This is a genomic window from Paenibacillus zeirhizosphaerae (genome assembly GCF_030705605.1).
Taxonomy (GTDB): domain Bacteria; phylum Bacillota; class Bacilli; order Paenibacillales; family Paenibacillaceae; genus Paenibacillus; species Paenibacillus zeirhizosphaerae.
The window spans coordinates 57,672-288,357 of sequence record NZ_JAPCKK010000014.1; the positions used below are offsets into that span (position 1 = coordinate 57,672).

The 230,686-nt window shown below is 51.1% G+C and carries 234 protein-coding genes and 1 riboswitch (2 of these 235 only partly in view); of the genes, 36 read left to right on the top strand and 198 right to left on the bottom strand.

Annotated features, from left to right (window positions below; all coding sequences use genetic code 11):
* From purT to leuC, 11 genes are all read right to left on the bottom strand, one after another.
* A protein-coding gene (gene purT, locus OIN60_RS07300) for a formate-dependent phosphoribosylglycinamide formyltransferase (RefSeq protein WP_305754205.1) crosses the window boundary here: on the bottom strand, positions 1-310 show its start. It extends 881 nt beyond the left edge of the window; only the first 310 of its 1,191 coding nucleotides appear in the window; it begins with the start codon at positions 308-310; its stop codon lies off the left edge, out of view.
* Positions 311-431: 121 nt separating this feature from the next.
* Positions 432-2,306, bottom strand: a complete 1,875-nt coding sequence (locus OIN60_RS07305) for an ABC transporter ATP-binding protein (protein WP_305754206.1) — start codon at positions 2,304-2,306, stop codon at positions 432-434.
* A complete protein-coding gene (locus tag OIN60_RS07310; RefSeq protein WP_305754207.1) occupies positions 2,303-4,072 on the bottom strand; it encodes an ABC transporter ATP-binding protein in 1,770 nt (589 codons plus the stop codon). Before OIN60_RS07310 ends, OIN60_RS07305 begins: the two co-directional genes overlap by 4 nt.
* Positions 4,073-4,402: 330 nt before the next feature.
* Complete coding sequence (locus OIN60_RS07315; RefSeq protein ID WP_305754208.1) at positions 4,403-8,026, bottom strand: dynamin family protein; 3,624 nt, start codon at positions 8,024-8,026, stop codon at positions 4,403-4,405.
* A 160-nt stretch (positions 8,027-8,186) separates the two neighbouring features.
* Positions 8,187-8,459 carry an NAD/NADP transhydrogenase alpha subunit gene (locus OIN60_RS07320; protein ID WP_305754209.1) on the bottom strand — a complete coding sequence of 91 codons (273 nt, stop codon included), beginning with the start codon at positions 8,457-8,459 and terminating at the stop codon, positions 8,187-8,189.
* 17 nt (positions 8,460-8,476) lie between these two features.
* Positions 8,477-9,196, bottom strand: coding sequence for an endonuclease III (nth, locus tag OIN60_RS07325; protein ID WP_305754210.1), 720 nt, complete (start codon positions 9,194-9,196; stop codon positions 8,477-8,479).
* A gap of 199 nt (positions 9,197-9,395) precedes the next feature.
* The gene (locus OIN60_RS07330) at positions 9,396-10,052 is read right to left on the bottom strand and encodes a GerMN domain-containing protein (RefSeq protein ID WP_305754211.1); all 657 of its coding nucleotides are present in this window, start codon (positions 10,050-10,052) and stop codon (positions 9,396-9,398) included.
* 30 nt (positions 10,053-10,082) lie between these two features.
* Positions 10,083-11,504, bottom strand: coding sequence for an N-acetylmuramoyl-L-alanine amidase family protein (locus tag OIN60_RS07335; RefSeq protein ID WP_305754212.1), 1,422 nt, complete (start codon positions 11,502-11,504; stop codon positions 10,083-10,085).
* A gap of 368 nt (positions 11,505-11,872) precedes the next feature.
* Complete coding sequence (locus OIN60_RS07340) at positions 11,873-13,354, bottom strand: N-acetylmuramoyl-L-alanine amidase family protein (protein WP_305754213.1); 1,482 nt, start codon at positions 13,352-13,354, stop codon at positions 11,873-11,875.
* Positions 13,355-13,544: 190 nt separating this feature from the next.
* Entirely contained in the window at positions 13,545-14,147 is a 603-nt protein-coding gene (gene leuD, locus OIN60_RS07345; RefSeq protein ID WP_305754214.1) for a 3-isopropylmalate dehydratase small subunit, read from the bottom strand.
* A gap of 21 nt (positions 14,148-14,168) precedes the next feature.
* A complete protein-coding gene (gene leuC, locus OIN60_RS07350; RefSeq protein WP_305754215.1) occupies positions 14,169-15,590 on the bottom strand; it encodes a 3-isopropylmalate dehydratase large subunit in 1,422 nt (473 codons plus the stop codon).
* 215 nt (positions 15,591-15,805) lie between these two features.
* On the opposite strand from leuC, the gene OIN60_RS07355 reads away from it, so the two are divergent.
* The gene (locus OIN60_RS07355; protein WP_305754216.1) at positions 15,806-16,741 is read left to right on the top strand and encodes a LysR family transcriptional regulator; all 936 of its coding nucleotides are present in this window, start codon (positions 15,806-15,808) and stop codon (positions 16,739-16,741) included.
* A 72-nt stretch (positions 16,742-16,813) separates the two neighbouring features.
* Here OIN60_RS07355 and OIN60_RS07360 read toward each other — a convergent pair whose 3' ends face one another.
* The 3 genes from OIN60_RS07360 to OIN60_RS07370 form a co-directional block, all read right to left on the bottom strand.
* Positions 16,814-18,106, bottom strand: coding sequence for an alkaline phosphatase (locus OIN60_RS07360; protein ID WP_305754217.1), 1,293 nt, complete (start codon positions 18,104-18,106; stop codon positions 16,814-16,816).
* Between the two features lie 429 nt (positions 18,107-18,535).
* Positions 18,536-18,664, bottom strand: coding sequence for a hypothetical protein (locus OIN60_RS07365; RefSeq protein WP_305754218.1), 129 nt, complete (start codon positions 18,662-18,664; stop codon positions 18,536-18,538).
* 123 nt (positions 18,665-18,787) lie between these two features.
* The gene (locus tag OIN60_RS07370; RefSeq protein ID WP_305754219.1) at positions 18,788-19,603 is read right to left on the bottom strand and encodes a carbon-nitrogen family hydrolase; all 816 of its coding nucleotides are present in this window, start codon (positions 19,601-19,603) and stop codon (positions 18,788-18,790) included.
* Between the two features lie 185 nt (positions 19,604-19,788).
* Between OIN60_RS07370 and OIN60_RS07375 the strand changes: the two genes are divergently transcribed.
* From OIN60_RS07375 to OIN60_RS07405, 7 genes are all read left to right on the top strand, one after another.
* On the top strand, positions 19,789-20,997 hold the full coding sequence (locus tag OIN60_RS07375; RefSeq protein WP_305754220.1) for a pyridoxal phosphate-dependent aminotransferase: 1,209 nt from the start codon (positions 19,789-19,791) through the stop codon (positions 20,995-20,997).
* Between the two features lie 364 nt (positions 20,998-21,361).
* The gene (gene proB / locus OIN60_RS07380; RefSeq protein ID WP_305754221.1) at positions 21,362-22,462 is read left to right on the top strand and encodes a glutamate 5-kinase; all 1,101 of its coding nucleotides are present in this window, start codon (positions 21,362-21,364) and stop codon (positions 22,460-22,462) included.
* Positions 22,463-22,548: 86 nt separating this feature from the next.
* The gene (locus tag OIN60_RS07385) at positions 22,549-23,796 is read left to right on the top strand and encodes a glutamate-5-semialdehyde dehydrogenase (RefSeq protein WP_305754222.1); all 1,248 of its coding nucleotides are present in this window, start codon (positions 22,549-22,551) and stop codon (positions 23,794-23,796) included.
* 52 nt (positions 23,797-23,848) lie between these two features.
* Entirely contained in the window at positions 23,849-24,715 is an 867-nt protein-coding gene (gene proC / locus OIN60_RS07390) for a pyrroline-5-carboxylate reductase (RefSeq protein WP_305754223.1), read from the top strand.
* Positions 24,712-25,923: a 2,3-diketo-5-methylthiopentyl-1-phosphate enolase gene (locus tag OIN60_RS07395; protein ID WP_305754224.1), complete on the top strand. Its 1,212-nt coding sequence runs from the start codon at positions 24,712-24,714 to the stop codon at positions 25,921-25,923. Before proC ends, OIN60_RS07395 begins: the two co-directional genes overlap by 4 nt.
* Positions 25,920-26,609, top strand: coding sequence for a 2-hydroxy-3-keto-5-methylthiopentenyl-1-phosphate phosphatase (locus OIN60_RS07400; RefSeq protein ID WP_305754225.1), 690 nt, complete (start codon positions 25,920-25,922; stop codon positions 26,607-26,609). Before OIN60_RS07395 ends, OIN60_RS07400 begins: the two co-directional genes overlap by 4 nt.
* 1 nt (position 26,610) lies before the next feature.
* A complete protein-coding gene (locus OIN60_RS07405; RefSeq protein ID WP_370872424.1) occupies positions 26,611-27,255 on the top strand; it encodes a methylthioribulose 1-phosphate dehydratase in 645 nt (214 codons plus the stop codon).
* A gap of 75 nt (positions 27,256-27,330) precedes the next feature.
* Here the strand turns inward: OIN60_RS07405 and OIN60_RS07410 are convergent, their stop codons facing one another.
* Complete coding sequence (locus tag OIN60_RS07410) at positions 27,331-28,248, bottom strand: alpha/beta hydrolase (protein WP_305754227.1); 918 nt, start codon at positions 28,246-28,248, stop codon at positions 27,331-27,333.
* Positions 28,249-28,413: 165 nt separating this feature from the next.
* On the opposite strand from OIN60_RS07410, the gene OIN60_RS07415 reads away from it, so the two are divergent.
* Together OIN60_RS07415 and OIN60_RS07420 are read left to right on the top strand one after the other, a co-directional pair.
* Positions 28,414-28,962 carry a TetR/AcrR family transcriptional regulator gene (locus tag OIN60_RS07415; RefSeq protein WP_305754228.1) on the top strand — a complete coding sequence of 183 codons (549 nt, stop codon included), beginning with the start codon at positions 28,414-28,416 and terminating at the stop codon, positions 28,960-28,962.
* 109 nt (positions 28,963-29,071) lie between these two features.
* Positions 29,072-29,707, top strand: coding sequence for an FMN-dependent NADH-azoreductase (locus tag OIN60_RS07420; protein WP_305754229.1), 636 nt, complete (start codon positions 29,072-29,074; stop codon positions 29,705-29,707).
* Positions 29,708-29,765: 58 nt separating this feature from the next.
* On the opposite strand, the gene OIN60_RS07425 is transcribed toward OIN60_RS07420, so the two are convergent.
* From OIN60_RS07425 to OIN60_RS07550, 26 genes are all read right to left on the bottom strand, one after another.
* Positions 29,766-30,377 (bottom strand): flavin reductase family protein, encoded by a 612-nt coding sequence (locus tag OIN60_RS07425; protein WP_305754230.1) that lies wholly within the window; start codon positions 30,375-30,377, stop codon positions 29,766-29,768.
* Positions 30,374-31,507, bottom strand: a complete 1,134-nt coding sequence (locus OIN60_RS07430; RefSeq protein ID WP_305754231.1) for a hypothetical protein — start codon at positions 31,505-31,507, stop codon at positions 30,374-30,376. The genes OIN60_RS07425 and OIN60_RS07430 overlap by 4 nt, the downstream gene beginning before the upstream one ends.
* Before the next feature lie 56 nt (positions 31,508-31,563).
* Positions 31,564-32,007, bottom strand: coding sequence for a hypothetical protein (locus OIN60_RS07435; protein WP_305754232.1), 444 nt, complete (start codon positions 32,005-32,007; stop codon positions 31,564-31,566).
* Positions 32,004-32,540 carry an RNA polymerase sigma factor gene (locus OIN60_RS07440; protein WP_305754233.1) on the bottom strand — a complete coding sequence of 179 codons (537 nt, stop codon included), beginning with the start codon at positions 32,538-32,540 and terminating at the stop codon, positions 32,004-32,006. The genes OIN60_RS07435 and OIN60_RS07440 overlap by 4 nt, the downstream gene beginning before the upstream one ends.
* A gap of 169 nt (positions 32,541-32,709) precedes the next feature.
* A complete protein-coding gene (locus OIN60_RS07445) occupies positions 32,710-33,357 on the bottom strand; it encodes a DnaD domain-containing protein (RefSeq protein WP_305754234.1) in 648 nt (215 codons plus the stop codon).
* A 60-nt stretch (positions 33,358-33,417) separates the two neighbouring features.
* Positions 33,418-34,713, bottom strand: a complete 1,296-nt coding sequence (asnS, locus tag OIN60_RS07450) for an asparagine--tRNA ligase (protein WP_305754235.1) — start codon at positions 34,711-34,713, stop codon at positions 33,418-33,420.
* An 86-nt stretch (positions 34,714-34,799) separates the two neighbouring features.
* Complete coding sequence (locus tag OIN60_RS07455) at positions 34,800-35,996, bottom strand: acetate/propionate family kinase (protein ID WP_305754236.1); 1,197 nt, start codon at positions 35,994-35,996, stop codon at positions 34,800-34,802.
* Positions 35,993-36,865: a 3-hydroxyacyl-CoA dehydrogenase family protein gene (locus OIN60_RS07460; protein WP_305754237.1), complete on the bottom strand. Its 873-nt coding sequence runs from the start codon at positions 36,863-36,865 to the stop codon at positions 35,993-35,995. Before OIN60_RS07460 ends, OIN60_RS07455 begins: the two co-directional genes overlap by 4 nt.
* Before the next feature lie 135 nt (positions 36,866-37,000).
* Positions 37,001-38,503: an AAA family ATPase gene (locus tag OIN60_RS07465; RefSeq protein WP_305754238.1), complete on the bottom strand. Its 1,503-nt coding sequence runs from the start codon at positions 38,501-38,503 to the stop codon at positions 37,001-37,003.
* Positions 38,496-39,029: a hypothetical protein gene (locus OIN60_RS07470; RefSeq protein WP_305754239.1), complete on the bottom strand. Its 534-nt coding sequence runs from the start codon at positions 39,027-39,029 to the stop codon at positions 38,496-38,498. Before OIN60_RS07470 ends, OIN60_RS07465 begins: the two co-directional genes overlap by 8 nt.
* Positions 39,030-39,292: 263 nt before the next feature.
* Positions 39,293-39,823 carry a cell wall elongation regulator TseB-like domain-containing protein gene (locus OIN60_RS07475; protein ID WP_305754240.1) on the bottom strand — a complete coding sequence of 177 codons (531 nt, stop codon included), beginning with the start codon at positions 39,821-39,823 and terminating at the stop codon, positions 39,293-39,295.
* 32 nt (positions 39,824-39,855) lie between these two features.
* Entirely contained in the window at positions 39,856-41,157 is a 1,302-nt protein-coding gene (locus OIN60_RS07480; protein WP_305754630.1) for an amidohydrolase, read from the bottom strand.
* Positions 41,144-41,797 (bottom strand): redox-sensing transcriptional repressor Rex, encoded by a 654-nt coding sequence (locus OIN60_RS07485; protein ID WP_305754241.1) that lies wholly within the window; start codon positions 41,795-41,797, stop codon positions 41,144-41,146. The genes OIN60_RS07480 and OIN60_RS07485 overlap by 14 nt, the downstream gene beginning before the upstream one ends.
* Before the next feature lie 33 nt (positions 41,798-41,830).
* Positions 41,831-44,710, bottom strand: coding sequence for an ATP-dependent DNA helicase DinG (gene dinG / locus OIN60_RS07490; protein ID WP_305754242.1), 2,880 nt, complete (start codon positions 44,708-44,710; stop codon positions 41,831-41,833).
* A 150-nt stretch (positions 44,711-44,860) separates the two neighbouring features.
* Positions 44,861-45,490 (bottom strand): tetratricopeptide repeat protein, encoded by a 630-nt coding sequence (locus OIN60_RS07495; RefSeq protein WP_305754243.1) that lies wholly within the window; start codon positions 45,488-45,490, stop codon positions 44,861-44,863.
* Between the two features lie 134 nt (positions 45,491-45,624).
* Positions 45,625-46,008, bottom strand: coding sequence for an aspartate 1-decarboxylase (panD, locus tag OIN60_RS07500; protein WP_305754244.1), 384 nt, complete (start codon positions 46,006-46,008; stop codon positions 45,625-45,627).
* Complete coding sequence (panC, locus tag OIN60_RS07505) at positions 46,001-46,903, bottom strand: pantoate--beta-alanine ligase (protein ID WP_305754245.1); 903 nt, start codon at positions 46,901-46,903, stop codon at positions 46,001-46,003. Before panC ends, panD begins: the two co-directional genes overlap by 8 nt.
* Complete coding sequence (gene panB / locus OIN60_RS07510; protein WP_305754246.1) at positions 46,900-47,775, bottom strand: 3-methyl-2-oxobutanoate hydroxymethyltransferase; 876 nt, start codon at positions 47,773-47,775, stop codon at positions 46,900-46,902. Before panB ends, panC begins: the two co-directional genes overlap by 4 nt.
* A 270-nt stretch (positions 47,776-48,045) precedes the next feature.
* Complete coding sequence (locus OIN60_RS07515; protein ID WP_305754247.1) at positions 48,046-49,023, bottom strand: biotin--[acetyl-CoA-carboxylase] ligase; 978 nt, start codon at positions 49,021-49,023, stop codon at positions 48,046-48,048.
* Entirely contained in the window at positions 49,010-50,296 is a 1,287-nt protein-coding gene (locus OIN60_RS07520) for a CCA tRNA nucleotidyltransferase (RefSeq protein WP_370872430.1), read from the bottom strand. Before OIN60_RS07520 ends, OIN60_RS07515 begins: the two co-directional genes overlap by 14 nt.
* 50 nt (positions 50,297-50,346) lie before the next feature.
* Positions 50,347-51,510: an N-acetyl-alpha-D-glucosaminyl L-malate synthase BshA gene (gene bshA, locus OIN60_RS07525; protein WP_305754248.1), complete on the bottom strand. Its 1,164-nt coding sequence runs from the start codon at positions 51,508-51,510 to the stop codon at positions 50,347-50,349.
* Positions 51,511-51,571: 61 nt separating this feature from the next.
* A complete protein-coding gene (bshB1, locus tag OIN60_RS07530; protein WP_305754249.1) occupies positions 51,572-52,264 on the bottom strand; it encodes a bacillithiol biosynthesis deacetylase BshB1 in 693 nt (230 codons plus the stop codon).
* Positions 52,264-52,695: a methylglyoxal synthase gene (gene mgsA / locus OIN60_RS07535; RefSeq protein WP_305754250.1), complete on the bottom strand. Its 432-nt coding sequence runs from the start codon at positions 52,693-52,695 to the stop codon at positions 52,264-52,266. Before mgsA ends, bshB1 begins: the two co-directional genes overlap by 1 nt.
* Before the next feature lie 62 nt (positions 52,696-52,757).
* Entirely contained in the window at positions 52,758-53,561 is an 804-nt protein-coding gene (gene dapB, locus OIN60_RS07540; RefSeq protein WP_305754251.1) for a 4-hydroxy-tetrahydrodipicolinate reductase, read from the bottom strand.
* A 33-nt stretch (positions 53,562-53,594) separates the two neighbouring features.
* A complete protein-coding gene (locus OIN60_RS07545) occupies positions 53,595-54,125 on the bottom strand; it encodes a tetratricopeptide repeat protein (protein ID WP_305754252.1) in 531 nt (176 codons plus the stop codon).
* A gap of 53 nt (positions 54,126-54,178) precedes the next feature.
* Entirely contained in the window at positions 54,179-54,508 is a 330-nt protein-coding gene (locus OIN60_RS07550) for a nucleotide pyrophosphohydrolase (RefSeq protein WP_305754253.1), read from the bottom strand.
* Between the two features lie 160 nt (positions 54,509-54,668).
* Here OIN60_RS07550 and OIN60_RS07555 point away from each other — a divergent pair, with 160 nt between their 5' ends.
* Positions 54,669-55,538 (top strand): YitT family protein, encoded by an 870-nt coding sequence (locus OIN60_RS07555; protein ID WP_305754254.1) that lies wholly within the window; start codon positions 54,669-54,671, stop codon positions 55,536-55,538.
* A gap of 226 nt (positions 55,539-55,764) precedes the next feature.
* Here the strand turns inward: OIN60_RS07555 and OIN60_RS07560 are convergent, their stop codons facing one another.
* The 49 genes from OIN60_RS07560 to OIN60_RS07800 form a co-directional block, all read right to left on the bottom strand.
* Positions 55,765-56,604: a sporulation protein YpjB gene (locus tag OIN60_RS07560; RefSeq protein ID WP_305754255.1), complete on the bottom strand. Its 840-nt coding sequence runs from the start codon at positions 56,602-56,604 to the stop codon at positions 55,765-55,767.
* Positions 56,605-56,691: 87 nt separating this feature from the next.
* Complete coding sequence (locus OIN60_RS07565; protein WP_305754256.1) at positions 56,692-57,324, bottom strand: DUF1405 domain-containing protein; 633 nt, start codon at positions 57,322-57,324, stop codon at positions 56,692-56,694.
* A 145-nt stretch (positions 57,325-57,469) separates the two neighbouring features.
* A complete protein-coding gene (locus OIN60_RS07570; RefSeq protein ID WP_305754257.1) occupies positions 57,470-57,649 on the bottom strand; it encodes an IDEAL domain-containing protein in 180 nt (59 codons plus the stop codon).
* Positions 57,650-57,673: 24 nt separating this feature from the next.
* A complete protein-coding gene (locus OIN60_RS07575; protein ID WP_370872449.1) occupies positions 57,674-58,177 on the bottom strand; it encodes a gamma carbonic anhydrase family protein in 504 nt (167 codons plus the stop codon).
* Between the two features lie 56 nt (positions 58,178-58,233).
* Positions 58,234-59,340: a hypothetical protein gene (locus tag OIN60_RS07580; protein WP_305754258.1), complete on the bottom strand. Its 1,107-nt coding sequence runs from the start codon at positions 59,338-59,340 to the stop codon at positions 58,234-58,236.
* A 249-nt stretch (positions 59,341-59,589) separates the two neighbouring features.
* Positions 59,590-60,165, bottom strand: coding sequence for a histidine phosphatase family protein (locus tag OIN60_RS07585; RefSeq protein WP_305754259.1), 576 nt, complete (start codon positions 60,163-60,165; stop codon positions 59,590-59,592).
* Positions 60,166-60,219: 54 nt separating this feature from the next.
* Positions 60,220-60,810, bottom strand: coding sequence for an anti-sigma factor (locus OIN60_RS07590; RefSeq protein ID WP_305754260.1), 591 nt, complete (start codon positions 60,808-60,810; stop codon positions 60,220-60,222).
* A gap of 20 nt (positions 60,811-60,830) precedes the next feature.
* Positions 60,831-61,424 (bottom strand): RNA polymerase sigma factor, encoded by a 594-nt coding sequence (locus OIN60_RS07595; protein WP_305754633.1) that lies wholly within the window; start codon positions 61,422-61,424, stop codon positions 60,831-60,833.
* 395 nt (positions 61,425-61,819) lie between these two features.
* Positions 61,820-62,908 carry a prephenate dehydrogenase gene (locus OIN60_RS07600; protein ID WP_305754261.1) on the bottom strand — a complete coding sequence of 363 codons (1,089 nt, stop codon included), beginning with the start codon at positions 62,906-62,908 and terminating at the stop codon, positions 61,820-61,822.
* A 30-nt stretch (positions 62,909-62,938) separates the two neighbouring features.
* Entirely contained in the window at positions 62,939-64,036 is a 1,098-nt protein-coding gene (gene hisC / locus OIN60_RS07605; protein ID WP_305754262.1) for a histidinol-phosphate transaminase, read from the bottom strand.
* 29 nt (positions 64,037-64,065) lie between these two features.
* A complete protein-coding gene (gene trpA / locus OIN60_RS07610; RefSeq protein WP_305754263.1) occupies positions 64,066-64,872 on the bottom strand; it encodes a tryptophan synthase subunit alpha in 807 nt (268 codons plus the stop codon).
* Positions 64,869-66,065, bottom strand: coding sequence for a tryptophan synthase subunit beta (gene trpB / locus OIN60_RS07615; RefSeq protein WP_305754264.1), 1,197 nt, complete (start codon positions 66,063-66,065; stop codon positions 64,869-64,871). Before trpB ends, trpA begins: the two co-directional genes overlap by 4 nt.
* Complete coding sequence (locus OIN60_RS07620; RefSeq protein ID WP_305754265.1) at positions 66,049-66,735, bottom strand: phosphoribosylanthranilate isomerase; 687 nt, start codon at positions 66,733-66,735, stop codon at positions 66,049-66,051. The genes trpB and OIN60_RS07620 overlap by 17 nt, the downstream gene beginning before the upstream one ends.
* Before the next feature lie 48 nt (positions 66,736-66,783).
* On the bottom strand, positions 66,784-67,566 hold the full coding sequence (gene trpC, locus OIN60_RS07625) for an indole-3-glycerol phosphate synthase TrpC (RefSeq protein ID WP_305754266.1): 783 nt from the start codon (positions 67,564-67,566) through the stop codon (positions 66,784-66,786).
* Entirely contained in the window at positions 67,556-68,596 is a 1,041-nt protein-coding gene (trpD, locus tag OIN60_RS07630; RefSeq protein WP_305754267.1) for an anthranilate phosphoribosyltransferase, read from the bottom strand. The genes trpC and trpD overlap by 11 nt, the downstream gene beginning before the upstream one ends.
* Positions 68,597-68,646: 50 nt before the next feature.
* Positions 68,647-70,200, bottom strand: a complete 1,554-nt coding sequence (trpE, locus tag OIN60_RS07635) for an anthranilate synthase component I (RefSeq protein WP_305754268.1) — start codon at positions 70,198-70,200, stop codon at positions 68,647-68,649.
* 419 nt (positions 70,201-70,619) lie between these two features.
* Positions 70,620-71,003, bottom strand: a complete 384-nt coding sequence (gene aroH, locus OIN60_RS07640) for a chorismate mutase (RefSeq protein ID WP_305754269.1) — start codon at positions 71,001-71,003, stop codon at positions 70,620-70,622.
* 3 nt (positions 71,004-71,006) lie between these two features.
* Positions 71,007-72,101 carry a 3-dehydroquinate synthase gene (gene aroB, locus OIN60_RS07645; protein WP_305754270.1) on the bottom strand — a complete coding sequence of 365 codons (1,095 nt, stop codon included), beginning with the start codon at positions 72,099-72,101 and terminating at the stop codon, positions 71,007-71,009.
* A gap of 2 nt (positions 72,102-72,103) precedes the next feature.
* Entirely contained in the window at positions 72,104-73,273 is a 1,170-nt protein-coding gene (gene aroC, locus OIN60_RS07650) for a chorismate synthase (protein WP_305754271.1), read from the bottom strand.
* Positions 73,274-73,443: 170 nt separating this feature from the next.
* On the bottom strand, positions 73,444-74,244 hold the full coding sequence (locus OIN60_RS07655) for a CheR family methyltransferase (protein ID WP_305754272.1): 801 nt from the start codon (positions 74,242-74,244) through the stop codon (positions 73,444-73,446).
* A 30-nt stretch (positions 74,245-74,274) separates the two neighbouring features.
* Positions 74,275-74,718: a nucleoside-diphosphate kinase gene (ndk, locus tag OIN60_RS07660; RefSeq protein WP_305754273.1), complete on the bottom strand. Its 444-nt coding sequence runs from the start codon at positions 74,716-74,718 to the stop codon at positions 74,275-74,277.
* A gap of 118 nt (positions 74,719-74,836) precedes the next feature.
* A complete protein-coding gene (locus OIN60_RS07665; protein ID WP_305754274.1) occupies positions 74,837-75,811 on the bottom strand; it encodes a polyprenyl synthetase family protein in 975 nt (324 codons plus the stop codon).
* Positions 75,808-76,674, bottom strand: coding sequence for a menaquinone biosynthesis protein (locus OIN60_RS07670; protein WP_305754275.1), 867 nt, complete (start codon positions 76,672-76,674; stop codon positions 75,808-75,810). The genes OIN60_RS07665 and OIN60_RS07670 overlap by 4 nt, the downstream gene beginning before the upstream one ends.
* Positions 76,637-77,278: a UbiX family flavin prenyltransferase gene (locus OIN60_RS07675; protein WP_305754276.1), complete on the bottom strand. Its 642-nt coding sequence runs from the start codon at positions 77,276-77,278 to the stop codon at positions 76,637-76,639. The genes OIN60_RS07670 and OIN60_RS07675 overlap by 38 nt, the downstream gene beginning before the upstream one ends.
* A complete protein-coding gene (locus OIN60_RS07680) occupies positions 77,275-78,150 on the bottom strand; it encodes a UbiA-like polyprenyltransferase (RefSeq protein ID WP_305754277.1) in 876 nt (291 codons plus the stop codon). The genes OIN60_RS07675 and OIN60_RS07680 overlap by 4 nt, the downstream gene beginning before the upstream one ends.
* A complete protein-coding gene (locus tag OIN60_RS07685; protein WP_305754278.1) occupies positions 78,143-78,871 on the bottom strand; it encodes a demethylmenaquinone methyltransferase in 729 nt (242 codons plus the stop codon). The genes OIN60_RS07680 and OIN60_RS07685 overlap by 8 nt, the downstream gene beginning before the upstream one ends.
* Positions 78,872-78,880: 9 nt before the next feature.
* Positions 78,881-79,747, bottom strand: coding sequence for a heptaprenyl diphosphate synthase component 1 (locus OIN60_RS07690; protein ID WP_305754279.1), 867 nt, complete (start codon positions 79,745-79,747; stop codon positions 78,881-78,883).
* Positions 79,748-79,849: 102 nt separating this feature from the next.
* Entirely contained in the window at positions 79,850-80,422 is a 573-nt protein-coding gene (locus OIN60_RS07695) for a hypothetical protein (RefSeq protein WP_305754280.1), read from the bottom strand.
* A gap of 101 nt (positions 80,423-80,523) precedes the next feature.
* Positions 80,524-80,754 (bottom strand): trp RNA-binding attenuation protein MtrB, encoded by a 231-nt coding sequence (mtrB, locus tag OIN60_RS07700; protein WP_305754281.1) that lies wholly within the window; start codon positions 80,752-80,754, stop codon positions 80,524-80,526.
* A 134-nt stretch (positions 80,755-80,888) separates the two neighbouring features.
* Complete coding sequence (hbs, locus tag OIN60_RS07705; RefSeq protein ID WP_305754282.1) at positions 80,889-81,161, bottom strand: non-specific DNA-binding protein Hbs; 273 nt, start codon at positions 81,159-81,161, stop codon at positions 80,889-80,891.
* A 179-nt stretch (positions 81,162-81,340) separates the two neighbouring features.
* Positions 81,341-82,327: an ABC transporter permease gene (locus tag OIN60_RS07710; protein ID WP_305754283.1), complete on the bottom strand. Its 987-nt coding sequence runs from the start codon at positions 82,325-82,327 to the stop codon at positions 81,341-81,343.
* Positions 82,317-83,840: a sugar ABC transporter ATP-binding protein gene (locus OIN60_RS07715; protein ID WP_305754284.1), complete on the bottom strand. Its 1,524-nt coding sequence runs from the start codon at positions 83,838-83,840 to the stop codon at positions 82,317-82,319. Before OIN60_RS07715 ends, OIN60_RS07710 begins: the two co-directional genes overlap by 11 nt.
* Before the next feature lie 72 nt (positions 83,841-83,912).
* Positions 83,913-84,995, bottom strand: a complete 1,083-nt coding sequence (locus tag OIN60_RS07720) for a sugar ABC transporter substrate-binding protein (RefSeq protein ID WP_305754285.1) — start codon at positions 84,993-84,995, stop codon at positions 83,913-83,915.
* Between the two features lie 167 nt (positions 84,996-85,162).
* On the bottom strand, positions 85,163-86,641 hold the full coding sequence (gene spoIVA / locus OIN60_RS07725; RefSeq protein WP_305754286.1) for a stage IV sporulation protein A: 1,479 nt from the start codon (positions 86,639-86,641) through the stop codon (positions 85,163-85,165).
* Positions 86,642-87,024: 383 nt separating this feature from the next.
* Entirely contained in the window at positions 87,025-87,369 is a 345-nt protein-coding gene (locus tag OIN60_RS07730; protein WP_305754287.1) for a 2Fe-2S iron-sulfur cluster-binding protein, read from the bottom strand.
* Positions 87,359-88,024 (bottom strand): hypothetical protein, encoded by a 666-nt coding sequence (locus OIN60_RS07735; protein ID WP_305754288.1) that lies wholly within the window; start codon positions 88,022-88,024, stop codon positions 87,359-87,361. The genes OIN60_RS07730 and OIN60_RS07735 overlap by 11 nt, the downstream gene beginning before the upstream one ends.
* 91 nt (positions 88,025-88,115) lie before the next feature.
* A complete protein-coding gene (locus tag OIN60_RS07740) occupies positions 88,116-88,394 on the bottom strand; it encodes a stage VI sporulation protein F (RefSeq protein ID WP_305754289.1) in 279 nt (92 codons plus the stop codon).
* Between the two features lie 64 nt (positions 88,395-88,458).
* On the bottom strand, positions 88,459-89,499 hold the full coding sequence (locus OIN60_RS07745; protein WP_305754290.1) for an NAD(P)H-dependent glycerol-3-phosphate dehydrogenase: 1,041 nt from the start codon (positions 89,497-89,499) through the stop codon (positions 88,459-88,461).
* Complete coding sequence (gene plsY / locus OIN60_RS07750; protein ID WP_305754291.1) at positions 89,492-90,103, bottom strand: glycerol-3-phosphate 1-O-acyltransferase PlsY; 612 nt, start codon at positions 90,101-90,103, stop codon at positions 89,492-89,494. The genes OIN60_RS07745 and plsY overlap by 8 nt, the downstream gene beginning before the upstream one ends.
* An 11-nt stretch (positions 90,104-90,114) precedes the next feature.
* Positions 90,115-91,437, bottom strand: a complete 1,323-nt coding sequence (gene der / locus OIN60_RS07755; RefSeq protein WP_305754292.1) for a ribosome biogenesis GTPase Der — start codon at positions 91,435-91,437, stop codon at positions 90,115-90,117.
* Positions 91,438-91,622: 185 nt separating this feature from the next.
* Positions 91,623-92,849: a 30S ribosomal protein S1 gene (gene rpsA / locus OIN60_RS07760; RefSeq protein WP_305754293.1), complete on the bottom strand. Its 1,227-nt coding sequence runs from the start codon at positions 92,847-92,849 to the stop codon at positions 91,623-91,625.
* Between the two features lie 90 nt (positions 92,850-92,939).
* Positions 92,940-93,527: a lysophospholipid acyltransferase family protein gene (locus OIN60_RS07765; protein WP_305754294.1), complete on the bottom strand. Its 588-nt coding sequence runs from the start codon at positions 93,525-93,527 to the stop codon at positions 92,940-92,942.
* Positions 93,528-93,530: 3 nt separating this feature from the next.
* Positions 93,531-94,232 (bottom strand): (d)CMP kinase, encoded by a 702-nt coding sequence (gene cmk / locus OIN60_RS07770; protein ID WP_305754295.1) that lies wholly within the window; start codon positions 94,230-94,232, stop codon positions 93,531-93,533.
* Positions 94,233-94,370: 138 nt separating this feature from the next.
* On the bottom strand, positions 94,371-94,565 hold the full coding sequence (locus OIN60_RS07775) for a hypothetical protein (RefSeq protein WP_305754296.1): 195 nt from the start codon (positions 94,563-94,565) through the stop codon (positions 94,371-94,373).
* Positions 94,566-94,690: 125 nt separating this feature from the next.
* On the bottom strand, positions 94,691-96,073 hold the full coding sequence (gene ypeB, locus OIN60_RS07780; protein ID WP_305754297.1) for a germination protein YpeB: 1,383 nt from the start codon (positions 96,071-96,073) through the stop codon (positions 94,691-94,693).
* A gap of 82 nt (positions 96,074-96,155) precedes the next feature.
* Positions 96,156-96,305: a hypothetical protein gene (locus OIN60_RS07785; protein WP_305754298.1), complete on the bottom strand. Its 150-nt coding sequence runs from the start codon at positions 96,303-96,305 to the stop codon at positions 96,156-96,158.
* A gap of 69 nt (positions 96,306-96,374) precedes the next feature.
* Positions 96,375-97,070: a glutamic-type intramembrane protease PrsW gene (gene prsW / locus OIN60_RS07790; RefSeq protein ID WP_305754299.1), complete on the bottom strand. Its 696-nt coding sequence runs from the start codon at positions 97,068-97,070 to the stop codon at positions 96,375-96,377.
* 120 nt (positions 97,071-97,190) lie between these two features.
* On the bottom strand, positions 97,191-97,805 hold the full coding sequence (locus OIN60_RS07795) for a genetic competence negative regulator (RefSeq protein WP_305754300.1): 615 nt from the start codon (positions 97,803-97,805) through the stop codon (positions 97,191-97,193).
* Between the two features lie 191 nt (positions 97,806-97,996).
* Entirely contained in the window at positions 97,997-98,362 is a 366-nt protein-coding gene (locus OIN60_RS07800) for a hypothetical protein (RefSeq protein ID WP_305754301.1), read from the bottom strand.
* Positions 98,363-98,455: 93 nt separating this feature from the next.
* Between OIN60_RS07800 and OIN60_RS07805 the strand changes: the two genes are divergently transcribed.
* Entirely contained in the window at positions 98,456-99,379 is a 924-nt protein-coding gene (locus tag OIN60_RS07805; RefSeq protein WP_305754302.1) for a polysaccharide deacetylase family protein, read from the top strand.
* An 81-nt stretch (positions 99,380-99,460) separates the two neighbouring features.
* Here OIN60_RS07805 and OIN60_RS07810 read toward each other — a convergent pair whose 3' ends face one another.
* Both OIN60_RS07810 and OIN60_RS07815 read right to left on the bottom strand, forming a co-directional pair.
* Positions 99,461-99,799 (bottom strand): hypothetical protein, encoded by a 339-nt coding sequence (locus OIN60_RS07810; protein ID WP_305754303.1) that lies wholly within the window; start codon positions 99,797-99,799, stop codon positions 99,461-99,463.
* Positions 99,796-100,374, bottom strand: coding sequence for a type II CAAX endopeptidase family protein (locus OIN60_RS07815; protein ID WP_305754634.1), 579 nt, complete (start codon positions 100,372-100,374; stop codon positions 99,796-99,798). The genes OIN60_RS07810 and OIN60_RS07815 overlap by 4 nt, the downstream gene beginning before the upstream one ends.
* A 768-nt stretch (positions 100,375-101,142) precedes the next feature.
* Here OIN60_RS07815 and serA point away from each other — a divergent pair.
* Positions 101,143-102,735 (top strand): phosphoglycerate dehydrogenase, encoded by a 1,593-nt coding sequence (gene serA, locus OIN60_RS07820; protein WP_305754304.1) that lies wholly within the window; start codon positions 101,143-101,145, stop codon positions 102,733-102,735.
* A 337-nt stretch (positions 102,736-103,072) separates the two neighbouring features.
* On the opposite strand, the gene OIN60_RS07825 is transcribed toward serA, so the two are convergent.
* The 8 genes from OIN60_RS07825 to OIN60_RS07860 form a co-directional block, all read right to left on the bottom strand.
* Positions 103,073-104,494 (bottom strand): ATP-binding protein, encoded by a 1,422-nt coding sequence (locus tag OIN60_RS07825; RefSeq protein ID WP_305754305.1) that lies wholly within the window; start codon positions 104,492-104,494, stop codon positions 103,073-103,075.
* A 1-nt stretch (position 104,495) separates the two neighbouring features.
* Positions 104,496-105,212: a response regulator transcription factor gene (locus OIN60_RS07830; RefSeq protein WP_305754306.1), complete on the bottom strand. Its 717-nt coding sequence runs from the start codon at positions 105,210-105,212 to the stop codon at positions 104,496-104,498.
* A gap of 145 nt (positions 105,213-105,357) precedes the next feature.
* Positions 105,358-106,107, bottom strand: coding sequence for a pseudouridine synthase (locus OIN60_RS07835; RefSeq protein WP_305754307.1), 750 nt, complete (start codon positions 106,105-106,107; stop codon positions 105,358-105,360).
* 93 nt (positions 106,108-106,200) lie between these two features.
* Positions 106,201-106,731, bottom strand: a complete 531-nt coding sequence (locus OIN60_RS07840) for a spore maturation protein (RefSeq protein WP_305754308.1) — start codon at positions 106,729-106,731, stop codon at positions 106,201-106,203.
* A 15-nt stretch (positions 106,732-106,746) separates the two neighbouring features.
* Entirely contained in the window at positions 106,747-107,367 is a 621-nt protein-coding gene (locus OIN60_RS07845; protein ID WP_305754635.1) for a nucleoside recognition domain-containing protein, read from the bottom strand.
* 36 nt (positions 107,368-107,403) lie between these two features.
* A complete protein-coding gene (locus OIN60_RS07850; protein ID WP_305754309.1) occupies positions 107,404-108,588 on the bottom strand; it encodes a D-alanyl-D-alanine carboxypeptidase family protein in 1,185 nt (394 codons plus the stop codon).
* Between the two features lie 182 nt (positions 108,589-108,770).
* Positions 108,771-109,274: a GerW family sporulation protein gene (gene ytfJ / locus OIN60_RS07855; protein ID WP_305754310.1), complete on the bottom strand. Its 504-nt coding sequence runs from the start codon at positions 109,272-109,274 to the stop codon at positions 108,771-108,773.
* A 168-nt stretch (positions 109,275-109,442) separates the two neighbouring features.
* Positions 109,443-110,201, bottom strand: coding sequence for an SDR family oxidoreductase (locus OIN60_RS07860; protein ID WP_305754311.1), 759 nt, complete (start codon positions 110,199-110,201; stop codon positions 109,443-109,445).
* A 168-nt stretch (positions 110,202-110,369) separates the two neighbouring features.
* Here OIN60_RS07860 and OIN60_RS07865 point away from each other — a divergent pair, with 168 nt between their 5' ends.
* Positions 110,370-111,293, top strand: a complete 924-nt coding sequence (locus OIN60_RS07865; RefSeq protein ID WP_305754312.1) for an AraC family transcriptional regulator — start codon at positions 110,370-110,372, stop codon at positions 111,291-111,293.
* A gap of 54 nt (positions 111,294-111,347) precedes the next feature.
* On the opposite strand, the gene OIN60_RS07870 is transcribed toward OIN60_RS07865, so the two are convergent.
* From OIN60_RS07870 to ribE, 6 genes are all read right to left on the bottom strand, one after another.
* Entirely contained in the window at positions 111,348-112,037 is a 690-nt protein-coding gene (locus OIN60_RS07870; protein ID WP_305754313.1) for a DUF2953 domain-containing protein, read from the bottom strand.
* A 157-nt stretch (positions 112,038-112,194) separates the two neighbouring features.
* Entirely contained in the window at positions 112,195-112,809 is a 615-nt protein-coding gene (gene scpB / locus OIN60_RS07875; RefSeq protein WP_305754314.1) for an SMC-Scp complex subunit ScpB, read from the bottom strand.
* The gene (locus tag OIN60_RS07880; protein ID WP_305754315.1) at positions 112,778-113,572 is read right to left on the bottom strand and encodes a segregation and condensation protein A; all 795 of its coding nucleotides are present in this window, start codon (positions 113,570-113,572) and stop codon (positions 112,778-112,780) included. The genes scpB and OIN60_RS07880 overlap by 32 nt, the downstream gene beginning before the upstream one ends.
* A gap of 69 nt (positions 113,573-113,641) precedes the next feature.
* Complete coding sequence (gene ribH, locus OIN60_RS07885; protein WP_305754316.1) at positions 113,642-114,106, bottom strand: 6,7-dimethyl-8-ribityllumazine synthase; 465 nt, start codon at positions 114,104-114,106, stop codon at positions 113,642-113,644.
* A gap of 34 nt (positions 114,107-114,140) precedes the next feature.
* Positions 114,141-115,385, bottom strand: a complete 1,245-nt coding sequence (locus OIN60_RS07890; protein ID WP_305754317.1) for a bifunctional 3,4-dihydroxy-2-butanone-4-phosphate synthase/GTP cyclohydrolase II — start codon at positions 115,383-115,385, stop codon at positions 114,141-114,143.
* A 44-nt stretch (positions 115,386-115,429) separates the two neighbouring features.
* The gene (ribE, locus tag OIN60_RS07895) at positions 115,430-116,092 is read right to left on the bottom strand and encodes a riboflavin synthase (protein WP_305754318.1); all 663 of its coding nucleotides are present in this window, start codon (positions 116,090-116,092) and stop codon (positions 115,430-115,432) included.
* 305 nt (positions 116,093-116,397) lie between these two features.
* A riboswitch (FMN riboswitch) is annotated at positions 116,398-116,570 on the bottom strand.
* A gap of 552 nt (positions 116,571-117,122) precedes the next feature.
* Here ribE and OIN60_RS07900 point away from each other — a divergent pair.
* From OIN60_RS07900 to OIN60_RS07910, 3 genes are all read left to right on the top strand, one after another.
* Positions 117,123-117,314, top strand: a complete 192-nt coding sequence (locus tag OIN60_RS07900) for a substrate-binding domain-containing protein (protein ID WP_370872450.1) — start codon at positions 117,123-117,125, stop codon at positions 117,312-117,314.
* 86 nt (positions 117,315-117,400) lie between these two features.
* Positions 117,401-117,832: a MarR family winged helix-turn-helix transcriptional regulator gene (locus OIN60_RS07905; protein WP_305754320.1), complete on the top strand. Its 432-nt coding sequence runs from the start codon at positions 117,401-117,403 to the stop codon at positions 117,830-117,832.
* Between the two features lie 24 nt (positions 117,833-117,856).
* The gene (locus tag OIN60_RS07910; RefSeq protein WP_305754321.1) at positions 117,857-118,504 is read left to right on the top strand and encodes a nitroreductase family protein; all 648 of its coding nucleotides are present in this window, start codon (positions 117,857-117,859) and stop codon (positions 118,502-118,504) included.
* 358 nt (positions 118,505-118,862) lie between these two features.
* On the opposite strand, the gene OIN60_RS07915 is transcribed toward OIN60_RS07910, so the two are convergent.
* From OIN60_RS07915 to OIN60_RS07950, 8 genes are all read right to left on the bottom strand, one after another.
* Entirely contained in the window at positions 118,863-119,312 is a 450-nt protein-coding gene (locus tag OIN60_RS07915; RefSeq protein WP_305754322.1) for an IDEAL domain-containing protein, read from the bottom strand.
* A 283-nt stretch (positions 119,313-119,595) separates the two neighbouring features.
* The gene (locus OIN60_RS07920; protein WP_305754323.1) at positions 119,596-120,030 is read right to left on the bottom strand and encodes a peptidylprolyl isomerase; all 435 of its coding nucleotides are present in this window, start codon (positions 120,028-120,030) and stop codon (positions 119,596-119,598) included.
* A gap of 123 nt (positions 120,031-120,153) precedes the next feature.
* Complete coding sequence (gene lysA / locus OIN60_RS07925; RefSeq protein ID WP_305754324.1) at positions 120,154-121,482, bottom strand: diaminopimelate decarboxylase; 1,329 nt, start codon at positions 121,480-121,482, stop codon at positions 120,154-120,156.
* A gap of 119 nt (positions 121,483-121,601) precedes the next feature.
* The gene (locus tag OIN60_RS07930) at positions 121,602-123,242 is read right to left on the bottom strand and encodes a spore germination protein (RefSeq protein WP_305754325.1); all 1,641 of its coding nucleotides are present in this window, start codon (positions 123,240-123,242) and stop codon (positions 121,602-121,604) included.
* Between the two features lie 151 nt (positions 123,243-123,393).
* Positions 123,394-124,149, bottom strand: coding sequence for an RNA polymerase sporulation sigma factor SigF (gene sigF / locus OIN60_RS07935; protein ID WP_305754326.1), 756 nt, complete (start codon positions 124,147-124,149; stop codon positions 123,394-123,396).
* A gap of 15 nt (positions 124,150-124,164) precedes the next feature.
* Positions 124,165-124,620, bottom strand: a complete 456-nt coding sequence (gene spoIIAB / locus OIN60_RS07940) for an anti-sigma F factor (protein WP_305754327.1) — start codon at positions 124,618-124,620, stop codon at positions 124,165-124,167.
* Positions 124,617-124,970 (bottom strand): anti-sigma F factor antagonist, encoded by a 354-nt coding sequence (spoIIAA, locus tag OIN60_RS07945; protein ID WP_305754328.1) that lies wholly within the window; start codon positions 124,968-124,970, stop codon positions 124,617-124,619. The genes spoIIAB and spoIIAA overlap by 4 nt, the downstream gene beginning before the upstream one ends.
* A 128-nt stretch (positions 124,971-125,098) precedes the next feature.
* The gene (locus OIN60_RS07950) at positions 125,099-126,277 is read right to left on the bottom strand and encodes a D-alanyl-D-alanine carboxypeptidase family protein (protein ID WP_305754329.1); all 1,179 of its coding nucleotides are present in this window, start codon (positions 126,275-126,277) and stop codon (positions 125,099-125,101) included.
* Between the two features lie 475 nt (positions 126,278-126,752).
* On the opposite strand from OIN60_RS07950, the gene OIN60_RS07955 reads away from it, so the two are divergent.
* A complete protein-coding gene (locus OIN60_RS07955; RefSeq protein WP_305754330.1) occupies positions 126,753-129,509 on the top strand; it encodes an alpha-helical endospore appendage domain-containing protein in 2,757 nt (918 codons plus the stop codon).
* Between the two features lie 127 nt (positions 129,510-129,636).
* On the opposite strand, the gene OIN60_RS07960 is transcribed toward OIN60_RS07955, so the two are convergent.
* The 8 genes from OIN60_RS07960 to OIN60_RS07990 all read right to left on the bottom strand — a co-directional run bounded on the left by OIN60_RS07960 (position 129,637) and on the right by OIN60_RS07990 (position 136,256).
* A complete protein-coding gene (locus OIN60_RS07960; protein ID WP_305754331.1) occupies positions 129,637-130,461 on the bottom strand; it encodes a purine-nucleoside phosphorylase in 825 nt (274 codons plus the stop codon).
* Between the two features lie 22 nt (positions 130,462-130,483).
* Positions 130,484-131,677: a phosphopentomutase gene (deoB, locus tag OIN60_RS07965; protein ID WP_305754332.1), complete on the bottom strand. Its 1,194-nt coding sequence runs from the start codon at positions 131,675-131,677 to the stop codon at positions 130,484-130,486.
* Positions 131,670-132,632, bottom strand: coding sequence for a site-specific tyrosine recombinase XerD (gene xerD / locus OIN60_RS07970; RefSeq protein ID WP_305754333.1), 963 nt, complete (start codon positions 132,630-132,632; stop codon positions 131,670-131,672). Before xerD ends, deoB begins: the two co-directional genes overlap by 8 nt.
* Before the next feature lie 89 nt (positions 132,633-132,721).
* Complete coding sequence (locus OIN60_RS22595; RefSeq protein ID WP_370872435.1) at positions 132,722-132,955, bottom strand: DUF4227 family protein; 234 nt, start codon at positions 132,953-132,955, stop codon at positions 132,722-132,724.
* Between the two features lie 164 nt (positions 132,956-133,119).
* Positions 133,120-133,584, bottom strand: coding sequence for a ferric iron uptake transcriptional regulator (gene fur, locus OIN60_RS07975; protein WP_305754334.1), 465 nt, complete (start codon positions 133,582-133,584; stop codon positions 133,120-133,122).
* Between the two features lie 106 nt (positions 133,585-133,690).
* On the bottom strand, positions 133,691-134,332 hold the full coding sequence (gene spoIIM / locus OIN60_RS07980) for a stage II sporulation protein M (RefSeq protein ID WP_305754335.1): 642 nt from the start codon (positions 134,330-134,332) through the stop codon (positions 133,691-133,693).
* Between the two features lie 140 nt (positions 134,333-134,472).
* Complete coding sequence (locus OIN60_RS07985) at positions 134,473-135,720, bottom strand: endonuclease Q family protein (RefSeq protein ID WP_370872436.1); 1,248 nt, start codon at positions 135,718-135,720, stop codon at positions 134,473-134,475.
* Complete coding sequence (locus OIN60_RS07990) at positions 135,687-136,256, bottom strand: NUDIX domain-containing protein (protein WP_305754336.1); 570 nt, start codon at positions 136,254-136,256, stop codon at positions 135,687-135,689. The genes OIN60_RS07985 and OIN60_RS07990 overlap by 34 nt, the downstream gene beginning before the upstream one ends.
* 111 nt (positions 136,257-136,367) lie before the next feature.
* Between OIN60_RS07990 and mciZ the strand changes: the two genes are divergently transcribed.
* On the top strand, positions 136,368-136,511 hold the full coding sequence (gene mciZ, locus OIN60_RS07995) for a Z-ring formation inhibitor MciZ (RefSeq protein WP_305754337.1): 144 nt from the start codon (positions 136,368-136,370) through the stop codon (positions 136,509-136,511).
* Positions 136,512-136,586: 75 nt separating this feature from the next.
* On the opposite strand, the gene OIN60_RS08000 is transcribed toward mciZ, so the two are convergent.
* Positions 136,587-137,723, bottom strand: a complete 1,137-nt coding sequence (locus tag OIN60_RS08000; protein WP_305754338.1) for a tripeptidase T — start codon at positions 137,721-137,723, stop codon at positions 136,587-136,589.
* A 104-nt stretch (positions 137,724-137,827) separates the two neighbouring features.
* On the opposite strand from OIN60_RS08000, the gene prli42 reads away from it, so the two are divergent.
* Positions 137,828-137,926: a stressosome-associated protein Prli42 gene (prli42, locus tag OIN60_RS08005; RefSeq protein WP_305754339.1), complete on the top strand. Its 99-nt coding sequence runs from the start codon at positions 137,828-137,830 to the stop codon at positions 137,924-137,926.
* Positions 137,927-137,982: 56 nt separating this feature from the next.
* On the opposite strand, the gene lipB is transcribed toward prli42, so the two are convergent.
* The 6 genes from lipB to OIN60_RS08035 form a co-directional block, all read right to left on the bottom strand.
* Positions 137,983-138,669, bottom strand: coding sequence for a lipoyl(octanoyl) transferase LipB (lipB, locus tag OIN60_RS08010; RefSeq protein ID WP_305754340.1), 687 nt, complete (start codon positions 138,667-138,669; stop codon positions 137,983-137,985).
* 43 nt (positions 138,670-138,712) lie between these two features.
* Positions 138,713-140,083 (bottom strand): dihydrolipoamide acetyltransferase family protein, encoded by a 1,371-nt coding sequence (locus OIN60_RS08015; protein ID WP_305754341.1) that lies wholly within the window; start codon positions 140,081-140,083, stop codon positions 138,713-138,715.
* 29 nt (positions 140,084-140,112) lie between these two features.
* On the bottom strand, positions 140,113-141,099 hold the full coding sequence (locus tag OIN60_RS08020; protein ID WP_305754342.1) for an alpha-ketoacid dehydrogenase subunit beta: 987 nt from the start codon (positions 141,097-141,099) through the stop codon (positions 140,113-140,115).
* A gap of 2 nt (positions 141,100-141,101) precedes the next feature.
* Positions 141,102-142,130 (bottom strand): thiamine pyrophosphate-dependent dehydrogenase E1 component subunit alpha, encoded by a 1,029-nt coding sequence (locus OIN60_RS08025; RefSeq protein WP_305754343.1) that lies wholly within the window; start codon positions 142,128-142,130, stop codon positions 141,102-141,104.
* A 119-nt stretch (positions 142,131-142,249) separates the two neighbouring features.
* Complete coding sequence (gene lpdA / locus OIN60_RS08030; protein WP_305754344.1) at positions 142,250-143,671, bottom strand: dihydrolipoyl dehydrogenase; 1,422 nt, start codon at positions 143,669-143,671, stop codon at positions 142,250-142,252.
* A 128-nt stretch (positions 143,672-143,799) separates the two neighbouring features.
* Positions 143,800-144,009, bottom strand: coding sequence for a hypothetical protein (locus OIN60_RS08035; protein ID WP_305754345.1), 210 nt, complete (start codon positions 144,007-144,009; stop codon positions 143,800-143,802).
* A gap of 166 nt (positions 144,010-144,175) precedes the next feature.
* Here OIN60_RS08035 and OIN60_RS08040 point away from each other — a divergent pair, with 166 nt between their 5' ends.
* A complete protein-coding gene (locus tag OIN60_RS08040; protein ID WP_305754346.1) occupies positions 144,176-144,772 on the top strand; it encodes a thymidine kinase in 597 nt (198 codons plus the stop codon).
* A 143-nt stretch (positions 144,773-144,915) separates the two neighbouring features.
* Positions 144,916-145,692, top strand: coding sequence for a sporulation protein (locus tag OIN60_RS08045; RefSeq protein WP_305754347.1), 777 nt, complete (start codon positions 144,916-144,918; stop codon positions 145,690-145,692).
* A 151-nt stretch (positions 145,693-145,843) separates the two neighbouring features.
* On the opposite strand, the gene OIN60_RS08050 is transcribed toward OIN60_RS08045, so the two are convergent.
* The 27 genes from OIN60_RS08050 to OIN60_RS08180 all read right to left on the bottom strand — a co-directional run bounded on the left by OIN60_RS08050 (position 145,844) and on the right by OIN60_RS08180 (position 168,373).
* Positions 145,844-146,131, bottom strand: coding sequence for a hypothetical protein (locus OIN60_RS08050; RefSeq protein WP_305754348.1), 288 nt, complete (start codon positions 146,129-146,131; stop codon positions 145,844-145,846).
* A gap of 117 nt (positions 146,132-146,248) precedes the next feature.
* On the bottom strand, positions 146,249-147,052 hold the full coding sequence (spo0A, locus tag OIN60_RS08055) for a sporulation transcription factor Spo0A (protein WP_305754349.1): 804 nt from the start codon (positions 147,050-147,052) through the stop codon (positions 146,249-146,251).
* Positions 147,053-147,294: 242 nt separating this feature from the next.
* Entirely contained in the window at positions 147,295-148,515 is a 1,221-nt protein-coding gene (gene spoIVB / locus OIN60_RS08060; RefSeq protein WP_305754350.1) for a SpoIVB peptidase, read from the bottom strand.
* Between the two features lie 105 nt (positions 148,516-148,620).
* Positions 148,621-150,357, bottom strand: coding sequence for a DNA repair protein RecN (recN, locus tag OIN60_RS08065; protein ID WP_305754351.1), 1,737 nt, complete (start codon positions 150,355-150,357; stop codon positions 148,621-148,623).
* A 34-nt stretch (positions 150,358-150,391) separates the two neighbouring features.
* Complete coding sequence (gene ahrC / locus OIN60_RS08070) at positions 150,392-150,841, bottom strand: transcriptional regulator AhrC/ArgR (protein WP_305754352.1); 450 nt, start codon at positions 150,839-150,841, stop codon at positions 150,392-150,394.
* Positions 150,842-150,862: 21 nt separating this feature from the next.
* Positions 150,863-151,330 (bottom strand): hypothetical protein, encoded by a 468-nt coding sequence (locus OIN60_RS08075; RefSeq protein ID WP_305754353.1) that lies wholly within the window; start codon positions 151,328-151,330, stop codon positions 150,863-150,865.
* Between the two features lie 179 nt (positions 151,331-151,509).
* Entirely contained in the window at positions 151,510-152,358 is an 849-nt protein-coding gene (locus tag OIN60_RS08080; protein WP_305754354.1) for a TlyA family RNA methyltransferase, read from the bottom strand.
* Positions 152,359-152,373: 15 nt separating this feature from the next.
* Positions 152,374-154,272, bottom strand: coding sequence for a 1-deoxy-D-xylulose-5-phosphate synthase (gene dxs, locus OIN60_RS08085; protein WP_305754637.1), 1,899 nt, complete (start codon positions 154,270-154,272; stop codon positions 152,374-152,376).
* Positions 154,273-154,398: 126 nt separating this feature from the next.
* Positions 154,399-155,304 (bottom strand): polyprenyl synthetase family protein, encoded by a 906-nt coding sequence (locus OIN60_RS08090; protein ID WP_305754355.1) that lies wholly within the window; start codon positions 155,302-155,304, stop codon positions 154,399-154,401.
* Positions 155,301-155,558 carry an exodeoxyribonuclease VII small subunit gene (gene xseB / locus OIN60_RS08095; protein ID WP_305754356.1) on the bottom strand — a complete coding sequence of 86 codons (258 nt, stop codon included), beginning with the start codon at positions 155,556-155,558 and terminating at the stop codon, positions 155,301-155,303. The genes OIN60_RS08090 and xseB overlap by 4 nt, the downstream gene beginning before the upstream one ends.
* Complete coding sequence (gene xseA / locus OIN60_RS08100) at positions 155,548-156,912, bottom strand: exodeoxyribonuclease VII large subunit (RefSeq protein WP_305754357.1); 1,365 nt, start codon at positions 156,910-156,912, stop codon at positions 155,548-155,550. The genes xseB and xseA overlap by 11 nt, the downstream gene beginning before the upstream one ends.
* Before the next feature lie 10 nt (positions 156,913-156,922).
* A complete protein-coding gene (gene folD, locus OIN60_RS08105) occupies positions 156,923-157,780 on the bottom strand; it encodes a bifunctional methylenetetrahydrofolate dehydrogenase/methenyltetrahydrofolate cyclohydrolase FolD (RefSeq protein WP_305754358.1) in 858 nt (285 codons plus the stop codon).
* A gap of 42 nt (positions 157,781-157,822) precedes the next feature.
* On the bottom strand, positions 157,823-158,275 hold the full coding sequence (gene nusB / locus OIN60_RS08110; RefSeq protein ID WP_305754359.1) for a transcription antitermination factor NusB: 453 nt from the start codon (positions 158,273-158,275) through the stop codon (positions 157,823-157,825).
* Between the two features lie 160 nt (positions 158,276-158,435).
* Positions 158,436-158,672 carry a DUF2273 domain-containing protein gene (locus OIN60_RS08115; RefSeq protein WP_305754360.1) on the bottom strand — a complete coding sequence of 79 codons (237 nt, stop codon included), beginning with the start codon at positions 158,670-158,672 and terminating at the stop codon, positions 158,436-158,438.
* A 14-nt stretch (positions 158,673-158,686) separates the two neighbouring features.
* Positions 158,687-159,226, bottom strand: coding sequence for an alkaline shock response membrane anchor protein AmaP (gene amaP / locus OIN60_RS08120; RefSeq protein WP_305754361.1), 540 nt, complete (start codon positions 159,224-159,226; stop codon positions 158,687-158,689).
* 72 nt (positions 159,227-159,298) lie between these two features.
* Positions 159,299-159,709: an Asp23/Gls24 family envelope stress response protein gene (locus OIN60_RS08125; protein ID WP_305754362.1), complete on the bottom strand. Its 411-nt coding sequence runs from the start codon at positions 159,707-159,709 to the stop codon at positions 159,299-159,301.
* A 118-nt stretch (positions 159,710-159,827) separates the two neighbouring features.
* Entirely contained in the window at positions 159,828-161,171 is a 1,344-nt protein-coding gene (accC, locus tag OIN60_RS08130) for an acetyl-CoA carboxylase biotin carboxylase subunit (protein WP_305754363.1), read from the bottom strand.
* A gap of 51 nt (positions 161,172-161,222) precedes the next feature.
* A complete protein-coding gene (gene accB / locus OIN60_RS08135) occupies positions 161,223-161,702 on the bottom strand; it encodes an acetyl-CoA carboxylase biotin carboxyl carrier protein (RefSeq protein ID WP_305754364.1) in 480 nt (159 codons plus the stop codon).
* 565 nt (positions 161,703-162,267) lie between these two features.
* Complete coding sequence (locus OIN60_RS08140; RefSeq protein ID WP_305754365.1) at positions 162,268-163,164, bottom strand: SpoIIIAH-like family protein; 897 nt, start codon at positions 163,162-163,164, stop codon at positions 162,268-162,270.
* A gap of 27 nt (positions 163,165-163,191) precedes the next feature.
* Positions 163,192-163,833 carry a stage III sporulation protein AG gene (gene spoIIIAG, locus OIN60_RS08145; protein ID WP_305754366.1) on the bottom strand — a complete coding sequence of 214 codons (642 nt, stop codon included), beginning with the start codon at positions 163,831-163,833 and terminating at the stop codon, positions 163,192-163,194.
* 25 nt (positions 163,834-163,858) lie between these two features.
* A complete protein-coding gene (gene spoIIIAF, locus OIN60_RS08150; protein ID WP_305754367.1) occupies positions 163,859-164,590 on the bottom strand; it encodes a stage III sporulation protein AF in 732 nt (243 codons plus the stop codon).
* A 108-nt stretch (positions 164,591-164,698) separates the two neighbouring features.
* The gene (spoIIIAE, locus tag OIN60_RS08155) at positions 164,699-165,880 is read right to left on the bottom strand and encodes a stage III sporulation protein AE (protein ID WP_370872437.1); all 1,182 of its coding nucleotides are present in this window, start codon (positions 165,878-165,880) and stop codon (positions 164,699-164,701) included.
* 12 nt (positions 165,881-165,892) lie between these two features.
* A complete protein-coding gene (gene spoIIIAD / locus OIN60_RS08160) occupies positions 165,893-166,282 on the bottom strand; it encodes a stage III sporulation protein AD (protein ID WP_305754369.1) in 390 nt (129 codons plus the stop codon).
* Between the two features lie 9 nt (positions 166,283-166,291).
* Positions 166,292-166,495, bottom strand: coding sequence for a stage III sporulation protein AC (gene spoIIIAC / locus OIN60_RS08165; RefSeq protein ID WP_305754370.1), 204 nt, complete (start codon positions 166,493-166,495; stop codon positions 166,292-166,294).
* Between the two features lie 12 nt (positions 166,496-166,507).
* Positions 166,508-167,026: a stage III sporulation protein SpoIIIAB gene (spoIIIAB, locus tag OIN60_RS08170; RefSeq protein WP_305754371.1), complete on the bottom strand. Its 519-nt coding sequence runs from the start codon at positions 167,024-167,026 to the stop codon at positions 166,508-166,510.
* The gene (gene spoIIIAA, locus OIN60_RS08175; RefSeq protein WP_305754638.1) at positions 167,020-168,006 is read right to left on the bottom strand and encodes a stage III sporulation protein AA; all 987 of its coding nucleotides are present in this window, start codon (positions 168,004-168,006) and stop codon (positions 167,020-167,022) included. Before spoIIIAA ends, spoIIIAB begins: the two co-directional genes overlap by 7 nt.
* Before the next feature lie 97 nt (positions 168,007-168,103).
* A complete protein-coding gene (locus OIN60_RS08180) occupies positions 168,104-168,373 on the bottom strand; it encodes a YqhV family protein (RefSeq protein WP_305754372.1) in 270 nt (89 codons plus the stop codon).
* A gap of 158 nt (positions 168,374-168,531) precedes the next feature.
* Here OIN60_RS08180 and comA point away from each other — a divergent pair, with 158 nt between their 5' ends.
* The 3 genes from comA to OIN60_RS08195 all read left to right on the top strand — a co-directional run bounded on the left by comA (position 168,532) and on the right by OIN60_RS08195 (position 170,653).
* Positions 168,532-169,359 (top strand): phosphosulfolactate synthase, encoded by an 828-nt coding sequence (gene comA, locus OIN60_RS08185; RefSeq protein ID WP_305754373.1) that lies wholly within the window; start codon positions 168,532-168,534, stop codon positions 169,357-169,359.
* 22 nt (positions 169,360-169,381) lie between these two features.
* Complete coding sequence (locus tag OIN60_RS08190) at positions 169,382-170,116, top strand: 2-phosphosulfolactate phosphatase (protein ID WP_305754374.1); 735 nt, start codon at positions 169,382-169,384, stop codon at positions 170,114-170,116.
* A 72-nt stretch (positions 170,117-170,188) separates the two neighbouring features.
* A complete protein-coding gene (locus OIN60_RS08195; protein ID WP_305754375.1) occupies positions 170,189-170,653 on the top strand; it encodes a DUF441 domain-containing protein in 465 nt (154 codons plus the stop codon).
* 4 nt (positions 170,654-170,657) lie between these two features.
* Here OIN60_RS08195 and OIN60_RS08200 read toward each other — a convergent pair whose 3' ends face one another.
* The 4 genes from OIN60_RS08200 to OIN60_RS08215 form a co-directional block, all read right to left on the bottom strand.
* On the bottom strand, positions 170,658-171,911 hold the full coding sequence (locus OIN60_RS08200; RefSeq protein WP_305754376.1) for an aspartate kinase: 1,254 nt from the start codon (positions 171,909-171,911) through the stop codon (positions 170,658-170,660).
* A 237-nt stretch (positions 171,912-172,148) separates the two neighbouring features.
* Positions 172,149-172,706 (bottom strand): elongation factor P, encoded by a 558-nt coding sequence (gene efp / locus OIN60_RS08205; protein WP_305754377.1) that lies wholly within the window; start codon positions 172,704-172,706, stop codon positions 172,149-172,151.
* Positions 172,707-172,778: 72 nt separating this feature from the next.
* Positions 172,779-173,843, bottom strand: coding sequence for a M24 family metallopeptidase (locus OIN60_RS08210; protein ID WP_305754378.1), 1,065 nt, complete (start codon positions 173,841-173,843; stop codon positions 172,779-172,781).
* Positions 173,844-173,998: 155 nt separating this feature from the next.
* Entirely contained in the window at positions 173,999-174,502 is a 504-nt protein-coding gene (locus tag OIN60_RS08215) for a YqhR family membrane protein (RefSeq protein ID WP_305754379.1), read from the bottom strand.
* 247 nt (positions 174,503-174,749) lie between these two features.
* Here OIN60_RS08215 and OIN60_RS08220 point away from each other — a divergent pair, with 247 nt between their 5' ends.
* Together OIN60_RS08220 and OIN60_RS08225 are read left to right on the top strand one after the other, a co-directional pair.
* Positions 174,750-175,742, top strand: a complete 993-nt coding sequence (locus tag OIN60_RS08220; protein WP_305754380.1) for a DUF1385 domain-containing protein — start codon at positions 174,750-174,752, stop codon at positions 175,740-175,742.
* Between the two features lie 7 nt (positions 175,743-175,749).
* Positions 175,750-176,070, top strand: a complete 321-nt coding sequence (locus OIN60_RS08225; RefSeq protein ID WP_305754381.1) for a hypothetical protein — start codon at positions 175,750-175,752, stop codon at positions 176,068-176,070.
* Positions 176,071-176,142: 72 nt separating this feature from the next.
* Here OIN60_RS08225 and OIN60_RS08230 read toward each other — a convergent pair whose 3' ends face one another.
* The 16 genes from OIN60_RS08230 to adhE all read right to left on the bottom strand — a co-directional run bounded on the left by OIN60_RS08230 (position 176,143) and on the right by adhE (position 198,009).
* Positions 176,143-177,126, bottom strand: a complete 984-nt coding sequence (locus OIN60_RS08230) for a patatin-like phospholipase family protein (RefSeq protein WP_305754382.1) — start codon at positions 177,124-177,126, stop codon at positions 176,143-176,145.
* Between the two features lie 80 nt (positions 177,127-177,206).
* Positions 177,207-178,787, bottom strand: a complete 1,581-nt coding sequence (locus OIN60_RS08235; RefSeq protein ID WP_305754383.1) for a family 10 glycosylhydrolase — start codon at positions 178,785-178,787, stop codon at positions 177,207-177,209.
* 152 nt (positions 178,788-178,939) lie between these two features.
* A complete protein-coding gene (gene mntR, locus OIN60_RS08240; RefSeq protein ID WP_305754384.1) occupies positions 178,940-179,365 on the bottom strand; it encodes a transcriptional regulator MntR in 426 nt (141 codons plus the stop codon).
* Between the two features lie 215 nt (positions 179,366-179,580).
* Entirely contained in the window at positions 179,581-180,327 is a 747-nt protein-coding gene (locus tag OIN60_RS08245; protein ID WP_305754385.1) for a cytochrome c biogenesis CcdA family protein, read from the bottom strand.
* Between the two features lie 84 nt (positions 180,328-180,411).
* Positions 180,412-182,433, bottom strand: a complete 2,022-nt coding sequence (gene metG, locus OIN60_RS08250) for a methionine--tRNA ligase (protein ID WP_305754386.1) — start codon at positions 182,431-182,433, stop codon at positions 180,412-180,414.
* Between the two features lie 119 nt (positions 182,434-182,552).
* Entirely contained in the window at positions 182,553-182,696 is a 144-nt protein-coding gene (locus tag OIN60_RS22730; RefSeq protein ID WP_442417848.1) for a hypothetical protein, read from the bottom strand.
* Positions 182,697-182,820: 124 nt separating this feature from the next.
* Entirely contained in the window at positions 182,821-183,126 is a 306-nt protein-coding gene (gene yidD, locus OIN60_RS08255; protein WP_370872438.1) for a membrane protein insertion efficiency factor YidD, read from the bottom strand.
* A gap of 124 nt (positions 183,127-183,250) precedes the next feature.
* Positions 183,251-185,449 carry a copper amine oxidase N-terminal domain-containing protein gene (locus OIN60_RS08260; protein WP_305754387.1) on the bottom strand — a complete coding sequence of 733 codons (2,199 nt, stop codon included), beginning with the start codon at positions 185,447-185,449 and terminating at the stop codon, positions 183,251-183,253.
* Between the two features lie 232 nt (positions 185,450-185,681).
* On the bottom strand, positions 185,682-186,956 hold the full coding sequence (locus OIN60_RS08265; RefSeq protein ID WP_305754388.1) for a response regulator transcription factor: 1,275 nt from the start codon (positions 186,954-186,956) through the stop codon (positions 185,682-185,684).
* Between the two features lie 19 nt (positions 186,957-186,975).
* Positions 186,976-188,790: a cache domain-containing sensor histidine kinase gene (locus OIN60_RS08270; RefSeq protein ID WP_305754389.1), complete on the bottom strand. Its 1,815-nt coding sequence runs from the start codon at positions 188,788-188,790 to the stop codon at positions 186,976-186,978.
* Between the two features lie 41 nt (positions 188,791-188,831).
* Positions 188,832-189,662, bottom strand: coding sequence for a carbohydrate ABC transporter permease (locus OIN60_RS08275; protein WP_305754390.1), 831 nt, complete (start codon positions 189,660-189,662; stop codon positions 188,832-188,834).
* The gene (locus OIN60_RS08280) at positions 189,662-190,546 is read right to left on the bottom strand and encodes a carbohydrate ABC transporter permease (protein ID WP_305754391.1); all 885 of its coding nucleotides are present in this window, start codon (positions 190,544-190,546) and stop codon (positions 189,662-189,664) included. Before OIN60_RS08280 ends, OIN60_RS08275 begins: the two co-directional genes overlap by 1 nt.
* A gap of 14 nt (positions 190,547-190,560) precedes the next feature.
* Positions 190,561-191,934 carry an extracellular solute-binding protein gene (locus OIN60_RS08285; protein WP_305754392.1) on the bottom strand — a complete coding sequence of 458 codons (1,374 nt, stop codon included), beginning with the start codon at positions 191,932-191,934 and terminating at the stop codon, positions 190,561-190,563.
* Between the two features lie 205 nt (positions 191,935-192,139).
* Positions 192,140-192,898, bottom strand: coding sequence for a pyruvate formate-lyase-activating protein (gene pflA, locus OIN60_RS08290; protein ID WP_305754393.1), 759 nt, complete (start codon positions 192,896-192,898; stop codon positions 192,140-192,142).
* 85 nt (positions 192,899-192,983) lie between these two features.
* On the bottom strand, positions 192,984-195,245 hold the full coding sequence (pflB, locus tag OIN60_RS08295; RefSeq protein WP_305754394.1) for a formate C-acetyltransferase: 2,262 nt from the start codon (positions 195,243-195,245) through the stop codon (positions 192,984-192,986).
* A 142-nt stretch (positions 195,246-195,387) separates the two neighbouring features.
* Positions 195,388-198,009 carry a bifunctional acetaldehyde-CoA/alcohol dehydrogenase gene (gene adhE, locus OIN60_RS08300; protein WP_305754395.1) on the bottom strand — a complete coding sequence of 874 codons (2,622 nt, stop codon included), beginning with the start codon at positions 198,007-198,009 and terminating at the stop codon, positions 195,388-195,390.
* A 471-nt stretch (positions 198,010-198,480) separates the two neighbouring features.
* Here adhE and OIN60_RS08305 point away from each other — a divergent pair, with 471 nt between their 5' ends.
* Both OIN60_RS08305 and OIN60_RS08310 read left to right on the top strand, forming a co-directional pair.
* The gene (locus tag OIN60_RS08305) at positions 198,481-199,197 is read left to right on the top strand and encodes a Crp/Fnr family transcriptional regulator (RefSeq protein ID WP_305754396.1); all 717 of its coding nucleotides are present in this window, start codon (positions 198,481-198,483) and stop codon (positions 199,195-199,197) included.
* A gap of 547 nt (positions 199,198-199,744) precedes the next feature.
* Positions 199,745-200,125 (top strand): hypothetical protein, encoded by a 381-nt coding sequence (locus OIN60_RS08310; protein ID WP_305754397.1) that lies wholly within the window; start codon positions 199,745-199,747, stop codon positions 200,123-200,125.
* Positions 200,126-200,235: 110 nt separating this feature from the next.
* Here OIN60_RS08310 and OIN60_RS08315 read toward each other — a convergent pair whose 3' ends face one another.
* From OIN60_RS08315 to OIN60_RS08355, 9 genes are all read right to left on the bottom strand, one after another.
* Positions 200,236-201,027 carry a formate/nitrite transporter family protein gene (locus OIN60_RS08315; RefSeq protein ID WP_305754398.1) on the bottom strand — a complete coding sequence of 264 codons (792 nt, stop codon included), beginning with the start codon at positions 201,025-201,027 and terminating at the stop codon, positions 200,236-200,238.
* A 43-nt stretch (positions 201,028-201,070) separates the two neighbouring features.
* Positions 201,071-201,385, bottom strand: a complete 315-nt coding sequence (gene nirD, locus OIN60_RS08320; RefSeq protein ID WP_305754399.1) for a nitrite reductase small subunit NirD — start codon at positions 201,383-201,385, stop codon at positions 201,071-201,073.
* Between the two features lie 37 nt (positions 201,386-201,422).
* Complete coding sequence (nirB, locus tag OIN60_RS08325) at positions 201,423-203,849, bottom strand: nitrite reductase large subunit NirB (RefSeq protein ID WP_305754400.1); 2,427 nt, start codon at positions 203,847-203,849, stop codon at positions 201,423-201,425.
* Positions 203,850-204,055: 206 nt separating this feature from the next.
* On the bottom strand, positions 204,056-204,376 hold the full coding sequence (locus OIN60_RS08330; protein ID WP_305754640.1) for a winged helix-turn-helix transcriptional regulator: 321 nt from the start codon (positions 204,374-204,376) through the stop codon (positions 204,056-204,058).
* A gap of 273 nt (positions 204,377-204,649) precedes the next feature.
* Positions 204,650-205,378, bottom strand: coding sequence for a ThuA domain-containing protein (locus tag OIN60_RS08335; RefSeq protein WP_305754401.1), 729 nt, complete (start codon positions 205,376-205,378; stop codon positions 204,650-204,652).
* Positions 205,379-205,399: 21 nt separating this feature from the next.
* Positions 205,400-206,368 carry a sugar phosphate isomerase/epimerase family protein gene (locus tag OIN60_RS08340; RefSeq protein WP_305754402.1) on the bottom strand — a complete coding sequence of 323 codons (969 nt, stop codon included), beginning with the start codon at positions 206,366-206,368 and terminating at the stop codon, positions 205,400-205,402.
* Between the two features lie 63 nt (positions 206,369-206,431).
* Positions 206,432-207,514 (bottom strand): Gfo/Idh/MocA family protein, encoded by a 1,083-nt coding sequence (locus OIN60_RS08345; RefSeq protein ID WP_305754403.1) that lies wholly within the window; start codon positions 207,512-207,514, stop codon positions 206,432-206,434.
* A complete protein-coding gene (locus OIN60_RS08350) occupies positions 207,507-208,274 on the bottom strand; it encodes a sugar phosphate isomerase/epimerase family protein (protein WP_305754404.1) in 768 nt (255 codons plus the stop codon). Before OIN60_RS08350 ends, OIN60_RS08345 begins: the two co-directional genes overlap by 8 nt.
* 20 nt (positions 208,275-208,294) lie before the next feature.
* The gene (locus OIN60_RS08355) at positions 208,295-209,404 is read right to left on the bottom strand and encodes a Gfo/Idh/MocA family protein (RefSeq protein WP_305754405.1); all 1,110 of its coding nucleotides are present in this window, start codon (positions 209,402-209,404) and stop codon (positions 208,295-208,297) included.
* A 199-nt stretch (positions 209,405-209,603) separates the two neighbouring features.
* On the opposite strand from OIN60_RS08355, the gene OIN60_RS08360 reads away from it, so the two are divergent.
* The gene (locus OIN60_RS08360) at positions 209,604-210,422 is read left to right on the top strand and encodes an AraC family transcriptional regulator (protein ID WP_305754406.1); all 819 of its coding nucleotides are present in this window, start codon (positions 209,604-209,606) and stop codon (positions 210,420-210,422) included.
* A 91-nt stretch (positions 210,423-210,513) separates the two neighbouring features.
* On the opposite strand, the gene yxiS is transcribed toward OIN60_RS08360, so the two are convergent.
* The 3 genes from yxiS to OIN60_RS08375 all read right to left on the bottom strand — a co-directional run bounded on the left by yxiS (position 210,514) and on the right by OIN60_RS08375 (position 212,642).
* Positions 210,514-210,831: a protein YxiS gene (gene yxiS / locus OIN60_RS08365; RefSeq protein WP_305754407.1), complete on the bottom strand. Its 318-nt coding sequence runs from the start codon at positions 210,829-210,831 to the stop codon at positions 210,514-210,516.
* A 28-nt stretch (positions 210,832-210,859) separates the two neighbouring features.
* A complete protein-coding gene (locus OIN60_RS08370) occupies positions 210,860-211,792 on the bottom strand; it encodes a Gfo/Idh/MocA family protein (protein ID WP_305754408.1) in 933 nt (310 codons plus the stop codon).
* A 148-nt stretch (positions 211,793-211,940) separates the two neighbouring features.
* Positions 211,941-212,642, bottom strand: coding sequence for a TerC family protein (locus OIN60_RS08375; RefSeq protein ID WP_305754409.1), 702 nt, complete (start codon positions 212,640-212,642; stop codon positions 211,941-211,943).
* A gap of 363 nt (positions 212,643-213,005) precedes the next feature.
* Here OIN60_RS08375 and OIN60_RS08380 point away from each other — a divergent pair, with 363 nt between their 5' ends.
* Positions 213,006-213,617: a TVP38/TMEM64 family protein gene (locus OIN60_RS08380; RefSeq protein WP_305754410.1), complete on the top strand. Its 612-nt coding sequence runs from the start codon at positions 213,006-213,008 to the stop codon at positions 213,615-213,617.
* A 97-nt stretch (positions 213,618-213,714) separates the two neighbouring features.
* Positions 213,715-214,713, top strand: coding sequence for a peptide-methionine (S)-S-oxide reductase MsrA (msrA, locus tag OIN60_RS08385; protein ID WP_305754411.1), 999 nt, complete (start codon positions 213,715-213,717; stop codon positions 214,711-214,713).
* Positions 214,714-214,801: 88 nt separating this feature from the next.
* On the opposite strand, the gene OIN60_RS08390 is transcribed toward msrA, so the two are convergent.
* From OIN60_RS08390 to OIN60_RS08415, 6 genes are all read right to left on the bottom strand, one after another.
* Positions 214,802-215,590, bottom strand: a complete 789-nt coding sequence (locus OIN60_RS08390) for a lipid II flippase family protein (protein WP_305754412.1) — start codon at positions 215,588-215,590, stop codon at positions 214,802-214,804.
* A 147-nt stretch (positions 215,591-215,737) separates the two neighbouring features.
* Positions 215,738-216,436 carry a YitT family protein gene (locus tag OIN60_RS08395; RefSeq protein WP_305754413.1) on the bottom strand — a complete coding sequence of 233 codons (699 nt, stop codon included), beginning with the start codon at positions 216,434-216,436 and terminating at the stop codon, positions 215,738-215,740.
* A 375-nt stretch (positions 216,437-216,811) separates the two neighbouring features.
* Complete coding sequence (locus tag OIN60_RS08400) at positions 216,812-217,726, bottom strand: DMT family transporter (RefSeq protein WP_305754414.1); 915 nt, start codon at positions 217,724-217,726, stop codon at positions 216,812-216,814.
* Between the two features lie 174 nt (positions 217,727-217,900).
* A complete protein-coding gene (locus OIN60_RS08405) occupies positions 217,901-219,193 on the bottom strand; it encodes an amidohydrolase (RefSeq protein ID WP_305754415.1) in 1,293 nt (430 codons plus the stop codon).
* A 60-nt stretch (positions 219,194-219,253) separates the two neighbouring features.
* A complete protein-coding gene (locus OIN60_RS08410) occupies positions 219,254-220,351 on the bottom strand; it encodes a MerR family transcriptional regulator (RefSeq protein ID WP_305754416.1) in 1,098 nt (365 codons plus the stop codon).
* 180 nt (positions 220,352-220,531) lie between these two features.
* Positions 220,532-221,293, bottom strand: a complete 762-nt coding sequence (locus OIN60_RS08415; RefSeq protein WP_305754417.1) for an SDR family oxidoreductase — start codon at positions 221,291-221,293, stop codon at positions 220,532-220,534.
* 206 nt (positions 221,294-221,499) lie between these two features.
* Here OIN60_RS08415 and OIN60_RS08420 point away from each other — a divergent pair, with 206 nt between their 5' ends.
* The 3 genes from OIN60_RS08420 (at position 221,500) to OIN60_RS08430 (ending at position 225,362) form a co-directional block, all read left to right on the top strand.
* Positions 221,500-222,339, top strand: coding sequence for a helix-turn-helix transcriptional regulator (locus OIN60_RS08420; RefSeq protein ID WP_305754418.1), 840 nt, complete (start codon positions 221,500-221,502; stop codon positions 222,337-222,339).
* 172 nt (positions 222,340-222,511) lie between these two features.
* Positions 222,512-223,780 carry a DNA polymerase IV gene (locus OIN60_RS08425; protein ID WP_305754419.1) on the top strand — a complete coding sequence of 423 codons (1,269 nt, stop codon included), beginning with the start codon at positions 222,512-222,514 and terminating at the stop codon, positions 223,778-223,780.
* Positions 223,781-224,072: 292 nt separating this feature from the next.
* The gene (locus OIN60_RS08430) at positions 224,073-225,362 is read left to right on the top strand and encodes an Nramp family divalent metal transporter (RefSeq protein WP_305754420.1); all 1,290 of its coding nucleotides are present in this window, start codon (positions 224,073-224,075) and stop codon (positions 225,360-225,362) included.
* Between the two features lie 158 nt (positions 225,363-225,520).
* Here OIN60_RS08430 and OIN60_RS08435 read toward each other — a convergent pair whose 3' ends face one another.
* On the bottom strand, positions 225,521-225,985 hold the full coding sequence (locus OIN60_RS08435) for a DinB family protein (RefSeq protein WP_305754641.1): 465 nt from the start codon (positions 225,983-225,985) through the stop codon (positions 225,521-225,523).
* Positions 225,986-226,166: 181 nt separating this feature from the next.
* Here OIN60_RS08435 and OIN60_RS08440 point away from each other — a divergent pair, with 181 nt between their 5' ends.
* A complete protein-coding gene (locus OIN60_RS08440) occupies positions 226,167-227,078 on the top strand; it encodes a LysR family transcriptional regulator (protein ID WP_305754421.1) in 912 nt (303 codons plus the stop codon).
* A 64-nt stretch (positions 227,079-227,142) separates the two neighbouring features.
* Here the strand turns inward: OIN60_RS08440 and OIN60_RS08445 are convergent, their stop codons facing one another.
* The 3 genes from OIN60_RS08445 to OIN60_RS08455 form a co-directional block, all read right to left on the bottom strand.
* Positions 227,143-228,105: an NAD-dependent epimerase/dehydratase family protein gene (locus OIN60_RS08445; RefSeq protein WP_370872452.1), complete on the bottom strand. Its 963-nt coding sequence runs from the start codon at positions 228,103-228,105 to the stop codon at positions 227,143-227,145.
* A 215-nt stretch (positions 228,106-228,320) separates the two neighbouring features.
* On the bottom strand, positions 228,321-229,736 hold the full coding sequence (locus OIN60_RS08450) for a YfcC family protein (protein WP_305754423.1): 1,416 nt from the start codon (positions 229,734-229,736) through the stop codon (positions 228,321-228,323).
* Positions 229,729-230,686: the 3' portion of a M20 family metallopeptidase gene (locus tag OIN60_RS08455; RefSeq protein ID WP_305754424.1), read on the bottom strand. Its footprint extends 269 nt past the window's final position; 958 of the gene's 1,227 nt are visible here — the last part of the coding sequence; its start codon lies off the right edge, out of view; its stop codon occupies positions 229,729-229,731. The genes OIN60_RS08450 and OIN60_RS08455 overlap by 8 nt, the downstream gene beginning before the upstream one ends.

A 230,686-nucleotide genomic window follows, 5' to 3' on the forward strand; every position in this document is an offset into this window, starting at 1 on the left:
GGGCGGTAGGAACTACTCTGAAACCCTCCAGCTCCAGCTCCTCCAGCGCGTGGGTCGCGATTGCCTCAATTTCGGGGACGATCAGGTCCGGCTGCTCCTTGCGGATCAGCGATTTCAAAGCTTCCGGGTCCTGCATGTCGATACAATAGGACCGATGGGCTACCTGCATCGCAGGAGCTTGCTCATAACGGTCAACGGCAATGCACTCCACACCGTATCGCTGAGCCTCAATAATGACTTCTTTTCCGAGTTCGCCGCTGCCAAGTAGCAGCATTTTTTTCGCTCCAGCGGAAAAAGGAGCACCCCACATTTTGTTTCCTTCCCCTCAGACGAATATAGCTAGTTCACCTATATTTTCAGGGTTCAGAGCCAATAATGCAATAGTGCTCCACCATTTTCTTTACAAAAAACGTGATTTTACGATATTTTTTTTACAGAAACCTGAATTGTGCTTCTACAAGCCCACGATAAACCCCTTGTTTTTTCATTAATTGGTCATGGTTTCCTGACTCGACGAGCTCGCCATGATCCAGCACGATAATATTATCGGCGTTACGGATCGTGGATAGCCGGTGTGCAACCATGAAGGAAGTTCTCCCCTGAAGAAGCACCTTCAGAGCATCCTGGATTTTAAGCTCTGTCTCGGTGTCGATGCTTGCCGTAGCTTCATCCAGTATCAGGACACGCGGATTGGCCAGTAGAGCGCGGGCAAAGGACAGCAACTGTCTCTGCCCCATCGAGAGTACCGTGCCCCTCTCCTCCACCTCCGTCTCGTAACCACCGGGCAGATGTGTAATAAACTCATGGGCATGAACCGCTTTAGCGGCAGCTTCTATCTCCTCATCCGTCGCATCAAGGCGTCCGAACCTGATATTGTCCCGGATCGTGCCTGAAAAGATGAATGTATCCTGCAGTACGACGCTGATCTGGCTGCGCAGGCTCTCCACGGTGACATCTCGGATATCATAACCGTCAATCGTCAGCTTGCCTGATGTGATATCGTAGAATCGGCTCAGCAGGTTGATGATGGTGCTTTTGCCAGAACCGGTATGACCCACGAGTGCAATCGATTGTCCGGCCGTGACGGATAAACTGATGCCCTTCAGCGCCTGCCGACCTTTCTCATACTCAAACACGACGTCCTCAAGCTCGATATCCCCGCGAATCGGCGGCAGCGATACCGCCCCCGGTTTATCGGAGATAGCCGGCTTCTCATCCATAAATTCGAAAATGCGCTCTGAGGACGCCATCGCCACCAGCAACTGGTTGTACATTTGCCCAAGCCGGTTAATGGGGTCCCAGAAATTCCCTACATAGGTCGCAAAGGCGACCAGATAGCCGATCGTAAGCTGGCCCGTCTGAATCAGGTATGCGCCGAACCAGAACAGCACCAGCGTTCCAAGTCCACCCGTAATTTCAATCAGCGGACCGAAGGCCTGGTTCATCGCTGACGCCTTGTCCCAGGATCTTTTGCTGGTGAAGTTCATGTGGTCGAAGAACGCCATGTTCTCGTGCTCCTGCGTGTATGCCTGGGTCACACGTATGCCTTGAATGGATTCATTCAAATGGGAATTGATGCGGGAATTCTTCATTCTGACGTCCTGCCAGGCACGGCGTATACGTACACGCAATCTAGTGGATATGATGAACATGAGCGGCACAGTGATCATAACAGCAACCGCCAGCTTCCAATTGATTAGCAGCAGAATCACAACAATCCCAACCAATTGCACACAATCGATCAGTACGTTCACTGCTCCGTTGGTAAACAGATCCTGAAGTGAATTGATATCGTTCGTGACACGAACAAGAACGGAACCTGCAGGCCGTTTGTCAAAAAAGTTGAACGACAGCTTCTGGATATGCTTGAAAAGATCGGCCCGTAGATCATAAATGACCCGCTGCCCGATAATATTCGTATACTTGATCCGGTACGTATTCGCTCCCCACTGAATGATGTAAAGCAAGAGCACGATTCCGGTCAGGATCAGCAGCAGCCTTGCGTTCGGCACAGCAGGCGGTTCGGGAGCGATCGCTCCATCAATAGCCATACTCGTCAGAAACGGCACAGCAAGCTTGGTAATCGTCCCGAGCACCATCATGAGCACGACCAAGGGAATCATCTGTCTTGCATAGGGCTTCATATAAGCAAACAAACGCTTGAATTCCGCCCAGTTAAATGGCTTGTCGATCACTTCGTCATCCTGATAGACAAAGCGTTCATTCAGCGGTTTGCTCTGCTGACCCTCCTGACTTGGACGGCTCTTAAACGGGGATTTTGCGGTTCTCTGTGTGTTCGTATTCATGGATTCACCTTCTCCGCTGCGCTCGCGATTTGCGCAATATGGTCCGCGTATTGAATATGATAGACATCCTGATAGGCACCCGGGGTAGCTGTCAGTTCTTCGTGGGTTCCCCGCTGCACAACCCTGCCTTCCTCCAGTACAAGAATTTCGTCAGCATGCCGAAGCGAGGAAATGCGGTGTGCGATAATAAATGTCGTTCTGCCCTTCATAACCTCTTTAAAACCAGCCTGGATTTCATGCTCGGTCTCCATATCAACCGCGCTGGTGGCGTCGTCCAGCACCAGGATCTTCGGGTTCTTCAGCAGAGCACGGGCGATGGCGATGCGCTGCTTCTGTCCGCCGGACAGCCCCATTCCCCGTTCTCCTACTACCGTGTCATAGCCATCGGGAAGCTCGCTGATGAAATCATGCGCTTTGGCCAGCTTTGAGACACGGATAATTTCCTCCATACTCACATTGCTCATACCGTAGGAGATATTGTTGCGGATTGAGGAAGAGAACAAGAACGTCTCCTGGAACACCGACGAAATCTGGGCCCGCAGGTCCTTGATCCTGATCTGTCGAATATCCGTGCCATCCAGCCTGATGCTTCCTTCGTTGACGTTGTAAGCACGCATCAGCAGTTGGATAATGGTCGATTTGCCGGAGCCCGTGCCCCCAAGCAGCCCAATCACAGAGCCCGGAGGAGCATCAATATGGATATCCACAACCGCGGGCATCTTGTTGCCGTAGGCAAATGTAACATGGTCGAAGGTGATATGGCCCTGCACCTTGGCGGGATCAAGCTCGACCACATCTTCTTCATCCTTGACGTCCACGGGCTGGTTAAGCAGCTCAAGCACCCGCTCACCCGACGCTTTGGATTGCGTATAGTTGTTAATATGAAAGCCGATACTCCACATCGGTCCAATAATGTACCAGATCAGGCTGAAAAAAGCGACAAGCTCGCCCAAGGTCAAGGACTGGCGGATGACTAGGTAACCGCCCATGCCCATGAGCAGCACAATGCTGATCGAAGCCAGCAGCTCCATGACCGGAAAATACCGGCCCCATAAATCGGCTGCGTTTAACTGATTTTTTTTGTAATACTCATTGCGGATCGTAAATTTATCCACTTCATATGACTCGCGCGCAAAGGATTTGACCGTGCGCACTCCAGTAATATTCTCCTGTACGGCCGTCGTAAGAGAGCTCAGCGCCTGGCGCATGTCTTGAAAGGTCGGGTGGATCTTGGATTCAAATTTAAGAGCAACAAAGGTGAGGAGAGGCATTGTGATGAGCGTGATCAGCGTCAGTTGCCAGTTAATGGACAGCATAACCGCTGCGCCAAAAAAGAGCATCAGCAGCACGTTAAGCAACTGGGCAAACCCGAAGCCGATGAAATTTCGGATCGCTTCCAGGTCCCCAGTAAGGCGGGACATGAGGTCTCCGGTCTTGGCGGTATCATAATAGCGGAAAGACAGAAACTGAAGCTTTTCATAACAGGCATTACGAAGCCGGTAAGCCAAGAAATTGCCGAGCCTGCCGCCGAAAAATCCGTGGAGAAATTGCATGAAGGATTTGAGGATAACCACTCCCAGAGCCGTCAGAGCAAGCATGGGAACGCCTTCAAAATGGCGAGGCACAATTACATTGTCAATCAACCTCCGCAGCAGTGTCGGGTAGACAAGCCCGAGCGCGGTCGCTATGGCAAGGCATAGGATTGAAAAGAGCAAATAGTGCCTTCTCTCCTTGAAGAAGCCCTGCAACTGCCTGAGAACATCCATGAGTTTTTCCCTCCATTAATTGCCTCAAATTAGTAATGACAATTATGAAGTTTATCACCCGCTGTACAGAGCGGCAAAGAGGAATACCCGCTGTTTTCGGGCTATAATGACGACAAATGAGCATGGATGTTTTGTAAACCGCTTATTTTAATGGAATAAGGTAAATAACTCCCGTATGCTTCCTTTTTTTAGATATTCAGAAAGTATCACGATGCACAAAGGGCAGCCTTTCCTCATAGGATAAGGGCTGCCCTTTGACAAAGCGGCTATATAACCGGGACTATTGCAATGCTTACACGAGAAAATCCCGGATCATCAGCTTGTCGTCCGTTATACATTCTCCTGCTCCAATTCCGCCAGACGCGCGGCCAGAACCGTCCACTGCTCAGGACTTTCACTGCCGATCAAAGACTGCTTCATGCCTTCCAGCGCCTCTCCTATTTGCTCACGGATTTGCTCGGCCTGCTGTTGTCTTTCCTGACGGGCACAGTTGATATAGTATTCGGCGAGACTGCCTCCGATACGCGTCGCTTCATCCGCCACGAACTGCCGGAGCAGCGGCTCAAGCTTCTCTTGCAGCAACCGTCGTCCAGCACCTTCAAAGAAGTGCTTCGGATTTTTGAAGAAGCTCCAGTAGCTCCTCCAATCGACCTTCCCTTGCAGGGAAGTCTCCTCCAGCTCAGGCACCTTCCACTCCTGCGGTGAGGCAGGCATGCAGTCCAGGCCGTCCAGCAGCGAGTTAATTTCTTCGCAGCAGCGCGAACTTTCTTTCATAACCGCCGCTTTGCCCGCCTTCTCCAGCCTTAGTGTGGTGGCGAGAAGCTCTTGGCTCAGCTCGATTTCGAACAGACGCAGCAGCTCACGACCACAAGCCGCAAACACGGAACGAAGGTCACCTTCCCCTTCCCGCAGCACCGAAGGATGGAAGGCTTCCGCCATAAACTCCCCCGTGCGGTAAGCAATACGCTGCCGGACATGATACAGCAGTTCATCCGATTCTGCTGTTATTCCCGGGGCTAAAGCCGCAGAGGAAAGGGCTCTGGTGATATCCGACGAGAGCTTAAGGACGGCTTCTACTTCCAGCAATCGCTTCCCTCTCTCCTCAAGCCCTGCCAGCGCCTCCTTGGCCCACTGCTCCATACGCACCCGTACCCTTTGGATATCGCTGTTGGCCGCACGGATGGACAGGCCTGCCAGCTCTTCGCCCGCGAAAGTATGGAAGGACTGCTCGAACTCCTTAAATCTGGAGGCGTCGTAAAGGACGGCCTCGTCCTTTTCACGGCCGTCAAGCGCAAGCAGGCTGGACACAGGAAAGATGCGCGGCTTACGTATCCCGTTCGACTGCAGCTCCGTGGCCACGTGTCCAACCACCGCCTGCAGCTCTTCCTCCGAGGAGGCCAGGTCCGCCGCATTCACGATAAAAAAGGTCTGATCCAGCACAAGCGTATCCTTGACCCGTCCAAGCTGGGTCAGAAACTGGCGGTCGCCTTGGGTAAAGGCATGGTTGTAATAGGTGACAAATACAAGCGCATCCGCATGCTTCATATAATTGAAGGTGACGCCTGTATGCCGGGCATTGACCGAGTCCGCTCCCGGTGTATCCACCAGCACGATACCCTGCCGGGTGAGCGCGCAGTCATAATAGAGATCGATCCGGTCCACAAAGCATGATTTGGATTCGGCGGCCACAAAGCCCCTGTACTCCTCCATTTCAACCGTCAGCACTTGCCCCAGCAGCGGCGCCGCGTCCTTCCAGCCTGCCGCAGCGGCCTTGATAAAGCTGTAGTGCGGCCGGCCGGCCGGATGGACTCCCTCGGGGCGGAGCTGCTCCGCCGTCCTGAGCCACTCCTCATCGGCAGGCATGTCAACCCCGAGCAGTCTGAAGGAGTATTCCAAATCCTCGCGCAGCGCGGATGGGGATTTCATATGGACTGCGGCCGTTCTATGGCGCCGATCCCCTTCCGGTGCCATAATGCGGTTGATCGCCGCCGTCGTTGGATGCGGCGATACGGGCAATACCGCTTCGCCGAGCAGCGCATTGGCGAAGGAGGACTTGCCCGCGCTGAAGGCACCGAACAGCGCGAGCGTGAACCGCCCGTGCGCCAGACTGCGCGCACGGTCCCGCAGCCCCCTTACCGCCGCCTGCATGGCGGGATAAGGGGCTGCCAGCGCGGCGGCGGCTTCAAGTCGGACCGCCGCATCCGCGAGCCGCCGCTGCCGTCCGGCGGCAGCCGGCAGCGCCGCAGCGTCCCGGCGCTGTGCGACCGGGACAGGCACGGCCGCCTGCACCGGCCGTGCAGGCGCAGCCCCGCCTGCGGCCGGCGCCGCTGCGCGCGGCAGTGCTGCCGCCAGGCCGTCCGCAGGCGGCAGCAGCGCGCGCAGCGCAGCAGCGTGGTCCGCTGCTGCCGTGCGCAGTGCTGCCGCTTGCATCGCCGCGCCCAGCGCGGCGGCGGCAGTGGTGAGGCCGTCCGCCAGCGCCGCACGCTGCGCGGAGGCACGAGCGGTGAGCTGCTCCAGCAGCCGACCGGTCAGCTCACGCACGACACTGCGATACAGCGCAACCACTCCTGCGCGCAAATCCTTGCAATAATTCAGCGTATATTCCGGGGACAAGGCCGATTCCTGCACCGTATCCGCCACAAACTGCTCCGTGATCATAGGATGCAGGTCACTCAGTTCCTCTTCATACGAGCTATCCCATATGTCATGAAGCTCACCAAAAGAACGAAACTGGCTTCTGACATGTGGCAGCAACTGTCCGTCAGCCTGCTCCTGCAGCATGGTCGTCAGTCTATCAAGCCGACGTTGACGCTCCTTCTCCGTTTTACCACCGCCGAAGAACAGCCCGACCTTAAAGCCGCTCTTGCGGCTTTCCAGATACGCAGAGGCGGCGTCTCGCAATACAGCCGGTGTCAGATTCGCCTGCTCCATGAGCTGGTTCAGATCACGGCGCAGCCGATCTTGCTCTGCTTCGGGAAGTCTCTCCAGTTCCTTCTCCTCTCGCTTCAGACGCTCATATTCCGCCTGCTGCCGCTCCACCTCGACTGCTCCTCCAGCTTCATCCAGCAGTTGGTCAAGCCCCTCCTCCAGCTCCGCCTCACGAGCCTGAATATGCCTTTCCGCCAGATGACGCAGCGAAGAACGCACACTGTGGCTGATCAGCGTCTCCTTCATTCCGATCAGGGAACGAATCAGATCCTCCAATGACGCGCGCTGGTTCAGCGGATGTTGCCTATCCGTCAGCGATGTAAATAAAATATCCGTATACCGCACCTGCCAAGCCTTGAAGCTTTCCTCCACCGCTTTGCGGTAATCGGCAAAGGATAGCTCGCGCTCCCTATGCTTATCGATCTGGTTGACAATGAGATAGAGCGGCTTGCCCCAGTCGGACAAACTCTTGGCAAAGGTTAAATTGTTCTCCGATTGAACATGGTTATAATCCATGACATAAAATACGACATCCGCCAGATGCAGCGCCGAATCTGTAGCGAGCGCATGTCCTCTGTCCGTCGAATCTACCCCCGGAGTATCCAGCAGCACGCCGCCGTCCTCCAGAACCGGCAAGTGATCCCATACTTCCACAGCCGTATACTGTCCACCATTGACACAATATTCTGCCAGCTCGGCAGGGCTGACCTCAAGCGGGGATTCCTGCTGACCGCTGCGGTAGATGAGCGCCCGCGCTTCCCCCGACCGGATGGAAACCACATTGGCGCTGGTCGGCACCGGGCCTGACGGCAGCACCTTTTTACCACAGAGGCTGTTAATAAGGCTCGACTTCCCGGCTGAAAAATGGCCGCAAAAGGCGATGGTCAGCTCGTCGGCGTCCGCTTTCTTCAGCAGATCCGCAGCCGAGGCTGCTCCGGCAGGGTCTTGGGCATTTTGCAAAAATAGCCGTATCCGTTCAACGGGCCCGGACTTGCTATCAATATTTTCGGTAACCGTTTTCACCATTTGTCCGGCTCCGCTCCTTCCATTCGATTGCTTGCCTACGGAACTATTGTAGCATTGATCACCCGCCCTGAGAACCGCAGTGTTACGAACCATGCAAGCACAAGAAAGCCGCCTCCGGATCGAAGACCCCGGAGGCGGCTTATGCCTGGAACGAATGATTTCAGTTCACAGCTTCTTCAAGTACAGGCAGCAAAATTTCAAATACCTGTCCGTGCTGCAAAATGGTGATGCCGCGCTGCTTGTCTTTCATGACAACAACCTCCGGCTTTTGCGACATGCGCTCCAAATAATGCTCAGGAACATCGCCGGAATGGCTTACCGTAATCCCTTCCAATTCACGCTCTTCGTTTTCAGAAAATTCGCTGTTCAGCACCTCTTCAAAAATATCGGAGAACGCTCCAAAATTATCCGTATAGACCGAAATGCACTTCATTTTCGTTTCATCCTTTTCTACTCTAATGATTGTAGTCTTTTCTTGGCAACCTGACGCTTGGCAGACGTTTCCTGTTCCTTATCTTTCCTGATTCGGGACGTTTTCATACGCTTTTTGCCTTCACGGCACACATCGAGCAGCGGGCATACCTGGCACTGCGGATTCTGGGCCTTGCAATGATACCGTCCGAAAAAAATAAGCCTGTGGTGGGTTAGCGTCCATTCTTCGCGCGGCACCCGCTTCATCAGTTTTTTTTCCACTTCCAGCACACTGTCGTCCCAGCCTGCCAAACCAAGTCGCTTGGACACCCGCTCTACGTGAGTATCTACCGCAATGGCGGGAACGCCAAAAGCATTCGATACAACGACGTTGGCGGTTTTCCTGCCCACTCCCGGCAGTTGCACGAGTTTGTCATGCGTATCCGGCACCTCGCCAGCGTACTGCTCAACAAGCATGCGGCACAAATTTTGAATATGCTTCGCTTTGTTGCGGTACAGGCCGATCCTCCGGATATCCTGCTCCAGTTCCTCCAGCGGTACGGACATATAGTCTTCCGGCGTCTTGTATTTTTGGAACAAGTCGGCTGTTACCTTATTCACCGTTTCGTCGGTACATTGTGCTGACAGCAGGACGGCAATCGTCAATTCAAAAGCGTTGCTGTGGTTCAGCTCACAATGGGCGTCCGGAAACATATTGCCGATCGTATCAAGAATATGGCGCGCGGTTGCTGCATTCACGGAATCCTACCTCCTACACAAAAAAACGTCCTGATACGGGGGCCAGCCCCGCATCAAGACGATCACTCTAAATAATCATCCGGAAAAAGAAACGACTATTGTTTGAGTAATCCAGCCATCTTGAGGCTGAAATACTCTCCTAGTTTATCATTATCTGAGCCGGATTGCACCCCTTAAGTCCATAAAGAACGATAAAGATTTAATTATTGCGCTTCATCGGGTGCTCCAGGTCCGCATGACCCATCAATGATTCGACCGCTTCTCCATCGACGAGAAGATCAAGCGTGTCCACTTCCGGGAACTGGAACATCGTCTTGGTCAACGCCTCTAGCGCCAGCGATTCTCCTCCTGCACCAAGTCGTGCATCGTCCGGAAGGCCGATATCAAAAGTCAATGCCCCATTTTCAAATCTGATCTGCTGAATCTCTATGGATTCGGACCATAGCGGCACCTGGCCATCGTTGTTGCTCCGCTGCAGCGCCTGGAAGGCCTGTTTATACTTTTGCAGCTCGCTCGGATAACGGATCTCCTGCGTGGACTGCAGCAGCTCTGATTGTTCAGGATCCGTATAATACACGTTAATGCTCATACTGCCTGTCTCGGCTTCCTCTGCTGCTGTTTGTTCAGCAGCGTCCTGTTCCGGCACTTTAACGGGCGCTTCCCCAGTCGGTTCAGCATCCTGATTCTTTGCAGGATCTTCCGCCGATGCTTCTGTGTCTTGAGTCGCAGGAGCATCCTGTGCCGGCTGTTCTTCCGCCGCCGGAGCGGCGGGCGGTGCCGCCTGCTTACCCGCACAGCCTGCCGTAACAGCCACGATAAGCGCGAGCTGACAAGCGGTCCAAGCTATTTTTTTCATCCCTCTGCCTCCTGTTCACGAGAAAAGGGGTTAATTGACCCCGAGATACTCTTCAATTCCGTCTGCAATCCCTTGGGCCACCCGATTTTGGAAGTCCTCCGAGAATAAAGCCGCAGCATCATTGCTGTTACTCAAATACCCTATCTCTAGCAGAACCGCCGGCATGGTCGTTTCACGGATGACATGGAAATTGCCGTAACGGACTCCACGATTGGTGAGCTGGGTCGCTTCAACCAAATGCTTGTGAACCGTATTGGCCAGAGTTTTACTGCTGCTGCGCTGATAGTACGTTTCCGTGCCGCTTGCCGACGAGGAGCCCGCCGAATTGGCATGAATGGAAATAAATACATCGGCATTCAGGTTTTTGGCGATTTTGACCCGTTCACTGAGTTCGAGGAAAGTATCGTCATCACGTGTAAGGACGACGTCCAGGTCAGGATTTTGTTTTAAAACTTGTTCCACCTTCAGCGCCATCGCCAGGTTGAAGGTCTTTTCATTTCTCCCGCCGCCGGCAGAAGCACCCGGATCTTTGGCACCATGCCCTGCATCAATGACCACGACCTTTTTACCGCCATCTCCCACCGGAGCTGTCGTTTCCGAGCCTTTCTCCATCAGATCAACAATAATGAGATCATTGCCCTCATTGTACGCCTTGTAGCTCATCGCTTTATTCAAGTCAATGACCACACGTACAGTAGATGGGTTGTCCTGGAAGAGGGCATAACGGATATTGGTGACATTTTCGTTGTCCATCACTGCGAATTCTCCGCTCAGATCCTGACTGAGTGTCAGACTGTCCCTGAACGTATTCGAGAACGCCGCATTAGGCAGGTCAATGACAATCCGGTCGGGTCCTGCCATCGTGAACGTGTTCGGCTTTGCAGTACCGGTCGTTGTAATAAGCATCCGGTTATCACTCAAGCTGATTCCATTCACCAGTGCAAGACCTTCCGACGGAACGCTATCGTTCCCATCGTTTCCAGAAGCAGGAGGAGTAGTTTCCCCATCCCCGGAGCCGCTGTTCTGGGTAATAAGCGTTACCGTTTTGGATGAACTGTCCCAGCTTACGTCCAGGCCCATCTGCTCCCCAATAAAGCGGAGTGGAACCAGGGCGCTACCGGAACGTATAACAGGAGACGCGTTCAAAGTGACTTTCTTTCCATTGACGGCAGCGGATTTGCTGCCAATTGCCAGTTGGATCTCGGTGTCGTCATTGGATACCTGAACGGACTTTTTCCCTTGATTCCAGTTTACTTTGTAACCTAGATTTTCCGAAATGACCCGAAACGGCACCATCGTTGTCCCGTTAATGATTTCCGGCTGTGCTGAGCCGGTAACATTAATCTGCTTTCCGTCCAGAACAATTTGCGCACCGGCCGATGCTGCATGTCCGTAATTCGGGATCGCCCACATGAAGACAAATAAAAACAATAAAAAGCCAAACTTCTTCATTCTTCACCCTTCCATTCCAAAATTTTTGCCACATGCTTCAGCGCAGCGCTCGTTATGCATGCTTACGCAATGCCGGACAACTTTTTAGACGTTTTGGAGCGGGAAAAGTTGCGTATAAATGCCAAGATAGCTAAATTAATGTACTTTTATAGCGCTTGTTGTCGCCATATATCTGACTACATGATCTATGGTGTAGGTCTCAAGGCTTGGTAACTAGGAATCATTCCCTTTTTTCGAACCCATCTGGAATTTCAAAAAAGACATACCGTGGGCAGCGGAAGTTTGCTTGTCATTCATCTAAAAAAACGGTGATGTCAGAGGGCTGCTTTACCGCTGACATCACCGTTCCTGCTATTATTTCAATTTTTTCATAATCCCAGGTACTCGCGCAGAGCATTTACGATGCCGTCCGCGATTCGATTCTGCGTCTCTTCCGAAAACAATGCAGCCTCATCTCCAACATTGCTCAAATAACCTGCTTCCAGCAGCACGGCTGGCATTTTGGTCTCACGGGTCACATGCAAATTCTTTACCTTGACGCCATTATCCTTTAAGCCTGTCGCTTCTACCAGATTTTTGTGCATCATAAGCGCGAGCTCTTGGCTGTCATTCCTGGTGTAGTATGTCTCAGAACCATTAGCCAGTGCCCCTGCCGCTGTCTTCGGCATGCTGTTGGCATGAATGGAGATAAAAACATTCGCATTCAGACCATTCGCCAACGACGACCGTTCTGCCAACTCCGGATAGGTGTCTCCGTCCCGTGTCATGACCAGCTCAATGTCCGGATCGTCTCGCAGCTTCTCTTGCACCCTTAAAGCGACCGACAAATTAAATTCCTTTTCCGTCCGGCCTGTAACACTCGTTGCTCCGGGGTCTTTGCCGCCATGTCCCGCATCAAGCACGACTAACCAACGCCCCTCCTCGCCGGCGGGCATGGCTGGATTAGCGGGCTCCGGTTCACTCCCGGCTTCATCCACAGGCTCGCCCAGGGTAATAACATACTGCTCGTCCTCCTGGGTCACTGAATACCCCTTCGTACGGTTCAGCACGAGAACGATCCGAGCGGCCGCTTCGTCTTCATCGTACTGTGCAAAACGAATAAGCTGAACATCTTCATTATCGTCCACTTCTATGAGCCGGGTACCGTCGCTCTCCTCCGGGTATTGCCCGGTCAGTCCTTCGACAAATTCCGCATCTTGAAAATCAACAACAATCCGGTCAGGATTTGTCATTGTGAAAACTTCGGGCTTGCGTCCTTCGTCCGCAGATACGGTGAGACGGCCGTCGCTGAAGCTGATTTCATGCACCTGCCGCGTTTTTTCCGATTCATCCGTATCCTCGTCCGTGTTCCCGTCTTCTCCTTCTGTTGTGCCGCTGTCATCGCCCTTACTTTCACCGTTCTTGTCCGTGTCATCAGCAGCCAGCTTCTGCAGATACACCGCTTTGGTGGCATTATCCCACTTGACGCTTAAACCAAGCTGTTCGCCCACAAAACGGAGCGGAACCAGGGTTGTACTGCCACGCAGCAGCGGAGGAGAATCCAACTGCACTTCCTTGCTCCCCACATAGGCCGTTGTGCGGCCAACGAACATGGAAATATCAGTATTGCTCTTATGTACGATTACCTTATACTCCTTGGGTTCCCAGTCAAATTTGTAGCCCAGCTCCTGTCCGATGATACGCAGCGGAACCATTATTTTACCGTTCACCATTTCCGCCGTCGTGCCCCCGGACGTTTCCAGTCGCTCACCGTCTAAGAACAGATTGGTGCCCGCCGCTTCAGCCCGGTGAAAAGAAGGGATAAAACATAACCAAAATGCCAAAAAAAGCAGCCATCCGTATTTTTTCATCCTGATTCTCCTTAATTTATTATGCTCTGGGATTCCACTGCTGCAATTGGAGCTATCCTCATAAACTGTTAGACGTTACTTGTCCCAGAATGTTTCGCAGGAAGTGCAGCTTTTTTATTTTTTTTGACAAAAAAAACCGCAAGCACAGCTTTACCTGCACTTGCGGTTTGACATTTTCTTTAGATAGCCATTATACCAAAGCTTTTTTGGCGATTTGCTGCTCATAAAGGGAGATTTTATCCTCGTGCTGCAGCGTCAGCCCGATGTCGTCCAGACCTTGCAGCAGAAACTGTCTGCGGTGTTCATCCAGATCGAAGTCAATATGCAGACCGTAATCATCCGTAATCGTCTTATTCTCCAGATCTACGTTCAGACGGTAACCGTCATGGGCTGCAGTGCGCTGGAAGAGATCCTCTACCTGCTCCTCCGACAATTTAATCGGAAGAATTCCGTTTTTGAAGCAGTTGTTATAGAAAATATCGGCGTACGATGGAGCAATGACACATTTGAACCCATAATCCATAATCGCCCACGGCGCATGCTCGCGGGAGGAACCGCAGCCGAAATTGGCACGGGAAATAAGGATGGATGCTCCCTGATAGCGCGCTTTGTTCGGCTCGAAATTCGGATTTACGTTCCCCTGCTCGTCAAAGCGCCATTCGTAGAACAGAAATTGTCCGAATCCGGTGCGCTCAATCCGTTTGAGAAATTGCTTCGGAATAATGGCATCCGTATCCACATTGACGCGGTCTACTGGAGCTACGATTCCGTTTAAAGTTTTAAATGCTTCCATTAATATCTCTCCTCCCGTGTCTTAGCTGACAACTTCCTGTTTGAATTCCCAGCCGCGCACATCATAGAAGCGTCCGTGGATCGCAGCGGCAACAGCCATGGCAGGTGATACGAGATGCGTGCGTCCACCACGTCCCTGACGGCCTTCAAAGTTACGGTTGGAAGTTGACGCGCAGCGCTGTCCCGGCTGCAATACGTCTGGATTCATCGCCAGGCACATGCTGCAGCCTGCATCCCGCCATTCAAAGCCAGCTTCCTTAAAAATCACATCCAGGCCTTCCTTCTCCGCCTGCTCCTTAACACGTCCAGAACCCGGAACGACGATTGCCGTTACTTTATCGGAAACCTTGTAGCCCTTCGCTACCTGGGCCGCAGCACGGAGATCCTCAATCCGGCCATTGGTGCAGGAACCGATAAACACATAGTCAATCCCAATGTCCGTCATCGGCGTTCCTGGAGTCAATCCCATATACTCAAGCGCCTTCTCGGCAGCTTTGCGTTCATTTTCCGTCGCCATGTCGGCAGGATTAGGCACGTTGCCCGAAATATCAGTGCCCATGCCTGGACTTGTTCCCCAGGTGACCTGCGGGATGAGCGTCTCCATATCAAATTCCATAACTGTATCAAACTGGGCTCCTTCATCGGTAACCAGCTTGCTCCATTCTGCCACGGCTTGATCAAATGCAGCTCCTTGCGGCACATGCTGACGTCCGCGCAGATATTCGAAGGTCGTCTCATCCGGAGCGATCATGCCCGCACGAGCACCGCCCTCAATGGACATGTTACAAATCGTCATGCGTTCTTCCATACTCAGCTCGCGAATCGCTTCACCCGTATATTCAATAACATAACCTGTAGCGAAGTCCGTGCCGTATTTTGCGATGACGCCAAGAATCATGTCTTTGGCCGTAACACCAGGCTTGCGTTTTCCGACAAAACGGACCTCCATCGTTTTCGCTTTGGCCTGCTGCAGACACTGGGTCGCAAGTACATGCTCAACCTCGCTTGTTCCGATCCCAAAGGCAAGCGCGCCGAATGCACCATGTGTGGAAGTGTGGCTGTCACCACAGACAATCGTTTTGCCCGGATGAGTCAAGCCAAGCTCAGGCCCCATAACGTGAACTACGCCCTGATCAAGTGTATTCAAATCATACAGAGTGACGCCGAAATCGCGACAGTTCTGAGTTAAAGTATCGATCTGTTGCTTGGAGATCGGGTCCGAAATATTAAAGCGATCCTTCGTTGGAACGTTGTGGTCCATGGTCGCAAACGTGCGCTCCGGACGGCGTACCTTGCGGCCGCTCAGGCGCAAGCCTTCAAAAGCCTGCGGCGAGGTAACCTCGTGTACCAGGTGCAGGTCAATGTATAAAATGCTAGGTTTTCCTTCTTCCTGATGAATGACGTGATTATCCCAAATTTTCTCAAACATTGTCTTTTTGCTCATTACTATTCACCCCTGTTGGTTACGTACATTGTAAGGCGGCAGAGCCTTCTCTTATTGATATTGACATGAATATACCATCAATGGCTTCATTGATCCAAGATATGATAACTATAGGAGTGATAGGCTCAGACTATAACCTCTGTAGTAGGACCTGTTCTTTTTTGTATATAATACTGAAAGCAGTATATCAAGGTCTTAAAAAAAGGATGATACCCATGGAATTCAGGCAGCTTCAGTATGCCCTTCAAATCGCCTCCGAGCGGAATTTCTCCAGAGCGGCCGAAAAGCTTCACATCGCGCAGCCTTCTTTAAGTCAGCAGCTTTCCAAGCTGGAGAAGGAATTAGGCGTGCTTTTGTTCCACCGCAATACGAGCGCAGTTGAGCTCACTCATGCCGGCGAGGTGTTTGTGGAAAAAGCCCAGAAAATTGTCGATGCCGTGGAGGTGCTGCGGCAGGAGATGGATGATATCTCGCAGCTTCGCAAAGGCAAGGTCGTCGTTGGCAGCATGCCGATCACCGGCTCCCATTTACTTCCACACGTGCTGCCTGCCTTCAAGCATTTGCACCCCGACGTCGAGATTACGCTGCTTGAGGATTCTTCCATGAATCTGGAGAAAAAAACGGCGAATGGACAAACCGATTTAAGCCTGCTTTCCCTGCCGCTGGTCGAGCCGTCCCTGTCGTATGTCCCGATCGGGGAGGAAGTCATTGATCTCGCCGTGCCGCATGATCATCCGCTGGCCAAGCGTGCCGATGAAGACCGCACCGTAAGACTGGAGGAGCTTGCAGATGAGCCCTTTGTTGTCCTCAAAAAGGGACAGGGCTTCAGAAAGCTGACGATGGATCTGTGTCATCAGGCCGGCTTTGAGCCCCGCGTCGTTTTCGAAAGCAACAATATGGAAACGGTGCAATCCCTCGTTGCCGCAGGCATGGGCATTACACTGGTGCCGCGCTTTATCGCCCGGGCCGCCAGCAGCGAGTTCGTGCCCGTATACCTGAGGCTTGCCGACCCGGCTCCAAGCAGAACCCTGGTCATCGCTTACCGGAACGGCCGCTACCTCTCGAAAGCTGCGGAGGCTTTTATCGATACCTTTAAGGATACGGTGAGTCAATTGGCGGGGGGAGTGGCATTGCCTCATTCCGAGGCTTAAGCCAAAGAAAAATCGAACGGACCTCAAATTCCACAATTAAGTGGAGGATGAGGTCCGTTTATGCTGCTGTGCTTACTTTTTCAATTTCAACAATTGAAGGAGCTTATCATAAATGGCGGTATTCGGATAACTGCCTGCAAATTTCTCCGCTCCAGGTCCCATGGCCGTCAGTGTCACATTGATCGCCGTATGTCCACCAGTAGTCCAGTCGATATAGAACTTTTCATCAGAACCATGGATCGTAAACGGGCCATCCTCCTTGGACGTTCCATCGCCGGACTCATCCTCGCTGTCATCAGCTTCAATCGCCATACCGCCGGTTTCGTGATCTGCTGTCACCAGGACAAGCGTGTCCGGGTGGGCTTTAGCGTAATCTTTGGCAACTTTCACAGCTTTATCGAGTTGCTGACCGGCTTTGATCGTTAACTCACCTTCATTATCGTGTGCCATCTCATCTGTAGCTTCTTCCTCAACCACCAGAAAGAAGCCTTTTTTATTTTTGGAGAGCACATCGATTGCTTTTGCAGTCATGTCCGGCAGCGGGACCGTAGGCTTATAGGAGTTGCCCAGCTCGTTGTGCGCCTGAAACATTTCCTCATTAGCGAACAGGCCGAGCAGCTTGCTCCCGGATGCAGCTTTCATCTCGGCGCTGTTGGTTGCATAGGTATAACCCAGCTTTTTGGCCTGTGCAACCAAATTGCCCTGGGTGCCTTTGCTCGCTTCTTCAGGATCTTCAGCCGGAGCATCCTTGTGAGCACCCGGCGTGCCTGCAGGATACCAGAAATCTTCACCGCCGCCGAGAATCACATCCACTTTGCTTTTTTCCAAATACTGCTTGGCGATATCACTTTGGGCTGAACGGTTCTCCACATGCGCACCAAACGCTGCACCCGTAGCATCCGTAACTTGGCTCGTCGTAACGATACCGGTGGAAAGACCCGCTTTTTTAGCCTGCTCCATAATGGTGGGGACCGGCTTTTTGTTCATATTCATGCCGATAGCACCGTTATACGTTTTGACTCCTGTGGCAATAGCGGTTGCTGCGGCTGCGGAATCCGTCACCAGGTTATCCCCGGAATCGGTGCTGACGAGCCCGATAACCGGCATTTTATCCATTTCCAGATTTCCGGATTTGCCCACCGTAGCCAGAGTGATCGCATCACGGGCGGCTTGTCCCATCCCGTCTCCAATAAACAGGATGACATTTTTCGGATATGTGGATTTCTTGGCCTCCGCTTTCTGCTCTGTATTCGGATTGCTTGCTGCGGCAGATACGTTAGAGAGGTTGGCGGCAAAAATCGGGGCGCCGAGCACTCCCATAACAGCAAGAGAGAGGATTACTTTTTTAACAGGACGCTTTTTCACAAAGCTCACGCTCCAATGTGTAGAATATATTACAACTTGATCATATATGAGTTTTATAAAATGAGAGTGTGAATATTGTTAACGGAAGGTAATTCTTATCTCAGGACGAAAAAAAATAACCGCACCGGACAAGGAATGCATCCTTGCCCGGCCCGGCTTTCGGTTTTCCATTTAAGAGACTGTCCTTCTTCAAGGAAATATATTAACTGTTAAGCAGCTTCCCTCGCAAAAAGGTTCTCAGCGCCCTTGTATACAGGCGTCGCCTTGTCACTCTAATCTTGCTCGGTAAACTTACTTTGTCCATCGCTCATCACTTCTTTCTCAGAATTTATGATTCGTGAGATGTGCTGTGACCGCCTGACGGTAACCTGCTTAGCTTTCAGTAGCCCTTTTCAATACAATAATTTGGCTGTAAAGTTCAGCCCTTCATCAGACCGGAGGCCCGATATCCGCCGCAAAGCCCATTTCATAGTCCCCTCCCACAGCTTGTCTGCTGATGTTCGGTAACCTGATCCTTCGATCCCTTAATTCCAGTACGTTTCCACTCTGGATTTCCATCGTAATCCACCTCCTGGTAGCGGGATACTATTATAATACACCCCCATTCTGTATCTGAAACAGAAAACCGCAAACTCAGTGAAAAACTGTTTGCGGAATGTCAAATCATGCGTTTTCTCATGCTTAGAGGTACAAGGAAGGGCGGCGGTCTTCAAATACCGGAATCCGGCTACGCACCTCTTGGACCAGCTCCGGGCGGATCGTGCCTGTGACGATTTCCTCCTGCTCGCCTCCCTCGACGATGACCTCTCCCCACGGGTCGATGATCATCGAATGGCCGAAAAATTCCGTCGTGCCGCCGGTACCGACCCGATTGCAGGCAATGACATACATCTGGTTTTCGATCGCTCTTGCCATCAGCAGTGTCCGCCAATGATGCAGCCGCGGATGTGGCCATTCGGCAGGCACGATCAGCATGTCAGCTCCCGCCAAGGCCAGCTTACGCCCAAGCTCGGGGAAGCGGATATCGTAACAGATCGATGCTCCGGCTTTCATGGTGCCGTCAAGATCGAACAGGACAGGCTCGCTTCCGGCCTGCAAATATTTCTCCTCATCCATGAGCCGGAACAGATGAATTTTCGAATAAGAAGCAGCCGTATTCCCATTGCGGTCAAAAATATATGTCGTGTTGTAAATGCCGCCGTCCGCTTTTTTCTCCGCTATAGAGCCTGCCACGACATTCACTCCATGGCTGCGCGCAAAGGCGGACACCCATTTCCTTGTCTCTGCTCCTTCCACATCGGCCAGCTCCTGAATCTGCTCCAGAGCATAGCCGGTATTCCACATTTCCGGCAGCACGATCATATCGGGCTTGACAGCAGCCGAAACGGCCTGCTCCATCCCTTGCTCGATATGACGGCGGTTCGTATCCGGCTCGCCAAGCGTAATATTGGCCTGCACCAAAGCGATATTTACAGCCTTGCTTACGTCAGTAGACATGTTTCTCCCCTTCCGCAGACGCCGGTTGAAAGCCTCGTCCGCCTGCATTTCAACATTTGTATCATCATATCCCGGGCCGGTCACGGACGCAACAGAATGTGCCTAATTCCCTCTATACAACCCGGTAATATAATGATAGATTAAACTTTAATTGAATTTGAAGGTAAAGGTCGTGTACAGGTCAAATGAACAATGAAGTTTTGAGCAGCAGAAATTCCGCTTTTCCTATGCCTGTGGCGGATGTGATGACACAGCTTCCGACACAATTTTTTGCGGCATTGGTCCAGAATGTCAACCGTGAGGTTGCCGCAGGCCATGATGTCATTAATCTCGGCCAGGGCAACCCGGATACACCCACACCGGAGCATATCGTCACAGCGCTGCAGAAGGCGGCGGCCAACCCGCTTTATCATAAATATTCGCCATTTTCAGGCCACCGTTTTCTGAAAGAAGCGATTGCACAGCGTTACCGTGAGGATTACGGAGTAGAGCTTGATCCAGACACGGAGGTCGCCATCCTCTTTGGCGGCAAAACAGGGCTGGTGGAGCTGCCGCAGATTTTGCTGAATCCCGGTGATCTCTGTCTCGTTCCCGATCCGGGATACCCGGATTACTGGTCAGGTGTGGCGCTGGCGAAGGCGGAAATGTCATTCATGCCGCTGCTGGAGCGCAACGGATACCTTCCGGATTATGGAAGCATTGCTGAATCAGACCGCACAAGAGCAAAGCTAATGTTTCTGAACTATCCGAACAATCCAACCTCGGCGACGGCTCCGCTCTCCTTCTATGAAGAGACCGTGGAGTTTGCCAAACGCCATCACATTGTGGTGGCCAGCGATTTTGCCTACGGGGCGATCGGCTTTGACGGTGAGCGCCCGGTCAGCTTCCTGCAGGCTGCGGGAGCCAAAGAGGTTGGCATCGAGTTTTATACGTTGTCGAAAACCTATAACATGGCCGGTTGGCGTGTAGGATTTGCGCTCGGCAATGCAGACATCATCTCGCAGATCAACCTGCTGCAGGATCATATGTATGTCAGCCTGTTCGGCGGCATTCAGGAGGCGGCCGCGGTGGCCCTGACATCGTCGCAGGACTGCGTTGCCGAGTTGGTTGGCCGATATGAATCACGCCGTAACGCCTTCTTTGGGGCGCTGGACAGCATCGGCTGGAAGGCAGCGGCACCGAGCGGATCGTTCTTCAGTTGGCTGCCCGTGCCTGCAGAATTTACGTCCTCTTCCTTCGCGGATCTACTCCTGCGTGAGGCCAAGGTCGCTGTCGCTCCCGGCATCGGCTTCGGCAGCCATGGCGAAGGCTATGTGCGTGTCGGGCTGCTAAGCACGGAGGAACGGCTTGTTGAAGCCGCAGAGCGGATCGGCCGCTTGAAGCTGTTCCGCTGATTGCGAGACATTATACCTTTTGCCAAAAAGCGGCGGCCATGATATTCTTGATGGTAACTAAACATGATTTCGTATATGGCAAATACAAACAACAAACGCAATGACGGGGCCATTAAGAGAAGCGGGGGCGACCAGAGAGTAAATTCCGGCTGGCTGTGAGAATTTACCGTTTACCCTCTCCGAACCTACCCCTGAGCGGCCTGCGCCCGCAGGACGTCCTCTGACGTTACAGGAATGAAGTCGGATGATGCCAATCATCAATAAAGGTGGTACCGCGGAAGGTGAAACTTTCGTCCTTTGCTAAGGACGGAAGTTTTTTTGTTGTCCTTTTGCTGATTCTAACCCATCAAAGGAAGTGGATTAAATGTCTTCACGTATCGTTGTCAAAATAGGCAGCAGCTCGCTGACCGGGGATGAAGGCGGTCTGAGCACGGATGCGATCTCATTCTTTGCGGCGGAAATGGCCGCTCTGCATGCGGAAGGACATGAACTGCTGCTCGTGACCTCAGGCGCTGTGGCGGCAGGCTTCAGAGAAATTGGTTACCGCTTCCGCCCAAAGCAATTGCACGAGAAGCAAGCTGCCGCCGCTGTAGGTCAGGCTCTGCTCATGCAGGCTTACCAGCAGGCATTTAAAAGTCACGGTATTACGACTGCGCAAATTTTGCTGACACGCAGCGATTTTCTCATCCGCAAGCGGATGAACAACGCCCGCAGAGCGATGGAGGAGCTTCTGCAGCAGCGTGTACTCCCCATTTTCAACGAAAACGATACGGTTTCGGTCGACGAATTAAAGTTCGGCGATAACGATATGCTGTCCGCCCTGGTTGCCAATCTCTCCAAGGCCGGACATTTGAGCATCATCACGGACATGGACGGCCTGTATACCGCTGATCCGCGCAAGCATCCGCAAGCGGTCCGCTTTGACAGAATCGAAGAGATTACGGAAGAAATCTACGCGCTCGCGGGCGGTTCGGGCTCCTCCGTCGGCACAGGTGGCATGCGCTCCAAGGTGGAGGCCGCCAAAGTGGCCGTACGCGGAGGTGTACCCGTGTTCGTTGGGCGGGTAGCTGACCCCGGGGATCTGCGCCGCAGTATTGAAGGAACAGGGCGGGGCACTTACTTCGATACCCACCTCTCCTCCCTGCCTGTGAAAAAGCAGTGGCTCGGCTTCATGTCCACTCCGCTTGGCACCGTCCATGTGGACACTGGAGCCGCAGAGGCGCTCCTGCACGGCGGTCACAGTCTGCTGCCTGTGGGCGTTGTCAATGTGGAAGGTACCTTTCATGCCGGCGATGTCGTTGAGGTTACCGGGACGGATAAACGCATACTGGGGAGAGGCATTGTCAACTATGACGATGATCAGCTCAGGTCGATTCAGGGACTGCCCAGCGGCGAGGTCATTGGCAAAATCGGAACCATTCACAGACTTGAGGTCATTCATCGGGATGAGTGGATTACGTTATAATCGACGTGCTTCCAAAAAAAACAGACTACGCTTAGCAGAAGTTTGCTAGGATGGTCTTGCAGGATATACTGAGGAGGTTGAACTGAATGAGTGAAGTAAAGGATAAAGCATCGCTGGCAAGGGCAACGGTCGGGGCGTTAAACAAGCTCAGTACCCGGCAAAAGAACGAGGCACTTCTTGCCATGGCGGAGGCGCTTGTGCGGCACCAGGATGAGCTCATTGCGGCCAATAAAGACGACCTGCAGCGGGGACGAGCGAACGGCACTTCCGAGTCGCTGCTCGACAGACTCAGACTTACGGAAACGCGTATTGACGGCATTGCCGAAGGATTGCGGCAAATTGCGGCCCTGCCTGATCCGGTCGGTGATACACTGGAGGTACTGGACAGACCAAACGGTCTTCATATCGAGAAAATTCGAGTTCCACTCGGTGTGATCGGCATTATCTATGAGGCGCGTCCCAATGTAACGGTTGATGCCGCAGGGCTGTGTCTGAAGACCGGTAATCCGGTTGTCCTGCGCGGCGGTTCGGCCGCCCTGTCCTCCAATAGGAAGCTTGCCGAAATTTTGCATAACACGCTCGATACGACCGCCATCCCCAGGGATGCACTGCAGATTATTGAAGACGCAGACAGAGCCTCTGTCGACGAGTTGCTGAAGCTGAACGGGCTGATCGATGTCATCATCCCACGCGGGGGCAGATCTCTGATCCAAAATGTCGTGCAGAACGCTACGGTCCCTGTAATCGAGACCGGAGCAGGGATATGCCACACGTACCTGGACGCTTCAGCCGCTCTGCTGATGGCGGAACGAATATCGCTAAATGCCAAGGTGCAACGCCCTTCTGTCTGCAACTCCATGGAAACGCTGCTGGTTCATGAGGATTTTGCAGCAGCCCATCTGGCCCGACTGGCGGAACGCTTCCGGGAAGCAGGTGTCGAGCTGCGCGGTAATGACAGAACGAGAGAGCTGGTTCCTTTTGCCTTAGAGGCCACCGAAGAAGATTACGCAACAGAATATAACGATTACATTCTTAATGTGAAGGTTGTAGCTGGTCTCGACGAGGCGCTGGACCATATTGCCCGCTTCGGCACAATGCACTCCGAATGCATCATCACCGAAGACGAAGCCCATGCCGTGCGTTTTCTGCAGGAGGTGGATGCGGCGGCCGTGTATCACAATGCTTCCACACGCTTTACCGACGGGTTTGAGTTCGGCTTCGGAGCAGAGATTGGCATCAGCACACAGAAGCTGCATGCACGCGGCCCGATGGGGCTGCCGGCTCTTACATCTATCAAATACGTCGTCCGCGGCAGCGGACAAATCCGCGAATAAAGTTCCCTGGGAACTAGCGGCAATAGAGATATACAGGAGGTATCATTCAGTTATGTGTGAATCTACACCAAAGACATTAATCTCACAGCAGATCGTATTTTCGGGCGCAGGCTCCCTTGCCGAATCGCTGATCAAGGGCATGATCGCCCGCCAAGTGGTGCGGCCTGAAGGAATTACCGTGACCAATCGCAGCAATGCGGCAAGATTGCAGGAGCTCAAAGCCCGCTACGGGGTGCTGACGCAAAGTGATGAAGCTGCCAAGGAGGAGCTGCTGCGCCGTGCACCGTTGATCGTGCTTGCCATGAAACCTAAGGACGCGGCTGCGGCATTAAAAGCGATGTCTCCCCTGCTGTCTGACGATCAGCTTCTTATTTCCACGATAGCCGGACTGTCGATTCGCACCATTCAGCAGCTTCTGGGACGCAAGCAGCCGATTGCGCGCACCATGCCGAACACCTCCAGCTCCATCGGGCTTGGTGTTACAGGCATTACCTTTTCCAAAGAGATCACCCCAGAGCAGCGCACCCGTGTGCTGCAGATGTTCGAATCCGTCGGCACGGTCACGGTCATTGAGGAAGACAAAATGGAGATTCTCACCGGCATTTCAGGCAGCGGCCCGGCTTACGTGTACTATTTGATGGAGGCCATGATGGCTGCCGGCATCCGCACCGGACTCACACCGCAGCAGTGCCGGGAGCTAACGGTTCAAACCGTGCTTGGAGCCGCCCGAATGGTGCAGCAGACCGGAGAGGAGCCTTCCGTGCTCCGCGCCGCGATCATGTCACCAAACGGCTCTACGGTTGCAGCGCTGCAAAAGCTGGATGAAGGGGACTTTTTCGAAACGGTGATCAGTGCGGTCCATCGCTCCGCCGAGCGTTCACGCGAAATGGGAGATGCGTTAAAGGAGGAAGTGGAATGAGTTACTGCCACGCCACCTACCGGGTGTATGATGATAAAGCGGATTTCAGGAAAAAAGCCGAGTCTATTGCCGTCGGCATGACCGTTGGAAGCTGGACGGAGCTGCCGCAGACGAAGCGTGAAGCGATGCAAAAGCATTTGGGGCAGGTGACAGGTGTGGAAGTGGTGGACAACGGTCCGGGACAGCGTTACGCCGACATGACCATCGCTTATCCTGATATCAACTTCAGCACAGATATTCCCGCTCTGCTCGTCACAGTATTTGGCAAAATATCGATGGACGGCCGTATCAAGCTGACGAAGCTTGATTTCTCGGAGCGGTTTCTGTCCGCATTCCCAGGCCCTCGTTTCGGCATTCAAGGGATACGCGAGTTGCTTAAAGTGCATGATCGTCCCCTTTTCATGAGCATCTTCAAATCCGTGATCGGATTAAACCTTGACGAGCTGAAGGAACAGTTCGTCAAGCAGGCGCTGGGCGGCGTTGATCTGATCAAGGATGACGAGATCCTGTTCGAGAATGAGCTGACTCCCCTTGAAAAGCGCGTTGAAGCTTGTCTAAAGGCTTCCGAAGCAGCCAGCCGCGAGACCGGTAAAAGGCTGCTCTATGCCGCTAATCTGACCGGACCGACTTCCCAGCTTAGAAGCCAGGCCATTAAAGCGGTGCAGTCCGGGGCGAATGCGCTCCTGTTCAATGTACTGGCCTATGGCTATGATGTCCTGCACGAGCTTAGCACCGACCCGGACATCAACGTGCCGATTGCGGCCCATCCGGCGCTTGCCGGGGCCTTGTATCCATCCCCTCACTATGGGATCTCGGCGTCAGTACTGCTCGGGCAGTTGATGCGCCTTGCCGGGGCGGACCTGGTGCTCTTCCCTTCACCCTACGGCTCGGTCACGATGCCGCGTGAAGAGAACATGACCATCCGGGACGAGCTGCTGCGTACGGATTTGCCGATCAGGACCAGTCTGCCTGTGCCGTCCGCAGGTATTCATCCGGGCCTGGTGCCTTTGATTCTGCGCGATTTCGGCCAGGATGTGGTGATCAACGCTGGGGGCGGAATCCACGGCCATCCAATGGGTACGGAAGCCGGCGGACGTGCTTTCATACAGGCAATCGAAGCCGCGGGACAGAAGATTCCGCTCGCGGATTATGCGGCCTCCCACCCTGAGCTGCAAGCCGCTTTGCAACTATGGGGAGGAGAACAATGATCGAAGCGAAGAAGCCCGTCATCTTTTGTGATTTTGACGGCACGATTACCGTAAGTGACAATATTGTCGCCATTATGAAGCATTTCCGCCCGGCGGGTTATGAAGTGATTATGGATGATGTCATTCGGCAGCGCATCTCCATCCGCGAAGGTGTCGGCGCTATGTTCGCCCTTCTCCCTTCATCCCAGAAGGAAGAGATCGTGCAGTTTGTCCTCGGACAAGCCGGCATCCGTGAAGGCTTTGGACGTTTCCTTGACTACCTGCGAGAGCAGAATATCGAATTTTACGTAACCAGTGGGGGAATGGACTTTTTTATCGATCCGCTGCTGGAGCCTTTCGGCATACCTCATAATCATATTTTTTGCAACGGTGCCGATTTTTCCGGAGATCATATCGAAATTACATGGCCTCATCCTTGTGACGACCAATGCAGCAACCTATTCGACAGCGGCTGCGGGATGTGCAAGACCACCGTTATGCGCCACTTCTCCACAGACAGCTATACCCGGATATTGATCGGTGACAGCCTAACCGATTTTGAGGGTGCCAAAATTGCGGATAAGGTCTATTCCCGGTCCATTCTGACCGACAAATGTGCAGAGCTGGGCGTGCCCCATGTTCCATTCACAACGTTTGATGATATCGTCTCTGATCTGAAATTGAAGTATGAAGAAGGAGTGCTATAAAGTGAGCCTAGTCAATATAGCTACCGAGGAAAAACGGCGTGTACTCGAAGAATTGGCGGACGTGAAGGAGCTGTTCGCCGCGCGCAACTGGTTTCCAGGCACTAGCGGCAATCTGTCGATGCGGGTAGGTGAAATGGATGAGGAAGGGTTCCACTTTGCCATTACTGCGAGCGGGAAAGATAAAACGAAGCGGACACCGGAGGATTTTTTGATCGTAGATCAGGAAGGTCGCCCAGCCGAAACCACGAACCTGAAACCAAGTGCGGAAACGCTCATCCACTGCGAAATTTATCGCCTTACAGGCTGCGGTGCGGTTTTCCACGTACATACCGTGTTTAACAACCTGATTTCGGAGTACTACGGGGATCACGGCGCTGTTCCGCTCCAGGGCATTGAGCTGATCAAGGCTTTCAACATTTGGGAGGAGGATGCAGCCATTTCCGTTCCTGTGCTGCCCAACTATGCGGATATTTCCGCCATCGCCAAGCTGGTGCCTGGTGTATTGAATGGGCAGGTTCCGGGCATTCTGCTGCGCAATCACGGCATCTATGCCTGGGGCCGCGACGCGTTTGAAGCGAAGAAGCATTTGGAGGCCTTTGAGTTTCTGTTTGAGACGGTGTACAGATCATTGCTGCTGAGAAAATAGTGTTTCACAGCAACAGTAGTAATAGAAGGACGCAGCCCAAGCCAAGGAGCGGGAGCGTCCTTTTTTTACAAACAATTAAAGATGCTTTTTATAGAAAACGTCCAATCTATCAACAGCTTCCTTCACTGGCTCAGTCTGATCGTACAAGTCATAATGACTGGCTCCTTCTACAATGAACAGATCTTTATGTGCCGAAGCTGCACGTTGATACAAATCATGACCATCATGGTAAGAACCAAATGCTCCCCGTATACCGCCGACAATGATCTGCAAAGGTTGGGTTAACAAAGAGTCTGCCAGATGAAACGCGTCAAAGGCAATAATGGAATCTACACTTGTAAATTTCAAACGGTTAGGTGAGTTCGGATGCTGACCTCTGGATGTGCGGTAGTAATCCACTGCTTGTTTAATATCAAGTTCATTCATTCCTGCTGCTTCTCTTTCTTCGTGGCTTCCAGGAATCCATGGGTTAGTCAGAGGTTCTGCCCCGCGTGCCTCAGCCGTACGTTGCCGAGCAACCTGCTCCAACATTCCAATGGGATCGTTTTCACGATATCCGCGACCTATGTTCGCAACGGAAACTGCACCCACTGCCTGAATGCGTCGTTCCGTCATTGCAGCATGTACAGCATATCCGCCTCCAGCACATACCCCCAGTACACCAATCCGATGCTCATCGACATATTCCAGAGTAGTCAGGTAATCCACAGCAGAGCGAATATCTTCCACACGAGCGGACGGGTATTCGGCATGACGAGGCTCGCCTTCGCTTTCTCCCTGATACGATGCATCAAATACAATCGTCACATAGCCCAACTCGGCAAGTTTCTCTGCATAGATGCCCGCTGTTTGCTCTTTGCAGCTACTACCCGGATGAACACAGACAATAGCCGGATTCCCTTTCTTTTCATCAGCGTGCTCAGGTATACGGAGAATTGCAGCTAAAGCCAGACCGTGCGCAAGGAATTTAACGTTCTTTTGGATTACTATCATCTATAAAAACCACCTTTTCTATTTATGACACTTGTGCGTATTATTCGCCTTGTGTATATTTAGATTAGAATAATCAAGCATCAGATTCAATAACCACATCACCTCACATGTGTGTTAATACATACACCATCTACAATGTGTAGAAACGTACAGGAGGACAACGCTATGGATAAAATAGACCGCAGAATCGTAAAGTCCAGACAGGTGATTCAATCTACTTTTTTGCAAATGCTCATTCAGGAAGGGTTTGATAATATCACAGTTAAACATCTGACGGAGAAAGCCAATGTAGGTCGAAAAACATTTTATCTGCATTATCTTGATAAATACGATCTGTTGGATCAACTGGTGGACGACCATATCGCACGACTGCAAGAAATATGTGATCAAAAAAAGGATATCGGCATAACTGAAGGTTCACTCATGTGGTTTTCTTACTTTGAGCTTCACAAATCATTCTTTGCTGCTTTATTTCAAAGTGACAGTGCTTCATCCTTTCGCAAAAAGCTGTTGTCCTTTACTATGGGAGAGATTGATAAAAAGCTGAATGATGACACACTTCCGATCATCGATAAGCGTATTTTTTTGAAATTTTTGGGGATGGCAACTATGGGTGTACTTGAATCCTATGTATTGGACGAAATAGACAGTGATATCGAGGCTGTGTCAGCGCAAGTGGTGCAGTTATATATAACACAATTAAGTACTGGCTAATTATCGCACTTCATATTACAACCTGCCAATCGGAAGGCTAATCATAAAAAAGCCTTTCACGGTTCACACTAGCATGGAGTTCAAAAATTGAGCAAGGGAGCGAATCCGATTGGCAACAGTTCTATACATTACGGCCCATCCGCATGACCATCACAGCTCTTACAGCATGGCTGTAGGGGAAGCCTTCCGCACAGCCTATCAGCAGGCGAATCCTCAGGACAAGGTGGAGCATCTGGATCTATACAAGATTCATGTGCCGTATATTGACGCTGACGTATTTAGCGGCTGGGGCAAGCTCGCCTCAGACACGGAGTTTACACAGTTAAGCCAGGATGAGCAGGCCAAGGTGAAACGCCTGAACGAAATCGTCGACCAGTTCATCAGCGCGGACAAGTATGTTATTGTGAACCCGATGTGGAATTTTTCGTTCCCAGCCATTTTGAAGGCTTATACGGACGCCGTCTGCGTGGCGGGCAAAACATTTCGCTACACCTCCGAAGGGCCGGTGGGTCTGCTGACAGATAAAAAGATGCTCCATATCCAGGCCAACGGCGGGATTTACTCCGAAGGACCGGCCAAGGAGCTGGAGTCCGGAAGCCGCTATTTGCGAATCCTGAGCGGTTTCTTCGGCATTCCTTCGTTCGAGGCGCTGTTCGTCGAAGGCATGAACGCTCAACAAGACCGGGCGCAGGCCATCAAAGAGGAAGCGATCGAGCGGGCCAAAAATATGGCGGCTACATTTTAAGAGAATGAACAATCAAAAACCGCTCAACGATGGTGTTCGTTGAGCGGTTTTGCTTTTGCTAGTTCGGACGCTCCAGGATAAAACGTTCACCGAGCTTCGCGTAATCATTGCCGGCCAGCCTGCTGACAGCGCGCAGCGCCGAAGGATCAATGTAAGTGTTCTGATATACCTCTTCCGAAATATGATAACACACCACACGGCCGATCAGCAGGTCACAGGATGGCTCCTGCCCTTCTTCTCCGAGCGGAATAGAACGCTCCAGCCTGCATTCCATCCGCATTTTCGACTCGGCAATGCCCGGAACCTTCACCACCGAGCTCGGGAGCGGTGTCAAGCCGGCTGCCTCCACCTCGCTTTCGGTGGGCGGAAGCGCCGCAGCCGTTTTGTTCACAGCCTCCACGTTATCTTCATCGGTAATATGAACGACAAATTCTCCCGCTTGTGCAGCATTTCTGGCCGTATCCTTTTGCTTGCCGTTCACCCGCTGGACGGAAACGGAAATGAGCGGAGGTGCCGCAGATACGATTGAAAAGTAACTGAACGGGGCGCCATTCAGTACCCCATGCTCCGAAAGTGTTGTCACAAACGCAATTGGGCGTGGGATGATGCTTCCGGTTAGCAGCTTGTAATTGCCCCGGTTATCCAGCGTGTTCGGATCTATTGAAATCATAGGCTTCTCCTCCGGGTACCCATGAGCAATCTGGTACCGCCTCCGATCAGCACAAGCGAAACGACCACTGTCCGCAGATGTTCATCAATGCGCGCCTGCAGGTTCCATTCCGGGAACCGTACGTCAATAAACGGGACGAACATGTTCATCACTACAAAATACACACCCATACAGACCAGAATCACACCAATAAGCTTCTGATGCTGTACGAACATATCCAAAATCGGCCGATCCTCCAGCGGTTCTCGCTCGTAACGGCTTGCCTGCTGCAGTCCGTCAAAAAAGCTATAAAACCAGATTACCGGGATTAGAAACAAAAACACACTCAATCTAAGAACATCCAGGACATAAATTCCCCCGACAAACAGCAGCATCATCTGCAGTCCGCGTTTTTGTAGCCCCAGATACATTTGGCCAGCACCTGGAAAGGCGGACAGGATCATGGCCAGCACCTTGCTGCGCCGCCCTCCGACTCTGCCAAGCTCAAACTCCTCGAACAAGGTACGGTCGCTTAGGATATCCCCGGCCTGTTTATGCTCAATGTACCGGAGGGCGTCAAACATGCAGTACAGCCATATAACAGGCAGGAAGCCGAGAACAACGAGAAAGCTCTCCGTGTTCGTGATGACAGCAGCAAAGAAAGTTACAACGCCAACGCCGAAAAAGGTAATAAGAAACGACAACCCCCGCTGCATCAAGCCCATGTATAAATGACCAAGACCAGGCACGAACGACAACAGAATCGTATTGAGCTTTTCACTGTCCCTGTACTCCGGATGCGGAGGATATGGCGGATAATCCGGGAATCCTCCCGGATAAGCTGCGCCGCCTTGCCCGTGAAAAGCATGGGGATCATTCGCAGCGGTATAATCAGCACTCGGGCTGCGGAGCAGCCTGAGAAGGAGATGCAGCATACCGATGCCCCATACAGCTACGGCACCCAACAACGTCAGCATTAAAAAGAAATCATCACCGGAGATGGCAAACAGCAGCACGCCTCCTCCCAAACCACCAAAAAACAGAAGCATATATAATATTCCAGCTATCTTCCTACTCCAATACAAGAATCCAAGACCAGGCACCATATTCAAGAGAAGCGCCAGCAGTCTGCTGCGCTGTGCATACGGCATATGTGTTCATCCTTTCTATTCGGCATTCAAATTTGGGTCAGGCGACGTGCGGCTGGTTACCGTTTCAACCCATCCAGCCAGCCGATTGCCGCTTTCATCGCCTCATCACTGTATGAAGGGGCGGAGGAATCATCCAGCAGCAACTGATGCTCCGTTGCCAGTTTGTCGAAAGTGCCTGTAAACAGAATCAGCAGCGTAATGCTTGCAGCCAGCGCATAATGGAAAAAGGTATGTTCATACCAACGCTGCTTTACCTGCTTGGCAGCCGCTAAGGTTTCTGTGCCGACCGGCAGACTGGCCATCACTCGATCTGCAAACGATGTCGGGTTATCAAGCCGGGGCAGCGTAGCCTGCAACTGCTCAAGCTCTTTCATGTATTCGAGAAAAAACGCTTCATCCTCAAGCAGCAGCTTTTCTATGTAGTCCGCTTGCTCGGCGGAGCAGTCGCCTCTGAGATAAGCCCTTATGTCCTGTGCGGGTATACCATTGCTGCTATTCACCGCCATTCCTCCTCATTCCAGTGTTGCCGAATCCATTGCCGCGCCCTGTACAATCGGGATTCGACCGTTTTCAAAGCCACCTGCATCTCTTCCGCCATCTGTTCATAGCTTTTGCCCTGTATATAAAACGCAGTGACAACTTCCTTGTGCTGCCTGGGCAGCGTTTCGATCTTGGCCGCCAGTTCGCTGCGCCGCTCCTGCCGGATCAGTCTGCCTAATATGTCCTCTTCCCGGGAAGGAAGGACAAGCAACGCTTCGTCTGCAACGGTCATTTCAGCCGTTCTGCGGCTCCGCCTTCGTTTGGTATCGATCGCCTTGTGAACCGCTATTCTGGTCAGCCAGGACTTAAAGCCTTCGTTACGGTAATGGGAAAGAGAAGTATACACCTGTACGAACGTTTCCTGAGAGACATCCTCCGCTTCCTTCGCATCCTGGAGAACCGAGTAGGCTGTCTGGTATACATGCCTGCTGTACTGCTCCACCAGTTCGCGAAAGGCGCTTTGCTCCCCACGCAGGATCCGTGCGATGATCATGTCCGTTTCAATGACTGTCTCCTCCTTCCCATACTATAGACGCAGCAATGATTAGCTCCCCCTGCATGTTTGCCAAATTTTTTTCCCAACTAAAAACAAACGCGCCTTCCATACGGAAGGCGCGTCTCCAAACGTTATCGGTTTAGCGGCGACGAGCAGAACGAACAAATTATGACCGCCCGCCTGTGCGGAATTTTTGTGTATAGGCCTTTACATCCTCCGCGCTCCTTACCCGGTTCCGCTCCCATTCCAGCAAAATACGGTCGATGTAGCGAAAATGTACCTTGCCTGCAAAAACGGACTCCTTCAATGCCATCAGAATCAGATCCTCGGGATACTTATCCTGATCCACCCAGCCGGAAATAGTCTCAAACTCCATCGGAGACAGCGGCCTGCCGAATTCTCGCTCGAATATCGTAAACAGATTCCGCTTGTCTTCCGGATCATAGCCTGCTGAGAACAAATCATCATCCGGCTCCCCGCCAAGCGCCGGGCGGCGCTCAGCAGCGACGTACTCTGCCAGCTTCCGGTAAAGGCCGGTAAACTGATAACGATCATACTGCACGTCCGACTGCTCGTAGGAGCCGGATTCAATGCTGATCCAGCCTTCCTGCATCAGCTTTTGCAGCATTTTGCCCAGTGTCTCTGCAGGCAGGTCCATCCGCTCCATCAGCTCATCCAGCGTCGGAAAATCATTATGCTCCGCTTGTCGGAATGCAAGCAACTGTATCAGCAGCATGACTTCCGTATCTGACAAGTGAAGGCTGCGGTAATGCCGAAGCAGGACGTAAGGGATGGTCACCACGCCGGCTTCCATCGCGAAAGCAGCCCCTTCTGTCCATTGCGCCGCCTCATTCCGGTACTGATTGTTCATCGGTTAAGGGTAGAGGCGGTACAGCATCCGCGGAAACGCAATGGTCTCACGAACATGGTCCAGGCCACAGATCCAGGCGACGGTCCGTTCCAGACCAAGGCCAAATCCGGAATGGGGAACCGTTCCATAAGTACGGAGATCCATGTACCACTGGTAAGCCTCTTGGGCCAGACTATGCTCGGCAAAACGCTGCGCCATTAATTCCGGATCATCAATCCGCTGCGATCCGCCAATAATTTCCCCATATCCCTCCGGTGCGATCATATCGGCACACAGGACTACCTCTGGACGGCTAGGGTCAGGCTTCATATAGAACGCCTTGATGCTTGCCGGATAATGAGTGATAAATACCGGCTTATCGTATTTTTCCGCAATGGCGGTTTCATGCGGCGCCCCGAAATCTTCACCCCACGGAATATCAAAGCCTTGCCCCTGCAGGAATTCGATGGCTTCATCGTAAGTTATGCGTGGAAACTCGCCTTGGATATTTTCCAGCTTGGAAATGTCTCTTCCGATCGTTTCAAGCTCTTTGCGGCAGTTCTCCAGTACAGATTGCACCACATAGCTTACAAACTGCTCCTGAATGCGCAGGCTTTCTTCCAGGTCCACGAACGCCATCTCCGGCTCAATCATCCAGAATTCGATCAGATGACGGCGTGTTTTGGACTTCTCAGCTCTAAAGGTCGGTCCAAAGGAATAGACCTTGCCCAAAGCCATGGCTGCGGCTTCCATGTAAAGCTGCCCGCTTTGCGTCAGGAACGCATCCTCGTCAAAATACTTGATATGGAACAGCTCCGTTGTGCCTTCAGCGGAAGACGGCGTCAGGATCGGCGGGTCCACCTTCGTAAAGCCGTTGCTGTCAAAGAACTGCTGCACTGCACGAATAATTTGGGCACGAATCAGCAGAATCGCACGCTGCTTGGGAGCACGCAGCCACAAATGGCGGTGATCCATCAGAAAATCGACGCCATGCTCTTTCGGCGTGATCGGATAGTTTTCCGTCAGATGAATGATCTCAATACCTGTAACGGTCAGCTCATAGCCTGACTGGCTGCGCGGCTCTTCGCGGACAACTCCTGTCACATAGAGGGAGCTTTCCTGGGTCAGACTTTTGGCATCATCCCATATCTGCTCGGATACTTCGCTTTTCACTACAACCCCTTGGATGTAGCCGCTTCCGTCCCGAAGCTGTAAAAACTGTATTTTACCGCTGGAACGCTTATTATGGATCCAGGCGCCAATGGTAACCGTCTGGTCCACATGGCGTCCAACTTCGGAAATCGTACATTTTATAGCCACTCAAATCTCTCCTCTGTAACCGAAATCAAACAGCCATTCCCGCGGGAACAGGCTGTTTGATCAGGGCTCACTAATAATGTCTGTTCCTATTGTACAAGGCGGAACGTGTCGCGGGCAATCACCAGTTCTTCATTCGTCGGAATGACAAGAACCTCGACCTTGGATTGCTCCGTGGAAATACGGCGCGGCTCGCCGGAACGGATGGCATTCAGCGCTTCATCGATCTCAACGCCAAGGAAGGTAAGCTCCTTCAGGACCTGCTCGCGCAGAACCGTCGAATTCTCGCCCACGCCGGCTGTGAACACGATAGCATCAACACCGTTCATAGCCGCCGCATAAGAGCCAATGTATTTGCGGACACGATAAGTATACATATCAAACGCAAGCTTGGAGTTGGCGTCACCCTTCTCCATGCCCTCTGTAATCTCACGCATGTCGCTGCTGACACCAGAAATGGCCAACAGTCCGCTGTGCTTGTTCAGCATGGAGTTCACTTCGTTGACCGTCAGCTCTTCCTTGTTCATGACAAAAGGAACGATGGCAGGGTCCAGATCGCCACTGCGCGTACCCATCATCAGCCCTTCCAACGGTGTCATCCCCATGGAGGTATCAACAGAGACGCCTCCCTGTACCGCCGTAATGCTTGCCCCGTTACCGATATGGCAGGTGATGATCTTCAGATCTTCCAACGGACGATCCAGGAATTTGGCAGCCTCTTTGCTTACATAGTCATGGGATGTGCCGTGCGCGCCATAACGGCGCACTTTATATTTGCTGTACAGCACTCTGGGAATGGCGTACATGTAAGCTTTCTCCGGCATCGTTTGATGGAAAGCCGTATCGAATACGACCACCTGCGGAATGCTCGGCATATTCACCTCGGCAGCCTTGATCCCCATCATGGAAGGCGGATTATGCAGCGGGGCAAGGTCGAACAGACGGCGAATTTCCTTCTTTGCCTCTTCTGTAACGACAGCGGATTCCTTAAAGGACTCGCCGCCGTGAACGACGCGGTGGCCGACCGCGTCAATTTCATCGATGCTGTCGATGACACCATGCTCCTTGTCCGTCAGAGCGTGCAAGACTTTACGGATCGCTGTAGTATGCTCCAGAATTTCGCTTACTTCCGTCATTTCGCTTTTATTGGTTGGTTTATGTGTCAAAATGGAAGAATCCATACCGATCCGTTCCACAAGCCCTTTGGCGAGCACAGACTCGTCCGTCATATTATACAACTGGTATTTCAGGGAAGAGCTGCCTGCGTTGATTACTAGAATTTTCATACACGGTCACCATCCTTGTCGTACTTGAAGAAGCCCTCGCCTGTTTTTACACCCAAATTGCCGGCACGCACCATTTTCTTCAGGACGATGGACGGACGGTATTTCAATTCGCCGAATTCGCGGAACATGCGCTCAAGCGCTGCCAGCACGGAATCGAGACCGAAACGGTCGGCCATTTCCAGTGGCCCGTTCTGGAAGCTGTAGCCGATCCGCATCGCGTCATCAATATCCTGAGCGGATGCTACGCCTTCCTGCAGAACATGCGCAGCTTCATTGATCAGGAGACAGACAATGCGGCTCGTTACGAAACCAGGGGATTCATAAACCATGATGCCCTTTTTCTCAACAACGTCCTCCACAAAGGATTTAGTATGCTCAAAAATTTCGTCCGAGGTTTTCAAGCCGCGGATAATTTCAACAAGATCAATGCGGGATACCGGATAAATAAAATGCATGCCAATAACACGCTCAGGATACAAGGTCGAGCTGGCGAGCTCGGTCAGGCTGAGTGTGGAAGTATTACTTGCAAGTATAATATTGCTCGGGCAAAAATGGTCAAGCTGCTTGAACACTTCCTTCTTGGCTTCCAGATCCTCGGTAATGGTCTCGATCACCATATCGCAGCTGCTCAATTCACCAAAATGGACTACTTTATGAATACGGGAAAGAATCAGCTTCTTCTCCGCCTGGGTAATCGCCCATTTCTCCAGTTGTTTATCCAGACTGGTCTCGATCATTTCATATGCGTAGTCAAGCTTTGCAGGGGTTTGCTCAACCAGCAGCACGTCAATTCCCTTGGAAGCAAGCATTTCGGAAATGCCCTGCCCCATCGTTCCGCCGCCGATTACGCCGATTTTTTTAAATTGCATGGTTCTTGGCTCCATCCTTTCAAGGTCTCTCTGGTGTATTGTATCCTTCACTGTCGAAAAATACATGTTTATGACCCAATAGATAATAATATCTTAGCACGGAATAAAAGTAAAAAAAAATACCAGCATCATATTTTATGCTGGCAAAAAAGCATTTTCACGAAATTGACACCGGAATTGCTCTCCGGTTAACGTTTCTTCCTTCAACAAGATTTCAAGAGAATTGTCGAAAATGCTGCGGCGCTGCTCCAGCAGCTCAAGAGTGCGGGCATGCAGCGCGTTCAGAACCTCTTTATTTTCACGCATCAGCTCTTCCTTGGTCACCATTTCCATGTTCATAATTCCCAATGAAGTCAGGCCGGATTTCATCATCGTTTCCACGATGTTCAATGCCTGTTCGAAATCGTTACTGGAGCCTGTACTGCGTCCTCCATAATACATTTCCTCGGCCACGGCTCCGCCGAGCGCAATCATGATTTGCTCTTCCAGGAAATCCTTGGTATACAGATAATGCTCCTGCTGCGGGTTGTGACGAACATATCCGAGCGCCTTACCGCGCGGACTAAGAGCCACCTGCTTCACACTGCCTGGGCGGACGATCTCGGCCATGATGGCATGTCCCAATTCGTGGATGGCAACCCTCTTCTTCTCTTCCGCATTGGATTCACGGTCTGTCTTCTCGCCCATCATCACTTTATCAATCGCCATGGACATATGGTTCTGACTGATGACCTCAAGGCTCTGCCGCATCGCATAAATCGCAGCCTCGTTCATGACGCTCTCCAATTGGGCACCAGAAAATCCGTAGGCCTCCTCGGCGATCTTCTCCAAATCCACGTCCTCGGCAAGCGGCTTGTTCTTGGCATGCAGATCCAGAATATGCTTTCTGCCCTTTTTGTCGGGAAGATCAACCTGAATGTGACGGTCAAACCGCCCCGGCCGCAGCAGCGCGCTATCCAGCATTTCTTTACGGTTGGTGGCTGCCATCACCAGAATACGCGGCGCATCCGAGGTATAGATTCCATCCATTTCGGTCAGTAGCTGGTTCAATGTCTGGTCGTACTCACGCTGCTGGCCGCCTTCCCGCTTGCCGCCGATCACATCAATCTCATCGATGAAAATAATGGCACTATCCTTCTTCTCTTTGACTGCTCGCGCTTTGGCATCCCGAAACAGATCACGGATTCTGCCTGCGCCGACCCCTACATACATCTCCACAAATTCACTACCCGCTGCCGCCACAAATACCGAATTGGTATACTGGGCTGCGGCTTTGGCCATCAGGGTCTTCCCCGTTCCCGGAGGACCGGTGAGCAGAATGCCCTTTAACGGACGAATGCCGAATTTCGAGATTTCTTCATGACGGATTAGAAAATCAAGCGCCTCACGCAGCTCCTGCTTCGCACTCTCCTGACCGCCAATTTCGTCAAAGGTCAGCTTAGGAGACCCCACTTTCTTGCGCTTGCGTTCCTGGCCCGCACCGACCGCCAACCCGCCGCGTATGTGCAACAGCAGCAGCAATCCGCCAAGAACAGCCGCAGCAATCAGCAGCGGCACTATGTTAAACCCGATTACAACAAGAAAAATGACCACTACCGGCACGATGCCGATCAGCATTTCTTTCGCCCATCTAGGCATTAGGCCACACTCCCATCGTTTCCGGTTCGCGCGGCAAAATAATAAACTTGCTGGCTTGACCTTCCTTCAGCCGTATATAGACGTTCTGATCATCCATTTCGGTCTGCGCCTGCACCTTGGCGTTTTTCTGTTCCAGTGTTTCCAGCGTTGCCGGGATCTGCGTATATTTCTTATTTTCCATCGCTTCCGCGATCGGGAACATGGCCTGTGACCACCATGCATCCAGTTCGGCGCTGGAACGATCCTGGATGTCCAGCTTCAATTGACGGCTACCGATAATCGACTGTCCCTCCTTCTTGACCTGCTGCACTAGACCGCGCAGATCCGCATCCGGCTTGAGCACAAGTTTCAGAATGACCTCATCCTGTTTAATATTAATTTGGGCGCTGGAGACGCCCGGATATTTAGTCACTACCTGCTGAAGCGGATTCTGAATCGCCATATGACGGTACAGAAACCATCCACCGAACAGCACGGAAGCTGTAATAATCGCTGTTAAAGCTATAGGCAACACACGAAGTTTCAAAAAAACGTCCTCCTCTCTAAAATGATAATGTCAGAAGAAACAGCAATAGGACTTTTCTTGAAACACCTTCCTTTGATCATATCAATCTATCAATTATATATACTTGAGTATACCATATCGTATATCATATATCGAAAGCAAAGTGTGACCAATTTATAAAATTTGTAATATTTTCAAAATAGATATTAAACAGCAAGCCTGACGGAAAAAAGCTCCGGCCGCAGCCGGAGCGATTGCTGTACATGTAAGATTTCGATCCTCTGTCACCTAAGCGTGTTAGGGAGCGAAAATGGGGTGCCAACCGGACTACCGTCCGTAAATTTGTAAAATTGATAATAATAGCCGGTGCTGTTTGTATAGAATAGCTGCCAGACATCTTCTCCTTTATAAAAACCGGGCAGCAGGCGCACAATTTCGAGGTCGGGATTCGCAGACATTATGGCTGTGCGCATCTGTTCCTCGCTTACTCCGTTTTGCAGCAGCTCGCTATGCACACCCTCCGTTCCCTGCTGTGGTATATCCGGCCCATCCTGCACGGTTTGAAAGGGAATCCATACCATGATTTTTCTCTTCTCAGCATCCGTACCTTCCACAATCCAGTAGGTGTGATCCCACACACTTTTCCAAGTTCTCTCTGTCGCAACAAGACCCGCTGTCTGCTTCGCTTTAAGAATAGCGGTGCTCTCCTCCTGCTTCTGCTCCTGAGTAACAAAGGAATAATACAAGTAGATGGCGATCAACAGCAGGATGAGGATAAACACCGCGTAGGCGATCATTGTTCTTCTGTTTTTCAATCCAAGCTTCCTTTCCGATGGAGTGATTTCGATCAGCGGGACAGCAGGCCTTCAAACGCCGCTTGCGCTTCGAACTTGATGCGTTCCTCATCCATGGTCAGGCATTCGCCGTTCTTGACGACCTGGCGGCCATCCACCCAGACGTGCAGAACATCCTTGGCACTGGCCGAGTATACGGCATGGGAGACCAGATCGGTTTTCGGCAGAAAATGCGCCTGGTCGATATCGAGAGCAATGAAGTCGGCCTTATTGCCAGCGGCGAGCGATCCCACTTCGTTCAGGGCGATCGATTTCGCTCCGTATTCCGTAGCCATGCGCAGAGCTTCAGCGGCCGGGACCGCCGTCGGGTCACCCGATACCCCTTTGTGAATCAGTGCAGCAAGCCGCATCTCTTCGAACATATCCAGATTGTTGTTGCTTGCCGGACCATCCGTACCGAGAGAGACCGTTACTCCCGCTTTCAACAGCTCCGTCACGCGTGCCACACCGCTTGCCAGCTTGAGATTGCTTCCTGGATTATGGGAAACAGCGACCTTGCGTTCCGCAAGCAGCGCAATTTCTTCATCATTCAAATGGACGGCATGTGCGACCAGGGAAGGACTGGAGAAAAACCCCAGCTTATCCAGGTGCGCCACAGGGCGGAGACCATAATCGCGGACGTTCTGCTCTACCTCAGCCGCCGTTTCCGACATATGAGTATGAAGCGGCAGGTTAAGGTCATGGGCCGCCTGCACGAACTGCTCAATAAAGGCCGGAGGACAGGTATAAGGCGCGTGTGGAGACATCATAGCCGTGATCCGGCCGTCAGCCTGACCGTGCCAGTTTTTCGCGAAGGCTACGGCCTCCGCCAATTTGGCGCGCTGCTCCTCTTCCGAGCATAGGCCGATGGCGCCCCGCATCAAGCTTGCGCGGATGCCCGATTGCTCGACCACTTTGGCAACCTCATCCATATGATCGTACATATCCAGAAAAGCCGTTGTGCCACCCTTGAGCATTTCCAGCACGGAAAGCGATGTGCCCCAGTACACATCCGTGGAGGTGAATTTGGCTTCCATCGGCCACATCTTGGTTTGCAGCCATTCCTGAAGCACCATATCGTCTCCATAGCCGCGGAGGAGCGACATAGCAGCATGACCATGCGTATTAACCAAACCCGGCAGGAAGAGCAGACCTGTGCCGTCGACCACCTCTGTTGCCTCTTCCCCTGTCGGCAGCTCCTCCCCGATATAGGTGATCCGGCTGTTTTCGACAATCATGTATCCGTGGACAACTGATTTGTCCGCACCGTTCACTGCGTAAGCTCCGTTTTTGATCAACCATTTATTTGTCATTATCTTCACTCTCTTCCTTTCCGTTCTCAAGGTAATAGGCCAGGCTCAGCAGATCTGTCGTAAAGTCCGTCGCATGAATGCGGATATGCGGAGGCGCTTTAATAATGGTCGGCGCGAAATTCAGAATCGCCTCGATGCCACTTTCGATCATGTCATCAGCCACTCTCTGCGCTTCGAAATCCGGTACAGTGATGATTCCGATTCGGATATACAGATTTCTGACTGTAGCTCTCAGCTCTTCCATCGGCTGCACGGTCAGGGTGTTGATTTGCCGTCCGACCTTAGCCGGTGAGGAGTCAAAGACAGCCACGATTTTCATATTATCCTTTAAATAAGCGTTGTAGTTAGACAGCGCCTGCCCAAGATTACCGGCCCCTACCAGCGCAACGTTGATTTGCTGGTCGATTTTGAGGATGTGCCGTATTTTGTCAATCAAATACATCACATCATAACCGATTCCCTTGCGCCCGAAATCACCGAAGTAAGCCAGGTCCTTGCGGATCTGCGCCGGATTCAAGTCCAGCTTCTGTCCCAGCTCCTGGGACGAAACCGTGGCAACCTCCCGCTTATGAAGCTCGTTCAGATAGCGCAGATAAACAGGTAATCTGCGCACCACGGCTTCGGATATTTTATCTGATTTCATGCATAATCCTCCTAATCCAACGGACTAAATAATCTATTCAAAGCTTGAGTGTCCCGTTTCCGTCGTATGAAGCCATTCGGCAATTCGGGGCACCATCTGCTCGGTCTGCATATGCTCTATTTTCGGTCCAGGCAGAGAATACAGGAAGTGCTTTCCGTAATAAGACTCAATGACACGGGTATCATACACGATAACAACCCCCCGGTCACTCGCCGTACGCACCAAACGTCCAAATCCTTGCTTGAAGCGAATCACCGCCTGCGGCACGGATAGCTTCATGAACGGATTCTTCTTCTGTTGCTGCAGCAGCTCGCTCTTCGCCTCAAGCAGCGGGCTATTCGGAGGCTGAAAAGGCAGTCTGACAATAGCGAGACATGTCAATGCCTCTCCGGGAATATCCACACCTTCCCAGAAGCTGCTTGTGCCCAGCAGAACGGACGCTTTGGCTTCCTGAAACCTTCTCGTCAGCTTACTGCGGCTGCCGCTGTCCACCCCCTGCCCCAGTACGGTAATTTCGCTGGCGGCAAGCGTCTCCTTCAGCGGTTCGTACACCTGCTTGAGCATCCGGTAAGAGGTGAAGAGAACAAGCATGCGGCCTTGCGTCGCCTCAGCCGCGCAGCGCAGCGAGTCAACAAGCATTTCCACGAACCTGGCGTCCCCAACGGTTCCTTTTACGCTTGGGAAATCGCGCGGGATGACAAGCAGCGCCTGCTCACGATAGTTGAACGGAGAAGGTAGCTGGGATGTCAGCAGTCCGCCTGTTTCTGCGGCCTCCTGCAGGCCAAGCTGGTCAATCATGTATTGAAATGATTTATCCACAGACAAGGTAGCAGAAGTAAGCACCACGCTTTTTTTCTTGTCAAAAAACATGTCCTTCAACTGCTGGCTCACGTCTACAGGGACGGCGTAAAACTGCAGTGACTTCCCTTTAAATTGTCCGCTGGCCTCAAGCCAGTACACGGCCGTCAGATCATCCATTTTAATAAAATAACGAAGGCTGTCACGGAAAGCAGCCAAATCTTTAAACAGCCCGGTAATGTCAGTCACGAGGCTCTCGGCCCCATAATCGTCCTGCTCGTCCTTGATCTCCTGCAGGATTCTGTCTCCCCTGCGGACGATTTCTCCGAGCCCAACATAGATCTGGTTCTCCAACTGCTCCGCTTCCTCCCAGCCCTTCGGTTTGGCGGAAGGCTTGAGGCGGGCTGAGAACTGCCCCGTCTCCCCGGGAGAGGCGTCACTTCGTTCAGGCAGCATGCCGAAGAGCATGTCGCTGAGCTTATCCCAGGTCTCTTTAACCTCCACAACCTGCGGATACAGACTGTCGATCACATAAGCCCACTCGACGGCTTTCTCATGTCCTGACGACATGAGCTGCTGGCGTAGAACCGGGAGCTGTCCGTTCTTGCTGTCCTTAAACAAGCGGGTTAGCGCGTGTACGAACGTGAAATATTTCATATGGATACCCAAATGTTTGCCTGCCACCTCTTCCAAATGATGCGCCTCGTCAATGACCAAATGGTCGTAAGCGGGAAGTAGCTGATGGCTCGCTTTCACATCCGTGAACAGCTTGGAATGGTTGGTGACCACCACATCCGCGGTTCCTGCCTCGTGGCGCGCTCTATGATAGTAGCATTTGCGGAACCATGGGCATTGCCTGCCAAGGCAGGAGTCCGAGTCGCTGGCGACCGTTTCCCAGAAATCACCGCCACGGCTACTGAGGTTCAATTCCTCATCGTCTCCGGTTTCTGTTTGCGTAAGCCAGACGATCATCTGCGCAGCCGTGATCAGGTCTTCCTTCGGGGTCACGAAATCTCTTCTGTTTATTTTATGTTCAAATTTCCGCAGACACAAATAATGACCCCGACCCTTGAAGACAGCCGCCCGGAACGAAAACGGCAGCGTGCGTACAAGCAGTGGAATATCCCGTTCCCGCAGTTGCTCCTGCAAGTTAATGGTATGTGTGCTGATCATCACTTTTTGACCGTTCTTCACGCTATAGTACAGTGAGGGAAGCATATAACCAAGTGATTTGCCCGTGCCCGTGCCGGCCTCAATCAACAGATGCTTTCCTTCGCTGAGCGCTGTCATCACACTTTCGATCATCTGATTCTGGGACTCACGCTCCTCGTAATGAGACAGGGACGACCGCAGCCGCCCCTGCACTTCTTCCATAAATCCGTCGAAGCTCATGTCTGACAGCGGATTGTCTTCGGATTCACTGCGCGGCAGCTCAATTTCCGTCCAATCCTCTACTTTAAGGGCGAACTGTCGGTAATAGGTGTGGCCATCCTCCAGATCCTGGATCGGTGCCCTTTCCTTCTGCTCCCTGACTCCGTCAAAATACCAGGCCAGATCGCTGTCCTCATCCGCGAATAAATCACTGAGCCTCTGTACGGTAAGTAGAGGCAACGAGTTCAGTTCCTCCAGACACTTCAGAAAAACCTCAGCCGTAGCAAGCGCATCGCTGTCCGCCTGATGCGGTCGGTCATGAGCGAGTCCAAAGTCGGACGAGACAAAGCCGAGCTGATAGGAGGATAAGGACGGAAACAGAATCTTGAGAAAGTCCATCGTATCCAAAATCCGGCCGCTAAACGGCAAATAGCCGCAACGGTCAAGCGCGCTTTGCAGAAAATTAAAATCAAAAGCGACGTTGTGTCCAACGAGGACAACATCATTCAACAGAGGAACAAGCTCGACCATCATGTCCTCAAGAGAAGGAGCCTTCTCCACGTCCGCGTCCGTGATGCCTGTAAGCCCTGTTATAAAGGGTGGAATCGGTCGGCCCGGATTTACATAGGAAGCATATACCTGTGAAATGCTATAATCATGATCTATAATAGCCAGTCCAACCTGAATGATATCATCTGCGGACTGGGTTCCTGTCGTTTCAAAATCCAATACGGCAAATTTCATGTTGAACCTGATCCCCTCATTTAACGTATCATACAAAAATGGTACCGGGTGGGAACCCGGCCTATAATACAGCATATCAGAAGATGGGCGCTTTGAACATGAAACAAGCAAAAAGCGATGCACGTATGCATCGCTCATTAGCGTTACGCTTCACATATAGGCCATAAAATGGCTGCTGTACCGCAGCCGCCCGGGGTCCGAGCGACATGCCTCCATATTATGGCTCGCTTCGTTCAGTGAAGGATCAAGCTGCAGCGCCAGCCCAAAAAACTGTACAGCCTGCTCGGGTTCATTCTTTTTCGCCCGTATGCATCCAAGAGCGTTGTAAATAGCCGCCCTGATCTGGCTGCTCTCTGTCAGGCCAAGGGAATAATGAAACAACGATTCCGCTTCCTCCAACTGACTCAAATGCATATGCGACATAGCCGCATACATTTGGGTCAGCAGGCTTTCAGGATAAGATTTGGCAACTTTTCCGAACTGATCAAGCGCTTCCCGGTACATCATCAGCCTGTAATAGCCTTGTCCGCGGATAAACGCTTCATGACCCATTTCGGGAAGCATAGGCGATTCATTGACGGATTGCAGAGTGCCGCTTCCCGCCAGTTTTCCCATCTTCTCTTCAAAAGCCAGCCACTCATCCATAATGGAGTCACTCATGCGCCTGAGCAGGTTCCATTTATGGAGCAGCTCCTCCTTGCGAGGACCTTGAGCTGAAGGGTAATGCTTCACAATTTCATCTAACATGCCGTTCATTTCTGCGAATACATGCCGGAACATATTGTGCATTCCACCCTTCATGGAAAAAAAGTGATTCCTCCACTGCGGCCATTGCTGACCTGCGGCGCGAAGCACCGTGAGTGTACAGTCACATTTTTCGCCCAAAGAGCTCTTTTCATCCGCGCTCCCATCGATTACATGACCGTCGCATGTGTTTCCTTCTGCATCGTCTGTACCGGACGGTTGTCCCCGTCCACAAACACAACGGTGGGTTTATAGTCCTTGGCTTCCTCATTCGTCATGGCTGCGTAGGATATAATAATGACCGTATCACCAGGCTGCACCAGACGAGCTGCGGCCCCGTTCAGACAAATGACGCCGCTCCCGCGCGGTCCCGGGATTACGTAGGTTTCCAGACGGGCCCCGTTGTTATTATTGACGATTTGCACCTTTTCATTCTCCAGCAGATCCGCCGCTTCCATCAGGCTTTCATCTATCGTTATGCTGCCCACATAATTCAAGTTGGCTTCCGTTACGGTCGCACGATGAATTTTGGACTTCATCATCGTTCTAAACATGGGAAAGGACCTCCGCTTTTTCAAGTCTCATATTATCGATCAGGCGTGTTTTTCCGAAAAATACAGCCAGTGCAGCTATAACATCTTCTTGTATATCGTCAAACCGCTCTGCCGCCCCAAGTGGCTCAAGCGAAGGAAAAGTCAGGATCTCTACATAATCAATACGGGCAAGGGGCGCTGATGCGATCCCGGCCTCCAGGAAGGAACGAAGCTCGCCCACATTGGCAATAGTTCCTTGCGATATCCCCTGGCGCGCTTCCCGCAGAGAACGGGACAGCACGAGCGCCTGCTCCCGCTCCTCCTCGCTTAAATACACGTTGCGCGAGCTGAGTGCCAAGCCGTCATTTTCGCGGACGATCGGGCAGGGAACAATTTCGACATTCATGTTCAGATCAGCAACCATTTGCTGCAGTACAGCTACCTGCTGGGCATCCTTCATACCGAAGAATGCATATTCCGGCTGGACCATGTTGAACAGCTTGGCGACTACGGTGGTTACCCCGTCAAAATGACCTGGTCGTGAAGCTCCGCACAGCCGGTCTGTCAGACCCGACACCCGGATTTTGGTGTGAGTCGGCTGCGGGTACATCACTTCAACGGTCGGAATGAACAGAATATCGACACCTTCTCGCCGTGCTAGGGCCGCATCCCGTTCCTCATCCCGCGGATAGCTTTCAAAATCTTCATTAGGCCCAAATTGAATAGGATTTACAAATATGCTGAGCACGACAATATCGCTCTGCTCGCGGGCGGCGCGCATCAAGCTTGCGTGTCCCTCATGCAGATAACCCATCGTTGGGACAAAACCGACCTTTTTTTCTTCTCCCGTACCCAGGGAACGGCGGCGTAAAGCCACCGCAGAACGCAATTGTTGAACGTCTCTCACGATAATCATGATCCGTTCCCCACCTTTTCAGTACGGTTCCCGTATAGTGTATCCATAACACCATCGTCCGCATTAAAAACATGCTGCTCAGCCGGAAAGGCTCGTCCTTTCACATCCGCCACATAACGACCGAGGCTGTCTTTGATTAAAGTTCCAATGTCTCCATAGGTCTGAACAAACCGCTTCGGTCTATAAGAGGATGCGTATTGCAGCACATCGTGATAGACCAGCACCTGGCCATCGCAGCCGCGGCCTGCGCCAATGCCAATGGTCGGAATAGACAACTCTTTGGAAATAAGTGTAGCCACTTCTTCTGTAACCAGTTCCAGCACAATACCGAATGCGCCCGCTTCCTCCAGTGCCTTGGCATCAGCAAGCAGTCTGCGTGCATCCGCAGCGTCCTTGCCTTGAATTCGGTAACCCCCGATTTGGTTGACAGACTGCGGCGTAAGACCGATATGTCCCAGAACAGGCACTCCCGCCTGTACAGCCGCCCGCACGACCGGGATTATTTCAGAGCCACCCTCCATCTTGACCGCATGAGCTCTGCCTTCCTGCATCAGCCGTCTAATGCCGGCCAAGCTTTCCTGTACACTTCCGTGATATGTCATAAACGGCATATCAGCCACGATAAACGTATGCTCGGCACCTCGCGCCACCGCCCTAGTATGATAGACCATATCGTCCAGCGTCACCGGAATGGTGGAGTCGTACCCAAGTACAACATTGCCAAGCGAATCACCGACCAGAATGACATCAACGCCTGCCTCTTCAGCCAGCCTGGCAGACGGATAGTCATAAGCGGTGATCATGCTGATCGGGGTGCCGTCCTCTTTCATTTTTTTCAATTTCACAATGTTCAACGCCTGTTTTCCCGCCATCTTTATGGCTCCCTTCTTCTTTTTTGGACAAACGCAAAAAAACCTTTTTGCAGACGCATCTCAGGTATGCGTCAAAAAGGTCCGAACAGCCAAAAAAGAGTCACTCGCGATCGTCCCTTCTGTCTCGGTCCTGTTCGGCTCAGAGCAGAATCCAACGTAACCAGCAAATGAAGCTATGGTGGTCAAGTCTGTGGGCAAACTGCCCTGGAGTGCAGTTCGGAACAAACCGATACCGCCTCCAGCAAAGTATAACAAATCGAGTTGGATTTTTCACGAATTAATTTGAATGTCCCCGGAAAAGACTGTTACAAGGCTGCCGTCAGTGCGCCGGACAAGCAGGGCTCCTGATGCATCCAGCCCTTCCGCCGTACCTTCAACCGCCTGTCCATTATCCCTGACGGACACCTGTCGACCTACGGTGGCTGACAACGCCTCCCATGACACGCCGATAGGTTTAAATCCTTCCTGTCTATACAGCGTGTACAGATCCTCCAGTTCCTCCATGACAGCCGCAATTAAGGCGGTTCTGTCGATGGGAGTTCCGGCAGCCTCCTTCAGCGATGTGGCGACATGCTTCAGCTCCTCAGGATAATCATCAGCATCCAGATTCACATCGATCCCGATCCCTGCAATACAGTAGCGGACCCTTTGATCCTCCACAGCCGATTCAAGCAGGATGCCGCATATTTTCCGCCCATCCACCAGCAGATCGTTCGGCCACTTGATCACAGCCTCCACATCGGTCACACGCCTTACGGCTCTGCAGACAGCAACCCCCGCCAGCAGCGTAAGCTGGGGCATATACTGCAGCGGCTGCTGAGGGCGGAGAATGACACTCATCCATATTCCTTTGCCGGATGGGGAAAAAAATTTACGGCCTTGCCTGCCTCGCCCTCCGGTCTGCTCCTCCGCAAGCACAAGCGAGCCTTCAGGGGCTCCCTGCTTCGCCAGACGCATCGCTTCCTCCTGGGTCGACACCGTTGTTTCGAACAGGTGCAGCCATCGCCCGAAGGTATCCGTCCGGATTGCTTCAGACAGCGCATCTGTACTGAGCTTGTCCGGCTTCGCGGCAAGCGTATAACCGAGCCGGGGCGATGCCTCAATAACATAACCAAGCTCACGCAGCTTATTCACGTGCTTCCATACCGCGGTTCTGCTCACATTGAGCATCCGGCTGATCTCCTCGCCAGACGTATGAGAAGCGCCTGCTGCCTCCAGCATATTCAACAACTGCTCATGCTTTTTCAACTTCCGTCACCCGCTTTGCTTCCTCAATAAGCTGCTCTTTCTCATTGGCGATATCCCCGCAGGCCGCAGCCAGCAGGAGACGCGTCATCAGCTCGCCCAGCCATGGCCCGCCTCGTCGGTTCAATGCCCCCAGCAGGTCATTGCCTGTAATATTTAAATCCTTCATCTGTTGAATCGAAGTATCGTCTGTCCAGTCCCTGCCCTTGGCTTCCAGCATGCTCACAATCCCTCGAGTATGGGCCACCAGCCTATATTCCAGCGACAGGGACCCGTTCACGGCAAGCCAATCCGCCGCTGTCTCCCTTCCCCACCGGATCAGCCATGAAATCCACTCCCGGCGCAGCCCCGCTTCATCGGCGCTAGATGGCGAAACAGCCGCGACGGCTCTCTCCCACTCCAGCAGCCGCAGCATGCGCACCCGGAATGCGTTGGAGAACGTCCAATCCCGCAGCACGACATCAGCCTGTTCAGGTTCAAAGCCTCCCGCCAGCAAAAGCAGTCCCCAGCGTTGCTCCTCAGGAAGATCATTCAGCCCACCAAGGGAAAAAGCAGAAATGCGCTGCCAGGGTGTTGCCGTCTTCGTAAAGGACAGCAACTCACTTCTGCGCAGCAGCTCAAGCCCGCGCAACGGGTCAGGGCCTTTCATGATTTTCTCCATTTCCGTCCGAACCCGTTCCATGGCAATATAACGCAAAAGCTGCCGTTTGCGCAGCAGCGCCTTCCAGGTCGCCGGAGCGATCCGGAAGCCGAAGACAGCGGCGAAGCGCACGCAACGGAGCATCCGCAGCGCGTCTTCTTCAAACCGCTCCTCCGCCTCGCCTACACAGCGGATCAGGCCCTTCCGGATATCGGCTTCCCCCCCGAACGGGTCCACAAGCTCTCCAGCTCTTGTCAACGCCATGGCGTTCATCGTAAAATCGCGGCGCCGCAAATCTTCCCGCACATCTTTCACAAACCTGACATCCTGCGGACGGCGATGATCCTCGTAATCGGATTCTGTCCGGAACGTCGTCACTTCAAAAGGAAAGCTTCCCGATACCACGGTTACCGTACCGTGCTGAATCCCTGTCGGAATAACATTGTCGAACAGTCCAACCACCTCATCGGGCTCAGCCGAAGTCGTCAGATCCATATCCTGAATGGAACGTCCGAGCAGTTCATCGCGTACGCAGCCGCCAACCCAATAAGCTTCATGGCCAGCGCTGATCAGCCGATCGAGGACCCGTGTGGCCTCGAAGGCCATATCCGGGTCCGCGTTATGCCAACCGTCCATCAACAATTCCACCTTCACTGCTGTAATCCGTAAAACGGACGCGGTTGCCTTTAACAATTCACTGGTTTCAGGCCAGGCACCTCGCGTCCTAATACACGGTAATATATTTCTTCATATTGTCTTCTGATCCTGTCGTTGCAGAACATGGTCTGTGCCCGCCGCAAGCAGGCTTCGCGTAGTCTGGCGGCCTCCCGTTCGTCCGTCAGCAGACGAATCGCATATTCGGCCATTTGCTCTGTATCCCCGATCGGAGCCAGATAACCGGTTTCCCCGTGGACGACGAGCTCCGGTATGCCCCCGGCGGTGGAGCCGATTGTAGGCACCCCACATGCCATCGCTTCGAGCGCAACCAGCCCGAAACTCTCCTTTTCCGAGGGCAGCATCAGCACGTCAGCCATCGACAGCACATGCGCGATATCATCCTGCTTGCCGATGAAATGCACCTTGTCTTCCAGGCCAAGCGCTTCGATTTTACAGCGTATTTTCGGAAGATCTGGGCCTTCGCCGACGAACAGCAGCTTGGCTTTAAGCTCCCGCTGCACCTTTTCGAACACCTCAAGCACATCGCCTACCCTTTTTACAGGGCGGAAATTCGAAATATGCATCATAATCTTCTCGTCAGGTGTGGCGAAATCGCTGCGCAGTGAAGAAGATTCCCGCGGATAATACACTCTTTTATCGACAAAATTATAAGTCAAATCGATCTCACGCGTAATATCAAGCACTTCCCGCGTTTCACGGATCAGGTCCTGGGATACGGCCGTAACCGCATCGCTCTCGTTAATGGCGAGTCTGATCAGATCCTTCAGCGATTCGTCCTGGGCCAGCACCGTGATATCGGTTCCATGCAGTGTCGTAACGACCTTCAAGCGATCTCCTACCATCTGTTTCGCCAGAAATGCGCATACCGCATGAGGAACCGCATAATGCACATGAAGCACGTCAAGGTTTTTCATCTTCGCGACCTGAGCCATCTTCGTCGCCAGCGACAGATCATATGGCGGATAGCGGAATACATAGTAATCATTGACCTCTACTTCATGATAAAAAATGTTTTTATGAAAGTTCCCGCCTAATCTAAACGGAATCCCGTTTGCAATAAAATGCACCTCATGGCCCTGCTCGGCCAGCAGCTTGCCCAGCTCAGTAGCCACTACACCGGAACCTCCCAATGATGGGTAACAGGTAATCCCGATTCTGAGCATGTCATTCATGATCAACAGCCCCCTTTCACCTTTCGGTATCAGGCTTCAATTCTTCTGAAGCTTCAATACTTTAAAATAATTCAATTTTATAAGGGGACTTCACCGCAAAACCCTCCGCAAACGGAACTAAATTCCGCTGACCAAGCAGCGAGTCACGAGCTTTAACCCGCTCTACGTATCCTTGATTAAGAGGAGTAGCTACCACATCCGCTCCTGGAGCCCCCTGCTCAAACTGAGAGCTGTAGCAGCTAAGCGCTTTTTCTTTAATATTATAATACCCTGTTATATCCACAATCAGATCAGCCTTGCCAAGATCATTGATAAAATAAAAATAGAGCTGTTCCACACGGACAGCCGGCAGTTCCGGCATATAACGGCGCAGCTTGGCGTTAAAGACCGCTTCTTCCACCAGCCTGCTGCACATCACATGATCCGGATGACGATCTTCCCAGTACGGCGCAAATACTATCTTCGGAGCATGGCGGCGTACTTCCGCAGTGACAGCAGCCACATGATCCGGTGTTATGTACAAGCCCCGGTCCGGCAGACCCAAATTAATGCGTGCGGAAAGACCGAGTACAGAAGAAGCGGCCTCGGCTTCCTCAGCCCGCCTCTCTACCGTACCGTTCGAGGACATTTCTGCACGGGTCAGATCGCAGATTCCAACCTTCAGACCCGCTGCAGCATGCTTAGCGATCGTGCCTGCCATCCCGATTTCGGCATCATCCGCATGAGCACCGAAGATAAGAATGTCCAGGCTCATTACGCTTCCCCCTCTTGAATGCCCGGCTTGTATTTGTGAACCAACTCCCGCCATGCAAAGTCCCCGCGGTCCAAAGCCTTCACCAAAATTTCGGCCGTCGCAATGTTCGTCGCAAGGGGGATGCCCTGCACGTCACACAAGCGCAGGAGTGCGCTGATATCCGGCTCGTGCGGCTGTGCCATCAGCGGATCACGCAGGAAGATGATCAGGTCCATATCATTCTGGGCCACCATCGCTCCAATCTGTTGATCCCCACCCAGCGGGCCAGACATGTAACGGTGAATTTTCAATTCTGTAGCTTCCATAATCCGCTGCCCTGTAGTGCCTGTTGAATACAATTGATGATCCTTGAACACATGCTCGTACGCGGTTATGAAATTAACCATCTCGTCTTTTTTGCGGTCATGGGCAATGAATGATATTTTTAACATATTCCTCTCTCTCCCATCAAATGTATCGAACTTATCGTTTTCTTTCCGCATTCTTCAAAATTTTAATCTATAAAGTGTTCAAATCCGTAAACAAGCCCCGTATGGCTCATCACTTTCTCAATTCCGATTTTGACCCCAGGCATATAACCCGCACGTTCATAGGAATCATGGCGGATCCTAAGGGATTGTCCGAAGCCGCCGAATATGACCTCCTGCTGTGCAAATACTCCCGGCAGCCTCAGGCTGTGAATGCGGAACCCTTGATAATAGCCGCCCCGCGCACCATCAATTGTCTCTTCCTCGGCGGGATTTCCCTGACGCAGTTCCTGACGGTTCTGTGCAATCAGCTCCGCTGTTTTAATGGCTGTACCGGAAGGAGCATCCAACTTATGGTCCCCATGTGTCTCTATAATCTCCAGATGAGGGAAAAACTTAGCTGCCTGGGCAGCAAATTTCATCATCAAGATAACCCCGATCGAGAAATTAGGAGCAATCAATCCCCCGATGCCCTGCATCCGGCACTGCTTGTCCAATTCTTCGATCTGCTCCGGTGTAAAGCCCGTGGTCCCCATGACCGGTCTGATCCCAAGCTCAATAGCCAGCGTAGTATGGGCATACGCGGATTGAGGGGCCGTAAAGTCCACCATAACATGGGGTCGGCTTTCCCTGAGCGCTCCTTCAAGGTCTTCGACAATCTTGATGCCCGCTTCCGGCAGGCCTACCAGCAGGCCTGCATCCGTTCCCGTGTGTGAACGGTTCACGGCTGCAGCCAGCTCCAGCCCCTCATCCTCAAGTACGAGTTTTACGACCTCCCGGCCCATTCTTCCTCCGGCGCCAACGACCGCTACTTTGATCTTTTCTGTCATATTCACAACTCCTTATGCTGCGGAAATTACAGTCTATTTCTTTGAACCCTTATCATTTTTGCGTTTCAGCAGATCCCGCTGAAGCTGAATTAACTGCTCCTCCTGGGGCAGAAGCGCTATGGCTTCCGCTGCAGCAGACAGGGCCTCATCATACTGATTCAGGTCGCTATACACAAGGGCAAGCAGGACATAAGCATCCGCGCACAGCGGATCCAGATTCACTGCCTCACGAAGCATGTTTATGGCCTTTATGCGTGCCTGGTCCTTCGATGAGTCGTTTCTGGACAGCATTTTCCGCACATCTCCGGCCAGGCGCCTGGCTTCAAGAGCTCTCAGGTGAATTTTATAATCATCATGTCCCGGAGCGAGCCTAACCGCATATTTTGCATGCTCCAATGCCTGATCCAGGCGGTTGCTGCGGGCATAAGTAATAGAGCAGCGGAAGCGGTAATCCGCATTGTCGGGCTCGGCCGCAATCGCCTGCTCAAACCATCGGATGGCCTCTTCAAAATCGTTGCTCAGAATACTGAAATACGCTTTCTGTACATATTCTTCCGCCTTCATAACGCTGCACCTCCGTCCGGTAATCCGTTTGGTACAGCATATGTAAGGAGCGCCTAATCGGTGTCCTTCTTGGTCCAGCGATCTGCATCCCGCGTATTGAATTTATGCATAACCTTGTCATGGGCTTCCGTCAGATCTATACCCAGAGAATTGGCGAAACAGATGGTGATAAACAGAATATCCCCAAGCTCCAGTTCAATGGAATTGTCAGCCTCGTCCTTCTTCTTCGGCTTCTCGCCGAAGGAATGATTGACTTCCCGGGCAAGCTCCCCGACTTCCTCGGACATTCTTGCCAGCATAGCCAGCGGACTGAAGTATCCTTCCTTGAATTGCGATATGTATTGATCGACCTCACGCTGGAGCTCAGCAAGCGTCTTTTCCATAAAAGCCTTATCTCCTTTGATGTGAAGGTTTATCCATATGTTATCGTAAAGGAACTTTGAAAACAAATATTTTTTAATCGCTGCAGAACAAGGTATACTAGGGTGAGATTGCCAAGATCGCTGTTGGTAATCGAATACTACGTCGCTGTGAGGGGTAACATTGAAAAGGTTTAATATCGGTTCACAATTCAAGCAAGTCATTCCCATTGTGCTGGGTACCGCACTGTATGCCTTCGGGCTGCTGTACTTCATCATTCCTAACCAGCTTATGGAAGGAGGCGTAACAGGAGTCACCGTCCTGCTCAATTACGCTTTCTCTATTCCGCCTTCCTTATCCACCCTTATACTGAATATTCCGCTGTTTTTTCTCGGGTGGAAAATACTGGGCGGACGCCAAATTGTATACACAGGTGTCGGAATCGGATCTTTAACTTTTTTTCTGTGGCTGTTTGAGAAGCTGATTGACGTCGGCTGGATCGAGCCGTTTACCACAGAGCATGATTTTATTCTGGCGGCACTCTATGCCGGTGTTACGCTCGGAGGGGGACTTGGTATCGTTTTCCGTTTCGGCGGAACGACCGGTGGCTCGGATATCGTCGCCCGGATTTTTAACCGCAAATTCGGCTGGAGCATGGGACAGGTGCTGCTGGGGATCGATATTCTCATCATCGGCCTATCCCTGCTGTACATCCCGAAGGAAAAAATTCTTTACACGCTGGTCGCTGTGTTTATTGCCTCCAAAGTGATTGATTTTATTCAGGAAGGGGCTTACTCGGCCAGAGCGTTCATGATTATCAGCGATTATGCTCATGAGATCGCGGAGATTGTTACAAGAGATATGGAACGGGGAGTGACGATTATCCCGGCTATCGGCGCGTATTCCAAACAGTCCAAATATGTCGCTTATTGCGTCGTATCCAGAGAGGAAATGCGAAGACTGCATCAGATTGTCAAATCCGTCGATTCTAAAGCTTTTGTGATTATCAACGATGTGCACGATGTGCATGGGGAGGGCTTCCGCGAGGAATAGATCCGATCATGGATGCTCCGAGAACGAAGCATTTCTCCAATCGCTTCGTTCTCGGAGCTGCGGCGCGCATATCCCTGCCCAAACAACCAAAAAATCCGGGTCAAATCACGGTGAATTTCCCTTCAACAAAAAGGCCAAGAACAGAAGCAAGTTGCTCTGTTCCTGGCCTTTTTAACTTACCGCTGAAAAATTCCCTTTTAGAGCGCCCCCTTTGCTGCAAGCCTTCTCAGCGGGTGGGCGGGAAAAACCCATGCTCCGCCCGATACTTGCGGAAGCCAGCATAGACGAGAGCGGCCAAAATGAGACATCCGATCAACCATTTCACGGCCTCTTCGTCCGCCGTCTGCATGAACGGGCCAAAGGCCGCTGCATCCCTCTCACGGCCGAACAATCCATTCAGCGTTTCACGGCCTGAGTTAAGTGCTGCCTTGACAGCAGCCGGGTCAGAATGAGGATTTACGCCCGCTCCCTTAACATAGGAAAGCCACGAGTCAGTCCGGTTCACAGCGGACGGCGGCCTGCTGATCATAGCGGCTGGCCTTATCGTATTGTAATGTTCCTCCAATCGCTCCACAGCTTCAACAAATCCGGAAGTACTCCCTCTTGCGAACTGGCTCTCCGCTTCTTTTAAGTCCTCATTTATTATTTTGTAATACTGCTGCCATAACGGCTGCCTGGGGTGGGCCAGCACATCCGCCGCCAGTCTCAAGCTTGCAGCGGCCTGAATGACAGCATCCGGGGATATTCCAGCCGCGTTTACCGCTTCCTGGACGTCCAGAATGGCTCCGGAAAAGGCATGAATCCCTTCCACCGACATGGATTTCTGAACACCTCCGCTACCGAACAACTGTGTGACCTCCGCCAGACGGTGGCGGACTTGTACGATATTCCCTTCTTTGGCATGCTTATATAAAGCAGCCGCTGCCTGGTCCAGCGCCTGCTGCTGTTGTTGATCGGCGGATGATGGCGAGGACGCTTCGTAGGCGTCAGAAACCGCTTGAGGCAACAAAACGAACAGAAGCACCGCACACAGCAGCGTCCGAATCGTACCGGCAACACCGTTCATTGGACATCCCTCCTACCCTATCTGTATGGCAGGAAGGAATGGCCTAGAACTGAAAGCTGAAGCGGCAGGCTGATCGGTAATCCAGCATCAGCCCTCCCGTTTCCGCGACAGGATCATCACCAGCCAGCAGGCAGCCGCGCTGCCCAGCGTAAGAGCTACCGTGAAATTACGGACAGCAGGCACATCGTCAAACAGCTCACGCGGCAGCCAAGGATTGATCCCGTAGGTATAATCTATCAGATCGTTCAGCAGCGTCCACAGCAAAGCCACAGTCAGGCCAGCGGAGCGCACCGCAAAAAAGCGGATATACAGTAGCGCCTCCACCGCCATAATCGTGTGAGAGGCGACAAGCATCCAATCAAGCGGACCGATGATATCCCCTTGCGACGCGCCTGCGAAGATGATGGCCGATGCCCAAATGCCATATTTTACACTGGTCACGACAGCCAGTCCTTCCATCAGATGCCTGATACCCATCCACCCTCTGCTGACAGGAGGATACAGCAGAAACAGCAGAGCGATGGTAAAAAACAGGCTCGCGGTGGGACTGTCAGGAACAAATACAATCAGCCAGTGAGGATAACGCTCCCAAGTATACGCAAGCTGGTCGTCATACCAGACATAGCCTCCTATCGTCCCCAACAAATTGCTCCAGAAGAGCAACCACAAAAAATAGCGGTTCAGCAACAGCTCTCCGCTCCACAAAAAGGATATGGACAATTACTTCAGACCTCCAGTCACTCAAGCGATATACAAATTGATCTATGTACCAAAAGAAACCCAATCGCATGAGCGATCAGGTTTCATAACCACTTTATTTTACTGTGACTGGCTTCGAATCGCAAGCGCATGACTGTAAGTTCCGTTAAATCAACGCTTTCAGTTCATCCGTAAGAGTTCGGAAAGCTACCTCATCCTTGGAAGCAAGCGCCTCGTCAATTTCGCGGTACAGCTTGTCGCTTTTATACCGGCGCAATGCCTCATCCAGTACCAACTCCGCCGACAGACCAAGCATGACTTCATAAGTAACCTTCATTTTATCCATAGGATGCACCTCCAAACAAGGTTCTCAAGGGTTTTTATATGCTCTTCCTTTTGCCACATAGTTTAACGTTGTATCCGCCATCCGCTTCAAATCGGCTTCCGTTAATTCTCTTACCACTCTTGCAGGGCTTCCAAGTGAAAGGGTGTAGGGAGGAATACGTGTATTTTCAGTTACAAGTGATCCCGCTCCTATTAAAGCATATTCACCAACGGCCGCACCGTTCAGTACAATAGCCCCCATTCCAATCAATGTGCCCTTGCCGATCATGCAGCCATGAATGATCGCCCCATGACCGACGGATACGTCTTCCGACACCATCAGCGGCTGGTTCGTATTGACATGGCCGATGACCCCATCCTGAATATTGCTCCGGTCGCCGATCGTAATCGGCGCCATATCCCCGCGCAGAACGGCATTGAACCATACGGAGCAATCCTTGCCGATCGTAACATCACCGATAATCCGGGTTCCTTCGGCTGTATATACCGATGGATGAAGCGTGGGCCACTTTCCTTGATAAGCCATCATAATATGAATCCACCCTTCCGTTTTGGGTGTGATTCTAGCAATACGCTGCAGTATTGTCAAACTTTCTTGACTCCTATGCGGCTCACGGACGGGCTGCAGCAGCTCGCCGTCATCATTCCCCACGCCGTCATCTGTAGAACGGTCCCTGCCGTCGGATGTTCACCGAGGCGGATCATACCGAAATGCATCAGCAGACGGATGATTCTTTTATCAAAGACGGCTTCAGATGTGTCATAGTAAAAAGGCTTGATGAAAGGGCCGATTTGTTCGAACAAAGAAGCCTTGGATACCCAGGATTTTGCACAAACAGAGGTCCAATATATGAGAGATGATATATTGGGCACCGCCCCTTTATACAGTCTTAACCAAAACCTGAATAACTGTACCAACTCTTCCTCAGTCGACATATCAAGCGCTTCCTCCCCTTTTGCCGTCAATACAAGGAGGCCGTTTGCTTCGGCAATCCATTTACGGTGAAAGGCATAATCATACATCAGGGCGAAACGGTCTGGATAATTCTTGAAAAACATTCCATAACCGAAACGCCAGCCCCCTTTGCCGAGCAAAGGTTCAGCAACATGCAGATGCTCCATCACTTGCTGCTGAGTACGCCGGTACATTACACCTTCCGGGTTCAGCACAACTTCATGTGAACTGATGAACCGCAGCATAAGCTTTAAATCTTCCCCCAGCAGATGCCCTTCATCTCTGTATATCGCAGGCTCGTCCGTACTCACGATCATTTCCCGCATCTGCTGCCTGGTCACTTCGCTTAGACGCTGCTTTAAATCAGCAGGCACTTGATACAGATAGCGGGTCTGATGGGTGGAGCCGTTGAAGAGCCAGCCGGCACTGCGAAGGCGTGCTACGATTTCCCGTGGTGTGATTTCCGTCTGCTCATCCAGGGCCTGCCTGGCAGCCGCGACCAGCTCTTCCATGCTGAAATAGGGCCGTTCATCAAACAGCAGTGTATTCAGAAACCTTCGGTATGGCAGCGGCAATGCCTGCACCTGTTGTGCAAAAAACTCACGCCTCCCCAGCTTTGTAAGAATACCCTGGATTAATTCATGCTTGGAATTCGGCTTGCATTCGCATTCGTAGTGGCTGGCAATCCTATTTAGTTGGCCGATGTCGGCATAAGTTAGCATATCCGCCAGATTCATAGTATCATAGCCCCCGCCGCCCTCCAGATGGTTTCTGCCAAACTCCGGTGATCTGTGCTGTCTAGAAACAGCTTTGACCGATTGCTGGCTTTCTAAACCTAAATTTATCCATAAACAGTGAATGTCCATATCTATGAATTCAAAAAGGCCGAGAACGGGAAGCAAGTTCAGCCTCTGTCCTCGACCTGTGTATCTACAAAAAATAAAGGGGATGATCCCCGGCAGAAAATCCGCTTGGAGATATCCCCTTTAAAGAAGGTGCTTCGTGCAGTTATAAAGCACAGGAGCCCAATCGATGTCCTGCCGCTCTAGAATGGTTAACGAAAGATTACCGATTCTTTCTGTATACTTATCCTCATAGAGCGCCTTGAACATTTGGGCAAGAAAAGCTCCATGGGAGATAACCAGCAAGTTGCGGTCCCGATTCTCTTCCCATACGGCATGGAGAAAGGCCAGCCCTCTCAGTCTCATTGCTTCGTCACTCTCCTGGCCTAGCTCCAGCAGATGCCAGTCAACGCCCCACTTTTCTTCCCGTTCCGCCTGAGTCAGCCCTTCCGCTTGACCGAAAGATCTCTCCATCAGACGAGCATCCGGTTCCAGTATCTCTATACCCAGCATAGAGGCAATAATTTCTCCCGTCTCCTGGGCACGGGATAGACTGCTGGTCACTACCGCATTCCATTTGTACGGTTCCTTTTGCAAACGGGCACCAAGCAATCTTGCCTGCTTCCGGCCTTCTTCATTCAATGGAATATCACTCTGGCCCTGAATTCTCCCAAGCACATTCCAATCTGTTAAACCGTGTCTAATTAGACCCAACAGCATGCTGCTTCCCTCACGTTCCCGCTACTTGTATGAGCTGTAGTCTTATTCTGCATTCTATCTTCTTACGCGGTGCACCCAGCCGATCGACAACAATGCCAGGGCTACCGCAAGGAAGGACAGTACCATCCAATACCCCGGATAGGTTGGGACGATATTCCCGATTTGCGGTTCCATAATACCATATGTCGGCTCCGGAATGACCACCTCTATGCTGTCAGACACAGAATTGGCCCCAGCTACTCCCGTCGGCAGTAAGCCCGACTGCTGTGCCTCGGTAAAGGCCTGACCCTGGGTACTCCCTGACGGACTGCTACTCATCGTTAAAACCAAAAAACTGCACAGAAAGACGGCCAGGAAGCCAGCTATCCAAGCCGAAATGGATCTACGCAATGCCGGACTCACCCGGGAGCGACGGTTTTCACCTGGCACAAGCCAAGGCGATTCAGCATAAATCCGCTCCATGACCCGGCGGTTGACGCTCTCCGCCTGTTCCTCCGTCACTTCTTCGGGAAATTGAAGCATAGCCGAGCGGCTGAGCTGCCAGCCCGACCATTCTGCCGAACAGCGCTCGCAGTTCGCATTATGGTCTTCCACCATTTTGCGACGCGGGTCTTGTTCGGGCAGATCGTTCAAAACACCGAACAATTCCTTAGCCTCCCTGCATTTCATCGGCTGCTCATTCCTTCCCTTTCCTCAAATAGGGGGTCATATAGATAAGGCTCCAATTGATTCTTCACACTTGAACGTGCCCTGAACAAAAGTGATTTGACCGCACTTACGGTTTGTCCGAGCACTTTGGCAATCTCCTGATAGTCCAGTTGATCATATTCGCGTAGAATTAACGCGGAGCGCTGCTTTTCCGGAAGATTCTTGATCGCTTCACGTACCATTTCCACTTGCTCGGTTCTTAATATCGCCTGCTCAGGTATAGCCTCAATAGGGGCAATCGGGGTATATCCGCTTTCCTCTAGCGGCACGCTGCCGCTGCGCTGCTTACGGAGCTCACTGAGCACCGTATTACGTGCAATGGTATACAACCAGGTTGAAAATGAGGCGTCCACCTCCCGAAAAGAGTGAAGGCTCCGATAAGCCTTGTAAAAGGTTTCCGAGCACAAATCCTCGGCCATCATTTCAAGCCCTGAGCTTTTTAGCATATGGTACACGAAAGCCAGAATCTTTCGTTGATACCTTCTCATTAAATGTGAATATAATTCAACATTCCCTTGCTTAATCTCATGAATCAACTGGGAATCCGTCATCATCCGAGTGAGACCCTCCTCGCCCATGTGCCTCTTCCCCGTCCGATTCTTTATATGTATTACCGAACAGGTTTGTAAAAGTTGCGATGTATCATGTGTTCAAAATTTTCCTCACTCATTGTACCATATATTAGCTGCAATCTAAAAGTTGAAAAATTTCGAGTCCCATTTTCACGAAAAAAAAGCAAAAAAAGACCACCTAGGCCAGAACCTAAGTGGTTACTACTATGTTTCAAGTAGTGCAGTTAAAGGATAGGAGTGGAGAGAAACCATACTGTACTTTTATTATATGTATCCGTTTTCATTTTGTCAACGATTTTTTAAAGCGTTTTCTTTTTTGCTAAAAAAGCCGGAACAACAGCTTCTTTCCCTGTTTCCGGCTTCTTCCGCTTCATTTACACAACCACGTGATAGCTCTGCTCGCTCAGCAGCTTTTTAGCTTTTTCCCAGTTGTCTTCCTGTCTGAAGGATAATCTCAGGATGCCAGGTACATCCTCTCTGCTCTCTATAATCTGCATGTTGCTAAGGTTAATCCGGTGATCCCCTAGCAGAGTTGCGATTTGGCCAATAATGCCCGGCGTATCCGGCACATCGATATACAGATCAAATAAAGGAGTGATCATCCCTTTGCGCCGCTCTGGAAGCTCACTGCGAAATGCACCGGCTGCTCTGAACTCATCCGCAATACCCTCGCCGTCCCGCTCAACCAACAGACGTGTAAACCGTTCAATCTGCTCATTCCATTCCTGCAGCAGACCCAGCAGCACATCCCTGTTGCTGAGCAAAATATCGCGCCAGACAATCGGATCACTTGAAGCGATCCGCGTAATGTCTCTGAAGCCGCCCGCCGCAAGAACACGGTAGAATTCGTTCTCCTCATTATGCCTGCGCACCTGATTCACCAGAGAGGCGGCTATGATATGAGGAAGATGGCTGATCGCCCCTACGATATCATCATGCATTCCCGGCTCCACTCTTACAATCTGCGCACCAGTATACTGCAGCAGCCTTTCAAGGGATTGGCACACCGCCTCAGGAACACCTGCGACCGGTGAAAGTACGTAATAGGCGTTCTCAAACAAGACGGCAGAAGCAGCGGTAATGCCCGAACGCTCCGAACCCGCCATCGGATGGCCTCCGATAAAATATACGCCGTCCCACGTGATCTTCTCCGCAAGCGTCGTAATCGATTGCTTGGTGCTTCCCACATCGCTGATAATGCAACCTTGTTTCAGCGGAAGCTTGCTTAGCAGCAGCAGGTAGTGCTCAAGCTGTCCAACAGGCACACACAGAAATATGAAATCGGCATCCAGCGCCGCTTGCTCGACAGACAGGGTCGCAGAGTCGACGACTCCGCGGCTGACCATCGGTTCCAATAATTCAGGAAGATGGGCGTGGCCAACAACGGTGATGCCCGGTTTGCCTTTAAAGCAAAGCGCAAGCGATCCGCCAATCAGCCCTACCCCGAATATAGCAATTTTCATGAATATCGTTTCCTATCTGCGTTATTAAGGCTATAACTGAGCCTTTTCCAATCGCAGCACCTGTTCAAGCGTGCTGATGAACGTTTCGTTCTGTGTCTGGGAACCGACGGTTACGCGTATGTAGGTCGGATATTTCGCGAATCCGGCACGGATAATGATGCCTTGTTGCAGAAGCAATTCAAACACTTCTCTGGACGGACGGCCGACATCAACCAAAATAAAATTACCATGCGCAGGAAACGAAGCAAGGCCCAGTCTCTTGAATTCATTTTGTAAGTATGCGATGCCCGCTGTATTTTTAGTACGGCATTCATGCACGAAATCCTGATCGTCCAACGCCGCGACGGCCGCCGCCTGACCAATTCTCGACGTGTTGAATGGCTCTCGTACCTGATTAATCAGCCGGATTACCTCCGGTTGACCCATACCATAGCCGACCCGCAAAGAAGCGATGCCATAAATTTTGGAAAAGGTGCGCAGCACGACCAGATTGCTGTATTGGGACAGCAGGTGAATGCTGTTAGGATAGGACGAATCGGTAACGTATTCGTAGTAAGCCTCATCCAAAACGACCATAACATGCCCTGGGACGCGGTCCAGAAAAGCTGTCAGCTCCTTCTCGGACACTATAGTGCCAGTCGGATTATTCGGATTGCAGATCCAGACGATCTTTGTCTTGGTATTGACATGAGAGAGCATAGCACTCAGGTCATGCGTTCCATCAACAAGCGGAACCTCCACCGATACGGCGCCTTCAATATCCGCATTGCTTTTGTAAACCGAGAAGGTCTGGTCTGCCATAATATTCTCGTCTCCAGGCACCAGAAAGGCCCGCGTTATCAGTGCGATAATCTCATCAGAGCCGCAGCCGAAAATAATCTGGTTATCCTGAACTCCCGTATGACGTGCAAGCGCCCTCGTCAGTTCAACGGCACTGCCGTCTGGGTAAAGGCTCAATTGGGATAATTCAGCCTGGATGGCTTCCTTTACAGCGGGAGAGCTCCCATACGGATTTTCATTAGATGCCAGCTTGATGACCTGATCCAACCCAAGCTCGCGCTTGACCTCCTCGATCGGTTTACCCGGCTGGTACACCGGTAAATTACCAATTTGCGGTTTAGGCTGCACAGCCCTCGCCCCCTTGTCTGCGAAATAAGTTATGCTCTCAATTGTGCCACAAAGCTGCGAATTTGCAACAGTCCTTCCTTACGGTGTGAAGGATCCTCCAGCAACGGGATCGCTTCCTCCACCTGGCGCACAATCGCACTGCCTACCACAACGCCGTCGCAAATCCGGGAGAAGCGCTTCACCTGTTCACCGTTGGATATGCCGAACCCAATAGCTACAGGCAAATCCGTATGACGCTTCACCTGCTCGATAAATGACTCCACTCCCTCAAAGAACGAGGCTCTTTCTCCGGTTACGCCTAGGGAAGACACACAGTATACGAAGCCGCGCGCGTTGCGGACAATCCGCTCAATGCGCTTGTCCGAGGTCGGTGCGACAAGCGGCACAAGATTTACACCAGCCTGCACCGCCAGACGGCCTAAATCCTCAGCCTCTTCGATCGGCAGATCGGGGATAATGAGGCCGCTGATTCCATGCTGCTGCAGAGCGGCAAAGAACGGCTCCATGCCCATTTGCAGCACCGGATTATAGTACGTAAAGAGAATGAACGGCATCCGCACCCCGGCTGCCCTTGCCTTGTCGGCCGTCTCCATACAGGTCCGGATCGAAATTCGACTCTTTAAGGCTCTTTCCGACGCCCGCTGAATGACCGGTCCATCCGCCAGCGGATCGGAGTACGGGACGCCAAGCTCCAGCATATCCGCCCCGGCTTCCTCCAGCTCACGGATGATATCCACCGTGGTACCCACATCAGGATCTCCGACTGTCAAAAATGGAATCAGCGCTGTTCTTTTTTCCTTGCGGAGGCGATGAAACGTTTCATCCATCAAGTTCATGATTGTTCGCCTCCCGTATATTTCATAATCGATTCCACGTCCTTGTCTCCACGTCCGGACAGGCAAATCACAATAATGTCGTCCTTGGACATGCCAGGGGCCATTTTGACGACCTCCGCCACAGCATGAGACGACTCCAAGGCTGGCAGTATTCCTTCCGTCCTGCACAGAAGCTGGAGCGCTTCCAGCGCCTCGGCATCCGTAATCGGAACATACTTGGCCCGCTCGATATCCTTCAAATAGGAATGCTCCGGACCGACGCCAGGATAATCCAGCCCTGCCGAGATGGAATGCGCTGGCTGCACCTGGCCGTATTCGTCCTGCAGCAAGTAACTCATGGAGCCCTGGAAGACTCCGTGCGTGCCCTTGCTCATCGTTGCTGCATGCAGGTTGGTATCAATGCCTTTCCCCGCCGCTTCAACACCGATCAGCGCGACCCCTTTATCCTCAATAAAGGGATAAAACATGCCGATGGCGTTGCTGCCACCGCCAACCGCAGCGACTATGACCTCCGGCAGCCGCCCTTCAGTCTCCAGAATCTGTCGGCGGGTTTCGTCGCCGATCACACGCTGGAAATTGCGGACCATCATCGGATAAGGATGCGGACCGACAACGGAACCGAGAATATAGAACGTATCATGCACATGGCTGACCCAGTACCGCAAAGCCTCGTTGCCGGCGTCCTTCAGCGTTCTGGTTCCAGAGGTTACCGGGATTACCTCTGCACCAAGCAGCTTCATGCGGAATACGTTCAACTGCTGACGAACGGTGTCCTCTTCGCCCATGAAGACCTTGCACTCCAGTCCAAGCAACGCGGCTACCGTAGCTGTGGCAACACCGTGCTGCCCGGCGCCTGTCTCGGCAATAACCTTCTGCTTGCCCATTCTTTTGGCGAGAAGCCCCTGGCCGAGTGCATTATTGATTTTATGCGCTCCCGTATGATTCAAATCTTCGCGCTTCAAGTATATTTTGGCTCCGCCGAGATGTTGGGTGAGCCGCTCCGCATAATAAAGTGGAGTCTCCCTGCCGGAGTACTGCTTCAGCAAATAGTTCAGTTCCTCATTAAAGTCCGGATCGTCCGCATATTTCCGGTAGGATTCCTCCAGCTCGATCAATGCGTTCATCAAGGTCTCGGGTACGAATCGTCCTCCGAAGACGCCGAATCGGCCGTTATGATCAGGCAGTTGTGTCATGACGCTTCACCCTCTCCACGAATGCTGTAATTTTCGCTATGTCTTTAACTCCGTCCGTTTCCACACCACTGGACACGTCAAGACCCTCCGGCCCATAAGCCGAAATAAGTCCAGCCACGTTATCGGGTGTAAGACCACCGGCTATAAATAACGGGATGCCATGAACCCTTGCGCGCTCATGATAAGCAGGAATCGCTTCCCAGGCGAAGGTGCGGCCAGATCCTCCCCCATAATGGGGATCGTAGGTATCCAGCAGGAAGGAATCAACGTATCCTCCATAAGGATCCAATCTTTCTGCGCTTGTCGCCGCCTCGTTAGCCCCTCCCAGCACTGGAAGAGCTTTGAAAACCATCTTTCCAAATCGTTCCTTGACGGTAGAGCAGAAAGCAGGGCTTTCCTGACCATGAAGCTGGATCACATCCAGCGGAGCCTCGTTCATGACTTTCTGCAACTGATCGATATCCGGATTCACAAAGACACCGACGCTACGAGGACGGCGGCTCGTTTCCCACTCTCCAAGCACTTGTATGAGTTCAACCGCCCGCTCAGGACTGATGCGGCGTCTGCTTTCTGCAAATATAAATCCGATATAGTCGATATTTAAATGCATCATAGATTTTAGCACTTCAACGCTTTGAAGTCCACAAATTTTTAGTGCCGTTTCTGTCACAAGCTTTCCCTCTCTCTTGGTACGGGTACTATAAGACCTGCCTTGATTTTAACCTTCCATCAATTCCTGTACGGCCCGGCTTACGTCTTTCTGACGCATCAAATACTCGCCAACGAGCACACCCTGTGCCCCCTTGCTGTACAGATATTCAATATCCTTCGGCCCGGCAATGCCGCTTTCACTGATGAGGGTAATCCCTTCTGTCACCAGATCGGCCAGCTCTTCCGTCGTTTGCAGGCGGGTTTCGAACGTTTTGAGATCCCGATTATTAACACCGATCAGGGTTGCTCCCAGCTCAAGCACCGTCTCCAATTCCGTCCTATCATGCACCTCCACCAGCGTGTCCAGTCCTGTTTCACGGGCGGTGTTCAAGAAACGGCGCATCGTGTCCTTATCCAGAATGGCGGCAATCAATAGCACGGCATCCGCACCAAGCAGCCGGGCTTCGTAAATTTGCGTTTCGTCGATAACAAAATCCTTCCGCAGCAGCGGAATTCCGACAGCCTTCCTAATTTCACGCAAATAATCAGGGCTTCCTTGAAAATAATCGACATCCGTCAGCACTGAAATACAATCTGCGCCCGCAGCCTCATAAGCAAGGGCGATCTGGACCGGATCAAAATCGGGGCGGATCAGCCCCTTGGACGGGGATGCTTTTTTCACCTCGGCAATCAGACCTAGCTTCCGCTTGCGCCGCTTAGCCAGCGCGTCCTCGAAGCCAAGCGTGGACGGCATTTCCCCTATCTTCCGCTCTGCTTCCAGAATGAAAAAATGCTCCTTCAGCGCCGCTACTTCCTTTTGTTTGGTAACCACAATTTGATCAAGATACATATTCGTATTCCCCCGTTGCCTGAATTAACTCGTCCAGCTTCCCAAGCGCTCTACCCGAATCAATCGCTTTTGCCGCTCTGTGAACGCCTTCCTGCAGCGTAGAAGCCTGACCCGCCACATAGATACAGGCACCTGCATTAGCCAGAACGACATCTCTGTACGCCCCTTTCTCACCGTTCAGTATGCTGCGGATAATGTCTGCATTGTCAGAGGCTTCACCACCGAGTACATGCTCGAGCGGATGGCTGTCTAATCCCAAATCAGAAGGTGTAATTTCATAAGTTGTCACCGTGCCGTCCTTCAGTTCGGATACCGTTGTCGGACCAGAAATGCTGATTTCGTCCAACCCCTCGGAACTGCTGACGACCAACGCGCGTCTTGCCCCCAACTGCTTCAGCACCGATGCAATCACTTCCGTCTTACTGTTGTCATAGATGCCGAGCAACTGGCGGTCAGCCCCGGCCGGATTGGTGAGCGGTCCCAGCATGTTGAATACGGTGCGAATCCCCAATTCACGGCGCGGCGCGGCAGCATACTTCATGGACGGATGGTACACCTGGGCGAACAGGAAGCAGATTCCAATTCTGTCTAGACATTGCCTGGCCTGCTCGCCGGTCAAGTGAATATTAACCCCCAGTGCCTCAAGCACATCCGCGCTGCCTGCCCGTCCACTTGCGGAGCGGTTGCCGTGCTTGGCCACCCGGACTGATTCCGCTGCCGCGATGATGGCCGACACCGTGGAAATGTTAAATTTGTGAATACCCGTTCCTCCAGTGCCGCACGTATCCAGCAATTGATCGCTGTTCACGTCTAGCCTGCCGGCATGGCTGCGCATCGCCTCCGCAAAGCCGGTAATTTCGTCAACCGTCTCTCCTTTCATGCGCAGCGCGGTCAGTAATCCTCCGATCTGGGCCGGCGTCGCTTCGCCAGTCATGATCCGTTCCATGATGCCACGGGCATCGGAGCGGGACAAGTCCGCTCCTTGTAAAACCTTCGTCAATCCTACCTGTATAAGCTGCTGTTGTTCCACCGTGATTCCTCCTCATGGTCCGTAGAATTCAGTGCCCCGGTTTGAAAACTTCAATATTGGGAGGTGTACAGGTAATCCTGATTGAGGACATCACTGTCCCGCTGTGGCTGTCCGAACATGGCCTCCGCTGTACGTATCGCCTTAAGCATGGCTTTGGCTTTATTGACTGTCTCCTGGTACTCACTTTCCGCTACGGAATCCCAAACGATCCCGGCCCCGGCCTGCACATAAGCGCGCCCTTTTCTGAACACGATCGTCCGGATCGTAATGCAGGAGTCCATATTTCCCGAAAATCCGAGATACCCGATCGCTCCGGCATAAGCGCCGCGGGCTTCCCGTTCCAGCTCAGCTATAATCTCCATCGCCCGCAGCTTTGGCGCCCCCGACACAGTGCCTGCAGGCAGACAGGACAGAAATGCGTCAAAGAAATCCTTATCCTCGGCCAGATGTCCCGATACATTGGAGACGATGTGCATCACATGGGAGTAGCGCTCAATCTCCATGAAGGAGTCACATTTCACTGTTCCAAATTTGGAGACGCGGCCCAAATCGTTGCGGCCCAGATCTACAAGCATCAGATGCTCGGCACGTTCCTTCTCGTCCTGCAGCAGCTCTTCAGCGAGCGCCCGGTCTTCGGCTTCACTGGAGCCGCGCGGGCGCGTGCCCGCAATCGGCCTTGTCTCGACTTTCCCGTTCTCCACCTTCACCAGGGCTTCGGGAGAAGTGCCTACAATGATCTCTTCATCCATTTTCAAATAATACATATAGGGCGACGGGTTCATCGTGCGAAGAATTCTGTACACCTGCATCGGTGATACCTCCGTATCGATATGAAAGCGCTGGGACAGCACCACCTGAAAGATATCCCCTGCCCGGATATACTCCTTCGCACGCTCAACATTGCTGATAAACTGTTCTTTCGTCAGATTGGAATGGATCTCACCGAGCTCGACATCGCCGGGCACGACTGCTGCGCCGCCAAAATCCCCCGGCATCGGTTCACGCAGCCGTCCAGCCACCACTTCCAGCTTCCGTTCCACTTCTGCATAAGCACGCTTGATATCGTCATCTGAATCCCCTTGGCGCACATGTACATTGCCAACAAGCATCATTTGTTGTTTGACATGATCAAACACGATGATCTGATCACAGAACATGAAACGGATATCGTCCATATTCAAATCGTCGATAGCATGCTCTGGCAGCTTCTCGTAATATTGGAGCAGATCGTACCCGAAAAAACCGATGGCGCCGCCTGTAAGAGGGGGCATATCCTCCAGCCTTGGGCTACGGTAGCCGCGAAGCAGAGCTTTCAGGGACTCCACGGGTTTCCCGTCCAAAATCCGCTCCTCCCCTTTCTGTTCCAGGGTAATGAGCCCTTTTTTACCGGATATCATGAGAAAAGGATCTGTCCCTATAAAAGAATAGCGGGCCCACTGCGCGCCTCCTTCCACACTCTCCAGCAGAAAGGCTCTGTCTCTGTCCGCGTACCGGCGGAAAATCCGGATTGGTGTTTCCATATCGGCCAGCACCTTCTTATATACCGGAATCAGATTGAATTCGCCGGACATGGAAATCACTTGTTCAACACTTGGAGTTAACATGGGCTCACTTCCTCTCAAATTTGGGAGCAGAATGAAATAAAAATCCAAAAAGCCTCTACCGGCCGGTAGAGGCTTGATCATCATTGAAATGTTAAGAATGCTGCAAATGTACCATATGTTCGGAATAACGGATGATGCCGCACACCCAAAGAAACATTCTCCTACGTACAATACAGCTCACGCAGGCAACTTCTCTCAGGTATCGTCCGGTACAAAAAGAACAACTGATATGCTTCTGTTCATCCTCCACTAATACTCCCGGATCATACAGCATACCGCTTTCTTCCTGTCTCCATACATATGGGCTGCTCTCAATCTGCACTCTTCTAATCTCATCTCAACTCTAACTCACTCTACTCTGGCTCTGCTACTGACAACACTATATCCTATTTGCATGCTTCTGGCAACCTTGAAATTGATTACAAATCCGACCGGGAGGCAGCCGCCAAATCAGGACGCAACACCTGGGCACCGTTCAGATAGACATGCTTCATTTCGCGCTGCGACTTCTCCGTATTCACCTGAATCAACAGCCGGATGCACTTGGACAGCCCGCCTTTCACGTCGATTTCGACCGAACACATTAGAGGCACCAGATCCCAGCCTTCCAACTGCCGGATGGCCCTTGCAGGGAATGCCGCATTCAGATCCTGGGTCATCGTAATCCAGATATTCGAGATATATTCCGGGTCCAGCTCGTTGCGCTTCACCATCTCGGACAGCAGTTGTCCGGTGGCTTCAAGTATTTCCTGTTCATCATTTTGCGAGACGGTTGTCGCCCCGCGGATTCCTCGGTTGTACACGGCTTACTCCTCCTCCTTCAGTTGTTCGACAACTTCCCTGACAAGGGAGGCGGGAATATCCTTCCGAATCTCCACCTGTCCGATGGAAAGGGGCACCACAAAGGTAATGCTTCCTTCTTTAAACTTTTTGTCATGCATCATTGCACCCATCAATGTGTCGGTATCCAGCTCACGTGGAAGTGCAACCGGAAGGCGCAGCGACTGGAGCAAACTTCTCGTCTCCTCTACAAGGGACGGATCAGCACCAAGCCGGACACCAAGCATAGCAGAACCCACCATGCCAATAGAAATCGCTTCTCCATGCAGAAATGTTCCATAACCGGCGATCGCCTCGATGGCATGGCCAATCGTATGTCCAAGATTCAAAATTGCCCGCAGCCCGTTCTCCCTCTCATCCTGGGACACCACCTTGGCTTTGATGGCACAGCCTTTCTCCAGCCCGTACTCCAGAACTTCCGGTTCAAGGGCAAGCAGGCTATCCGCATGCTCCTGACACCAGCGGGCAAAATCCGCATCCCAGATTAAACCGTGCTTGAGCATCTCCGCAAGGCCGGCAGAGACCTCGCGAGGCGGTAAAGTAAGCAATGTATTCACGTCATACAAAACTAATTCGGGCTGATGGAAAGCACCAATCATATTTTTCGCCAAAGGATGGTTGATGCCAACCTTTCCTCCGACACTGCTGTCATGGGCCAGAATCGTGGTAGGAATCTGTATGAAGCGAATTCCGCGCATATAACTTGCAGCCGCAAAACCGGCCAGATCCCCCACAACTCCACCGCCAAGCGCAACGATGGAAGAGCTTCTATCGAGCCCGCCTTCAATAGCCGCTGTAATGACCTCTTCATACACGGACAGCGATTTGGACTTTTCGCCCGGCTGTACGATGAAGCTAAGCACCTTATACCCGGAATGTGCAAGACTATCTGTAAGCCTGTTCAAATACAATGGTGCCGTATTGCCATCGCTTATGATCAAATGAGGGCTTTTCCTGGACATACCGTGACGTGCAAAATAAACTCCCGCCTGCTCCAGCAGCCCCTGCCCAATATGGATCGGGTAGGATCTGTCTCCCAGTTCAACGATCAATGTCCCCATATTTAGTACCTTTCCAACTGCGCTTGATAGGCTTCCATGTTGGCGCGCATCTCCTCAATGGAATCTCCGCCAAACTTCTCAAGCAGCGCCTTCGCAATTTCCCAGGCGACTACATGCTCCATAACCACGCTGGCAGCAGGCACCGCACAGGCATCCGAACGTTCAACCTGGGCGGTAAACGCTTCCTTGGTGTCAATATCCACACTCTGGAGCGGTTTATATAATGTAGGGATCGGCTTCATCACACCGCGCACGACCACCGGCATTCCGTTTGTCATGCCGCCTTCAAAACCGCCAAGCCGGTTCGTTCTGCGGTGATAGCCGCGATCCTCGGTATGGAGAATCTCGTCATGCACCTGGGAACCGCGCAGATGACCCGCTTCGAATCCGATGCCGATCTCCACTCCCTTGAAAGCATTGATGGACATGACCCCTTGGGCAATACGCGCATCCAGCTTGCGGTCATATTGCACGTGGCTGCCAAGACCGATCGGCACACCTTCCACGATGCATTCCACAATGCCCCCGACAGAGTCCCCTTCTTTCTTGATCTCATCAATATAAGCTTCCATCTTCTTCTCGGTCTCCGGGTCGGTGACACGAACGGATGATGCCTCTGTTACGGCAATGAGCTCGTCTATCGGCATTTCCTTGTACGGAGCCTCAATTTCCCCGATGCGGATAACCTGACCGGCTACCTTGATGCCGAATTCGGCCAGAAGCTGGCGGGCCAACGCTCCGCATGCAACACGGATTGCCGTTTCCCGGGCGCTTGAACGCTCCAGCACGTTGCGCAGATCCTTTAAATTGTATTTCAGACCGCCGTTCAAATCTGCATGACCCGGACGCGGACGATGTACCCGCCGCTTCTCCTCGTCGCTGCCCTCGATCGGTTCAATATTCATAATGTTCTGCCAGTGCTTCCAGTCCTTGTTCTCTACAACCAAGGCGACAGGCGCTCCTGTAGTGTATCCATGCCGTACACCACCGACGATATTGGCCGTATCTGTCTCAATCTGCATCCGGCGTCCGCGTCCGTAGCCCTTCTGCCGTCTGTGAAGCTGAAAATTAATTTCCTCGAAATCCAGGCGCAGATTGCTTGGCAGACCCTCCACAATAGCTGTCAATTGGGGTCCGTGCGTTTCCCCTGCTGTTAAGTAGCGTAAACTCATGCTGCGTTCCCCCTTTAAACTGTTAAACTGTGCATCGCTAAAATCCGTTAACTCATTATAGTACAGGGCATGCGCTTTGACAAGAAATGCACGTGATATGTAAGAAAGACACTTAAAAAAATCACCCCTCCCTCCCGTTACTGGAAAAGAGGCGTGATTCGGATTTGGCACTACAATTTTTTGCGGTAAAAAAAGGTTTCGGTCGCTTCCAGATCATACTGCCCAGGCGAGAAAATCTGCTCTGTACTGCCTACAAACAGCACTCCACCCGGACGAAGACTGGCCGCAAACTTATGATATAACTGCTGCTTTGCTTCCTCTGTAAAATAGATCATGACGTTCCTGCAAATGATCAAATCGTATCCTTCCTCGAACTTGTCCAGCAGCAGGTTCTGTTTCTGGAATTTAATCGCCCGCTTGAGACGGTCATCAACCCGGAACATCTGTCCGTCAGGCTTGAAATACTTGTCGGCCACTTCTTTGGGCACATCCTTCAGCGAACGCTCCAGATATTTGCCTTCCTTAGCTTTGGCGAGAGCCCCATCATCAATATCCGAAGCCAGAATCGAGCAATCCCCCAGTATGCCTTTGCCGTCAAGCACCATCGCCAGACTGTACGGCTCCTCACCGGTAGAACAGGCTGCGCTCCACAGCTTCAGCTTGCGGTTGCCTGCAAGCAGGCCGGGCAGGATGACATCCCTGAGCACCTCCCAGCGGTTGGGGTTACGCCAGAATTCGGATACATTGATCGTCATACGGTCCAGAAATTCATAAAAAAGTGGCTTTTCCTTCATCATGGCTTCATAAAACGAAACAAAGCTGGTGAATCCGTTCTTGTTGCGAAGAGTCGTAAGCCGGCGCTTCATCTGCGCTTCCTTATATTGGGCGAGATCAATACCCGTGCTGTCTTTAATGCTGCGGATAAAAGCGTTATAGTCAGGGTCCAACTGACCGCGCTCCAGCTCACTCATGCTACCATTCCTTTATACAATAAGTTTTGCTTAGATCCAGGCCGCTACGCTTTTATCGTATTGAACCGCTTCATCTGGACCAAAAAAGTTGGCAATCTCCCGCTCGGCACTTTGAGGTGAGTCGGAACCGTGAATGAGGTTAAAGGGAGTGTGCGCGGCAAAATCCCCCCGAATCGTACCGGGGAGCGCTTCTGTAACCGACGTCTTGCCGATCAGGATGCGCGAAAGGGTCACAATATCGTCCCCTTCCCAAATCATGGCGAAAACCGGCCCGGACGTAATAAAATTGACCAGCCTTTCGAAGAAAGGTTTTCCCTTATGTTCCTCATAATGACGTTCGGCTTGTTCCCGGGTGACTTGCACAAGCTTAGCGGCCGTTAATTTGAAGCCCTTGTCTTCCAGCCGGCTGATAATTCTTCCGACCAGCCCGCGCTGGACACCATCAGGTTTAACCATCAAAAACGTACGATCCATTGGCTCACTCCCTATCGCAATACAGTTTTGACTAGATCAACGATATTTTAACAGAAAGTCTGCAAACGTTTAAGGAATTTTTGTCACATCAGGTCCCACACCGATACGGCAATTGATGTCAGTAAGTGCGGCGGGTCACAAAATGCGCAATGTCACGAAGCGTTTTTTTTGTTTTGACTTCCGGCAGAAGATCAAGTGAATCTAAAGCTTTCTTAATATATCGGTCGGCAAGATTTTCTGCTTTAGTAATTCCGTCACTTTTTTTGATCAGCTCAATAGCAGCACGCGGACTGTATCTGTCCTCACGTTCACGGATCAGATCGATTTCCGCAAGCAGGGCTTCACGCACTTGCGACTGCTGCAGGGCATAGATTACAGGGAGCGTAATATTGCCTTGTCTCATATCGCTGCCTGGAGGTTTTCCGATCTGTTTCTCCGTGCCCAGCAAATCCAGAATATCGTCATGAATTTGAAAGGCCATTCCTACGTTGTAGCCATAAGAATAGAGCAAAGAGCTTATACGTGCCGGGGCGTCCGACGCCAGCGCGCCAAGCTCGCAACTGACGGCAATCAGCAGTGCCGTCTTACGCCGAATACGACGCAAGTAATTGCGGACACTTTGGTCCACGTTAAAAAAGTCACGAATCTGCTCCATCTCACCTATGGACATTTGAACAAGCGCTTTCGACAGCACGTGATGAATAGCCGGGTTCGGCAGCTCAGCCACGATACTCAGCGCCCGTGCGTATATGTAATCACCGGTATACATGGCAATCCGGTTGTCCCACTTCGATTTCACGGTCGGCTGACCGCGACGCGTCTCAGCATCGTCAATTACGTCATCATGAACGAGAGAAGCTGAGTGTATCAGTTCTAAGGGTACGGCCACCCGCTTCAGCTTTTGAATATCATACCCTCCAAATTTCCCTCCGAGCAGGACAAAAACAGGGCGCAGTCGTTTGCCTCCCGCCTTCAGCAGATGAAGCGAGGTATCTGCAATCAGCTCTTCGTGGCTGTCGATACTGCGGTACAGCTCTTCTTCAATGAAGTTCATATCCTTCTTCAGCAACCCGAATAGTTCCAATCGATTCATTCCTTCACCCGTGTCAGCGTATTGTCACTCCATATTTGCAGTTTGATCTCGTGCTTCAGCAGTCCTAATTCATGTGCATATTTAAAATATAGCTCCAGGCCCTGCTGCTCCCTCCTCCCGAAATCATAACATAAATTAGAAAAATATCTGTGCCAATAGTGCTCAGTGCCTCCGATTTCTCGGACCGCATTGTTAATGATCGGCGTCAGATTGCTGCGGCTGCGCTCCTTGCTTGAACGGAAGGCTTGCACAATTTCGCTAATCGCTTTCGGGCGGGAAGCGACCGCCGAGCGGCGGACAGCCCAGACCGCAAAAGTCATGCTGCAGCCTGTCCACTCTTTCCACAGTTGGCCCAAATCCGTCACGTAGTATCCCCTATTCTCCCAAGAAGCTTTGATTGCATGGTCTCCAATCAGCAGGCCTGCGTCGGCACGATTCATCATTTCTTCCAGATCCGGCTCGCTTGTGAAATACTCCGGATTTCCCTTCAGATGCTTCTCAACGAGAATCTTGAGCAGGTTGACCGACGTAGCGGACGTATTGGTCAGTGCGATCGTGCCGTTGACAGCTTCCTCAAGCGGCTTGTGCGAAAAAAGCAGAATCGATTGCACAGGCCCGTCCGTACTGACCGACAAATCCGGCAGCAGCATAAAATGGTCAGCCCCTTCCGCATAGGCGAAGGAAGACATGGCACTGACCTCCAGACTTCCGTCCAGCATCCGCCGGTTTAGAATAGATGGAACCTCAGTGACTAGTTCTATTGAATTTTGCAATTTCTCAGGATGAAAATAATGAAATACCGGCCAGGCGTTCGTATATTTTATTTTACCTACTCTCGTGGTCCGGTTGACCTCCATTCCCATCTTGATCCCCCCATCTCGTAAACAAATGATGTTCGATTCGAAGGCTGTCAAGTACTTTGCCTACGAGAAACAACACAATATCCTCCAAACTGCGCGGTTTGAAATAGAAAGCCGGCATAGCCGGTATCATTTTGACACCCAGTTGGGCCAGTTTAAGCATATTTTCCAAATGGATCGCGTGCAGCGGCGTTTCTCGGGGCACCAGCACCAGCGGCCGCCCCTCCTTCATCATCACATCCGCCGCCCTTGCCATCAAATTATCAGAAGAACCATGCGCTATAGCAGACAGTGTTCCCATAGAACAGGGCATGATAATCATACCGTCCGCCAAATAGGAGCCACTGGCAATCGTTGCTCCAATGTCCGTAACCGGGTGGTAGACAAGAGAACCGGGACGGTCTCTGAACTTATCGTTCAGTATACCTTCCCGGTCAGATACATTCCATTCCAATTCTTCTTTCAGCACCCGCCATCCAGCATTCGACACAATCAAATGAACCTCGAAGCCCATGGACATTAAAATCTCTGTAAGCCTTACACCGTATATAGAACCGCTAGCCCCCGTAATTCCAACAACAATACGTTTACCGGCATAACTAGTCATAAATAATGGCGCACCACCAAGTCAATGAGAGTGAAAGTGAATACGACGATGCTCAATATACTGTTCATATTAAAAAATGCGGTCTGCAAGCGGCTGAGATCGTTCGGCGTTACAATATAATGCTCATAAAAAAGAATAATATAAGAAAGAATCATACCCACTAAATACCACCAGCTCAGATCAGCCGCGAAAAAGAGCAGAATAAATCCGATCGCGGTGATCACATGAAATGCACGGGCAATTTTCAGCGCCCCGGCTACGCCGAAGCGGGCTGGTATTGAATATACGCCCTCTTTTTGGTCAAATTCAATATCCTGACAAGCATAGATAATATCAAAACCGGCTGTCCAGAATACAATCGTAATGTAAAATACCAATGCGGCAGTATTGAATTCACCGGTTACTGCAACCCAGCCGCCAAGCGGGGCAAGACCAATGGTCAGGCCCAATACAATATGACAGAGCCAGGTAAAACGCTTCGTGTAGGAGTAAAATACAAGCATAAACAGGGCGACCGGGAACAACCGGAACGCGAGCGGGCTCAAATGATAGGACGCCCAGAAAAGCATCGCAAGGCACACAATCACAAAAACAATAACTTCCGATGACTTGAGCAGCCCGGCCGGGATCGCTCTGGATGCCGTCCGGGGATTTCTGCCGTCAATCACCCGGTCGATCATGCGGTTAAAACCAAATGCCGCGCTGCGTGCCCCGAACATGGCTAGAAGAATCCAGCCGATTTGTGCCCAGGTAGGCAGCTCGCCATTGACCATGAAAGAGCCGAGAATAGCGCCCATTAATGCAAATGGAAGAGCGAATAAAGTATGCTCGATCTTAATCATCTCTGAAAAAACAACGATTTTCCTAAACATCCCGATTCTCCTTGACTCCAATATGCAGTGCCGCAATGCCCCCGGTAAGGGAGTAGGCCGCTACATCCTGCAATCCGGTCTCGCGGAAAATGTCGGCCAGCTCCTCTCTCCCCGGAAAAAGCGCCAGTGAGTCCGGGAGCCATTTGTACTGCTCGTATCGTTTAGCGAACAGTTTGCCAAGCCTGGGCAAAATCTGTTCAAAATAAAAATAGTAAATGCTTTTGAACGGCTGCCATGTCGGCTTGGACAGCTCCAGACAGACGACTCGCCCGCCCGGCTTGACTACCCGTTGCATTTCCAGCAGCACACGCCGCAAATCCGGCACATTCCGCAGGCCAAAGCCAATGGTCGCATAATCGAACGAATTGTCCGCAAATGGCAGCTCCATGGCATTGCCCTGCACGAGAGTGATCTGGTTTTGCCTAGCTTCCTGCTCAACCTTTCTCCTGCCGACTTCCAGCATATTGTGGCTGAAATCGAGGCCCTGGATGTGCCCTGTTTCACTTGCACGCGCCATCGCCAGCGTCCAATCACATGTGCCGCAGCAGAGGTCGATGGCGGTGTCTCCTTTTTGCATATTCATCTTCTTCATCGTGAAGGCACGCCAAGCCTTGTGCCTGCGCAGGCTCAGAATGTCGTTCATCACATCGTATTTGCCTGCAATGCTCTCAAATACCTCATGAACAAACTGCTCCTTCGACTGGGCTTCACCTGATTTCATTCATTTCACCTAACCTTCCCTTACGGCAGTCCTTGGCGTACTGATGATGCGCAGGAAGGGCTCTGTCATCCGGCCAAAGTCTTCGCGGTCTCTGTCGTCCGATTCCGACAAAATCCCCCGGATCCTTCCGATCACGGCATCCAGCTTGTCCAACAGCATATCGCCTACCTTGTATTTCATCATCAGCTGGATCCACGACTTCCCGTCTACCGTCCCGCCCAGCAACTGTTCCCTCTCCTCTGCCGTCACATTCTCCAGCAATCTCCAGAAGGCAAAGCTAAATCTGAACCGTTCGGCGGCCTCCAGCCTCGATAATTCGTCAGCCAGTGTATCACACAAACTGAATTCCTGCAGAAGGCTTTCCCACAGTTTCCGGTCGGATTCGCGAATCCATGGGGTGAAGCAAAGGAACAGCTTCTTCCTCATCACCGCCATACCGTCCAAATATTCTTGAGGGGGCATGAGAAACTGGCACATGCTACGGTACATGCTCATCTTGCTTTCATTCACATCGCAGATCGCTTGACTAAGCAGCGCAACAGCGTCTATGCTTCCAGCCTGAGCCAGCAGTTGGTAAAAACGCCCGCTAAAATAATCACCAGCAAGCACTTTGAGCTGTCTGGATCTCATTTTGGACGGGCTGGGTATTTCCTTTGCAATATCGATCATGTCATGGGTATCTAGCCCCATTTGCACCAATGATGTAGCAAGCGGGTACAATTCTTCCTGCCCGTTCTTCTGGTCCCCGTTCCGATTCAGGAACGTAAATAGCAAGCGGGCGCGGCTGTCCGGAAATGACGGCATGTCCGTGTGCTGTAGAATCATGTCGTATTCCACATATTTTTTTGCCAATTGGGGTACGCGATACGGTTTCATCCTTAGCCTCCGAGCCTTTACTAAACTGTCCATATAGGTTATTGCAATACCGTCTATTATAACATAAATCACGTAGACAAGCGACTTAAGGAGCATATAGAATTACAATGCATCCGCCGGCGGTTCAGCAGCAGACTGAACATGAAAGCGGGTGCGCCACAGCTTCGTATCCGAAATACGAAATTGGTTCTTCAGCTCTTCCGGCAACGAGGGGCCCGACCAGCCCCGAAGCTCACGCAGCGCATCAGCCGACCATTCGTCCCGCCTGATATCCGCCGCAATGAGCAGATGCCTTTTTCCAGTCCAAGGATCTTCGGCAACGACTCTGAGCAGCAACTGCTGCACATTGCTCGTCCCGTAAAAACAATAGCTTGCGGCATCCGCAATATTTTTATAAACCGTGGCAGGTTCTGCTGCGGTGTCTGGCATTTTCAGATCGAGGGTTAATACCGCCTGCTTCCAGTTCACCTTCGTGATCGGCATCGTCAGCGAAAGCTCGTTCAACTGGTCAACCAGGTTATAGTCGTTCAGCTCCATTCGCGGCTGCGGCAGCAGCACCGCTCTTGAGTTTTCCGCTTGGCCTGCATAGTCATCAAGCTGCTGCAGGACGGGAAGCAACGCGGCCGCGCCAATCGTCAGCAACAGCGTTCCGGTGAAAACCGTCAACCGTTTCATGCCTCATTTGCCCCCTCTGTTCTTGCCGGCTTTGTCCTTCTTCGAAGATAGGCTTCATTATCACATTGTACAACGAAAAAAAGCAGGCTATGCCTGCTTTTTCACTCTTCTGTATCCACAACGCCGTGCTTGGTCATTACAAGGGCTTTGCCGCGTACCTTGATGCCAGAGGTGTGCTCAGTGAACTGCACAATCAGCACTTCACCTTTATCCAGCTTTTCGGAATGGTGCAGCTTGGTATCCTGGCCGCGTGTCAGACCGAACACCTGACATCCGCTGCTCTTGGCTTTAATGACGACATAATCGGCGCTGCCGGTTTCTTCATGCTCCATGACGAGTCCCCCCTGATTTCATATCTCCATGATGAAGAACAGCCCTTGTTTTGTCAACCTCGGCCCTGCTCAAAATGAAAGACCGTGAATCAGATTCACGGCCTTTCATACACAATGGAAATATGTAAGAAATCTTATTTAATTCCGTCTTTGAGCGCTTTACCTGGCTTGAATGCCGGGATTTTGCTCGCAGGGATTTCGATTTCTTCTCCTGTTTGCGGGTTGCGTCCTTTACGCGCGGAACGTTCACGGACTTCAAAGTTGCCGAATCCAACGAGCTGTACCTTGTCTCCAGATTGGAGAGCTTCGGAAATTGCGTCGAAAAGCGCGTCTACCGCTTTGGTAGCATCCTTCTTGGACAATTCCGCTTTCTCGGACACCTGATTGATCAAGTCTGTTTTGTTCATTGCTTATTCACCTCCTGGACCTAATATGTACCTCATTTAAAGTACTATTATCTCTTTCCGTTTTGCCATCAAATATACGTATAACCGCTTATTTTTCATCAGCATCGCCGTTCCTGCATGCCCAGCAGTGCGTTTCCGACGCGGAACAAGGTTTATAGTAATACAGTCTAGCGACAATTTCAAGTGCGGCGGCGATTCAGCACATAAAATGTGACGGAAAGCGCCAAAACAAGCACGATACCCTTGATAATATCATGAGCAAAATACTGCACGTTCATCATGGTCAGACCGTTAACGAGCACCCCGATCAGAATAGAGCCGACAAAGGTGCCGATGACATTCGGCTTGCCTGCCCCCAGCACGGAAAAACCAACAAAAACGGCTGCGACCGCCTCCATCAGAAGTGGAGCACCTGCATCAATCTGTCCGGAGCCGACACGCGAAGCGTATAGTATGCCAGCTATAGCTGCAAACAGACCTGAAGCGACGTAGGCAAGCGTCCGCACTTTCTTCACCTTGATTCCGGACAGTCTCGCAGCCTCCTCGTTACCACCTGTGACGTACATTTGCCGCCCATATTTGGTATAAGTCAAAAAGATATGCACCAGGATCACCGCTGCAATGAGCAGAACTACCGAGAATGGTAGTCCAAGCCATCTGCCCTGGCCAAGCAGCAGAAAGGAATAGGCCATTTCACCCGGAGCTTTAGTCCCATCAGGGAATTGCATGTGGTTATATATGGTATAACCTTGCGCATAGGTTTTATGAACCCCGCTTACGATATACATCACAGCCAGTGTGGCCAAGAGGTCGGGTATTCTCAGCTTGACGATCATAAAAGCATTCAGCAGCCCGATGACCGCACCGATGGCAAGAGATACCAGAATGACGATATAAAACGGCTGTTCATACCAGATCATAAGAGAGGCCGAAGCCACCGTGGTGAGAGAAACCGTCGAGCCTACCGACAGATCAAAACCATCCACAATGAGCGACAGGGTGACCCCGATCGCTACAAAGGTAACAATAGCAATCGAACCGAGTATATCAGTTAAGTTATCATAAGTGAAAAAGTACGGCAGTGTCAGCGAGAAGTATGCGATAACGCCTATAATGACAACCACAGCTCCGTACCGGAACAGCATATTTAACAATTTATCCTTCATGCCTTACATCCTCTCCACCGCTTGCGAACAGCAGCAGCCTTTCCTGATCGGCTTCCCCGCGCGCAAACTCTTTAACAATAATACCGTCGTACATAACCGCGATGCGGTCTCCGATACCAAGCCCCTCTGCAAACTCACAGGTCAGGTAGATAATAGTATTTCCCCGGGCTGCAAGCTCGCCGATTAGACGAAAAATATCGCTTTGGGCTCCGATGTCCACACCCTTCGTCGGCTCATCGAATATAAACACTTCCGCTCCGGAGTCCAGCCATTTCCCGATCGCGATCTTTTGCTGATTGCCTCCGCTCAGGTATTTGGTCTCCTGCCGGACGGAGGCGGCCTTGATATTCAAAGCCGACACCAATTTCTCGGCATGGCCACGCTCCTTCCTACGGTTAACAAAACCGAGCGTGCTTAGCTTGTTCAAGAGCGGCAGGCTCAAGTTGCGCTCCACGGACTCCTCGATTAGAATCCCCTGTTTGCGTCTTTCCTCGGGTACGGACACAATGCCATGGGCTACTCCGTCCGCAGGCTGCTTCATATGGACCGCCTTGCCTCGTATCCGCACCTCCCCCTCTTCAGGACTGTCTGCCCCCGTAAGCAGCCGGGCCAGCTCCGTTTTGCCCGCGCCTACCAGCCCCACAACGGCCAACACTTCGCCGCTTCGGACCTGCAGCTCGACACCACGCACCTTCGTTCCGCGCCGTAAAGCATAGGTCTCAAGAACGACTCCCCCCTGCTCGGCCTCCACCTTTGGAAATTCCTCGGCGAACGTTTTGCCAAGCATATGCGTAACTATACTGGCCACATCCACGGATGCCGCCTCTCCGCTAAATACGTGGGTACCGTCCCGCATCACGGTGACACGGTTGCAATGCTCCGTCACCTCCGGCAGCCGATGTGTGATCAGAATACAGGCGACGCCTTCATGCTTTAATTGATGGATCGTATCGAACAGTCGACCGGTTTCCTCTTGACTGAGCGGAGCGGTTGGCTCATCAAAAATGATAACATTCGCCTTTTGCGTCAAAATCCGGGCAATCAGCACCATCTGCTTTTCGGCAAGCGTCAAGTCCACAACCTTCGCACGAACATCAATATCCGCCTTCAGACGTGCCAATGCCTGCTTAGCCAGGAGCCGCATACGCCCCGCACCTGCCCATACTCCTCCGCCGGGAGCAGACAGGGTGTCCAGCATAATATTTTCAGCCACACTAAGCTGAGGAACAAGCGCGGAGTCCACTTCCTGGTACACACAATGGATGCCTGCCTTTTTGGCCTCTGCAGGGGAGGCGATCCGCAGTTCACTGCCATTTGCGCGAATACTGCCGCTGTCTGGGCTATATGCGCCGGATAAAATTTTCATAAGCGTGCTTTTACCGGCTCCGTTGGCTCCAAGCAAAGCGTGAATCTCACCGCCGGATACCGTAAAATTCACATCCCGCAGTGCAGACACACCTGCAAATGCTTTACAAATGCCGCTCATTTCCAGCCTATAGGCATCTGAATTCATGGACTTCCCTCCTAACATCGGAAAAGCGCGCCTTCAGCGCGCCTCCTGCTCACTATTGAACGATCAGAACAATCACTTGGACGTTTCGTATTCCGCCATCCAATCCTTTTTGCCCTGTTCGCTTTGTCCCCAGCCCTGTACATACTGAGAAAGCTCCGCTGTAGAAATCTGTTGATCCGGCAGGGAATCACGGTGTACATAGACCGGCTCCAGAACAACACTATCCTCTGCCTCGTCCCCATGCAGCTTCTGGTATGCATAGCGTACCTGAACACGCCCGATATCCGTCGGATCAACCGCTGCCGAAGCAATCCACGGGTTCTTAGGATCTTGAATCATCTGCAAGTCCTCATCGCTCATATCAATGCCATACACCTTGATTTCATCTCTGCCTGCCTGCTGAATCGCACGTGCTGCACCTTTGGCAAATTCGTCCCAAGCAGCCCATACTGCCGTAATTTCACCCTTTGGATACTGTTTCAGCACAGCTTCCATTTTTGCTTGTGTATCCAGGGCAGGATTTTGCGCACTGCCAAAGGAGGCGATCTCCTCTATTCCAGTATTTTCCTCCATGAACTTGGCATAAGACTGCTGTCGTCTTTCCATTGGCGCAAAGCCCGCGACCCATATTTTTACGATCTTGCCTTGACCGTTCAGATCTTTCTTCATCTGCTCCAGCGTAAGCTGGGCCATCTTCTGATCGTCCTGGGAAAGAACTGTAGCGCCTGGCACATTAACCGCCGCATCGAATACCACAACCGGAATGCCGCGCTCCACCGCCTTCTTCAGTCCCGGCTCAAGCAAAGCATCTCCATGATCTGTCAATATAGCGTCAAACTGCTGGTTCACGGCGCTGTCGACCAGGGAAGCCATCTTCGCTTTATCATTATCGGCTACGAACTTCGTAACTGTACCGCCAAACTTCTTCACTTCCTCTTCTACACCTTGTACGTACTGCTGCGAGAATGTGCCTGTATTGAACTCCATGATCAGGGCAATCCGCTTGCCGCGCAAGTCACCGGATGCAGCGCTGCTCTGCTGGCCGCCCTCCGCAGCTTCCTGCTGCGGAAGCTGAACACCGCAGGCGCTCAGAAGCAGGGCTATGATCATAAGGACGGATACCGTCCATACCGTTTTAGATGCTTTCAATTTCATTTCTCGTTGTTCCCCCTCGTGTTATGTACAAGCATTTAAATTTTGATTATTAATATAACGCTTTAAACCGACCATGTAAATAGGTTTTATTTTATCACTTGTTCAACGGCTGTCTAATAATACGAAAAAACCGCAAAGAGTTCGACTCTTCACGGTTTTCCTTGAGCTTATAAAATGATGGCGATCAGACCGCCAGAGCCTTCATTAATAATACGGCCCAATGTTTCCTGCAGCTTGTAGCGGGCATTGTCCGGCATCATGGCAATTTTGCCCTGGATGCCTTCTCTTACGATGGAATGGAGCGATCTTCCGAAAATGTCGGATTCCCAAATTTTGATCGGATCATTCTCGAAATCCTGCATAAGGTAGCGCACCAGCTCCTCGCTTTGCTTTTCGGTGCCGATGATCGGAGCGAACTCGGATTCGACATCCACCCGGATCATATGGATCGATGGGGCTGTCGCCTTCAGACGGACGCCGAACCGTGAACCCTGACGGATCAGTTGCGGTTCATCCAGGGCCATTTCAGCCAGTGAAGGAGCGGCGATACCGTAGCCTGTCGTCTTCACCATTTCCAGCGCCTCTGCGAACCTGTCGTATTCCCGCTTCGCATGGGAGAATTCCTGCATCAGTTGCAACAGATGGTCTTTCCCGCGTATTTCCACACCGACGACTTCGACGAGGATTTGATCATATAGCTCGTCAGGCGCATACAGATCAATTTCAGCCACACCTTGGCCCATATTCATACCGCTGAGTCCGGCTCGTTCAATAAATTCATACTCCATGAACTGCCCGACCACCCTGTCCACATCCCGCAGCCGCCGGATATCCTTTACGGTGTCCCGGACAGAATTTTCGTAGTTCGCACGCAGCCAATGCCGCTCATTCAGCACCATAACCCAGCTAGGCAGATTGACATTGACCTCATGAACCGGAAATTCGTACAGTACTTCTCTCAGTACGCCGGTAACGTCCTCTTCCGTCATCGTCGACGCGCTCAAGGTCATAACCGGAATATCATATTTCGCGGCAAGCTCATTACGCAGTTCAAGAGCTTCCTCGCTGCGCGGCCGGGTGGAGTTGATCACGATGACAAATGGCTTTCCGACTTCCTTGAGTTCCTCGATTACCCGCTCCTCCGCCTCGATATAGGAGCTGCGTGGTATTTCTGCAATCGTGCCGTCTGTCGTAACCACCACGCCCAGCGTAGAGTGTTCCTGAATGACCTTGCGCGTGCCGATCTCGGCCGCTTCCTGGAAAGGAATTGGCTCCTCGAACCACGGAGTCGAAATCATGCGGGGGCCGTTTTCATCCTCATATCCTTTAGCACCGTCTACGGCATAACCGACACAGTCCACCAGCCTGACGTTCACTTCCAGACCCTCAGTCACTTTGATTTGCACCGCATTGTTCGGTACAAATTTCGGCTCTGTCGTCATAATCGTTTTGCCGGCCGCACTCTGTGGCAATTCGTCAGTAGCCCGCAGCCGATCTGATTCGCTGGCAATGTTGGGAAGTACAATCGTTTCCATAAAACGCTTGATAAATGTAGATTTTCCCGTGCGGACTGCACCGACGACCCCCAGATAGATATCTCCCCCGGTGCGCTCGGCAATGTCTTTAAAAATGTCTACTTTCTCCAATGAAATCCCCTCCTCAAAAGTCTCCGAAGGAACAATGCTACTAGAGCATCCGCTTCGTGTTCAATCAGAAGATTTGATCCCCTGCTGCGGCAGAGCAAGCACGGAAGTCGTCCGCCGCCGAGCATTCCGGCACGGTTCATGTGCTGATCGAATCGGCGTGAGCGGTCTGCACGCGTACATGAATTTGGACTGGTATCATATTATGTATATACCCCCATGAATATGACTCTATCTGTTGCAGTTGGAAGAAATGAATCTTCATCTGTTTTCCGTCTGAGCCGTTACAGCCATATATATGCGGACTTCAGCCGGCCCATGCCTCACGAAATAGCAAAAAAACCGCCTTTGGGCGGTTTTGCTAGAGCTATCGTTATTCAATTGCATTACCAGAGATCTTCCTCGGCTTGCCGTTCCAATTGACGCCGCACTGCCGCCTTCAAAGGATCTTCCGGGACAATTACTGCCGCCTTCCCCATAACTCTTGCCTGACAGGACAGACGTGTCCCACTTGCCAGCAGGGGGCCGAGCTTATATTCCTCTGCGGTTGTGGGCATAGAAATTCCCGAATCTTCCGAATTTATTGTGATTTTACACATCAGGCATGAAGCCTTTCCGGCACAGCGGGTCGGGATATGTACACCGGCTTTGCGTGCGGCTTCAAGAACGGTCGTACCGGCGCGGATAACCGTTTTCTTTCCGGTTGGAAGAAATGTAACTTCATGATTCACATCGCTTTCCTCCCTTATCATACTTTGCCGGGCCAACGATAAGCTCCCCGGCCCAGGGGAGCAGAGCAGCGATCCAGCTTAAATGCCTGTCTGACCAGACGTTGGCCTCCAACAGTTTGCTTACAAGAGGAACGTGCAGTTCCGGACGGGCATTCATCACTTGTGCTATAGCTTCATACCTGTCCCGTCTTTCTCGCACCATATTGAACATGAACTCATGACTTAAAGGGGTGAGGCAAAATTGAATATCGTTTAATGTTGCCAGAGGTGCATGCCGCCGCAGCACATGCTCTACCTCCAGTCTGTACATGGAACCTTCTGTCATGATTTCAAAGCCGCCGACAAGCTCAAGCCGCAGCTCCCTTAACCGATAATGGCTAAGGAGCGATGTATACAGTCCGCTGCGGTTCAACTCTTGCCTGTTCTCCGATGTCCCCGGGGCAGCCGTATGGAGCTGCTTCGCAGCAGCGATGTCTGCATACACATCAATATCATTCGGAAGCCGCTTCAATTCAACCTGCTGCAGCAGCAACGAGCAGCTTCCTCCCAGCAGCCACACCGCCTCAAGCCCTGACCAGGCCTTGGACATATCATATAGCGCTGCGGCAAGCGCTGGTATATTTCGGAGCATATCCGACCCTTCAATTATGTTCAATGCCACTGCCCCCTTCTCCCGCTTATATGTATCGTCTAGGAAAAAAGCCCACAAACCTGTCCGGTTTGCGGGCTTGACGAAAAGCGGCCGTTTATTTCTTCATCATCATCATTTTCATTAACGCTTCCATATTGGAAGGATTTATACCGCTTTTCTTGACCGCAGCCACAATGTCCTTAACCGTATCTTCCGACACGGGGATATTGGCCATGGCGGATACTTGTTTGATGAGCTGACGAAGCTTGGCTTCACTTTGCAATGTCTCCGGCTTGACCGTACTTGCCAGTTTCTTAACGGCATTTTCGGATATCGTCTTGCCGCTTTTTTTATTGATTGCATTCAGCGCTTCCTTAGGAAAATTCTTGCTCATTGTCTTCCCTCCTCCGGCATTGCTCCATTCAGTGTATGAATGCCGGGGGTAAAAGGTGAAAAAGCTAGGAATGCCACTGCTCCCATGTTTTTAAAGGCATGACTTCCATCTCCGTTTTCGGATCACGGCCCATTAGCGCCTCCACAGCACAACGTACGTCCTTTTGTTCAAACAATACTTTGTACAACTGCTCCGCAATCGGCATTTGCACATTCAGGTTACGTGAGATGGCATAAGCGGCCTGCGTTGTCCGGACACCTTCCACGACCATTCCCATCGTGCTCAGAACCTCATCCAAGGGCTGTCCCTGGCCGAGCAGCGAGCCTGCACGCCAATTTCTGCTATGTTTGCTCGTGGCCGTTACGACCAGATCTCCAATTCCGGCAAGTCCGGCGAAGGTCAACGGGTTGGCTCCCATATCGACCCCTGCTCTTGTAATCTCGGCCAGTCCGCGTGTCAGCAGCGCAGCTTTAGCGTTATCTCCAAACCCCAGACCGTCCGACATGCCTGCTCCAAGTGCTATTATATTCTTTAACGCTCCCGCCAGTTCCACACCGACCTGATCACGGTTCGTATACACCCTGAAGTAGGAATTCATAAACAGATCCCGTGCAGCCTCTGCGCCGCGTTCATCCTGCGAGGCAACAACAACGGTGGTCGGGCATTTGCGGACAACCTCCTCCGCATGGCTCGGGCCTGACAATACAACGACTTGACCTTCCGGGCAGCCAAGCTCTTCTGAAATTACGGTTGACATTCGTTTTAGGCTCTCTGTCTCAAATCCCTTGGTTGCATGCACAATGAGCATATCTTCCTTGTAGTACGGCTTGAAATCGGCACATACCTGCCGCATGGCCGCAGAAGGTGCGACAATAATTACCGCTTTGGCATTCTCCACGGCTTTGCTCATTTCGGTGACGGCAGAAATATGGGAAGACAGCTCGGCATCGGGCAAATAACGGCTGTTCTTGTGGCTTGTATTGATTTCTTCAGCCTGTCCGTCATTTCGCGTCCATATTGTAACCTCGTGTGCGTTGTTCGCCAATACGGAAGCAAGAGCCGTTCCCCAGCTGCCGGCAACCAGTACAGCAACCTTATCACCCAAGTCGATCTCCTCCCTTGGAGCCCAGCCTGTTCTCTTTCCCCTGAAGCAGCTTACGGATATTCGTTCTGTGTCTCCACACAGCGAACACGCAAATGATGAGACTGCTCCAGAACAACGGCCAAGAATAACCCAGAATAAGAATCATCCATGGTGTCAGGATAACGAATATTAAGGAGCCAAGTGATACATATCGGGTAATGACGATTGATAAAATAGCGATAACTCCGGCTGCAAGCGCAGGGAAGAAGCAAAGTGTGGCAAGCACGCCGATGGCTGTAGCAATCCCTTTTCCACCACGGAAATGAAAATACAACGGCCAGTTATGGCCCGCGATGGCAGCAATGCCAGCAAGAGCGGCGGCCCATTCTGAGCCGCCTCCCAACCAGCGGCCGAGCCAAACCGCGGCAATGCCTTTACACACATCAAGCAGCAGTACCATAATGGCAGGACCTTTTCCCAATACCCGCAACGTATTGGTTGCCCCCGCATTACCGCTTCCGTGCTGCCTTACATCCACACCCTTCATATAACGTCCGATCAAAACACTAAAGCTGACCGACCCCAAAAGATAGCTCAGCACTACGGCTGCAATCTGTAAAATCAAGCTGCTCTCTCCTAACCTTCATCAGACTTGCGCCGGGTGAATATACGGATCGGTGTTCCTTCAAAATTGAAAGCGGCGCGAATTTTGTTCTCCAAATATCTCTCATAGGAAAAATGCATCAACTCAGGATCATTTACAAATACGACCATCGTCGGAGGCTTCACCGCTACTTGAGTCGCATAATTAATACGCAGTCTGCGTCCTTTATCCGTCGGCGGCGGATTAATGGCCACGGCGTCAGATACAATATCATTCAGCAGGTGTGTCTGCACTCTCATCGAATGCTGCTGTGCCACTTGCTGGACGACGGGAAGCAGCTTATGCAGGCGCTGCTTCGTCTTGGCCGAGAGGAACACGACCGGTGCGTAGGTCATAAAGAGAAAATGATCACGGATTTTCGTCTCGAACTGCCGCATCGTTTTGTCATCCTTCTCCACCACATCCCATTTGTTAACGACAAACAATGAAGCCTTGCCCGCTTCATATGCATAACCGGCAATGTGCTTATCCTGCTCGATAATGCCTTCTTCACCGTTGATCACGACCAAGACAACGTCCGCGCGTTCAATGGCGCGCATCGCACGCATGACACTGTATTTCTCGGTCGTTTCATACACCTTGCCACGCTTGCGCATGCCCGCCGTATCGATCAGCACATACCGCTGTCCATCCCGTTCAAACGGCGTATCAATCGCATCCCGTGTCGTCCCGGCAACATCGCTGACGATGACCCGTTCTTCACCCAAGATCGCGTTGACAAGAGAAGATTTGCCGACATTCGGGCGACCAATCAAGGCCACACGAATCACATCTTCATCGTATTCATCATCCGCCAATTCAGGCAGGTTATCCGTAATGCCATCCAACAAATCGCCAACGCCGGTTCCATGACTTCCCGAAACAGCGATCGGGTCACCAAAGCCGAAAGCGTAAAATTCATAAATCAAGTCACTTCGTTCAATATTATCGACCTTGTTCACGGCAACAATAACCGGTTTGCCGGAACGATACAAAATTTGTGCGACCTCTTCGTCAGCCTGAGTGACCCCACTTTTGGCATCACACATAAATACGATGACGTCAGCCTCTTCAATCGCCAGCTCGGCCTGCATGCGGATAGATTTCAGGATTACATCCTCTCCATCAATCTCAATACCGCCGGTATCAATAATACTGAAGGGCTTACCATTCCAATCCGCCACACCGTAAATCCGGTCACGGGTAATTCCGGGCTTGTCTTCCACAATGGACAAACGATCACCGATGATCCGGTTGAATATCGTTGACTTCCCGACATTCGGACGACCTACAATCGCCACGACAGGTCTTGCCATATTGCCATTCCTCCTGTCCATTTTTCGCTACTATCATAGCAAAAAAAAGATATTTAAGCGATACAAAGCCAGACGATTTCATTCGCAAGCGCTCTGCTCTGGACGGACGTAACGACAATCGGCGAACCCTCTGGGTCCGCCGATGGTGTACGTTCGTGTGTTTAAAAAAATAATGCTTTATTCAATCACTTGAATTTGCTCAGCTTGTCGCCGAAACGCTCTCCAAGCGTAACGCTCATACCTTCATTGTTCAAAGACACATTCGGGTTGTTCAGCTGCTCTCTAGGAGCACGGTCGCGGGATCTTTCGGATCTCTCGGGTCTTTCAGATCTCGGCGCTGGTGCAGGAGCTTCTTCTGTTTCCTTGATGCTGAGGCTTACACGTTTCTCGACCGGATTCATTTCCAGAACCTTCACCTTCACCTCTTGTCCCTCTTCCAGTACTTCTTGAGGAGTTCCAATATGCTTATGCGAGATTTGCGAAATGTGAACCAGTCCTTCTACGCCAGGAGCGATTTCCACAAAGGCTCCGAAGTTAACCAGGCGTCTAACTACGCCTGTCACAATATCGCCGTTGTTGAATTGTCCCGCAGCAGTTTCCCAAGGACCCGGTTGTGCAGCTTTCATGCTCAGGCTGATTTTTCCTTTTTCAGGATCAACCTTAAGCACTTTAACTTTAACCTGCTGTCCTTCGGATACCACGTCGGCTGGCTTGTCAACATGAGTCCAGGCGATTTCGGAAACGTGAACCAGTCCGTCTACGCCGCCCACATCAACGAAGGCTCCGAATTGAGTCAGACGCTGAACAGTACCAACAATCTCTTGGCCTTCCTTCAGCTCGGACATCACTTTTTGCTTGTTCGCTTCATATTCAGCTTCCAGCACATCTTTTTGGGAAAGAATGACCTTGTTGTTTTCACGGTCCAGTTCTTTTACCACAACACGCAGAGTGCGTCCTTTGTAATCGCTGAAATCTTCGACAAAATGACGCTCCACCATGGAAGCCGGAATGAATCCACGCACACCTACGTCAGCCACAACGCCACCTTTGACAACGTCGGTTACGGCAACCTCAAATGCTTCCTGGTTATCGAAATATTGCTGCAGTTTCTCCCATGCATTTTCACTGTCGATAGCCCGTTTGGACAAAGTAAGCTGCTCTTTGTTGTCGTTGATGCTTACAACCTTGGCTTCGATTTCTTGTCCAACCTGCGGCTCCTCTTCACCGGAAGACAGCTCGCGGAGAGCAATCACACCATCGTATTTATATCCAATGCTTACTACCGCTTGGTTATCTTCCAATTTCACGATTGTTCCCTTGACAGTATCCCCTTTTTTGAGCGATACCATTTGGTCAAGCTCGTCTTGAGTAGCTGCTTCAACAGCTTCTTGGTTTCTTGTTTCTTCCGACATGTCAATACCCTCCTCAATTCAAAACACCTTTATTCAAACCTGCGTATAGCAGAGTTCAAAACATTCATGCATGCCCAGTCTGTCAAGCGGCTAGCTCTGTGTAGGCTGGCCGGTTTCTTTCATGGTACGGATTCTGGACATAATACCTTCGGTCGCCAGCTCTAAAGGATCGCCTTCCACTGCCGTTTTGTACTGTTCAAGGTCGACCGGCTTTCCGTAGATGACCTTCGTCTTCCGGAACAGCTTGTATTCTCCCACGATCGCAACAGGCACGGCGGCAGCTCCGCTGCGAAGCGCAAAGCTTGCAGCCCCTTTCTTGCCGATCCCCTGGGAATTGCGGGATCCCTCCGGGAATATGCCCATCACATGACCGTCACGCAAAATCGTTAGGGCCAGCTTGATCGATTCCTTGCTCACTCCGCCCCGCTTCACCGGAATGGCTCCAAGCTTCGTGATCAGCGACCCGAGAACCGGAACATTAAAAAGCTCGGCTTTGGCCATAAAGTGAACCTTCCGCTTCAGCAAGATCCCCACCGTAGGCGGATCCAGATTGCTGATATGATTGGAGCACAGCAGCACGCCGCCTTCGGCCGGCACGTTCTCGGTGCCCACCGCCTCCAATCTGAACAGGAAACGATACAGGATGCGCAGAATTCCACTGCACAATACATAAATCATTGCTTAACCTCTCCATCCTATCGCCGTTTTGCAGTAAGATACGATCGTATCGACAACCTCGTCGATATCCATATGCGTCGTATCCAGCATAATGGCATCTTCGCTGCGACGAAGCGGAGAAACTTCCCGTTCTTCGTCCAATTTGTCCCGAGCCGCGATATCACGTTCGAGCTGTTCCAGCGTGATGTCAGCCGTTTCCCGCAATTCTTTGAACCGACGAAGAGCACGTTCCTTGACGCTGGCAGTCATGAATACTTTCAACTCTGCATCGGGCAGCACGGTCGTACCGATATCACGGCCGTCCATGACTACGCCTTTACGTTCCGCCATCTGACGCTGGCCTGACGTTAAATGCTCCCGCAGACCCGCGATGCTTGCATACTTGGATACGGTTCCGGTGACCTCCAGCGAACGGATTTCCGTCGTGACATCGACTCCGTTACAGATCACTTTCTGACCGGACGGGTCCGGTTTTAATTCAATCACCATTTTGGGTACATGCTGAAGCACTTCCTGGACATTTTCCGGGGAAATTTCGTGTTTCATCAAATACCAGGTCGCTGCCCGGTACATTGCACCCGAGTCCACATATACATAGGATAATGCTTCTGCCACCCTGCGGGCAACCGTACTCTTGCCTGCCCCGGCAGGCCCGTCAATGGCGATGTTGATCTTCCCGTTCGATGCCGTAATCTGCCTTGCCAACGGGGCATTCCTCCTCAACCCTGAGCCTCAATAAAAAAGCAGGCATTGCCTGCGACGTGAAAATTATACCACACCTAGCACGATGATGCAAAAACAGAACTCGTGAAAAACCTGCCAGAAGTCGCAGGAAATGCTCTATCAAGACCCGTTAACCTCCAACGGCCAGCCTTCCATATCGCCAATCGGCGAGACGTGCCTCGCTACGGCAGGGATATGTAGAAGTAGCTGCGCGCACAGCATAAAAAGAGTTAGCAGCGTAAGCAATCCCAGCAGGCATAAAGGCAAAAACCGCCGCAAATCCATGACAAGCCTGCGCATATTTTTCTTTTTCACGCGACCATCTCCTGTTTTTGCATTATTTTGTCCTATACAGAAAAAATTACTCTCTCCACGTAAGTACGATGTACAAAAAAACAGCCCCTGAAATAATCAGGAGGCTGTCGAAAACGGAACAAGCCTTAGCTCACAAAAGCTTTATTATCTTGATCCTTCGTGAAATTTTCGTCCGCATCCATAACTTCCTCAATCTTCTCTTCTTCTCCCGTATTCGCATTGATGTATATCCGGTAAACAGAGCCGTTAATCCGTCCGCCAAATTCATAACACAGCACATGCTTTGACAGCTCATTTTCAATCATGGCCTTTCGGGCATACATTTCCTTAAATTCAGGATTCAGAAATTTGCGTGCCTTAGCCACACTGAGCTTGGCCTTCGTCGAAGTATGTGCTTTCTGATGATGCTCATAGATATAATCGCTTGCCTGAAGACCGATAACCTCTCCGTTGTCCAAGCCTGAACGAACGGTAACCTTTTCCGGATAAATCAGCACATTCCCCTCTATCGGCACAAAAGTAATACTCGCCATATTGTCGTATTCATCATACGCCACCGGCTTCATTCCCTTATAGCCCTTCTGGTTAAGGAAGGAATTCGCCTTCGCAATCGCCTGGCTGCGGTTCACCGCTTTTTTGCCAACCGGACGTTGATCGCTGTAGGAAATGAGAAGCCCGCCGTTACGGGTAAAGTCCATGCTTTTGCCAACACCGTTTTTGGCGTTAATGACTGCGGTATAGGAGGCCCATTCCGTATCCTTCCCGTTTTCAAGGATTTTCACTTCCTCCGGCCTCAATGCGGCGAATTTGGCTGCTTTCGTCTGGATCTCCTGCGGTGTGGTCGGTTGCAGTTTCAACATTTTTACAGACCGTTTGTCGTACATACTGGAGATCGTAGGTCCCCAGTCGAGTTCAGCGTACTGCTCTACCTTTTTATCCACAGTCTGGAACCCGTCAATAATTGTATTATCCGCAGGCTGCTTCTCCGTGGCGATTGCCGATTCCACATCCATCCAGCGCAGGTTATGGGCAAGCACCTTGCTCTGCATTTCATGAAGATCCTTCGAAATATCCTTGGAGCTTTGATAAAGTGCCTTTAGATTTTTAAGCTCTTTGTCGTTGAGCGGTTCCTTACTCAGATCCCTGACAGAGGTCTGATAAGCAAAATTGGACATTCGGGACAGCAGATCCTCCGCATGGTTAAACGAAGCCAGTGACAGCGGGAGCTGGTTCACCTCATTTTGCGCCTCACTGGTCAGCCTCCATACATTAACCAAGCTTTTACGGTGCATTCCATTGGAAGCTGCGTTGACCGCGACAGCATTACCAAGCTGTGAATGCAACTGGTCCATATGGTATGATAAATCATGAAAAGCCCGCTGATACTGGTTCTCCGCCTTGATCAGAAGCGAATTCTTCTCCTGATTCTCCTGATATCCCCATACTAGTGCTCCGATCAGCAAAACAGCCGTAACAGGGAACAAAAACGCGCTTATTCGCTTATACATCGCAAGAGTCTCCTTTCTTCAGGTTCACTAACCATAGTGTGACAAGATGAATGGACTCTTATGCATGGGTTTGGGACGGGACCTACAAGGCTTCCTCCTCGAAGATGAACTCGTCCGCATTGTCGCACAGACAGCGCTTAAAACCGGTTTCAATCCGATTCGTCTCTCTGCGGCCGCGAAGTACAAACCTTTCACCACACCGCTTGCAGTAGATTCTTACTTTAACACGCATAAAAAAACACACCTCCGTCATCAGGTATGCAGCCGCATCCCTTATGTCAGACAAGTGTGTCCATTTTTGTTACAAATTAACCTCTTCCTCCGGCTTCATCAGTCGGAACGGGGAGCGGCTGTTCGCTCTTGCCACTTGGCCCATGCCTAAAAACCAAAGCAACAGCATCAAAAGCGCGATGAACCAAATCCATTCCTGAGTCAGCGTGTTAAGGATGACATCGTAGAGACCGTGCCAAAACCATGGGAATAGCAGCGAGAGCGCAAGAAAGACCTTGCTTTTGGGACCATTTGAGAACTTGGACAGCCCCATATAATAGCCCATAATGACACCGAACATAGCATGACCCGACACTGGAAGAAGCGAACGGATAATCAGGGTCCCGATCGAGGAATAGCCTGCCCACGCATACAACAGGTTCTCCACCGTGGCAAATCCGAGCGAAACGGCTGTTGCATATACGATTCCGTCATAAGGCTCATCAAATTCGGTGTGATTATAAATAATATGGTACAGAACAAACCATTTTAGAAACTCTTCGACCCCCGCCGATATACCGAAAGAGGTAAGCAGTGTATGATCACCGAGCCAGATTGTCAGTCCTCGTTGAAAGATCATGACCGGCAGCACAACGAGAAAGCCCATCAAAAAAACCTTGATGACCATATGCAGCGGCTCGGAGTCGTATTTGTCCTTGAGGTAAAAATAAGTCAGCAGAGCGATACCCGGCGCTATCGCTGCAGCAAGCACTGAAAACAGGAGCACCGTCATCCCTCCAAAAAGTTACAGCCGGCCCGTTCGTCATGCAGGGTCGGCTGTTGTTTCAAAATGCTGCAGCAAGCAGACTGCCAGGGTCTACCTGCTGCGACTTACCGGGTACCGTGGTCAGTTGCGGCTGTCAAAATGTGAGCAGATGGTTGCCACTGCATTCTCAGCCATAACCAGCTTGCCATACTCTTCAAGCACCGCAGGGGTAAGTGAAGAACCTTCCCCGAATTCAGCCAGTAACGCGATAAGAGCAGCATGCCGGGCTTCGTCAACTTCCTCCGGCTCCAGGTATAGAATCCATTTTCCTTTATAGTGATAAAGCTTCCCTGCTTCCGTGATATTGCCATGGAGCATGTGGGCTGCTTCAATAAGCACTTCGAAATCGCTGAAAGCATAGATGATGGAATCACTTTGTTCAAGGGTGACCTCCATCTCATACACTTCTTCAGGCAACTCATCATCAGAACCCGAAATGTACTGCTGATGATCGTATTTCCCCCGGGTTACGATAACGACCATTCCTTGAGCAGGAAGGGCGAATACTTCTACGGCTAATGGACCCGTGGCGTCAAAGCCGAGTTCGCTGTACGCCTGATCCATCATTTCAGTGAACAGCTCATGTACTTTCGGAATCTCCTGCCACATATCTTCTTTCTGTATGCCGCGTTCGCTCAGATCGTCAAATGTAAGGAAAATCCGTATCTTGTCCTGGCTTAATCTTTCTATTTTCATACTGGATCCTCCTCTGCAACCGAGTATTATAAACAGAATATGATGCAACAAAGATACCTGTGATGAAAATGGTTCTATGTAGATAGAATATCATTTTATACCCCTAAATGCACGCAATAAAAACGACAAAAAAAGAATCATTTGCACAGCCTGAAAAAAAGCCGCGAAATGATTCTTTACAGGCATGCGGTCTATATTCCCGGTACCGCTGTATGTGTTTCTTTAAGGATCTGCTCAACCTCTCGCTTGACATCGGGACTATTGCGGATAAATTCCTTCAGCATTTTAATATTTTCTTCTTTTTCGCTGCTGGAGTACGCCCTATTCTTGACTTTGTCTCCAGCATGCTTTGCATGCGTGGCCATCGAAGTTTTATGCTGGCTTTCCTCAATTCCCGGAAGAGCGGCATCCATCAGTTTACTTTTTGCCTTTTCCATCATACCACCGACATCGCCATTACGGACCGATCCCAGCAGTGCGGAACCGCCTTTCCGGGCCATGAGCGAGGTGGCGGCTGCTCCTAGAAGCACCCCTAGAAAAAATGAAGAAGTTTTCACAATCTGGACCTCCTTTTGTGATAAGATCGTCCATAGTGTTCTCTAGATCCAGGGAACTCATGCGGTATAAATACAGGAAAGAGTGATGCACACATGAGCACTAAAGCAGCAGCCATATTGCTGACATCCAGCCTCCTGCTCGGAGCCTGCGGCTCAGATACGGAACCCGCAGCCCCGGCAAATTCTGCCGCACAGTCCGGTCAGGCCGATGCGGGCAAATCCGATGCAGCAGAGCAGACAGCAACCTCTTCCGGTACAGATACGGCTGCCAGCGGCGGAGTCCCCGCCCAGGATAAGAATGAGCCCGCTAAGACAGGGAGAGAGAATCAAGACGTTCAGGGCACGGAAGAACAGACTCCGAAGCTGTACCGGATGAACAGCGCATATAACATTGTTCCTGTCAAGGATGACGGCACGGAGAAAAAAGTGGTTCTTCTGACCTTCGACGACGGCCCGAAAGAGCAGGCTATGGTTGATTCATTGCTTGATACACTGGGTAAGCATGGCGCTAAGGCGATTTTTTTTGTGAATGGGTACAGAGTCAAGGAGCACCCCGAGCTGCTGAAACAGATTGATGAACGGGGCCATATCATCGGCAATCACAGCTATGATCATATCGTTCTGAAGAACGAACCTCTGGCTAAGGTGCGAAAGCAAATTAAAGACGTGCAGGTGCTGGTAAAAGATACAATCGGAACAGCTCCGGTCTTTTTCCGTCCTCCCCACGGAGCCGGCGGGGATGTAGGACGTCAAGTGGCGAAGGAAGAAAATCTCCTGTATATGACCTGGTCTAACGGATCTCTGGACTGGACGATGAAAAAAAGCGATCCGAACAAAAAACAGGCTGTCATCAACAATGTTATGGATCAGCTTCACCCTGGCAGCAATATCCTGATGCACGAACTGCCTTGGACCGTGGAGGCGCTGGACGAGCTGCTCACCAAGCTTGAACAGAAAGGATATGCCTTCGTGGACCCCCACAGCATAGCTACGGAAGCTTCAAAACTAGCGCCGTAAAGCGCCATTTACAGGTAAAATGTTAAACGGAAGAACCCCGTTCTGTACGAGACGGGGCTATTTTCGTTGTGTATTCAGTTGTCAGGGCTTGTCTGATAAGGATGACATAATAACATGTAAAGGAGGTGCCCCTTCGATGCCCCACCATAGAAGAGCCGCTGTTATGAGGACGAATAAAGTGCTCAAAAAGTTCATAAACCACTTGCTTACACGAATGCGCCGTGACGGAAACAGCTCCGCACGAGACACATACACTTCCCCGCCAGCAGCTTCCTCCTCGGTAAGCGGCACCGTGTCTGTATATACATCAGCGTAAGCTTCCACCTTGGCAGCCTGCTGTTTTTGTTCTTTTTGCTCCTTTTTCGGCCTTCTGTTCCGGCCTCTCCCGTATTTTTCTACTCTACTCAGTTCCTTGTTCATGTTTCCCTCCGAAAACGCAGCGCCAGGCCGGATATCAAGTCTATCACAAAATGGCACAAAATTGGCGCCCACAGGCTCCCGGTCTGTATATAGATGTAACCCAAACCATAGCTGCTTAAAAACACCCACCCAGTCGGAATCCAATGCTTGAGATAGCGGATATGGATCAGGGCAAATATAATGCTTGTCCAGTACGGACCAAATGCATACTGAATCGCTCCTCTGAAGAGCAGTTCCTCACATACGGCTACAACAGCGGCAATACAGACGATATGCCAGACCGGCCGGTTGCGGAACAGCATGCGGTTGATTCCCCCATCGTCCATCGCGTCCTCCGGCATGACAGCCGAAATCAGCAGATCAACAAGCAGCATCAAAACGGCAAGCCCAAGGCCCCACCATAGAAATGCCAGGCCTTGGGGAAAAGCCATTACCGCGGGAACGCTGCGTCCCTGAAAAAAAATCCATACCGCTCCGATCACAAGGGTCAGCAATTGGGTGAGATAAAGATTGAACAACAGCAGACGATCGTTGAGCTCTTGTGCTTCCACTTTCCTAAGCTTCAGCTTCTTGATGTTCTTCAGGTTGAATTTTTTCATGATTTTCATTCTCGGTCCTCTGCTATTTATTCATTTAGCATCATAGCCAATTTTCCCTTGTGATTCAAGGCGTCGCAATTCCTGTTCTGCAATATGCAACATGCAATCCGCTCCCCTTCTCCGGCACGCCCTTTTGCCTATTGACATGCTCATGTAAGGCATGATACATTATGAAAAAATTTATTGTTAATACAGACTTTGATGGAGAGAAGGCACTGCAGGTCCTTTCAGAGAGCCGGTGTATGGGTGTAAATCGGCGACAGGCAGTATTCCTTTAGCACTCCTGAGTTATTGCCCCGAAATTTCCGGCTTCTGCCGTTAATGTAGGTGCAGTCGGCGGAAGGCCGTTATCCTTCAGGTCATTCAGACCGTTAAGGCTGTCCGTTGCGAAACGGCTGCGAATTAGGGTGGTACCACGATAACTCTCGTCCCTTACTATGGAGATAGTATGCGGATCGGGGGTTTTTTTGATGATTATAGAATGTATAAGCTTGCAGCTAAGCTGAACCATTCATCATCTCAAGAAAAACTCTTGTCAAATGCGTTCTGGCTTCTTTGAGTATGCGCCGAAAGACGTTTTTCTTATGCCTGGACATTCTTTCAGTGTATTTTGCAGTGGGTGTAATCATATTCCGATCCTTTGGTACTGCAATGCGCCAATGTACTTTGCAAACTGTCTATGCGCACCCGTTTTGCCCGGCAGCTTAACGATGCTTCAACCATATTTTGAGGAGGAAACGCAAAATGTACAAAGTGCTAGTATCGGATCCGATCAGCGACATGGGGATTCAGCAGTTAATGGACGCAAGTGATGTAACAGTGGACAAAAACACGGGCTTGACCGAAGATGAGCTTGTTGCCATCATCGGCGAGTACGACGCGCTGCTTGTCCGGAGCCAAACGAAGGTAACCGAACGGATCATGTCTGCGGGCACGAGACTTAAGGTAATCGGCAGAGCCGGGGTCGGGGTCGATAACATTGACCTGGAAGCCGCCACTCAGCGTGGGATTATCGTGATCAACGCCCCAGACGGCAACACCATTACGACTTGTGAGCATACCTTCGCGATGATGATGGCTCTGGCCCGTCATATTCCACAGGCTTACGCCAAGACGATCGGCGGCACTTGGGACCGCAAATCCTTCCTCGGGGTTGAGCTGCGCAACAAAACGCTGGGTGTGCTGGGAATGGGCCGGATCGGCAGCGAGGTAGCCAAGCGCGCAAAAGCGTTCGGCATGAACATTCTGGGCTACGATCCTTTCCTGACTGAAGATCGCGCCGCAAAGCAAGGGGTTAAGCTGGCCAGTGTTGACGAAATCATCCGTAATGCCGACTTCATGACCGTACACACGCCGTTGACGCCGGAGACACGCCATATGATCTCCAAGCCGCAATTCGAGGTGATGAAAAAAGGCATGCGCATCATCAACTGCGCGCGCGGCGGTGTAATCGATGAGCTCGCCCTTGTGAAAGCCATCGATGAAGGCATCGTTGCCGGCGCGGCGTTCGACGTATTCGAAGCCGAGCCGCCTGCCCAGGATCATCCATTCCTGAATCACCCGAAAATCATCGTGACGCCCCACCTGGGCGCTTCAACAGTGGAAGCACAGGAAAACGTCGCTATCGACGTATCTGAACAGGTTTTGCATATCCTTCGTGACGAGCCGTTTAAAAATGCCGTTAACATGCCGCCCGTAGCTCCTAGCGTGATGAACAAGCTGCAGCCTTATTTCGGCCTTGGCGAGAAGCTCGGCAGCTTTGCCGCCCAAATCACCACGCAGGCGGTGCGGGAAATTCATGTCGAGTATGCCGGCGACCTGTCCGAGGACGATACACAGCCGTTAACCCGTTATATCCTCAAGGGTGTGCTGCGCCGCCATCTGGGCAGCGATGTGAATATCGTCAATTCGATGCATCTGGCCAAATCACGCGATGTCGGCTTTGTAGTGACCAAAGCTCCAGCAACCAAAGGCTTTACGAATTTAATCAGCGTTACGCTGAAAACCCAAGACGGGGAAGAACGCCGTGTGGCAGGAACGCTCCTTACTGGTTATGGCGAACGTGTCGTCAGACTCGACCAGTTCCCGGTGGACGTCGCTCCCGATGCGTATCAACTGCTGATCTCCCACAATGACAAACCCGGCATTATCGGCCGCGTCGGAACCCTGCTCGGACAAAACGATGTCAACATCGCATCGATGCAGGTGGGCCGGAAAGTCATCGGCGGTGAGGCCATCATGATCCTGACAGTCGATAAGGCTGTGCCGAAAAATGTGCTCATCGAGCTGGCTGGCCTGCCTGATCTGAATACCGCCCAGGAGATTGTATTGGAGTAGTTATTGGTTCATTAAGTTGTTCATTCCTTAAAAAAGTCGAGAACCGGAGCTTTCGGTTCTCGACTTTTTCACTCCCCCACCCAAATGGCAAATGAAATGTCCACTTGATCTTGACGCCGGGATTATGCACGCAGCAGCGGAGAGAATGAAGCAATTCCGGAAAAGCGAAGTGTTCGCCTTTGGCCCGGAGGGTCAACAGCGATTGCAGGAATGCTTCATTCTCGGAGCGTCTCCCGGCACCCAGGTCAATGGATCTTCCATTTGCCATGTTCCACGACGAACAATTTTTTCCTGTAATTTTCAACAAAAAAATCGGAAATCGGCATTTTTTAGATTCTTATTTCACAGGCAACGTAATCGTGAATTCAGAGCCCTGACCAATAACACTCTCAGCGCTAATGGTTCCATGGTGGACCTCCACAATATTGCGAACGATCGCTAGACCCAGGCCCGTTCCGCTTTCCTCACCTCGTACCCGTGCCTTGTCCGCTTTATAGAAGCGCTCAAATATATAGGGCAGATCCTCGCTCGGTATACCCACGCCCTCATCGCGAATACGGATGATAATGGATTCTCCCCGCTCATGGGCAGCCCGCTCGGCAAGCATATAGATGTGCTTGCCACCCGGCGTATGTCTGAACGCATTATCAAGTAGATTGGTCAGCACCTGCTCCAGCCTATCCTCGTCCGCAGCAGGGAGCAAAAGAGGAGTGCCCGTGATCCGGTATTCAAGCAGCAGCCCCCGTTCTTTGGAGCGGACAGTGAATTTGCGGTGAACACGCTCCACCAGCTCATCAACCCGTACAGGCCCGCGGTTAATGTCCGTGTGCCCTGCCTCCATCCTCGTCAAATCAAGCAGATCCTTGACAAGCCTTCCCATACGCAGCGACTCGTCATGAATGACTTGAATCAGTTCCTCCGTCTCCTCAGGTGAATCGGCCATACCGTCCAGCAAAGCCTCACTATAGCCTTGCATCATGGAAAGCGGTGTTCGAATTTCATGAGATACGTTGGCGACAAAATCGGCGCGCACCTTTTCCAGACGCTCCTCCTCCGTCACATCGCGGAGAACAGCCACCCCCCCCCGGATCAGTTCATCTGTATAAAGAGGGGCCATCTGCACAGACCACACTCCTTGCTTCACATGGACCTTGGCTCCCGCATCCTCACCTGTCTCCATCACCTGCTCAAATAGAGGCTGCAGCGGCTCAGGAACAGCATAACGTCCTTCGTCCGTCCCACTGCCCTCCCATTTCACTTCACGCCAGCTTTCCAAGGTTTGCTGTCCGGGAGGATTGGTAAGTATGATTTCACCGTCCCGATCAAAGGTGAGCACCGCATCGGTCATGCTGCGCAGCACGCTGGACAGATGATTCTTCTCTGCATTCAGACTGCGGATGGTCGACTCCATCTCAGCCGCCATGTGGTTAAACGTGGTTGCCAGAGCGCCTATTTCGTCACTGCTGACCAAAGACACCCGTATATCATATCGTCCCTTGCGGATCGAATCAGCCGCTTGGATAAGCTGCTGCATCGGCTGCGTTATTTTCGTAAACAAAAACAGGGCGAAGAACGTTGTCAGCAGAAAACCAACGATACACGTATAAGTGAATAACCGCTTGATCTCCGCTGATTCCGTTGCAGCAAAATTAGTGTCTATATATGGAAGCAGAAATAACCCCAGAAAAATAAGCACACAGCCGACCAGGCATATGATTGTTATCCATAATTTTCCGACAAGCGATCTCCAGAAGTTCAATTTATTTCGGTACCTCCAGTTTATAGCCTACTCCCCAGACGGTTGTAATCATGCCTGCCGCTTCCGGTGATACTTTGTTCAATTTTTCACGAAGACGTTTGACATGAGTATCTACCGTTCGCAAATCACCGAAAAACTCATAATTCCATACATCCTTCAGCAGTTCTTCCCGGGAAAACACCTTATCAGGAGAAATGGCCAAATAATGAAGAAGCTCATATTCCTTCGGTGTAAGGCTGATTTCCTTCCCTCCGGCCGTTACGCGGTGGGCGTCATTTTCGATTACGAGATGCGAAAACACAATGCTGTTGCTCGGCGTGGTTTCCCTGGACAAAAAGGCCGTTTCCGAAGATCTGCGCAGAATGGCCTTGACCCGGAAGATTACTTCCCGCGGGCTGAACGGCTTTACGACATAGTCATCGGCCCCTACCTCAAAGCCCTGCACCCGATTGATCTCTTCTCCCTTGGCTGTCAGCATAAGCACAGGTGTAGCCTTTACCTGCCGAAGCCTGCTGCACACCTCCACTCCATCCATACCGGGCAGCATGACATCGAGCAAAATGATACTGTAATCGCTCGCCGTTGCTTTGCGCAGTGCAGTCTCGCCATCCTCGGCTTCATCAATGATGTAGCCTTCTTTCTCAAGATACATGCGCAACAGCCTTCTAATACGCTCCTCATCATCAACAACCAAAATACGGCTATTTTGTTCCGACATATCCAACAACCCCTTATTTATGCTACATGCCTGCATGGCATACCCATGCAAAGCTACTTTCTCTATTTTACTATTTTCCGGGGTTTGGTCAAATTTAAACGAAAACAGAGGCTTTCGCCTCTGTTTATATTTTGAACCAAGTACCTTATCTCCGCCGCCCCTGGCGTTTTTTCTCGGATTTAGCCAGTTGAATCAAACGGTTCACTTCATCTTTGGTAAGCGGCCTCATCAGCCCTCTCTTCAGGTTTTGCAGAAGAAGATCCCCAAAGGCAATCCGCTTCAGCCGGATCACCGGATGGGAAATGGCTTCGAACATCCGTCTGACCTGACGATTGCGTCCCTCGTAAATCGTAATCGAGATCACGGATTCTTTACCGTCCGGATCTACGTCCTTATACTCAACCTCAGCCGGAGCGGTCATGCCATCCTCAAGCTGAATGCCTCGTCTGAGCTTGTCCAGCTCCGTTCCGTGTGGCACTCCCTTAACCGTCGCCACATACGTCTTGGGCACATGATGCCTCGGATGTGTAAGCAGGTTGGCAAACTCACCATCATTGGTCAGCAGCAGCAACCCTTCGGTGTCATAATCCAGCCTGCCGACAGGGTACACCCGTTCTTTCACACCCTTTAGGTAATCGGACACAATTTTGCGTCCTTCCGGATCGGAAGCGCTGGTAATGACACCTTTTGGTTTGTTCATCATCAGGTATACTTTCTGTTCCGATTTGATCGGCTTGCCATTCACCGTTATGATATCCTGAGCGGGGTCCGCTTTCGTGCCAAGCTCTTTAACGGTTTCCCCGTTGACCTCCACTTTGCCCGCAAGAATGAGCTCCTCGCATTTGCGTCTGGACGCCACACCTGCCTGGGCAAGAATTTTCTGTAATCTCTCCATGTTCGTGAATTCACCTCATGCTAATGATACCCAGCGAAGCCCAAAATCACAAGCTGAATTCCTGATCTGCTTTACAACCCTCATTTACAACGCTCAAAAAACGAGAAGACACACCGCTATAGCCGCCGCAAAACCCACAACATCAGAGAACAGTCCCACTTTCAGCGCATAGCGGCCATTTCGGATTCCAATAGCGCCAAAATAAACCGTAAGCACGTACAGAGTAGTATCTGTGCTGCCCTGAATGGTCGAAGCGATCCGTCCGATCATGGAGTCAGGGCCATAGGTACGGATTAAATCTGTTGTATAAGCAAGGGAGCCCGAGCCCGTTAAGGGCCGGAGCAGTCCAAGCGGGAGCACCTCAGGCGGAACATCCCATAAACGAAACAACGGAGCGATCCAGCCCAGTATAAAATCAAGCGCACCCGATGCACGAAAAATACTGATGGCCACCATCATGCCAACAAGCGGCGGAATGATCCCAATCGCCGTCGAGAAGCCGCCCTTGGCACCTTCTACAAAGGATTCGTACACCGGTACTTTTCTCATGTAAGCGTAAAGGGGAATAAACGCCAGGATAACGGGAATAGCCCAGGTAGAAATCAGACTAATGAGTTCAAACATGGAAACTTCCCCTCTCTACATATGCTTGCTCGCCGACTCCCTTGGAATAGGCGGACGCCGTCGCAGCCGCTTGCGGAACCACCGGTCGGCGGCTATAGCCGCGAGCGTGGCAATGCCTGTAGCCATAAGTGTGGTACCGACAATTTCAGCAGGCTGGGCAGAGTGGTAATTCATGCGGATTGCGATCAACGTTGTCGGTATAAGCGTGACACTAGCCGTATTCAATGCAAGCAGGGTGCACATTGCGGGAGTCGCCGTATGTTTGTCAGGATTGAGCTTTTGCAGCTCCTGCATCGCTCTAAGTCCCATGGGAGTAGCCGCATTTCCCAGCCCCAGCAGATTGGCGCTCATATTGGATAAAATGTAACCCATGGCCGGGTGCTGCCGCGGCACATCCGGAAAAAGAAACCCTATAACAGGCGCAAGCAGCCGGGACAGCTTCTCCATAATTCCTGCGTCTTCCGCGATCTTCATCATTCCCATCCAGAATACGAGAACACTGATTAAGCCAAGGCAAACGGTGACAGCAGACGCAGCTCCGTCAAAGGCTGCCTTGGTTACAGCATCCATCTCCCCCTGCACCGCAGCATATCCGACGCCGACAACAATCATAAGCATCCATATTAAATTTACGATGGGATTCACCGCCCTTCTGTGCTTCCGCCATTCGTTTTATGCAGAAAATAACCGGTGCATCACTTCACTCCAAGCGTTTCTCCAGGAGCTCTCCTGTATCCCGGCAGATGCGGGAGGGGAGGACGCCTGTTTTCCGGGCGGGATATAGCTGCCCTTCTCATAGACAGGCACAGTACCGATCAGATTCCCGTCAAGCAGCATATCGATCCTGCCACGAAGTCCGAAGGATGCACGGTCTGAACGGGAGCTTCCAGCTTCTGTGCTCATCAGCACCAGCTTCTTCGATACCAAGCGTTCTTCCCCCTTAGCCAGCGGATAAGAGAAGGAAGCACCTGTGACAAAGTTATACCCGTTCAACAGCGTATTTTTTTGTGTAATTTCCACAACCGGATAATAGCGGAATCCGTAATCCAGCATCCGACTGTGGTCGTTCCAATCGTCGCCGTCATTTAATGTAACAGCAGCAAGCTGGCGGCCGTCTCTGGTGGCTGAGCTGACCAAGCAGCGGAAGGCTTTTTTGGTATAACCCGTTTTCACCCCGTCCGCCCCTTCGTAAAGGCGCAGCATTTTATTTTTGTTCTGCCAGGAATAGTCCCACTGCTCGTTCGGATTGGGTGCTTTCTTAGCTTCTGTTTTGACGATTTCCCGGAACACCGGATTCTGGAGCGCGTACGCTGTGAGCTTTGCCAAATCATTGGCTGTGGAATAATGATCCTCCTCATCCAGACCGTGCGGATTGGCAAAATGGGTATGATTGAGCCCTAGTTCCTCAGCCTTGGCATTCATCAGAAATACAAAGCCTTCCTCAGAGCCGCCCACATGCTCGGCAATGGCTGTGGCGGCATCGTTTCCCGAACGAAGCATCAGGCCATACAGCATGTCTTCCAGCTTCATCTGCTCCCCGAGCTTCAAGAACAAAGAGGAGCCTTCCTTGGCAAATGCTTTACGGGAAACGGTGACCTCGCCCTTAAGGCTGCCATGCTCTATTGCCACGATTGCGGTCATAATCTTGGTCAGACTGGCAATTCTCATCTGTTGATCGCCCTGTTTTTCATACAATATACGTCCTGAGGCAACGTCGATCAGTGCTGCAGCTTCGGCATGATTAGCCGGCTCAGGCGGATGAGCTATTTCTGGAGCGGCTACGGCGGCAGCAGACTCAAATAAAAGGATGATGGGCATGAGCAGGCTTATTAAGACAATCCTGTGACGTATTAACATGGCAACCTCCGGTTCGGGATATGGTCTTATACCAATTTATGTACTAGCTGTAGTAAGTATGTCCCTTGCAAAGTCGAAAAATCCTTCCCGTACAGGCATTTCCCGGTCTTGGCCGGAGAAATAGCTGACGGAAAGGATTAAGATTAGAAGCTTCGAAACACAGTAAAGCTCAAAATTGCATATTACAGATAAGAATTCGTGGTGTGATTCGTGTTGCTGAACGGAGCTTGCGGCGGAATCTCGCTTGCTGTCGTGCCGACATCCGCAGACGATGTTGAATACTCGGATCTTCCAATCATGGATTGGATTTTATCGATCAGGTGCGGTGTAGAATCGATAATTTTCTCAAACAGATGGGTCTGATTATCAAGCGGCACGATTTGTACACCTTGACGGCCTACAACAAGAAAAGCAATCGGCTGAATGGAGACGCCGCCCCCGCTTCCTCCGCCAAATGGATGACTGTCTTTGATACGGCCGGAAGTTCCCGTATGATCCGACACCTCCTCCATGACGTTAAAATCACTGCCTCCTGCCGCAAATCCGAAACCCACTTTACTGATCGGCAGAATAACACTTCCATCCGGAGTTTCAACCGCATCCCCAACAATGGTATTGACATCCACCATGCCTTTAATATTTTCCATCGCCGTTTGCATCAAACCTTGAATCGGGTGATCTGACATAAAAGCTCCCTCCTCCAGTTCATTAAGCTAGTTTTTTCTACATTTATAATCCCCAAAAGCAGTACAGTTATGTAACCCAATTATGCCCGGATTACCGGACCCGGCCGTATAAAAAAATAAGGCTGACCCTTGGCAGATGCTTCCGCCTGAGATCAGCCTGACGAAGAATTACACCTGTGCCGTCGGACGCACGATAATTTCGTTGATATCCACATCAGCCGGCTGCTCGATTGCAAACGCTACCGCACGGGCAATCGCTTGCGGCGGCATTGCGATTTGATCCCGAATCTCTTCAAGCCGTGCCTTTACCACTTCATTGGTGACCCCCTCTGCAAAATTCGTCTGGACAATTCCGGGAGAAATGATCGTTACGCGCAGCTTGTCACCTGCCTCCTGACGCAAGCCTTCGGAGATCGCCCGTACAGCAAACTTTGTACCAGAATAAACTGCCTGGTTGGGTACCGTTTTATGTCCTGCCGTAGAAGCAATATTGATGAAATGTCCACCCCCCTGCTTGCGGAACACAGGCAGCGCCGCCGCGATGCCGTACAGTACACCTTTAATGTTGACATCGATCATATCCTCCCAATCCTCGACACGCAGGTCATCCAGAGGAGAAACCGGCATGATCCCGGCATTGTTGAGGAGAACATCGAGCTTCCCATATCGCTCACATGCCAGCTTGACGAGGTCGGACAGGTCATCGCGCCGTGTCACGTCCATACGAGCATGGGCGACCTCACCACCCGCTTGCACAATACGGTCTGCAAGAGCCTCAAGACGGTCAACTCTACGGGCGCCAAGCACAACTTTCGCTCCTCTTTCGGCAAGCAAGAGCGCCGTCGCCTCGCCTATTCCGCTGCTTGCACCTGTTATGGCGACAACCTTTCCTCTAACCCCATTTTCACTATGATTTGTGGTGCTCATATTCGAGTCCTTCTTTCGTTTTAGTTTGTTGTTTACTGCTGCCCTGCTATTAAAGTATAGGTGAATTTCTTTGTGGACAGATAGTTCATTCATGTTCAATTCTTGCCTAATCCTGCCCATCACGGATACAATAAAGCTTAACAGACTGTACGAAAAAGGAGCTTGAACATGCACCAACCCACTTCAGCATTTCCGATATCGGCATATCAGCAAGAGCTAGCACAGCTCATTCAACGGCATGCGCCTTCAGAGGGCATTCACGTATCGGCTGTAGCCGGGCTCCATTTCAGACGTATTTCACATGAAACCGAGCCTGCGCATACCGCCAACGTCCCCTCCCTCTATGTCATCGCACAAGGTGCCAAGGCTGTTACATTTGGCGATGAAACTTATAGCTGCGACGTATTAGACTGCCTCGTCACTTCAGTTCATTTACCAGTTAGTGGACGAATAACCCAAGCCTCTCCCGGATTTCCCTACCTGAGTGTGCAGTTAGAATTCAGCCTGGATATGATTATGGATATCATTAAGGCATCGCAGCAAAAATGGGATGGCAAGACCGGACCCGGCTTTCTGGTCAGCTCCTCCACCCCTTCGCTGCTTGATGCTGTCATTCGGCTGATCAAGCTTTTGGATACACCCGACGATATTCCGTTCCTTGCCCCGCTCATTCTCCATGAAATTCTATATAGAGTCATGCAGAGCGAGCAGGGATCGATCATTAGACAATTCGCTTTAATCGGCAGCCAGGCGCAGCGCATTACCAAAGCCGTCCATCTCATTAGCCGTGATTATTCCAAGCCATTCCTTATTGAAGAATTGGCGCAAGAGGTTAACATGAGTCCCTCAGCCCTGCATAAGCAATTTAAAAAGGTGACCGCTATGAGTCCACTGCAGTTTCAGAAGGTCATCCGGCTGCAGGCCGCACGGCGCATCATGCTTACTGAAGATTTGGAAGCTGCTGAAGCGGGCTTTCGAGTCGGCTACGAGAGTCCTTCCCAGTTCAGCCGGGAATATGCCCGCCTCTTTGGACGCCCGCCAATGAGTGATGTCAAGCATTTACGTGCTTCTATGAATACTCCCGAGGCCTAATGTGAAAAGAACACTGCGCACAACAAAAAGGCTGGTCTTCAAAAAGATCAGCCTCTAAGCTTTTGATTTGTCTTGCCCGGTGAACACTGCCTTCCATACTGCAAGGCCTCCCTGCACCTTTAAAATGCTTGCCAACAGCCTGAGCAGCGAAAACACCACATAAGCCAGAGAAATGGATGCACTGCATACCACATTCGTGAAAAAATAATTTCGTTGCTCCCAGGAGGGGGTGACAGACAAGGCTGGTACACAGCTATATCGTACAAGTCCGGTTGTCCACCCCACGACAACGCTTTTCACGGCCCAGGCCACTCCGGTTAGAACAGCCGTCTGTGAACAATCCTTCAGCCCGAGCTTGGTTGTCCATTTCAGATGAGACAGGGTTACATGAGCAACCGTTGTTTTCCCCCATTCCTTCAGCGAGACTGAATTCTCGATCAGCAGGCGGAGATTATCTACGATCTGCTTGACTTTATCCTTGTCGACGACAGTATCCTCTTTGTCTTCTTTATCTTTACCCACATTAGCATACTTTTCCAGCCGCACCAGCACCCCTTTGCGGAGCCCTTCCATCATGACGGAAGGCATTTCATACTTGAAACGGATAAGTCCATACAGCATGTGAACCTGCACCCGGGCATAATCGTTATGGGCTTGCTTAAGCACCTCGGCGTGAATGTTCACCTTGGAGAGCAGAACGGCCAGAAGCAGCACAAATGCCGCAATGACAATCCATATCCACACAGCCGATCTCCTCCCCGTCCATACACTTGGTTGTATATTATGTCGTTTAGTATAGCCTTGGAAAAGGAAAACATTCGTCATACGCCAATTTATAGGCAAAACACAACAGGGATGTCCGCAGCCGAAAGGCTGTCCGAACATCCCTGTTATGTTTTATCTATTCTTCTCTATGATCCACATCGTCAATAGTCAGTTGCTGCCGTTCGTCCAGCTTACTGAACAGAAGCTGAGTCTCTTCCTCCAGTTGATCCGTATCTTCAAAAAGATCAGGCTGTGGCAGCTCATCCAAGCTCCCAAGTCCAAAGTAATCCATAAACGCCTTGGTCGTGCCATAAAGAATCGGTCTGCCGATCGCGTCGGCCCGACCTGTCTCCTCGATCAATTCTTTATTCACAAGCGTATGAATCGCCCGCTCCGACTTTACACCTCGTATTTCTTCAATCTCAACTCTGGTGATGGGCTGCCTATATGCGACGATCGCCAACGTTTCCAGGGCAGCCTGGGAAAGGGAGACACGTGCTGGAGAATACGCCAGCTTCTCGAAATAGGGGGCATGTTCGGAAAGTGTAGCAAGCTGGTATCTGCCAGCCAATTTCAGCATCTGCAGCCCTCTGCCTTCCTTTTCCATGTCGCTCTTCATGTCTTCAAGACAATCCGTAACCAGTTCAGGACGCTGCTCCGTAATTTCAGCAATCTGCTTCACCGTCAGTCCTTCTTCACCAGCAAGAAACAGCAGCCCCTCAATAATCGATTTCAGCGTCGGATAATCCATGAACACGTAAATCCCCTCTCCACTCCATCACAATATCTTCGAAAACCCGCTCCTGGTAACATACAATCTGCTTCATCTTCATGAGCTCCAAAATGGCCAGAAACGTCACCACGATCTCATGCCGCTGCATATCTTCATGCATCAGTCGCGAAAACAGCAGCCGACTCCCCGAGCCTGCCTTCTCGAATACAGTAAGGACCTGCCGTATCCGATCCTTTACGGAAATTTCATCCCTGTGAATCCGGGCAACCACCGTTCTCCGCTCGGCTTTGCGCAACGCACGCTTAAAGGCAGCAATCAAATCCGCCGTATGCAGCCCTTGCACCGGGTTAGCTGACTCGCTTGGAACATAAGAGCTTAAATCTTCAGGCTCCTTGCTGAAAATCAGGCTGCGTTCCCATTCCTTCTCACTGAGATGACGGGCAATTCCTTTAAACTTGCGGTATTCTATCAGCTTCTGCACCAGTTCTTCGCGTGGATCGTAATCCTCATCCACGTACATGTCATAATCGTCCATATCGAGCACTGGCGGTTTCGGAAGCAGCAGCTTGCTTTTGATCGACAAAAGGGTCGCCGCCATCACCAGAAATTCGCTTGTAACGTCCAGCTCGAGCTCCTGCATCGTATGAATGTAATCCATATATTGATCCGTGATTTCACTGATCGGTATATCCTGAATGTCAATCTCGGCTTTGTCGATCAGATGCAGAAGCAAATCAAGCGGCCCCTCAAACGTTTCTAGTTTATATGTTACTACCGTCAAAGCTATTTTCCTCCCGCCAAATTCACAAACTGCAGTGTATCAGGATGTGCAGATCATCCGATATTTGAGTCAGAACTGTTTTGTCAAGTTAACCATTTCGATAGCGGCTACTGCCGAATCCCAGCCTTTGTTGCCGGCCTTCGTTCCTGCACGCTCAATAGCCTGTTCAATGTTTTCCGTAGTGACGATCCCGAAAATAACCGGTACGCCTGTTTTGAGATTAATAGCAGCCACACCCTTAGCCACTTCGTTGCACACATAATCGTAATGGGTTGTAGAGCCACGGATGACCGTTCCCAGCGTAATCACCGCGTCGAACTTTCCGCTTTCCGCCATTTTTTGGGCAATCAGAGGAATTTCAAAAGCTCCGGGTACCCACGCCACGGAAATCTCATCATCAGCAGCTCCGTGCCGCTTCAGTGCATCGAGCGCTCCGCTCAGCAGCTTGTTCGTAATAAATTCATTGAATCTCCCAACTACAATACCATATTTTATCCCGGAGGATACCAGATTACCTTCAAAGTAATTAGCCATTCTGATCATCAGCCTTTCTGAGTTTGGTTTTTGGTTATGATCTGGAAGTTCCTTCATTCTGTTCAAGTGTATCGAACGTCAGAAGATGTCCCAGCTTCATCTGCTTCGTGTGGAGATAATTTGAGTTGTCCTCATTTTCCGGAATTTGAATCGACACTCGTTCGACAACTTCAAGCCCATACCCTTCTAAACCTTTGATTTTCCTTGGGTTATTGGTCAGCAGTCGAATCTGGCGTACTCCCAAATCCCTGAGCATTTGAGCACCGATTCCGTAATCACGCAGATCAGCCTTAAAACCAAGCTTCAGATTGGCGTCTACCGTATCCAAACCTTCTTCTTGAAGTTTATAGGCTTTCAGCTTATTTATCAACCCGATTCCCCGGCCTTCCTGCCTCATATAAAGGAGGATGCCCGTGCCCTCCTCCTCGATTTGGCGTAAAGCTGCCGCAAATTGAGGCCCGCAATCACAACGGTGCGAATGGAAGACATCCCCCGTCAGGCATTCAGAGTGTACCCGGACGAGAACCGGTTTCGCGGAATCAATCTCGCCTTTGACCAGCGCCACATGCTCCTTGTGATCCACTTCATTGGAATAGGCAACCGCTTGAAACACGCCGAAATCGGTCGGCATGCGTACAGCCACCTCTCGCTTGACGAGCTGCTCGCTGGCAATCCGGTAGCTGATCAGATTTTTAATGCTGATCAGCTTCAAGCCGTGCTGAGCGGCCATGACCGCCAGATCAGGGAGCCGGGCCATCGTTCCGTCCTCCTTAATGACTTCACAGATCACACCTGACGGGGCAGCCCCGCTCAATTTCGCCAGATCCACAGCAGCCTCTGTGTGACCTGCCCTTCTTAATACGCCGCCCTTCTTGGCAATCAGCGGGAACATATGGCCAGGTCTGCGAAAATCGCTTGCCACCGCCGTAGCATCCACGAGCGCCTTTGCAGTCATGGAACGCTCCGCTGCGGAAATGCCTGTCGTAGTCTTGATATGATCGACCGATACGGTAAAGGCCGTGCCATGAAAATCCGTATTGTTAGACACCATAGGCTTAAGCTCAAGCGCATCGGCGCGTTCCTGCGTAATGGCCACACAGACAAGGCCGCGGCCCTGTGTGATCATAAAGTTGATGGCTTCCGGAGTGGCCTTATCGGCAAGCACCACAAAATCCCCTTCATTCTCACGATCCTCATCATCCACAACAATGACGACTTTACCCTGCTTCAGATCCGCAATGGCATCCTCTATCGAATCAAAAACGATGTCCTGTCCCATTCATTTTCCCTCCCTATTCATGTTGTGCGAATATTGGACTTGCCTCAGGAGAACCCGTGCTCGGCTAGAAAATTAAGATCCAACTGATTAGGGCTTTGAGGCTCCCGATTGTCCCTGTTGAAGAACAGCAAATGCTCCACATATTTGCCAAGAACATCGCATTCAATATTGACAGTATTCCCCGCCCGCTTGCCGCGTAAAGCCGTCGCTTCCAGTGTGTGCGGAATGATAGATACGGCGAAGGATGTTTCATGCAGCAAAGCCACCGTCAAACTGATTCCATCGATGGTCACAGAGCCTCTCGGTACCAAATACTTGAACAGCGCGTCATCGTCCGGAATGATCTCGTACACGATGGCATTCTGGTCCCTTGTAATGCGGGCGATCCGGCCGGTTCCATCCACATGCCCCTGTACGATATGCCCGCCAAACCGGCCACCTGCCGCCATGGCCCGCTCCAGATTCAGGGGGCTGCCGGACTGCAGCTCACTTAAATTGCTGTGCCGGTACGTCTGAGGCATGACATCCACGGTGAAGCTTCGTTCACCAATTTTGGTCGCGGTCAAACATACGCCATTCACAGATACGCTGTCCCCAATCTTGAGATCTCCAAGCACCACCGAGGCGGAAATCTCCAGCTCCATCGCTTCACCGCTGCGTGCAGCTTTACGAAGGATGCCTACTTCTTCAATAAGACCTGTAAACAACAGCCCGTTCCTCCCTTCTTGTCATGCAAGACCTTATCAGCCTATATTCCTACAACCGGAATGACCAGAACAGTAAGAAAAGCATCTATCGATTAAAAAGCCCCCGGCGTATATCGCCAGGGGCAGGGATTAAGTAGTGAATCAACTTTCATTAGGCATACACAAACAAGCTCCAAAAGCTCAAATCTATGTACAAGGCTACAAAAAACAAGCCTCCACACTGATGCAAACCGCACCGGCCAGACTGAACATTTTGAAAATGTGCATATGAAAGCTAGCGCTCTACACATAGATACGCTGCGTCCACCATCCTTCTCCCATCCAGACTATACTGTCGGTCCCGGATTCTCACCAGGTCCACCTTCAGCCGCTCTTGACAAGCAGCATCCGGGTCACGGACTGAGCCGCCTGAAATCATCATATGTATTCAAGCGTCATCACCGCCGGTAGGGAATTTCACCCTGCCCCGAAGGATAGCTATTCGATTATGACTGCCCAAACTCCAAAAGGCAGGAATTTCTTCAGTCGGTTGTAATTGAGCAAATCGTACCACTTTGAAACACAAAAAGCAAGCAGGTGTTCTTTTGTAGCGTTGGAAGACGCTCCGAGAACGAAGCATTCCTACAATCGCTGTTGCCCCTTTGGGGCAAAGGCGAACGCTTCGCTTTTCCGGAATTGCTTCGTTCTCTCCGCTGCTGCGTGCATCCCCCTGCCTAATAATTCTTTCAATCGGGCTTTGCGATGCTATTCTTATGTAAGCGTCAAATACTCCCCACATGTAACATAACATCCCAATTGGTCCATGAGAAAATGAGCATCCTAAATAAAAGAGGTTCGCAGAAGAGTACACTAGGAGAGCAGCACTTACAGCCTTTGATCAATGGGACAAGCCCACTCTATAGGAAAGAAGATTTGAAACCCTGCGCGATACGCCTTGGCAGAGTACAAGTTAAAGGAAACGGACTGAATCCGTTTAATGTCTAAGGCATTTATATGAGTAACTTCCGCAACTACGAAGAAGCCGGAAAGAATCGTTGTACTAAACACCGAAGCGTTGGCCTTATTTTATCAGCTTGGAGGAGAGCCCGTAGGATTGGCGACTGCACCAGGCACCGCGTTGCCTGAAGGAGCGGAGAGTGCAGAGAATGTAGGGGAAATTCAGGCAGTCAGTCTTGAAAAAATCATCGCTTTAAAGCCGGATCTCGTCATCGATCCTAAGTGACGGCAACGATTTTGATTGACAAAACTTATCACAAGATATACAGTTGATCTATCAACAGTTGATAGATCAATGGAATGGAGGCTTTAATGAATCTAGAAACACTAAAAGAACAAATATATTATCAAATCCAGTTGGTCAATAAAGATTTATACACTAAGTTTGAGTTCTGCGTTGGAAGCAGTCCTTCCCGAACTGAAATTTTAAAGTTTCTTTATGAGAATGGAAAAATAGCACAAATGAGTCTTCAAAAGAAACTTAACATTGATAAAGCTGCAATAACTAGACATTTAAAACAACTGGAAGCGTCAAATTATATTGAGCGTACCAAAGAAGATAAAGACCAGCGTGTAACATGGGTAGAGCTTACTTCTTCTACAAAAGAAGAAATCGATTATTTGTTTAAACAAAGAGAGCGATTTCTAAGTGAAATCCTTGCCGACTTCTCATATGAGCAGTTAAAAGTGTTTTATGAAATGTTAAATACCATGCAAGACAATATTTTAAAAACGACAAAATAATAAAAACAACATGGAGTGATTGAAATGGATTCGAATCAAACAAAAGAGCGCAAAGATACATTTAAGCAAATCATAGAAGAACGTCGCTCTATCAGAAACTATGATGTGAATGCAAAAATCTCTCGAGAAGAGATAGAAGAAATGCTTGAATTAGCAACAAAGGCACCCTCTTCAACTAATCTGCAGCCATGGCGTTTTATTGTTATTGAAAGTCCTGAAGCAAAAGAAAAATTACTTCCGTTAGCTGCCTTTAACAGTAAGCAAGTAACAACTTCTGCTGCTGTGATTGCTGTATTCGGCGATTTAGATCATGTAGAATATCTAAATGAAATTTATTCAAAAGCTGTAGAAATAGGCGTTATGCCTCAAGAAGTAAAAGATCGAATGGTAGAACAGATTTCTGCAGGATATGCTACATTAACCAGAGAGCAGAAAAAGGAAGTTGTGCTAATTGATAGCGGATTAGTTTCGATGAATTTAATGTTAGTAGCGAAAGCGTATGGTTATGACACGAACCCGATTGGTGGTTATGATCGAGAAAATCTAGGAGAAGTTTTCGGATTAGAGAAGGAACGTTATGAACCTATCATGTTGATATCAATTGGGAAAGCTATAGAAGAGGGATATCCTTCCTATCGTTTACCGGTCTCAACCGTAGCGAAATTCCATTGAGATACGGTTATTCTAATACATTCCTATAATGAATTTTGAGCGTGTTGTTATGTGTATAACTGCGCGGGAAACTTTTATAAAGAACGTTCCAAAGAGGATTTTTCGCTCAGCACAAAAGATCCAGGACAGAGACTTCTTCACTGTCCTGGATCTTTTTTTGTCAAAGCAGGAATCTTGAAAGGATCATTTGATAACGCAAGAGTGACTGCTTTATGTTGTCTGGGATACGCACACGGCAGCGGAGAGAACGAAGCAATTCCGGAGAAGCGCAGCGTTCGCCTTTGGCCCGAAGGGTCAACAGCGATCGGAGGAATGCTTCGTTCTCGGAGCGCCTCCCAACCAACCAAAAGGAGCGTGCTTACGCCTGCAGCTCCATATATTTTTGCGAAAGCTCCTCAAACCACACCTTGTCGTTCATCTGCAGCGCCAGATCGATTAAATCCGCCAGCTCTGCTCTTTCCAGCTCCACATCATCATCAAAGGAAACAACCGCCGTAGCCATCGGGTTCCGCTCCGAGCCTTTGCGAAAATCATAATCCAGCCGAAGATCGATAACCCCATCAATATATTCACATTTCAGAAAATAAATAATTTCACACATGAGCACAGGACGTACTTCATTCTCCAGGATGCAGTCCATTACTTTTGCGGAATAATGCTGATTGGTAAGACTAAATTTATGATCAGCGGCCGGTCTTTCCCTGCCAAAATCATCGGTGAATTTCAACTCAACCGGGTACAGATTCATCACTTTTCCCATCTGCTTTTTCGTTATTTCGATTATTTCACTTGTATCCAGGGTAAGCATTCGGCACCTCTCCAAATTTTATCTAATTGCAAGCAGACAACGCCGTTGTTTTAGGCTATGGGCCTTTACACCTATATCGGATGTAATCTCGTAATTTTTAACCCTTAGTTTATCATGTTTATGAATTTATTTAAAATTCCTTCTTTATGTAATATTTCCTGAGGTGACCAATTCCTAATGCCCTGCTTCAAAACCAACAAAAATAGCCTTCGTAAGCTTACGAAGGCTAGAGAAGAGCAGTATGGTCAGAAAAAGCGAAGCTTCTGACTTTTTCCAATAAATCTTACGCGTCAAATACCGTAACTTCCTTCATTTTGTCGCCTTGCTTCACAGCATCAATATGCTCCATGCCGCTGATGACTTTACCGAAAACCGTATGTCCTCCATCCAAGTGCGGTTGCGGGGCGTAACAGATAAAGAATTGGCTTCCGCCTGTGTTACGTCCGGCATGCGCCATGGAAAGCACACCTTTTTCGTGTTTAGTCGTATTTGTTGCTGTTTCGCAATCAATGGTGTAGCCTGGGCCACCGGTGCCGTTACCGACCGGGCAGCCGCCTTGGGCTACAAAACCAGGGATAACACGGTGAAAGCTCAACCCGTTGTAGAATCCACTGTTAGCCAGCTTTTCAAAATTCGCTACCGTATTGGGAGCTTCTTCAGGAAGGAATTGGATTTCAACTACTCCGCCGTTTTCAAGTACAATTTTACCTTTTTTCATATGTTGTACACCCCGTCCATCGAATTTGGTACCCGGACGGTATGCTCCGCCGGGCTGTTGTGAGAGACACAGCAGACTCCAGTTTACTACGAATTCCCGTACTTGGCAAAGTCTTCTGAATGCTTACACCAACGTACGACTGCGCACATGCGCAGGAATCAGATCATTGCGTACCAAATCCTCATAGCTCTCACGACGTACAACAAGCTCCGCCTTATCGTTACTGACGAACACCACTGCAGGACGGCAAATCCGGTTGTAATTACTTGCCATGGAATAGTTATAAGCGCCGGTGGAAGCTACCGCGAGCAGATCGCCGCTCTCAACTCTTGGCAGCTCGACATCCCAGATCAGCATGTCGCCACTCTCACACGCTTTGCCGGCGATGGAGACCGTTTCCTCAGCCGGATCATTCGCGCGGTTGGCGAGCATCGCCTCGTATTTTGCCTGATACAGGGCCGGGCGCGGATTATCCGTCATGCCGCCATCCACAGAAACATATTTGCGAACCTCGGGAATGTCCTTAATGCTACCAATCGTATACAGTGTGGTACCGGCATCTCCGACGATGCTGCGGCCCGGCTCAATCCAAATTTCCGGCAGCGTGGAGTTCATTCCGGCAAAATGGGTTTTAACCGCTTCGGCGATAGCTTCCACGTAGCGGGATACCGGCAGCGGCGTATCCTCGTCCGTATAACGGATGCCGAATCCGCCACCGAGATTAATAACCTGAAATTCCGCTCCAAGCTCTTCCTTCACCGACCTTGTAAATGCAGCCACACGTTCAGTGGTGACCTGGAAGCCGTCCACCTCGAAGATTTGGGAACCGATATGGGAATGAATTCCGAGAAGATTCAACTGGCTTTGCTGAAGCGCCAGCTTGACCGCATCCATGGCGGCTCCGTTACCGATATCAAATCCGAACTTGGAGTCGGTCTGGCCTGTCGAGATATATTCATGTGTATGAGCTTCGACACCCGGCGTCACACGCAGCAGAATATTTGCTCGCATGTTTCGTTCCGCGGCCAGCACCTGCAGCAGATGCAGCTCGGTCAGATTATCCACGACAAAGCAGCCGATTTTGGCATCCAGCGCCATTTCAAGCTCGGCAGGAGTTTTGTTATTCCCATGGAAGTGAATCCGTTCGACCGGAAACCCAGCCTGAAGAGCGGTGTACAGTTCACCATCTGACACGACATCCAAGGACATGCCCTCTTCTGCGGCCAGAGAGCACATCGCCACGACACAGAACGCTTTGCTTGCGTAGGCCACCTGAAAGGAAAGTCCCGTCGCACGGAAGGCTTCAATAAATTCACGGCAGCGGCGGCGGACCAACTGCTCGTCAACGACATAAAGCGGTGTGCCGAACTGCTCTTTCAGCATTGTCGCATCACAACCGCCGATCTCCAAATGCCCTTGAGCATTAATTTTGCTGGTACCATGCAAATACATATCCTGGGGCCTCTCTTTCTGGAACAGCACTTATTCCAAAGAATGTTTACATAAGTATAGCAAAAAATGCGCCGAGAACAATGGATTTTTATGCGGTTATCCTATTTACAAATCGCACTTCAGGTGCCTCCCTGATGCTCCGGCATACGTGTAGAATCACGTGGTTTGTTAAACGAAGGCCTTCTCTCTTCCTCCAACACCGATTTACGAATCAGGATGGACAGCATTCCTCTGGCGTTGAAAGGAATAAAGGGCCACATATATGACGAATTGTAGGAACGATGTACCGTAAGCAGCGCCAGAATAGCGGTTACGCCAATAACAAACCCCTTCACTTTAAAAGCGGCAACCAGCACTATAAGCACAAGACGTATTAAGCGGTTGGCCAGGCCCAGCTCATAGCTTGGAGTTGCAAACATGCCGATAGCGGCTATAGACATATACAAAACCACCTCATTGACGAACAGTCCTGTCTGGACTGCCACGTCACCGATCAGTATCGCTGCGATCAGACCCATCGCACTAGCTAGAGGTGTTGGCGTATGTACAGCAGCCATTCTCATGAGATCAACCCCGAACTCAATGATAAGGAACTGAAGAATCAACGGCAGCTTTGCGGCCTTCTGCGGTCCGATAAAATCAAGGATAGGCGGCTTAAGATCGGGGCTGATGACCATGAGCATCCAAAGTGGAAGCAAAAACAAAGAGGCAAAAATGCCGCCAAAGCGGATCCACCGCAAATAACTCCCCATAAACGGGGACTGCCTGTTTTCCTCCGCATGCTGGCACAGATCAAAGAAGGTCGTTGGCAGAATCATGACGCTGGGGGAAGTGTCAACAAACAGAACAACTCTTCCCTCCAGCAGATGGGAGGCCACCACGTCCGGCCGCTCCGAATAGCGCACCAGCGGATACGGATTCCATTTTTTGTTCGTCATCGCCTCTTCTAGCTGCTTATCAGCCAGCGGAATGCCGTCGATCTTAATCTGTTTCACTTTGGCCCTGATCGAGTCAACCAGCTTTTTATCAGCAATATCATCGATATACGCAAGGCATACATCTGTCCGCGTACGGCGCCCAACCTGCATCACTTCATATTTGAGACCCGGGTCGCGCAGACGGCGCCGCACCAGCGAAATGTTGGTCATTAACGTTTCTGTGAATCCGTCCCTCGAACCACGGACTACCCGTTCAATGGTGGGCTCTTCAGGTCCCCTTACCGGATACTGACGGGTATCGATCAGAATGGCCTTACGCTCACCTTCAATGAAGAAAGCGCTCACTCCGGTCAGCACTTTATTAATGACAGCAGACATCTTATCTTCCATCTCCACCTGGACATGGGGGATATAACTTTCGAAGTACGATTGCAACGTATTGGAAGATACATCCTTTGGTGTCACATAACTGAGACGGTCAAGCACTTCAGCCAGAAGCAGTGAATTCGCAAAACCATTCAAAAAGAATATGCCTACCTTCCTGCCGCCAAAGCGCATTTCCCGCAGGACAACATCAAAGGATTCGCCAAGCCCCATAATATCCGTTAATGTCTGCTTAATATCCTCCAATCTGGTGGATATCGTATCCTCTTCCTGCCAATACAGCACAGACTCTCTGACATTATCGGAGGTTTCGTTTTCGACCTTCTCCTCGTGTCTCTTCTTCCAGGCTTCCGCATCGTCTTCCAACCCGCCTGAGCGGCCGCCCAACGGGTGTCGTATAGTATCTTGTTCTACATCATGCTGTCTTGTATGGTCCATTCGTTCTATGCCCCCTCATCTGTCCAATATATTTTAGTATGAGGCAGTCACCAGATTTTATCCTTGATGAGCAAAAAGACATGCGCGCACCTGCGGCAAACCGCGTGTGAGCACATGTCCCGTAATAAGCTATTCTTTTTGGCATCCACGGTCATTGGGCAATCTGGTCCTTGATGGACTGCAGTATTTTTTTCTCGAGACGCGATACCTGAACCTGTGATATCCCTAGCCTGCTGGCCACCTCGGACTGGGTCTGATCCCGGTAATACCGGAGATACACAATGAGCCGCTCCCGCTCGGTCAGTCCCCCAATCGCTTCATTTAAGGCAAGCTTATCGAACCATCGTTCCTGGGAATCATCCGCGATTTGGTCCATCAGTGTAATCGGGTCACCATCGTTTTCAAAGACGGTTTCATGAATGGATGTAGGCTGTTTGTTGGCTTCCTGTGCGAAAACGACATCCTCCGGCGATACGCCGAGCTCTTCGGCTACCTCCTTGATGGTCGGTAGACGATTCAATTGCTTGGAGAGCTCGTCCTTTTTCTTGCGAACCTTGTTGGCCATTTCTTTCAATGACCGGCTTACCTTCAACGTTCCGTCATCTCTCAGAAAACGCTGAATCTCGCCAATGATCATAGGCACAGCGTAGGTGGAAAATTTGACATCATAGCTGAGATCAAACTTGTCCACCGATTTCAAGAGACCAATGCATCCGATCTGAAACAAATCCTCCGGCTCATATCCACGGTTCATGAAACGCTGCACCACAGACCACACCAGTCGGATGTTACAGTTAACCAGCTTGTCGCGGGCGGCATGATCGCCCGTCTGGCTTAAAGCGATCAGTCTTTTGACCTCTCCATCATCCAGATAAGTGTTAGTACCGCGCTTGATTTCAGCATTCATAGGCCCAACCCCTACCTAATTATATAGAGCTTTCTTGGATTCGATCCTTTTCTTCATCCGTATGACCGTCCCGCCGTTCAACTCACTGGTTACCTCAAACTCATCCATAAAGTTCTCCATGATGGTGAATCCCATGCCAGAACGTTCCAGCTCCGGCTTGGAGGTGTAGAGCGGCTGCTGTGCAAGCTCCAGATCCTCGATTCCGTGTCCCGAATCTTCGATAACCAGCGTGACCGTATCCCCTTCGATGCTTGCCCTGATCGTAACAACACCTGTCGGATCGTTATTGTATCCGTGGATGATGCAGTTAGTCACAGCCTCGGAGACGACCGTTTTCAGATCACTCAGCTCATCCATGGTAGGATCCAGTTGTGAAATAAAAGCGGCCACCGTTACGCGCGCAAAGGATTCATTTTCCGACCTGGCTGCCAACTGCAGTGTCATGAAATTTCTCCCTGACGTTTCTGTCATGACACGACCTCCATTCCCGAGAGAGCTACTTCTTCGTTCTCGTAACAAGTCATGATCTTGAACAGTCCTGACATTTCGAGCAGCCTGTAGACGGCGGGATTTGCATCGCAAACGGCCATTTTACCGTTTTTTTGCTTGAGCAACTTGTAGCGGCCAAGAATAACGCCCAGACCTGAACTGTCCATGAACTGTAAATCTTTAAAATTCAGAACGAGATGCTCGCACTGCTCACGCATGATCGCCTCATCCAACTGCGCCCGCACTTTATCTGCGGTATGATGATCAAGCTCACCGGTCAGTCTGGCAATGACAACCCCCCGCTGATACTCTATCTCCATTTTTAGATTCATGTTTGCTTCACTCTCCTCCCTGACTTGGACAAGGATTTCTACGAGCTCATAGCGGAATCCTGCCCTGCGACAAAACTAGAAGAAAACTGTGCCTAATCTACAAAAGCAACATGTGCAGGCGATTCATGTCAGGAAAACAACTCGGAGGTCGTTCGTTTAAAAAGTCTCCACCAGCCGGCCTTCTCTACAGCCACTGGGGATTGCAGCTCGAATTCCTTCAGCTTGACGTTATTTTGATAAACGATGATTTTACCAATCGCTTCTCCTTTTTTCAGAGGAGCTTTTAGCCCAGTATTCAACTGTACTTCGTGACGGATCTCCTCTTGGCGGCCACCCTTTTTGACGAGCACGCTGTAAGGTTTATCCGCTTTAATCGTAAGCTCCGGAATAACACCTTTTTCAATGCTCAGCTTGCCTACTACATCACCTTGGTTATACATGGATTTCATGGCATATTGCGAAAACGCATAATCAAACATGGAGGATACCTCGCTGTTGCGGATCTTGGTGTTCGGCTCCCCAAGCACAACCGCTACAACGCGCATTCCATCCCGCTTCGCCGTCGCGGAAAGGCAGAATTTAGCTTCAGACGTGTAGCCCGTTTTCAAACCGTCGGCCCCTGTATAAAACCGGACAAGCTTATTGGTATTGACCAGCCAAAACGGCTTTTCGCTGCTTTTACGCAAATAGTCCTGATATGATCCGGTATATTTCGTAATTTGCGAATATTTCAGCAGCTCGCGGCTCATCACTGCAATGTCATGCGCAGAGGAATAGTGATCTTCAGCCGGCAAGCCGTTGCAGTTGGCAAAATGCGTATCGTTCATGCCGAGCTCCTTGGCTTTGTCATTCATCATACGCACGAATGCCTGCTCGGACCCCGCGATCTTCTCCGCCATCGCTACAGAAGCATCATTGCCGGAAGCCATCGCTATGCCCTTGAGCATTTCCTCAACGCTCATTTCCTCTCCAGGCTCAAGAAAGATCTGCGATCCACCCATGGAGGCTGCATACTCACTTGCCCGGACAGAATCTGTCAGCTTCAGCTTCCCTTCCTCCAAGGCCTCCATCGTAAGCAGCATGGTCATGATTTTGGTAATGCTGGCCGGAGGTAGCTTGTTATGGCTGTTTTTCTCATAAATAATCGTGCCGGTGTCCGCTTCCATCAGGATCGCGGAACCGGATTGAGGCGCCAAGGACACCTCGCCTTTCGACGCTGCTCCTTTCTCCTCAGCTTGGACAGGCGACAGCAGCAGACCGGCGCTGATGCTGAATACAAGCAATAGCGATAGACTGATTTTCTTCATGTTCGGTACCTCCTCCTAACATTACGGAAGAACGCCGGTTAATTGGATATGGACGTCTGCCGTATACTGCTATCCATTGTCGTCAATCGTCCAGAAAATTATTCCAGTCAAATGAGGAATGCACACAAAAAAAGCTAGCGCAGCTCTGCTTGCGATATGGGAGAAGGTCAATTACGGGCAATAGCTAAGGACATTCGCCAACACGAATCGGTTTGAGTGAGAATACATTGCTGTTATGTGGAACCTTAGTGAAGAAAAAGTCATCTTTGCAAGCTACACGGTGGCGCACCTGTAGCTGTTTACAACATAAATGGTTCCATAGCTCCTGAGATACACGGGGAGTGCTTTTCACAAAATGAAAAGGGGGTGGAGGATACCGCAAAAATTTGCTTTATGCTGAGGTTTGAGGAACGCAAGTGCACGAACTTCCCTCAGTTAACCTTGAGAAAATATTATGCAAGAAGGAGGACGAGCAATGTCACAATCCAATATTCCTAACATTACTCCTAACATATCCTTAACTAGAGATGATGCTGTTAACTTGCTTATATCTTCTATAGCTCTCGAAGAACTTGGGTTAAGCCATATTCTTAATGCGGAAGGCGAAAAGCTACAATATGTGCTTGGAACACTGCCGGGTATTAGCGGACCGGCTCCTACAATAAGCGAGCTTTTGGCCGTCAATGATAGCGTCAGAAACATGCTGAAGGATGTAACCAAAAAAGAATGGGTGCTGCAAAACAAGCTGGATAGTATTTTATCCGCACCAAACTCAATTGGTCCAACAGGTCCAACAGGACCGACAGGCGGACTTACTCCGGGAGCACTTCTGTTTACTGTTAATGGAACATCCGGTTCCGCTACGGTGGGAGTCGGAGAAAGTGTTAACTTTTTTTCCGATACACTGTCAATCGATGTTACACAAGGTTCGGCAAATATCCAAATAGAAACGCTGGTTCCGGCGACAGGGCCAACGGGCGAAATTGGACCGACGGGACCCACAGGGGACACGGGCGCTACCGGTGCTACAGGTGACCCAGGTGCGACAGGCGCTACAGGTAACACTGGAGATACTGGACCGACGGGTGCCACGGGCGACACAGGCGCTACTGGTGCCACAGGAGTCACAGGCGTCACGGGTGCTACTGGACCGACGGGCGCTACTGGAGCCACAGGCGTCACGGGTGCTACCGGACCGACAGGCGACGCGGGCCCTACTGGAGCCACGGGTGACACTGGACCTACCGGACCGACGGGCGACATCGGTGCTACTGGTGCCACAGGCGACGCGGGCCCTACTGGACCGACGGGCCCTACCGGCGCTACTGGACCGACGGGTGACATCGGCGCTACTGGTGCCACAGGCGACGCGGGCCCTACTGGACCGACGGGCGCTACCGGCGCTACTGGACCGACGGGTGACATCGGCGCTACTGGTGCCACAGGCGACGCGGGCCCTACTGGACCGACGGGTGACACTGGACCTACCGGACCAACAGGCGACATCGGCGCTACTGGTGCCACAGGCGACGCGGGCCCTACTGGACCGACGGGCGACACTGGACCTACCGGACCGACGGGTGACATTGGCGCTACTGGTGCCACAGGCGACGCGGGCCCTACTGGACCGACGGGCGACATCGGCGCTACTGGTGCCACAGGCGACGCGGGCCCTACTGGACCGACGGGTGACGTGGGCGCTACTGGTACCACAGGCGACGCGGGCCCTACTGGACCGACGGGTGACGTGGGCGCTACTGGTACCACAGGCGACACGGGTGCTACTGGACCGACGGGTGACGCGGGCGCTACTGGTGCCACAGGCGACACGGGTGCTACTGGAGCCACGGGCGACACGGGTGCTACTGGAGCCACGGGCGACACGGGCCCTACTGGACCGACGGGTGACATTGGCGCTACTGGTGCCACAGGCGACACAGGCCCTACTGGACCAACGGGTGACGCGGGCGCTACTGGTGCCACAGGCGCGACGGGGGATACCGGTGCCACTGGGGCGACGGGACCGACAGGCGCGATTGGACCAACAGGACCATCTGGCGGGCCACCAGGGCCAACTGGGGTAACAGGTGACACTGGAGTGACCGGACCGACAGGTGACACTGGACCGACCGGACCGACGGGTGACATTGGTGCTACTGGAGCCACAGGCGACACGGGTGCTACTGGACCAACGGGCGACACCGGTGCGACCGGACCGACGGGTGACACGGGTGCTACTGGTGCCACAGGCGACACTGGCGCTACTGGAGCCACGGGTGACACCGGCGCTACTGGACCGACGGGGCCGACCGGGCCGACGGGCGGCACCGGCGTGACCGGATTGACTGGGCCGACCGGACCGACGGGCGACACTGGCGCTACTGGACCGACTGGACCGACCGGGCCGACGGGCGGCACCGGCGTGACCGGATTGACTGGGCCGACCGGACCGACCGGCGACACCGGCGCTACTGGACCGACCGGACCGACCGGACCAACGGGCGGCACCGGCGCTACCGGACCGACGGGGCCGACCGGACCGACGGGCGACACCGGCGCTACTGGACCGACCGGACCGACCGGACCAACGGGCGGCACCGGCGCTACCGGACCGACGGGGCTGACCGGACCGACGGGGCTGACCGGCGTGACCGGATTGACTGGATTGACTGGACCGACCGGACCGACGGGCGTGACCGGATTGACTGGATTGACTGGACCGACCGGACCGACGGGACCTTTAGTGGGGGCGAATGGTTTCTCTGGTTTTGTAGATCCTCTTACCGGAGTCACCGCAGATACTCAATTCACGGGTTTTACAGTGACTAGCCCGTATTACACTACTGCGGGATTCAATCCTGCTGCAGGAACGTTCACTGTCCCTGTAACAGGAAGATACAGTATTAAAGCGACTATTAACTATTCGACTACAGCAGCCGTCTCTGTATCTCTAGGTGCGGCAGTTGATCCATTCTTTACCGTAAGGAGAATATCTCCTGTGGTCACCGATTTGGTCGCCGGACTTCTCCCGGTATTAGATGTTAGCGTAGCTTTGGTGCTGACACTTCGAGCTGTACTGGGAAGCGGTGAGGTCACACTGGCTGGTGATGTCGAACTGACTGCCGGTGACGTTGTTGGGCTGTTCTATATTGCATCCGGGCTTACCATTGGACTGGATCTGGGTGGCGATACAGGAGCAGGAATTGTTTGGTCCATTCATCAGATTGCCTGATTATTTTGAGTTCGAAGAGAGACGGCGGTTCAAACCGCCGTTTCTTTTTTTCATTCCAGAACTTCTGATAAGAAACCAAAAAAAGGCCGCTAACCGTAGCGACCTCATTCTGCAAATTATTGGAGCATTACATATGCGGGATAACCCCAAGTACCAGTTTCAAAAACTGCCCGCGCACCTGTTCCGCTGTTTCCATCACTTCGCTGTGCGACAGCGGCTGATCCAGTATACCGGCAGCCATGTTCGTAATGCAGGAGAAGCCAAGAACTTCAAGTCCTGCATGACGTGCAACAATGACCTCGGACACTGTGGACATGCCGACCGCAGCCGCGCCCATCGTACGCAGCATAACGATTTCCGCCGGTGTTTCATAATTAGGCCCGAGTAAGCCCGCATAGACACCCTCACGAAGCTGCAGCCCTTGTCCTTCCGCTACCTCTTTGGCAAGGGAACGCAATCGCTTGCTGTACGCTTCCGTCATATCCGGAAAACGCACGCCGAGCGCATTGTCGTTCGGACCGGCCAGCGGATTTCTGCCTGTCAGGTTCAAGTGATCGGTAATGATCATGAGATCCCCTGCCGCAAAAGAAGTATTCACACCGCCAGCCGCATTGGTAACGAGCAGACTCTTTACCCCGAGCTCTTTCATCACACGTACGGGAAAAGCGGTCACTTCAGGACCATATCCTTCATACATGTGGAAGCGTCCCTTCATCATGACGACCGGACGTCCTTGAATAGTGCCGAGCAGCAGTTCCCCTTCATGGCCTTCCACGGTAGATACGGGAAAATGCGGGATATCCTGATAAGGAATGCTGATGCCGTCCTCAATCAAATCTGCCAGTACCCCGAGCCCTGACCCGAGGATCAAGCCGATCTCAGGGAGCTTTTCGGTTTTCGTGCGGATGTAGGCCGCCGCCTCTTGGATCATTCCTAAACTAATCGTATTCATATTCTTCTCTCCCCACATATCGTTATTTCAGCAAATTCAAAAAGCTTTTTCCATGCAGCGGTGGCTGTACGCCGAAATTCTCCGCTATAGTCGCGCCAAGATCCGCATAAGTATCCCTTACGCCTATGCTAGCAGGTGTCTGAAGCGACGGGCTATAGATCAGAACAGGCACGTATTCCCTTGTATGATCCGTACCACTGTGTACAGGGTCATTCCCGTGATCTGCCGATATAATCAGCAGGTCGTCAGGTCCGATTTTGGCAATAAGATCAGGTACAGCGTTATCAAACACCTCAAGCGCACGGGCGTACCCTTCAGGATCACGACGGTGTCCGTATAAGGAATCAAAGTCAACGAGATTGGTGAACAGCAGACCGTTAAACTCCCGGCCTAACTGCTCCAATGTCACTTCAATGCCGTGCTCGTTGCTTTGAGTCGGATAGGAATCGGTTACACCTTCACCATCGAAAATATCCTTAATCTTGCCTACCGCGATCACATCATGACCAGCGTTAGCCAGCAAATTCATGACGGTTGGTTCAGGAGGCTTAACCGCGTAATCGTGGCGGTTCGGCGTACGCTTGAAGCTGCCCGGCTGCCCGACATACGGGCGGGCGATGACCCTGCCCACCGAATGCTCCGGAGCGAGCGTCAGCCTACGGGCGATTTTGCAGGCTTCATAAAGCTCCTCCAGTGGAATGATATCTTCATGGGCGGCAATTTGAAACACACTGTCGGCGGACGTATACACGATCCACGCGCCTGTCTTCATCTGCTCTTCACCGTATTCGTCCAGCACCACGGTTCCGGAAGCCGGCTTGTTGCACAGCACCTTTCGTCCGGTCTGTTTCTCGAATTCAATGATCAGATCCGCCGGAAAACCTTCCGGATAGGTATTGAAGGGCGTATTAATCTTCAGCCCCATCAGCTCCCAGTGCCCTGTCATCGTATCCTTGCCGACAGACACCTCATTCATCTTGCCGTAGTAGCCCGCAGGCTTTTCCGCCGGCTCTATATGAGGCAATTCAGCAATATTACCCAGTCCAAGCTTCTGCATATTCGAAAGCTTCGTTTGAGGCATCCGCTCCAAGATATGGCCCAGCGTATGAGCCCCTTCGTCGCCGAATTTGGCGGCATCCGGAAGCTCACCGATGCCCACGCTGTCCAGGACGATAAAAACGACCCGTTTGAAGCGGTGTGAAGAACGTTCAGTCATAATTACTGTCACTCCTTGGCTGTGATAAATTGGTCATTTCCAGGGGAGGCCTGCTGCCAGCCCTCGGATGAAAATTTTCATAAACCTCTTTCATGCTTTTCTTCGGCGAACTTAAATACAATCTCGCTGCGGAGACCTCCGAATGGCCCAACATCTCCTGAACGGACCGAAAATCGGCACCATTCTCCAGCAAATGTGCGGCAAATGAATGTCGCAGCGTATGCGGCGTGATATCTGTACGAATTCGGGCCTCAGTGCCATACTTTTTCAACAGCTTCCAGAAGCCCTGGCGGCTCAGTCGTTTTCCCGAACTGTTGAGAAACAAGGCCTCTTCCTGGACAGTGGAGCTCCGGGGTTTGAGAAGAATCTCCCGATATTCGCTTATATACAGCTTTAACCATTCTGCAGCCTGTACACTCATCGGAACAACACGTTCTTTGCCTCCCGTACCATGACAGTGCACAAACCTCATATCTGTCCGTACATCCTCTACATTCAAAGTCACCAGTTCCGATACTCTCATCCCTGCGGCATACAGGAGCTCAAGCATGGCTTTATCACGCATGCCTGCAGGAGTCGAAGTATCCGGAGCTTCAAGCAGCCTGTCCATCTCTTCATGCGTTAATATCGAAGGAGTCTTCTTCTCCTGCTTGGGCATCTCCAGCAGCAGGGAAGGGTCCTGGGAGGCCTCTCCTTCTCGGATCAGATAATGAAAAAAGGAGCGGATTGCAATCATGCAGCGTGTAATTGTCGCCGGTGCTTTGTTCAGCTCCTGCAAATGACCCGTATAGATCACAAGATGTGTCCGCTTAACATCATCCGGCACAGTCACCTGCTGGCCAGCCATAAATTCCGCAAACTGCTCAACATCACGCCGATAAGCTTCCAATGTACTTGGCGATAAACCCTTCTCGTCTTCCAAATAGCGGATAAAGGGCGTTATATAATGCTTCATAAGAGCAAATCGCTCCTTTGTCTTCCGTATTTGGGCAGAAGCCCATCTTACAACATTCTACGCGGTTCCATTGTTATCCTGCCCAGTCGTTACTCCCCGTACCAGTAAAAAAAGCGTAGCCTTTCCCAAAAGCCTCCCTCCGGCTCTTCAGCAATAGAGGTCCCTGCTACCTTTACCGCATTTCCTTCAGGAATTTTATAATGCTGGATAGGGGTTACCCAGGACGACAGGCGTTCGAAGGCTGAATACAACAGAAAAGCTAGTATACAGAGCAGGACGAAAAACCGGATAAACCTCCATCCCTTTCTTAGGGAAAATATCACGCTGCCACTTCCTTTCCCGTTAAAAAGCTCTATATACAGCTCATTGTATGACAGGATGACTTCAACTATGTAATATCAGAGCAGGTCCGGCACCAAAAAAGCTCTCTCCGCAGAATATGCGGGGAGAGCTTGTGTATTCTATTCATTTAGGGAATACAGCAGAATTAATCCTTCTTATCGGACTGGTCATTCTTAGCCTTACAGCGGTAACAAATACCGTGAAAGTCAAGCCGGTGATCCAGCACGGTGAAGTCAAACTCCCGCTCCAGACGTTCTTCCAGGGGACCAAGCCAATCCTCCCTGATTTCATCCATGCTCCCGCATTGTACACAAATTAAGTGATGATGATGGTGCTTCGAGGTGTCGCCCCGCAAGTCATAACGGGCTACCCCGTCACCAAAATTAATCTTCTCCACGACGTGCAGTTCGCTCAGCAGTTCAAGGGTACGGTATACGGTTGCCAGACCGATTTCAGGAGCTTTTTCTTTTACGAGCATGAAAACATCTTCCGCACTCAGATGGTCTTCTTCATTCTCCAGCAAAACTCTTACGGTGGCTTCCCGCTGAGGCGTCAATTTATAGCCCTGGGACTGCAGTTGCTGCTTAATTTTGTCGATCCGCGCTTCCATTTTATCCCTCCCCCTCAGGATTCTCTCGCGCACTGCCCAATTTTCACTTCTATCATTATAGGGGGAATTCTCAAATAAAGTCAAACATTTTGCATGAAGCTCAGACCTACCCCAAAGCCATCAGCAGCGGCGTGACCCATCGCATCATAGCCGGCGTGACCCAGGTCTCAAACGAGGCGCTTCCGAGCAGGAACAGCATCATGACTCCCGTTAATCCTGCGTAGGAAACAAACGGTTTGACGAAACCGGAGGGTCGGCGCGTAAGCAACATCCGGTCCTTGATCATCTGTATGGAAAAGGTCATGGCCGTCACACTGCATACCAGCAGCACCGGGATGACCACAACATTGTGGGGAGCAACCGAAACGAGGGCAAACAGCAGCCCCTTCCAGGAATACTGCCCGACCATAAATCCTACCGAGAAGCCGATCAATACACCCTTCAGGAAATTGAGCACCAGGATACCGGGCAGACCGATGACGGAGAGACCGCATATCCATATTAAAGCGGCCCATTTTAAATGAAGCGATGCAATTTCCCAAAACTTCGTCAGCGAGGGATCAGCCGCTCCTCCATCCTGACTGACCGATACAAAAAAGTTATTCAGATACCGCTCCAGCTCCTGCTGCTGTTCAAGTGTAAGCGCATTGACCATCAACGCGCCGAATACAACTCCAACCAGAAACAGTACACCCAGAAATACATAAAGCGGCATCCGATAAGCAAGTGATTGGCGTAAAAGCTGCATCAGCGAGTCGGCCTCCTTCATTAGCATATTCCTATCCTATGAAGAAGACCTTTCACCTATGACAGCATGTACAACGATTAGATCGTCAATTGTGTAAATAGAATTCAATGACTAACATCTCTGCCGGCTTGCTCACCTGCTCAGTTCTGCGCGAATCCCCCGCTCCTGTCAATCCTGCCATAGGTTCCGCCGCCACCCGCGATCAGTTGCAGCCGTCCCTCCCTGGCCATGACGATGGACCGGCCCAGCTCCGGGCCTACGACGGCAGCTATCGCTTCCTCATTGGCCTCATGAAGAATATTCATTTCCGTCCCAAACCTTTCAAGCAGCAGATTCAGCTTGACTTTGCCCAGACCTGGAATAAACTCCAGCGGCACCTGGTAAATATAAGGCGGCCGGTGATCCGGCAGGCACGACTCAGCCCGATCCGCGATATTCAGGATCCGGTCGAACACCCCGCGTACCAGCTTCGGATGTCCGCATGCCGGACATCGGTCTGCAGCGATTTCTTCCTCGTCCAGAATCGTGCCGCAGCCCGTGCAGAACGAGCGATGATATTTGCCGAGCCGTGGATTCAAGCCATAATTGCCGACCACTTTTCTACCATGCTTGCGCTCCAGCGCCAGCCTTAGCTCGGCAAAGCTGGGGGTTGCCAGCAGCAGCTCATTATATTCCCGGCCGATTTTCCCAAGGGAGTGGGCATCGGAATTGGTAAGGAAGCTGTAGCAGTCAAGCTCGGATATATAACCGGCCATTTCCGAATCCGCACTCAGGCCGAGCTCGACAGCGCTGATTCTGTCCAAATCCAGCAGCTCGGCCATCCGCATAGCGGAACTGCCGTAAATCCCTTTATGAGGCGTGAATATATGGGCAGGGATCATGATCCCCCCTCGTCCATATATTTCGGCCTGCAGCTCCCGCGGTGGAGCATAGAGCCGCTGCGAGCTTAAATTCACATTTTTCATACGCCTGCTCATCCAGCCGCTGAAGTCCGTTATGGATGCCAGATTCGGAAAAAAGGCGAGTACATGCGCCTCAGGCCGGGTCCCTTCCCGGATCTCGATCTCCGATCCCAGCAGAATGACCGTGTTCTTGTATGCTATGCCGCCGCCCTCAATTTCCGTCATACTGCCGTCTTCAAGATATCGCCTGATATCCTCCTGCACGTGCGGCGCGTGGCAATCGATGATGCCCGTCAGATGGATGCCCTTCCGTTCCGAAGCTTCCCTGGCAATGTTAGCGAACGTCAGATTTCTGCTTGCGCTGATTTTGACCGCCGCGCCTTTCTCCGTCTGTCCGATGTGAATATGCAGATCGGCATAATATCGTTGAAGCTGTGGTAGCTGGCCGGTCATCAGAAGTTCCCGGTCAATTGCTGAAGATGCCATGCATACACCGCCATGATCGTCTTGGCGTCACTGATTCTTCCTTCACGGATCCAGGCATAGGCCTCCTCCAGCGTAAGCTCGGACAGCTCCAGAAACTCATCATCGTCAGGAGTCATTTCACCTGCCTCCAATTCATCAGCCACGTACAGATGAATGATCTCATCCGCAAAGCCGGGGGACGTGTAAAACGACTGCAACGGTTTAAGAGATTTGGCAGTATATCCAGTCTCTTCCCGCAGCTCCCGCGCAGCCGCTTCCATCGGATCTTCTCCCGCTTCGAGCTTGCCTGCCGGAATTTCCACCTCACAGCGTCCGAGCGGCTGTCTATATTGATCTACCACCAGCATTTTGCCGTTGTGGATGGCCAATACCGCTACTGCACCCGGGTGACGAACAACCTCCCGCGTTCCCGTACTGCCATTCGGAAGACGAACCGTGTCCACCTGCAGGGAAATGATCTTCCCGGTAAAAATAGAATTCGTCGATATTGTCGTTTCCTCCAAAGCTGGGTTGGAGTAAGGTTTGTTGCTGCTCATGTGCTGCCTCCTCTTGGCCGGCCCCTGTTTCGGAACTGGCGGGAATAGTTTGTCTCATAAATACATAGGCTGTTTAATAGTTCATGCCTGAAGGCAAAAGGAGATGTCCATATGAAAAGTTATAGAACAGACCATTCGCTCTGCATTACCGGAAAGGCTTGGCAGGTTCGTCTCCTGCTCCGGCAATGGCTGAAGGAGAATAAAGCAGGCACCGCGATGACCGACCTGATTCGTTCAAACGGCAAACAGGCCTGACGGACGTTAACACCGCTGCAGGCCCTGCATCACCAGCCTACGCATTTCACGGCGGGCGATGCCTTTTGTTCTCATTTAAGCTTGCGGAGTCTGGGCTGCCTCACGAATGATCGCTACCACAACCTCGGCCAGCTTTGCCAGATCCTCAGCCTTGATTCTCTCCTGAGTGGTATGAATCTGCTCATACCCGACCGCAAGATTCACGGTAGGAATGCCAAAGCCGTTAAAAATATTCGCATCCGAGCCGCCCCCCGAAGTAAAGGTAGGGCTCGGCAGCCCCACTTTGCTGATGGCACGCTGCGCAAACTTGACGACATCGTCCTGCTCAGAAAAGCTGAATCCGGGATACACAATCTCACTGCGGAATTCGGCCTGTGCGCCGAACTCTCGAGTCGTCGTCTCCAGCGCATCGCGCATCTGCTGAACCTGATGGTCCACCTTTTCCTGAACAATACTGCGGGCTTCGGCGAATAGCTGTACAGAATCGCACACGATATTGGTCGGACCACCGCCTTCAAATCTGCCGATATTGGCCGTCGTTTCTTTGTCGATCCGGCCGAGCTTCATGGCGCTGATCGCCTTCGAGGCCACTTGAATCGCGCTGATGCCATCCTCCGGATTTACTCCGGCGTGCGCCGATTTGCCGGTAATTTTCATTTCAATTTTGGCCTGGGTTGGGGCCGAAACACAAATGGAACCGACATCTCCGTTGGAGTCAAGGGCATAACCGAAGTCTGCATCCATATCCTCTGGCTTCATCGCTCTTGCACCAGCCAGACTAGATTCTTCTCCGACCGTAATCACAAACTGCACCTGGCCATGCGGAATGCCTTGTTCCTTAACGGACCGAATCGCCTCCAGCATCGCCGCAATCCCCGCTTTGTCATCCGCTCCCAGAATCGTGGTGCCGTCACTGCGAATCCAGCCGTCATCGCCAAGCTGCGGTTTGATGCCTTTGCCGGGAGTTACCGTGTCCATATGAGAGGTGAAATAAATCTTCGGAGCTTGTTCAGCTCCTGCCGCCTCCCATGTCATAATCAGGTTGCCCGCGCCGTGCCCCGAACGCTCCTGCGAATCATCTTCCTTGACAGTCAAGCCAAGGGAAGCAAACTTCTCCTTCAGCACGCCTGAAATCTCTTGTTCAAACTTTGTTTCGCTGTCTACCTGTACAAGCTCCATAAATTCCTTGATTAACCGGTCCTTTACGATCATCGAAACTTTCCTCTCCTTCCGGATTGCGCTACAATACAAATAAGAACAGGACTCAGGCATTCGCCTGACCTCTAAAACTTATTATCATTATAAAGGAGTTACCCATGCAGCACAAAAAATGGTTCCGCGTTTTTGTATACGTTATGCTTGTCGCCATGATCGGCTCAACTCTGCTGGCTGTCCTCCAGCCTCTATTCTTTTAATAACCCTCACATCAGAGTTATTAACAAAGGCCGGCCACCATGGACCGGCCTTTCTTCTATTCTGTCAGAACAGGCTCATACTCAAAAAGCTCCGCAAAATAAGGAATAATCCCCTTGGCTACCTGCTCCACCGTGAATGACTGCTGCGTGCAGTCTTCCAACGATGTAACCCCATACTCCTGGATGCCGCAAGGGATAATGCCGCCGAAACCTTCATTCTGAATGCCTGACTTGATATTAAAAGCGAAGCCGTGGCTGGTCACAAAACCTTTGCGGTGCCTGCACCGGTTAAACTTCACGCCGATGGCCGCAATCTTCGATTCGCCCACCCATACCCCCGTGTATTCGGGTTTACGGCTGCCTTCAATACCCAAACCTGCAAGATAATCGATAATCACCTGCTCCAGTCGGCGCAAATAACCGTGCAGATCAAGATCCTTGCCGTAGCCAAGCACCAGCAGCGGATAACCAACAAGCTGGCCGGGACCGTGATACGTGATATCACCACCGCGATCAATTTGAAAAACAGCGATTCCGCGCCGTTCAAGCTCTTCCGGACTGAGCAGCAGATGCTCCGGATGCCGCTGTGAGCCGATCGTATATGTAGGAGGATGCTGGAGCAGCAGAAGTGTTTCCCGCCGCTCGCCAGCATCAAGTTGGCCCACAATTTCCTTTTGCAGATCCCAGGCCTCTCCATAGGCCATCATCGGTGTGTAAGACACTTCTAATAATTGTCTGTTCACAGCCTACTCTCTCCCTCCAGTCGACCTGCCGGCCGGCATAAAATCAGTAAAGCTTGGTGTCTAGCGAATAGCCTTCCAGATTTTCCTTGACACGCTGCAGAAATCTTCCGCAGATGACTCCGTCCAGAATACGGTGGTCAAGAGACAGACATAAATTGGCCATCGAACGGACGGCAATCATGTCATTTATGACGACAGGCCGCTTTACAATCGACTCAAACGTAAGAATGGCCGCCTGCGGGTAATTGATGATTGGATAGGACAAAATAGAACCGAAGGAGCCGGTATTGTTAACCGTAAACGTACCGCCCTGCATATCGTCCAGCTTCAGCTTGCCTTCCCGGGTTTTGCGGGCAAGATCATCGATCTCCCGGGCGAGGCCCGCAATATTTTTCTGATCCGCCTTCTGGATCACAGGCGTAAGGACGGAATCCTCCGTACCAACAGCAAGTGAAATGTTAATATCCCGCTTTACCACGATTTTGTCCACAGCCCAGAAAGAGTTCATAATTGGATAGTCTTTGATTGCATTGACTACCGCTTTGAGCAAGAAGGCCAGATACGTAATATTAACGCCTTCCTTGCGTTTGAATTCATCCTTGATTTTATTGCGGAGCATGACCAGATTCGTCACATCAACCTCAATCATCGTCCACGCATGCGGAATTTCGGAGACACTCTGCCGCATATTGCGGGCTATCGCGTTGCGAATTGGCGTAACATCAATAAAATACTCCGACCGTCCCGACGCATCTCCTTCCACTTCAATCGTAGGCAGCTTGGGAGACTCCGTCAGATGAATGCCGCTGTTCCGGACGGGGATGCTTTGAGCCGGAGTAGCCAAAGCCTCAGGCGCTCTGTTGTCCGCAGCCCTGCCGGTGAAAGACAACCCGCTCTGTGCGGCTTCCTGCCCTCCTCCAGCAGAAGCGGCTTCGCCTGCTGCAACATACGCCAATACGTCCTTGCGGGTAATGCGCCCGCCCATTCCGGTACCGGAAACACGGCTCAAATCCACCTGATGCTGTGCGGCAAGTGTCTGAACGGCCGGCGAATAACGGCCGCGCATGGACTGGTCTTCCTGCTGCTGAGCCTGAGGCATGGCAGGTATGTCTGCTTGAGCGGAGGAAACGGGCTCTGTCAACACTGCCCCGGACTCAACTACGGTCTGAATACGGCAGATCAGTTCGCCCACAGCAATGGTTTGTCCTTCTTCGGCGAGCAGCTCGCCCATCACTCCATCTACCGTCGAAGGGATTTCCGCATTCACTTTATCGGTAATCACCTCGCAGATAGGCTCGAATTGTTCAACGCTTTCTCCTGGCTGCTTGAGCCATTTGGCAATCGTTGCGGAAACGAGCGATTCCGCAAGCTGAGGCATGGCAACATCTATCCATTGCGTTTTATTCTGTGTCATCGATTCAACTCCTCGACCGCGCCGCTTCTTTAATACTGGGCAAGCTGACGCATGGCTTCTTTCACTTTGTCTTTGCTGAGCATAAAGAACTTCTCCATCGGAGGGCTGATCGGCATCGCAGGCACATCCGGTCCGCAGAGGCGGGCGATCGGAGCATCCAGCTCAAACAGACATTCCTCGTTAATGATCGCGGATACTTCCGCACCGATGCCTCCCGTTTTGTTATCTTCATGCACAATCAATACCTTGCCGGTCTGGCGGGCGGCCGCAATGATCGCCTCTCTGTCCAGCGGCTGCAGTGTCCGCAAATCAAGCACGTGGGCCGTAATGCCCTCCTCACGCTCCAATTCCTCAGCCGCCTGCATCACAAAATGCAACGGCAGGCTGTAGCCGATGACGGTGATATCGTCACCCTCACGCAGCAGATTGGCCTTTCCGATGGGAACGACGTAATCGTCCTCGGGAACATCCCCTTTTATCAGCTTGTAGCACTTTTTATTTTCAAAGAAAAGAACCGGGTCCGGATCGCGGACAGCCGCCTTCAGCAACCCTTTGGCATCATAAGCCGAGTAAGGGGCTACGATCTTCAATCCCGGCGTGCCGAAGAAGATCGACTCCGGACACTGTGAGTGGTACAAGCCGCCAAAGATCCCGCCGCCAATCGGAGCCCGGATGACCACCGGACAGCTCCAATCATTATTGGACCGGTATCTGATTTTAGCCGCTTCGCTGATAATCTGGTTCGTCGCAGGCAGCATAAAGTCAGAGTATTGCATTTCAGCGATCGGCTTCATGCCGTACATGGCGGCCCCGATGGCGACCCCAGCAATGGCGGATTCAGCCAAAGGGGTGTCCAGCACACGCGACTCGCCAAATTGTTCCATCAGACCTTTCGTTGTCGTGAAGACACCGCCCTTGACACCGACATCCTCTCCCAGAACAAATACGGAATCGTCCTGTTCCAGCTCTTCTTTCATCGCCAGTCGTATGGCGTCGATATATTCCATAACAGCCATGATTACCGAACCTCCCCGCTGCTGTCTGCGTACACATGCAGCAATGTATCTTCCGGCTTCGGAAATGGCGCACGATCAGCATATTCTATCGCTTCTTTCATTTCCTGGATGAGCTCGGCGGAAAGCTTCGCGTTTTTATCTTCATCCCAAATGCCGCATTCGATCAAATAATTTTTCATGCGTTGCACGCCGTCTTTTTTCCAGTTTTCCTCAACCTCTTCCTTGGTCCGGTAAGCCAGGTCATTGTCAGAGGTCGAGTGTGGAGACAGACGATACATCATCGCTTCAATCAACGTTGGTCCCTCTCCGCGAATCGCGCGTTCACGTGCTTCCTTCACAACAGCATACACGGCAAGCGCATCGTTTCCGTCCACCCTTACACCGGGAAAACCGTAACCAAGCGCACGGTCGCTCACCTTCCCGCTCAACTGCTTGTGTGCAGGCACGGAAATGGCGTACTGGTTGTTTTCACACATAATGATGACAGGCAGTTTATGAACCCCCGCAAAGTTGCAGCCTTCATGAAAATCGCCCTGGTTGCTTGATCCTTCCCCGAAGGTCACGAAAGAAACAAAATTCTTTTTCTGCATTTTCGCAGCCAGCGCCACGCCGACGGCATGCGGCACTTGTGTCGTTACAGGGCTTGAGCCTGTGACGATCCGCAATTTTTTGCTGCCAAAATGTCCCGGCATCTGACGGCCGCCGCTATTCGGATCTTCCGCCTTAGCGAAAGCCGACAGCATCAGCTCGCGCGGCGTCATGCCGACAGACAGCACGAAGCCGTAGTCGCGGTAATAAGGGAGAAAATAATCGTTTTCCCTGTCAAGTGCAAATGCGGCTCCAACCTGCGCCGCTTCCTGACCGATGCCAGATACGTGAAAATTAATCTTGCCCGCCCGCTGCAGCAGCAGGTTGCGCTCATCAAAGGTTCTTGCGAGCAGCATATATCTGTACATGTCTAATACCTGTTCAGTGCTCAGCCCCAACTGCTCATGTCTGAACTGCTTGTTGACAGTGCTTCTTGCGTTCATCGAGGCACCTCCTTGTTATAAAAGCCTACCTTGTTATACCGTCTCATCTTAAAACCTGGTACTAAGACTTGGCTTAACCTTATTAAAACACTTTCACACCGAAAAAGAAAGCGTGAGTGTTACATTCCAATCGCTTTCCCATCCACCGCCAGCATCGCTTCGCCTAAAATTTCCGACAGTGTCGGATGCGGATAAGCAAGCTGGCCCACTTCCCATGGAGTGGCATCCAGTAGCTGAGCCAGGGCTGCCTCACTGATCAGATCGGTGACATGTGTGCCGATCATATGAACGCCGAGAATATCATTTGTTTTTTGATCCGCAACAACCTTTACGAATCCATCCCGGCTGCCGTATACCAGCGATTTACCGATCGCCTGGAAAGGGAACTTGCCGATCTTCACCTCATAGCCCCGGTTTGTGGCCTCTTGCTCGGTCATACCGACACTCGCCGCTTCCGGTCTTGTATAGATACAACGCGGAATCAGGTGGGATGGCAGCACATGCACCTCTTCACCGCAAAGATGATTTACGGCCGCTATGCCCTCATGGCTGGCGGCATGAGCAAGCTGAACCCCGCCGATGCAATCTCCAATGGCATAGATATGAGGCTCAACCGTCTGATAATGGGCGTTGACCGATATAACCCCTTGATCGACACGGATATCCGTATTTTCCAGCCCGATGTTTTCTATGTTAGCCTGTCTGCCCACAGATAGGAGCAACTGGGATGCGCGAAGCGTACTCGTGTCGTCTCTGCGGCGCACATTTATTTGAATCCCTTCCTCATCTTTGCCAAGGCTTTCCGGCAGAACCTGGGAACCTGTCAGTACCTTAACCCCCCTTTTTACCAGCAGCCTTTGCAGCTCACGGGAAATCTCTTCATCCTCGAGCGGGATCAGCCTGTCCGCTGCCTCCACCACAGTCACTTCCACGCCGAAGTCATTCAGCATGGAGGCCCACTCCACACCAATAACACCGCCGCCGACAATGATCATGGAAGCCGGCAGCTTGTCCATCTGCAACGCCTCATCACTCGTCAGAATATACTCCCCATCCAGCTCCAGCCCCGGAATGTGCCGCGGGCGCGACCCTGTCGCGATAATCAGATGCGCGGGTACAACCGTCTCCATTTCACCGTCTTCCAGCTCCACGGCAACCGCACCGCTTTTTGGGGAGAAAATGGACGGTCCTATAACCCTGCCTTTGCCGTGCAAAACCTTGATTTTATTTTTGCGCATCAAATACTGAACACCCTGATGAAGCTGTTCCACGACCTGTTCCTTCCGCTCCTGAACCTTTGGAAACAGAAGCTTGGCTCCCGACGTCTCAATACCGTAGGATTCGCTGTCCTTGACGGTTGCATATACTTCCGCGCTTCTAAGCAGCGATTTGCTGGGAATACAGCCGCGGTGCAGACAGGTGCCTCCCAATTTATCACGCTCAATGATGACTACATCTTTCCCAAGCTGGGCAGCCCGGATTGCGGCCACATAACCTCCTGTTCCTCCACCCAGTATCGCTACATCACATGTGATTGCCATATTAACCTCCGATATCGTTACATAGTTAGTCTATGTCTATTGTACTCTCCTTAAACGGCATTACAAATAAGCCGGCATCCTCTACTCAACTCCGGCCTGCTCATTCCCTGCAACCATGAATTAACAACCTACTCGTAAAGCGCATCCTTCAGCTTGCTGGACATGCGCGGCGTCTTCGATGAGCTGCGGAGCGATCGGCGGAGTGAATCGTTCTGCTTCTCCAGCCGTTCCAGCTCATCCATCATGTCGTTTAACAATGCTTCCGCCTCAGGACTGAGCAACCCCAGCCGTTCCATTTCGGCTTTTCTAAGTTTCAAACGGGAGATGACATTTTCCATCCGAATTCCTCATTTCTCCTATGTATTTCCGTCTTTCTACAGTAACAGACTTGATCGTTCTGGGCAATCAAGGGCAGATGAAATATTGGCATTTATCTCTGGCCTGCCTCCCTTAACATATGGTACTCTATAGTGGCGTTTTCTTTAAAGAAAGAGGGGAATTGCTTTGTCTACAGGGCGTATTACCGTAATTACGGGTCCAATGTTCAGTGAAAAGTCGGGGGAGCTCATCCGCCGCTGTCAAAAATTAATGAAATACGGCCGCCGCAGCGTGGTCGCTTATAAACCTGCCGAAGACAATCGTTATGCGGAGGACGAGATCGTCAGCCGGATCGGATACCGCCTTCCAGCCATATCTATTCCACGCAAGCTGACCGAACAGACGGTGGCCAACATCATGAAGCAAACCCGTGACGCAGACGTTGTCGCTTTTGATGAGGTGCAATTTTTCAACCGTCCGATTATGGTTCTTGTACAGGAGCTTGCATATTACGGAAAGCATGTCATCGTTGACGGCTTGAATATGGATTACCGCGGGGAGGAGTTCGGATATATCGGCGGACTGCTGGCCATGGCAGACGATATCGAGAAGATGAGCGCCTTTTGTGCTGTTTGCGGCAGCTCCGAGGGCAATTTTACGCAGAGGATCATTAACGGGGAACCTGTGAAGGTGGGTCCCATCGTCATGATCGGGGATTCCGAGGCTTATGAGCCGCGGTGCCGCCGCTGTTTTGTGCCTCCCCATAAAGTGGATTGTGAATGAAAAGCCCATCCGGGCTTTTTTTAGATTTTAGATTACTGAAAAACTGTCCGTGTAAAAAGACTTTTTTCCCGTTGTTATAGAAACTTTGTCGTTGCTCAGACGTATACTCCTTTGTCATACATAACCTTTAGGAGGTTTTTCCCATGTCTTTTTTTAACAAAATGCTTGCCAGTGTAGGAATCGGTGCTGCGGAAATTGATACACATCTTGAAAAAACTTCATACCACCCCGGCGAGGAAATTCGGGGAATGGTACATATCAAAGGCGGTAACGTCGAACAGAAAGTGGATAATATCTATATCAAGGTAATGACCGAATACATCAGAGAACACGATGACAAAAAGGTTAGTGAATCCTACGCCGTCGCCAAGTTCCATGTAGCTGACAGCATGACTGTGCGCAAGGGAGAGACGCTGCAAATCCCATTCTCCTTCCCGCTTCCGCTTGAAACGCCATTAACGCTGTCCCGCCAGCCCGTCTGGATCCATACCGGACTGGATATTGATAATGCCCTTGATCCTAACGACCGCGATTTCATCGAAGTGACTCCACACCCATTTGCTTCCATCGTATTGAAGGCTGCACAGGATCTCGGATTCCGGTTCAAGGGGGCTACCTGCGAATATCATCCGCGCCTTGGACGCGGTACACCGTTTGTGCAGGAAATTGAATTCTATCCAAGCCCGGAGTTTGCCAGCAGAGTGAAGGAGCTCGAATTTATTTTCAGTCTGGAGCATAATGGCATTCATGTACTGGTTGAAGTTGACCGCCGCGGCCGCGGCCTGTCCGGATGGCTCGAGCAGTCATTTGACATGGATGAAAGGCAGGCATGGCTGAGCCTGAGCCAGTCGGACCTGCAAAGAGGAACCGGATATGTTGCAGATGTGCTTGAGGATTTGATCCTCAGACAAGCCCGTTAACACAACCTTAACCCCGCCACCATGAAATGGCGGGGTTTCTTATGCGTGAGTCGCTGCCAGCGCCTGCAAAGCAGCCTGTTCATCCTCAGGCCGCACATAAATTTCGTATTGGGGCTTTCCCCACGAGCGCAATTCAACGGCTGAATCATAGCTACAGCGGCAGCATGTCCCTGCGCTCCGCTTTCGGTTTACAGTGCTTGCAGACGCCCTTGACGGCCCCATTATCTCCCGCATAAAAGGTCAGCAGTTCTTCTTTGCCACAGAAGCTGCATTTCTGCCCTGACGGCTTACACTTGCTCCCTTTGCGCCGGAAAGGGACTACATTATCTCCCACATAGCGAGGAGCCTGCTCTTTTTCGCTACTCTTTTTGCTCAGCCACATTGTAAAAACGATAATTCCGATAGCTGCAGCTCCGGCAGCAATCCATAAATACAGCATATGCGCTCCCCCTCAGCATTTATGATGGGCGTTGCATACCGGAACAAACGAACCCAATAAATCAACGATTTATTGGGCCAGCTTCCGGACACATATTTACTACAAAATAAATTCAGCTTACGACACTTTATGTTCGATCCTCAACTTATCCGCCACCATCGCTATAAATTCGGAGTTCGTCGGTTTTGATTTGCTGATATTAATTGTATATCCAAAAAGATGGCTGATGCTGTCAATATTGCCCCGCGTCCACGCCACCTCAATCGCATGCCGAATGGCGCGTTCAACGCGTGATGGCGTTGTTTTGAATTTCTCGGCGATTGCCGGATACAATGTTTTGGTGATCGCCCCTAAAATTTCAATATTATTGTAGACCATAGTAATTGCCTCGCGCAGATATTGATATCCCTTGATATGCGCCGGAACACCGATTTCGTGAATAATGGAGGTAATGCTGGCATCCAGGTTTTTGACTTTCCCCATAGGAACGACATTTGATTTCATCATGGAAACACTGGCCGATGTGCTGCTCACGTTCTGAACACCCACCAGTTGGCGGACGCGGTTCGCCAGCACCTCCATATCGAAAGGCTTCAGAATATAGTAAGAAGCACCGAGTTGCACAGCCCTTTGAGTAATATTCTCCTGACCGAAAGCAGTCAGCATAATAATTTTCGGTTGTGCCGGCAAATTCATTTCACGCAACCGCTCAAGCACACCAAGACCATCAAGATGCGGCATAATAATATCCAGAATCAAAACATCAGGGATCTTATGGGAATCCGCAATACGCTGCAGGACCTCTTCTCCATTGTAAGCGATTCCGGTAACTTCCATATCCTCCTGATCTGATATATATTCAGCGAGTAGGTTCGTAAATTCACGGTTATCATCTGCTAACAGCACTTCAATTTTTTGCAATGTACTTCCTCCTTTAGTGAGCTGCATAAGAATTTGAATGAGCAACATCTTCTCTTCCGAGAGTATATAATTTCGACAGATGGAATTCAATTCCTTCTGTCGAAAAATATTTTTATTTATTTTTTTGATTCTTTCCGATATAATTTATAATTTACGCTAATTTTCATCTTAATTTGCTAAAATTCTTCTTTTTGTTTCACAAAACGACAGCATCCTGCACCAAAGCAAAAAACCTAAGGCCGTTAACCGGCCTTAAGTTCAGAAGCGCTGCTGCTTTGTTTATGGTGAATAATCCCTGCATCTTTCAGCATCCATTCAATGAAACAGCCGTACCCTGATTGTGGATCGTTCACAAAGACATGTGTGACCGCTCCTACAAGCTTGCCATCCTGAATGATTGGACTTCCGCTCATGCCTTGTACAATCCCCCCGGTTTTATCGATCAGGCGGGGATCCACAATACGGATAACAAGCCCTTTCGTGGCCGGAGTACTTTGATGAGACACATGCATAATGCGTGCCTTAAAACGCTGGACCGATTGGCCGTCAATCACGGTCAAGATTTCGGCTGGACCTTCTTTAACCTCTTCGGCCCACGCGATCGGGATCGGCTTGGAATATACGCTATGCTCAGGAAGATCGGTCATTTTACCGAATATCCCAAATTTCGTATTGCTTTCAATGCTGCCCAGCACCTTGTGATTTCTTGTAAACTGGGCACGCTTTTCGCCAGGTTCCCCATTTTGGCTTTTGGAGATGGATGTCACATTGGATTGAAGAATATGTCCGCTGCCAACGACGATGGGTGTCTGCGTATTCATGTCTGTAATGACATGACCCAGCGCACCATATACGCCCTGCTGTGGAGCATAAAAGGTCAACGTTCCAACTCCTGCCGCAGAATCACGGATATACAAACCAAGTCTCCATGCCTTGTCCTCACGGTCATATGCCGGGGTCAGCTTAGTATGGATAGTCTGATTTCCCCGCATAAGGGTAATCTTCAACGGCTTACCTTCTTTGCCCGCTCGTTCTACAGTCTCCGTCACAAGTGACAAATTATCAGGAACAAGGCCGTTAATATGAGTGATGCGGTCCCCAAGTCTGATACCGGCTGTTTCTCCGGGAGATAACCGATTCTCCCCGTCCTGGACGACAAGATGATGGCCTACGACGAGAATTCCCGCAGATTTCACCTTTACGCCAATCGTTTGGCCACCGGGGATGACCTGAATTTCCGGAACGGGATGAACCTCCGACCGGTTGGAAAGCATAGAAGAAAAAGCCGGGCCGCCCTGAAACAGCTTATTAAGCTGAAAAATCGAACCCTTATAATGGCTGAGAGAGCCTTCATGGACCCCCGGCTGCGCTGAGGCATGCCGGACGAACATAAAAACACTTCCCACACAAAGAAAGAAAACAAGCAAAAGACCGGGCAGTTTGTTCCTGGAGTTCAAATTCAATGGCTGTCACGCTCCCTTTGCTTCTTTCGCTTGACGAGTAAAGGTCGTCGCCAATTGCGTACCTATAAGGTAACCTTGCCCCCAGGCTTTTATTACTGTCAATCATTACTCCGGGCGTAATTCTTCCCTCTTTTGCGCTTGCGCCAAATTCAGCATTTCTTGTGCGTGATGGAGCGTTTTTTCCGTAATTTCCACACCGCCCAGCATCCTTGCCAGTTCCTTGACCCTTCCCTCATCCGACAATTCCTCGACCTGGGTCATAGTGCGGCCATCATACACGGTTTTCTCGATCAAATACTGGCTGTCAGCCATGCAGGCCACCTGCGGCAGATGTGTAATCGAGAATACCTGGCAGACGGATGACAGCTTGCACAGCTTCTCGGCAATGGATTGCGCCGCCCGGCCACTGACCCCGGTATCCACTTCGTCAAAAATGAGCACTGGAATTTGATCATGCCGGGCAAAAATGCTCTTGAGCGCCAGCATTACACGAGACATTTCTCCCCCGGAAGCAATTTTGCCGAGCGGACGCAGCGGCTCTCCGGGATTGGCCGAAATTAAAAATTCAGCATTGTCAATTCCCTGCTTGGTTGGACGGATTTTGCGGCCATTCCACTCATAACCGCGCGGATCTTCCAACAGATCCATTCGTACCCGTAGAGAGGTCCGCTCCATCTGCAAGTCCTTGAGCTCCCTTTCCACCTGTATGGCTAGGTCTTCGGCGCATTGCTTACGTACCGTAGACAGCGTGTCAGCCTCCGTAAGGAGCTCAGCCAGCAGCTTGTCCCGCTGTGCCGTCAGCTTCTCTAACCGCTCATCTTTATTTTCCAGCATATCTGTTTCATGCTCGATTTTTTTGTAGTATTCCAGGATTTGCTCTACACTGTCTCCGTATTTACGGCGCAATCCGGCAATCAGGGCGAGACGCTGCTCGACCTCCTGCAGACGCTCCGGATTAAATTCAATCTGCTCCCTGTAGGAACGAAGCTGAAAAGCGGCATCCTCCAATTGGTAATAAGCAGACTGAATCTGTTCCGTGATGGGCTGCAGCCCTTTGCTGTCATAATGGGAGATGTCCTCCATCATGGCAGCGGCACTGCTTATAGCATCCAGCCCATGCTGACCTTGAAGCAGTTCATATGCCCCCACGACAGCATCCATCATTTTCTCACTGTGGGATAGTTTTACCCGTTCTTCCGCCAATAATTCATCCTCACCGGTCTGCAGCCCGGCGGAAGCAATCTCGTCCAACTGAAAGCGGTACATATCAAGCATTTGATACGATTTCTGGCTGGATTCCTGCAGCTCCCGCAGCTCCTTCTCAGCTTTGACAAAAGCGCTGTATTTCTCCCGGTAGCGGGATTTTACAGGTCCGATGATGCTGTCACCGTATGTGTCCAGCAGCACCAAATGACGGTCGGTTCGCAGCAAATTTTGCGGTTCATGCTGTCCATGAATGTTGACGATATGCTCGCCAACTTCTCGCAGCATGCTCAAGTTCACTAACTGCCCGTTAATCCTTGAGGTGCTTTTGCCGCTTGAGGTCAGCTCTCTTCGGATCAGCAGATGCTCATCCGCATCTCCCCGAATGCCTAGTTTGTGAAGCACCTCCCATACAGGATGACCGGCAGGAAGCTCAAAGAGAGCCTCCATCTCTGCCTTGTCGCAGCCAAAGCGTACCAGATCTGCCGCCCCTCTGCCGCCCGAGATCAGAACAAGAGCATCGATGATAATGGATTTCCCTGCCCCCGTTTCCCCTGTAAGTACATGAAAGCCCTGGTGGAAATGAACGTCCACCGATTCTACCACCGCCAGATTTCTTATCGATAATGAAACCAGCACTGCTGCTACACCTCCAACATCATACGGTAATTCATCAGGATATATAGGACATAATTTGATTTACGACAGCCACGCTGTTGTCGTCGGTACGGCAAATAATCAGGATGGTGTCGTCACCACTGATCGTCCCCATAATCTCCGGCCATTCGATGCTGTCGAGCAAAGCCGCAATGGAGTTCGCCGTGCCCGGCAGACATTTCATGACAATCAAATTGCCTGTGCTGTCAATCTGCAAAAAATTATCGACTAATGCGCGTTTTAATTTATGAACCGGATTATAGCGTTGATCGCTTGGCAGCGAATATTTATATCTTCCGTCATCCATAGGGACCTTAATTAATAGCAGTTCCTTAATGTCCCTGGATACGGTTGCCTGTGTCACCTGAAAACCCGCTTCGCGCAGCTCCTCCACCAGCTCGTCCTGGGTTTCGATGTCCTGATGGGTAATAATCTCCCTGATTTTGATATGCCTTTGACCCTTCATAACATCCTCCTTGTAAAATGGTTAGTCATGGTTCCATTCATCTGCGGTCAGCACAATGCGGCGGACCGTTCTCTCTTCCGTGTCCACATAGAGAACACCGACAACTTCGGGATACAGCAGCAGCAGAGGCAGAAATTTGTCTCTGATTTCGGAGCCGCTCCACTCCATCGGCTTGCGGCGTCGAGAGGTTTTAACGATATAGATACCTCTATCTTGCTCTGCTATGTAATCAATATATAAACGGCTCTGTATGGTCTCGCCATTGACGTCAAACGCCAAGGGAACCCGCAGCCTGCCTCCGATCACTTCATAGCCGTTCTCCTCCAGTATTGCCGAGGCGGGCCCTTCTTCGATTTCTTCATTCAGCGGAATCGCATACAACCTCGGATGCTCCGGCTCGCGCAGCCAGGAACGGAACGCGTACAATGCCCAAATGGCCAAAACAGCCCCAATGGCTGCAACCAAAAACGTATCATACCGTGAATCCATCCAGATCCCCGCCTTTGTTGGTCTGACGTCTGTTTGTTATTCGTGATCGCTCCAAAAAACTCCTTTTCTCTTCTTTTAACATTATAGGCGAACATGAGTTCGTTAATCAATCTTTCCCTTGCGTTTCCCAAAAAAAAGGTTCCCATTCGTTCTTGGAAGAACTCATGAGAACCACTTTCCTATGTGCGCGCCTGGCCGCCCCCAAACGTCTGTCCCGCCTCTGCTACGACACGGTCAATCATCGGTCCGAGGCTTTGCTCGGCACCTTCGTCAAGCAGGCCTGGATCGTTCAACCGAAAATAGGCGAGAAATTCAATATTGCCCTCCCCGCCCGTAATCGGCGAAAAGGTCAGGCCTCGTAAAGAAAGTCCAAGCTCCTTGGCAAAAGAAAGCACGGTATGCAGCACTTCTTTATGCGTCGCAGACTCCCTGACGACTCCGGATTTACCGACCTTCTCCCTCCCAGCTTCAAACTGCGGCTTGATCAGCGCAGCTATCTCAGCCGGGCGCTGAAGCAGCGCAAGCAGCGGAGGCAGAATGATGCGCAGCGAGATGAACGACACGTCAATGCTTGCAAAATCAGGCAACGGTCCTTTCAAATCCTCCGGGGTCATATAACGGAAATTGGTGCGTTCCATAACACAGACTCTTTCATCATTGCGCAGTGACCAATCGAGCTGGTTATAGCCGACATCTATCGCGTACACATAGGATGCTCCATGCTGAAGCGCACAGTCCGTAAAACCTCCTGTAGAAGAGCCGATATCCAGCATTGTCCGGCCGTTCATATCAAGGCCGAATTCGCGGATTGCCTTTTCCAGCTTCAAGCCTCCACGGCTCACATAGGGATGTACGGAGCCCTTCACTTTCAGCTCGCTGCTTCGAGGAACCTTCATTCCCGCTTTTTCAATCCGCTCACCGTCAGCGAGCACCAGGCCAGCCATAATAGCGGCCTTGGCCTTCTCCCTACTCTCGTAAAACCCCTGCTCCACGAGCAGTACATCAATTCGTTCTTTCGGGTCAGACATGTTGTTCTCCTATCTCTAGACAGACCGGCCGTAGCCGAAAGTCGGTTCTGCAGCCATACTGCGCAGCTCAGAAGCAACCGCTTCGGCGGTTAACCCTGCCACCGCCCGCTGCTCTTTAATCGAAGCATGCTCCACAAAGACATCCGGGATGCCCATCAAGTGGACATGCATGTCGTGTCTGCCTTCGCGGGCGTAAAATTCGAGCACCGCGCTGCCGAGACTGCCCGCCTCGGACGCTTCCTCCAGCACGATCAGCTTCATCTGCTGCTGGGCAAGCTCACGCAGCATTTCTTCGTCCAGCGGCTTGAGAAAACGGGCATTGATGACGCCCACCTGCATTCCCTCACGCTTCATCGCCTCAGCGGCCTCATTCGCTACCTGCAGCATCGGTCCACAAGCGATCACAGCATATTGCTCACCCCTGCGGAGAACCTCCCACTTGCCGATGGGAATTACCTTCAGTTCCTCATCCAGCGGCACTCCCGGCACATTTACACGCGGGTAGCGGTAAGCGATCGGTCCGTCGTTATATTCAAGCGCCGTCTTCATCATATGGCGCAGCTCGTTCTCATCTTTAGGCATCATCATAACCAGATTCGGAATATGTCTCATAAAGGCGACGTCAAAAACTCCATGATGCGTTTCACCGTCAGCGCCCACAAATCCTGCGCGGTCAATGGCAAACATGACATTGGCGTTATGCCGGCAAATATCGTGCACGATCTGGTCGTAAGCACGCTGCATGAAAGTGGAATAGACAGCATAGACCGGCTTCATCCCCTCCATCGCCAAAGCCGCGCACATCGTTGCCGCATGCTGCTCCGCAATGCCAACGTCAATCATCCGCTCGGGAAACACCTTGCTGAACGGGACCAGACCCGAGCCACCCGGCATCGCCGGGGTAACGGCAACGATCCGCTTATCTTCTCGAGCCAGCTCTATAAGCGTCTGCCCAAACACTTCAGTATACATCGGATTGCCGACGGCCTTCAGCACTTGGCCGGATTCAATTTTGTACGGAGAGATACCGTGCCATTTGTGCGAATCCGCTTCGGCGGGCTTGTAGCCCTTGCCTTTTGTTGTAATCACGTGTACCATAACCGGTCCAGACACATTATCCGCCTGATGGAACGTATCGATTAGCGTCGAGAGATCATGACCGTCCACAGGCCCCAAATAAGTAAAGCCCAATTCTTCAAACAGTACCCCGGGCACCATCATATATTTCAGGCTATCCTTCATCCGTCCAGCCGATTTCGCCAGCTTGCCGCCGATCGCCGGAATTTTCTTCAGCATCAGCTCCAGCTCATCCTTGGCGCGCAGGTAATGGCGGTCGGACCGGATTTTACTTAAATAATTATGCAAGGCCCCTACGTTAGGCGCAATCGACATTTCATTATCGTTCAGAATGACCATCAGCTTCTTGCCTTCATGACCGATATGGTTAAGCGCTTCAAAAGCCATACCGCCTGTCAAAGCACCATCACCGATCATAGCAATGACCTTATTGTCTTCGCCTTTCAGATCCCGTGCCAGCGCCATACCCATGGCAGCCGACAGCGAAGTGCTGCTGTGGCCTGCTTCCCAGACATCATGCTCGCTTTCGTTACGCTTGACAAATCCGCATAGACCGTCCTTCTGACGAAGTGTATCAAACCGGTCCATTCTTCCCGTCAATATTTTATGAACATAAGCCTGATGGCCTACATCAAAAATCAATTTATCCACAGGGCTGCTATAACAGTAATGCAGGGCGACCGTGAGCTCAACCACTCCCAGGTTCGATGCCAAGTGCCCCCCTGTTACTGAGAGCTTCTCAATCAGAAATCTCCGGATTTCTTCGGACAGAGAAGCCAGCTCATCAACAGATAATGATTTCAAGTCGCTTGGTTGCTTTATTCGTGGAAGCAGCACGCGAATCTCCCCGCTTTCCTTCAAGTAATTAAACAAATGATGCTGCACTCTAGCCTAGCTTCCATCATAATAACAACCATTATATCACAGATTGAGTTAGGCTAAAAAAACAGCAAGGCTTTCCGGCTAATGATCCCTTTTCATCAAGTAATCCGCGATCTCTATCAGCCGTCCGGGATCAGGAATGGCAGCTTCGGCAAGGGCCTGCTTGGCGGAATGCGTAAGTCTTTCAACTTCCTGCTGGGAGGCGTCCAGCCCGATAAAATACGGATAGGTCACTTTGTGCTGCTGCACATCGCTTTGCGTTGCTTTGCCAAGCTTGGCTTCATCGCCGACAAGATCGAGAATGTCATCCTGTATCTGAAAGGCCAGCCCCAAATCCCGTCCGAAGCGGCGCAGACCTTCCAACTGCTCTGCGGACGCTCCCCCGACACGACCGCCAGCGAGCAGTGAGAAAATGATCAGATCACCTGTCTTATGAAGGTGAATGAACTCCAGCTCCTGCAACTGCGTTATGCCCTGTTCCCCGAGCATATCGGCCACTTGTCCACCGACCATTCCACGGGCTCCGGCCATTTCGGCAAGCTCCTCAACAATGGAGAGCAGTTGTTCAGCAGGAACACCATGCTTCCGTCCTGCCTGCGTGATGCAGTAGAACGCATGCGTCAACAATGCGTCGCCGGCCAATATGGCCGTCGCTTCCCCATACACTTTATGGTTAGTTAGCTTTCCCCGTCGGTAGTCATCATCATCCATAGCAGGAAGATCATCATGAATCAGCGAGTACGTATGTACGATTTCCACCGCACAAGCGATCGGCATCGCTGCCGCTCTGCTGCCGCCGAACGCTTCGGCTGCAGCGATCACGAGCAGCGGACGCAGCCGTTTGCCACCAGCCATCAGCGAGTAGTGCATGGAGACTTTGAGCGATTCCGGCACATCCCAATGCTCGGGAATAATGCAGGACAGCTCCTTCGACACCTCTGCAACGGTGCTTTTCAGATATTCCTTAAAGCTTAACCTGCTGCTCAAGCATGTTCACCGCCGCTTTCTTCCAGGTCGGCTCCGAACGGCTTCGTCCGGGTTTCACCATCTTCTTCTACGATCATCTCAATTTTACGTTCCACCTGCTCCAGCTTTTGACTGCATAACTGCGACAGCTTCATTCCGCGTTGGAAAAGGTCTATCGCCTGTTCAAGAGGAACATCTCCATGCTCCAATTGTGCAACGATGTCCTCCAGGGCCGCCATCGCCTCTTCAAAACTCAGCTTTGTCTCATTCGCCATGCTGGTTGTCGACCTCCTTCATTCCCCACACCTGGCAGTCTAGCTGCCCGTCGCTCATTTTAATTTTGATTAGATCCCCGGGCTGAACGTCTCGGAGCGATTTGATAAGCCGTGCCTCCTGCTCGTCGTATACCAGGCTGTAGCCTCTTGCCATAACCTTCAAGGGACTTAGCGCATCCAGTTGGCGCATCGTGGAGTCAAGCTGCTGCCTGCTGTTCTTGAGCGCCCTGTCCATGGCCGTCGAGATCCGGTGCTCAGACAGCTCTAACTGGCGCCTTGACGTACGTACCTGCTCCTGCGGATTGTATCGCTCAAGCGCATGCAAAAGCCGGGCGTTCTGCTCTTTATGCAGACGTGTCCTGCCGACCGCGGCCCGCTTCAGTCTGTCACGCAGCATGTCCAACCGCTCTGCATGCTGCAGCATATAGCGCCTTGGATGCTTAAGCACCGCCGAACGCTGTACCCTTGCCAACCGTTCCCGTTCTGACTGAACACGCTGCTTCAAGGCGCTTCGCAGCCGCCGCTCCCGCTGCCGCACCTGATCAAGAAGCTCGACCAGATGTGGCACCGCCAGCTCGGCGGCAGCAGTCGGTGTTGCGGCTCGCAAATCGGCTGTGAAGTCGGCAATCGTAAAGTCAGTCTCATGACCTACGGCCGAAATGACCGGGATCGCGGATGAATAGATCGCACGGGCTACAATTTCTTCATTAAAAGCCCACAGCTCCTCCAGCGAACCGCCGCCCCGCCCAACAATCAGCACATCCGCTTCCGCCAGCGCGTTTAGCTTCGCTATAGCCTTTACAATAGAGGCCGCCGCTCCTTTTCCCTGCACCAGTACAGGATACAAGAGCACCCTGGCCTGCGGGTAACGGCGCTGCAGCGTTGTTATAATATCACGCACTGCAGCTCCCGTTGGGGAGGTGACCACCCCGATAGTCCGCGGAAATCGCGGGAGCGCGCGTTTTCGCTCCAGAGCAAACAGCCCCTCAGCCTCAAGCTTCTGCTTGAGCTGCTCGTAAGCGAGATAAAGGCTGCCTATGCCGTCAGGCTGCATATGGGTAGCATAGAATTGATACTGCCCGTCCCGTTCGTAGACCGACACGTTGCCGCGCGCGATCACCCGGGAGCCCTCCTTGGGCACAAAAGGCAGCCGTTGGTTATGCGAGGCGAACATGATCGATTTGATGCGGCTGCTCTCATCCTTCAGGGTAAAATACATATGTCCGCTTGAATGATGTGTGAAATTCGAAATTTCACCGCGGATCCACACATCGGACAGCACCCGGTCAGATTCCAGCTTCATGCGGATATATTTATTCAATTCCTTGATTGAGAATATTTTTTGCTCCGCCATAGCAGGCCGCCTATTTCAATCCGCGAGAGCGCTTCGCCGCGATCAGTGTATTTTTCATCAGCATCGTAATGGTCATCGGACCTACACCGCCCGGCACCGGCGTAATTGGCCCGGAAATTTCCTGCACGCTTGCAAAATCCACATCACCTGCCAGCTTGCCGTTGTCCAACCGGTTCATGCCGACATCAATGACGACGGCTCCAGGCTTGACGTAACTGGCGTCAACAAAATTAGCCCGTCCAATCGCTACCACTAGTATATCCGCTTGTCTGCACAACTCAGCCATATTGCTGGTGCGGGAATGACACATCGTCACTGTGGCATTTTCACGCTGCAGCAGGAGTGACACCGGCTTACCCACAATGTTGCTTCGGCCGATCACCACAGCATGCTTGCCCGCCATTTCAAGGCCTGTCCGCTTGATCAGTTCAATAACCCCTGCAGGCGTGCACGGCAGCAGGCTGTCATCCCCGATCACCAGGTTTCCTACATTGACCGGATGAAAGCCGTCGACGTCTTTATGTACGGCAATCGCGTCGATAACCGCTTTTTCTTCGATATGACCGGGAAGCGGCAGTTGCACAAGAATGCCATGAATGTTCTCCTGCCGGTTAAGGCGATCCACCAACGCAAGCAGCTCCTCCTGTTGGGTATCTGCCGGCAGACGATGCACCTCGGAATAAAACCCAAGATCATGACATGCCTTTTCCTTATTTCTGACATAAACCTGGGAAGCGGGGTCTTCGCCTACGAGAACAACCGCCAAGCCAGGAACGAAGTCCTGGGCTTTCAGTTCTTCCACTTCCTTTCGGAGATCCGCACGGATTTCCTGTGAAACTTGTGTGCCACTAATCAACGGTGCTGCCATGTTCTACACTCTCCCTCAGTTCACTTAAATAATAGCTGTATTTTAAGAAAAACGGGTTTTCAGTTGCTCCAGATCCTGAATCATGCGTCCAAGCACGCCGTTGACGAATTTACCGGACTCTTCGGTGCCAAAATGCTTAGAGAGCTCAATCGCTTCATTGACGGCCACCTTGCCTGGAATGTCTTCCCCGAAAATCATTTCATATGCGGCGAGGCGCAAAATTTGCCGGTCCACCCTGGAAAGCCTGCTGACCTGCCAGCCCTTCAAATAATCGGTGAGCAGGGCATCTATGGCAACGCGCTGCTCCCAGGTCCCTGCAACCAAATTGAGCACATACTGCCGCAAAGCTGCCTCGTCTTTCACAACAACCTCCGCTTCATTGTCCTCTGCCGCTTCCTGCAGCAGCATATCTATGGCTTCCGCAGCCCGTACCTCATTCATTTCCATATGGTACATGCTTTGTACCGCCAATTCCCTTGCTAAACGTCTTTTCATGCATGCCTCCTACACTCACTCTTAATCAACACAGTCAGATTACTTTGTTCTCTAAACCCTATTTTCTTCCGTTCAAAAGAAAAACCCGGTGAACGCAACTCCAAAATAACGGACGTAGACAAGCTGCGGCTCTAATTTTGGAGAAAGCGTATCACAGGGTTCATTTAAATGGCCGCTTGCGGTTGAATATCCATTCTCCGAGTTTTTCCAACGGCTGAAAAACATCGAGCTTGGCATCAATCCTTTTTCCCAGCGTATATCCGATGAACACCAATAATGCAAAGATCAACGTATCCACGAAACCTGATACTAAATACACAATACCCAGACCGATTCCGCCCGCTATGCCTAAAATCCGTCCCTTATACTCCATATATATTTCTTTCCATGATGGCATCCGTGAAACCTCCCCTATTCCACGCGGCTTTTAAAGGCCGCTGAAGGAGTGACGTTCGCGATGTATACCGACACGTTTGCCACCGGTATGCCAGTAATTTCCTCCAGATGGTCATGAACGGCCTTCTGAATATCGGAGGTCAATACAGGAATAGACATATCGCCCTCAACCACAGCCCGGATCGTAATATCCAGACCTGATTCCGTTACCTTAACACGTGATTTTAAATCGCTGACTCCGCGAGACTTGGAGGCCGCTTTGAGACACAGGCTCTCAATCGTCTCGACGGAAATCTGAATGTCACCATAATCCGTACGCTGATCAATGGTTGGCATGCTGGTACGGTTACGGCGGAAGGAAACGTAAATGAACCGGACGCTGAGCAGGAGCAGAACAATGGCGACAATCAGCGCGGTCATCCAGAGCTTCCGCCCATCCAAGTTATCCAACTGAGGCGGGATCACACCGCTCAGAAGAAGGATGGCAATAACGGACGTAATTCCGATACTCAAGCTGTACAAAAACAGCAAAAGTCTATCCACAAATTTAGCCACGAACTGCACAGCCTCCTTAAAATTAGAGTAAACCCTCGACCCAAAGGTCGGGGGTTTGACGCAGAAAAATTCTTATTTAACGCGGCCAGCAGAATCGCTTTCTTCCACAGTACGTTCTGCGTTATTGAACTGGACGTCATGAATATGAACATTCACTTCTACCACGCTCAGACCCGTCATGTTCTCAATGGAACGCTTGACGTTATGCTGGATCTGCGAGGCCACCTCAGGCAGGCGGTTCCCGTATTCGATAATAACGGATACATCCACAGCCGCCTCACGCTGACCTACTTCAACCTTAACGCCTTTAGACAAATTCTTGCGCCCAAGCAGCTCTGCGAAACCGCCAGCAAACCCGCCGCTCATACCAGCAACACCTTTTACCTCTACCGTAGCCAAACCGGCAATGACTTCGATAACTTCAGGAGCGATCTGGATTTCACCAATTTCCGTTCTTTCAAATTCAGTTGGCATTGTGCCCATAATTTTACACACCTTTCGGTTAACTTAAGTTCACCGCAAGCCTGAAAGACACACAGGCGTACTTTAATCCATACTATATCATTTGGAAAACATTATGACAAACCTTCGCCAACCGGGTTCAGACTTCATTTTCCTCAAGGAATTTAATATCAAAATTCCCACCAATAAACGTTGGATGCTCCAAAAGTCGCTGATGGAAGGAAATCGTCGTCGGAATGCCTTCAATCGCAAACTCCGAGAGCGCTCGCTTCATTTTGGCAATGGCTTCGTCACGCGTCTGTCCCCATACGATCAGCTTCGCGATCATCGAATCGTAGTAAGGGGGGATGCTATAACCCGGATAAACGGCGCTATCCACACGAACCCCCGGACCGCCAGGCGGCAGATAAAAACCGATTTTGCCCGGTGCCGGCATGAAGTTGCGGGCAGGATCCTCAGCATTGATCCGACATTCGATCGACCAGCCATTGATGACGACATCCTCCTGCTTGAAGGACAGCTCCTTGCCTTCGGCAACCGAGATCATCTCTTTAATCAAGTCCACTCCGGTAATCATCTCAGTCACGGGATGCTCAACCTGAATCCGGGTGTTCATCTCCATAAAATAAAAGGAGTTGTCCGGGCTCAGCAAAAATTCAAGCGTTCCAGCTCCCGAGTATTGTACAGCCTGGGCCGCACGAACTGCCGCCGTACCCATCTGCTGGCGGATTTCTTCGGAAAGGACCGGGCAGGGAGCTTCTTCAACCAGCTTTTGCCGCCGGCGCTGCACGGAGCAATCGCGTTCACCCAGGTGGACGACATTGCCGTGTTTATCAGCAATCACCTGGATTTCAACGTGCTTCATGCCTGTCAGATACTTTTCGAGATACACGCCTGCGTTGCCAAACGCCTTTTGTGCCTCTTGCTGGGCAGTCGTGATCTGCTGAATAAGCATCTCTTCGGTCTCGGCGATGCGAATGCCTTTACCGCCGCCGCCGGCAGTCGCTTTGATGATGACCGGATAGCCGATATCGCGTGCAATGATAACCGCTTCCTCCAGATTTTCGACCAAGCCGTCGGAGCCCGGAATAACCGGTACGCCAGCATCCTTCATCGTCTGCTTCGCAACGGCCTTGTCCCCCATCTTCGTAATCGCTTCGGGAGAAGGACCGATAAAGGTAATGTTGCACGATGCGCAGATTTCGGCGAAGTCCGCATTCTCAGCCAAAAATCCGTAGCCCGGATGAATAGCATCACATTCGGTCAGCGTAGCCACGCTCATAATATTGGTGAAATTCAGATAACTATCCTTGGACAGAGTCGGTCCGATGCAATATGCTTCATCGGCCAGCCTCACATGAAGGGAATCCTTGTCGGCTTCCGAATAGACCGCTACCGTAGAAATGTTCATTTCCCTGCAGGCCCGGATGATGCGTACCGCTATTTCTCCACGGTTGGCAATCAATATTTTGTGAAATTTCATGATATTATATCCTCCTTAGAGAAGCAGCCGTACCAGATTGCGTAAAACAGCTTACTCCGGCTTGACTAGGAACAGCGGCTGGCCGTACTCTACAAGCTGGCCGTTCTCCACCAGAACCTCAACAATCTCACCTTTTACCTCGGCTTCCAATTCGTTCATCAGCTTCATCGCCTCGATGATGCAGACCGTCGTTTTCTCCCCAACCTTGTCACCTGCGCTGACAAACGGCGCCGCATCCGGCGATGCCGCTCTGTAAAAAGTTCCAACCATAGGGGACACAATCTTATGTAAATTGGACGTTGGCTCAACCGCCACCGCTTCAGTTTGCGGCTGGGCTGCGGGAGCGGACACGATCGTCTGCGGCGCCGCTGCATATACTGGAGCTGCCGCCGACGCTTGAACCGTTACGACCTCGCTTTTGCCGGGCTTGCGAATCGACAGACGCGCCCCCTCATTCTCAATTTCCAATTCCTGAACGGACGTTTCATCCACCAGCTTGATCAATTCCTTAATCTCGCTTAATTTAAACATCTCAATTATTCACTCCTTCAGCATTATGCCAGTTGCAATGCATCCTGCAGCTTGCCGGCCAGTCATTCGGAGCCGGGTGCGCTGCCCGCATCTGTCGCTTGGACAGCCTTGACAGCTTTTTGTATTATATCACAATCGACTGAAATAGAAAGAGTCCGAAAATTCAACCTCTGGCGCTTCCTGCTTTCTTCCAGCACATCGAATTCCCCGTTAGCCATGACCCAGATCAGACAAATCTATTGGCTATATAGCAAAGAGAGCTTTACAATAGGACAATATGCGAAAAAGAGGGTGTTCCAAGGGCTCTTGACCAGGGCAGTCTTTTTGTGCGTGGGGAGACGCTCCGAGAACGAAGCATTCCTACAATCACTGTTGACCCTTCGGGCCAAAGGGGACCGCTCCGCTTTTCCGGAATTGCTTCGTCCTCTCCGCTGCTTTTGTGCATCCCCCAACTTAACAAGAACAACCGGAAATCGCAATCTTCTGGTTTAACAAAATTGAAAAGGGGGCCGCCCTAAGCCATTTTCATGACTTGGGACAGCCCCTTCCTTTCTGACCACTCTTGTTACTGAGCCACATACTGAACTTTGATTTTGTCCTGCGTTACCTTGAGCTCCTTCATTACTTTATCTACAATGCTTACAGCCTGCTTTGCATCCAATTTTTCGGTTAGGACAACTACTTTGTAGACATCATTATCTTCTTCCTTAACAACCGCGCTGGGAAACTGCTGCTGCAGTTCTTCCTCGATACTTGTAATCTTCGCCTGCTTCTCTTCCAGAGCCGTCAATTCCTTCTGGGCTGCCGCCGCTTCCTCGGAGGATTTGTCATTCATGGTTGCCATCAGCTCTTCCTGCTTTTGCTGATTGTTCACTTCCCTTTCATACAGGTAATCTTCGATAACTGCCGCTGCCGTCTCCTTCGCTTCCTGACCTGCCTTAACCTCTTCGAGCACCTGCTCGTCTGTCTTGGCTACTTCAGTCTGCTGCCCGGTCGCTGCAGAAGAGCCTTCTGTCTCCGTAGAAGCGGTTTTCCCCTCCGTCTCTTCGGCAGCCTCTCCTGCTTTCGGCGTCTGCTCCGTTCCGGAGGCAACCTCTTCTTTTGCTGGCGTCTGCTCCGTTCCGGAGACGGCCTCTCCTTCTGCTGGCGTCTGCTCCGTTCCGGAGGCAGTCTCTCCTTTTGCTGGCGTCTGCTCTGTTCCAGAGGCAGTCTCTCCTTCTGCCGGCGTCTGCTCTGTTCCGGAGACAGCCTCTCCGTTTTCCGTAACCACCTCATTGACCGTCAATCCATCAGCGCTCTCTGTTCCGGGAGTGATCGCTGCCCCTTCATCCATAACCTGTGTGCTCTCCGCAACAGGATCAGTTCCTATGCCTGTATCCTCCGTAAACAAATAGTAAGCTGACAGAACAACCATCAAACTGAGCATGGAAACCAGCCAAATCGTTTGTCTTTTATTGTTCATTCCCATATCCTCCTGCCTTTACTTGGTTTACTCCTGCTTGCGTGGGACGACCGAGATACGATAAGAAGGGACGTTCAGCCCTTTTTCCACCGCTTCTGTGATCAGTTGTTTTACCACTTGATTCTCGGCACCCTTGGCGACAACTAGGACTCCTCTGACCTTCGGTTTGATCTTTTTCGTAATGATCGGTGTATTTCCCCCACTGTTCTCATAAGTGACGATTTGCCCGTCGCGCGTATACTGGGTCGTATGGCGCTTGCCTCCGCTGGCATCGGTTTCTTCCGTTTCCTCCTGGGTATCCTTCGTATTGCGCTGTACCACAATCTCCTCGGTTGACTCCACCGTTACCATGACATCCACGGTGCCTACACCGACAATCTGCTCCAGCATCGTCTTCATATTATCCTCAAAAGTCTTCTCGACCTGCCTGAAGGAACCAGCCTCCTCTTCAGCCGGTTCCAGCACCGGACTGATGTCGTCATTCAATTGCGGCGGCTCCCGCCCGACATTTTCAGGATCGATTTCCCTGACATTCACGAAGGAGTTGAACAGCATGATCGCCACCCCGACCAATCCCAGTATAAGAAGCCAGCGGAACGCGTTGGAACGCTTCTGTGCACCCGGCCCCCCGCCGATCCAGCGCTCCCACATCTCCCTCCATTTTCCCAACCGTCATCACCTCCCATTAGCATCGTCATACAGCTTCCGGCGGGGTTCGAACATGGATTCTTTCCTTACCGATCCCCCATTCCTTGTGAAGCAGTTCCACGATTTCTGCCTCTTTCCCGTCAGTTCCAGCCTGTTCCGTTTCCGGCACAGCTTCCTCCCCGGCTGCAGCTTCCCCATCCGGCTCGATGCTGACCTTGATGTCCGTTTCAGGAACAGCCGGGACCATAACAGGCTCAATGCTTACCCCATCCTCTCCCCCGTTCCCGGGCTTGCCCGGATCCTCGGCAGCGCTTGAGGCGGCCAGCTTTACCTGGACCGAGGCAATGATTGTGCTCGTACCCATTTCGTCCGCCTCCTGCTTATCCTCCGCAAACGCAACCTCTACCGACTGTACCCTTTCCCCTGTTTCCTGCTCGATCTGTCCCTTCATCTGCCGCGCTACTTCACCTGCCGCATATTCTCTAGCATTTTGCTCCTGCTTCTTCTGCAGCTGCTGCCCTTGTGCAAGGATTCTTTCAAGGCTGGGCTGCTGTCCGCTTTCAGCACGCTCCTGTGCCTGGAAGGCACGGCGCAGTTCAGCCGCCGGGCTGCTGCGGAGCAATTGTGCAATCGGAGAGATCAGCGCGAGCAGAATCAGCAGACTCAGCACAAGCCGGACATACCTTTCCATCGTGCGGCTTGGCAGGATCAAATCCACGAATGCGGCCATGAGCACGATCATGACCAGATGTCTTAACCATTCGCCTAGCCACGACATGACCGTTCTCCCCTCTTCCTTCCGTCATCGCTTTTCCCGGCTTGAGTCTCAAGATTTCTCTTCCGGTCCTGCAGGTTAGCTTACGGGTTTTCCTTAATTGCATCTTCCTCACCTCATCATCACAGTCATATTTCCTGCCGCCAGCATGATCGTTATCGCCAAAAAAGACATCAACCCTACGGCGGCCACCGCCCCGAACACAAACAGCATGCTTTTCCCGACCGCCTGCAGGCAACTGACGATGGGCGTATCGCCAAGAGGCTGCATGATGGCTGCGGTCACATTGTAGATCAGTGCAAGTGTCAATATTTTCAAAGCCGGAAAAGCGCACAAGAACAATATGATAATCACGCCCGCCAAACCAATCGCATTTTTGACTAGCAGCGATGCGGAAATTACGGTATCCGCTGCATCAGCCAACGCCCTGCCCACAACCGGGACAAAATTACTTGCAACGAACTTCGCAGACCGCAAAGTCATCCCATCGGTAACCGACGCTGTCCAGCCCTGTACCGAGATAACGCCAAGGAACACGGTAAGCAGCATTCCCAGCAGGCCTGCAGCGATGTTGCGAAGCAGATCCGCAAGCTGGGTAAGCTTGTATTTGTCGGAGATGGAGCTGACCAGGTGCAGCAGTGCCGAGAAAAACAGCAGCGGGAACACTACGGTATGGATGACCGTGCCAATCGTATGAATCATAAATACAATCAGCGGATGCGTCACCGATACAGTCACTACGTTTCCCATGGAGGCGAGCAGTGTGAAGAGCAGGGGCAGCATGGCAAGCATAAAATCGGTCATCCCGTCGATGGCGCTTTTAGCATATTGGATCGCTACACTGAAGCTGTTAATAGCAATGATGATGATGACCATGTAACACAGCGCATAGGCGATTTTACTGACTTGATTTTTCTCGAAAGCCGTCTGCAGCGTTTCCATCACCATACTGAGGATGCTCAGCATGACAATGGTTACGAGCAGCTTGGCGTTAATGAGGACTTCATTCCAGAGAAAACCGCCGAGCGCCGCCATGACTGCTTGTATACTGAACCCCTCTCCGCCCGGCAGCAGCATGTCCATGAAGGAAGGCATCTGCCGCTGTGGAAAAAAACCGCCGTATTTCTCCATGAGTCCGTTCCAGTACTGCTCCACTTCATCCTTCGGAAGCTCCTCGGCCTGCTGTCTGATCCATTCGTCCGCCGGGCTCTCCGCCAGGATGATTCCCGCCGATGCGAACCAGAAGCAAATCAGCAGGATCCACACAGCTTTCCGGTTCGGCATTACGTTCATTGCTTTCACCCTTTATGCTGGCATCAGCTTCAATATCGTTTCGATGATGATGCTAATAATCGGCAGGGCCAGCACCATAATCAGCACTTTCCCCGTCATTTCTATTTTGGATGCGATGCTTTCCTGACCCGCGTCCCTGACGATCTGTGCCCCGAATTCAGCGATATAAGCAATACCAATGATTTTGAGCACCGTCTTGAAATAGATCATGTCCATTCCCGAAGAACGCGCCAGCCTTTCCAGCATCGCGACGACAGAGCCTATTTTTCCAATCAGCATCAGGAAGATCAATATGCCGGTGGCGACCGCGATCAGAAAAGCAAACATCGGCTTTTGCTCCTTCAAGATCAGAATCAGCACCGTGGCAATCAGCCCGAAGCCAACAACCTGAATAATCTCCATATGTCTCACCTACTGGAACAGAAAGATCGATTTGATTTCCTGCAGGAGGTTATCGAGCAAACGAACCACCATAAATAAAACGACGACAAAACCGATGACAGTGACCCAATGCGCCATATCCTCCTTGCCCATTTGCTTTAGGACAGTGTGGATCATGGCAACGATGATCCCGATCCCCGCGATTTGGAAGATCGCGTTCACTTCTAAATTCATGCTAGCACCCCGCTAATAGATGAGTATGACGATCAGTGCTCCGACAAGCAGGCCAAGGCTTCTGCTCATTTTTTCATATCTGGCCTGATCAGCCAGTGCGGACGCTTCCTCATGCTTCAACTGCTGGGCTGCCAGTTCAATATGCCGCTTCTGATCCGCACGGTCACTTGTCCCGAGACTGTATGCCAGTTGCATCATGGTGTCCTGCTCGGGCGCCTTCATCGCTGTACGCCGCCAGGCCCCTTCAATCGCCTCATGCAGGCTTTCCCTCGCCGTCCGGCCGGAGGGAGGTAGCATGGATGCCGCTGCCTGTTTGAACATGGTCCTGAGCGGTTCCCGCAAAGGCTCGCCCGTTTTGGCCAGCGCATCAGGCAGTGGAGTTACACCGTAAGAAATTTCTGTCGTCAGGCGCTGGAGTGCCAGAATCAACTCCCTGATCTGTCTGGGCCTGTTGGCAAACTGTCTAGCCTTCATCCATCCGGCCACAGTCGCCGCGAGCATGATCATCATCGCACCGATTAGCTTCAGCATCGGTTACTCCCTCCTTTGCCGGTGACGGTTAAAGCCAGCATCCGCTGCTTGGCATCCGCTGCGCGAAAGGATATGTGCTGCCCTTTGCGCTCTAGCAGGATGTATCGTTCGAACAGCGTCTGTCCGGCCAGCGCCTGGAATGCGGGTCTCCTTGACAGCTCGGACAAATCCCTTCCATGCGCGGAGGCGATGACGCTGATGCCGGCATGGAGCGCCTCCTGGATAGCCTCTGCGTCCTCGACACGGCCAATTTCATCCACAATGATGACCTCGGGTGACATCGAACGAATCATCATCATCATGCCCTCAGCCTTAGGGCAGGCGTCCATAACATCCGTCCGCGGACCGACATCGAAGCCTGGAATTCCCTTATAACTGCCGGCAATTTCTGAACGTTCGTCGATAATACACACCTTCATGCCGCCAGGCGCAGAGCGGCTGCCTGCCATCCCTGAGCTAATCTGCCTTGCCAGATCGCGGAGCAGCGTCGTTTTGCCATGCTGTGGCGGAGACAGCACCAGCGTGTGCAGCACCCGTCTCGATCTTTCATCGAGCATATACGGCAGTACAGGGTCGGCTATGCCGGGTACTGCACGGGCAATTCTGACGTTGAAACCGCTGATGTCCCGTAAATGCTCCACTTTGCCGCCGCTCAGCACCGCCCGGCCAGCCAGTCCGATCCGGTGACCCCCAGGGATCGTGATGAATCCTTTGCGTAACTCTTCTTCCATCGTGTACAGGGAATGGTTGCTGATCAGATCAAGGAGACGGCTTGTATCCTCCTTGTCCGGCCGATACGCTTCCTCAGGCTGCAGTGTCATGCTGCCATTACGGGTCAGGAAATGATGCTCGCCGCCAGCATTAATTTCCAGCGGTCTATTCTCTCTGATCCGGACTTCTTCGAGGCGGTCGAATACGGTCTGCGGAAGTCTCCGGAGCATGCTTCTAACCGGTTCGGGAAAAAGGTCTAACCAATCCATTGCCATAAGGACCCCTCCGCTGGTTGTGGTTATGATCCAGTCTGATCTTATGACAAGTCTATGCTTGGACCGGTAGAATATGACGCTCGTATGTCTATCATTTTTTCAAAACACCGAATATGAGGCAGGCGACACCACAGCAGATCCACAGTAACTTGTCCCATGACAGCTTGTCTGCCATACCTATCAGACCGATCGTCGTTGTAATAACCAGTACCATCGGTCCGACCAGTGCTAGACCTGCGTTCACGGCCAGCGCCTTGTCGACCTGATTCAGCCTTAGCATAATGATGGCCGCAGCGATTTCCACACAACCGGACAACAGACGAAGCAGCCCCATGCCGGCTACAAACTTGTCCAATCCCATTCTCCCTCCCGCAAACTTGTTATCTCCCTTGCTTAATTGATAGATATGCAAGAATACGAGAATTTAGTTCTCACAGATAAATATAGGCACCGGGCTAATGTCTCCGGCATATATTGAGCCATGAAAACAGGGATTACTATTTACAAGGAGGTTAACCGATGAGAGATGATCAATCGGACTGTTGGCATCCGGCACTCCAGGATCCTGCGGGTAGCAGAACGGACACGGCCGGTGACACCGGAAAGACGATGGTTATGGATAAAGGACTCGGGCCCTGCGCTTACAGCGATCTGCTGCGCATGTCCGCCCCATATATCGATATCATTAAACTCGGCTTCGGCACTGCGGCTCTGACTCCGGATGACATCCTCCTGTCCAAGATTCGCCTTGCTAAAAATCAAGGCATCCTCATTATGCCTGGCGGCACTTTTCTGGAAACTGCCTTAGCCTCAGGGCTGCAGAACGAATTTCTGGCCAGGATCAGACAATTGGGATTCAACGGTCTGGAAGTATCCGACGGAAGCTTTCCGATGTCGCGCGAGAAACGCTCCGAATTGATTTTGCGCGGGCAGGATATGGGATTCACCGTCATTACGGAATATGGTAAAAAATTGGGTGGTCAACCCCTAGCCATAGAACACTTTGTAGAGACTACAGCGGCCGATCTTGAACTCGGGGCCGAGCTGATCATTATCGAAGGCCGGGAATCAGGAAGCGGCGCGGGTGTGTATAACGGGGATGGAAGCTTAAAGGAGCAGGATTTCAGGAGTATTCTGCAATTTATGCCTTCACCTAACAGGGTGATGTGGGAAGCCCCGCGCAAGGAACAACAAGTCTTTCTGCTGCAGGCGCTTGGTCCCAACGTGCATCTGGGTAACATTTCCTTTCAGGATGCAACCGCGTTGGAGGCGCTGCGGAGAGGACTGCGCGGAGACACTGCTTGCTGGGTGTTGGAACGGACAGCCGGAACAGCAGGTAAGGCTTAATTGAATGCACGGAGGTGCCTGAATGCGCATTGATGTAATCGGAAGTGTCAATGAGATTATAGCGGAAGAAGCCGCCAACAAATGTGTCGTCGTGATCGATGTTCTGAGGGCAACCAGTACGATCGTCACCGCACTCGCGAATGGAGCCGACGGTGTTGTGCCTGTCGAAACGGTCCCTCAGGCCAAACAATGGAAGCAGCCGGGGATATGGCTGGGCGGGGAAAGGTACGGCAAAAAAATCGCGGGCTTTGATGCAGGCAACTCGCCTGAAGAATACACCGGTCCTGCCGTACGGGGGAAAAAGGTTGTGCTGACCACCTCCAACGGAACACGTGCGTTTTTCAAAGCTCACCGTGCCTCATGCATTCTGGCCGGTTCGTTTCTGAATTTAAGCGCCTGCGCCGAAGCCGTAAAATCGATAGGCCGTGACACCATGATCATTTGCGCGGGCGGCCAGGACCGGTTCGCCTTGGAGGACGGTTTATGCGCTGGCTGCTTGATTGAGCGGCTCCATAACATGCACGGCACCCATCTGCAACTGAATGATTTCGGAAAGATGCTTCATTATGCTGCCCGGCACACCACAACAGATCTCGTTAAACTGATTCGAGAGTGTACAGGCGGACAACGGCTGCGTCAGCTCGGTTTTGATAAGGACATTGCTTGCTGTGCCCGTGTGGATTTGTATTCTGTTGTGCCAGTGCTTGACCACGATCATATCATTCGGCCCTTCTCCGGTACCAAGGTTGCTTCCTAGCTTGTTCTAAAGAACTGACGCAGCTACATACACTGATAACATGATAGATATGGACTGGAGTGTCGCCGCTTTATGAACGGAGAAATAATCCTTGTCATCCTTATTGTCGTCGGCTTGATCGGCCGGTCACCGATCATTACGACCGCCGCCTGTCTGCTGCTCGTCATGAAGCTTGTTCACCTGGAAAGATATCTGCCCGCCATGGAGCGGAGAGGCCTGGAGTTCGGCCTTCTTTTCCTGACCATCGGTGTGCTGGTGCCGTTTGCCCAGGAAAAAGTCAGCCTCCGTGACATTACGGACACGCTGACGACCTGGCCGGGCCTGGTTGCATTAGCGGGCGGGGCCATTGCCACTTATATGAACGGTAAAGGACTCGCGATGTTAAAAATAGACCCACAAATGATTGTGGGTCTTGTTATCGGTTCTATTCTAGGAATCGTATTTCTGCGCGGCATTCCTGTTGGACCCTTGATGGCTGCCGGAATTACCGCTTTGCTGCTGAAGGTGACCCAGTGGATTGCGGACAAGCTGTCTTGACCGCTTAACGGCGATCCTGAGGTCCCCCGACAAATACTTGCTCTTCTGTATCCAGATTGTACGCCGTATGCAGTGCCTTAACGACCTCCTGCAGCTTGCTGGCTTCAATAACACAGGACACTTTGATTTCCGATGTGCTTACCATCTTGATGCTAATGCCGAGCTTGGATAGCACCTCAAACATGCTCGCCGCCACACCAGGATGGCTGACCATGCCTGCGCCGACAATCGACACCTTCACCAGACCATCCTCTGTGGTAACCTCTCTGTACGGGAGCACTTCCCGAATGCCTTCCAGGACACTAACCGCCCGCTGCTGATCCGATAAAGCAACTGTAAAGGAGAAGTCCGCTTTACCTTCCTGTACCCCGCTTTGTACGATAATATCCACATCGATTTTGGCTTCAGCCAGCGCACCGAATACGGTTGCCAGCACGCCTGGCACGTCCGCCACCCCCAGAATACTGATCCGGGCCACATTTTTATCATACGCAATCCCGCTTACGACTACTCCCTGCTCCATAACAGCCTCCTCCTTCACAACCGTTCCTTCACTATAGTTAAAACTGGACCGCACAATCAGCCGCACGTTGTTATGTTTGGCGTATTCCACGGCGCGGGGATGAAGCACAGCCGCACCAAGGTTGGCAAGTTCCAGCATTTCATCATAAGAGATTTCCTTCAGCTTGCGAGCACAGTTGACGATTCGCGGATCGGTTGAATAGACACCATTCACATCCGTATAAATCTCACAGGCATCCGCTTTGATCGCAGCAGCGAGGGCAACAGCCGTCGTATCGGAGCCTCCTCTTCCGAGCGTCGTAATCTCCCCGTCCTCCGAAATTCCCTGGAAACCTGCCACAATCACGATTTTCTGCTCTTCCAACGCCTTAAGCACACGATCTGCACGAATATCGACAATTCTGGCTTTGCCATGCTCGGCCTCGGTGAGAAATCCGGCTTGCCATCCCGTAAAAGAAATAGCGGACCGACCCAGTTGATGAATGGCCATCGACAGCATGGCGATCGAAATTTGTTCACCGGTCGTCATGAGCATATCCATCTCACGTGCAGGCGGCTGAGCATTCAGAAGCTTAGCCTGATCTATCAAATCGTCCGTAGTATCTCCCATCGCAGAAACGACGACCACGCATTGGTGCCCCTCGTCCTGCTTCTCAACGATGCGCTTGGCCACACGCTTCATTCGCTCCGTATCACCAACGGAACTGCCTCCAAACTTCATGACATACAAAGACAAGCCTATTCACTCCCTCAAACTGAACGTATGTAGCGTAATTAGGTCGCTTGGCCCCACAAAAACCTTACATTATTGGGCACAACTTTAATACAGTATAATACGAAAGTATTTCCTTGTTCCAATGTTTTTTATTAGCAGGAGACTCAGGGCCCTCTCAAGTGCCGGGAAACAAAAAATCCTCCGCCCCCCAAAAGGGACAGAGGATGCTATGTGCTGACCTTTACTGATCAGTACATCTTATGCACGGGACATGTACTTGCCGTCACGAGTATCGATCAGCAATACATCGTCCTGGTTGATAAACAATGGAACCTGAACGTTCAAGCCGGTTTCAAGCTTGGCATTCTTGGTAGCACCTGTAGCTGTGTTGCCTTTAATGCCCGGCTCCGTTTCAACCACTTTCAGCTCAACGCTTGTCGGCAGGTTAATACCCAGGATCTCGCCGTTGTAGCTGATGATGTTTACGTTCATGTTTTCTTTCAGAAAGTTCAGTTCCCATTCCAACTGTTTGCTATTCAGAGAAAACTGATCGTAGGTTTGGTTGTCCATAAACGTATGCTCGTCGCTGCTGGCATACAGATAGGATACGCCGCGGTTCTCGATTTGGGCACGCCCGATCGTTTCACCTGCGCGGAAAGTACGCTCTACCGTGTTGCCGTTACGCAAATTTTTGAGCTTGGAGCGTACAAATGCCGCACCTTTACCCGGCTTAACATGCTGAAAATCAAGGACTGTAAAGATGTCGCCGTCCACCTCAACGGTCAGGCCTGTTTTAAAATCGTTAACGTTAATCAAAGAATAACCCCTCCTACAGGATCAGTAAAATAAATCTGCACGCACAAGGACGTACAGACACAAAGACGCAGCTTAAACAACCGTAAATTGCTTGCTCGATTTCGTCAAAACCCGTATACCGTCAGCCGTGATCACAATATCATCCTCGATTCGTACACCACCGAGCCCCGGCAGGTAAATTCCAGGCTCGACCGTAACCACCATTCCCGGCTGGAGCACATCGTCACTCAGCTTGGAAAGACGCGTAGATTCATGAACCTCCATCCCCAAGCCATGGCCGGTGCTGTGGCCGAACTGGTCGCCGTAACCGTATTTGCTGATAATATCCCGGGCAAGCGCATCGGCTTCGCGTCCGGTCATTCCCGCTTTGATATGTTCCAGAGCATGGAGCTGAGCCTCCAGTACGATATCATAGATTTCCTTTAACTGCGGCTGAAGATTACCGGTCGCTACCGTACGGGTCAAGTCCGAGCAATAGCCTTCCAGCAACGCACCAAAATCAAAGGTGATCAGCTCATCCTTCTGGATGACTTTTCCGCTAGCACGCCCATGCGGCATGGCCGAACGCTCACCTGAGGCCACAATGGTGTCGAACGAAGAAGACGTTGCCCCATGCTTGCGCATGAAAAATTCAAGCTCTAGGTCCAGCTCCCGTTCTGTAACGCCTGGCTTGATGAACGGCAGGACGTGCGCGAACGCCGCATCTGCCAGATCGGCAGCACGCTGCATCACTTCGATTTCTCCATCATCCTTAATCATGCGCAGCTTCTCGATAATCCCCGCTACAGGAACCAGCTTAACCGATTCCAACTGCTCCGTATAGGTTCCATGCGTACCAAATGTAACATGATCCTGCTCAAAACCCAGCTCGTTAATCCGTTCGGATTGAAGCAGCTCCTTGACCGTTTCCATTACCTGCCCAGCATGCTCTATTACAGTAAAGCCCTTCGCTTCCTCAGAAGCCTGGGTCATATAACGGAAATCCGTCAGCAAAAAGCTCCCTGTGTCTGTAATGAGCACATAGCCGGACGATCCTGTAAATCCTGTCAAATAGCGCCGGTTTACAGGGCTTGCCACCAGCATGGCATGCAAATTCCGCTCTTCCATTGCCTGACGCAGTTTCAATACTCTCTCCATCGGCCAGTCCTCTCTTTCACCTTGTCCAGTCATGCCTCCACCAACGTGATCGACACAGTTGAGCGGCAAATATGTCCAAAACAAGAAATCACCAAATGCTATTTTAACACAAGCTGCAGCCGCTTGAGAAGTTTTAGTTGCATCCGCCGGAAAGCTCAGGCATGCTCACGCACCCGATCATCCGTAAATTCAAACGCAACCGTGTAGCCGATAAAGAGTCCCCATAGCAAAAAGACGCAAAATTCAGAGACCAAAGAATCCCACGTCAGCTTCGTAACGGGCGGGAGCATGCCGAGGAGCGGGCCGGCCCACAAAAACAGCACTGCCCACCATACTGCACCGTAAATCATACCAGGGTAAGGCCCCTTCAACTTGCGCAGCACAGCCGTATAAAGAAAGGTTGCTGCCATAGAGAATAGGATAAAAACAAGCAAACCTGTCCAATGTCCTGCAGTGCTCTTCATGAACGAGTGCTTGAAAAAGGGTTCCGCTATAAAGCCCGGGAGGACAACGGTAAAATGCAGAATATAAAACAACCAGCGCACCAGTCCCCAAATCAATCCGGCAAAAAAACCAAGCTCAAGGGAAAACCGAAGTGGTGAAGTAAGCTGTTGGCCGTTCAAGCGCGGGCTGCGCTTGCCATTCGTTATTGAGCTCATGGTGGCATCCTCCGCTTTCTGTGGCTTTTAAAATCGATTCTGTATTTCTAGTATGCACAATCCCCGGCTACTTCATAAAGAAAAAAGCCTATTCTTCCTCAACTAGAAATCAGCCGCAAAATTCGATACAATATAAAGGATCAAGATCATCTGACTAAAGGGTTGCCCAGCAGCGCTTTTTGCAGCATACACAATATTAATCAGGGAAATATTCAACAGTATTTTCCCGGAACGGAAGGTGAACCGGTTGTCTCAAACATCCAAGCCCGTCAGTTATGGGGGCCAGGCGGTTATCGAAGGTGTGATGTTCGGCGGCAAGCGAGTCAATGTCACGGCGGTCCGCCGCAAGAACGGTGACATAACTTTTCTGGAGGTGCCCCGCCGGGATAGCTCACTGGTGAACAAACTTCGCAGGGTTCCACTCCTGCGCGGAATCGTAAGCATTATCGATGCCAGCGCCAAAGGCACGAAGCATTTAAACTATTCGGCCGATGCTTATGCCGAAGACGAAATGAACCCGGAAGAACGGGCCGCACAGCAGGAGAAGGAGGATTCCAAGTGGAGCCTGAGCATGATCATCGGTGTTGCCGCCATCGGAATTCTGTCGTTCCTGTTCGGTAAGCTGGTGCTTACGCTTGTGCCTGTCGTCGTAGAGGATTTTCTGTTCGGCGATCTGTTCACAAGTCAAATCGGCCATAATCTGGCCGAAGGTGTGATCAAGCTGATCCTGCTGCTCGCCTATCTGTGGGGAATTTCCCAGACGCCAATGATCAAAAGGCTGTTCCAGTACCATGGAGCGGAACACAAAGTCATCAGCGCTTATGAGGCGGGGGTCGAGCTGACGCCAGAGAATGTGCAGAAGTTCAGCCGGCTTCATTATCGCTGCGGCAGCAGCTTTATTATGCTGACGGTCATTATCGGCGTTATCGTATATTCTTTATTCACTTATGAAAATATATGGGAACGCATGGGCCAGCGTATTATCCTGCTCCCGGTCGTACTGGGCCTCTCTTTCGAGTTTCTCAAGTTGACGAATTCGCTGCGTGACGTCCCCGTGCTCCGTTATTTGGGTTATCCTGGTTTGTGGCTTCAGCTTCTGACAACGAAAGAACCGAGCAATGATCAAGTGGAGGTGTCCATCGCTTCTTTCCAACGGATGCTTTCCCTTGAAGCTGCACTGGAGAAAGCTCCCGTAGAGGAAATGTTGAATAGCCCGTCTCTTGATCCTGTGAAAGGATGAGATCATTATGAACAAACAGGCAATCGTATTTTGGGGGTTCATCGCTCTGGCCGTTTTGGGAATGGCAGCCTCCATCATCCGCGGGGATTACAGCACGCTGAGCGTACTGCTCATTCCATTGATCGTTTTCGGCGTTGTGCTGCTGCTGTACAAATTCCCTCCTCGCCGAGGCGTTAAAACTCCAAAAATCAAACCGTCTGCGAAAACGATGGCGAAGACCACCGGAGGCCGCAAGCAGACATCTGCCAAGAAGCGTAAGGAATATCCTTTCTACGTTATTGAAGGCCAGAAGGGAAAAAATAACGACGATATGCCCAAATATCATTAACCTGCCTAAACCAAAAAAGCACCTGACCCTTTATGAGTGGTCAGGTGCTTTTTTAATTTCCCGCTATTTCAATTATTTCAATACTAGGACCCGTTCTTTTTGGAGCTTGAGTTTGTTGAACTGCATCTGATAGGAAGCGATGCTCCAATTTCGAAAAAAATCATGGCCCGCCTGCAGACCGGAAGCGTACAGCAGCTCGCTCTGCTCCGCGGTAATGTCAAATTGGGTAGTCCGGATCCCGAGCGTTGGGATTTTCACGGTACGGAAGCGGTTCTCCTGCTCGATATAACGCTCGTCATGTGCTGACAGCATCGTATCAATAATGGCCTGCAGCATACTTAGCGGACCACGAATAAAGGAGGTTTTGGTCTTGTTTTTTCCAACCATTTGGAAACCGACCGTCGGGATAACGTCAGAAGGCCTGCCCGTCCATTCCTGGTCAAACAGCCACAAGGGCAAATTGCTGAGCATGGCCCCATCTACAATAAAAACAAACTGTCCCGCAAAAGGCTTGCCCTTTGCCTTTTTGGCATCCATACGCAGCATCACCGGATCGAAAAAATAAGGGATGCTTGTACTCATGCGGATGGCTTTGGCAATTTCGAATGAAGATGGTTCCACATTATAACGCTCCATATCATCCGGCAGCACCATAATTCGCCCGTTGGTAATATCAGATGCTGTTAAACGCAGCTTGCCTGGCGGAAGATCGCCAAAACGCCGGATACCCTTCGCTAGTAACAGTTCTCTGACCCAATGCTCCAGCGCCTCACCCGAATAAAGCCCTTTCTTCAACCAGATCCTCACGGCTGGTCCAATCCATTTCACGTTAAAAAGAGGAGATCGGTGAAGCAGACTGACGAAAGGAGTCGCTTCAATGACCTCCTTCATCTCCTGCCCCGTATAACCCGCCGCAATCAAAGAAGCTACGATAGCCCCGGAAGAGGTTCCAGCGACCCGATTAAATATAACTCCGTTTTGTTCGGCCGCTTTGACGGCCCCAGCCAGAGATATGCCTTTCATTCCTCCGCCTTGAAACACAGCATTAATCAGCATATGCAACAACCCCCGTTCTCCGAGCAGTTGACAATCACCTTACACTGCTTATGTATGAGCACGGGGGCTGATTTATGACTTTATTCGTGATAATAAGACTGCAAAAGTGAAATGAGTCCGAGCGGGTTTTTGCGCAAATATTGTGCACTGAAGAAAATGTCGCCTTTAACCTCGGTATAATTCTCGTTCCATTGCAACTGATCAATAATCTGCTGCGCCGTCTGCCAGCCCTGCTCGGAGGTTCCGAGCTTGTACGGGGAATGACCGACATACAGCTTCACGTTTGTTCCCTCTACTTCGTCAGACCACCAGGAAACCAGCTTATCGTAGGCAGCCGCCGTATAACCGATGCTCCAGTAGATTTGAGGCGCGACGTAGTCCACCCAGTCTTCCTTGATCCATTTCCGGACGTCGGCATAGGTTGTGCCGTAGGCTGTGACCCCTGCACGTGTGTCGGAACCTGTAATGTCATCCGCTTTGTTGCGCCATACCCCAAACGGACTGATACCGAATTGCAAATCCGGGTTGGCAGCATGAACCGCTGCTCCAAGTTCCTGGACAAAACGATTGGTATTATCTCTGCGCCAGTCCCCTTTATTCAGACCTCCATCATTATAAGATGCATAAGCCGAGTCATCGTTAAAGGTCCCGCTGTAGGGATAAAAGTAATCATCCAGATGCACACCGTCAATATCGTACTGATTCACGACCTCCATAATGTCATCGATGATCTGCTGCCTTGCCGCGGGAATACCTGGATTGATATAAAGCTGGGCCCCTGTATTCACAATCCAGTCGGGATGCTGGACAGCCACATGATTATCCGCAAGCCCGGCCGAACTGGCGGATGTGTTCGCCCGGAACGGGTTGAACCATGCGTGAAACTCCATCCCGCGTTTGTGTGTCTCTTCAATCATAAAAGCAAGGGGATCATATCCCGGAGATTTGCCCTGCACATTGGTCAAGTATTTGCTCCAAGGCACCGTATTGGACGGATAGATCGCGTCCGCGCTTGCCCTAACCTGAACAAAAACAGCGTTGATCCCCATACCAGCCAGATCATCCAGCATGCTGGAAAATTCCTGCTGTTGAGCTGATACACTGTTCTTCGTCGACGGCCAGTCTCCATTGACAGTGGATACCCAGGCCCCTCTCATTGACTCAGAAGCGCTGACCTCGTCCCCTGTTTCTGCCGGCTCCCCCGGAGCTGGAGCGCTTGCTCCGCTTAACAACGTTATCGTCCTTGCGGAACGATCCCAGTTGACTTCCAATCCCAATTGTTCACCGATAAAACGAAGCGGCACCATGACCCTGCCGTTTCTCATTTCTACCGAGCTGTCTAGCTGCACAGTCGCTCCGTCAACCAGTGCCGAACCTGCGCCAGTCGTCATGGAGAGCATCTTGCCATTGCCGTTAATCGTAACGGTGGACGTAGGCTGGGACCACGCCACCTGTGCGCTCAGCCCTTGGCTAATCACACGCAGCGGCACCATTGTAACATTGTCAGTCTGCTTTATGTACGGTGATACGTCCGTTTCAAGCGCCGCTCCATCCAGATAGATCGTGATGTCCTTGGACGGGGTCGCCAGCACCTGCCAAGCCCCTGACTGTAATGTCAGCACAACCAGTAAACTCATGATCAACCACTTAAAACGTTTCATTTTTCGAGAACCTCCAAAAGCTTGTCTTCTCCCTTTTTCACGCTATATATATGCAGCGCTCTCTATTTATATAATGGATAGACGTAATTTGGCCCAGGATGTTGCGCCGTCAGCAAATTAAAAAGCATCTGCCCTTGCGGACGGATGCCCGATTAAGATTCTCCAGCCGTTTCCTTCTGAAGGTCGCGAAGCTGCTGCAGCCTGCTCTCATCCCGCTCGAAATACTCGACAAGTGTTTCAATACAAGTGATGGAATTCCAGCTCAAATGATGCTCGATGCCTTCCACATCTTTGTAAATATGCTCATCGCTAACCCCGATCATACCGAGAAACTGTTCAAGGAGATGGTGGCGGTCCACCAGACGTTTGCCGACCTTTTTCCCTTTCGGGGTAAGGATCAGCCCTCTGTATTTTTCATAAACCAGATACTCGTCCTTGTCCAGCTTTTGAATCATTTTGGTGACAGAAGAAGGGTGGACCTCAAGTCCTTCCGCAATATCCGATACACGGGCATAACCCTTCTCATCAATCAGTTTGTAAATCCTCTCCAGGTAATCCTCCATGCTTGGCGTTGGCATCTGCTTCCCTCATTTCTATTATTCCAACCATCGCTGTCCGCCATATGACTGTTTAAATAATGATACATGTTCTCATTACCCATTGGCAAGTCCCGTCCAGTTCCCCCCTTGTATTTCCACGTTTGGGCGATTCATACGACGGAACAGCAAAACGCCCTGCGTGAGCTGATCACAGAGCGTATTTTGAATATTTACTAAAAATTGTAATCTATATTTCACATAAGCCATTCCGGATTAAACCGCTGCAAATACAAAGATAATTGGCTCCAATGATCCGTCAGCAGGAGAATACCGGTGGCCAGCAGCATCACCCCACCGAGCTTCATCAGTACCGCGCTGTACCGGGATTTGGGCTTCATATTCCCCGCATAGAAGGCAAGAACGAAGAACGGAATCGCGAAACCTGCCGCATAACCGGTTACCAGCGAGAACCAGGTATTGTGCTCAACGGCAGCCAAAGCGATAATCGCCGTAAGCATGGGACCGATGCAAGGAGACCATCCTGCCGCAAAACCGATCCCGACGGCAAAGGATCTGATATAGCCGACTTGTGTACGGGCCGTGGACATACGGTAGTCTTTCATTAAGGTTATAGGCTTCAGCCACCCGAGCGCAATAAGCCCCATGACCATCATCAGCAGGGAAGAAATCAGACGAAGCCCATCCTTGTGCATCTGAAACCAATACCCGAGCAGCCCTGCACCCGCGCCAAGAGAATAAAAAACTGCCGAGAAGCCCATTACAAAAGCTAGGGTATGTGTAATGGCACGCAGGCGACGCTCTTGGGACACTTGATGATCCACCGATGACGTGAAATTCAGTCCTGTAATATAAGACAGATAAGCAGGATATAACGGAAGACTGCAGGGAGAAGCAAACGAAACGAGCCCTGCCGCAAATGCTACGCCAATATGGATATCCAGAAGGTTCACCCCGCTTGTATACTCACTTAATGTGAGCATACGCTATCCTGTCACTGAATATGAGCCTCAAACCTATTGCACAACCCAAAAAAACCGGAAGCCACTTCTGGCTTCCGGCAACAATCATTTTACAATGGCACCGTTAGGCATGCTGTCAGGCACCGTGGCCAGCGTCAACTGATCCCCGTGGGAAGCAGCAAGGATCATACCCTGCGACAGCTCTCCGCGCAGCTTGACGGGCTTCAGATTGGTGACACAAATGACCTTCCGGCCGACCATCTCCTCAGGCGTGTAAAACTTCGCAATCCCCGATACGACCTGGCGCTGCTCGTAACCGAGATCAAGCTGCAGCTTGAGCAGCTTATCGGCTTTTTTGACCGGCTCGCAAGCAATGACCTGGGCTACACGCAGCTCCACCTTGCCAAAGTCCTCGATCCCAATTTCTTCTTTACTTTCCGGAGCTTCCACCGGGGCAGCAGCGGTTGGTGATTCGGCAGCCACAAGGGCCTCAGAGGCTGCCGGCTTGGTACCGCCTGTCATGGCTTCCACGATAAAAGCCACTTCCTGCTCGGCATCCAGGCGCGGGAAGATCGGGTCCCCTTTATGCAACTGTGTTCCTTCGGGAATAAGGCCAAACTGTTTGCCGCTGTCCCATGTGGTGAGCGCTCCTTCCGCCAGACCGAGCTGCTCCCAGATTTTGCGCGGCGCGCGGGTGAGGAACGGCTGCAGCAGAATGGAGGCAATACGCAGGCTTTCCACCAGATGATACATTACGGAAGCCAGCTCACGGCGCTTGCCTTCATCCTTAGCAAGGGTCCACGGCTGTGTTTCGTCAATGTATTTGTTGCTGCGGCTGATGAACTGTCCAATCGCTGTAAGCGCGACAGAAAACTCCATATTTTCCATAGCCTCTTCCACCTTCGCATAGGTGGCCTCCGCCATGCTCTCAAGGGCGGCGTCAAACTCGGTAACGCCTTGCTCGAATGCCGGCACCTTGCCGTCGAAATATTTGTCAACCATCGCAACCGTGCGATTCAGCAAATTGCCCAGATCATTCGCCAGATCGGAGTTGATCCGCTCCACGAAGCTCTCGGGAGTGAATGTGCCATCCGCGCCAAAAGGCACCTCGCGCAGCAAGTAATAGCGCAGCTCGTCCAGCCCGTAACGATTGATCAACGTTACCGGATCAACAACATTTCCTTTGGACTTGGACATTTTCCCGTCCTTCATGAGCAGCCAGCCGTGTGCAAATACTTTTTTCGGCAGGGGGAGATCAAGCGCCATCAACATGATCGGCCAGTAGATCGTATGGAAGCGGACGATTTCCTTGCCCACAATGTGCACGTTAGCAGGCCAGAACTTATCATACAGCCCGGTATTAGACGATCCGTAGCCGAGGGCGGTAATGTAGTTGGACAGCGCATCGATCCACACATAGACTACATGCTTCGGATCTCCCTTGACCTTGATTCCCCAGTCAAATGTCGTGCGGGATACGGCCAAATCCTCAAGCCCAGGCTTGATGAAATTGTTGATCATTTCCTTTTTACGGGATTCCGGCTGGATAAAATCCGAATTTTCCTCATAAAATTGCAGCAAACGGTCAGCATATTTGCTCATACGGAAGAAATAACTTTCTTCCTTCACAAGCTCTACGGGATGTCCGCTATCCGGACTTTTGCCACCGATCACGTTACCAGCATCGTCCTTGACGACATCCACCAGTTGGGTTTCCGTGTAATACGTTTCATCCGGAATGCTGTACCAGCCCTCATACTCACCCTTGTAGATATCCCCCTGCTTAAGCAAGCGGTCAAAAATGTCCTGCACGACCGTTTTATGCCGTTCTTCCGTCGTACGGATAAAATCGTCATTCGAAATATCAAGCTTTTTCCACAGCTCTTGGATGCCTGCGACGATATGATCCACGAACTGCTGCGGTGTCTGGCCGGCTTCCCCCGCCTTTTGCTCGATTTTTTGCCCATGCTCATCCGTGCCTGTCAAATAACGGACCTCGTACCCGCGCAGTCTTTTGTATCTGGCCATCGCATCACCCGCGACTGTTGTGTAAGCATGCCCGATATGCAGCTTGTCGCTTGGATAATAAATAGGCGTTGTAATATAAAACGTATTCTTGTTAGTCATCCTTCTACCTCCTGCAGTTTTGTTCAAATCGCGGTTTTCCAGCCTCAGAAATCCAGTGGTGCGAATCGGTGAGACAAAAAAGACCCCCACCCCTTATGGGGCGAGAGTCTACTCACGCGTTACCACCCAATGTTCTCCGCTTCCTCACGGAAGGCGGACTCCACCGGTCCATTCAGACCGTCCATTAACGCTGGAACACGCTGCTTGCTTACGCCGCCGATTAAAATTAAGCAGTCACTCGCAAGCAGTTCCTCCAGGACCATCTTCGGACAGCCTCCCAGACCGGTTTGCAGCTTCCCCGGCTCTCTGTACTGGACGGTTATGTCTTACTTATCCCTTCACTGGAAAATCATATTAACCAAAATATATCTAAGCAATGAAGCTCTGTCAAGTTTCGTCGTCATTCTCGGAGGAGGGTCTGTCCCTCCTGCTGCTCCGCGCTCTTCCGTTTATCCGGGCGGTAGGCACGGGATCAAGTCCTCCGGGATGAAAAGGATGGCATTTGCATATTCGTTTCGCCGCCAGCCAAGAGCCGTGAACAGGACCGTGAACCTCGATGGCCTCAAGCGCATACGCTGAGCATGTCGGGTAAAAACGGCAGGTCGGAGGCTTTAACGGGGAAATTACACGTCGATAGAAACGAATCGGTCCCTGCGCGATCCTACGGGCCAGCATTCCTTTTCCGCCTGCCATAATCTTCCTCCTATATCATATGTTTCATGCAAGAAAAGCGCCCCGGGCGAGTTCAATTTGCGAACTCCTTCCCAGGACGCCTTTACAAGCTGTAAAAAGTGACTTTTTAACGGTGGATGCTTGCTTAATTATTCGGTTTGTATTCAGGCAACGGCGTAACCAGCAGGTTAACAGGAAGATTACTGCCTGCTGCTGCGGTAAAGTAAATTTCTACACTTTCCGCCATATGCCCGGTACGGTACAGAACGCTGTTTTCATTTGGCGCTCTGACTCCGCCCTGGTTCGCAATGCCGACAATCTGATTGTTAACCATGGCGTAACCGGTATACAAGCCGCCGCGTGGATTGAACGTAATCAGAGAGTATGGCGCAACATTCGACAGTCTGATTTTGTACAATACCCCGAAGTTGCCGGCGTTGGAAGCCGTAGAGCCATCAATTCCGTCCGTTCCGGTGAGGTTCGGATCGACATTGTTGTCCCCGATCACGATACGCTGTTCTTTCCTTCCGACTTCTTCCGTGTACTCCATCGTACGATCTGCATTCATATAAGTACCGCGGTTATGGATACCGTCCTTGTCCAGCTTCGGCAGCGTCTGCATCGCCAACAGTGGATCAGCAGACTCTTCGACCATAATTACAGTATATTGAATCGGCTGATCTGTGTTCAAATCGGACAGCAATGAGATAACCTGATCAGGCTTCATGCTGGCCGCGCTCAGCTCCGGCAAAATCACCTTGCTCTCGCCAGGGTTCAGCAGCGTTGTTGCTCTCTGGCTACCGTCCACCAGAGATTGCAGGTAACGCTGGGTTCCTGCCTTACCAGCGGCAGTCGCAAACGGGCTTGGTCCGCCAAAGCCGGACGCCTCCACGTTGACGGTGGCAGGGACAATGTTGTTATTCGTCGCCACTACGTACATTTTCACGCTGCGGCCCGTTTCATTCACATAATGGACCAGAATACGCTGGCTGCCTGTGCCAACCTCCTGGTAGACAATCCCGTCCTGGAACACGCGCTCCGGACTGTTCGCACGAATCAGCAGGCGCGACCCGGAAGTCACCGAAACCGGCACGGTTTCCATTTGCGGCACTTCGCCGCCGTCAAAGTTGTACAATTCACCGTATGGCGTGAACAGCTTGTTGAAGTCGTCTTCTTCATACAAGGTTTCGTTCGTAATTGTTATCGTTTGGGTATAAGTACTTGTAAGCCCCATTTTATCCGTTACCGTCAGGGAAATTTCTTTCTCGCCAGACTCGAAGAAGGCAAGCTTGTTGTTCACCCACTCCCGTTTCTCGATACGGTTCTCGTCGTCCGTACTCAGATCGGTAATGGTAATTTTCTCACCCATCTTATATTCCTTCTTGTCTGTCGTAAACAGCGCGACAGGCGGCTGGTTCTGCGGTTTAACCGTAATGGTTAAGGAGTAAGGATCACTCCATTGGCCGGATGAATCCTGGACAGAATAAGTAACCGTATAGTTGCCCGGCTCCTGGAACACATCCTGACGTCCTTCCCAGCGTTCGTTAACGATTGGTAGCCCTCTTGGAGAAGAGGATTGGGTCAAGTATGTAACCTGGGACTGTGTAGCATAAATATCTACACTAGGCTTGGTCGTAAATGAAGCGACAGGCTTCGAGACCAGATCGAGAATGACCGTTTTGTTGACATTATCCACTGTGTAGGGAATGTTCAAGGCCTGGGTAATCGATGTCAAAGGAACCATGAATACATTCTTCTGCTGGAAGGCAGGTCCCTTCATTTGTCTGGCTTCACCGTTGACCGTGTACACGTTGCTGTCTGTTTTGAAACGAAGAACCTGTTCTCCTTGGGTAATGACCGTTTCCTTGGTAGCTGTATCATAGTAAAATTGCAATCCAACACGGTTGACTAGTGAGCGAATGGCTACATAGGAAACCCCGTTCTTCACAGTCATCGGCTGGGTAGCCGTATAGATTTGGCCGTCCTGCACCATTTTGGCGCTGTTCATATACAGAATAAGCTGATTGGCTGCGGCAGGAATATACACATCGTCCGTAACGCTGACATCCCCTTGTGTATCTTCCGTAGAGTCCGTATCTCCCGAAGTCGGAGCATTTTCTTCTTCAACACTGTCATCAACGCTCCCGGTTACATCATCCACATATTCGGTTGCATCGTTCACATCAGTTGTTTCTTCTACAGTACTTTCATTCGTGGTGTCTGCCAGTTGATCATTGAGCTCGGATGCTTCGGTAACCGGTGCTTCGGCTGCTGCTGCCGGCATAACCGCCGCGGCCTGGGATACGGCCAGTACAGTGAGCATCGTCCATTTCTTAAGATTCATTCTCTGTCTCCTTCTATTACCAAATTCTTGGCTTCCCCGTAAAAAGTCATACTATTAGACGCTGCTGTTTGTAAAAAGTTGCTGTGAATTTGCCGAAAAAGTAAAAACAGGAACTTCCGCACAGGGAGGTTCCTGATCATCGTATGACAAAACACATCAGATAAGCGCTTTCATTTCTGTAATTACGACACATTTTTGCTTTAGGATATGACTCCCTTTTACACCTGCGGTTTTATCCTGTCGCATGCATGCCCGCACGAAGCTGATCACGGTATTCCGATGGCGTCAGACCGAAATGCTTATGAAATACTTTGGTAAAATATCTGCGCTCCCGATAACCGACAGCCGAGCAAATTGCGGAAATGCTGTAATTGCTCCCGGCCAGCAGCGCTTTAGCCGCAGCCAGCCGTTCCCTGGTCACATATTCCAGGAAGGTCATGCCGCAGCGCGCTTTAAACAGATGGCAAAAATAACTGCCGCTGATGCCCGTATATTCCGCCAGCTCCTCGACCGAAAGATCTGAGCACAAATGAGCGGATATATAATGTTTGGCCGTTTCAATCACATCGTCTCCATTTTTGCGGCCGCAAGTCTGCTCATCGGCCGACAGCAGACACAGGCGTTCACCCGACTGCAGCAAGACATGCCTGGAAGCATGATATACCGCCGCTAAATCCAAGGTTTGCAGCGGCCCCGGATGAACCAGCAGCCGGCCCTCCATCCCTGAATCGGCACAAATGCCGACAAACAGCTCCGTCATTTCCTGCAAGCCCGCACGTGCGGGAAACGGCTCAGGCTGTAAGGAAGCATCAAGCGCCGCACACCATTCCCCTTCCCTCACCTGAAAAACAAACGGGCTTACAAAACGGGACTGCAGTATCCCTTCCAGCCGTTCCGACACCCGTCTGTTCCACTCTCTTTTACGGTCAACGCTCCACTGCCGGGTCTTGTCAAAGTACATGCAGGCTTCCGCCACAAACAGCGCATACGACTCCTCTTCCTCTGTCATGGAAACCGGGGGCGCAGGAGTGCTCCAGGCTTCTCCAGTAAGCACCTCTCGGATCCGGTTCCGTTTAACCCAGCAGCCGATTTCCTCGTCCCTGGCCTGCAGCTTACTCTCCCTTTCCTTGCGCATAAGTATCCCCGCGGCAAGAGACCTTAGCACATTTTCCAGCATGTAATAATCTATAGGCTTGGTGATATACTCCTTCACCCCATGCTTAAGAGCCGTTCTGGCATATTCAAATTCCTGGTAGCCCGTTAACAGAAGAATATCACTGTTTATCCCTCTGCTTCGCAGCTCGGAGATGAAGGTCAGCCCGTCCATCATCGGCATACGGATATCGCACAGGATCAAATCCGGAGCTTCGCGCTCAGCGAGCTGCAGCGCGTCCATTCCATTACCGGCCGTCCCAGTGATCTCAATACCCATGTCATTCCAGGGCAGGATGCTTTGCAGGTTATCGAGCACAGGTCTTTCGTCATCCACCAGCAGTGCTGTGACCATCGTGTATTCTCCCTTCCGCTTAGCTGTATTTCGGTATTTTACAGCGTATGACGGTTCCCAGGCCTTTATGGGAACAAATAAAAATTCCGTAATGTCTGCCGTATTGAATCCGAATTCTGTCCGCCACATTGCGTACCCCCAGCCCCCGCCGCTCCTCAAGCGTCCAACGCCCGCCCTGTTCTGAATCTCCATCCGGTTCCCTGATCATATATTGAAACGATCCAAGCACGTCAGAAGGGATACCGGACCCGTTATCCGCGGCTTCAAGGAGGATGTCCCCATCCTTTTCCCACACAGCAATCCGCAACAATCCGCCGTTTGTCATGCCTTCAAAGCCGTGCTGGATCGCATTCTCCACAAGTGGCTGCAGCGTCAGCTTCAGCACCAGGCACGTCTTCAGCTCCTCCGGTATCGTAATCTCATATGTAAACAAACCGGAAAATCTGTACTGCTGGATCTCAAGATAACTCCTTAAATGGTTGATCTCTTCGGCCAGCGTAATTTCTTCCCTTTCCTGAATGCTCGTGCGCAGCATACTAGCCAGCCGGATCACCATTTCACTTACCCTGCGCCCTTCTCCCCTCACCGCCAGACCATTGATCGACTCCAGTGTATTGAATAGAAAATGGGGCTTGATTTGTGCCTGCAGCACCCGCAGCTCTGCCCGTGCTTTCTGCTCCTGCTCGGAGCTTACTTTTGCAAATAAAATTCCAATTTTGTCCATTAATGAATTAAAGCCCTCTCCAAGCACACGCAGCTCCGCCTCCTTCCCAGGCTTCACTCTGGCGCTCAAATCCCCCTCTTCCACCCTGCGCATAAAACGGACAAGGAGGGCGATATTGTCGGTGATGCGGTTCATGAACAGGATGTTAAACAAAATGGCTCCGGCAAGGCATAGGATAATGAATACAACGAACCAGAAGGCGTAGAGAGAGAATTCGGCGGTCAAGGAACTCCATGGCGTAACGGAAACGAGGTTCCAGGGGTAGTCCTTGAGATGATAGATGGAAATCATGCTTTGATCCCCTTGAAATGAGGACCGGAAGCTTTGATATCCGCTGCCGTAACGGACGGGATGCTCCATAAGCTCAGCCATATTTTTTCCGCTGTTCAACCCGGTTTGATCATAGACGATTAAGCCCTCGTTATTAGCAAGCATAAACGTCGTGTCCCCTGATCGTGTATTCAGCCGGAGATTGCGGAAAATCCGGTCAAACTGCCAATTCTTGATCTGAACCACCAAAATACCGATGTCGCGGAAATTGTTCAGCTCCTTGACCAGCCGAATCTGGGTGAATACGGGTTCGGAGCCGCTAAGCTCCGGGTATTCATAGGGAGCAATCCAGACCGGATTCCCGTTCTTGGCCATAACGTCTTGGTACAGAGAATGCTTCCTGAAGCTGTCGAATGGAAGGGTTGTGAAATTTTCTTTCGTAAAAATCGAGACCATCCCGGGAGATTTCCCGTTCCCCTGTAAATTATAAAGATAGGCATAGCTTATATCCGGGTAGTTGTACAGCAGATTCCGGAAATTGCGCTGGCTATCGTTAAGCGTCAACTGACCTGCCGCATTCAGATTTTGGCTACCCGGATCATCAGCAGACAGCGCCATACGAAATACCGACGTCGCAATCCCGTTATCCGTTACTTTGTTCATCTCCTCAAACACGCCGGTCAGGCTGTAACTGATGGCCTTTAACGCATATTGGGCCTGCTCGCTGTACTTGCGAGCCGCCGCATCCGAGGAAACCCATACGGTCAGTGCGCCCAGCAAGCACATGGGAACGATAATAAGCACAATAAAGGCGGCAAAAAGCTTCAGGCGCAAGGTCATGGTCTTCTATTCCTGCGGATCAGGGCAGTGTGAAAGGATCACTATCCTTTCACACTGCCTGCCGTCAGGCCTTCCATAATTCGTTTTTGCAACACGGCATACATCAGAAGCACAGGTAGGATGCTGTATACGATGCCTGCCGACATTTGAGCATAATTCATCTGATATTGGTCTCTGAACTGAACCATGCCAACAGGCAGGGTACGTAATTGATCTGTGGACAAAAAATAATTGGCGAGCAAAAATTCATTCCAGTTGCCGAGGAAATTCACGATAAATACAGTCACCATAGCTGGTATCATAAGAGGTATTACAATTTTAGCAAAAATTCCCGGAGCTCTCAACCCGTCCATGACCGCCGCTTCCTCCAATTCGGAGGCCAGCGAACGCATAAACGCCGCCAGCACAATAATCGTAAACGGAATGGCATTGGCAGTATACGGAATAATAAGCGCCCAATGGGTGTCGAGGACCCCCAGTTTGCGTACGAGCAAGTAGATCGGAAGCAATAAAGAGTTATTGGGAATGAGCATGCCGATCAGGGCAAGGCCGAATACGGCCCTGCCTGCTCTTGGATAGCGCATCCGGGTTACCGCGAAGGACAGCATAGCCCCGATCAGGATAGACACTGCCGCGCTCAAAGTGGAAATATACAGGCTGTTGAAGAAATAGACTCCGATTTTGGCCTTGACCCATACCTCCACATAATTGGAAAAGGCAAATTCCTGCGGTATTCCAAAAGGATTCAAAGCGATAGCGTTGTTGTCCGTCTTCACCGAGGAGAACAGAACGAACAGGAATGGAAACAAAATCACCAGCAAATACATCATCAGCAGCGTATGCGGCAGCCAGAGTGTCTTCGCCCTCTTCATCAGAACTCAACCCTTTCACTGCGCCTTGCAAAAATAAGTTGATACAGAACCGTCAATACAAGCGTAATGACAAAAATAAGCACAGCGACCGTATTGCCGTATCCGTATTTAAAATTGGTGATGGCGTATTTGATCATATAGGTGGCCAGTACATCCGTAGATCCGGCCGGTCCGCCTTTCGTCATGACGATTACGATATCTGCGGCCTTCATCGCCCCCGCGATGGAAAGCATCACCACAACCGAGATTATGGGACGAATCAAGGGCAGAATGATAAATACAGACTGTTGAATACGGTTAGCCCCGTCCATCGCTGCGGCCTCCCCCAATTCTCTAGGTATGGCCAGAATGGCCGCCAGCACCATCACAATATAAAAACCGGTCCACTGCCACGCGTTCGTGATCAAAATGGACAGCATCGCAACCTTTTCGTCAGACAGCCAAAATACAGGATCGATGCCGAACAGGCCGAGCAGCTTATTCATCAGGCCAATATTCGGTTCGTAGATAAACCCCCACAGAATGCCGATCACGGCCGTCGACATGATCGAGGGTAAAAATACGGCCGTTTTATACAATCCCTGCAAACGTCTAACGTTGGCAATCAGCAGAGAAAATAGGATAATCAGCGGGACCTGTATGCCTATGGAAAATACGATGAACCAGACATTGTTTAACGTCGAGCTCCAGAAACGGTCATCCCCCAGCGCCTTCACATAATTCCCCACCCCAATCCACTTCGGATGGGCTGACACCCCATTCCAGCTCGTAAAGCTGTAATAGATGGAACTGAAAATCGGATAAATGAAAAACATAAAAATCAGTACTAGCGCCGGAAGAATGAAAGCAATATATATTGCGGGGTTACGCATAGCCTTGTTCATTTGTGCCTCCCCGGTTACTGAACTGCAGCGTTGGCTTCATCCTGCACTTTCTGGATTTGCTCTGCCGCCTGCTCGGGGGTGCTTTGGCCACCGATCAGCTTTTGGATCTGAATGTTGCTGATTTCTGTCGTCACATCCGCTTGCACAAGGGAGTCAAAGGCCGGGAAGGACGTTTGCGCCGTATTTAATACCGCTACAATTTGTTTCATCAAATCATCGGTAATGCTCTCGTTCAGGACCGCTTCATCCAGCTTCATCGAAGGCAGAACCCCGTCCTCCACAAGCCCGCGAAGCTGCATTTCCTCATTAAACAAGTTTTTGATGAACGATTTGACGGCCTCTAGCTTGCGCGGATCATCTGCAACAGAAGCTGAAAAGCCATACCCGTTATTGACGTCCCTCATCAGCGCTGTCTGGTCCCCTGTGCCCCCCTCAACCGGCGGTATATTGAAAAATCCGACCTTGCCGATCATGCCTTCACCGGACTGACCTTCCTTGAATACGGAGGATTTCCATGTCCCGTCATACATCAGGATCGCTTCACCGCTCGTAAATTGAGTAGTATATTCGGCGTATTCAAAACCCAGCTCCCCCTGTTTAAAGTAACCTTTGTTCACCCATTCCTGATGCTTAGCGAACGCTTCAATGACTTTAGAGTCCGTCCATTTGGCTTCACCTGTCACGAGCTTGGCCGTAACGTCCGGCCCGGCATAGCGGGACCAGAGATGGTTGGTCAGCATCAGCGGCACCCAGCCTGCCTTTGACGCGCCTGCCATCGGCACTTTACCGTCGGCCTTGATGTCGGCCAGCATCTGCTCAAATTCCGCGAAGGTCTGCGGCGGCTGCCAGCCTTTCTCCTCGAAATACGCTTTATTGTAAAAGAATCCTTCACCTGAACCTCCTAAAGGCAGTCCGTATACTTTCCCCTCATACGTGAACGGGTCCAGTGAGGTGAAGCTGTCATGGATTCCAATCTCTTCCAGGATCGGAGTCAAATCAAGCAGCATTCCTTCTTGTGCGTACACCTTGGAATCAGGGCTGCCGAACAGGTCAAATATATCCGGGGGATTGCCGGCGGCCATTTCACCGCGCAGTTTTTCCTTCCGGTTCACATCGGAATCGACCCCGTCCAGCGTAAATGTTACTCCCGGTACATCTTCCTCCACCTGTTTGACAACGTCCTCGAGGATGGCGAGCCGCCGCTGCTTGTCAGCACCCACCTGAGTGTGACGGATCGTCATTTCAAATGGCTCAGCGCCGGAGCCGCCTTGCATTTGGCCCCCTTCACTCTGTTCTCCTTCCGTTCCTCCTGTCCCGCCGCTGCAGCCTGTGAGAATCATGAACGTTGCCAGTACACATCCGAAAATTGCGCGGAATCTTTTTTTCATGTGCAGAACCCCCTTCTTACATGGATTTTACAATGTTCCTTTTCATTATAGGAGAGCAAAACTGACACTGTAAGGACGTCATTTCGCTAAAGAAGGGATACTATTTTGCAATGGACAACCGACTGGCAGCCTCAGACAAAAAAATAAGCACCTGCTCCTATGGCAGATGCTCATCTTCACAAATAACGTATTCGATTGCGATTTCTCAAATGCACGTAGCTTTTTGTTCATTGGCAGCCATTTCCCTCCGCCCATCCTCAATTAAACGGTAAGCCCGCTCCACTTCCTCTTCGGATGGGCTGGGCACCCCGTCCAGCGGATAGGCTCTACCCAGCGCCTGCCATTTGTAGATGCCCATCTGATGATAAGGAAGAATCTCGAACTTCTCAACTCCGTGTAATGTGCCGATGAACCGTCCCAGGCTAATCAGATCCTCTTCTTCGTTGTGAATGCCTGGCACATAGACATGCCGTATCCACATTTTGTGTCCATGCTCGGACAGCCACTGTGCCGTGTGGAGTGTCCGTTCATTGGATTTGCCAGTCAGCTTGATATGCTTCTCGTCGTTGATATGCTTCAGATCGAGCAGAACCAGATCAGTGTGCTCCAGCAGCTCATGAATACGTTCCGGATCATTGAACCCATTGCTGTCCAAAGTGGTGTGCAGGCCCCAGCGCTGCTTGACCTCCCTGAACAGCTCAGCTACAAAAGGCCACTGCAGGGTTGGCTCCCCGCCGGATACCGTCAGCCCACCGCCCGAGTTACGATAATAGGACAGGTACGGCTCAATCTCGCCCAGAATCTCCTCTACCGTTGCTTCACGGCCGCCATCCAATGCCCATGTATCCGGATTATGGCAGTATTGGCACTTCATTAGACAGCCCTGCATAAAAAGCACGAAGCGGATGCCGGGACCGTCTACGGTACCGAAGGTTTCCAGTGAATGAATACGACCTTTCAACATGCTGTATCTCCCTTTCTGCATCCGCTGTGCGGTTCATGCTCCGCCTGAGGCTTGATCAGGCGGAGTTGTTGCTCATCCATTCCGGTTACATTTTACCATGGAAGGTCCGGTTGATTACGTCAAGCTGCTGCTCACGCGTCAGCTTGACGAAGTTAACCGCATAACCCGACACGCGAATCGTAAGCTGCGGATAATTTTCCGGATGCTCCATTGCATCCAGCAACTGCTCACGGTCGAACACGTTCACGTTCAGATGGTGAGCATCGCTGCCGAAATAACCATCCAGCATGGAGACGAGATTGTTTTTGCGGACTTCCTCTTCTTTACCGAGCGCTTTGGGTACGATGGAGAACGTGTTGGAAATTCCGTCTAGGCTGTGCTCGTAAGGTAGTTTGGCTACCGAGCTGAGTGAAGCAAGTGCGCCTTTTTTATCACGTCCGTGCATAGGATTGGCGCCAGGAGCGAATGGCTCGCCTGCTTTTCGACCGTCCGGCGTAGTTCCCGTCTTCTTGCCATACACCACGTTGGAAGTAATCGTCAGTACAGATTGCGTAGGAATCGCATCACGATAAGCTTTATGCTTGCGGATCATGCCCATAAAGCTTTCAACCAGTCCTACAGCGATGTTGTCCACGCGGTCATCGTTGTTGCCGTAGCAAGGGAATTCTCCTTCAATTTCGAAATCAACCGCAATGCCGTTCTCGTTGCGGATCGGTTTAACCTTGGCGTATTTGATAGCGCTCAGGGAATCCGCAGCCACGGACAGACCAGCGATACCACAGGCCATCGTACGGATAATGTCGCGATCGTGCAGCGCCATTTCAATCCGCTCGTAGCTGTATTTATCGTGCATATAGTGAATGACGTTCAAGGTATTCATGTACAGCTTGGCAAGCCATTCCATCATCGGCTTGAAGCGTTTCATCACTTCCTCGTAATCGAGCACCTCGGAAGTGATCGCCGGGAATTCCGGTCCAACCTGCGCACCTGATTTCTCGTCCTTGCCGCCGTTAATGGCATACAGGAGCGCTTTGGCCAGATTCGCGCGTGCACCGAAGAACTGCATCTGCTTGCCGATTCTCATAGCGGATACACAGCATGCGATGCCGTAATCATCGCCGTAAATCGGACGCATCAGATCGTCGTTTTCATACTGGATAGAGCTCGTTTCAATCGATACCTTGGCGCAGTATTTCTTAAATGCATCAGGAAGCTTCTCGGACCATAATACCGTCAGGTTTGGTTCAGGCGCAGGTCCCAGATTATACAGGGTATGCAGGAAGCGGAAACTGCTCTGGGTTACACGGGTTTCTCCGCTGATGGACATGCCCCCGATCGATTCCGTTACCCACGTTGGGTCGCCGCTGAACAATTGATTATAGTCAGGTGTCCGCAGGAATTTGACGATCCGCAGCTTCATGACAAAATGGTCAACGAGCTCCTGCGCCTGTTCTTCGGTCAAGCTGCCTTCGGTCAAATCACGCTGAATATATACATCCAGAAAGGAAGATACACGCCCCAGAGACATCGCAGCGCCGTTCTGCTCCTTAATAGCTGCAAGATAGCCAAAATACACCCACTGGAAGGCTTCCTTGGCATTGGCGGCAGGCTTGGAAATATCAAAGCCGTGCTCAGTTGCCATTTGCTTCAGCTCATTCAACGCCCGGATCTGCTCGGATACTTCCTCACGGAGACGGATGATATCCTCGCTTATCGCGTCCACTTCAAGGCTTTTAAGCTGCTGCTTCTTATCTTTAATCAGGAAATCAGCGCCATAAAGAGCCACTCGGCGGTAGTCGCCGATAATCCGTCCCCGTCCGTAAGCATCCGGCAGACCTGTAATGATACCGGCTTTACGAGCTGCTTTCATTTCGTCTGTATAGGCATCAAACACACCCTGGTTATGCGTTTTACGAATGTTTGTAAAGATATCTATAATATTTTGCGGAACCTCAAAGCCGTATGCCTTGCAGGCGTCGATCATCATCCGAATACCGCCGAACGGCTGCAGGGAACGCTTGAAAGGCGCATCGGTCTGCACACCCACGATCTGCTCTTTGTCTTTGTCGATATAACCCGGTCTGTGGGAGGTGATCGTCGATGGAGTGTTCACATCGACATCCAGCACACCGCCATTGGCCAGCTCCTTCTTGGTCAGGTCGGAAATAATCGCCCATAATGCTGTCGTATTGGAAGTTGGTCCCACCAGAAACTGCTCATTTCCGTAATACGGAGTAATATTCAATTCAATAAAATCGTTGACATTAACTTCTCTGCTCCATTTGCCATTTTTGAACCCGCGCCATCCTGATTGCTGTTCCTGTACTTCTCTCTCAATCACCGACATGTCCATCCCTCCATGATTTTGTTCAGGATCTCTTTACAGTTCCATTGTAAAATAACGCTGTTCGTTCTTATGTGATAAAAATCACAATATAAGTGATTTTTATCACATAATCTACTTGTATTCCTTTAAACAAGCCATTATTTTATTGATCAAAACGTCCATAGAAAGCGTTGCGGTATACTTCAGCCAGCTCACTGACCAGCGGCAATTTCGGGTTGGCTGTGGTGCATTGGTCCTCAAACGCACGGTCCGCCAAATAGTCGACACGTGATTCGAAATCCTTGGCGTCAAAGCCAATCTGCTGGAACGACTCCTCAATCCCCAATGTTTTGTTGAGCTTGCGGATGGCGTCGATCAGACTGTTCACCCCTTCCTCTGTCGTCCGTGCAGACAGACCGAGAATGCGGGCGATTTCAGCATAGCGCTCATCCGCCACAAAGTGAGAATACTTAGGGAACGACGCGAATTTTGTAGGTTTTTTGGCGTTATAGCGGATCACATGCGGCATCAGAATCGCATTGGTGCGTCCATGCGCCGTATGGTACTGACCGCCCCATTTATGCGCAAGGCTGTGGTTGATGCCGAGGAATGCGTTGGCAAACGCCATGCCGGCCAGCGTGGACGCATTATGCATTTTTTCACGCGCCAGTTTATCGCCTGTTAATGCCGACTGCTCAAGGTACTGGAATACCAACTGGATCGCCTTGATCGCCAGACCGTCCGTATAATCACTCGCCATAACCGAGACATAAGCTTCAATCGCATGGGTCAGCACGTCCATGCCGGTATCAGCGACAGCCGTTTTCGGCAGCGAATATACGAATTCAGGGTCGATGATCGCCACGTCCGGAGTCAGCTCATAATCAGCCAGCGGATATTTGGTATTGCCCAGGTTTTTATCCGTAATGACCGCAAACGAGGTTACTTCGGAGCCGGTGCCCGACGTTGTCGGAATGGCCACGAACTGCGCCTTCTGACCAAGACGAGGATATTTGTAGATCCGCTTGCGGATATCCATGAATTTCTGTTTCAAGTTATTGAAGTCCGTGTCCGGATATTCATAGAACAGCCACATGCCTTTGGCCGCATCCATAGGCGAACCTCCGCCCAGGGCGATAATGCAGTCCGGCTGGAATCGTTTCATCATTTCCGCACCACGATCCACTGTTGTTGTCGACGGATCCGGCTCTACCTCGGAGAATACCTCGATGGCTACAGGGGTCTGACGCTGACGCAGATAGTGCGTTACCCGGTCAACATAACCGAGCTTCACCATCATCGGGTCGGTAATGATCGCTACACGCGAGATATCGGGCATTTTAGCAAGATACTGTGTCGAGTTTTTCTCAAAATAAATTTTGGAAGGTACCTTGAACCACTGCATATTCACCGTGCGTTTCGCCACCCTTTTCACGTTAATCAGATTTACGGCGGATACGTTGGACGCTGTCGAGTTCCGTCCGTACGATCCGCAGCCCAGTGTCAAGGACGGCAAATTCGTATTATAAATATCGCCGATCGCTCCGTGGGTCGAAGGGGAGTTGACAATGATGCGCCCGGTTTGCAGACGGTTCGCAAACTTCTGAATCACTTCATCATTGTTGGAATGAATGGCCGAGGAGTGACCCATGCCTCCGAATTCGACAACCTGTGCCGCGCGTTCGATGCCTTGCTCCGCATTTTTCACTTTATAGCAGGCAAGCACCGGGCTCAGTTTTTCGGCGGACAGCGGAAATTTCGTACCTACGCCTTCCAGCTCGGCCACGAGGATTTTCGTACCCTCCGGTACGGTAATGCCGCATATTTCAGCGATCTTCATCGCGGATTGACCAACGATAGCGGGATTGACGGCGCATTTCTCCGCTTGAATCGCTCCGCTGGTGAGCTTCGCGGCCTCTTCCTTATTGACGAAGTAGCAGCCGTTTGCAATCATCAGCTTTTTAACCTGATCGTAAATTGGTTCTTCTATGATGACAGCCTGCTCCGATGCACAGATCATGCCGTTGTCAAAGGATTTCGAGAGGATGAGATCTGTCACCGCCTGTTTGATGTCCGCAGACTTTTCGATGAAGCAAGGCACGTTGCCGGGACCCACACCGAGCGCCGGCTTGCCGCAGCTATACGCCGCTTTCACCATTCCTGATCCGCCCGTTGCCAGAATCAGCGCCACATCAGAGTGGTTCATCAGCGCATTTGTTTTATCCATAGTAGGGGCTTCAATCCACTGGATACAGTTCTCGGGTGCGCCATGCTTGACGGCCGCTTCGAGCAGAATTCTGGCTGCTTCCTTGCTGCATTCCTGTGCAGAAGGATGGAAGCCGAAAATGATCGGGTTGCGGGTCTTGATCGAGATCAAGGCTTTAAACATCGTTGTGGAGGTTGGATTCGTAACCGGAGTAATCCCCATAACAATTCCGACCGGCTCAGCAATTTTCTGGAAGCTATCAAAATCGTTATCTTCGATGACCCCTACCGTTTTGTCATATTTAATGCTGTGGTAGATATATTCGGTGGCAAACATGTTCTTCGTGATTTTATCCTCATATACACCGCGTCCGGTTTCTTCAACGGCTTTTTTAGCCAGATACATATGTTTATCCAAGCCGGCAAGCGCCATCGCCTGTACAATTTCGTCAATTTGCTCCTGGTTCATATCCATAAACGCCTTTTGCGCGGCATTCGCCTTATCAATCAATGTCTGGATATACTGCTCTGCCGTCAACTGCGCTTCCGCTGCTTTTGCTGCCTCATTTTTTACTGCCATTCCTCTCATCCTCCTGATCACTTTTGGATTGGCTCCTCTTTACGCTTTGATCTTAACAGTGTGCCACAGCCGCAAGTGTGATGTTTTTAACAAATTTTAAATAAATTTTAAAATCAATAGTGAAAATATTCACATAAGATGATGTGCTAAAGTTCAACTCAGGTAGTACTGCTTCCGAAATCCTTCATCTGCAGCATGGCCCTCATCCTCCCTGTTGATATGGTTTCGTTTCTCTTTACGGTTTGATCGTATCATAGCCTGTATTTTGATTATGTGATTTTTTTCACAAAATAATTCAATTCCGTTTTTATTTTTTTAGTGAAAATAATCACAAAATTTGGAATATCGCCACTTTTCTCCCCTCTAACGGCCCCAAAAATCACCGCCTCAGGTTTATAATTAATTTTGAAATACGAAAGTTGCAAATACACAGATTAAGAAATACAGACATTAACAAAGGGGAAATGGAAGATGAGAAACCCTGAAATGGTCATTGAGCACCGAGGCAACACAGGCTGCTTTTCTCAAGGCAGCTTCAACCAATTGCTCGCGGTCATGAAAGATCGCCACATTCCTGAAGGTGCGCATCTGTTTTGGGAGGGCGATACGTCAGACAAAATCTTTTATCTGAAGCAAGGCCGCGTCAAAATCACGAAAACGACGGATGAAGGTAAAGAACTCATCCTCTATATGTATCAGACTGGCGACCTGATCAGTCAGGCGGACCCTTTCTTTGGTACCAAACACAGCTTTTCAGCCGAGGTGCTGGAAGACAGCGACGTAGGCGTGATCGATCACCATGACCTGGAGCTCCTCATTTGCCAGCACTGTGACTTCGCTATTGATTTCCTTAAATGGATGGGAGCTCATCACCGGATTACCCAAACCAAATTCCGTGACCTCATGCTCTATGGCAAGCCCGGCGCCCTGTGCTCCACCCTGATCCGTCTATACAACACTTATGGCGAGCCTCATGGCGAAGACGTGGTGATCAATAAAAAAATTACCCATACCGATCTATCCAACATGATTGGCGCTACACGGGAGAGCGTCAACCGCATGCTGAGCGATCTGCGCAAAAAAGGAGCCGTCGATTATGCTGGGGGCCTGATCGTGATTAAAAATTTGGAAATGCTGCAGGGGGTCTGCCACTGCGAGCTCTGTCCGAAAGAAATCTGCCGCATTTAGTGAACAAAAACACCATTTATACAACAAATGTTCATCTGGACATTAACAGCACCTCTCTATCAAATTAGAGGGTGCTGTTACTTTTTTGCAATAACCTCACAATAAACGGAGTAATAGTTCTGGTATCTAAAACAACGGAGGATCCTACCACATCAGCACCTATGCTTAGAATCAGCGCCCATCGATGTAATTCACAGAAGCCAGACCGCGTTTAGCGAAAGTTTAATCTGTATTAGCTGCCGTTACTTTTTCGAGAAGATCATCCAAACTCATACCAGAAATATTGTCTTCGATCGAATCTTCAATCTCGTTGTGTATCATAACCTTATTTAGTTGTATATCTTCGCTAACTCCTCCAGCCCCAATTAAATTGCTTTGGAGTTTAACGGAGTTATTATCGTTAATTGTTACGGAGAACGGCTCTATTGCCTCGTAAAAATTATTAAATTCCTTGTTATGTTTAAGGAACACCTTCTGTGTGTTTGATATTTTTTTCGAATTTATCTTATTATTTCAATATATGCAAAGATTTTAAGGAGGTATTTTCATGAAAAGTATAATTATGATAGTATTGATCGCTATACTTACAGGATGCGGCGAACAAAATGTCGGGGATAAGACGACGAGTACTGGCGATATTTTAGCGAATGAGATGATACAGAAAGATGCTTCTGCAGATTTCTTTATACTTAATGATCGAGTGTATGTAAGAAAAGAGGAAATCCAAGATGGTACGGACAAATTAGGTGAATTGGTAGGGTCGATCGAAAGCAATTATTCAACAGAGGGGAAATTTAAGAATTTAATGTCTACGAGGCTTTCGATAGGAACAGAAATCTACCGATTCAAAAACAAAAATACAACGGATCAGGTTATTGCTAAAGAGAATGATAAGCTAATTATTTACGAGGCTCTATCCGAAGGTTGATAATAAGAGATTCCCAGAGATATTGGCAGGCTGCAGGAGCGTATATTTCAGGGTTCGGCTTTCGAGCTACCGATGGGTAGCCCTTATGCCGAGCGCAATCCCTCACACGACTAAAGCCGTGTGTCTCCATGCGCGTTTGATGAAATAAACCAGTAAGCCATGCCCACAAAAACTCCGCCGCCAACGATATTCCCGAGCGTTACGGGAATCATATTGTGCAGCCACCCTGCCAATGTTACCGTTTCGGGGTGGTTGGGCAGAACAAGAGCCACCGAAAGCAGCGTCATATTGGCTACACTGTGCTCATACCCGCTGGCGATAAAGGCGAACAAGCACCACCAAATCAATACAAGCTTGGCCGCCTCGCTTTTTGCTCGTCCGGCCATCCACAGCGCTAGGCATACAAGCCAGTTGCACAGAATACCGCGGAAGAACAGATCAGAGAACGGCAGACTCATCTTCTTCGCGGCAGCGGTGAAAATCAGATGATCGGATGCGGCTTCTCGGAACAAGCCGGTGCCTGAAATGAGCAGCGCCAGCAGCACAGCTCCCACCAAATTACCCAGAAAGACCACAATCCAGTTTTTAGTCGTATCTCCCACTGTTGTGCGTCCTGCCAGCGTACTGATGGTAAAGAACATATTGTTGCCTGTAAACAGCTCCGAACCTGCGAAGACGACCAGCGTCAGAGCAATGCCGAAGGACGCCCCCATAATCAAGGGCTGCAGCGGTGATTGGATAGCCGCAAGCGGCGCACCCAAGGTAAAGATCAGAATAATGCCAAGCCCTACATAGGCTCCCGCAAGTACAGCTGCAAGCGCATAGCGGGTCAGGCTTTCATTCATTTTATTCTTTTTGTTGACTGCTGTTTCAATGACGTTCTCTACTTCCTGTGCAAACATGGTGATCTCCCCTATTTCTTTGCTGTCCGTCTCGGCGTAAATATTATTGCGGTATTGAAAGGACAACCTGGCCGTGCAGCAACTGAACGGGATAAGTCCGCACCTGGCCATGGTCGGGGGCCTGTACCTCGCCCGAGACAAGATCAATCTTCCAATCATATAAAGGATCATAGATAAAATGACCGGATACGATGGCCTCGGCGAGCGGACCGCCTTTGGGGTGCGGATTGCGGTTATCGACCGCATACACCTGTTCATCCGAGGTGCGGAAGATGGCAATCTCCCGGTCAAACAACTGCACGACCCGCCCAATCCGCTGCTGGAACTCTTCTAAGGGGCCAACCGTTACTGTATGCATTGAATCTCCTCCTGCTTATTTGTTTTTGCTTCGGCATTTATATTGCGGGCTCTTTATGCTCGAACAGCAGACCACGTTTTTGAGGATCGCGCAGCAGCTTCTTCCAAGGATCTTCAACCTGGGTAAGAGCAAATTCAATGCGCTCCAGCAATGCTTTCCGATTTTCGGTATCTTCAACGATCTGTGCCCGGATCGTATCGATCCCCATACGCTCTACCCATTCGGATGTGCGCTCCAGATAATTAGCCGTCTCACGATATAGCTGCATTACGGCACCGCAGATTTCGACCAGCTCATCATCGAATTTCACCTTGCAGAGCGAATCCACAAGCCGAGCCTTGATGCCCCCGTTGCCGCCGATAAAAATTTCCCAGCCCCCGTCATTACCGACGATTCCGATATCCTTGGTGCAGGACTCGGCACAGTTGCGCGGACACCCGTTCACGGCAAACTTGAACTTGGCCGGCAGATCAAGGCGCTCAAATTTGCGCTCCAGCCGCGCTCCCATCCCCATGGAGTCCTGTGTGCCAAAACGGCAGAATTGCGAGCCGACGCAGGTTTTCACCGTGCGCAGAGATTTGGCGTAGGCGTAACCTGAAGGCATATCCAGTTCCTCCCATACCTTCGGCAGATCTTCTTTCTTTACTCCGATCAGGTCGAGCCGCTGACCGCCTGTCACCTTGACGACCTTAACATCATATTTTAACGACACATCCGCAATCCGCTTCAAATCCTCCGGTGTAGTGACACCGCCATACATGCGAGGAACGACCGTAAACGTGCCGTCCTTCTGGATATTAGCGCTCATGCGTTCGTTAACAAAGCGGGACTCCGCTTCATCTTCATACGTTTCGGGATATATCATGCCAAGATAATAGTTCAGGGCAGGCCGACATTTGGAACAGCCTTCCGGCTGGGACCAGCCCAGTACATGCATCACTTCCCGGATGCTCTGCAGCCCCTTCGCCTTAATCTCCGCAACAATTTCATCCCGGTTCAGCGTGGTACAAGTGCAAATTCCTTTTTGGGCACCAGCCGCAAAACCATCCCCCAGCACAAATTTCAAAATATCCTCCACGACCGGCTTACAGCCGCCACATGAGCGGGTAGCTCCAGTGCATGCCTTGATTTCTTCCACACTGGACAGACCCTGCTCCGTAATCGCCTGCACAATCGCCTGTTTGGTCACTCCGTTGCAGCCGCATACGATTTCATCATCTGACATCGTTTCCACGGAAGCCGCCTTGGCCCCGCCGCCGCAGCAGCCAGTCCCCATAATGGACGCATAAATCTCATCATTCATTTCGGCCTGCTGTCGCACCAGCTTCTGCAGATTGGCGGATTCGGTCACATCCCCGAACAGCACAGCGCCAACGATTTGATTGCCGCGAAGCAGCACCTTTTTATAAGTCCGCTTCCAGTCGTCTTTTGCCGAAATGACCGTATGTTCACCTGTTTCAATGAATTCTCCCGCCGAGAATACGTCCACCCCCGAAATCTTCAGTTTGGTGGATACGACAGAGCCTTCATACGGCTTCGTATCCACACTGCATAAATGCTTTGCCAATACGAGGCCCTGCTCGAACAGCGGAGCCACCAGACCGTAACATACACCTCTATGCTCGACACACTCACCGACCGCATAAACACCGGGCAGAGAGGTCTGCATGTAATCGTCAACAATAATGCCTCTGTTCACCGCCATGCCGCTTCCTGCGGCCACTGCAGTATTCGGCTGAATGCCTACCGCCATGACCACAAAGTCTGCATCCAGGCGACTGCCGTCTTTGAACAGCAGTCCGTTCACCCGCTGCTCCCCGGTTAATTCCACCGTCTGCTTGCCCATGGCAAATTTAATGCCCTGACGTTCCAGCTCGGCCTGCAGCATGGCTGAGGCAGGATGATCCAACTGACGCTCCATCAGATCGTCCATCAAATGAACGACGGTTACGTCCATACCCAGATTAACAAGTCCCTTAGCGGCCTCCAGACCAAGTAGACCTCCGCCGATGACCGCGGCCTTGTCGTAGGAAGCGGCGGCCTCCATCATCCGGTGGCAATCCGCAATATCCCTGAAGCCAACAACACCTTCCTTATCAATTCCAGGAATAGGCAGCATGAACGGCTTCGATCCAGTTGCTATAATCAGCTTGTCATACGAGATTACGAGCCCTGTATCTGTATGAACCTTTCGATCCTCGGCGTCGATCCGCGTAACCGCTGTCCCTGTATGAAGCTGTATCCCATTCTGCTCATACCAGCTCCAATCGTTTAAAATAATGTCGTCAATAGTCTTCGTGCCCTCCAGCACGTAGGAAAGCATGATCCGGTTATAGTTCGGATGCGGCTCACTGCCAATGATCTCAATATCATAATGACCGCCAAGCTTAATCATTTGCTCCAATGTTCCAATGCCGGCCATTCCGTTGCCGACGACGACAAGTTTCTCCCGTGCTGTACTCATCTGAGTGCCTCCCCTCAAGCCATGCCGTTTCTCAATCCTATATCTGACATCGCTTGTTATATAATTAAGGCAAGTATAACGAATTTTCTTTATTCCTTTTGTGATTTTCGTCACAAATACAGCGTATGTATTTCAAAATTTATTTTAAAACAACAAGAAAAAAGAGCCCTCCCTGGACTCTTCAACATTTTCTCCTATTCAGCAACCTATTCAATCCACTCTTCAGCCCAAGATTGGATTTGCTCCATAACCGGGCGAAGCGCATGTCCCTTCGACGTCAGCTCATACTCGATACGAACCGGCGTTTCCGGATATACATGCCGTATCAAGATACCCTCGCTCTCCAGATCCTTCATTCTTTCCGACAGCATCTTATCACTCATGGACGGAATGAGATTCGAGATATCTTTAAATCTTTTCGGTCCGCTCATCAAAGACTGGATAATAAGTCCGTTCCATCGTTTGCCCAAAAAGGAAAATGCCGATTCAAATCTCGGACACATTCCTGACAGTTGTTGATCCTCCATCATTTTTCACCTCTTTACAGGTCCGCTTGACAATACTTTCATTTTGTTAGTATATATCACATTATCATATTTTATGCGCAAATAAAAGGAGTTGCAAGTCTTTTCGCCGATAAGTGAAATAAAGGAACTATTTTATCCTATTCATTACCCGCCCGGCGCCGCTGTTACTCATCAACTTTCTAATGCAAAAAAACAGGCGGAACCCCAGAGGCTCCGCCTGCCGTATATGCCGTGGCAAATTGCAACACTGATTGCCTAGCAGCTTCCATCCCGTCAGACAAGAATTTCTTTAAAAGGACGCACCGGTTCGGATTTTCCAAACACATTTGATGTCTTGCGCGCCGGATAGGCCCATTTCACCGCATTGGAGATTACCTTCAGAACGTCCGGCTGGTAGTACGTCGGATAGGTTTCATGGCCAGGACGGAAGTAGAAGATCTTGCCGGATCCCCGGCGGAACGTACAGCCGCTGCGGAATACTTCTCCTCCTTGGAAGTTGCTTACGAATACTAGCTCATCTGGAGTCGGAATATCGAAAAATTCACCGTACATCTCTTCCTGATCGAGCACGATTTTGGATTCCACGCCCTCCGCAATCGGATGGGACGGATTCACACACCAGACAATTTCCTGTTCTCCGGCTACCCTCCATTTCAGATCGCAACTGGTTCCCATTAATGTCTTGAACGGTTTAGAGAAATGTCCTGAGTGCAGAACGATGAATCCCATACCTTGTTGGACACGCTGAACCACCTTAGCTGTAATTTCATCACTAACCCGGTCATGGGCCATATGCCCCCACCAGATCAGCACATCCGTCGTATTCAACACCTCGTCAGTCAAGCCATGCTCAGGCTGATCAAGCGTAGCAGTCCGGATGGCGAAGCCTTCCCCAGCCAACCCAGCGGCAATCGCTGTGTGCAGTCCGTCCGGATATACCGCTTTTACTTGATCGTGAATTTTCTCATGGACGTATTCGTTCCAGATGGTGACGTTTATCATAAGCTTGCTCCCCCTAATGGTTTAAACCCACCACATATCTCCCAATGGTTCATCCATTATAATAGGTTGAAGATTGTGGACGGCTTTTGTAAAGCCTTCTTCAATCGACATCAGACCGTCTTCGTGCTCAATGCTTACCACATAATCATAACCGACAAGCCGCAGTGCGCTTAAAATATCAGCCCAGGTCTTTATATCATGACCATAGCCTACCGTTCGGAACTGCCACGCTCGGTCAAGCATTTGAGAGTAGCTCTGCATATCCGTAATTCCATGTTTATTTACATTCACCGGGTCAATGGTCGTATCCTTGGCATGGAAATGGTGAATTGCGTTTTCGCGGCCCAAAATATGAACTGCCTGTACCGGATCGATTCCCTGCCACCACATATGGCTCGGGTCCAGGTTGGCTCCGATCACTTCACCCGCCGCCTCGCGCAGACGCAGCAGGGTTGCCGGTGTGTGCACTGAGAAGCCGCCGTGCAGCTCCAGCCCAATCTTCACGTGGTGATCAGACGCAAATTTGCCCGTTTCCGTCCAATAAGGAATAACCTTGTTCTCCCACTGCCATTTCAGAATTTCCTGATAATCATTCGGCCATGGAGCCACCGGCCAGTTCGGATACTTGGCATCCTCATGATCGCCCGGACAACCTGAAAAGGTGTTAACAACAGGCACCTCAAGCTTCTCTGCCAGCAGCACGGAGTTAATAAAGTCCTCGTGATCCGCTTGCGCCAGCTTCTTCTGGGGATGCAGCGGATTGCCATGGCAGCTCAGTGCACTGATGATCAGGCCACGGGATTCCACCGCCCTCTTGAAGTTTTTGAGTGCTGTTTCATTTTCCAGCAGCTCCGCAGGCTTGCAGTGCTTATTGCCCGGATTGCCACCCGTGCCGATTTCAACAGCCTTCACTCCTCTGGATGCCGCAAAATCAAGCGCCTCCTCGAGCGATCTGTCACCGAACAATACCATGAATACTCCGAGTTTCATGCTTCACGCCTCCTTGTACGTATACTAATATAAGCTGCTTCATCTGCAACAAACAGGTTGCATTTACTCAAAGTATACGGCTTTGCCTGTCCGGGCCGACTCGTAGATAGCCTCCAGAATTTCCGTAACGACAAGCGCCTGCTCCGGTTTCACCAACGGCTCGGTATCGTTCTGCACGGCCTCTAGCCACAAGCGGGCCTCGCGGTCGGCATCCGTCTCCTTTTCACCGGAATAGAAGGCCACGCCCCCCGCTCCAAGATCGATCTTGGTCTCGTACAGTCTGCTGTTTTTCTCACCGTTAATGCGCAGTCCGTCCTGCATATCCGCTCCGCCTTCCGTTCCGCACAGTAGCGACTTGGCCTCACCGAACTCGGACACGTTGAGCGCCCAACTGGATTCCAGCACAATGGTCGCCCCGTTCTCCATCGTAATAAAGCCGAAGGCGGAGTCCTCAACCTTGAACTGCTCCGGATCCCACGGTCCGAAGGCGTTGGCCGCATTTTCGCGATGGCCGAGCTTGTGGAATGTGGAGCCCATGACGCTCTTCGGCTTGTAATTGTCCATCAGCCACAGAGTCAGATCGAGTGCATGGGTGCCGATATCAATCAGCGGTCCGCCCCCCTGCTTCTCTTCATCCAGAAATACGCCCCAGGTAGGCACAGCGCGGCGACGCAGAGCGAGGGCTTTACCGAAGTAGATCTCACCGAGATCGCCGTTTTCACACATTTCCTTTAAATACAGACTGTCATCACGGAAACGGTTTTGATAGGCAATCGACAGCTTGTTACCTGTTCGCTTGGCCGCTTCCAGCATCTCACGAGCCTGTGCGGACGTTTTTGCCATCGGCTTTTCACACATCACGTGTTTGCCCGCTTCGAGTGATGCAACCGTAATTTCGGAATGGGAATCATTCGGCGTGCAGACGTGGACCACGTCGAAGCCTCCGCTCTTCAGCATTTCCTGATAGTCATCGTACACCTTGGCACCTTCGGCACCATACTCGGCAGCGGCTTTTTCAGCGCGCTCTTTAATAATGTCACAGAATGCGATCATTTCGGCGTTTGCTTGTTTGGCCAAGCTTGGCATATGTTTGCCGTTTGCGATACCTCCGCATCCGACAATTGCGATTTTTACCGTGTTAGACATTGACTTGCCCTCCCTGATTGGCGTATTCCTTAATCCATTGTATGCTTGTTTCGATGCTTTGAATTGGTGGATTGGCACAGTGATCCTGCTCCACTACAATCCAATCTACGCCCGCTCCAACCGCTGCATCGGCAATGGCGGACAGATTAACCTCTCCCTTGCCGAGCTCTACAGTAACCGCGTTGCCCTCCTCATTCCTGCTCATATCCTTAAGGTGAATAATCGGTAGACGTCCGGTGTAGCGAGCTATATATTCAACAGGGTCATATCCTCCGTAATGCACCCAGCAGGTATCCATTTCCACTTGCAGAACATCCGCAGAAACAGTCTCGTACATAACGTCGAAAACAGGCTTGCCGTCCAGCTCTTCAGTCAGTTCGAACTCATGGTTATGATAACAAAGAACCAGACCTGCTTCTTTCAAGGCAGTCCCGATTTTAGCCAGATTGTCAAAAACTTCACTCCATTGTCTTTCCTCTTCGGTCAGATAAGGAACCACCAGATACTTGTTGCCGACGGCTTTGTGATAAGCGATTTCTTCATCCAGATGATCAACTAGTCTTTGATAAGCGACATGAGTCCCCAATATCTCCAGTCCCAGTTCGTCAAGCAGCGCCTTGACTTCCTCCGCGGTGCGTCCGAAGAAGGTGTGAAACTCCACTCCCTGGTAGCCGAGTGCAGCCACCTTGCGGAGCGTTCCTTCAAAATCCTGTTCAAGCTGATCCCTTACTGTGTACAACTGCAAGCCGATCTTTGCCATTTTCTTATCCTCCCGACTAATTATGATTGTTCCGCAGACATTACTTCTGTTCCATAGTACAGCTCTTCACTTGGTTCGTAAGTGCTCTCCAGATTGATATGTCTGCCCTCCATAGAAGAACGCTGAAACGCATGCATCGCTTCAAGCACATGGTAGCCAAGCTCCGCGCTGGCGCGGTGGGGCCGGCCCGCTCGCATGGCCGTAATCATCTCATTGGCACCCAGCCCCCGCTCATTGCTTGAGCATTCGAACAGGGGAGCAACGGTCCGCCATTCTTCCTCGCCGAATTTTCGCAATCTGACTTCTCCATTGAACTCATTCGGGTCCGGAACACTGAGTATCCCCTCGGTTCCATATATTTCAATCCGTGGAAGATCAGAGGCTCCCCGGATATCGAAGCTCGTAATCATAGTGACCATAGCTCCGTTTACAAAATCCAGCGTTCCCGACAGATGTGTCGGTGTCTGTACCTGAAGCGGTGTTCCGCTCTTCGGTCCACTATGAATCTTGCGGCCCGGAATCTGGATGCCTGCCGAGGCGCTGATCCGCCGGATCGGGCCCAGTAAATTAACGAGGGCCGTCAGGTAATAAGGTCCCATGTCGAACATCGGGCCACCGCCGGAAGCATAAAAAAATTCCGGATCATGATGCCACCATTCCGGACCCTCACCCATGAAGAAGGCCGTCGCGGCAACCGGGCTGCCGATCAGCCCTTCCTTGATCGCGGATCGTGCGGTCTGAATGCCAGCTCCCAGAAACGTATCGGGTGCGCAGCCGACCCGGAGCCCTTTCTCTCTAGCCAGATCAGCGACCTGCTTCCCGTCCTCTAGCGATACAGCAAGCGGCTTTTCGCTGTATACATGCTTGCCAGCTTCCAGCACCGCCAGATCGGTCAGCGCATGACTACCGGGAACCGTAAGGTTGAACACCAGCTCGACCTCTTGACTATGAATAAGCTGGTCTACGGTGTATACGCTTCCAATACCAAATTGATTCGCCCTTTCTTCTGCACGATCTACCAGCAAGTCAGCTACTGCCACTACTTCGATAAAAGGACTTTTCTTGAGATTCGCCAGATATACGGCACTGATATTACCGCAGCCGATAATACCCGCCTTAACTCTCTTCACGATGTTCTCACTCCTTATGCTGCATTAAAAGCAGGTTCAATCTAGTTGTTATAGTATTCCTAAACCATTTCAATTAAAATGAATAATATGATTAAAACATGAACAATCTGGTCAATATTTCAAAAAAACTTTTTTCTGATCTCAAACGTTATTCCGTTGTACTGCTGCAGGAGAATTTTGTTCATAAGGAGACGTCGTTATGTCCACAATTGAACCGTGCCAAGTTTTGACCGCAGGGTTCTCGTTTCATCGCAAGCCCTTTCACCAAACCCAGCCGGAAGGCATCAAAAACTATCTCTTCCGCCTTCAGACAGACGGAAGATGCAAAGCGCGCATTGGAGACGAAATGGTAAGGATCGAATCGGGGGACCTGCTGCTGTTCAACCCCACCGAGCCGTACGAATTGAAAATCGACACCGAGCTCAATCCGATGGGCGAACAGACCATCGAAAGCGGTGATTATCATATTTTCTTTGCAGGAGCATGGGTCGACGAATGGTGGAACCGTCACAAACGGCCGACCAAAATCAGAGTCCAGCTCACGGAGTCGCTGCTGGGATTATTCCGCCAGATCGTCATGGAGCAGCGCCGGATTTCCAATCCGTACCCAGAGATTTCGGAATACTATATGAAAATACTCTGCCTGGAAATTGACAGACTTCTCGCTGAGCATCCGGCATCGTCCCACCAAAGCTATCTCGCTTACCGGATCAAGAACTATATTGAAGAGAACGCCTCATCCGCCTTCAAGCTGGAGGATGTTGCGGCCCATATCGGTATCAGCGTATCGCGGGCCGTTCACCTCTTCAAGGAAACCTTCGAAACAAGCATTATGCAGTATACGCTTGACGTCCGGCTCAATATGGCGAGGGAGCGCATTATTTTTAGCCCCATGTCGCTGGAACAGGCGGCCGAATCATCGGGTTTTGCTAATTACACGTATTTCCATCGCGTGTTCCGTTCCCGATTTAGAATGTCGCCTAAGGAATTCAGGAGCATTCACAGAGAGCATCTTTGACATCAATTTTCCGATAATCCGGCTATAATGAAAAAGCGTATGAAGGTCTGCTCCATCTTGGAAGCAGCTCCGTCATACGCTTTCTAACGACCTATCCTTTCTTCGGCCTTCCTTGAATCCGTTCCGACACGACCATCGCGAGATCGTCGTTGCCGAACATGGAAAGCACGCCAAGCACGGTATCATCCGGAATTGGCCCTGCCTCCTCTTTCGGTACCGTCAGCTCCAGCACCCGCTGCAGACGGTCATTCTGCTCCTGTCCGGGATAAGCCTGTTCGTACAACTCCTGCGGGTCCAGCCCTTCATTGACACACCACTGGGCAAATACGAGAATCATCATGTCCTCTTCCTGCCGATAACTTTCGACAACCATGTCCTCCACCGTTTGCAGGCGGTTCTTATCACTCATCTGCTTCTCTCCTTGTTGATCTGTATCATCATCCGAGCAGACGCTCAGCTAATATATGCGATTCCAGAGCCAGTCCTGCCCGGATACTGCACTGCTCCGGTGTATGGATGTTGTCCAGAAAATGGTTTACCGCCCCTGTAAAGCCGCGCCGATGCAAAATCGTGTCCCAGCTTCCGAAGCCGCTTGCCTGCGGCCGCCGCCCTTTCTCATACAACACGGCTTGCTCCATTTGCGTGACCTCAGCCGACCGGCCGTGGCCGTGAAGCTCCAGCCTCTCGAAATCAACACCAGCCTGTCTGTCCATACTGAACATTCCCGCAGCTACCCCCAGCCTCAGCGCGCCGAATGCACGGGTCAAGCGCCCTTCCTCATCCTGATCCACGCTCGCCTGCAGCAGTTCATAATGATCGCCGCCTAGCCATAGCAAGAGATCCAGCATATGAATTAAATCATCATACACCGTTTCCTTTGCCGGCCGTTGCTGAAGTCCCGTACGATGCTTCACCGCAGCACATTGGCGGATGCCACCCACCTCCTCCAGCCATGCCTTGGCCTGCACGTACTGGGGTGCAAAGCGCCGATTAAAACCTACCCCGAGCAGAACTCCCTGGGCTTCCGCAAAAGCCGCCATTTCCGTCGCTTCCCGCAAATCATAAGAGAGCGGTTTGTCCACGTATACGGCTACACCTTGTTCGATGCACTGCATTACCATATCAAAATGGGCTTCAGTCGCGCTATGTATAAATACAGCGTCCGGCCCCCAGCCCAGCAATTCCTTCAAATCGGTCGTCCCCTGCTTGAATCGGTATTTGCGAAGCATCTGCTGCACCGGCTCCAGAGACCGGTTGTGAATACCGATGACCTCCACGCCCTCATGAGCGGACAGCAAAGGCAGATACACCTTGCGGGCGATATCCCCCAGTCCGGCCACAGCTATCTTTATTTTCTCCATTTCATTCATTTGGCTTCCCCATTTCGTCAACACTTCGGTTTTCTACGTTACAGTGTACCTCCTCTAAGGCCCAAGGGCAATTTCATCCGTAAAAAGACGGTTCCCGCCGGGAACCGTCTTAAGACTGTGCATGATGAATTTATTGGACATAAGTAGCTTATTCGTACATTTTCACTTGCTTCGGATGAGCCGCAGCCTCTTTCGTCTTTTTCTTTTTCATCTGCCAGCCAAGCAGGACAACAGCGGCTACAACGAGCAGTTCAAAGCCGTATTTCAGCACAGGGTTCAGGAACCATGCATGAATCATTGGCTCTTCGATGATCATTTTGGCAGCGGTATAAGCAAGCACTGCGGCTCCGATCGCAATAACTATCGGAAAACGGTCCGTCAGCTTCAGAATAATTGTACTCCCCCACACCATGATCGGTACAGAAATGGCAAGACCAAGAATCACGAGGAACATGTCGCCATGAGCAGCACCTGCCACCGCAAGCACGTTATCAAGCCCCATCATCGCATCAGCAATGATGATGGTACGAATCGCAGCCCACATCTGATTGCCTGCCGAGATTTCATGCTTTTTATCCTCCACTAGCAGCTTATAAGCGATCCATACGAGCAGCAGTCCCCCGATTAGACGAAGACCCGGAATAAGGAGCAAATACGTAACCAGCAGGGTTGCAATTACCCGGATGACAACGGCTCCGACCGTCCCCCAGAAAATAACCTTCTTCTGATCCTCCTTCTGTACATTTCGCGCTGCAAGGCCGATAACGATGGCATTGTCACCCGCGAGCACCAGGTCGATAACAACGATCGACAGGAGGGCCATCCAAAATTCCACTCCAAAAAAATCCATCAAGTTTCCCCACTTTCTCTCTTTATTTTGATATAATTGACATAGTTGCCCGCATCCATGCACAAAAAGCGCCCATTCCTCTTCGATCCGGAACGGCGCTTCCTTGATTTTTGCATCAAAAAAGACCTTTACCCGAATTGAAAAAGAAATCAGGCAAAGGTCTCGCTACAACGCAGGCGTTGCCAATAAAGCCGGGGAAACTTCCCGTAATGACGACTTTACCGCTTAGAGCTACTCCCCTTTGGGAACTATTCTTATTAATGGCAAGTATAGCATACAATCTCGTAGAATGGAACACCAAATTGTTCCGCTGTGGGAAGAGAGGTCACCGGTACGCTGTAGCCCTGCCTGAAAGGTGAGCCAATGAAAAAATGGATTGCTGCCGGAGCCTATGTTTTGCTGCTCGGCTTCGTGTTTATGTACAGATATGATTTGCTGGAATGGACCCAGCAACACGGTTCCCTTCCTGTGCTTCTGGGGTTGGCATTTGGATTCGCGCTCATTCCGTTTGTTCCCTACAAGTTGGTTATTACGACAGCAGCCTATATCACAGGAGCCTGGCAGGCAGCCGTCATTTGCTGGGCAGGAACAACGCTCGCAGCCGCGACCGTCTATTGGGCTGCAAGATCTCTCTTCCGCGATCGAGGCAGGACTTACCTGGAACGTGTACCTGCGCTGCATGCTTTTACGGCGGCAATGGAGCGCCGTCCGTTTACCACCGTTCTGGCCGCCCGCCTAATGCCCGTCATTCCCCAGGCAGCCGTCAATGTCTATGCAGGCGTTGCCGAGTTTCCGTTCCGGGCTTTCATGCTCGCTACAGGCATCGGCAAGTTACCTGGCATTATCATTTATGCTTACGTCGGCAGCCTGCTGACGGACAGACCCATGGCCGGCTTGCTGTTGTTCACCGGCTATACGATGCTTGCAGGATCCATATTATGGATAAGCAGGCTCAAGGCCGGCACCAGACGTTAACGTTCCGGTTGGCCTCGATAACAAAGTAGATTATAATTTAATTGCAAACGATTGAAATCCCACGAATTAAAACATCCTAATGGAATGGAGTGATTTTATGAATAGTATCAAAAATCCGCAGCATACAGAGCTTGCTACCTTTGCGGGAGGGTGTTTCTGGTGCATGGTCTCTCCCTTTGAGGATCTTCCCGGCATCAAGAGGGTACGCTCCGGCTATACGGGCGGACATACAGAAAATCCTACTTATGAAGAAGTGTGCTCGGATACAACAGGTCACGTGGAGGCCGTGCAAATTACATTTGATCCGCAAGTTTTTCCGTATGAGAGGCTGCTGGAGCTGTTCTGGCAGCAGATCGATCCAACCGACGCGGGCGGACAGTTTCATGACCGCGGCGAATCCTACAAAACTGCAATCTTCTATCACAGTGAGGAGCAGCGCGTGAAGGCCGAAGCCTCCAAAGAGGTGCTGAACAAAAGCGGACGTTTTGACAATCCGGTTGTCACTCCGATCCTGCCAGCATCCATTTTTTATGAAGCGGAGGAATATCATCAGGATTATCACAAGAAAAATCCGGGCCATTACAAACGGTACCGTAAAGGATCGGGACGCGAAGACTTTATCGAGCGAAATTGGTCAGGCAAATTCGACAAAGCGGACCTGAAGTCGCGGCTCACTCCTCTGCAGTATGAGGTTACACAGAACAATGCGACCGAGCGACCGTTCGAGAACGAATTCTGGGATCATCAGGGGGATGGTATTTATGTTGATATTGTATCCGGTGAACCGCTGTTCAGCTCACGCGACAAGTATGATGCGGGCTGCGGCTGGCCAAGTTTCACCCGCCCTCTTCGCAGCTACAATATCAAGGAAAAAACCGATCTCAGCCACTTTATGATCCGTACTGAGGTGCGCAGCCGTGAGGCTGATTCGCATCTGGGTCATGTGTTTGACGACGGTCCCGGACCTGATGGGCTGCGCTACTGCATTAACTCTGCGGCTTTACGGTTTGTACCGAAGGAAGATCTCGTTCAGGAGGGGTACGGAGAATACGCCTACCTGTTCGAGGACAGTCAGAGAGGACAGGAGTCCCTGTAAAATCACTCGTGTATCGCCAAGGAGATGTCCCAAAGATCCGTTGATCTGGGCTCTCCTTTTTCATATTCTGAGACACTCCCAAAAATGGTTATCCGATCATCCAGCCGATCCAGTAGGCAAACGGCACCAGCAGGAGCTGCGCAAGCAGCGTACCGCCCAGCCGGGATACCAGCATCCAGCCGTAAATCCGGTTCATGCCTGCCAGACGCAGATCCCCTCTCACAGCCCGCTCCGACAGAAGCGCCAGCCGCGGATCGATCAGCAGTGTCAGCAAAATCGTCGCTCCCCCATTAATCAGTCCGGAAGACATCGACATGGAGGTCGCATGCTCCGGCCACAGATACGAGGCATATACAGCCGACAAAACGCCGACCGTATATACTGCCGTGACCACCAGATTCAACAGAACCAGCCGCTTGGGAAAAGAACCGTGCAGCAGGCTATGCGCCATCGCGCGATCCGGCCGCTTGACATAATATCCGATATGTCTCCAGCGCGCCTGCTGCACCAGCCGCCTCACCATACCTCCGACCGATCCGGCAGCTTCCAAATGTACAACGAGCCTTGCCGAAATACGGACCATGGCCGGAAACAGCAGAATCGCAAGTAGCGTACCGGCCGTCGCGGCTGCCAGTATGGCATGCAGCTTCCATTCCAGCGGTTCCTGTGCAATCAGCTTGGCCTGATCCGCCATACTGCCCAGCATCGGCCCCTGAATCATGTTCGAGGTGCGTGATACCAGCAGAAGCATACCCGCTACCGTCACGGCCAACCCGATGCGGCGCGCCCGCAGGCCTCCCAGTCGCAGCGCATAGGACAGGCTGTCCGCCGTATGGATCACCATGGTGAACAAAAGCGTACAAGTAAGCACAAGCATAATATTCCCCGGCCTCCTTCTCATTTCACTCCTTAATTATTCCATTGTCCATTCTTTCAAGTACTGATTATATCCTACAGGAACCAGCCATTACGACTGATTGAAGCAAAAAAACAAAACCGTCCGATTTCCCGGACGGTTTTGTTTTTAAGATGATTGCCCCGCTCTCTGCACACCGGTTAACGCTGCCCCGGCGGCAGGCTGTATCTTTCCCACGGACTCAGCAGCAGGCCTGAGCCTGAATGTAACCGTCAGCGTTATGGTTTGGCCAGCAATCCACACCGCAAAAATAGTATACATCGTCTCTTTGAAGGGCAAATAAAAGAGAGACAGCAGCAGCACGATACAATCACTCACAAAAAATACGCTACCCAGCTTCCAGCCCTTCCACTGGCTGATCAGCAAAGACAGAATGTCGTCACCGCCTGTCGCCCCTCCGACGCGCATGACCATTCCCGCACCCAGCCCGGTTAACACCCCGGACAGGACAGAAGCTACGGCAAGGTTGCCCTGCAAATTGATCAACGGCGGTGAAAGCCATTCAAAACCGCTGTAAAATAATGAGAACGTAGCCGCACCCAGCAGTGCTTGGGCCGCGAAGCGCCAACCCCTGATCAGCCAAGCAGCAATCAGGACCGGCACATCGAGCAGAAACACGCTCCAGGCCGGTGATAGCCCGAATACGTACTTGCCCAGCAGAGCAAGCCCTACAAAACCGCCTTCGGACAAATGATTCGCATAGTTAATATGATAATAGGCAAATGCCAACATACAGGTTCCCAGCAGCATGACAGCCGTTTGCTGCGGCACTTTGTTAAAAAACGTCTTTTCGTTTGTTATCCTCATACAGGCTCCTCCGGTTTCTCACAAGTGGGTTCATATTCAACCGGTACTTGCGGAAGCCCGGGCGTAACATCCGCCTGGAGGACTTGGTCCTTCGCATTCTTAATCCCCTCTTCCGCAGTAGTCGGTCACCGACATGCACTCACGGAAGAGCTAAGTGTAGGATAGATCATAACGTTTCCAAATCGTCCTTTGGGGAATCATCCTTCGGGGACTCATGGTATCCTGATCCTTTCTTTAGTTGGTCTGAAGAAACAGCTCGAGTATGCAGCGGAACGGTTTCTCTTAATCTATTATACCACACAGCGCCATATGCCAAACAGCTTGCTTGCGCGGATACTTCCGCACATTTTTATTTATATGCGGCTGCTGGAGGCCTTACGACTGGAGATCTGCCCTTTTACCCGCCTTTGTGCCGGAATTTGTTCCCATTTTGCGGTTCGCCACAAACACGCCGCCGAGAATCAGAACCAGACCTACCAGCAGATTCCAGCCAATGTGCTCGCCAAGCAGAGTATAACCCCAGATCATGGCGCTGGCAGGAACGAGATAGGTTACCGAAGTCGCAAACTCCGGGCTCCCCTTCATGATCATATAATTGAACAAAATATAAGCCACGCCCGAGCCAAATATGCCAAGTCCGATAAAGGAGCCGAGAACGGCAGGCTCCGACAGGTCAGGCGCTTTTTCCGTAAAAACAGCGATCAGGCCGCTTCCCGCTGCAGCTCCTAACAGAGTGGCGAACGTCATTTGATACATGCTGAGTCCGCCCAGCAGACGTCTGGACAACTGCGTGCCTACCCCATAGCATAGCGTCGCCCCCAGCATGCAGACAAATCCGACCGGGTCCACCGAGATCATCGTCACAGGATTGATGCCAAGCAGAACAATAATGCCTGCAAAAGCCGTCAGCATGCCCGCCCACTGCATCCTGGTAAAGGAGGCTCCGAAAAACAAAAGCCCCACCAGCATGGTCCAGACCGGTGTCGTTGCATTAAGCACCGAGGCCATGCTGCTGGTTAACCTGGTTTCGCTGAATGCAATCAATCCCCAAGGCAGAGCCATATTCACCAGTGAGACAATGACAGCTCCGCCCCATGATATTTGCTTGAAGGAAAAAGGCTTGCGCAGAACCAGCATGATAAGCAGAATAAATACCAGGCCGAATAAGGAGCGCAGGCTTGCTATCGTCCATGGGCCAAGAGCATGCTGCAGCAGCACCTTAATAAACAGGAAGGAGCCTCCCCAAATCAGACTGAGCAAAATCAAAGCTACATACAATGAGCGAGCCAACTGCATTCCTTCTTTCCCTATATGTATCTGTATATCTGTATAACTATATACAGCATCCTTAAAACTAAAAGAATACTCCTTTTCAATCGTTATGGAAAGCCCTGTCCGCAAAAAAAGGCTCTTCTCAGCTTACAGATAACATCTATGTGCATTAGGTGATCTGAGTCTGACCGTTTAAACACCTTCCGTGATCCGTTTGACGCGAACAGATGCCTGGCGCAGAAGTTCCTCTTCATCCATCGTCAGCAGACGACGGCCGCGCATGAGAATACGCCCATCCACAATCGTGGTGTCCACATCGGCTCCGTTGACACTGTAGGCCAGCAGAGATTCCATACTATGGACGGGCTGCAGATGCGGTTTACGAAGATCGATGAGAATGATGTCCGCTTTTTTCCCTGTTTCCAGCGTGCCGATCTCCTCTCGCAGCGCAAGCAATCCCGAACCACCGATGGTGGCCATGGCGAGCGCTTCTCCCGCCGTAAACGCAGCAGGGCTGCCGGCCCGCAGCTTCTGCAGCCAAGCAGCGGCCTTGATTTCCTCGAACATATCGAGCGTTGTCACGCTGCCCGCTCCGTCCGTACCGAGTCCGACACAGATTCGCTGCTCCAGCAGCTCCACTACCGGCGCTATGCCGCAGGACAGCTTTAGGTTGCTGACCGGATTATGCGCCACACCTCCCTTTATCCCGCACAGCAGCTTCACGTCTTCCGTCGTTAGATGCACAGCATGTGCAAGAAGAACATGGCTGTGGGACAGAATCCCCGTATCGGCCAAATATTCCGTTGGGGTGCAATTGTATTTCTCGCGTATTTTTGCGATTTCCTCCACCGTTTCCGCAAGATGGGTATGCACAGGCACGCGCTTATCCGCGGCAAGCGTCAGAGCTTCTTTCATGAAATGCGGGGGACAGGTATACGGGGCATGGGGTCCTACCATGGTTGTAATTCTGCCGTCCGCCTGTCCATGCCAACGGTCGATCAGGTCAGCCGCTTCCGCCATTCTACGTCCGCCGTCATCCTCCAGCCCGATAACGCCACGAGTAAGTGAAGCACGAATGCCCGTTTCCTTCACCGCTTCGGCGATCTCGTTCATATGAATGTACATATCGGCAAAAGCCGTAGTGCCGGACTTGATCATTTCCGCGATGGCCAGCTTCGCCCCCCAATAGATATCCTCTGGTGTCATGCGTCCCTCTGCGGGCAGCATTTTCCGTTCCAGCCAGTCCAACAACTTCAGATCATCGCTGAAGGCCCGCAACAGACTCATCGGCGAATGCTGATGGGCATTAACAAGCCCTGGCATGGCGATCATGCCGCGGCCATCCACAATCTCCTTCGCTTCTTCGGCAATGGACGGGCCCACGCCCGCGATGCGGCTATCCTTAATCAGAAGATCTCCCTCATATGGCGCTTCCCCTTCCACCATAGTGAACAAGGTCGCACCCTTAATTTTGATTGTTGACATAACACAGCCTCCTGACGTTTGGTTTACAACGTCAGGCTACACTATGCCCTTGCGTGAAGGTCAAGGATGACTCCGGGATATCTCCTCCGGTTGAGGTCCCCGCTGTACCGGCACTGCATAGATCATATGCACCGCCCCTGCGATATGAAAAGCGGCCGCCAAATAACCGTTCTGTCCGAACCATTCCAGCAGCTCCGAACAACGTGCATAGTATACGGGAGTGTCAGATCCGGTCACGCTGCTGCCCAGGGTGATGTCTGATAGTACATCCTTCGGACCACCCTCGTCCATGTACATCAAATCCGCGATGCAGATTCTTCCGTGCGGCTTCAGCACCCGCTTCATCTCGGACAACGCTACCTGCTTCTGTTCCCAGGTTAGATGACGCAACGCATAGCTGCTCACCACAAAATCGAAGCTTCCATCCATATAGGAAATAGACAGCAAATTGCCCAGTCTGGTCTCAACCTGCGGAAATTTGCGGCGGCACTGCTTCAGCATTTCCCTGGATTGGTCGATTCCCGCCATAGACACACCGGCCTCCGCAAACATTCCAGCCAGATTGCCCGTCCCAGTCCCGGCATCTAGCCCTCTTTCCCATGGAGCGGGAAGAACACGCTCCACCATCATGCGCAGGGTCGTCATATAGACCGGATGCGGTCCTCCGCTGCTGTCCGTACCACTGACCAGCTCGTCATGCACGGCGGCGCGGCTGTCGAAATCCCATGCGTCCCGCCAGCCATCGCGCAGCTCGCGACGGCGCTTTAACCCTCCCGCCAGCTCGAACAGATCCTCCCATTCGAGACCACGATCTCCCTGGAGCTGCTGAATCATGAAATCAGCCGCTTCCAGATTGCGCTTGCCTTCCATCCAACGGTCGAACATGGCAGAACGCTGCAGCTCCAGCGCATAGACTGCTTCCTCGCGCAGTCCCCTATCCAGCAATTTCAGCAGCCCCTTAACTTCCTCAACCCCCATGCCGAATTCGCGCAGCGTCACAATAATGCGCAAGCGCAGCGCGTCCCGCTGACCGAACAGTCGATACCCATTCCCCGGGTCCTTGGCGGGCCGGATCATCCCTTTTTCCTCATAAAATCGAATCGTCCGTGCGGATATATTCAATTGCTGCGCCAGCTCATTAATTTTCATGCCTTGCATAGCCCGTTCCCCTTTCTGCATCCCTCCCATTATACAACCTTGACGTAACGTCAAGGTAAGCATCAAATACGAAAGCCCCCAAGACGAGAAGCCGGGAACCCTGTCTAAAAAAGGCAGGGTTCCCGGCTTTTCAACTTAAACCATGATATCAAATCCCGTATTGTTTGTTGGTTATGATGATTACCAGGGCAATTCTTCATTTAGATGAAAGAACTTCCCGGTTGGCCCATCATCAGGCAAGGTTGCTAGTAGAACACTGGTCTTGGGGCTATCCTCTACTTCCATTTCAGCATATTGACCACCCAGTTCGGTTTTGACCCAGCCCGGATGAGCAGAATTAACTTTGATTTGAGTATCTTTCAACTCATGGGCAAGATGAATAGTGAACGAATTTATAGCTGTTTTGGATGCGTTATAAGCAAATATTTTCAATTCACGAATAGGCGAATCTGGATTATCCTGAAGATTCAGGGAACCTAAGATACTGGATACATTTACAATTCGGGCAGCTGGTGCCATGCGAAGCAGCGGTAATAACTGGCGTGTTAACTCTACATGGCTGAAAAAGTTAGAATCAAAAGTTTCACGCAAGAGATCTGTTGAAATAGTGCTGGTCAAATTTACAGGTGACAGATGTTCTATTTCTTTTTGCACACTGGCATTGTTGATTAAAATATCCAGTTTTCCGTAACGTTGATTAATAAAATCATAAGCCTTTTGGCGATCCACATCTGAAGTGATATCGAGTAGGAGAGCCTCAGCCTGAATCCCTTCGGAACGAAGTACAGCCGCTGCCTCTTCCCCATTCTGCCTATTACGGGAACCGATCATGATATTCACTCCAAGTTTTCCGAGTGAACGTGCCGTTGCTAGGCCTATACCGCGATTCGCTCCCGTGATGAGTGCTACCTTATCCTGAAGTTTAGTTTTATCTTTGACCATTATGAAGTCCTCCTTATTTGCTCATTACAATCACAGCATACTTCGGAACTTCAGGAATAGGCAGTCCTGCAGTTATAGTACAACTTCTTATAGTAATAGAAATTCTATTACCCAAAGGTTGGAAACCTGCAATCACACATACATTCATAGATCACTTGCTGTATAATTATTAAGAATTAGCAAACATTCAAAGGGAGTATATTAGGATGAAAGAAGACCTGCGCCGTAAAGAGTTGGCCGTATTTTTAAAAAATCGACGAAAGCGGCTTTCTCCACATGAGGCAGGCCTACCGGAAACCGGTGGGCGTAGGCGTATTAGTGGGCTTCGCCGTGAGGAGGTCGCTGCGTTGTCCGGCATTTCGCTGCCGTGGTACGCTGCATTGGAACAAGGTCGCGATATTAAAGTGTCAGACAGTGTACTCGACAGTCTGGCGCATACCTTGCGTCTGCAACATGATGAGCGAATCCATTTGTATATGTTAGCTGAACGCAAGGTGCCTCTGGAAGCAAAAGCTGCATCGCCACAAATGAATGTAACAAATTCGGAGCTACAGCTTATTGTAGATCAATTCAACCATTATCCTGCATATGTTATGGATGGGAAATGGAACATAGCGATTTGGAATCAGACTGCCGAGGAGCTTTTTGGGGGCTTTGGCCAGGGAAAATGCGACCGCAATTTAATTTGGCTGATGTTTACAGACCCAGTTTTCAGCAAGCGGTTTATAGATTGGGAAACATCGGCTGGCAAGATAATTGCTGCATTTCGAACCGCATTTGCACGACATATGGAAGATCCCTGTCTTAGTGAAATCATTGGTGATCTTGGTGAAGTCAGTTCAAAGTTCAATTTATTTTGGGAACGATATGACGTACAAGGAGGTTACGATAATCATTTTTCACTTCAACATCCTGATATAGGGGAAATTGGATTGAATTCAATTATGTTTCATCCTAACGAAAGGGAAGATAGAACTTTAGTTCTGTACACACCAGTAGGCGCACAAGATGACGGAAAACTACAGCATCTGCATAAGCGCGCTTGAGACCTCCCTGAATCCGTGGGCCTGATTTACGAATTGTGCAACTTATTCCAAGCATGTCTCAAGAGCATTTGTTGAGGTTTAGCTCCAACAATTACCTTGTATACAGAACGAATGTTTGGATTATAATAAGAATATACGTTCGTACAAATTGCCTTATTGGAGGATCTACAGCATGACTAAAATAAATGAGCGGACAATCTTTTTGGCAGACTGCCAGAGCTTTTACGCAAGTGTGGAGAAAGCTGAGCATCCTGAGTATAAAAATAGGCCGCTTGCGGTAGCAGGTGATCCTTCACGCTCCTCGGGGATTATTTTAGCCGCATGCCCAATCGCCAAACAATTCGGTGTAACTACAGCCGAACGCCTCGGCGAGGCGCTTAAGAAGTGCCCTGACCTCGTCATTGTGCGCCCCCGCATGAAGCACTATATCGATGTTTCTTTGGCTATCACTGATATATACAGGAAATACACCGACCTGGTGGAGGTTTACAGTGTGGACGAGCAATTTCTGGATGTATCCGGAAGCCTGAGCATATTCGGCGACCCTTTAGCCATTGCCCGAGAAATTCAGCAAAGGGTGCTGCGGCGCACCGAGGTATCGGTGCGGATCGGCATCAGCTCCAACAAAGTTCTTGCCAAGATCGCAACGGATATTTGGGCGAAGAAGAATGATAGCGGCCTGTTCACATTGCCCAAAACAGAGGTCGAACCGTTATTATGGCCACAGCCAGTGGGCAAAATGTTTGGTGTGGGCTCACGCATGACGATTCATTTCACGCGGCTTGGCATGACAACCATCGGGGATATCGCCAGAACACCATTGCCTGTGCTTAAGAGCAAATTCCGCGCCTATTTCGGCAAGCAGTCGGATATCCAGGCCGAGGTCATGTGGCGAACTGCCAACGGTCTGGATGATAGCCCTGTTGCTCCGTATACGTTCAGCACATCGCAAAAGTCAATTGGCCACATGATAACCTTGCCCAGGGACTATCTGAAGTCTCACGAAGTGGAAACCATTCTGCTGGAGCTCACCGAGGAAGTATGCCGGGACAGCCGCCGCAAAGGGTATATGGGGTCTGTCGTGACTGTCAGTTGTATGTATAGCCCATACGAAACGCCAACCGGATTTTCACGGCAGATGAAGCTGTCCGGTTCAACCAACAATACGAATAAAATCTATACGGCCGTCAAGGAGATTTTCTATAAATTCTGGGACCAGATGCCGGTAAGACGCCTGGGTATCAGCCTGAGCGGTCTGACGGATGCGGAGACATACCAGCTTTCCTTCTTTGAAGATGAGGAGCGGGCCCGCTCTCTGGAGAAAGCCACGGATAGCATCAAGGAACGTTATGGCAGTGCCGCGATCATCCGAGCCTCCTCCCTCACCCACGCAGGGCAGGCTTTGGAAAGAGCTTTGAAAATCGGGGGGCATTATAAATAAACCATTAATTGATCCTACTCGGATCAACGTGGGCCTCAGCTTTCTTAAAACAAAGAACAAGAATCACTCATATATAATCCCCTCTAATTAAATCCCCCACTTTTTCTGCCCAACTGAAAGCCTGATTCATCTTTCTGAAAAAAAATGATTGTCAAAAGTGTGGTTTAGGCAATATAATTTGCACATGGGCAAAATTATTTGGGTGATGCATTTTTTTAAAATAAAAGTTGGTCAAAGGAAACATATGCCGACTATAAAAATAAAGCATTATGATATTTAGGGGGAGCTTTTTATGAGTGAAGATGTCGTTGTACAAGAACAGTCTTCTAATACTACCATTAAATCTGCACACGCAGTTCTAAAAGGAAACACTCAAGGAATGAGGAGATTATTACCTTTCCTGGGACCGGCTTTTATTGCAGCCATTGCTTACATCGATCCAGGAAACTTTGCAACCAATATCGCTGGAGGCTCAAAATACGGATACCTGCTCTTATGGGTGGTACTATTTTCAAATTTAATGGCTATTTTAATTCAATCGATGTCAGCAAAATTAGGGATTGCCACTGGTAAAAATCTGCCTGAAGTCGCTCGTGAGAAATTTCCGAAACCTGTTTCGATCGGGCTATGGATCCAAGCTGAGCTGGTCGTCATGGCTACAGATCTCGCGGAGTTTATCGGTGCATCTTTAGGATTGTACTTGCTCTTCGGTATTCCTTTACTTCCTGCAGCCTTAATTGCTGCGGTAGGCTCTTTTGCTATTCTTGAACTCCAGCGCCGGGGATTCCGTTCGCTTGAAGCGGGGATCGCGGGTCTGCTGTTCATTGTTGTATTGGCATTCATGACCCAAATCTTTTTTGCTAAACCGGAAATTGCTCCAGTATTACACGGGCTTTTTGTGCCTCAATTTCAGGGCGTGGACAGTGTCTTGCTTGCCGCAGGTATTCTTGGGGCAACTGTAATGCCGCATGCGATTTATCTTCATTCCGCGCTAACGCAACGCAGAATCGTAGGCAAAACGGAGGAAGATCGGCGGAAAATCTTTCGTTTTGAATTTATTGATATCTTAATCGCCATGTTCATTGCAGGAGCCATTAATGCCAGCATGTTGATTGTATCTGCCGCATTGTTCTTTAATAATGGCTTGCAGGTTGAAGATTTGGACGTTGCTTTTCAGCAATTCGGTCATTTGGTTGGCCCAGCTTCGGCCATTCTCTTCGGGATTAGTCTTCTGGCTTCCGGTTTGTCCAGTTCATCGGTAGGCACCATGTCCGGGGATATTATTATGCAAGGGTTTATTCAAAGACGGATTCCGCTGTTTCTCAGACGACTCATTACGATGATTCCACCGCTTGTCATCATTGCTCTTGGCGTTAATCCATCCTATGCATTGGTCATGAGCCAGGTCGTACTGTCATTTGGAATTGCATTCGCCTTAATTCCTTTAATTATATTTACAAGCAATCGTCAATTGATGGGCAGTCTGGTGAACCGGCGTATCACAACCATTCTCGCCTGGGGCGCGGCCGCGTTAATCATAGCATTGAATGTGTTCCTCCTGTTTCAAACATTCATCGGTTAATAAGGGAGTAATGCGAACACAATCCTGCTCAAACAACCAGCGTAAAGGTCAAGAACGGTGGGGAAATTAATCCCCTTGTTCTTGACCTTTTGTGCTTCCAAAAAGATGGGCAGTGGTGTCACGAACAACCCGGCAGCCCACACTTCCACCACCCCAGTTCAACCAACACATTTGAGCTGGCTTGAGATCGTTCCCAGGTGGGTGGCTTCATGCATCAAGGCAAAGTTAAATAATTCACCCGCGGTGTCGAATTGGAAAGGCCCCATTACAAACGGTGCTTCCAGCTTCGCATCTAGTATTTCAGGTGTCAGTGCAGCAAAACGGGATAGCTGGCTTGACAGCAGGTTAACCAGTTCCTCCTTGGAAGGAGGTGTAATCTCCCAATCGGAAGGCTTGGTTCCGGAATTAAACAAGGACGCATAATGATCCGGAACGGCAGATAGTGAAGCAAAGCTAAGAGTAGAGTACTTATCCATCCAATAAATAACGTGGCCAATATTCCAACGGATCGTGTTGTTGAAGCCCTCTGCTTGAATATCGAATCGTTCCTCTGGAATGGCCTGCACCTGCCCGATCACAATTTGACGCAGAACCTTGCTTGTGCTAATAGCTGAATGAGTCATCATAAAACGCCTCCTTAGTTTTAGTCATGTTTTCCTTTCGTAATTAAGTGTAACTTCCTCTCCAAAGAGCAACAATCACGTAATTCCGATGCAAATGATCATTATAAATAATGATTTTTATAGTAAAATTAGAGAGGATTTAGAGTACACATTCAAACATGACGGTTATGGGGGCGTTAAAATGGAGCTTAGACAGCTTGAATATTTTGCGGCTGTATGCAAGGAAATGCATTTCTCCAGAGCGGCTGAGAAGCTATGCACCACCCAGTCGAATCTTAGCCAGCAGATCAAATTTTTGGAGAACGAACTGGGGCTGCCACTCTTTGACCGCATTGGCAAACGGATTGCGCTGACAGAGGCAGGCACGATTTTACTGGAACAGACGGAGCTGATCTTTGAACGTGTTGATTATATTAAGAGAGCAATTTTGGATCTCAAAAAAATGGAAGGCGGCAAGTTGAACATCGGCATTCTCCCTGGTGACGGAGATCTGCTATTTGACGCTTTGCTTGTCGACTTTCACCATACCTATCCTAAACTTTCGTTGACGGTGACAGAATCTACCGATGTATATGAACAGGTTCTAGCCGGAAAAAGGGATCTCGGAGTTACGACAGTACCAGACAAACCTGATGACCGAATTGCAGTGGTACCCTTGTTCCATGAGGAGTTTGCCTTGGCTGTCCGGTCAGATCATCCTGCTGCAAAGCTTAAAGCAATTCCTTTCGAGCAATTGCAGCAGTTAAAGATGGTCATGTTCAGTCAGGACCACCAGATCACAAGGATCATTCAGGACTACTGTCAGGCCAAAGGAATGGTCATAGACAATCCTATCGTCACTTCAACATTATCCTCTCTTCTTTCCTTAGTTGAGCAAGGAGTCGGCACCTGTATTCTCCCCCGCTTGCTGTTGGATCATCTGAACCGTGAGCAAGTCACTGCTGTCACGCTGCTGAATCCAACACCGAGTCAAGACATTTGTATCATCTACCGTACAGACCGGTTTATGGGTCAAGCCGCAAGGCTGTTCATCGATGTATTACAGTCCTATATTCAAAGCGTTATCGAACGTGCAAATCGGTCGTTGGGGTAATGGTATTGGGACGAGCGAGCCTAGCAACTAAGGAAGCTTATAGCGGCATTCGCCATGAGCCTCCTTAAGGCTTGTTCTTCTGCTGCAAGGCACGAATGGTGGCTGCAATTCCGTCCGCATGGTTGGTCGTTGGAATTTTCCCAATATAACGTTCATATTTCTCTCCACTTAAGCGCAAAGGCTCTTCCGTTAAGTAGAGCATTTCAACAATCTCCTTCATCACTGGAACAAATAATCCAAGCACCGATAACCCGGTTCTGCCAAGCGGAATAACAGACTTCTTCGTTCCGCTTGCTTCTTGGGCAACTCGCACAATCTCATGTCCGGAAATCATATCCGAGCCGGGAATATTCCAGTTCTGCCCGTATGCCTGATCATGTCCCGCAAGCTCTACAACCATAATGGCTGCATCCGGCAAATATACGTATTCACGGGGAACCTTCATGTTACCGATGAAAAAGGCCATTTTACCCGCAGCGATGGCTTCAAGTGTACCGCCAAGATAAGACGCCTGATTCGCGGTTGGTCCGTAATAATCGGGCAAACGAACAATCATCGCACGCACGTTGTTCCAACGGCTGCTGAAGATCATCTGCTCGAAAGCAAGGCGGGTTTTGCCTTTCTTAGTGTGCGGCTGCTTGGGATGATCCTCGGTTACTTTGTTCATTTGCCTTCTTCCGTAAGGATAAATGCCGTCGATGGCGACCACCTTTAAGCTCAGCCGGTTGGCGGCCTCCATGATGGATTCACCCAGCGGAATCAGCTTGCTTGTCATCTCATGATAAGGAACGTTTGCACAATGAAATAACACATCGGTTTCTTTGGCCGCTGCTGCAACGTCATCCGGCCGAAACGCATCACCGATAGCGAGCGACAGGTGTGCAGGATGTCCGAGCTGACTAGCGAGCTCCTCCAGCTTTTGACGAGAACGGCCAAAGGCGATTACAGGCACTCCCCCTTTGACCAGCTCTGCCGTAACTACGGCTCCCGTTCCGCCTGTGGCACCTACTACTATCGCTTTTTTCATCATTCATCAACCTCTCTTTTTGATTTGTGATTAATCAATCACTAACTTGGATTCATCATACAGTATCAGATAGTGATCAGTCAATAACTAAATTAAGTTTTCCCTCTATTAGAACTTTCTCTTGATGAATTCAGGCAAATCCTAATGGCAGCCTGCACAACTCAAAAAGGGACGCCTCCAGCCAGCGGCTACAAGAGACATCCCCTTTTTTAAGCTTAATGATATCCTACGGCCTGGGCCACGACGACAAACACCGCACCCAATACAAACCAGATAGCCAGCAACGGCCAGAAGAAACGAACCCACTTTTGATAAGGAATTCCAGATACGGCCAGACTGCCCATCAACGCCGAGGAGGTCGGTAGAATCATGTTGGAGAAGCCGTCTCCAAGCTGGAAGGCAAGCACCGTTGTCTGACGCGTAATCCCAAGCAGGTCGGACAGCGGCACCATGATCGGCATCGTTGTCGCGGCCATTCCCGAGCCCGAGGTGATAAAGACGTTCATAATGTTCTGGAATGCATACATCCCCAGTACCTGAACGGAAGCCGGGAGCTCCCCGACCAGCATGGAAAGGCCATATACGATCGAGTCAATAACGTTGCCATGATCCAGTACAACGACGATAGAACGGGCAAGCCCGATAATCAGCGCACCATAGGTAATTGCACTTGCGCCTTTGACAAATTCGGAGGCGATGCGGCTGGGACCGTAACCCGCGCAGCAGCCGACCACCACGCCCATAGACAGAAACAGCGCTGCCAGTTCCTCCATCCACCAGTCCTGTGTCGATACACCCCAAATCAGCAGTGCAAAGCCGGTAGCAATCGTCAGCAAGGTCAAATAATGCTTCAGCCGCATCGGAGGCAGGTCGGAGAAATCAAGCTCTTTTTCTTCGGCCCCCTTCTCCAGCTCATAGACCAGGCTTTGTTCCGGGTTTTTCTTGACTTTCGCTGCATATCTCATTAAATACAGACTGGTGACCAGGATCAGGACGACGAGAATGATCGCACGCAGCCATAAGCCGGAGAACACCGGGATTTGCGCAATCGCCTGCGCCAGCCCAACATTAAACGGATTCAGCAACCCCGCCGTGAAACCGCAGGAGGCCCCGAGCGATATCATCGCCGTTCCGGTCAAAGCATCGAACCTTAACGCCCTGGCGATGGCGATACCGATCGGCACGAATACCATGACCTCTGTAGACATGCCCATCGTAAAACCACCCACAGAAAAAAGCGTGATAAACACCGGGATGACCCACAGTCCTTTATCCGCAAAAGCCCGCGCCACTCTGCCGGTAATCGCTTCAATGGTGCCCGTAGAAGTGATAATATGGAAGGCTCCGCCGATAATCAGGATAAAAAAGACGATATCCGCCGAATCCACCAGCCCGCCGACAATGGATTTCGGAATATCCCATAAGGTGACCGGATTGGATTCCACAGCACCGTAAGAACCGGGCACGAGCAGCGTACGCCCGCTCGCCTCGTCCTCCACCCGCTCAAACTCTCCAGCAGGCACAACATAGGTCAGAATGCCTGCGATTAAAGTAAGAATGATAAGAATGACAAACGTATGCGGCATTTTCAACCATTTCTTTTTTTCGTTCTGTGCTGCCGTACTATCCATGCTGTGCTCCCTCGTCTCTCTGCTTTTTCCATTGTCCAAACTCAGCCCGCACGGCCTGCAAAGCCTCCGGATTCGTATACAAGTCATAGGCTGTTAGAGCGAGTGCTTTGGCAGCGGCGTTCATCTCGACCATGCCTTCCTCTCCACCGGCAAGCTCGGCAAATTCCGGTGTATGCGTCGAAGCGTCACCGAGCCGAATATAGGGATGAATGGCAGCCGTGACCTGGCTGACATTTCCGATATCCGAGGAACCGATGCCGCCCTGTGCAGGGGGCTCACTTACCTCCAAGCCCATGTCCTCCAAATTCCGCTGGAACAACTCGGCCAACTGGCGGTTCGTATTCCGTTCCGCGTAGACCAGTCCTTCCTTGATCTCAACGGTTGCGCCGAGCCCTTCTGCGGCAGCCCGGACCGCCCGATAGACCTTCTTCTGCACAGCCGCCAGACCGACCACCGTGTCTGCCCGCAAAATAAATACCGCCTCACACAGCTCAGGCACTACATTAGGAGCGTCGCCTCCCTTGGTGATAATGCCGTGAATCCGCACGTCACTCGTGACGAATTGGCGCACTGAATTAATGGCGACAAAAGCGTTGATCATGGCATCCAGGGCGCTGATCCCCTTCTCGGGTGCTGAAGAAGCATGAGCCTGTCTTCCGTGAAAGGTAAAGGTAACATCCAGGCAGGCCAGCCCACCGCGCAGCACCATCGTCTTATTCTGCGGATGCACCATCATCACCGCGTCAATCTCATCAAATACACCGTGCTCGCACATGATAATTTTGCCGCCGCCTTCTTCCTCGGCCGGTGTGCCAAGGACAACGAGTCGGCCAGGCAGGTCAGGCATTGTATCCTTCAGGGCCAAGGCCGCGCCTACGGCCGCCGTACAGATCAGATTATGACCGCAGGCATGGCCGATCGCCGGCAGAGCATCATATTCGGCAAGCAGC

Excerpts from the sequence above, each read along its gene's own strand:
- OIN60_RS07305 (WP_305754206.1), bottom strand. The coding sequence starts at position 2,306 with ATGAATACGAACACACAGAGAACCGCAAAATCCCCGTTTAAGAGCCGT.
- OIN60_RS07310 (WP_305754207.1), bottom strand. The coding sequence starts at position 4,072 with ATGGATGTTCTCAGGCAGTTGCAGGGCTTCTTCAAGGAGAGAAGGCAC.
- OIN60_RS07315 (WP_305754208.1), bottom strand. The coding sequence starts at position 8,026 with ATGGTGAAAACGGTTACCGAAAATATTGATAGCAAGTCCGGGCCCGTT.
- OIN60_RS07320 (WP_305754209.1), bottom strand. The coding sequence starts at position 8,459 with ATGAAGTGCATTTCGGTCTATACGGATAATTTTGGAGCGTTCTCCGAT.
- OIN60_RS07330 (WP_305754211.1), bottom strand. The coding sequence starts at position 10,052 with ATGAAAAAAATAGCTTGGACCGCTTGTCAGCTCGCGCTTATCGTGGCT.
- OIN60_RS07335 (WP_305754212.1), bottom strand. The coding sequence starts at position 11,504 with ATGAAGAAGTTTGGCTTTTTATTGTTTTTATTTGTCTTCATGTGGGCG.
- OIN60_RS07340 (WP_305754213.1), bottom strand. The coding sequence starts at position 13,354 with ATGAAAAAATACGGATGGCTGCTTTTTTTGGCATTTTGGTTATGTTTT.
- leuD (WP_305754214.1), bottom strand. The coding sequence starts at position 14,147 with ATGGAAGCATTTAAAACTTTAAACGGAATCGTAGCTCCAGTAGACCGC.
- leuC (WP_305754215.1), bottom strand. The coding sequence starts at position 15,590 with ATGAGCAAAAAGACAATGTTTGAGAAAATTTGGGATAATCACGTCATT.
- OIN60_RS07355 (WP_305754216.1), top strand. The coding sequence starts at position 15,806 with ATGGAATTCAGGCAGCTTCAGTATGCCCTTCAAATCGCCTCCGAGCGG.
- OIN60_RS07365 (WP_305754218.1), bottom strand. The coding sequence starts at position 18,664 with ATGGAAATCCAGAGTGGAAACGTACTGGAATTAAGGGATCGAAGGATC.
- OIN60_RS07370 (WP_305754219.1), bottom strand. The coding sequence starts at position 19,603 with ATGTCTACTGACGTAAGCAAGGCTGTAAATATCGCTTTGGTGCAGGCC.
- OIN60_RS07375 (WP_305754220.1), top strand. The coding sequence starts at position 19,789 with ATGAACAATGAAGTTTTGAGCAGCAGAAATTCCGCTTTTCCTATGCCT.
- proB (WP_305754221.1), top strand. The coding sequence starts at position 21,362 with ATGTCTTCACGTATCGTTGTCAAAATAGGCAGCAGCTCGCTGACCGGG.
- OIN60_RS07385 (WP_305754222.1), top strand. The coding sequence starts at position 22,549 with ATGAGTGAAGTAAAGGATAAAGCATCGCTGGCAAGGGCAACGGTCGGG.
- proC (WP_305754223.1), top strand. The coding sequence starts at position 23,849 with ATGTGTGAATCTACACCAAAGACATTAATCTCACAGCAGATCGTATTT.
- OIN60_RS07395 (WP_305754224.1), top strand. The coding sequence starts at position 24,712 with ATGAGTTACTGCCACGCCACCTACCGGGTGTATGATGATAAAGCGGAT.
- OIN60_RS07400 (WP_305754225.1), top strand. The coding sequence starts at position 25,920 with ATGATCGAAGCGAAGAAGCCCGTCATCTTTTGTGATTTTGACGGCACG.
- OIN60_RS07410 (WP_305754227.1), bottom strand. The coding sequence starts at position 28,248 with ATGATAGTAATCCAAAAGAACGTTAAATTCCTTGCGCACGGTCTGGCT.
- OIN60_RS07415 (WP_305754228.1), top strand. The coding sequence starts at position 28,414 with ATGGATAAAATAGACCGCAGAATCGTAAAGTCCAGACAGGTGATTCAA.
- OIN60_RS07425 (WP_305754230.1), bottom strand. The coding sequence starts at position 30,377 with ATGATTTCAATAGATCCGAACACGCTGGATAACCGGGGCAATTACAAG.
- OIN60_RS07430 (WP_305754231.1), bottom strand. The coding sequence starts at position 31,507 with ATGCCGTATGCACAGCGCAGCAGACTGCTGGCGCTTCTCTTGAATATG.
- OIN60_RS07440 (WP_305754233.1), bottom strand. The coding sequence starts at position 32,540 with ATGATCATCGCACGGATCCTGCGTGGGGAGCAAAGCGCCTTTCGCGAA.
- OIN60_RS07445 (WP_305754234.1), bottom strand. The coding sequence starts at position 33,357 with ATGGAAGCCGGCGTGGTGACCATCCCTTACGTCCTGCTTCGGCATTAC.
- OIN60_RS07455 (WP_305754236.1), bottom strand. The coding sequence starts at position 35,996 with ATGAAAATTCTAGTAATCAACGCAGGCAGCTCTTCCCTGAAATACCAG.
- OIN60_RS07460 (WP_305754237.1), bottom strand. The coding sequence starts at position 36,865 with ATGCAATTTAAAAAAATCGGCGTAATCGGCGGCGGAACGATGGGGCAG.
- OIN60_RS07465 (WP_305754238.1), bottom strand. The coding sequence starts at position 38,503 with ATGCCTAGATGGGCGAAAGAAATGCTGATCGGCATCGTGCCGGTAGTG.
- OIN60_RS07485 (WP_305754241.1), bottom strand. The coding sequence starts at position 41,797 with ATGAAATCAGATAAAATATCCGAAGCCGTGGTGCGCAGATTACCTGTT.
- dinG (WP_305754242.1), bottom strand. The coding sequence starts at position 44,710 with ATGAAATTTGCCGTATTGGATTTTGAAACGACAGGAACCCAGTCCGCA.
- OIN60_RS07495 (WP_305754243.1), bottom strand. The coding sequence starts at position 45,490 with ATGTTCCGGCATGTATTCGCAGAAATGAACGGCATGTTAGATGAAATT.
- panD (WP_305754244.1), bottom strand. The coding sequence starts at position 46,008 with ATGTTTAGAACGATGATGAAGTCCAAAATTCATCGTGCGACCGTAACG.
- panC (WP_305754245.1), bottom strand. The coding sequence starts at position 46,903 with ATGATTATCGTGAGAGACGTTCAACAATTGCGTTCTGCGGTGGCTTTA.
- panB (WP_305754246.1), bottom strand. The coding sequence starts at position 47,775 with ATGGCGGGAAAACAGGCGTTGAACATTGTGAAATTGAAAAAAATGAAA.
- OIN60_RS07520 (WP_370872430.1), bottom strand. The coding sequence starts at position 50,296 with ATGGACGGTTGGCATAACGCGGACCCGGATATGGCCTTCGAGGCCACA.
- bshA (WP_305754248.1), bottom strand. The coding sequence starts at position 51,510 with ATGAATGACATGCTCAGAATCGGGATTACCTGTTACCCATCATTGGGA.
- bshB1 (WP_305754249.1), bottom strand. The coding sequence starts at position 52,264 with ATGAGCCTGGACATTCTTATCTTCGGTGCTCATGCGGATGATGCCGAA.
- mgsA (WP_305754250.1), bottom strand. The coding sequence starts at position 52,695 with ATGTTAAAAATATCATTCATTGCCCATGACCGCAAAAAAGACGAGATG.
- dapB (WP_305754251.1), bottom strand. The coding sequence starts at position 53,561 with ATGACAGAAAAGATCAAAGTAGCGGTCGTTGGCGCCGGAGGAAGAATG.
- OIN60_RS07545 (WP_305754252.1), bottom strand. The coding sequence starts at position 54,125 with ATGAAGGCGGAAGAATATGTACAGAAAGCGTATTTCAGTATTCTGAGC.
- OIN60_RS07550 (WP_305754253.1), bottom strand. The coding sequence starts at position 54,508 with ATGGAAAAGACGCTTGCTGAGCTCCAGCGTGAGGTCGATCAATACATA.
- OIN60_RS07560 (WP_305754255.1), bottom strand. The coding sequence starts at position 56,604 with ATGAACGGTGTTGCCGGTACGATTCGGACGCTGCTGTGTGCGGTGCTT.
- OIN60_RS07570 (WP_305754257.1), bottom strand. The coding sequence starts at position 57,649 with ATGGATAAAATGAAGGTTACTTATGAAGTCATGCTTGGTCTGTCGGCG.
- OIN60_RS07575 (WP_370872449.1), bottom strand. The coding sequence starts at position 58,177 with ATGATGGCTTATCAAGGAAAGTGGCCCACGCTTCATCCATCGGTATAT.
- OIN60_RS07580 (WP_305754258.1), bottom strand. The coding sequence starts at position 59,340 with ATGAATCTGGCGGATATGCTAACTTATGCCGACATCGGCCAACTAAAT.
- OIN60_RS07585 (WP_305754259.1), bottom strand. The coding sequence starts at position 60,165 with ATGCTGTTGGGTCTAATTAGACACGGTTTAACAGATTGGAATGTGCTT.
- OIN60_RS07595 (WP_305754633.1), bottom strand. The coding sequence starts at position 61,424 with ATGACGGATTCCCAGTTGATTCATGAGATTAAGCAAGGGAATGTTGAA.
- OIN60_RS07600 (WP_305754261.1), bottom strand. The coding sequence starts at position 62,908 with ATGAAAATTGCTATATTCGGGGTAGGGCTGATTGGCGGATCGCTTGCG.
- trpA (WP_305754263.1), bottom strand. The coding sequence starts at position 64,872 with ATGAACTTGATGGATGAAACGTTTCATCGCCTCCGCAAGGAAAAAAGA.
- trpB (WP_305754264.1), bottom strand. The coding sequence starts at position 66,065 with ATGACACAACTGCCTGATCATAACGGCCGATTCGGCGTCTTCGGAGGA.
- trpC (WP_305754266.1), bottom strand. The coding sequence starts at position 67,566 with ATGTATCTTGATCAAATTGTGGTTACCAAACAAAAGGAAGTAGCGGCG.
- trpE (WP_305754268.1), bottom strand. The coding sequence starts at position 70,200 with ATGTTAACTCCAAGTGTTGAACAAGTGATTTCCATGTCCGGCGAATTC.
- aroB (WP_305754270.1), bottom strand. The coding sequence starts at position 72,101 with ATGGGGACATTGATCGTTGAACTGGGAGACAGATCCTACCCGATCCAT.
- aroC (WP_305754271.1), bottom strand. The coding sequence starts at position 73,273 with ATGAGTTTACGCTACTTAACAGCAGGGGAAACGCACGGACCCCAATTG.
- OIN60_RS07655 (WP_305754272.1), bottom strand. The coding sequence starts at position 74,244 with ATGAGTGAGCTGGAGCGCGGTCAGTTGGACCCTGACTATAACGCTTTT.
- ndk (WP_305754273.1), bottom strand. The coding sequence starts at position 74,718 with ATGGATCGTACGTTTTTGATGGTTAAACCTGATGGTGTCCAGCGCGGG.
- OIN60_RS07665 (WP_305754274.1), bottom strand. The coding sequence starts at position 75,811 with ATGAATCGATTGGAACTATTCGGGTTGCTGAAGAAGGATATGAACTTC.
- OIN60_RS07670 (WP_305754275.1), bottom strand. The coding sequence starts at position 76,674 with ATGGGAATGGAGGTCAACCGGACCACGAGAGTAGGTAAAATAAAATAT.
- OIN60_RS07675 (WP_305754276.1), bottom strand. The coding sequence starts at position 77,278 with ATGACTAGTTATGCCGGTAAACGTATTGTTGTTGGAATTACGGGGGCT.
- OIN60_RS07680 (WP_305754277.1), bottom strand. The coding sequence starts at position 78,150 with ATGTTTAGGAAAATCGTTGTTTTTTCAGAGATGATTAAGATCGAGCAT.
- OIN60_RS07685 (WP_305754278.1), bottom strand. The coding sequence starts at position 78,871 with ATGAAATCAGGTGAAGCCCAGTCGAAGGAGCAGTTTGTTCATGAGGTA.
- OIN60_RS07690 (WP_305754279.1), bottom strand. The coding sequence starts at position 79,747 with ATGAAACCGTATCGCGTACCCCAATTGGCAAAAAAATATGTGGAATAC.
- OIN60_RS07695 (WP_305754280.1), bottom strand. The coding sequence starts at position 80,422 with ATGAAACGGTTGACGGTTTTCACCGGAACGCTGTTGCTGACGATTGGC.
- mtrB (WP_305754281.1), bottom strand. The coding sequence starts at position 80,754 with ATGGAGCATGAAGAAACCGGCAGCGCCGATTATGTCGTCATTAAAGCC.
- hbs (WP_305754282.1), bottom strand. The coding sequence starts at position 81,161 with ATGAACAAAACAGACTTGATCAATCAGGTGTCCGAGAAAGCGGAATTG.
- OIN60_RS07710 (WP_305754283.1), bottom strand. The coding sequence starts at position 82,327 with ATGAAGGATAAATTGTTAAATATGCTGTTCCGGTACGGAGCTGTGGTT.
- OIN60_RS07715 (WP_305754284.1), bottom strand. The coding sequence starts at position 83,840 with ATGAATTCAGATGCCTATAGGCTGGAAATGAGCGGCATTTGTAAAGCA.
- OIN60_RS07720 (WP_305754285.1), bottom strand. The coding sequence starts at position 84,995 with ATGAAATTGAAAGCATCTAAAACGGTATGGACGGTATCCGTCCTTATG.
- OIN60_RS07740 (WP_305754289.1), bottom strand. The coding sequence starts at position 88,394 with ATGAGCAAGAATTTTCCTAAGGAAGCGCTGAATGCAATCAATAAAAAA.
- der (WP_305754292.1), bottom strand. The coding sequence starts at position 91,437 with ATGGCAAGACCTGTCGTGGCGATTGTAGGTCGTCCGAATGTCGGGAAG.
- rpsA (WP_305754293.1), bottom strand. The coding sequence starts at position 92,849 with ATGTCGGAAGAAACAAGAAACCAAGAAGCTGTTGAAGCAGCTACTCAA.
- OIN60_RS07765 (WP_305754294.1), bottom strand. The coding sequence starts at position 93,527 with ATGATTTATGTATTGTGCAGTGGAATTCTGCGCATCCTGTATCGTTTC.
- ypeB (WP_305754297.1), bottom strand. The coding sequence starts at position 96,073 with ATGTATAAGCGAATAAGCGCGTTTTTGTTCCCTGTTACGGCTGTTTTG.
- OIN60_RS07785 (WP_305754298.1), bottom strand. The coding sequence starts at position 96,305 with ATGCGTGTTAAAGTAAGAATCTACTGCAAGCGGTGTGGTGAAAGGTTT.
- OIN60_RS07795 (WP_305754300.1), bottom strand. The coding sequence starts at position 97,805 with ATGAAAATAGAAAGATTAAGCCAGGACAAGATACGGATTTTCCTTACA.
- OIN60_RS07805 (WP_305754302.1), top strand. The coding sequence starts at position 98,456 with ATGAGCACTAAAGCAGCAGCCATATTGCTGACATCCAGCCTCCTGCTC.
- OIN60_RS07810 (WP_305754303.1), bottom strand. The coding sequence starts at position 99,799 with ATGAACAAGGAACTGAGTAGAGTAGAAAAATACGGGAGAGGCCGGAAC.
- serA (WP_305754304.1), top strand. The coding sequence starts at position 101,143 with ATGTACAAAGTGCTAGTATCGGATCCGATCAGCGACATGGGGATTCAG.
- OIN60_RS07830 (WP_305754306.1), bottom strand. The coding sequence starts at position 105,212 with ATGTCGGAACAAAATAGCCGTATTTTGGTTGTTGATGATGAGGAGCGT.
- OIN60_RS07835 (WP_305754307.1), bottom strand. The coding sequence starts at position 106,107 with ATGGAGAGATTACAGAAAATTCTTGCCCAGGCAGGTGTGGCGTCCAGA.
- OIN60_RS07840 (WP_305754308.1), bottom strand. The coding sequence starts at position 106,731 with ATGTTTGAACTCATTAGTCTGATTTCTACCTGGGCTATTCCCGTTATC.
- OIN60_RS07850 (WP_305754309.1), bottom strand. The coding sequence starts at position 108,588 with ATGTTAATACGTCACAGGATTGTCTTAATAAGCCTGCTCATGCCCATC.
- ytfJ (WP_305754310.1), bottom strand. The coding sequence starts at position 109,274 with ATGTCAGATCACCCGATTCAAGGTTTGATGCAAACGGCGATGGAAAAT.
- OIN60_RS07860 (WP_305754311.1), bottom strand. The coding sequence starts at position 110,201 with ATGAGCACCACAAATCATAGTGAAAATGGGGTTAGAGGAAAGGTTGTC.
- OIN60_RS07865 (WP_305754312.1), top strand. The coding sequence starts at position 110,370 with ATGCACCAACCCACTTCAGCATTTCCGATATCGGCATATCAGCAAGAG.
- scpB (WP_305754314.1), bottom strand. The coding sequence starts at position 112,809 with ATGGATTATCCGACGCTGAAATCGATTATTGAGGGGCTGCTGTTTCTT.
- ribH (WP_305754316.1), bottom strand. The coding sequence starts at position 114,106 with ATGGCTAATTACTTTGAAGGTAATCTGGTATCCTCCGGGATAAAATAT.
- OIN60_RS07890 (WP_305754317.1), bottom strand. The coding sequence starts at position 115,385 with ATGGGACAGGACATCGTTTTTGATTCGATAGAGGATGCCATTGCGGAT.
- OIN60_RS07905 (WP_305754320.1), top strand. The coding sequence starts at position 117,401 with ATGAATCTAGAAACACTAAAAGAACAAATATATTATCAAATCCAGTTG.
- OIN60_RS07910 (WP_305754321.1), top strand. The coding sequence starts at position 117,857 with ATGGATTCGAATCAAACAAAAGAGCGCAAAGATACATTTAAGCAAATC.
- OIN60_RS07915 (WP_305754322.1), bottom strand. The coding sequence starts at position 119,312 with ATGCTTACCCTGGATACAAGTGAAATAATCGAAATAACGAAAAAGCAG.
- OIN60_RS07920 (WP_305754323.1), bottom strand. The coding sequence starts at position 120,030 with ATGAAAAAAGGTAAAATTGTACTTGAAAACGGCGGAGTAGTTGAAATC.
- lysA (WP_305754324.1), bottom strand. The coding sequence starts at position 121,482 with ATGTATTTGCATGGTACCAGCAAAATTAATGCTCAAGGGCATTTGGAG.
- OIN60_RS07930 (WP_305754325.1), bottom strand. The coding sequence starts at position 123,242 with ATGGACCATACAAGACAGCATGATGTAGAACAAGATACTATACGACAC.
- sigF (WP_305754326.1), bottom strand. The coding sequence starts at position 124,149 with ATGAATGCTGAAATCAAGCGCGGTACTAACACTTATCTGGATGATGGA.
- spoIIAB (WP_305754327.1), bottom strand. The coding sequence starts at position 124,620 with ATGACAGAAACGTCAGGGAGAAATTTCATGACACTGCAGTTGGCAGCC.
- spoIIAA (WP_305754328.1), bottom strand. The coding sequence starts at position 124,970 with ATGAATCTAAAAATGGAGATAGAGTATCAGCGGGGGGTTGTCATTGCC.
- OIN60_RS07950 (WP_305754329.1), bottom strand. The coding sequence starts at position 126,277 with ATGAAGAAAATCAGTCTATCGCTATTGCTTGTATTCAGCATCAGCGCC.
- OIN60_RS07955 (WP_305754330.1), top strand. The coding sequence starts at position 126,753 with ATGTCACAATCCAATATTCCTAACATTACTCCTAACATATCCTTAACT.
- OIN60_RS07960 (WP_305754331.1), bottom strand. The coding sequence starts at position 130,461 with ATGAATACGATTAGTTTAGGAATGATCCAAGAGGCGGCGGCCTACATC.
- deoB (WP_305754332.1), bottom strand. The coding sequence starts at position 131,677 with ATGACTGAACGTTCTTCACACCGCTTCAAACGGGTCGTTTTTATCGTC.
- xerD (WP_305754333.1), bottom strand. The coding sequence starts at position 132,632 with ATGAAGCATTATATAACGCCCTTTATCCGCTATTTGGAAGACGAGAAG.
- fur (WP_305754334.1), bottom strand. The coding sequence starts at position 133,584 with ATGGAAGCGCGGATCGACAAAATTAAGCAGCAACTGCAGTCCCAGGGC.
- spoIIM (WP_305754335.1), bottom strand. The coding sequence starts at position 134,332 with ATGCAGCTTTTACGCCAATCACTTGCTTATCGGATGCCGCTTTATGTA.
- OIN60_RS07985 (WP_370872436.1), bottom strand. The coding sequence starts at position 135,720 with ATGGCATCTTCAGCAATTGACCGGGAACTTCTGATGACCGGCCAGCTA.
- OIN60_RS07990 (WP_305754336.1), bottom strand. The coding sequence starts at position 136,256 with ATGAGCAGCAACAAACCTTACTCCAACCCAGCTTTGGAGGAAACGACA.
- mciZ (WP_305754337.1), top strand. The coding sequence starts at position 136,368 with ATGAAAAGTTATAGAACAGACCATTCGCTCTGCATTACCGGAAAGGCT.
- OIN60_RS08000 (WP_305754338.1), bottom strand. The coding sequence starts at position 137,723 with ATGATCGTAAAGGACCGGTTAATCAAGGAATTTATGGAGCTTGTACAG.
- prli42 (WP_305754339.1), top strand. The coding sequence starts at position 137,828 with ATGCAGCACAAAAAATGGTTCCGCGTTTTTGTATACGTTATGCTTGTC.
- OIN60_RS08015 (WP_305754341.1), bottom strand. The coding sequence starts at position 140,083 with ATGACACAGAATAAAACGCAATGGATAGATGTTGCCATGCCTCAGCTT.
- OIN60_RS08020 (WP_305754342.1), bottom strand. The coding sequence starts at position 141,099 with ATGGCTGTTATGGAATATATCGACGCCATACGACTGGCGATGAAAGAA.
- OIN60_RS08025 (WP_305754343.1), bottom strand. The coding sequence starts at position 142,130 with ATGAACGCAAGAAGCACTGTCAACAAGCAGTTCAGACATGAGCAGTTG.
- lpdA (WP_305754344.1), bottom strand. The coding sequence starts at position 143,671 with ATGGCAATCACATGTGATGTAGCGATACTGGGTGGAGGAACAGGAGGT.
- OIN60_RS08035 (WP_305754345.1), bottom strand. The coding sequence starts at position 144,009 with ATGGAAAATGTCATCTCCCGTTTGAAACTTAGAAAAGCCGAAATGGAA.
- OIN60_RS08045 (WP_305754347.1), top strand. The coding sequence starts at position 144,916 with ATGTCTTTTTTTAACAAAATGCTTGCCAGTGTAGGAATCGGTGCTGCG.
- OIN60_RS08050 (WP_305754348.1), bottom strand. The coding sequence starts at position 146,131 with ATGCTGTATTTATGGATTGCTGCCGGAGCTGCAGCTATCGGAATTATC.
- ahrC (WP_305754352.1), bottom strand. The coding sequence starts at position 150,841 with ATGAAGGGTCAAAGGCATATCAAAATCAGGGAGATTATTACCCATCAG.
- OIN60_RS08075 (WP_305754353.1), bottom strand. The coding sequence starts at position 151,330 with ATGGATTCACGGTATGATACGTTTTTGGTTGCAGCCATTGGGGCTGTT.
- OIN60_RS08080 (WP_305754354.1), bottom strand. The coding sequence starts at position 152,358 with ATGTCTGACCCGAAAGAACGAATTGATGTACTGCTCGTGGAGCAGGGG.
- xseB (WP_305754356.1), bottom strand. The coding sequence starts at position 155,558 with ATGGCGAATGAGACAAAGCTGAGTTTTGAAGAGGCGATGGCGGCCCTG.
- xseA (WP_305754357.1), bottom strand. The coding sequence starts at position 156,912 with ATGGCGGAGCAAAAAATATTCTCAATCAAGGAATTGAATAAATATATC.
- folD (WP_305754358.1), bottom strand. The coding sequence starts at position 157,780 with ATGGCAGCACCGTTGATTAGTGGCACACAAGTTTCACAGGAAATCCGT.
- nusB (WP_305754359.1), bottom strand. The coding sequence starts at position 158,275 with ATGAAAAGACGTTTAGCAAGGGAATTGGCGGTACAAAGCATGTACCAT.
- OIN60_RS08115 (WP_305754360.1), bottom strand. The coding sequence starts at position 158,672 with ATGCCATCATGGAAAGAAATATATATGGAGTATAAGGGACGGATTTTA.
- OIN60_RS08125 (WP_305754362.1), bottom strand. The coding sequence starts at position 159,709 with ATGGGCACAATGCCAACTGAATTTGAAAGAACGGAAATTGGTGAAATC.
- accC (WP_305754363.1), bottom strand. The coding sequence starts at position 161,171 with ATGAAATTTCACAAAATATTGATTGCCAACCGTGGAGAAATAGCGGTA.
- accB (WP_305754364.1), bottom strand. The coding sequence starts at position 161,702 with ATGTTTAAATTAAGCGAGATTAAGGAATTGATCAAGCTGGTGGATGAA.
- OIN60_RS08140 (WP_305754365.1), bottom strand. The coding sequence starts at position 163,164 with ATGAACAATAAAAGACAAACGATTTGGCTGGTTTCCATGCTCAGTTTG.
- spoIIIAF (WP_305754367.1), bottom strand. The coding sequence starts at position 164,590 with ATGTCGTGGCTAGGCGAATGGTTAAGACATCTGGTCATGATCGTGCTC.
- spoIIIAE (WP_370872437.1), bottom strand. The coding sequence starts at position 165,880 with ATGAACGTAATGCCGAACCGGAAAGCTGTGTGGATCCTGCTGATTTGC.
- spoIIIAD (WP_305754369.1), bottom strand. The coding sequence starts at position 166,282 with ATGGAGATTATTCAGGTTGTTGGCTTCGGGCTGATTGCCACGGTGCTG.
- spoIIIAC (WP_305754370.1), bottom strand. The coding sequence starts at position 166,495 with ATGAATTTAGAAGTGAACGCGATCTTCCAAATCGCGGGGATCGGGATC.
- spoIIIAB (WP_305754371.1), bottom strand. The coding sequence starts at position 167,026 with ATGCTGAAGCTAATCGGTGCGATGATGATCATGCTCGCGGCGACTGTG.
- spoIIIAA (WP_305754638.1), bottom strand. The coding sequence starts at position 168,006 with ATGGATTGGTTAGACCTTTTTCCCGAACCGGTTAGAAGCATGCTCCGG.
- OIN60_RS08180 (WP_305754372.1), bottom strand. The coding sequence starts at position 168,373 with ATGGGATTGGACAAGTTTGTAGCCGGCATGGGGCTGCTTCGTCTGTTG.
- comA (WP_305754373.1), top strand. The coding sequence starts at position 168,532 with ATGAGAGATGATCAATCGGACTGTTGGCATCCGGCACTCCAGGATCCT.
- OIN60_RS08190 (WP_305754374.1), top strand. The coding sequence starts at position 169,382 with ATGCGCATTGATGTAATCGGAAGTGTCAATGAGATTATAGCGGAAGAA.
- OIN60_RS08195 (WP_305754375.1), top strand. The coding sequence starts at position 170,189 with ATGAACGGAGAAATAATCCTTGTCATCCTTATTGTCGTCGGCTTGATC.
- OIN60_RS08210 (WP_305754378.1), bottom strand. The coding sequence starts at position 173,843 with ATGGAGAGAGTATTGAAACTGCGTCAGGCAATGGAAGAGCGGAATTTG.
- OIN60_RS08215 (WP_305754379.1), bottom strand. The coding sequence starts at position 174,502 with ATGAGCTCAATAACGAATGGCAAGCGCAGCCCGCGCTTGAACGGCCAA.
- OIN60_RS08225 (WP_305754381.1), top strand. The coding sequence starts at position 175,750 with ATGAACAAACAGGCAATCGTATTTTGGGGGTTCATCGCTCTGGCCGTT.
- OIN60_RS08230 (WP_305754382.1), bottom strand. The coding sequence starts at position 177,126 with ATGCTGATTAATGCTGTGTTTCAAGGCGGAGGAATGAAAGGCATATCT.
- OIN60_RS08235 (WP_305754383.1), bottom strand. The coding sequence starts at position 178,787 with ATGAAACGTTTTAAGTGGTTGATCATGAGTTTACTGGTTGTGCTGACA.
- mntR (WP_305754384.1), bottom strand. The coding sequence starts at position 179,365 with ATGCCAACGCCAAGCATGGAGGATTACCTGGAGAGGATTTACAAACTG.
- OIN60_RS08245 (WP_305754385.1), bottom strand. The coding sequence starts at position 180,327 with ATGCTCACATTAAGTGAGTATACAAGCGGGGTGAACCTTCTGGATATC.
- metG (WP_305754386.1), bottom strand. The coding sequence starts at position 182,433 with ATGACTAACAAGAATACGTTTTATATTACAACGCCTATTTATTATCCA.
- OIN60_RS22730 (WP_442417848.1), bottom strand. The coding sequence starts at position 182,696 with ATGGTCCTGGAGGAACTGCTTGCGAGTGACTGCTTAATTTTAATCGGC.
- yidD (WP_370872438.1), bottom strand. The coding sequence starts at position 183,126 with ATGGCAGGCGGAAAAGGAATGCTGGCCCGTAGGATCGCGCAGGGACCG.
- OIN60_RS08260 (WP_305754387.1), bottom strand. The coding sequence starts at position 185,449 with ATGAATCTTAAGAAATGGACGATGCTCACTGTACTGGCCGTATCCCAG.
- OIN60_RS08265 (WP_305754388.1), bottom strand. The coding sequence starts at position 186,956 with ATGGTCACAGCACTGCTGGTGGATGACGAAAGACCTGTGCTCGATAAC.
- OIN60_RS08270 (WP_305754389.1), bottom strand. The coding sequence starts at position 188,790 with ATGACCTTGCGCCTGAAGCTTTTTGCCGCCTTTATTGTGCTTATTATC.
- OIN60_RS08275 (WP_305754390.1), bottom strand. The coding sequence starts at position 189,662 with ATGAAGAGGGCGAAGACACTCTGGCTGCCGCATACGCTGCTGATGATG.
- OIN60_RS08280 (WP_305754391.1), bottom strand. The coding sequence starts at position 190,546 with ATGAACAAGGCTATGCGTAACCCCGCAATATATATTGCTTTCATTCTT.
- OIN60_RS08285 (WP_305754392.1), bottom strand. The coding sequence starts at position 191,934 with ATGAAAAAAAGATTCCGCGCAATTTTCGGATGTGTACTGGCAACGTTC.
- pflA (WP_305754393.1), bottom strand. The coding sequence starts at position 192,898 with ATGTTGAAAGGTCGTATTCATTCACTGGAAACCTTCGGTACCGTAGAC.
- pflB (WP_305754394.1), bottom strand. The coding sequence starts at position 195,245 with ATGTCGGTGATTGAGAGAGAAGTACAGGAACAGCAATCAGGATGGCGC.
- adhE (WP_305754395.1), bottom strand. The coding sequence starts at position 198,009 with ATGGCAGTAAAAAATGAGGCAGCAAAAGCAGCGGAAGCGCAGTTGACG.
- OIN60_RS08305 (WP_305754396.1), top strand. The coding sequence starts at position 198,481 with ATGAGAAACCCTGAAATGGTCATTGAGCACCGAGGCAACACAGGCTGC.
- OIN60_RS08310 (WP_305754397.1), top strand. The coding sequence starts at position 199,745 with ATGAAAAGTATAATTATGATAGTATTGATCGCTATACTTACAGGATGC.
- OIN60_RS08315 (WP_305754398.1), bottom strand. The coding sequence starts at position 201,027 with ATGTTTGCACAGGAAGTAGAGAACGTCATTGAAACAGCAGTCAACAAA.
- nirD (WP_305754399.1), bottom strand. The coding sequence starts at position 201,385 with ATGCATACAGTAACGGTTGGCCCCTTAGAAGAGTTCCAGCAGCGGATT.
- nirB (WP_305754400.1), bottom strand. The coding sequence starts at position 203,849 with ATGAGTACAGCACGGGAGAAACTTGTCGTCGTCGGCAACGGAATGGCC.
- OIN60_RS08330 (WP_305754640.1), bottom strand. The coding sequence starts at position 204,376 with ATGGAGGATCAACAACTGTCAGGAATGTGTCCGAGATTTGAATCGGCA.
- OIN60_RS08335 (WP_305754401.1), bottom strand. The coding sequence starts at position 205,378 with ATGATAAACGTCACCATCTGGAACGAATACGTCCATGAGAAAATTCAC.
- OIN60_RS08340 (WP_305754402.1), bottom strand. The coding sequence starts at position 206,368 with ATGAAACTCGGAGTATTCATGGTATTGTTCGGTGACAGATCGCTCGAG.
- OIN60_RS08345 (WP_305754403.1), bottom strand. The coding sequence starts at position 207,514 with ATGTCTAACACGGTAAAAATCGCAATTGTCGGATGCGGAGGTATCGCA.
- OIN60_RS08350 (WP_305754404.1), bottom strand. The coding sequence starts at position 208,274 with ATGGCAAAGATCGGCTTGCAGTTGTACACAGTAAGGGATCAGCTTGAA.
- OIN60_RS08360 (WP_305754406.1), top strand. The coding sequence starts at position 209,604 with ATGTCCACAATTGAACCGTGCCAAGTTTTGACCGCAGGGTTCTCGTTT.
- yxiS (WP_305754407.1), bottom strand. The coding sequence starts at position 210,831 with ATGAGTGATAAGAACCGCCTGCAAACGGTGGAGGACATGGTTGTCGAA.
- OIN60_RS08370 (WP_305754408.1), bottom strand. The coding sequence starts at position 211,792 with ATGAATGAAATGGAGAAAATAAAGATAGCTGTGGCCGGACTGGGGGAT.
- OIN60_RS08375 (WP_305754409.1), bottom strand. The coding sequence starts at position 212,642 with ATGGATTTTTTTGGAGTGGAATTTTGGATGGCCCTCCTGTCGATCGTT.
- OIN60_RS08380 (WP_305754410.1), top strand. The coding sequence starts at position 213,006 with ATGAAAAAATGGATTGCTGCCGGAGCCTATGTTTTGCTGCTCGGCTTC.
- msrA (WP_305754411.1), top strand. The coding sequence starts at position 213,715 with ATGAATAGTATCAAAAATCCGCAGCATACAGAGCTTGCTACCTTTGCG.
- OIN60_RS08390 (WP_305754412.1), bottom strand. The coding sequence starts at position 215,590 with ATGCTTGTGCTTACTTGTACGCTTTTGTTCACCATGGTGATCCATACG.
- OIN60_RS08395 (WP_305754413.1), bottom strand. The coding sequence starts at position 216,436 with ATGAGGATAACAAACGAAAAGACGTTTTTTAACAAAGTGCCGCAGCAA.
- OIN60_RS08405 (WP_305754415.1), bottom strand. The coding sequence starts at position 219,193 with ATGTCAACAATCAAAATTAAGGGTGCGACCTTGTTCACTATGGTGGAA.
- OIN60_RS08410 (WP_305754416.1), bottom strand. The coding sequence starts at position 220,351 with ATGCAAGGCATGAAAATTAATGAGCTGGCGCAGCAATTGAATATATCC.
- OIN60_RS08415 (WP_305754417.1), bottom strand. The coding sequence starts at position 221,293 with ATGGTCAAAGATAAAACTAAACTTCAGGATAAGGTAGCACTCATCACG.
- OIN60_RS08420 (WP_305754418.1), top strand. The coding sequence starts at position 221,500 with ATGAAAGAAGACCTGCGCCGTAAAGAGTTGGCCGTATTTTTAAAAAAT.
- OIN60_RS08425 (WP_305754419.1), top strand. The coding sequence starts at position 222,512 with ATGACTAAAATAAATGAGCGGACAATCTTTTTGGCAGACTGCCAGAGC.
- OIN60_RS08430 (WP_305754420.1), top strand. The coding sequence starts at position 224,073 with ATGAGTGAAGATGTCGTTGTACAAGAACAGTCTTCTAATACTACCATT.
- OIN60_RS08435 (WP_305754641.1), bottom strand. The coding sequence starts at position 225,985 with ATGACTCATTCAGCTATTAGCACAAGCAAGGTTCTGCGTCAAATTGTG.
- OIN60_RS08440 (WP_305754421.1), top strand. The coding sequence starts at position 226,167 with ATGGAGCTTAGACAGCTTGAATATTTTGCGGCTGTATGCAAGGAAATG.
- OIN60_RS08445 (WP_370872452.1), bottom strand. The coding sequence starts at position 228,105 with ATGAAAAAAGCGATAGTAGTAGGTGCCACAGGCGGAACGGGAGCCGTA.
- OIN60_RS08450 (WP_305754423.1), bottom strand. The coding sequence starts at position 229,736 with ATGGATAGTACGGCAGCACAGAACGAAAAAAAGAAATGGTTGAAAATG.